The 220,367-nt window shown below is 67.7% G+C and carries 219 protein-coding genes, 1 tRNA gene and 3 pseudogenes (1 of these 223 running past the window's edge); 94 read left to right on the top strand and 129 right to left on the bottom strand.

Annotation, left to right across the window (positions count from 1 at the left end; translation table 11 throughout):
• Positions 1-40: the 3' portion of an alpha-ketoacid dehydrogenase subunit beta gene (locus tag ACSFA5_RS18525; protein WP_435445517.1), read on the top strand. Its footprint begins 938 nt before the window's first position; 40 of the gene's 978 nt are visible here — the last part of the coding sequence; its start codon lies beyond the left edge, outside the window; its stop codon occupies positions 38-40.
• Positions 41-51: 11 nt separating this feature from the next.
• Positions 52-474, top strand: a complete 423-nt coding sequence (locus ACSFA5_RS18530) for a MarR family winged helix-turn-helix transcriptional regulator (RefSeq protein WP_435445518.1) — start codon at positions 52-54, stop codon at positions 472-474.
• A gap of 152 nt (positions 475-626) precedes the next feature.
• Here the strand turns inward: ACSFA5_RS18530 and ACSFA5_RS18535 are convergent, their stop codons facing one another.
• Entirely contained in the window at positions 627-1,400 is a 774-nt protein-coding gene (locus tag ACSFA5_RS18535) for an SDR family oxidoreductase (protein ID WP_435445519.1), read from the bottom strand.
• Positions 1,401-1,524: 124 nt separating this feature from the next.
• Between ACSFA5_RS18535 and ACSFA5_RS18540 the strand changes: the two genes are divergently transcribed.
• Together ACSFA5_RS18540 and ACSFA5_RS18545 are read left to right on the top strand one after the other, a co-directional pair.
• Positions 1,525-2,451 carry a LysR family transcriptional regulator gene (locus ACSFA5_RS18540; protein WP_435445520.1) on the top strand — a complete coding sequence of 309 codons (927 nt, stop codon included), beginning with the start codon at positions 1,525-1,527 and terminating at the stop codon, positions 2,449-2,451.
• A gap of 78 nt (positions 2,452-2,529) precedes the next feature.
• Entirely contained in the window at positions 2,530-3,549 is a 1,020-nt protein-coding gene (locus tag ACSFA5_RS18545) for a Bug family tripartite tricarboxylate transporter substrate binding protein (RefSeq protein ID WP_435445521.1), read from the top strand.
• Between the two features lie 9 nt (positions 3,550-3,558).
• On the opposite strand, the gene ACSFA5_RS18550 is transcribed toward ACSFA5_RS18545, so the two are convergent.
• Both ACSFA5_RS18550 and ACSFA5_RS18555 read right to left on the bottom strand, forming a co-directional pair.
• Entirely contained in the window at positions 3,559-3,882 is a 324-nt protein-coding gene (locus tag ACSFA5_RS18550) for a DUF1840 domain-containing protein (RefSeq protein ID WP_435445522.1), read from the bottom strand.
• Between the two features lie 12 nt (positions 3,883-3,894).
• Positions 3,895-5,166 carry a class I SAM-dependent methyltransferase gene (locus tag ACSFA5_RS18555; protein ID WP_435445523.1) on the bottom strand — a complete coding sequence of 424 codons (1,272 nt, stop codon included), beginning with the start codon at positions 5,164-5,166 and terminating at the stop codon, positions 3,895-3,897.
• A gap of 117 nt (positions 5,167-5,283) precedes the next feature.
• Between ACSFA5_RS18555 and ACSFA5_RS18560 the strand changes: the two genes are divergently transcribed.
• From ACSFA5_RS18560 to ACSFA5_RS18585, 6 genes are read left to right on the top strand one after another with little or no spacing between them, the layout of a single operon-like run.
• Positions 5,284-7,671, top strand: coding sequence for a bifunctional salicylyl-CoA 5-hydroxylase/oxidoreductase (locus ACSFA5_RS18560; RefSeq protein ID WP_435445524.1), 2,388 nt, complete (start codon positions 5,284-5,286; stop codon positions 7,669-7,671).
• A 1-nt stretch (position 7,672) separates the two neighbouring features.
• On the top strand, positions 7,673-8,152 hold the full coding sequence (locus ACSFA5_RS18565) for a MarR family winged helix-turn-helix transcriptional regulator (RefSeq protein WP_435445525.1): 480 nt from the start codon (positions 7,673-7,675) through the stop codon (positions 8,150-8,152).
• Positions 8,149-9,003 carry an enoyl-CoA hydratase family protein gene (locus tag ACSFA5_RS18570; RefSeq protein WP_435445526.1) on the top strand — a complete coding sequence of 285 codons (855 nt, stop codon included), beginning with the start codon at positions 8,149-8,151 and terminating at the stop codon, positions 9,001-9,003. The genes ACSFA5_RS18565 and ACSFA5_RS18570 overlap by 4 nt, the downstream gene beginning before the upstream one ends.
• Before the next feature lie 4 nt (positions 9,004-9,007).
• Positions 9,008-10,201 carry an acyl-CoA dehydrogenase family protein gene (locus ACSFA5_RS18575; protein ID WP_435445527.1) on the top strand — a complete coding sequence of 398 codons (1,194 nt, stop codon included), beginning with the start codon at positions 9,008-9,010 and terminating at the stop codon, positions 10,199-10,201.
• A 5-nt stretch (positions 10,202-10,206) separates the two neighbouring features.
• Positions 10,207-11,829: an AMP-binding protein gene (locus tag ACSFA5_RS18580; protein ID WP_435445528.1), complete on the top strand. Its 1,623-nt coding sequence runs from the start codon at positions 10,207-10,209 to the stop codon at positions 11,827-11,829.
• Positions 11,826-12,224, top strand: a complete 399-nt coding sequence (locus tag ACSFA5_RS18585; protein ID WP_435437511.1) for a RidA family protein — start codon at positions 11,826-11,828, stop codon at positions 12,222-12,224. Before ACSFA5_RS18580 ends, ACSFA5_RS18585 begins: the two co-directional genes overlap by 4 nt.
• 28 nt (positions 12,225-12,252) lie before the next feature.
• On the opposite strand, the gene ACSFA5_RS18590 is transcribed toward ACSFA5_RS18585, so the two are convergent.
• Positions 12,253-13,230 carry a GlxA family transcriptional regulator gene (locus ACSFA5_RS18590; RefSeq protein ID WP_435445961.1) on the bottom strand — a complete coding sequence of 326 codons (978 nt, stop codon included), beginning with the start codon at positions 13,228-13,230 and terminating at the stop codon, positions 12,253-12,255.
• 107 nt (positions 13,231-13,337) lie between these two features.
• Between ACSFA5_RS18590 and ACSFA5_RS18595 the strand changes: the two genes are divergently transcribed.
• On the top strand, positions 13,338-13,988 hold the full coding sequence (locus tag ACSFA5_RS18595; RefSeq protein ID WP_435445529.1) for an HD domain-containing protein: 651 nt from the start codon (positions 13,338-13,340) through the stop codon (positions 13,986-13,988).
• A 112-nt stretch (positions 13,989-14,100) separates the two neighbouring features.
• Here the strand turns inward: ACSFA5_RS18595 and ACSFA5_RS18600 are convergent.
• From ACSFA5_RS18600 to rplN, 18 genes are all read right to left on the bottom strand, one after another.
• Positions 14,101-14,177, bottom strand: a tRNA-Met gene (locus tag ACSFA5_RS18600).
• A gap of 18 nt (positions 14,178-14,195) precedes the next feature.
• Positions 14,196-14,594: a 50S ribosomal protein L17 gene (gene rplQ, locus ACSFA5_RS18605; RefSeq protein ID WP_108138730.1), complete on the bottom strand. Its 399-nt coding sequence runs from the start codon at positions 14,592-14,594 to the stop codon at positions 14,196-14,198.
• A gap of 93 nt (positions 14,595-14,687) precedes the next feature.
• Positions 14,688-15,677 (bottom strand): DNA-directed RNA polymerase subunit alpha, encoded by a 990-nt coding sequence (locus tag ACSFA5_RS18610; RefSeq protein WP_093059385.1) that lies wholly within the window; start codon positions 15,675-15,677, stop codon positions 14,688-14,690.
• A 142-nt stretch (positions 15,678-15,819) separates the two neighbouring features.
• Positions 15,820-16,443: a 30S ribosomal protein S4 gene (gene rpsD / locus ACSFA5_RS18615; RefSeq protein ID WP_009124826.1), complete on the bottom strand. Its 624-nt coding sequence runs from the start codon at positions 16,441-16,443 to the stop codon at positions 15,820-15,822.
• Positions 16,444-16,573: 130 nt separating this feature from the next.
• The gene (rpsK, locus tag ACSFA5_RS18620; RefSeq protein WP_009124825.1) at positions 16,574-16,978 is read right to left on the bottom strand and encodes a 30S ribosomal protein S11; all 405 of its coding nucleotides are present in this window, start codon (positions 16,976-16,978) and stop codon (positions 16,574-16,576) included.
• A 12-nt stretch (positions 16,979-16,990) separates the two neighbouring features.
• Positions 16,991-17,356, bottom strand: a complete 366-nt coding sequence (gene rpsM / locus ACSFA5_RS18625; protein WP_093243005.1) for a 30S ribosomal protein S13 — start codon at positions 17,354-17,356, stop codon at positions 16,991-16,993.
• A gap of 23 nt (positions 17,357-17,379) precedes the next feature.
• Positions 17,380-17,493: a 50S ribosomal protein L36 gene (gene rpmJ / locus ACSFA5_RS18630; RefSeq protein WP_013544106.1), complete on the bottom strand. Its 114-nt coding sequence runs from the start codon at positions 17,491-17,493 to the stop codon at positions 17,380-17,382.
• A gap of 66 nt (positions 17,494-17,559) precedes the next feature.
• Positions 17,560-18,873, bottom strand: a complete 1,314-nt coding sequence (gene secY / locus ACSFA5_RS18635) for a preprotein translocase subunit SecY (protein WP_435437510.1) — start codon at positions 18,871-18,873, stop codon at positions 17,560-17,562.
• A gap of 27 nt (positions 18,874-18,900) precedes the next feature.
• On the bottom strand, positions 18,901-19,332 hold the full coding sequence (gene rplO, locus ACSFA5_RS18640; RefSeq protein WP_101491466.1) for a 50S ribosomal protein L15: 432 nt from the start codon (positions 19,330-19,332) through the stop codon (positions 18,901-18,903).
• An 11-nt stretch (positions 19,333-19,343) separates the two neighbouring features.
• On the bottom strand, positions 19,344-19,529 hold the full coding sequence (gene rpmD / locus ACSFA5_RS18645; protein ID WP_009124818.1) for a 50S ribosomal protein L30: 186 nt from the start codon (positions 19,527-19,529) through the stop codon (positions 19,344-19,346).
• Positions 19,530-19,554: 25 nt separating this feature from the next.
• Positions 19,555-20,073, bottom strand: coding sequence for a 30S ribosomal protein S5 (gene rpsE / locus ACSFA5_RS18650; RefSeq protein WP_013544109.1), 519 nt, complete (start codon positions 20,071-20,073; stop codon positions 19,555-19,557).
• Between the two features lie 18 nt (positions 20,074-20,091).
• On the bottom strand, positions 20,092-20,457 hold the full coding sequence (rplR, locus tag ACSFA5_RS18655; RefSeq protein ID WP_042672913.1) for a 50S ribosomal protein L18: 366 nt from the start codon (positions 20,455-20,457) through the stop codon (positions 20,092-20,094).
• Positions 20,458-20,471: 14 nt separating this feature from the next.
• The gene (rplF, locus tag ACSFA5_RS18660; protein ID WP_435437508.1) at positions 20,472-21,005 is read right to left on the bottom strand and encodes a 50S ribosomal protein L6; all 534 of its coding nucleotides are present in this window, start codon (positions 21,003-21,005) and stop codon (positions 20,472-20,474) included.
• A gap of 24 nt (positions 21,006-21,029) precedes the next feature.
• Positions 21,030-21,425 carry a 30S ribosomal protein S8 gene (gene rpsH, locus ACSFA5_RS18665; protein ID WP_056516708.1) on the bottom strand — a complete coding sequence of 132 codons (396 nt, stop codon included), beginning with the start codon at positions 21,423-21,425 and terminating at the stop codon, positions 21,030-21,032.
• 20 nt (positions 21,426-21,445) lie between these two features.
• Positions 21,446-21,751: a 30S ribosomal protein S14 gene (rpsN, locus tag ACSFA5_RS18670; RefSeq protein WP_093436359.1), complete on the bottom strand. Its 306-nt coding sequence runs from the start codon at positions 21,749-21,751 to the stop codon at positions 21,446-21,448.
• Between the two features lie 8 nt (positions 21,752-21,759).
• Positions 21,760-22,299, bottom strand: coding sequence for a 50S ribosomal protein L5 (gene rplE, locus ACSFA5_RS18675; RefSeq protein ID WP_187112767.1), 540 nt, complete (start codon positions 22,297-22,299; stop codon positions 21,760-21,762).
• Positions 22,300-22,310: 11 nt separating this feature from the next.
• Complete coding sequence (gene rplX / locus ACSFA5_RS18680) at positions 22,311-22,643, bottom strand: 50S ribosomal protein L24 (protein WP_435445530.1); 333 nt, start codon at positions 22,641-22,643, stop codon at positions 22,311-22,313.
• Between the two features lie 12 nt (positions 22,644-22,655).
• Positions 22,656-23,024, bottom strand: coding sequence for a 50S ribosomal protein L14 (gene rplN, locus ACSFA5_RS18685; RefSeq protein ID WP_009124801.1), 369 nt, complete (start codon positions 23,022-23,024; stop codon positions 22,656-22,658).
• Positions 23,025-23,239: 215 nt separating this feature from the next.
• On the opposite strand from rplN, the gene ACSFA5_RS18690 reads away from it, so the two are divergent.
• The gene (locus ACSFA5_RS18690; RefSeq protein WP_435445531.1) at positions 23,240-24,427 is read left to right on the top strand and encodes an esterase-like activity of phytase family protein; all 1,188 of its coding nucleotides are present in this window, start codon (positions 23,240-23,242) and stop codon (positions 24,425-24,427) included.
• Entirely contained in the window at positions 24,424-25,290 is an 867-nt protein-coding gene (gene proC, locus ACSFA5_RS18695; protein ID WP_435445532.1) for a pyrroline-5-carboxylate reductase, read from the top strand. The genes ACSFA5_RS18690 and proC overlap by 4 nt, the downstream gene beginning before the upstream one ends.
• A 6-nt stretch (positions 25,291-25,296) precedes the next feature.
• Here the strand turns inward: proC and ACSFA5_RS18700 are convergent, their stop codons facing one another.
• The 12 genes from ACSFA5_RS18700 to ACSFA5_RS18755 all read right to left on the bottom strand — a co-directional run bounded on the left by ACSFA5_RS18700 (position 25,297) and on the right by ACSFA5_RS18755 (position 37,873).
• Positions 25,297-25,767 carry a MaoC/PaaZ C-terminal domain-containing protein gene (locus ACSFA5_RS18700; RefSeq protein WP_435445533.1) on the bottom strand — a complete coding sequence of 157 codons (471 nt, stop codon included), beginning with the start codon at positions 25,765-25,767 and terminating at the stop codon, positions 25,297-25,299.
• Between the two features lie 10 nt (positions 25,768-25,777).
• On the bottom strand, positions 25,778-26,638 hold the full coding sequence (gene ubiA / locus ACSFA5_RS18705; RefSeq protein WP_435445962.1) for a 4-hydroxybenzoate octaprenyltransferase: 861 nt from the start codon (positions 26,636-26,638) through the stop codon (positions 25,778-25,780).
• 75 nt (positions 26,639-26,713) lie between these two features.
• Positions 26,714-27,289 (bottom strand): Dps family protein, encoded by a 576-nt coding sequence (locus tag ACSFA5_RS18710; protein ID WP_435445534.1) that lies wholly within the window; start codon positions 27,287-27,289, stop codon positions 26,714-26,716.
• Between the two features lie 134 nt (positions 27,290-27,423).
• Positions 27,424-28,389, bottom strand: coding sequence for a LysR substrate-binding domain-containing protein (locus ACSFA5_RS18715; protein WP_435445535.1), 966 nt, complete (start codon positions 28,387-28,389; stop codon positions 27,424-27,426).
• 104 nt (positions 28,390-28,493) lie between these two features.
• Positions 28,494-30,881: a sensor domain-containing protein gene (locus ACSFA5_RS18720; RefSeq protein WP_435445536.1), complete on the bottom strand. Its 2,388-nt coding sequence runs from the start codon at positions 30,879-30,881 to the stop codon at positions 28,494-28,496.
• A gap of 244 nt (positions 30,882-31,125) precedes the next feature.
• Positions 31,126-31,269 carry a hypothetical protein gene (locus ACSFA5_RS18725; protein WP_435445537.1) on the bottom strand — a complete coding sequence of 48 codons (144 nt, stop codon included), beginning with the start codon at positions 31,267-31,269 and terminating at the stop codon, positions 31,126-31,128.
• A gap of 16 nt (positions 31,270-31,285) precedes the next feature.
• Positions 31,286-33,013, bottom strand: a complete 1,728-nt coding sequence (locus ACSFA5_RS18730) for an acetyl/propionyl/methylcrotonyl-CoA carboxylase subunit alpha (protein ID WP_435445538.1) — start codon at positions 33,011-33,013, stop codon at positions 31,286-31,288.
• Between the two features lie 10 nt (positions 33,014-33,023).
• Positions 33,024-34,613 (bottom strand): 5-oxoprolinase subunit PxpB, encoded by a 1,590-nt coding sequence (gene pxpB / locus ACSFA5_RS18735; protein ID WP_435445963.1) that lies wholly within the window; start codon positions 34,611-34,613, stop codon positions 33,024-33,026.
• Positions 34,614-34,615: 2 nt separating this feature from the next.
• On the bottom strand, positions 34,616-35,395 hold the full coding sequence (locus tag ACSFA5_RS18740) for a LamB/YcsF family protein (RefSeq protein WP_435445539.1): 780 nt from the start codon (positions 35,393-35,395) through the stop codon (positions 34,616-34,618).
• Between the two features lie 52 nt (positions 35,396-35,447).
• On the bottom strand, positions 35,448-36,152 hold the full coding sequence (gene pcp, locus ACSFA5_RS18745; RefSeq protein WP_435445540.1) for a pyroglutamyl-peptidase I: 705 nt from the start codon (positions 36,150-36,152) through the stop codon (positions 35,448-35,450).
• A 21-nt stretch (positions 36,153-36,173) separates the two neighbouring features.
• Positions 36,174-37,130: a DUF979 domain-containing protein gene (locus tag ACSFA5_RS18750; protein ID WP_435445541.1), complete on the bottom strand. Its 957-nt coding sequence runs from the start codon at positions 37,128-37,130 to the stop codon at positions 36,174-36,176.
• Positions 37,131-37,132: 2 nt separating this feature from the next.
• Positions 37,133-37,873 carry a DUF969 domain-containing protein gene (locus ACSFA5_RS18755; protein ID WP_435445542.1) on the bottom strand — a complete coding sequence of 247 codons (741 nt, stop codon included), beginning with the start codon at positions 37,871-37,873 and terminating at the stop codon, positions 37,133-37,135.
• A gap of 338 nt (positions 37,874-38,211) precedes the next feature.
• On the opposite strand from ACSFA5_RS18755, the gene ACSFA5_RS18760 reads away from it, so the two are divergent.
• Complete coding sequence (locus ACSFA5_RS18760) at positions 38,212-38,916, top strand: GntR family transcriptional regulator (RefSeq protein WP_435445543.1); 705 nt, start codon at positions 38,212-38,214, stop codon at positions 38,914-38,916.
• Positions 38,917-38,934: 18 nt separating this feature from the next.
• Complete coding sequence (locus ACSFA5_RS18765; RefSeq protein ID WP_435445544.1) at positions 38,935-39,567, top strand: LysE family translocator; 633 nt, start codon at positions 38,935-38,937, stop codon at positions 39,565-39,567.
• 6 nt (positions 39,568-39,573) lie between these two features.
• Here ACSFA5_RS18765 and recG read toward each other — a convergent pair whose 3' ends face one another.
• The 3 genes from recG to ACSFA5_RS18780 are packed head-to-tail and all read right to left on the bottom strand — an operon-like array spanning position 39,574 to position 43,969.
• Positions 39,574-41,781, bottom strand: a complete 2,208-nt coding sequence (gene recG, locus ACSFA5_RS18770; protein ID WP_435445545.1) for an ATP-dependent DNA helicase RecG — start codon at positions 41,779-41,781, stop codon at positions 39,574-39,576.
• 11 nt (positions 41,782-41,792) lie between these two features.
• On the bottom strand, positions 41,793-43,283 hold the full coding sequence (locus ACSFA5_RS18775; protein WP_435445546.1) for a TIGR01777 family oxidoreductase: 1,491 nt from the start codon (positions 43,281-43,283) through the stop codon (positions 41,793-41,795).
• The gene (locus tag ACSFA5_RS18780; RefSeq protein WP_435445547.1) at positions 43,280-43,969 is read right to left on the bottom strand and encodes a DUF4166 domain-containing protein; all 690 of its coding nucleotides are present in this window, start codon (positions 43,967-43,969) and stop codon (positions 43,280-43,282) included. The genes ACSFA5_RS18775 and ACSFA5_RS18780 overlap by 4 nt, the downstream gene beginning before the upstream one ends.
• 114 nt (positions 43,970-44,083) lie before the next feature.
• On the opposite strand from ACSFA5_RS18780, the gene queA reads away from it, so the two are divergent.
• From queA to tgt, 4 genes are all read left to right on the top strand, one after another.
• Positions 44,084-45,133, top strand: a complete 1,050-nt coding sequence (queA, locus tag ACSFA5_RS18785; RefSeq protein ID WP_435445548.1) for a tRNA preQ1(34) S-adenosylmethionine ribosyltransferase-isomerase QueA — start codon at positions 44,084-44,086, stop codon at positions 45,131-45,133.
• 87 nt (positions 45,134-45,220) lie between these two features.
• Positions 45,221-46,651, top strand: coding sequence for an AAA family ATPase (locus tag ACSFA5_RS18790; RefSeq protein WP_435445549.1), 1,431 nt, complete (start codon positions 45,221-45,223; stop codon positions 46,649-46,651).
• 65 nt (positions 46,652-46,716) lie between these two features.
• Positions 46,717-47,277 (top strand): DUF4276 family protein, encoded by a 561-nt coding sequence (locus ACSFA5_RS18795; protein ID WP_435445550.1) that lies wholly within the window; start codon positions 46,717-46,719, stop codon positions 47,275-47,277.
• The gene (gene tgt, locus ACSFA5_RS18800; protein WP_435445551.1) at positions 47,270-48,451 is read left to right on the top strand and encodes a tRNA guanosine(34) transglycosylase Tgt; all 1,182 of its coding nucleotides are present in this window, start codon (positions 47,270-47,272) and stop codon (positions 48,449-48,451) included. Before ACSFA5_RS18795 ends, tgt begins: the two co-directional genes overlap by 8 nt.
• Positions 48,452-48,457: 6 nt before the next feature.
• Here tgt and ACSFA5_RS18805 read toward each other — a convergent pair whose 3' ends face one another.
• Entirely contained in the window at positions 48,458-49,039 is a 582-nt protein-coding gene (locus ACSFA5_RS18805; RefSeq protein WP_435445552.1) for a beta-class carbonic anhydrase, read from the bottom strand.
• A gap of 226 nt (positions 49,040-49,265) precedes the next feature.
• Between ACSFA5_RS18805 and ACSFA5_RS18810 the strand changes: the two genes are divergently transcribed.
• Positions 49,266-50,042, top strand: a complete 777-nt coding sequence (locus tag ACSFA5_RS18810; RefSeq protein WP_435445553.1) for an SDR family NAD(P)-dependent oxidoreductase — start codon at positions 49,266-49,268, stop codon at positions 50,040-50,042.
• Between the two features lie 74 nt (positions 50,043-50,116).
• Here ACSFA5_RS18810 and ACSFA5_RS18815 read toward each other — a convergent pair whose 3' ends face one another.
• The 7 genes and pseudogenes from ACSFA5_RS18815 to ACSFA5_RS18845 form a co-directional block, all read right to left on the bottom strand.
• Complete coding sequence (locus ACSFA5_RS18815; protein WP_435445554.1) at positions 50,117-50,503, bottom strand: DUF3597 domain-containing protein; 387 nt, start codon at positions 50,501-50,503, stop codon at positions 50,117-50,119.
• Between the two features lie 123 nt (positions 50,504-50,626).
• Entirely contained in the window at positions 50,627-51,700 is a 1,074-nt protein-coding gene (locus ACSFA5_RS18820) for a serine endopeptidase (RefSeq protein WP_435445555.1), read from the bottom strand.
• Positions 51,701-51,719: 19 nt separating this feature from the next.
• On the bottom strand, positions 51,720-52,532 hold the full coding sequence (locus tag ACSFA5_RS18825) for a DUF2145 domain-containing protein (RefSeq protein WP_435445556.1): 813 nt from the start codon (positions 52,530-52,532) through the stop codon (positions 51,720-51,722).
• Entirely contained in the window at positions 52,529-52,987 is a 459-nt protein-coding gene (locus ACSFA5_RS18830) for a hypothetical protein (protein ID WP_435445557.1), read from the bottom strand. Before ACSFA5_RS18830 ends, ACSFA5_RS18825 begins: the two co-directional genes overlap by 4 nt.
• A 45-nt stretch (positions 52,988-53,032) precedes the next feature.
• A pseudogene (locus ACSFA5_RS18835) lies at positions 53,033-53,254 on the bottom strand (YiaA/YiaB family inner membrane protein); the annotation flags it as partial.
• 110 nt (positions 53,255-53,364) lie between these two features.
• On the bottom strand, positions 53,365-55,326 hold the full coding sequence (locus tag ACSFA5_RS18840; RefSeq protein WP_435445558.1) for an MFS transporter: 1,962 nt from the start codon (positions 55,324-55,326) through the stop codon (positions 53,365-53,367).
• 14 nt (positions 55,327-55,340) lie between these two features.
• Complete coding sequence (locus ACSFA5_RS18845; protein WP_435445559.1) at positions 55,341-56,195, bottom strand: hypothetical protein; 855 nt, start codon at positions 56,193-56,195, stop codon at positions 55,341-55,343.
• A 136-nt stretch (positions 56,196-56,331) separates the two neighbouring features.
• Here ACSFA5_RS18845 and ACSFA5_RS18850 point away from each other — a divergent pair, with 136 nt between their 5' ends.
• Entirely contained in the window at positions 56,332-57,066 is a 735-nt protein-coding gene (locus tag ACSFA5_RS18850) for a helix-turn-helix domain-containing protein (protein ID WP_435445560.1), read from the top strand.
• Positions 57,067-57,070: 4 nt separating this feature from the next.
• Here the strand turns inward: ACSFA5_RS18850 and pyrF are convergent, their stop codons facing one another.
• The 5 genes from pyrF to ACSFA5_RS18875 form a co-directional block, all read right to left on the bottom strand.
• Complete coding sequence (gene pyrF, locus ACSFA5_RS18855) at positions 57,071-57,895, bottom strand: orotidine-5'-phosphate decarboxylase (protein ID WP_435445561.1); 825 nt, start codon at positions 57,893-57,895, stop codon at positions 57,071-57,073.
• 77 nt (positions 57,896-57,972) lie between these two features.
• On the bottom strand, positions 57,973-58,776 hold the full coding sequence (locus ACSFA5_RS18860; protein ID WP_435445562.1) for a uracil-DNA glycosylase: 804 nt from the start codon (positions 58,774-58,776) through the stop codon (positions 57,973-57,975).
• Entirely contained in the window at positions 58,773-59,315 is a 543-nt protein-coding gene (gene rimI / locus ACSFA5_RS18865; protein ID WP_435445563.1) for a ribosomal protein S18-alanine N-acetyltransferase, read from the bottom strand. Before rimI ends, ACSFA5_RS18860 begins: the two co-directional genes overlap by 4 nt.
• Before the next feature lie 21 nt (positions 59,316-59,336).
• Positions 59,337-60,068 carry a tRNA (adenosine(37)-N6)-threonylcarbamoyltransferase complex dimerization subunit type 1 TsaB gene (gene tsaB / locus ACSFA5_RS18870; RefSeq protein WP_435445564.1) on the bottom strand — a complete coding sequence of 244 codons (732 nt, stop codon included), beginning with the start codon at positions 60,066-60,068 and terminating at the stop codon, positions 59,337-59,339.
• A gap of 54 nt (positions 60,069-60,122) precedes the next feature.
• A complete protein-coding gene (locus ACSFA5_RS18875; protein ID WP_435445565.1) occupies positions 60,123-60,890 on the bottom strand; it encodes a DeoR/GlpR family DNA-binding transcription regulator in 768 nt (255 codons plus the stop codon).
• A gap of 80 nt (positions 60,891-60,970) precedes the next feature.
• On the opposite strand from ACSFA5_RS18875, the gene ACSFA5_RS18880 reads away from it, so the two are divergent.
• The 3 genes from ACSFA5_RS18880 (at position 60,971) to ACSFA5_RS18890 (ending at position 64,723) form a co-directional block, all read left to right on the top strand.
• Positions 60,971-61,558, top strand: a complete 588-nt coding sequence (locus tag ACSFA5_RS18880) for an NUDIX hydrolase (protein WP_435445566.1) — start codon at positions 60,971-60,973, stop codon at positions 61,556-61,558.
• A gap of 7 nt (positions 61,559-61,565) precedes the next feature.
• Entirely contained in the window at positions 61,566-63,008 is a 1,443-nt protein-coding gene (dacB, locus tag ACSFA5_RS18885) for a D-alanyl-D-alanine carboxypeptidase/D-alanyl-D-alanine endopeptidase (RefSeq protein ID WP_435445567.1), read from the top strand.
• A 122-nt stretch (positions 63,009-63,130) separates the two neighbouring features.
• The gene (locus ACSFA5_RS18890) at positions 63,131-64,723 is read left to right on the top strand and encodes an alpha/beta hydrolase family protein (RefSeq protein ID WP_435445568.1); all 1,593 of its coding nucleotides are present in this window, start codon (positions 63,131-63,133) and stop codon (positions 64,721-64,723) included.
• Between the two features lie 199 nt (positions 64,724-64,922).
• On the opposite strand, the gene ACSFA5_RS18895 is transcribed toward ACSFA5_RS18890, so the two are convergent.
• From ACSFA5_RS18895 to purE, 3 genes are read right to left on the bottom strand one after another with little or no spacing between them, the layout of a single operon-like run.
• The gene (locus tag ACSFA5_RS18895) at positions 64,923-65,939 is read right to left on the bottom strand and encodes an L-threonylcarbamoyladenylate synthase (protein ID WP_435445569.1); all 1,017 of its coding nucleotides are present in this window, start codon (positions 65,937-65,939) and stop codon (positions 64,923-64,925) included.
• Positions 65,936-67,132: a 5-(carboxyamino)imidazole ribonucleotide synthase gene (locus tag ACSFA5_RS18900; protein WP_435445570.1), complete on the bottom strand. Its 1,197-nt coding sequence runs from the start codon at positions 67,130-67,132 to the stop codon at positions 65,936-65,938. Before ACSFA5_RS18900 ends, ACSFA5_RS18895 begins: the two co-directional genes overlap by 4 nt.
• Positions 67,129-67,686, bottom strand: a complete 558-nt coding sequence (purE, locus tag ACSFA5_RS18905; protein ID WP_435445571.1) for a 5-(carboxyamino)imidazole ribonucleotide mutase — start codon at positions 67,684-67,686, stop codon at positions 67,129-67,131. Before purE ends, ACSFA5_RS18900 begins: the two co-directional genes overlap by 4 nt.
• 36 nt (positions 67,687-67,722) lie before the next feature.
• On the opposite strand from purE, the gene ACSFA5_RS18910 reads away from it, so the two are divergent.
• From ACSFA5_RS18910 to ACSFA5_RS18920, 3 genes are all read left to right on the top strand, one after another.
• Positions 67,723-68,643 (top strand): tetratricopeptide repeat protein, encoded by a 921-nt coding sequence (locus ACSFA5_RS18910; protein WP_435445572.1) that lies wholly within the window; start codon positions 67,723-67,725, stop codon positions 68,641-68,643.
• A gap of 108 nt (positions 68,644-68,751) precedes the next feature.
• Positions 68,752-69,024: a hypothetical protein gene (locus ACSFA5_RS18915; protein ID WP_435445573.1), complete on the top strand. Its 273-nt coding sequence runs from the start codon at positions 68,752-68,754 to the stop codon at positions 69,022-69,024.
• 62 nt (positions 69,025-69,086) lie between these two features.
• On the top strand, positions 69,087-69,548 hold the full coding sequence (locus tag ACSFA5_RS18920; protein WP_435445574.1) for an META domain-containing protein: 462 nt from the start codon (positions 69,087-69,089) through the stop codon (positions 69,546-69,548).
• Positions 69,549-69,605: 57 nt separating this feature from the next.
• Here ACSFA5_RS18920 and ACSFA5_RS18925 read toward each other — a convergent pair whose 3' ends face one another.
• The 4 genes from ACSFA5_RS18925 to ACSFA5_RS18940 all read right to left on the bottom strand — a co-directional run bounded on the left by ACSFA5_RS18925 (position 69,606) and on the right by ACSFA5_RS18940 (position 73,205).
• On the bottom strand, positions 69,606-70,511 hold the full coding sequence (locus tag ACSFA5_RS18925; protein WP_435445575.1) for a phosphoribosylaminoimidazolesuccinocarboxamide synthase: 906 nt from the start codon (positions 70,509-70,511) through the stop codon (positions 69,606-69,608).
• 107 nt (positions 70,512-70,618) lie between these two features.
• Positions 70,619-71,683: a class II fructose-bisphosphate aldolase gene (fba, locus tag ACSFA5_RS18930; protein ID WP_435445576.1), complete on the bottom strand. Its 1,065-nt coding sequence runs from the start codon at positions 71,681-71,683 to the stop codon at positions 70,619-70,621.
• 86 nt (positions 71,684-71,769) lie between these two features.
• Complete coding sequence (locus ACSFA5_RS18935; RefSeq protein WP_435445577.1) at positions 71,770-72,684, bottom strand: alpha/beta hydrolase; 915 nt, start codon at positions 72,682-72,684, stop codon at positions 71,770-71,772.
• A gap of 35 nt (positions 72,685-72,719) precedes the next feature.
• A complete protein-coding gene (locus tag ACSFA5_RS18940; protein ID WP_435445578.1) occupies positions 72,720-73,205 on the bottom strand; it encodes an Lrp/AsnC family transcriptional regulator in 486 nt (161 codons plus the stop codon).
• 135 nt (positions 73,206-73,340) lie between these two features.
• Here ACSFA5_RS18940 and ACSFA5_RS18945 point away from each other — a divergent pair, with 135 nt between their 5' ends.
• A complete protein-coding gene (locus tag ACSFA5_RS18945; protein ID WP_435445579.1) occupies positions 73,341-74,357 on the top strand; it encodes a 1-aminocyclopropane-1-carboxylate deaminase in 1,017 nt (338 codons plus the stop codon).
• Between the two features lie 7 nt (positions 74,358-74,364).
• Here the strand turns inward: ACSFA5_RS18945 and pyk are convergent, their stop codons facing one another.
• The 3 genes from pyk to ACSFA5_RS18960 all read right to left on the bottom strand — a co-directional run bounded on the left by pyk (position 74,365) and on the right by ACSFA5_RS18960 (position 78,104).
• Entirely contained in the window at positions 74,365-75,813 is a 1,449-nt protein-coding gene (pyk, locus tag ACSFA5_RS18950) for a pyruvate kinase (RefSeq protein WP_435445580.1), read from the bottom strand.
• A gap of 100 nt (positions 75,814-75,913) precedes the next feature.
• Positions 75,914-77,107, bottom strand: a complete 1,194-nt coding sequence (locus tag ACSFA5_RS18955; protein WP_435445581.1) for a phosphoglycerate kinase — start codon at positions 77,105-77,107, stop codon at positions 75,914-75,916.
• A 91-nt stretch (positions 77,108-77,198) separates the two neighbouring features.
• A complete protein-coding gene (locus tag ACSFA5_RS18960) occupies positions 77,199-78,104 on the bottom strand; it encodes a LysR family transcriptional regulator (RefSeq protein ID WP_435445582.1) in 906 nt (301 codons plus the stop codon).
• 84 nt (positions 78,105-78,188) lie between these two features.
• Here ACSFA5_RS18960 and ACSFA5_RS18965 point away from each other — a divergent pair, with 84 nt between their 5' ends.
• From ACSFA5_RS18965 to ACSFA5_RS18990, 6 genes and pseudogenes are all read left to right on the top strand, one after another.
• A complete protein-coding gene (locus ACSFA5_RS18965) occupies positions 78,189-78,764 on the top strand; it encodes a VOC family protein (protein WP_435445583.1) in 576 nt (191 codons plus the stop codon).
• Entirely contained in the window at positions 78,757-79,878 is a 1,122-nt protein-coding gene (locus ACSFA5_RS18970) for an alpha/beta hydrolase family protein (RefSeq protein ID WP_435445584.1), read from the top strand. The genes ACSFA5_RS18965 and ACSFA5_RS18970 overlap by 8 nt, the downstream gene beginning before the upstream one ends.
• A gap of 17 nt (positions 79,879-79,895) precedes the next feature.
• Entirely contained in the window at positions 79,896-81,545 is a 1,650-nt protein-coding gene (locus tag ACSFA5_RS18975) for an FAD-dependent oxidoreductase (RefSeq protein ID WP_435445585.1), read from the top strand.
• Positions 81,542-81,751: a DUF2783 domain-containing protein gene (locus tag ACSFA5_RS18980; protein WP_435445586.1), complete on the top strand. Its 210-nt coding sequence runs from the start codon at positions 81,542-81,544 to the stop codon at positions 81,749-81,751. The genes ACSFA5_RS18975 and ACSFA5_RS18980 overlap by 4 nt, the downstream gene beginning before the upstream one ends.
• A complete protein-coding gene (locus tag ACSFA5_RS18985) occupies positions 81,748-82,725 on the top strand; it encodes an MBL fold metallo-hydrolase (RefSeq protein ID WP_435445587.1) in 978 nt (325 codons plus the stop codon). The genes ACSFA5_RS18980 and ACSFA5_RS18985 overlap by 4 nt, the downstream gene beginning before the upstream one ends.
• Before the next feature lie 40 nt (positions 82,726-82,765).
• Positions 82,766-83,740 (top strand): annotated as a pseudogene (locus ACSFA5_RS18990) (Bug family tripartite tricarboxylate transporter substrate binding protein).
• An 18-nt stretch (positions 83,741-83,758) separates the two neighbouring features.
• Here ACSFA5_RS18990 and ACSFA5_RS18995 read toward each other — a convergent pair.
• From ACSFA5_RS18995 to def, 5 genes are read right to left on the bottom strand one after another with little or no spacing between them, the layout of a single operon-like run.
• The gene (locus ACSFA5_RS18995; RefSeq protein ID WP_435445964.1) at positions 83,759-84,070 is read right to left on the bottom strand and encodes an AzlD domain-containing protein; all 312 of its coding nucleotides are present in this window, start codon (positions 84,068-84,070) and stop codon (positions 83,759-83,761) included.
• Between the two features lie 23 nt (positions 84,071-84,093).
• Positions 84,094-84,834, bottom strand: a complete 741-nt coding sequence (locus ACSFA5_RS19000; RefSeq protein ID WP_435445588.1) for an AzlC family ABC transporter permease — start codon at positions 84,832-84,834, stop codon at positions 84,094-84,096.
• Positions 84,834-85,790, bottom strand: a complete 957-nt coding sequence (gene fmt / locus ACSFA5_RS19005) for a methionyl-tRNA formyltransferase (RefSeq protein WP_435445589.1) — start codon at positions 85,788-85,790, stop codon at positions 84,834-84,836. The genes ACSFA5_RS19000 and fmt overlap by 1 nt, the downstream gene beginning before the upstream one ends.
• A complete protein-coding gene (locus ACSFA5_RS19010) occupies positions 85,787-86,296 on the bottom strand; it encodes a hypothetical protein (RefSeq protein WP_435445590.1) in 510 nt (169 codons plus the stop codon). Before ACSFA5_RS19010 ends, fmt begins: the two co-directional genes overlap by 4 nt.
• 5 nt (positions 86,297-86,301) lie before the next feature.
• Positions 86,302-86,820: a peptide deformylase gene (gene def / locus ACSFA5_RS19015; protein WP_435445591.1), complete on the bottom strand. Its 519-nt coding sequence runs from the start codon at positions 86,818-86,820 to the stop codon at positions 86,302-86,304.
• Positions 86,821-86,978: 158 nt separating this feature from the next.
• Between def and ACSFA5_RS19020 the strand changes: the two genes are divergently transcribed.
• From ACSFA5_RS19020 to ACSFA5_RS19030, 3 genes are all read left to right on the top strand, one after another.
• Positions 86,979-88,196, top strand: coding sequence for a LysM peptidoglycan-binding domain-containing protein (locus ACSFA5_RS19020; RefSeq protein ID WP_435445592.1), 1,218 nt, complete (start codon positions 86,979-86,981; stop codon positions 88,194-88,196).
• Between the two features lie 30 nt (positions 88,197-88,226).
• Positions 88,227-89,372, top strand: coding sequence for a DNA-processing protein DprA (dprA, locus tag ACSFA5_RS19025; protein WP_435445593.1), 1,146 nt, complete (start codon positions 88,227-88,229; stop codon positions 89,370-89,372).
• Positions 89,373-89,464: 92 nt separating this feature from the next.
• Positions 89,465-89,977: a Smg family protein gene (locus ACSFA5_RS19030; RefSeq protein WP_435445594.1), complete on the top strand. Its 513-nt coding sequence runs from the start codon at positions 89,465-89,467 to the stop codon at positions 89,975-89,977.
• 21 nt (positions 89,978-89,998) lie between these two features.
• Here ACSFA5_RS19030 and ACSFA5_RS19035 read toward each other — a convergent pair whose 3' ends face one another.
• The 4 genes from ACSFA5_RS19035 to yajC all read right to left on the bottom strand — a co-directional run bounded on the left by ACSFA5_RS19035 (position 89,999) and on the right by yajC (position 95,898).
• Positions 89,999-92,464, bottom strand: coding sequence for a DUF1631 family protein (locus ACSFA5_RS19035; RefSeq protein WP_435445595.1), 2,466 nt, complete (start codon positions 92,462-92,464; stop codon positions 89,999-90,001).
• Positions 92,465-92,626: 162 nt separating this feature from the next.
• Positions 92,627-93,586, bottom strand: coding sequence for a protein translocase subunit SecF (gene secF / locus ACSFA5_RS19040; RefSeq protein ID WP_435445596.1), 960 nt, complete (start codon positions 93,584-93,586; stop codon positions 92,627-92,629).
• Between the two features lie 18 nt (positions 93,587-93,604).
• Positions 93,605-95,485: a protein translocase subunit SecD gene (secD, locus tag ACSFA5_RS19045; protein WP_435445597.1), complete on the bottom strand. Its 1,881-nt coding sequence runs from the start codon at positions 95,483-95,485 to the stop codon at positions 93,605-93,607.
• An 80-nt stretch (positions 95,486-95,565) separates the two neighbouring features.
• Positions 95,566-95,898 (bottom strand): preprotein translocase subunit YajC, encoded by a 333-nt coding sequence (yajC, locus tag ACSFA5_RS19050; RefSeq protein WP_435445598.1) that lies wholly within the window; start codon positions 95,896-95,898, stop codon positions 95,566-95,568.
• A 357-nt stretch (positions 95,899-96,255) separates the two neighbouring features.
• Here yajC and ACSFA5_RS19055 point away from each other — a divergent pair, with 357 nt between their 5' ends.
• Complete coding sequence (locus ACSFA5_RS19055) at positions 96,256-97,344, top strand: PDDEXK nuclease domain-containing protein (RefSeq protein WP_435445599.1); 1,089 nt, start codon at positions 96,256-96,258, stop codon at positions 97,342-97,344.
• Between the two features lie 17 nt (positions 97,345-97,361).
• On the opposite strand, the gene ACSFA5_RS19060 is transcribed toward ACSFA5_RS19055, so the two are convergent.
• Positions 97,362-100,970: an indolepyruvate ferredoxin oxidoreductase family protein gene (locus ACSFA5_RS19060; RefSeq protein WP_435445600.1), complete on the bottom strand. Its 3,609-nt coding sequence runs from the start codon at positions 100,968-100,970 to the stop codon at positions 97,362-97,364.
• A 178-nt stretch (positions 100,971-101,148) separates the two neighbouring features.
• On the opposite strand from ACSFA5_RS19060, the gene ACSFA5_RS19065 reads away from it, so the two are divergent.
• A complete protein-coding gene (locus ACSFA5_RS19065; protein WP_093129057.1) occupies positions 101,149-101,625 on the top strand; it encodes an Lrp/AsnC family transcriptional regulator in 477 nt (158 codons plus the stop codon).
• 89 nt (positions 101,626-101,714) lie between these two features.
• Here the strand turns inward: ACSFA5_RS19065 and ACSFA5_RS19070 are convergent, their stop codons facing one another.
• From ACSFA5_RS19070 to ACSFA5_RS19085, 4 genes are all read right to left on the bottom strand, one after another.
• On the bottom strand, positions 101,715-102,074 hold the full coding sequence (locus ACSFA5_RS19070; RefSeq protein WP_435445601.1) for a hypothetical protein: 360 nt from the start codon (positions 102,072-102,074) through the stop codon (positions 101,715-101,717).
• Positions 102,075-102,149: 75 nt separating this feature from the next.
• A complete protein-coding gene (locus ACSFA5_RS19075) occupies positions 102,150-102,566 on the bottom strand; it encodes a roadblock/LC7 domain-containing protein (protein ID WP_435445602.1) in 417 nt (138 codons plus the stop codon).
• On the bottom strand, positions 102,563-103,105 hold the full coding sequence (locus tag ACSFA5_RS19080; protein WP_435445603.1) for a GTP-binding protein: 543 nt from the start codon (positions 103,103-103,105) through the stop codon (positions 102,563-102,565). Before ACSFA5_RS19080 ends, ACSFA5_RS19075 begins: the two co-directional genes overlap by 4 nt.
• A 26-nt stretch (positions 103,106-103,131) precedes the next feature.
• Positions 103,132-103,818 carry a hypothetical protein gene (locus ACSFA5_RS19085; RefSeq protein WP_435445604.1) on the bottom strand — a complete coding sequence of 229 codons (687 nt, stop codon included), beginning with the start codon at positions 103,816-103,818 and terminating at the stop codon, positions 103,132-103,134.
• Between the two features lie 242 nt (positions 103,819-104,060).
• Here ACSFA5_RS19085 and ACSFA5_RS19090 point away from each other — a divergent pair, with 242 nt between their 5' ends.
• From ACSFA5_RS19090 to ACSFA5_RS19140, 11 genes are all read left to right on the top strand, one after another.
• Positions 104,061-104,837 (top strand): basic amino acid ABC transporter substrate-binding protein, encoded by a 777-nt coding sequence (locus ACSFA5_RS19090; RefSeq protein ID WP_435445605.1) that lies wholly within the window; start codon positions 104,061-104,063, stop codon positions 104,835-104,837.
• Between the two features lie 82 nt (positions 104,838-104,919).
• On the top strand, positions 104,920-105,690 hold the full coding sequence (locus ACSFA5_RS19095) for an amino acid ABC transporter permease (protein ID WP_435445606.1): 771 nt from the start codon (positions 104,920-104,922) through the stop codon (positions 105,688-105,690).
• Between the two features lie 32 nt (positions 105,691-105,722).
• Entirely contained in the window at positions 105,723-107,348 is a 1,626-nt protein-coding gene (locus tag ACSFA5_RS19100) for an MFS transporter (RefSeq protein WP_435445607.1), read from the top strand.
• A 183-nt stretch (positions 107,349-107,531) separates the two neighbouring features.
• A complete protein-coding gene (locus tag ACSFA5_RS19105; RefSeq protein WP_435445608.1) occupies positions 107,532-108,353 on the top strand; it encodes a creatininase family protein in 822 nt (273 codons plus the stop codon).
• A gap of 23 nt (positions 108,354-108,376) precedes the next feature.
• The gene (locus tag ACSFA5_RS19110; protein ID WP_435445609.1) at positions 108,377-109,189 is read left to right on the top strand and encodes an ABC transporter ATP-binding protein; all 813 of its coding nucleotides are present in this window, start codon (positions 108,377-108,379) and stop codon (positions 109,187-109,189) included.
• Positions 109,167-110,069: an ABC transporter permease gene (locus tag ACSFA5_RS19115; RefSeq protein WP_435445610.1), complete on the top strand. Its 903-nt coding sequence runs from the start codon at positions 109,167-109,169 to the stop codon at positions 110,067-110,069. The genes ACSFA5_RS19110 and ACSFA5_RS19115 overlap by 23 nt, the downstream gene beginning before the upstream one ends.
• Positions 110,041-111,438 carry an FAD-binding oxidoreductase gene (locus ACSFA5_RS19120; protein WP_435445611.1) on the top strand — a complete coding sequence of 466 codons (1,398 nt, stop codon included), beginning with the start codon at positions 110,041-110,043 and terminating at the stop codon, positions 111,436-111,438. The genes ACSFA5_RS19115 and ACSFA5_RS19120 overlap by 29 nt, the downstream gene beginning before the upstream one ends.
• Positions 111,439-111,495: 57 nt before the next feature.
• On the top strand, positions 111,496-112,533 hold the full coding sequence (locus ACSFA5_RS19125) for an ABC transporter substrate-binding protein (protein WP_435445612.1): 1,038 nt from the start codon (positions 111,496-111,498) through the stop codon (positions 112,531-112,533).
• 144 nt (positions 112,534-112,677) lie between these two features.
• Positions 112,678-113,268, top strand: coding sequence for an NAD(P)H-dependent oxidoreductase (locus ACSFA5_RS19130; protein ID WP_435445613.1), 591 nt, complete (start codon positions 112,678-112,680; stop codon positions 113,266-113,268).
• A 40-nt stretch (positions 113,269-113,308) separates the two neighbouring features.
• Entirely contained in the window at positions 113,309-114,289 is a 981-nt protein-coding gene (locus ACSFA5_RS19135; protein ID WP_435445614.1) for a PDR/VanB family oxidoreductase, read from the top strand.
• Between the two features lie 8 nt (positions 114,290-114,297).
• On the top strand, positions 114,298-114,954 hold the full coding sequence (locus tag ACSFA5_RS19140; RefSeq protein ID WP_435445615.1) for a TetR family transcriptional regulator C-terminal domain-containing protein: 657 nt from the start codon (positions 114,298-114,300) through the stop codon (positions 114,952-114,954).
• A 10-nt stretch (positions 114,955-114,964) separates the two neighbouring features.
• Here ACSFA5_RS19140 and ACSFA5_RS19145 read toward each other — a convergent pair whose 3' ends face one another.
• The 8 genes from ACSFA5_RS19145 to ACSFA5_RS19180 form a co-directional block, all read right to left on the bottom strand.
• Positions 114,965-115,423, bottom strand: a complete 459-nt coding sequence (locus tag ACSFA5_RS19145; protein WP_435445616.1) for a RidA family protein — start codon at positions 115,421-115,423, stop codon at positions 114,965-114,967.
• Positions 115,424-115,444: 21 nt separating this feature from the next.
• A complete protein-coding gene (locus ACSFA5_RS19150; protein WP_435445617.1) occupies positions 115,445-116,644 on the bottom strand; it encodes an amidohydrolase family protein in 1,200 nt (399 codons plus the stop codon).
• On the bottom strand, positions 116,641-117,471 hold the full coding sequence (otnI, locus tag ACSFA5_RS19155) for a 2-oxo-tetronate isomerase (RefSeq protein WP_435445618.1): 831 nt from the start codon (positions 117,469-117,471) through the stop codon (positions 116,641-116,643). Before otnI ends, ACSFA5_RS19150 begins: the two co-directional genes overlap by 4 nt.
• A gap of 12 nt (positions 117,472-117,483) precedes the next feature.
• A complete protein-coding gene (locus ACSFA5_RS19160) occupies positions 117,484-118,149 on the bottom strand; it encodes a class II aldolase/adducin family protein (RefSeq protein ID WP_435445619.1) in 666 nt (221 codons plus the stop codon).
• Positions 118,150-118,261: 112 nt separating this feature from the next.
• Positions 118,262-119,533, bottom strand: coding sequence for a 3-oxo-tetronate kinase (gene otnK / locus ACSFA5_RS19165; RefSeq protein WP_435445620.1), 1,272 nt, complete (start codon positions 119,531-119,533; stop codon positions 118,262-118,264).
• Between the two features lie 3 nt (positions 119,534-119,536).
• Entirely contained in the window at positions 119,537-120,556 is a 1,020-nt protein-coding gene (gene denD / locus ACSFA5_RS19170; RefSeq protein WP_435445621.1) for a D-erythronate dehydrogenase, read from the bottom strand.
• A 22-nt stretch (positions 120,557-120,578) separates the two neighbouring features.
• Positions 120,579-121,502: an L-threonate dehydrogenase gene (ltnD, locus tag ACSFA5_RS19175; protein WP_435445622.1), complete on the bottom strand. Its 924-nt coding sequence runs from the start codon at positions 121,500-121,502 to the stop codon at positions 120,579-120,581.
• A gap of 132 nt (positions 121,503-121,634) precedes the next feature.
• Positions 121,635-122,411 (bottom strand): FadR/GntR family transcriptional regulator, encoded by a 777-nt coding sequence (locus ACSFA5_RS19180; RefSeq protein WP_435445623.1) that lies wholly within the window; start codon positions 122,409-122,411, stop codon positions 121,635-121,637.
• A 158-nt stretch (positions 122,412-122,569) separates the two neighbouring features.
• Between ACSFA5_RS19180 and ACSFA5_RS19185 the strand changes: the two genes are divergently transcribed.
• Positions 122,570-123,130, top strand: a complete 561-nt coding sequence (locus tag ACSFA5_RS19185) for a DUF6932 family protein (RefSeq protein WP_435445624.1) — start codon at positions 122,570-122,572, stop codon at positions 123,128-123,130.
• 18 nt (positions 123,131-123,148) lie between these two features.
• Positions 123,149-124,117 carry a hypothetical protein gene (locus ACSFA5_RS19190; RefSeq protein WP_435445625.1) on the top strand — a complete coding sequence of 323 codons (969 nt, stop codon included), beginning with the start codon at positions 123,149-123,151 and terminating at the stop codon, positions 124,115-124,117.
• Here ACSFA5_RS19190 and mdeB read toward each other — a convergent pair.
• A complete protein-coding gene (gene mdeB / locus ACSFA5_RS19195) occupies positions 124,114-126,789 on the bottom strand; it encodes an alpha-ketoglutarate dehydrogenase (RefSeq protein WP_435445626.1) in 2,676 nt (891 codons plus the stop codon). The two genes, ACSFA5_RS19190 and mdeB, sit on opposite strands and share 4 nt — an antisense overlap.
• 105 nt (positions 126,790-126,894) lie before the next feature.
• On the opposite strand from mdeB, the gene ACSFA5_RS19200 reads away from it, so the two are divergent.
• Positions 126,895-127,368: an Lrp/AsnC family transcriptional regulator gene (locus ACSFA5_RS19200; RefSeq protein WP_435445627.1), complete on the top strand. Its 474-nt coding sequence runs from the start codon at positions 126,895-126,897 to the stop codon at positions 127,366-127,368.
• Between the two features lie 27 nt (positions 127,369-127,395).
• Here the strand turns inward: ACSFA5_RS19200 and ACSFA5_RS19205 are convergent, their stop codons facing one another.
• Both ACSFA5_RS19205 and mltA read right to left on the bottom strand, forming a co-directional pair.
• Positions 127,396-129,639, bottom strand: a complete 2,244-nt coding sequence (locus ACSFA5_RS19205) for a PhoX family protein (protein WP_435445628.1) — start codon at positions 129,637-129,639, stop codon at positions 127,396-127,398.
• Positions 129,640-129,766: 127 nt separating this feature from the next.
• Positions 129,767-130,918: a murein transglycosylase A gene (mltA, locus tag ACSFA5_RS19210; protein ID WP_435445629.1), complete on the bottom strand. Its 1,152-nt coding sequence runs from the start codon at positions 130,916-130,918 to the stop codon at positions 129,767-129,769.
• Here mltA and ACSFA5_RS19215 point away from each other — a divergent pair.
• Together ACSFA5_RS19215 and ACSFA5_RS19220 are read left to right on the top strand one after the other, a co-directional pair.
• Complete coding sequence (locus tag ACSFA5_RS19215) at positions 130,917-131,081, top strand: hypothetical protein (RefSeq protein ID WP_435445630.1); 165 nt, start codon at positions 130,917-130,919, stop codon at positions 131,079-131,081. The genes mltA and ACSFA5_RS19215 overlap by 2 nt on opposite strands.
• 198 nt (positions 131,082-131,279) lie before the next feature.
• Positions 131,280-131,939: a YiaD family glycine zipper/OmpA-like lipoprotein gene (locus ACSFA5_RS19220; protein WP_435445631.1), complete on the top strand. Its 660-nt coding sequence runs from the start codon at positions 131,280-131,282 to the stop codon at positions 131,937-131,939.
• Positions 131,940-131,990: 51 nt separating this feature from the next.
• On the opposite strand, the gene ACSFA5_RS19225 is transcribed toward ACSFA5_RS19220, so the two are convergent.
• Genes ACSFA5_RS19225 through ACSFA5_RS19240 form a run of 4 tightly spaced genes read right to left on the bottom strand, consistent with a single transcriptional unit; the run spans position 131,991 to position 139,764 of the window.
• Positions 131,991-132,617: a response regulator transcription factor gene (locus ACSFA5_RS19225; protein ID WP_435445632.1), complete on the bottom strand. Its 627-nt coding sequence runs from the start codon at positions 132,615-132,617 to the stop codon at positions 131,991-131,993.
• A 42-nt stretch (positions 132,618-132,659) separates the two neighbouring features.
• The gene (locus ACSFA5_RS19230; RefSeq protein WP_435445633.1) at positions 132,660-134,714 is read right to left on the bottom strand and encodes a two-component system sensor histidine kinase NtrB; all 2,055 of its coding nucleotides are present in this window, start codon (positions 134,712-134,714) and stop codon (positions 132,660-132,662) included.
• 2 nt (positions 134,715-134,716) lie between these two features.
• On the bottom strand, positions 134,717-135,532 hold the full coding sequence (locus tag ACSFA5_RS19235) for a carbon-nitrogen hydrolase family protein (protein ID WP_435445634.1): 816 nt from the start codon (positions 135,530-135,532) through the stop codon (positions 134,717-134,719).
• Positions 135,529-139,764: a YhdP family protein gene (locus tag ACSFA5_RS19240; protein WP_435445635.1), complete on the bottom strand. Its 4,236-nt coding sequence runs from the start codon at positions 139,762-139,764 to the stop codon at positions 135,529-135,531. Before ACSFA5_RS19240 ends, ACSFA5_RS19235 begins: the two co-directional genes overlap by 4 nt.
• 25 nt (positions 139,765-139,789) lie before the next feature.
• Between ACSFA5_RS19240 and glnE the strand changes: the two genes are divergently transcribed.
• Positions 139,790-142,585 carry a bifunctional [glutamate--ammonia ligase]-adenylyl-L-tyrosine phosphorylase/[glutamate--ammonia-ligase] adenylyltransferase gene (gene glnE / locus ACSFA5_RS19245; RefSeq protein ID WP_435445636.1) on the top strand — a complete coding sequence of 932 codons (2,796 nt, stop codon included), beginning with the start codon at positions 139,790-139,792 and terminating at the stop codon, positions 142,583-142,585.
• On the top strand, positions 142,578-143,783 hold the full coding sequence (locus tag ACSFA5_RS19250; protein ID WP_435445637.1) for a septal ring lytic transglycosylase RlpA family protein: 1,206 nt from the start codon (positions 142,578-142,580) through the stop codon (positions 143,781-143,783). The genes glnE and ACSFA5_RS19250 overlap by 8 nt, the downstream gene beginning before the upstream one ends.
• A gap of 24 nt (positions 143,784-143,807) precedes the next feature.
• Here the strand turns inward: ACSFA5_RS19250 and ACSFA5_RS19255 are convergent, their stop codons facing one another.
• The 3 genes from ACSFA5_RS19255 to ACSFA5_RS19265 form a co-directional block, all read right to left on the bottom strand.
• A complete protein-coding gene (locus ACSFA5_RS19255) occupies positions 143,808-144,269 on the bottom strand; it encodes a carboxymuconolactone decarboxylase family protein (RefSeq protein ID WP_435445638.1) in 462 nt (153 codons plus the stop codon).
• Positions 144,270-144,356: 87 nt separating this feature from the next.
• Positions 144,357-145,241 (bottom strand): RNA polymerase sigma-70 factor, encoded by an 885-nt coding sequence (locus ACSFA5_RS19260; RefSeq protein WP_435445965.1) that lies wholly within the window; start codon positions 145,239-145,241, stop codon positions 144,357-144,359.
• An 88-nt stretch (positions 145,242-145,329) separates the two neighbouring features.
• On the bottom strand, positions 145,330-146,187 hold the full coding sequence (locus tag ACSFA5_RS19265) for a ferritin family protein (protein WP_435445639.1): 858 nt from the start codon (positions 146,185-146,187) through the stop codon (positions 145,330-145,332).
• A gap of 130 nt (positions 146,188-146,317) precedes the next feature.
• Here ACSFA5_RS19265 and ACSFA5_RS19270 point away from each other — a divergent pair, with 130 nt between their 5' ends.
• The 6 genes from ACSFA5_RS19270 (at position 146,318) to ACSFA5_RS19295 (ending at position 152,773) form a co-directional block, all read left to right on the top strand.
• Positions 146,318-146,932 (top strand): glutathione peroxidase, encoded by a 615-nt coding sequence (locus ACSFA5_RS19270; protein WP_435445640.1) that lies wholly within the window; start codon positions 146,318-146,320, stop codon positions 146,930-146,932.
• A 293-nt stretch (positions 146,933-147,225) separates the two neighbouring features.
• Positions 147,226-148,572, top strand: coding sequence for an NAD(P)/FAD-dependent oxidoreductase (locus ACSFA5_RS19275; RefSeq protein ID WP_435445641.1), 1,347 nt, complete (start codon positions 147,226-147,228; stop codon positions 148,570-148,572).
• Entirely contained in the window at positions 148,569-149,414 is an 846-nt protein-coding gene (locus ACSFA5_RS19280) for a DUF1365 domain-containing protein (RefSeq protein WP_435445642.1), read from the top strand. The genes ACSFA5_RS19275 and ACSFA5_RS19280 overlap by 4 nt, the downstream gene beginning before the upstream one ends.
• Positions 149,415-149,436: 22 nt before the next feature.
• Positions 149,437-150,651, top strand: a complete 1,215-nt coding sequence (locus tag ACSFA5_RS19285; RefSeq protein ID WP_435445643.1) for a class I SAM-dependent methyltransferase — start codon at positions 149,437-149,439, stop codon at positions 150,649-150,651.
• Positions 150,652-150,668: 17 nt separating this feature from the next.
• Positions 150,669-151,982: an MFS transporter gene (locus ACSFA5_RS19290; protein WP_435445644.1), complete on the top strand. Its 1,314-nt coding sequence runs from the start codon at positions 150,669-150,671 to the stop codon at positions 151,980-151,982.
• Entirely contained in the window at positions 151,979-152,773 is a 795-nt protein-coding gene (locus ACSFA5_RS19295; protein ID WP_435445645.1) for an SDR family NAD(P)-dependent oxidoreductase, read from the top strand. The genes ACSFA5_RS19290 and ACSFA5_RS19295 overlap by 4 nt, the downstream gene beginning before the upstream one ends.
• Before the next feature lie 42 nt (positions 152,774-152,815).
• Here the strand turns inward: ACSFA5_RS19295 and ACSFA5_RS19300 are convergent, their stop codons facing one another.
• On the bottom strand, positions 152,816-153,427 hold the full coding sequence (locus ACSFA5_RS19300) for a glutathione S-transferase N-terminal domain-containing protein (RefSeq protein ID WP_435445646.1): 612 nt from the start codon (positions 153,425-153,427) through the stop codon (positions 152,816-152,818).
• A gap of 130 nt (positions 153,428-153,557) precedes the next feature.
• Between ACSFA5_RS19300 and purB the strand changes: the two genes are divergently transcribed.
• Together purB and ACSFA5_RS19310 are read left to right on the top strand one after the other, a co-directional pair.
• A complete protein-coding gene (gene purB / locus ACSFA5_RS19305; protein ID WP_435445647.1) occupies positions 153,558-154,937 on the top strand; it encodes an adenylosuccinate lyase in 1,380 nt (459 codons plus the stop codon).
• Positions 154,937-155,497 carry a YaeQ family protein gene (locus ACSFA5_RS19310; RefSeq protein ID WP_435445648.1) on the top strand — a complete coding sequence of 187 codons (561 nt, stop codon included), beginning with the start codon at positions 154,937-154,939 and terminating at the stop codon, positions 155,495-155,497. The genes purB and ACSFA5_RS19310 overlap by 1 nt, the downstream gene beginning before the upstream one ends.
• A gap of 112 nt (positions 155,498-155,609) precedes the next feature.
• On the opposite strand, the gene ACSFA5_RS19315 is transcribed toward ACSFA5_RS19310, so the two are convergent.
• Complete coding sequence (locus tag ACSFA5_RS19315) at positions 155,610-155,915, bottom strand: putative signal transducing protein (protein ID WP_435445649.1); 306 nt, start codon at positions 155,913-155,915, stop codon at positions 155,610-155,612.
• Between the two features lie 2 nt (positions 155,916-155,917).
• Entirely contained in the window at positions 155,918-156,403 is a 486-nt protein-coding gene (locus ACSFA5_RS19320) for a DUF3717 domain-containing protein (protein WP_435445650.1), read from the bottom strand.
• Positions 156,404-156,889: 486 nt separating this feature from the next.
• Between ACSFA5_RS19320 and ACSFA5_RS19325 the strand changes: the two genes are divergently transcribed.
• The 3 genes from ACSFA5_RS19325 to ACSFA5_RS19335 all read left to right on the top strand — a co-directional run bounded on the left by ACSFA5_RS19325 (position 156,890) and on the right by ACSFA5_RS19335 (position 158,615).
• Entirely contained in the window at positions 156,890-157,636 is a 747-nt protein-coding gene (locus ACSFA5_RS19325; protein WP_435445651.1) for a TerC family protein, read from the top strand.
• Between the two features lie 73 nt (positions 157,637-157,709).
• Positions 157,710-158,174 (top strand): hypothetical protein, encoded by a 465-nt coding sequence (locus tag ACSFA5_RS19330; protein WP_435445652.1) that lies wholly within the window; start codon positions 157,710-157,712, stop codon positions 158,172-158,174.
• Between the two features lie 87 nt (positions 158,175-158,261).
• Complete coding sequence (locus tag ACSFA5_RS19335) at positions 158,262-158,615, top strand: phage holin family protein (protein WP_435445653.1); 354 nt, start codon at positions 158,262-158,264, stop codon at positions 158,613-158,615.
• 27 nt (positions 158,616-158,642) lie between these two features.
• On the opposite strand, the gene ACSFA5_RS19340 is transcribed toward ACSFA5_RS19335, so the two are convergent.
• Positions 158,643-160,220, bottom strand: coding sequence for a M48 family metalloprotease (locus ACSFA5_RS19340; protein ID WP_435445654.1), 1,578 nt, complete (start codon positions 160,218-160,220; stop codon positions 158,643-158,645).
• Positions 160,221-160,274: 54 nt separating this feature from the next.
• Here ACSFA5_RS19340 and moaC point away from each other — a divergent pair, with 54 nt between their 5' ends.
• Both moaC and ACSFA5_RS19350 read left to right on the top strand, forming a co-directional pair.
• Positions 160,275-160,760 carry a cyclic pyranopterin monophosphate synthase MoaC gene (gene moaC / locus ACSFA5_RS19345; RefSeq protein WP_435445655.1) on the top strand — a complete coding sequence of 162 codons (486 nt, stop codon included), beginning with the start codon at positions 160,275-160,277 and terminating at the stop codon, positions 160,758-160,760.
• Between the two features lie 57 nt (positions 160,761-160,817).
• The gene (locus ACSFA5_RS19350; RefSeq protein ID WP_435445657.1) at positions 160,818-161,153 is read left to right on the top strand and encodes a hypothetical protein; all 336 of its coding nucleotides are present in this window, start codon (positions 160,818-160,820) and stop codon (positions 161,151-161,153) included.
• Between the two features lie 14 nt (positions 161,154-161,167).
• On the opposite strand, the gene ACSFA5_RS19355 is transcribed toward ACSFA5_RS19350, so the two are convergent.
• From ACSFA5_RS19355 to sucC, 17 genes and pseudogenes are all read right to left on the bottom strand, one after another.
• Complete coding sequence (locus ACSFA5_RS19355; RefSeq protein ID WP_435445658.1) at positions 161,168-161,965, bottom strand: TonB family protein; 798 nt, start codon at positions 161,963-161,965, stop codon at positions 161,168-161,170.
• Positions 161,962-168,708: a PilC/PilY family type IV pilus protein gene (locus tag ACSFA5_RS19360; protein ID WP_435445659.1), complete on the bottom strand. Its 6,747-nt coding sequence runs from the start codon at positions 168,706-168,708 to the stop codon at positions 161,962-161,964. The genes ACSFA5_RS19355 and ACSFA5_RS19360 overlap by 4 nt, the downstream gene beginning before the upstream one ends.
• An 11-nt stretch (positions 168,709-168,719) precedes the next feature.
• Positions 168,720-169,295 carry a pilus assembly PilX family protein gene (locus ACSFA5_RS19365; RefSeq protein ID WP_435445660.1) on the bottom strand — a complete coding sequence of 192 codons (576 nt, stop codon included), beginning with the start codon at positions 169,293-169,295 and terminating at the stop codon, positions 168,720-168,722.
• Positions 169,292-170,491: a PilW family protein gene (locus ACSFA5_RS19370; protein ID WP_435445661.1), complete on the bottom strand. Its 1,200-nt coding sequence runs from the start codon at positions 170,489-170,491 to the stop codon at positions 169,292-169,294. The genes ACSFA5_RS19365 and ACSFA5_RS19370 overlap by 4 nt, the downstream gene beginning before the upstream one ends.
• 10 nt (positions 170,492-170,501) lie before the next feature.
• The gene (locus ACSFA5_RS19375; RefSeq protein WP_435445662.1) at positions 170,502-171,050 is read right to left on the bottom strand and encodes a type IV pilus modification PilV family protein; all 549 of its coding nucleotides are present in this window, start codon (positions 171,048-171,050) and stop codon (positions 170,502-170,504) included.
• Complete coding sequence (locus tag ACSFA5_RS19380) at positions 171,044-171,634, bottom strand: GspH/FimT family pseudopilin (protein WP_435445663.1); 591 nt, start codon at positions 171,632-171,634, stop codon at positions 171,044-171,046. Before ACSFA5_RS19380 ends, ACSFA5_RS19375 begins: the two co-directional genes overlap by 7 nt.
• Positions 171,628-172,080 (bottom strand): pilin, encoded by a 453-nt coding sequence (locus ACSFA5_RS19385; protein ID WP_435445664.1) that lies wholly within the window; start codon positions 172,078-172,080, stop codon positions 171,628-171,630. Before ACSFA5_RS19385 ends, ACSFA5_RS19380 begins: the two co-directional genes overlap by 7 nt.
• A 145-nt stretch (positions 172,081-172,225) precedes the next feature.
• Complete coding sequence (locus ACSFA5_RS19390; RefSeq protein WP_435445665.1) at positions 172,226-173,962, bottom strand: PglL family O-oligosaccharyltransferase; 1,737 nt, start codon at positions 173,960-173,962, stop codon at positions 172,226-172,228.
• Positions 173,959-174,291, bottom strand: a pseudogene (locus tag ACSFA5_RS19395) (transposase); the annotation flags it as partial. The gene ACSFA5_RS19390 and the pseudogene ACSFA5_RS19395, both read right to left, overlap by 4 nt.
• 341 nt (positions 174,292-174,632) lie before the next feature.
• The gene (locus ACSFA5_RS19400) at positions 174,633-175,118 is read right to left on the bottom strand and encodes a pilin (RefSeq protein ID WP_435445666.1); all 486 of its coding nucleotides are present in this window, start codon (positions 175,116-175,118) and stop codon (positions 174,633-174,635) included.
• A 203-nt stretch (positions 175,119-175,321) separates the two neighbouring features.
• Positions 175,322-176,125: a 3',5'-cyclic-nucleotide phosphodiesterase gene (locus ACSFA5_RS19405; protein ID WP_435445966.1), complete on the bottom strand. Its 804-nt coding sequence runs from the start codon at positions 176,123-176,125 to the stop codon at positions 175,322-175,324.
• Between the two features lie 29 nt (positions 176,126-176,154).
• A complete protein-coding gene (locus tag ACSFA5_RS19410; protein WP_435445967.1) occupies positions 176,155-178,413 on the bottom strand; it encodes a CHASE2 domain-containing protein in 2,259 nt (752 codons plus the stop codon).
• A 60-nt stretch (positions 178,414-178,473) separates the two neighbouring features.
• A complete protein-coding gene (locus ACSFA5_RS19415; protein ID WP_435445667.1) occupies positions 178,474-179,151 on the bottom strand; it encodes an FHA domain-containing protein in 678 nt (225 codons plus the stop codon).
• A 66-nt stretch (positions 179,152-179,217) separates the two neighbouring features.
• A complete protein-coding gene (locus ACSFA5_RS19420) occupies positions 179,218-180,027 on the bottom strand; it encodes a Stp1/IreP family PP2C-type Ser/Thr phosphatase (RefSeq protein ID WP_435445668.1) in 810 nt (269 codons plus the stop codon).
• A 32-nt stretch (positions 180,028-180,059) separates the two neighbouring features.
• On the bottom strand, positions 180,060-180,743 hold the full coding sequence (locus ACSFA5_RS19425; protein WP_116910421.1) for a TerC family protein: 684 nt from the start codon (positions 180,741-180,743) through the stop codon (positions 180,060-180,062).
• 116 nt (positions 180,744-180,859) lie between these two features.
• Positions 180,860-181,753, bottom strand: coding sequence for a succinate--CoA ligase subunit alpha (sucD, locus tag ACSFA5_RS19430; RefSeq protein WP_124457755.1), 894 nt, complete (start codon positions 181,751-181,753; stop codon positions 180,860-180,862).
• Between the two features lie 67 nt (positions 181,754-181,820).
• Positions 181,821-182,987, bottom strand: coding sequence for an ADP-forming succinate--CoA ligase subunit beta (gene sucC / locus ACSFA5_RS19435; protein WP_435445669.1), 1,167 nt, complete (start codon positions 182,985-182,987; stop codon positions 181,821-181,823).
• A 226-nt stretch (positions 182,988-183,213) separates the two neighbouring features.
• Between sucC and argC the strand changes: the two genes are divergently transcribed.
• Positions 183,214-184,137, top strand: a complete 924-nt coding sequence (gene argC / locus ACSFA5_RS19440) for an N-acetyl-gamma-glutamyl-phosphate reductase (protein WP_435445670.1) — start codon at positions 183,214-183,216, stop codon at positions 184,135-184,137.
• Between the two features lie 24 nt (positions 184,138-184,161).
• Here the strand turns inward: argC and ACSFA5_RS19445 are convergent, their stop codons facing one another.
• Positions 184,162-184,905 carry a hypothetical protein gene (locus ACSFA5_RS19445; protein WP_435445671.1) on the bottom strand — a complete coding sequence of 248 codons (744 nt, stop codon included), beginning with the start codon at positions 184,903-184,905 and terminating at the stop codon, positions 184,162-184,164.
• 114 nt (positions 184,906-185,019) lie between these two features.
• On the opposite strand from ACSFA5_RS19445, the gene yiaA reads away from it, so the two are divergent.
• Positions 185,020-185,460 (top strand): inner membrane protein YiaA, encoded by a 441-nt coding sequence (yiaA, locus tag ACSFA5_RS19450; RefSeq protein ID WP_435445672.1) that lies wholly within the window; start codon positions 185,020-185,022, stop codon positions 185,458-185,460.
• A gap of 15 nt (positions 185,461-185,475) precedes the next feature.
• On the opposite strand, the gene ACSFA5_RS19455 is transcribed toward yiaA, so the two are convergent.
• A complete protein-coding gene (locus ACSFA5_RS19455) occupies positions 185,476-186,318 on the bottom strand; it encodes an IclR family transcriptional regulator (RefSeq protein WP_435445673.1) in 843 nt (280 codons plus the stop codon).
• 10 nt (positions 186,319-186,328) lie between these two features.
• Entirely contained in the window at positions 186,329-187,099 is a 771-nt protein-coding gene (locus ACSFA5_RS19460; protein ID WP_435445674.1) for an SDR family oxidoreductase, read from the bottom strand.
• A gap of 237 nt (positions 187,100-187,336) precedes the next feature.
• Here ACSFA5_RS19460 and ACSFA5_RS19465 point away from each other — a divergent pair, with 237 nt between their 5' ends.
• The 8 genes from ACSFA5_RS19465 to ACSFA5_RS19500 are packed head-to-tail and all read left to right on the top strand — an operon-like array spanning position 187,337 to position 193,729.
• Complete coding sequence (locus ACSFA5_RS19465) at positions 187,337-187,993, top strand: RraA family protein (protein WP_435445675.1); 657 nt, start codon at positions 187,337-187,339, stop codon at positions 187,991-187,993.
• A gap of 7 nt (positions 187,994-188,000) precedes the next feature.
• Positions 188,001-188,345, top strand: coding sequence for a UxaA family hydrolase (locus tag ACSFA5_RS19470; RefSeq protein ID WP_435445676.1), 345 nt, complete (start codon positions 188,001-188,003; stop codon positions 188,343-188,345).
• An 11-nt stretch (positions 188,346-188,356) separates the two neighbouring features.
• On the top strand, positions 188,357-189,610 hold the full coding sequence (locus ACSFA5_RS19475) for a UxaA family hydrolase (protein WP_435445677.1): 1,254 nt from the start codon (positions 188,357-188,359) through the stop codon (positions 189,608-189,610).
• A gap of 45 nt (positions 189,611-189,655) precedes the next feature.
• Positions 189,656-190,339: an amino acid ABC transporter permease gene (locus ACSFA5_RS19480; protein ID WP_435445678.1), complete on the top strand. Its 684-nt coding sequence runs from the start codon at positions 189,656-189,658 to the stop codon at positions 190,337-190,339.
• A 22-nt stretch (positions 190,340-190,361) separates the two neighbouring features.
• Complete coding sequence (locus ACSFA5_RS19485) at positions 190,362-191,018, top strand: amino acid ABC transporter permease (protein WP_435445679.1); 657 nt, start codon at positions 190,362-190,364, stop codon at positions 191,016-191,018.
• Positions 191,002-191,730 carry an amino acid ABC transporter ATP-binding protein gene (locus ACSFA5_RS19490; protein WP_435445680.1) on the top strand — a complete coding sequence of 243 codons (729 nt, stop codon included), beginning with the start codon at positions 191,002-191,004 and terminating at the stop codon, positions 191,728-191,730. The genes ACSFA5_RS19485 and ACSFA5_RS19490 overlap by 17 nt, the downstream gene beginning before the upstream one ends.
• 53 nt (positions 191,731-191,783) lie before the next feature.
• Positions 191,784-192,614, top strand: coding sequence for a transporter substrate-binding domain-containing protein (locus ACSFA5_RS19495; RefSeq protein WP_435445681.1), 831 nt, complete (start codon positions 191,784-191,786; stop codon positions 192,612-192,614).
• A gap of 5 nt (positions 192,615-192,619) precedes the next feature.
• Positions 192,620-193,729, top strand: coding sequence for a mandelate racemase/muconate lactonizing enzyme family protein (locus ACSFA5_RS19500; RefSeq protein ID WP_435445682.1), 1,110 nt, complete (start codon positions 192,620-192,622; stop codon positions 193,727-193,729).
• Positions 193,730-193,748: 19 nt separating this feature from the next.
• On the opposite strand, the gene ACSFA5_RS19505 is transcribed toward ACSFA5_RS19500, so the two are convergent.
• The 3 genes from ACSFA5_RS19505 to recA are packed head-to-tail and all read right to left on the bottom strand — an operon-like array spanning position 193,749 to position 195,801.
• A complete protein-coding gene (locus ACSFA5_RS19505; protein ID WP_435445683.1) occupies positions 193,749-194,174 on the bottom strand; it encodes an SRPBCC family protein in 426 nt (141 codons plus the stop codon).
• Complete coding sequence (gene recX / locus ACSFA5_RS19510) at positions 194,158-194,616, bottom strand: recombination regulator RecX (protein ID WP_435445684.1); 459 nt, start codon at positions 194,614-194,616, stop codon at positions 194,158-194,160. The genes ACSFA5_RS19505 and recX overlap by 17 nt, the downstream gene beginning before the upstream one ends.
• A gap of 60 nt (positions 194,617-194,676) precedes the next feature.
• A complete protein-coding gene (gene recA / locus ACSFA5_RS19515; RefSeq protein WP_435445685.1) occupies positions 194,677-195,801 on the bottom strand; it encodes a recombinase RecA in 1,125 nt (374 codons plus the stop codon).
• Positions 195,802-195,948: 147 nt separating this feature from the next.
• On the opposite strand from recA, the gene ACSFA5_RS19520 reads away from it, so the two are divergent.
• Positions 195,949-196,434: a MarR family winged helix-turn-helix transcriptional regulator gene (locus ACSFA5_RS19520; protein ID WP_435445686.1), complete on the top strand. Its 486-nt coding sequence runs from the start codon at positions 195,949-195,951 to the stop codon at positions 196,432-196,434.
• A 72-nt stretch (positions 196,435-196,506) separates the two neighbouring features.
• Complete coding sequence (locus ACSFA5_RS19525; RefSeq protein WP_435437344.1) at positions 196,507-197,181, top strand: response regulator; 675 nt, start codon at positions 196,507-196,509, stop codon at positions 197,179-197,181.
• Between the two features lie 22 nt (positions 197,182-197,203).
• Here ACSFA5_RS19525 and ACSFA5_RS19530 read toward each other — a convergent pair whose 3' ends face one another.
• Entirely contained in the window at positions 197,204-198,142 is a 939-nt protein-coding gene (locus tag ACSFA5_RS19530) for a hypothetical protein (RefSeq protein WP_435445687.1), read from the bottom strand.
• Between the two features lie 146 nt (positions 198,143-198,288).
• Here ACSFA5_RS19530 and ACSFA5_RS19535 point away from each other — a divergent pair, with 146 nt between their 5' ends.
• Positions 198,289-199,731: a sensor histidine kinase gene (locus ACSFA5_RS19535; RefSeq protein WP_435445688.1), complete on the top strand. Its 1,443-nt coding sequence runs from the start codon at positions 198,289-198,291 to the stop codon at positions 199,729-199,731.
• 9 nt (positions 199,732-199,740) lie between these two features.
• Here the strand turns inward: ACSFA5_RS19535 and ACSFA5_RS19540 are convergent, their stop codons facing one another.
• The 3 genes from ACSFA5_RS19540 to ACSFA5_RS19550 are packed head-to-tail and all read right to left on the bottom strand — an operon-like array spanning position 199,741 to position 201,421.
• Entirely contained in the window at positions 199,741-199,962 is a 222-nt protein-coding gene (locus ACSFA5_RS19540) for a sporulation protein (protein WP_435445689.1), read from the bottom strand.
• A gap of 5 nt (positions 199,963-199,967) precedes the next feature.
• Positions 199,968-200,780, bottom strand: coding sequence for a biotin--[acetyl-CoA-carboxylase] ligase (locus ACSFA5_RS19545; protein WP_435445690.1), 813 nt, complete (start codon positions 200,778-200,780; stop codon positions 199,968-199,970).
• A gap of 2 nt (positions 200,781-200,782) precedes the next feature.
• On the bottom strand, positions 200,783-201,421 hold the full coding sequence (locus tag ACSFA5_RS19550; RefSeq protein WP_435445691.1) for an SET domain-containing protein: 639 nt from the start codon (positions 201,419-201,421) through the stop codon (positions 200,783-200,785).
• An 85-nt stretch (positions 201,422-201,506) separates the two neighbouring features.
• Between ACSFA5_RS19550 and ACSFA5_RS19555 the strand changes: the two genes are divergently transcribed.
• A complete protein-coding gene (locus ACSFA5_RS19555) occupies positions 201,507-204,464 on the top strand; it encodes a DNA topoisomerase III (protein WP_435445692.1) in 2,958 nt (985 codons plus the stop codon).
• A 2-nt stretch (positions 204,465-204,466) separates the two neighbouring features.
• Positions 204,467-205,465, top strand: a complete 999-nt coding sequence (locus ACSFA5_RS19560) for a tripartite tricarboxylate transporter substrate binding protein (RefSeq protein ID WP_435445693.1) — start codon at positions 204,467-204,469, stop codon at positions 205,463-205,465.
• 58 nt (positions 205,466-205,523) lie between these two features.
• Here ACSFA5_RS19560 and ACSFA5_RS19565 read toward each other — a convergent pair whose 3' ends face one another.
• Positions 205,524-206,450 (bottom strand): LysR substrate-binding domain-containing protein, encoded by a 927-nt coding sequence (locus tag ACSFA5_RS19565; protein WP_435445694.1) that lies wholly within the window; start codon positions 206,448-206,450, stop codon positions 205,524-205,526.
• A 123-nt stretch (positions 206,451-206,573) separates the two neighbouring features.
• Here ACSFA5_RS19565 and ACSFA5_RS19570 point away from each other — a divergent pair, with 123 nt between their 5' ends.
• Both ACSFA5_RS19570 and ACSFA5_RS19575 read left to right on the top strand, forming a co-directional pair.
• Positions 206,574-207,536, top strand: a complete 963-nt coding sequence (locus ACSFA5_RS19570) for a tripartite tricarboxylate transporter substrate binding protein BugE (RefSeq protein WP_435445695.1) — start codon at positions 206,574-206,576, stop codon at positions 207,534-207,536.
• A 13-nt stretch (positions 207,537-207,549) separates the two neighbouring features.
• Positions 207,550-208,422 (top strand): N-formylglutamate amidohydrolase, encoded by an 873-nt coding sequence (locus tag ACSFA5_RS19575; RefSeq protein ID WP_435445696.1) that lies wholly within the window; start codon positions 207,550-207,552, stop codon positions 208,420-208,422.
• 18 nt (positions 208,423-208,440) lie between these two features.
• Here the strand turns inward: ACSFA5_RS19575 and ACSFA5_RS19580 are convergent, their stop codons facing one another.
• The gene (locus tag ACSFA5_RS19580; protein WP_435445697.1) at positions 208,441-209,322 is read right to left on the bottom strand and encodes an oxidoreductase; all 882 of its coding nucleotides are present in this window, start codon (positions 209,320-209,322) and stop codon (positions 208,441-208,443) included.
• 92 nt (positions 209,323-209,414) lie between these two features.
• Here ACSFA5_RS19580 and ACSFA5_RS19585 point away from each other — a divergent pair, with 92 nt between their 5' ends.
• Complete coding sequence (locus ACSFA5_RS19585) at positions 209,415-210,374, top strand: LysR family transcriptional regulator (RefSeq protein ID WP_435445698.1); 960 nt, start codon at positions 209,415-209,417, stop codon at positions 210,372-210,374.
• Between the two features lie 72 nt (positions 210,375-210,446).
• The gene (locus ACSFA5_RS19590) at positions 210,447-210,629 is read left to right on the top strand and encodes a hypothetical protein (RefSeq protein ID WP_435445699.1); all 183 of its coding nucleotides are present in this window, start codon (positions 210,447-210,449) and stop codon (positions 210,627-210,629) included.
• A gap of 25 nt (positions 210,630-210,654) precedes the next feature.
• On the opposite strand, the gene ACSFA5_RS19595 is transcribed toward ACSFA5_RS19590, so the two are convergent.
• A complete protein-coding gene (locus ACSFA5_RS19595) occupies positions 210,655-211,287 on the bottom strand; it encodes a TetR/AcrR family transcriptional regulator (RefSeq protein WP_435445700.1) in 633 nt (210 codons plus the stop codon).
• Positions 211,288-211,454: 167 nt separating this feature from the next.
• Between ACSFA5_RS19595 and ACSFA5_RS19600 the strand changes: the two genes are divergently transcribed.
• A complete protein-coding gene (locus ACSFA5_RS19600; RefSeq protein ID WP_435445701.1) occupies positions 211,455-213,104 on the top strand; it encodes an acyl-CoA dehydrogenase family protein in 1,650 nt (549 codons plus the stop codon).
• Between the two features lie 18 nt (positions 213,105-213,122).
• On the opposite strand, the gene ACSFA5_RS19605 is transcribed toward ACSFA5_RS19600, so the two are convergent.
• Positions 213,123-214,004, bottom strand: coding sequence for a gamma-glutamyl-gamma-aminobutyrate hydrolase family protein (locus tag ACSFA5_RS19605; RefSeq protein ID WP_435445702.1), 882 nt, complete (start codon positions 214,002-214,004; stop codon positions 213,123-213,125).
• 140 nt (positions 214,005-214,144) lie between these two features.
• Between ACSFA5_RS19605 and ACSFA5_RS19610 the strand changes: the two genes are divergently transcribed.
• Positions 214,145-215,200: a sugar phosphate isomerase/epimerase family protein gene (locus tag ACSFA5_RS19610; protein ID WP_435445703.1), complete on the top strand. Its 1,056-nt coding sequence runs from the start codon at positions 214,145-214,147 to the stop codon at positions 215,198-215,200.
• A gap of 11 nt (positions 215,201-215,211) precedes the next feature.
• On the opposite strand, the gene ACSFA5_RS19615 is transcribed toward ACSFA5_RS19610, so the two are convergent.
• Complete coding sequence (locus tag ACSFA5_RS19615) at positions 215,212-216,297, bottom strand: catalase family protein (RefSeq protein WP_435445704.1); 1,086 nt, start codon at positions 216,295-216,297, stop codon at positions 215,212-215,214.
• Between the two features lie 468 nt (positions 216,298-216,765).
• Between ACSFA5_RS19615 and ACSFA5_RS19620 the strand changes: the two genes are divergently transcribed.
• The 3 genes from ACSFA5_RS19620 to dbpA all read left to right on the top strand — a co-directional run bounded on the left by ACSFA5_RS19620 (position 216,766) and on the right by dbpA (position 218,897).
• Positions 216,766-217,026 carry a hypothetical protein gene (locus tag ACSFA5_RS19620; protein ID WP_435445968.1) on the top strand — a complete coding sequence of 87 codons (261 nt, stop codon included), beginning with the start codon at positions 216,766-216,768 and terminating at the stop codon, positions 217,024-217,026.
• Between the two features lie 58 nt (positions 217,027-217,084).
• Positions 217,085-217,354 (top strand): translation initiation factor IF-1, encoded by a 270-nt coding sequence (gene infA / locus ACSFA5_RS19625; protein WP_354352836.1) that lies wholly within the window; start codon positions 217,085-217,087, stop codon positions 217,352-217,354.
• 85 nt (positions 217,355-217,439) lie between these two features.
• Complete coding sequence (gene dbpA / locus ACSFA5_RS19630; RefSeq protein ID WP_435445705.1) at positions 217,440-218,897, top strand: ATP-dependent RNA helicase DbpA; 1,458 nt, start codon at positions 217,440-217,442, stop codon at positions 218,895-218,897.
• On the opposite strand, the gene ACSFA5_RS19635 is transcribed toward dbpA, so the two are convergent.
• Entirely contained in the window at positions 218,857-220,359 is a 1,503-nt protein-coding gene (locus tag ACSFA5_RS19635; RefSeq protein WP_435445706.1) for an MATE family efflux transporter, read from the bottom strand. The genes dbpA and ACSFA5_RS19635 overlap by 41 nt on opposite strands.
• Positions 220,360-220,367: the final 8 nt, after the last annotated feature.

The raw sequence follows: 220,367 nt of genomic DNA on the forward strand, positions 1-220,367 counted from the left end.
GGACGCCATCGTGGCGGCGGCGAAGAAGCTGGCCGGCTGAAACACGCCCGCATGGATCCGCTCTTCTTCAAGCTGGTGCGCGTGGTCAACCTCACGGCAAGGCCGTTCCACGAGCGCGTGGGCCGCGAGCACCAGCTCACGCTGAACGAGTGGCGCGCCATGGCCGCGCTGGCCGCGCAGCCCGGCCTCAACGCCACCCAGATCGCCGACCAGACCGGCCTCGACAAGATGGCCGTCAGCCGCGCGCTGGCCGGCCTGAAGCGCCACAAGCGCGTGCAGCGCCACGACGACCCGACCGACCAGCGCAGCCGTCGGCTCTACCTGACAGCGGCCGGCAAGGCGCTGCACGAAACGGTGAGTGCCCTGGGCCGCGCACGCGAAGCCGCGCTGTTCGCGGGCGTCGACGCCGACGAATTGGCCCGGCTGGACACAACGCTCGACAAGCTCATCGACGCCGTCCAGCGCACCAACTGACCAACGACACGGCCGCCCCTCCCCGCTCCTTCCAGAAACACCGAGGAACCGGCTTCGCCGGGCCTCAGGTGTTGCCCCCGGTAGGGGGATGGAGAAGCGACACGAAGTGCGCGGAGCCTGGGGGCGAGCTTTATGCCGCCTGGGGGCGAGCCTTATGCAGCGAAGCCGCCATCGATGTTCAGCCCGGCACCCGTCACGAACGCCGCTTCCGGGCTGGCCAGATAGGCCACCATGCCCGCGATCTCGTCGGCATGGCCGTGGCGCTCGATGGCCATGAAGCTGTGCATGGTCGCGGCCATCGGGCCGTCGGCCGGGTTCATGTCGGTGTCGACCGGGCCGGGCTGCACGTTGTTGACCGTGATGCCGCGCGGGCCCAGGTCGCGCGCCAGGCCCTGCACCAGGCCGGTGAGCGCCGACTTGCTCATGGCGTACACGCTGCCGCCGGCAAAGGGCATGCGCTCGGCGTTGGTGCTGCCGATGTTCACGATGCGCCCGCCCGCGCCCATGTGCGCCAGCGCGGCCTGGATGGCGACGAACACGGCGCGCACGTTGACGGCGATGGTGCGGTCGAAGTCGGCCAGGCTGAACTGGTCGACAGGGCCGAGGTGCAGCACGCCCGCGCTGTTGACCAGGATGTCGATGCGCCCGCCGAAATGCTTCGCGGCCTGGTCGATGCCGGCCTTGAGCGCGTCGGCGTCGGCGCTGTCGATCTTCAGCGCCAGCGCGCGGCCGCCTTCGGCCTCGATGGCGCGCGCCAGTTCGTCGGCGGGGGCCTGCGAGCTGGCGTAGCTGAAGGCCACGGCCGCGCCGTCGCGCGCCAGGCGGCGCACGATGGCCGCGCCGATGCCGCGCGAGCCGCCGGTGACGAAGGCGACCTTGCCGGCCAGGACGGGAGACGAAGAAGTAGAAGCGATGTTCGAGGTCATGATTTTTCCGATCGGTTGGAGGAAGAAGGCCTTCAGTGTCGGCATTCCATTCCCTTCGCGGTAGCCGTCAATCGGCGCAATCAACTTCAACTCGCAGTTGAAGATGCGCGGGAGAATGCACGCCATGGAACCGCTCAACCACCTCGAATCCTTCGTGCAGAGCGCCGAGGGCGGCAGCTTCTCGGCCGCGGCCCGGCGCCTGGGGCTGACGCCCGCCGCGGTCAGCAAGAACGTCGCGCGGCTCGAAACCCGGCTGGGCGTGCGGCTGTTCCAGCGCAGCACGCGCCGCCTGACGCTGACCGAGGGCGGCGAGCGGTTCCTGGCGCAGGTCGGCGGCGCGCTGGCCACGCTGCAGGAAGCCGTGGCCGGCATTGCCACCGACGACGGCCAGCCGGCCGGCACGCTGAAGGTGAGCATGGGCCAGGCCTTCGGGCGCGAGCATGTGTTGCCGATGCTGGGCGACTTTCTTGCGCGCTATCCGGGCATCGTGCCGGACTGGCACTTCGACAACCAGCAGGTCGACCTGGTGGGCGCGGGCTTCGACGCAGCGATCGGCGGGGGCATCGAGCTGCCGGCCGGACTGGTGGCGCGGGAGCTCTCGCGCATCCACGTGGTGGCGGTGGCGTCGCCCGCCTACATGCAGGGGCGCAAGCGGCCGCGGCACCCGTCGGAGCTGGCGTCGCTCGACACGCTGCTGCGCCGGTCCTCGCCCACGGGACGGGTGCGCAGCTGGACGCTGCGGCATGCCAAGGGCCAGGAGGCGACCGTCGAGCTGCCCCGCCCGCGCGCCATCTTCAACGACCCCGAAGCCATCGCGCATGCCGCGCTCATGGGGCTGGGCGTGGCGATGCTGCCGATGCCCTTCGTGGAGCGCGGGCTGCGCAGCGGCGAACTGGTGCGGCTGCTGCCCGAGTGGCACCAGGACGCGGGCGCGGTGTGGCTCTACTACCCGAGCAAGAAGCTGCTGCCGCCCAAGACGCGGGTGTTCATCGACTTCGTGCTGCAGCGCTTTCGCGACGAGCGCTTCGCGCAGCGGATGCAGGTGGGCTGACAGGCCGAACGGCCGACCCGCCGCGTCAAGGGGTTTTCACCCGCGACGCCCGCGGCGCGCCCCTGTACAAACGCGCGCATGACTTCTTTCTCATTCCAACCGAATCGCCGCACCGCGCTGGCCGCTTCCCTCGCAACCGCCCTCACCGTGATGGCCGCTCCTTCGTGGGCCCAGGCCACCTGGCCGACCAAGCCGGTGCGCATCGTCGTGCCGTTCGCGGCCGGCGGCACCACCGACATCCTCGCGCGCGCCATGGCGCCTGAGCTCTCCAAGGCCTTCGGCCAGCAGTTCATCGTGGACAACCGCGCGGGCGCCGGCGGCAACGTGGGCGCCGAGCTGGTGGCGCGCGCTCCCGCCGACGGCTACACGCTGCTGATGGGCACGGTGGGCACGCACGGCATCAACCGCGCGCTGTACCCCAAGCTGCCCTTCGACCCGATCAAGGACTTCGCGCCGATCACGCTGGTCGCCGCCGTGCCCAACGTGATGGAAATGAACGCCGAGAAGGCCAAGGCGCTGAACGTCCACAACGTGCAGGACTTCATCAAGTACGCCAAGGCCAACCCCGGCAAGCTGAACATGGCGTCCAGCGGCAGCGGCACCTCCATCCACCTGGCGGGCGAGCTGTTCAAGAGCATGACAGGCACCTTCATGGCGCACATTCCGTACAAGGGCTCGGGCCCGGCGCTGCTGGACATGGTGGGCGGCAACGCCGACGTGATGTATGACAACCTGCCCTCGTCGATGGCGCAGATCAAGGCCGGCAAGCTCACGGCGCTGGCCGTGACGAGCGCGCAGCGTTCGCCCGCGCTGCCGGACATTCCGACGGTGGCCGAGGTGGGCGGCCCGTCGCTCAAGGGCTACGAGGCGAGTTCGTGGTTCGGGCTGCTGGCACCGGCCGGCACCTCGCCCGACATCGTCAACCGCATCCAGCAGGAAGTGGCCAAGTCGCTGAGCACGCCGGCCATCAAGGAAAAGATGCTCGCGCAGGGCGCGCTGCCCAGCGGCAATTCACCCGCCGACTTCACCAAGCTCATTGCGAGCGAACACGTGAAGTGGGCGAAGGTCGTCAAAGACTCCGGCGCAAAGGTGGACTGACGCAGAAGCTCAGGTCTTCCAGGTCACGTCTTTCTTGTCGGCCAGGGAGTCCTTGAGCATGTGAAGCAGGGGGGCTGCACGCTGGTGCAGTCCGACATGCTGCCGCTCGGCATCGGCCGCATGGCCTTCGACGGCGTAGTCGTCGTGGTTGTGGGCATTGCCGCCCTCGCGGGCCAGCGCGGCCTCGAGCGCGGAGACGGCGCCGGGAATCTGCTCGACGGTGATGATGCCTTGCGGCGCGGCCGACTTGCCGACGATGTCGAGCAGTTGGCGCGCATGCACTTCGAGCATGACGAAATCAGCGGAAGCCCGGGACTGGAATCGATAGAGCATGGTGTTCCTCACTCACTTGTAGATGTAATCACGGGCGAAAGGGTACACCGACTGCGCGCCGCGCAAGACCTCTGCGCGCCCTACGTTGCCGTCAGGCTTTGTCGACAACATCTGATGCAACGAGATCCAGCCCTGCTCGAAACTCATGGCCGAACCCGCCAGGTACAGGCGGTAGGCGCGCAGCACGCGCTCGGCGTTCTCGGCCTGGCGCCCGCCGTTGCGCTGCAGCACCTCGAGCGCGGTGCCAAGCTGCGCCTCCAGCGCATCCGACCAGGCCCACAGCGTGCGCGCATAGTGCGGGCGCAGGCTTTCGGTGTCGACCATCTCCAGGCCCGCAGCCGCGGTGTCGCGCAGAACGTGCGTCACGTGCAGCAACTCACCGCCCGGGAAGATGTACTTCTCGATGAAGTCGCCCATGCCGGCGCCCAGCTGGCGGTAGTTGAGCTCGCCCGAGGTGATGCCGTGGTTGAGCACCAGCCCGCCCGGCTTGAGCAGCGCGTGGATCTTGCGGAAGTAGGTCGGCATGTTGGCCGCGCCCACGTGCTCGAACATGCCCACCGATGAAATCTTGTCGAAGGGCTGCGCGTCGGGCAGCTCGCGGTAGTCGCGCAGCTCCACGCGCACCCGGCCCTGCAGGCCCTTCTCCTCGATGAGCCGCTGCACGTAGGCATGCTGGTTCTTCGACAGCGTGATGCCGGTGGCGTCCACGCCGTAGTGCTCGGCCGCCCACAGCAGCAAGGCGCCCCAGCCCGAGCCGATGTCCAGGTAGCGCTCGCCCGGCTGCAGCATCAGCTTGCGGCAGATGTGGTCGAGCTTGGCTTCCTGGGCCTGCGCCAGCGTGAGCTCGGGCGTGCGGAAGTAGGCGCACGAATACACGCGGCGCGGGTCGAGCCACAGCGCATAGAAGTCGTCGGAAACGTCGTAGTGGAACTCGATCTGGGCCGCGTCCTTGCGCAGCGAGTGCGAGCCGCGCGACTTGGCGCGGTGCTGCAGGCGGCTCCACCAGCTGGTGTCGGTCTCGGCCGGGTTGCCCGGCAGCATGCCCACGGTGGCGTCGATCAGGTCGCGCATGGCGCCCTCGATCTGCACCTTGCCCTCGACGTAGGCCTCCCCGATGGCACCCACCTGGTGGGCGGCCAGCTTGGCAAGCACCTTCCACTCCTTGAAAGCCAGCGTGACGCGGGCCCCCGCCTGGGCAACGCGCCGGCCGTCCGGCAGTTCCAGGGCAATGGGAACAGGCAGCGAGGCCAGCTGCGACTCGATCTTCAGTATCAAGTTTTGCATGGGGGCCATGGTATTGATTTTTCACACTTCGTGCATGAGGCGCCCTGCCAGAGCGGCGCCGGTGCCCGCTGAGAAACTCCATTGACAGCCGATTGTTTATGTCTAAACTATTCAACCATGAACAGCCTCGACACGGTCAAACCCGCTCCCGCCTCGGACCTCCAACGCATCCTGTGCATCGGCGGCGGGCCTGCAGGCCTTTACTTCGCCCTGCTGATGAAGGCGCGCAACCCCGCGCTGCAGATCACCGTGCTGGAGCGCAACCGCCCCTTCGACACCTTCGGCTGGGGCGTGGTGCTGAGCGACCAGACGCTGGGCAACCTGCGCGCGGCCGACGGCCCCACCGCGGCGCTCATCGGCAACGAGTTCCACCACTGGGACGACATCCAGGTGTTCTTCAAGGGCGGCCAGGTGCGCTCGGGCGGCCACGGCTTCTGCGGCATCGGCCGCAAGCGGCTGCTCAACATCCTGCAGGAACGCTGCATCGAACTCGGCGTGGAACTGGTCTTCGAGACCGATGCCGCCGACGACCAGGCGGTTGCCAAAAAATACAACGCCGACCTCGTCATTGCCAGCGACGGCCTGAACAGCCGCATCCGCCAGCGCTACGCCGAGGTGTTCAAGCCCGACGTCGACCTGCGCGAGTGCCGCTTCGTGTGGCTGGGCACGCACCAGACCTTCGACGCCTTCACCTTCGCCTTCGAAGAGACCGAGCACGGCTGGTTCCAGGCGCACGCCTACCAGTTCGACGACAAGACCTCGACCTTCATCGTCGAGACGCCCGAGGCCGTGTGGAAGGCCCATGGCCTGGACCAGATGGAGCAGCCCGAGGCCGTGGCCTTCTGCGAGAAGCTGTTCGCCAGGTACCTGGGCGGCCACGCGCTCATCAGCAACGCCACGCACCTGCGCGGCTCGGCCAACTGGATCCGCTTTCCGCGCGTGGTGTGCGAGCGCTGGACGCACCGCATCGACGTCGAGGGCCGCTCGGTGCCCGTGGTGCTGATGGGCGACGCCGCGCACACGGCGCACTTCTCCATCGGCTCGGGCACCAAGCTCGCGCTGGAAGACGCGATCGACCTGGCCAACGAATTTGCGCAGGGCGGCACCGTCGACCATGTGCTCGAAGGCTATGAAGCGCGCCGCAGCGTCGAGGTGCTGAAGATCCAGAACGCCGCGCGCAACTCCACCGAGTGGTTCGAGAACGTGCCGCGCTACACCGGCATGCAGATCGAGCAGTTCGCCTATTCGCTGCTCACGCGCTCGCAGCGCATCAGCCACGAGAACCTGCGCGTGCGCGACACGCAATGGCTCGGCGGCTACGAGCAGTGGCTGGCCGGCGGCAAGGCAATGGCGCCGATGCTCATGCCCTACACCGTGCGCGGGCTCACGCTGAAGAACCGCATCCTGGTCTCGCCGATGGCCACCTACAGCGCGGTCGACGGCGTGCCGCAAGACTTCCTGCTGGTGCACCTGGGCGCGCGCGCGCTCGGCGGCGCGGCGATGGTGTTCGTCGAAATGACCAGCCCGACGCCCGAAGGCCGCATCACCCCGGCCTGCACGGGCCTGTACAACGACACGCAGCAGGCGGCGTTCAAGCGCATCGTCGATTTCGTGCACACGCAGTCGAGCGCGAAGATCGCGATGCAGCTCGGCCACAGCGGCCCCAAGGGCTCCACCCGCGTGGGCTGGGAAGGCACCGACGAGCCGCTCGAAAGCGGCAACTGGCCGGTGCTGGGTGCGAGTGCCGTGCCCTACGGTGAACAGAACCAGCTGCCCGCCGCGATCACGCGCGAGCAGATGGACACGCTGCGCGACCAGTTCGTCGATTCGACGCGCCGCACGCTGGAGGCCGGCTTCGACTGGCTCGAGCTGCACTGCGCGCACGGCTACCTGCTGTCGGCCTTCGTCAGCCCGCTGACCAACCTGCGCACGGACGAATACGGCGGCGACATCGAAGCGCGCTGCCGCTATCCGCTCGAGGTGTTCCGCGCCATGCGCGCTGTGTGGCCCGAAGACAAGCCCATGAGCGTGCGCATCTCCGCCCACGACTGGGCGCCCGGCGGCAACACCGACGCCGACGCGGTGGCGATCGCGCGCCTGTTCAAGCAAGCCGGCGCCGACTTCATCGACGTGTCGTCCGGCCAGACCACGCGCGAAGCCAAGCCGGTGTACGGCCGCATGTACCAGACGCCGTTCTCGGACCGCATCCGCAACGAGGTCGGCATCGCGACCATCGCGGTCGGCGCCATCACCGACGCCGACCAGGCCAACAGCATCATCGCGGCCGGCCGCGCCGACCTGTGCGCCGTGGCGCGCCCGCACCTGGCCGACCCGGCGTGGACGCTGCACGAAGCGGCCAAGCTGCAGAGCCGCCATGTCGACTGGCCGAAGCAGTACCTGAGCGGGCGCGACCAGATGTACCGCGAGATCGCCAAGCAACAGCAGATGGCCGCGGCCGCTGCATCGGCATCGGCTGCCGCCGCGAACAACGACGAGACGCACTGACATGGACCTCGAAGCGCGCGCGCACAGCGAACACCCAGAAGCGTTGCGCCTCTGGCTGCGGTTGCTCACCTGCACCCAGCTGATCGAGAAGCAGGTTCGCAACGAGCTGCGCTCGCAGTTCACCACCACGCTGCCGCGCTTCGACCTGATGTCGCAACTCGAGCGCTCGCCCGAGGGCCTGAAGATGAACGAGCTCTCGCGCCGCATGATGGTCACGGGCGGCAACGTCACGGGCATCACCGACCAGCTGGTGACCGAAGGCCTGGTGGAGCGCATCAACGTCGAGGGCGACCGACGCGCCTGGCGCGTGCGTCTCACGGCGCGCGGACGCAAGCTCTTCCACGAGATGGCGCAACAGCACGAAGACTGGATCGTCGGGGCCTTCTCCGGCCTCAGCACCAAGGAGATCGCGCAGCTGCACAAGCTGCTCGGCAAGGTCAAGCAACACTCACACAACCAATCGATGGCGGAGACCGAATGAAGCACTACATCGGCGCAGGCAATCCCATGCGCGCGCAATTCGAAGCCAAGGCCGGCTACAAGGCCGAGCACTTCGCATGGAGCTGCGAAGCGGGCGTCGGCACTGTCACGCTGAACCGCCCGGAGCGCAAGAACCCGCTGACCTTCGACTCGTACGCCGAACTGCGCGACCTGTTCCGCGCGCTGAACTACGCGACCGACGTGAAGGCCATCGTGGTCACCGGCGCGGGCGGCAACTTCTGCTCGGGCGGCGACGTGCACGAGATCATCGGCCCGCTCACCGGCATGCGCATGCCCGAGCTGCTCGAGTTCACGCGCATGACGGGCGACCTGGTGAAGGCGATTCGCGCCTGCCCGCAGCCCATCGTCGGCGCGATCGACGGTGTCTGCGCCGGTGCCGGCGCGATGATCGCGCTGGCCTGCGACCTGCGCTACGGCTCGCCTTTGACGCGCACGGCGTTTCTCTTCACCCGCGTGGGCCTGGCCGGCGCGGACATGGGTGCATGTGCGTTGCTGCCGCGCATGATCGGCCAAGGCCGCGCATCGGAACTGCTCTTCACCGGCCGCGCCATGACAGCGCAGGAAGGCCATGACTGGGGCTTCTTCAACGCACTGCACGAAAGCGATGCATTGCTGGCCGCCGCCACCAAGGTGGCGCGCGAGTTGGCCGAGGGCCCGAGCTTCGCGCACGGCATGACCAAGACCATGCTCGCGCAGGAATGGTCGATGACCATCGACCAGGCGATCGAATCCGAAGCGCAGGCGCAGGCCATCTGCATGCAGACCGAAGACTTCAAGCGCGCCTACGAAGCCTTCGCGGCCAAGCGCAAGCCGGTGTTCGGCGGAGACTGAAGTCATGATGACGAAGATTCCTGCACCGCCTTCGACGGCGCACCTTGCGCTGCCGTTCTTCGACGAAGCCCATCGCGCGCTCGCACGCGAACTGCTGCCCTGGTGCGCAGCGCAAGAGATCGACGAGCGCGACGATCGCGCGGCCTGCCGCGAGTGGGTGCGCCGACTCGGCGACGGCGGCTGGCTGCGCTACGCCGTGCCCGGCAGCGCGGGCGGCGCGCTGGAGCGCCTCGATTCACGCGCGCTCGTGCTGCTGCGCGAAACGCTGGGCTATCACTCGCCATTGGCCGACTTCGCATTTGCGATGCAGGGCCTGGGCAGCGGTGCGATCACGCTGGCGGGCACGCCTGAACAGCAGTTGCAGTACCTCACGGCTGTGGGCAAGGGCGACAGGATCGCGGCCTTTGCGCTCAGCGAACCCGATGCGGGTTCCGACGTGGCGGCAATGGCGATGCGCGCCGAGGCTACGGCCGACGGCTGGCTGCTGAACGGCCAGAAGACCTGGATCAGCAATGGCGGCATCGCCGACTTCTATTGCGTGTTCGCCAAGACCGATCCCACGGGCGGCACGCGCGGCATCACGGTGTTCATCGTCGACGCGACGACTCCGGGCCTGGACACCTCCGAGCACATCGACGTGATGGCGCCGCATCCGCTCGCAACGCTGCGCTTCGACAACTGCCTCGTGCCGCGCACGGCGCAACTCGGTGAGCTCAACGGCGGCTTCAAGCTGGCGATGCGCACGCTCGACATCTTCCGCGCGTCAGTGGCTGCGGCCGCGCTCGGCATGGGCCGCCGCGCACTGGCGGAAGCCATCTCGCATGCGAAGAACCGGCGCATGTTCGGCCAGACGCTCGCGGACTTCCAGCTCACGCAAGCCAAGCTCGGCGAGATGGCCGCGCTGATCGACAGTGCCGCACTGCTCACCTACCGCGCCGCATGGATGCGCGACGACGCGGAACAGCGCGGTGCGCCCGCGGTCGGCGACGTGTCCGCTGCGGCCGCCATGGCCAAGATGTGCGCCACCGAGAACGCGAGCCGCGTGATCGACATGGCCCTGCAGATGCACGGCGGCCTGGGCGTGAAAGTTGGCACGAAGATTGAAAGCCTCTACCGCGACATCCGTTCGCTGCGCATCTACGAAGGTGCGACGGAAGTCCAACAACTGATCATTGGCAAATCCGTTCTGCGGGGATAAATACCGTGTCTGCCCAAGTCGACCGTTTCGTTCACGACCGCCTGCCGCCCGCCGGGCAGCTGCCCGTCTTTCGCTATGAGCTGCCCGAGCTCCAGCTGCCCGACCAGCTGAACCTGGTCGAGGAACTGCTCGACAAGGCCGCGGCGAAAGGCTTCGGCGACAAGCCGATGCTGCGCTCACCTGCGGGGACGCTGACGTACGCGCAAGCGGCCGTCGAGGTCAACCGCATCGCGCAGGTGCTGACCGAAGACCTCGGCCTGGTGCCGGGCAACCGCGTGCTGCTGCGCGGCGGCAATTCGGTGGCGATGGCGCTGTCGTGGCTGGCGGTGGTGAAGGCCGGCCTCATCGCCGTGGCCACGATGCCCTTGCTGCGTGCGAAGGAGCTGGGCGAGATCATCGACAAGGCACAGCCCGTGGCCGCGCTGTGCGACGGGAGGCTGCTCGACGAACTCGTGATCGCACAGCGCGAGTACCCGGTGCTCGCCACGGTGATCGCGTTCAACAAGCCCGACGCACCGGACTCTCTCTCTGCACGCGCAGCCACGAAGAGCGGCGTGTTCAAGGCCTGCCCCACGGCATCGGACGACATCGCGCTGCTCGCATTCACATCGGGCACCACGGGCAAGCCGAAGGCGCCCGTCACCACGCACCGCGACGTGCTCGTGATGTGCGAGACATGGCCGCGCCACGTGCTGCACGCGCGCAGCGACGACATCGTCATCGGCTCGCCACCGCTGGCCTTCACCTTCGGGCTCGGCGGGCTGCTGGTGTTTCCGATGTGGGCCGGTGCTTCCATCTACTTCGCCGATGCGCCGTTCACGCCCGAAGGGCTGGTAAAGCTCATCAACGAGGTCGGTGCGACCATCTGCTACACCGCGCCCACGTTCTATCGCCAGATGGCGCCGTTCGTGAAGCAGAACGGCATGCCGGGCCTGCGCATCAGCGTCAGTGCGGGCGAAGCGTTGCCCGACGCCACGCGCCAGCTGTGGAAGGAAGCCTCGGGCATCGAGATGCTCGACGGCATCGGCGGCACGGAGGTGTTCCACATCTACATCTCGGCCGCCGGCACCGACGTGCGCCGCGGCGCGGTCGGCAAGGCGGTGCCCGGCTTCACCGCGAAGGTGGTGGACAACGCGGGCAACGAGGTGCCGCGCGGCACCGTCGGCAAGCTCGCGCTGCAAGGCCCCGTGGGCTGCCGCTATCTAGACGATCCGCGCCAGGCCGACTACGTGAAGAACGGCTGGAACTACCCTGGCGACTCGTTCGTGCAGGACGACGACGGCTATTTCTTCTACCAGGCGCGCGCCGACGACATGATCATCACGGCCGGCTACAACGTAGGAGGCCCGGAGGTCGAAGACGCCCTGCTCAAGCACCCGGCCGTGGCCGAGTGCGGCGTGATCGGCAAGCCCGATGCCGACCGCGGCATGATCGTGAAGGCGTTCTGCGTGCTCAAGCCCGGCCAGCAAGGCGATGCGGCCCTGGTGAAGGCGCTGCAGGACCATGTCAAGGCGACGATCGCGCCGTTCAAATACCCGCGGGAGATCGAGTTCGTGACGGTGCTTCCGCGCACCGAGACCGGCAAGCTCCAGCGATTCAAACTGAGACAACTCAACACCACACCATGATCAACAAACTCCTGCAGCCCGAAGGCTGGTTGCCTCCCAAGGGCTATGCGAACGGCATCGCCGCGCGCGGCACGATGCTGTTCGTCGGCGGCCAGATCGGCTGGAACGCGCAGCAGCAGTTCGAGTCGGACGACTTCATCGAACAGTGCGGGCTGGCACTGCGCAATATCGTCGAGGTGCTGCGCGCGGGTGGCGCCGGCCCCGAGCACATGGTGCGCATGACCTGGTACGTGACGGACCGCGACGAATACAGCCGCCGGCTCTCCGAACTCGGCCCGGTCTATCGCGACGCGATGGGCCGCAACTTCCCGGCCATGACCTGCGTGCAGGTGGCCGCGCTGGTCGAGCACCGCGCGAAGGTCGAGATCGAGGTGACGGCGGTCGTTCCGGACTGATGCCGTTCCCGCGCAGCGCCATCGTGGCTTACACGATGGCGTGCGCAAAGCGCTTGCGGTACTCCGCGGGCGTGATGCCGAGCTGGCGCTGGAACGCTCGGCGCAGCGTGTCGGCATCGGCAAAGCCGCACAGCGACGCCACCTGCTTGGGTGCGGCGTCCCCGGCTTCCAGCAGGCGGCGAGCGGCGGCCACGCGAATGTCTTCCACCCAAGCCGCAGGCGTGAGCCCTACTTCCTGCTTGAACAGCCGCGCGAAATGGCGCTCGCTGAGGCCCATGCGCGCGGCGAGATTCGCGACGCCGTGGTCCATGGCCGGGTTCGCCACGATCCAGCGCTGAACTTCCTGCAAGGCCGAACGCCCCGTGGGTGCGGCTTCGCCCTTGCGGCTGAACTGCATCTGGCCGCCGGGGCGCTTGAAGAACATCACGAGCTGCGCGGCGACTTTCATCGCGATCTCGCGACCCAGGTCTTCTTCCACCAGAGCGAGCGCGAGGTCGAGGCCCGCGGTCACGCCGGCGGCGGTGCGCACGCGGCCGTCGCGCACATGGATGGCGTCCGCATCGACGGTGACCGAGGGGAAATCCAGCGCGAGTCGATCGGCCACCGCCCAGTGCGTGGTCACGCGGCGGCCGTTCAGCAAGCCGGCCTGCGCCAGCACGAAGGCACCGCTGCAGACGGAGCCGAAGCGGCGCACTTCGGGTGTGCGCTGGCGCAGCCATGCGGTCACGTCGAGGTCGAACACGGTGCTGGCCGCATGCGGTGTGCCAGCCACGAGCAGCGTGTGGATGGGCTCGTTCATCTCGTCGCCTATCACCGCGTCGGGCATCAGCCGCACGCCGGACGAACTGCGAATGGCGCCGCGCCGGCTCGCGACGACCCGCATGCGATAGGCCTCCGCACGGGCTTGTACGTTGGCTTCGGCGAATACATCGAGCGGGCCCGACACGTCCAGCAGCTGGACGCCAGGCATGGCGAGGATCGCGATGGTCTTGGCGCTGCGTGCGATGTCGGTGTCTCCTTCGGTCGTGGAATGTCTGGATTCGCCGCTTCATGGCGGTTCAGGACACTCTATCCGAACCCTAGAGTCATGCTCACACTCACAGGAGAATCCACATGGCTTTGACGACGACAGACATCGAAGGGGCGCGCATCCCCGACAGCAAGCTTGCACAGGAGATCACCGAACTGGTCCGGGACACGGCACCGCCGCTGCTGTTCCACCACTCGAGCCGGGTCTACTACTTCGGCGCGTTGGCAGGCAAACGCCGCGGGCTCACGTTCGATCCGGAGCTGCTGTACGCGGGCGCGATGTTCCATGACATGGGCCTGCTGAAAAAGCACAGCAGCGCGCACGAGCGCTTCGAGGTCGACGGCGCGAACGTGGCGCGGGACTTTCTGCGGGCACATGGGATCTCGCAACAGGACATCGACCTGGTGTGGACGGCGATCGCGCTGCATACGACGCCAGGGATTCCGCAGCACATGCATCCGGTGGTGGCGCTGGTCACGGCCGGTGTCGAGATGGACGTGCTGGGGCTGACCTACAAGGAGTTCAGCGAGGCCGAGCGCACGCGGATCGTGCATGCGCATCCGCGCACCGAAAACTTCAAGGAAGACATCATCCAGGCCTTCTATGAAGGCATCCGACACAAGCCGCAGAGCACGTTCGGCAACGTCAAGGCCGACGTGATCGCGGACAAGGAGCCGCACTTTCACCGGGGCAACTTCTGCAGCGTGATCCGCTGCTCGGCCTGGCACGGTTGAACTGCATCTTCAGAAATTCTGGAAACAAAAAAGCCCTCATTGCGAGGGCTTTTTCAATTCGTTTACCAGGCCAAGAAAAAAGGCCCTTTGAAATTCAAAGGGCCTTTTAAATTGGTTGCGCGAGCAAGATTTGAACTTGCGACCTTTGGGTTATGAGCCCAACGAGCTACCAGGCTGCTCCATCGCGCGGCAAGTATAAATTATAGCTTATTCAGCAGCGTTTTGCTCAGCTGCGTCTTCTTTAATTTCAGCACGGTCGACCAGTTCGACGAGCGCCATCGGAGCGTTGTCGCCCACGCGGAAACCCATCTTCAGAATGCGGGTGTAGCCGCCCGGACGCGCGGCGAAACGCGGGCCGAGTTCGCCGAAGAGCTTGACGACGCTGTCGCGGCTGCGCAGGCGGTCGAAAGCCAGGCGCTTGTTGGCCAGCGTCGGCTTCTTGGCGAGCGTGATCATCGGTTCGATGACGCGGCGCAGTTCCTTGGCCTTGGGGACCGTGGTCTTGATGACTTCGTGCTCGATGAGCGAATTCATCATGTTCTGCAGCATCGCAAGACGGTGCGAGCTGGTGCGGTTGAGTTTGCGGAGTCCGTGACCGTGACGCATGGTGCTTTTCCTTTACTTTATAAAAACAGGCAGCCGTGTCAGGTACTGCCCGGTGCACTGGCCCTTTTCTGGGCCAACCTTCAAAAATTCAAATCAACGCTTGTCGAGGCCGGCCGGCGGCCAGCTTTCGAGCTTCATACCCAGGGTCAGGCCGCGCGAAGCGAGGACTTCCTTGATTTCGTTGAGCGACTTGCGACCCAGGTTAGGCGTCTTGAGCAGCTCGTTCTCGGTGCGCTGGATCAGGTCACCGATGTAGTAGATGTTTTCGGCCTTCAGGCAGTTGGCCGAACGCACCGTCAGTTCGAGTTCGTCGACAGGGCGCAGCAGGATCGGATCGAATTGCTGTGCGCTGCGCGGTGCGGGTGCGTCGAATGCAGCGAGTTCGCCGCCTTCGAGCTGCGCAAACACGGCGAGCTGCTCGACCAGGATTTTAGCCGATGCGCGCACGGCGTCTTCGGCGGTGATCGCACCGTTGGTTTCGATCTCGACAAGCAGCTTGTCCAGGTCGGTACGCTGTTCGACGCGGGCGCTTTCGACCGTGTAGCTCACGCGCTTCACGGGCGAGAACGACGCGTCGAGAACGATGCGGCCGATCGACTTGGTCGGCTCGTCCGCATAGCGGCGCATCGTGCCGGGCACGTAGCCGCGACCCTTTTCAACCTTGATCTGCATGTCGAGCTTGCCGCCTTGCGACAGGTGCGCGATCACGTGGTCGGGGTTGATGATCTCGACGTCGTGCGGGGTCTGGATGTCCGAGGCCAGGACCGGGCCTTCGCCGTCCTTGCGCAGGCTCAGCGTGACTTCGTCACGGTTGTGGAGCTTGAACACCACGCCCTTGAGGTTCAGAAGGATGTTGACGACATCTTCCTGCACGCCGTCGATCGACGAGTACTCATGCAGAACGCCAGCGATCGTGACTTCGGTGGCCGAGTAGCCCACCATGGACGACAGCAGAACGCGACGCAGCGCGTTGCCGAGCGTGTGGCCATAGCCGCGCTCGAAAGGTTCGAGCGTGACCTTGGCCTTGTTCGGCGCAAGTTGCTCGACCTGAATGGTCTTGGGTTTCAGCAGGGTGGTTTGCATGCAGACTTCCTCTCAATACCCCCGGCTCGTTACACCGGTAAGGCTGGTGAAGCACCTGACCCGCAGCGGAGTGCGGGGCAGGAACGTGAACAACAATAACAATCTCCCGCACGCGCCGAAGGGCGGATGCGGGAAGAAAAAATCAACGCGAATAGAGTTCGACGATCAGCGATTCGTTGATGTCGGCTGCGAATTCGTCGCGATCGGGCACCTTCTTGAACGTGCCTTCGGCCTTGTCGGCGTTCACATCGACCCATGCCGGAATGCCGACTTGCTGGGCGAGCTGGAGCGCTTCGACGATGCGGTTCTGCTTCTTCGACTTGTCGCGCACGGCGATCACGTCGCCGGTCTTGACCAGGTACGACGGGATGTTGACCGACTGACCGTTCACCGTGATCGCCTTGTGCGACACGAGTTGACGCGCCTCAGCGCGGGTCGAGCCGAAGCCCATGCGGTAGACGACGTTGTCCAGGCGCGACTCGAGGATGAAAAGCAGGTTGGCGCCGGTGTTGCCGCGGCGACGGTCGGCTTCTTCGAAGTAGCGGCGGAACTGCTTTTCCAGCACGCCGTACATGCGCTTGACCTTCTGCTTTTCACGCAGTTGCAGACCGTAGTCGGAAGTGCGCTGACCCGAGGTGCGACCGTGCTGGCCGGGCTTGGAGTCGAACTTGGCCTTGTCCTGGATCGAACGGCGGGCGCTCTTCAGGAACAGGTCGGTGCCTTCACGGCGGGAAAGTTTGGCCTTGGGGCCGAGGTAACGTGCCACGATTCTTCCTTTGTGTATCTGCCGCAGTTGCCTGCGGGAGCCACCTGCGAGACGCGGGTGGCGGTGGGCTTAGATAAAAAACAAATGCGCAGCCGCTATTCAAAGCCGGCTGCGCCTTGCAGACTGACGCTCAGATGCGGCGACGCTTCTGGGGACGGCAGCCGTTGTGCGGAACGGGCGTCACATCGGCAATGGAATTGATCCGGATGCCGAGCGCAGCCAGTGCGCGCACCGACGATTCGCGACCGGGGCCGGGGCCCTTGATCTCGACGTCGAGGTTCTTGATACCTTGTTCGACAGCAGCACGGCCGGCAACTTCGGAAGCCACCTGCGCAGCGAACGGAGTCGACTTGCGCGAGCCCTTGAAGCCCTGGCCACCCGACGAAGCCCACGACAGGGCGTTGCCCTGGCGATCGGTGATCGTGATGATGGTGTTGTTGAACGAGGCATGCACGTGGGCGATACCGTCCGCAACGTTCTTGCGAACCTTCTTGCGAACGCGCTGTGCGGCGTTGTTTGCAGGTGCTTTAGCCATGCTGGTCTATCCTTATTTCTTCAGGGACTGCGCAGCCTTGCGCGGACCCTTGCGAGTGCGGGCATTGGTGCGCGTGCGCTGGCCGCGCATCGGCAGGCCGCGACGGTGACGGAAGCCGCGATAGCAACCGATGTCCATCAAACGCTTGATGTTCATCGTCGTTTCGCGACGCAGATCGCCTTCGATGGTGAAGAGAGCGATCTGATCGCGGATCTTCTCGAGATCACCGTCGGTCAGATCCTTGATCTTCTTCGAATATTCGATGCCGCTCGCTTCGCAGATTTGACGGGCGCGGGTGCGACCGATACCGAAAATGGCGGTCAGGCCGATTTCAGCGTGCTTGTGCGGCGGGATGTTGATGCCAGCAATACGTGCCATGTGCGTCCTCTAATACTCTTCAATCAACCCTGGCGCTGCTTGTGGCGCGGGTCGGTGCAAATCACACGCACCACACCTTTACGGCGGATGACCTTGCAATTACGGCAGATGGTTTTGACCGAAGCCGAAACTCTCATTTCATTCTCCTAAAACTGTTTAACGTGGCGGTCTACCGCCCGGACTCAATACTGAAAAACACAGCCCTACGATGTCTTGAAGTTAGCCTTCTTCAGCAGCGATTCGTACTGCTGGGACATCATGTAGTTTTGCACCTGGGCCATGAAGTCCATCGTGACGACCACGATGATCAGCAGGGAGGTACCACCGAAGTAGAACGGCACGTTGTACTTCAGGATCAGGAACTCTGGCAGCAGGCAGACGAAGGTGATGTACACCGCGCCGGCCAACGTCAGGCGAACCAGAATCTTGTCGATATAGCGAGCGGTCTGGTCACCCGGGCGAATGCCTGGAATGAACGCACCACTCTTCTTCAGGTTGTCGGCCGTTTCCTTGCTGTTGAACACGAGTGCCGTGTAGAAGAAGCAGAAGAAAACGATCGCAGCGGCGTACAGCAGCACATAGATCGGTTCACCCGGACGCAGCGCGCCAGCGATGTCCTTGATCCAGCGGAAACCACCTTCACCGGTGCTGAACCAGCCAACCACCGTTGCCGGCAGCAGGATGATCGACGAAGCGAAGATCGGCGGGATCACGCCAGCCATGTTCAGCTTCAGCGGCAGGTGCGAAGACTGGCCGCCGTAGACCTTGTTGCCCACCTGTCGCCGCGCATAGTTCACGAGGATCTTGCGCTGACCGCGTTCCACGAACACCACGAAGTAGGTGACCAGCACCACGACCGCGATGATGAAGAGCGCGATGATGGGATTCATCGCGCCGGTCGTCACCAGCGAGGCCAGGCCGCCAATGGCGTTGGGCAAACCAGCTGCGATACCTGCAAAGATCAGGATCGAAATGCCGTTGCCCAGGCCACGTTCGGTGATCTGTTCGCCGAGCCACATCAGGAACATCGAACCGGCCGTCAGGCTCACCATGGCAGTCAGGCGGAAGCCGAAGCCAGGTGCGATGACCAGGCCGGCCGACGACTCGAGCGCCACCGAGATGCTGAACGACTGGAACAGTGCCAGACCCAACGCGCCGTAACGCGTGTACTGCGTGATCTTGCGGCGACCAGCCTCGCCTTCCTTCTTCAATTGCTCGAAGGTAGGAATCACGTAGGTCATCAACTGCATGATGATCGACGCCGAGATGTACGGCATGATCCCCAACGCGAACACGGTGAAACGCGACAGCGCCCCGCCCGAGAACATGTTGAACAGGCTCAGAATGCCGCCCTGCTGGCCCTGGAACAACGCTGCCAGCTGGTCCGGGTTGATACCCGGCACAGGAATGTGAGCGCCGACCCGGTAGACCACGAGCGCGAGCAGCAAAAACACGAGCCGACGACGAAGGTCGCCGAACTTGCCTGTTTTTGCGATCGTTGCCGCGTTAGTTGCCACGAAGAGCTTCTTTCAGTCCGAGGGTGATCAGGCGAAGCTACCGCCGGCTGCTTCGATAGCAGCCTTGGCGCCAGCCGTTGCACCCACGCCCGTCAGCTTGACGGCCTTGGTGAGTTCACCGGTCTTGATGATCTTGACGACCTTGGCGAGCTGGCCCACGAGGCCGGCTTGCTTCAGCGCCAGGACGTCCACTTCGGCCAGGCCGAGCTGCTCGAGAGCAGTCAGCGTGACTTCGGCGTTGAACTTCAGCAGGTGCGACTTGAAGCCACGCTTGGGCAGGCGACGCTGCAGAGGCATTTGACCGCCTTCGAAGCCCACCTTGTGGAAACCGCCTGCACGCGACTTCTGGCCCTTGTGACCGCGACCTGCGGTCTTGCCGATGCCAGAGCCGATACCACGGCCAACGCGACGCTTGGCGTGCTTGGCGCCGGCTGCCGGCTTGATGCCATTGAGTTCCATATCAGTCTCTCTTACAGAACTTTGACCAGATAACTGATCTTGTTGATCATGCCGCGCACCGCCGGGGTGTCTTGCAGCTCGCTCACGCTGTTGAGCTTGCGCAGGCCGAGGCCACGCACGGTCGCGCGATGCGATTCCTTGGTGCCAATCGGGCTTTTGACCAATTGCACCTTGAGGGTTTGTTGTTGCGTCGTCATTTGAATGCTTCTTTCAGGCTTGCGCTCAAGCGAAGATTTCTTCGACGGTCAGGCCACGCTTGGCAGCCACAGCGGACGCGGTCGTCGAGTTCTTCAAACCGTCGAGCGTGGCGCGAACCATGTTGTAGGGGTTCGACGAACCATGGCTCTTGGCCACGATGTCGGTGATGCCCATGACTTCGAACACGGCGCGCATCGGGCCGCCGGCGATGATGCCGGTACCCTTCGGGGCGGGGATCATGACGACCGAAGCGGCGCCGTGATGACCCGTCACGCGGTGATGCAGCGTGCCGTTCTTGATCGAGATCTTGGCCAGGTTGCGACGGGCTTCTTCCATTGCCTTCTGCACGGCAGCAGGCACTTCCTTCGACTTGCCCTTGCCCATGCCGACGCGGCCTTCGCCGTCACCGACCACGGTGAGTGCTGCGAAACCGAGGATACGACCACCCTTCACCACCTTGGTGACGCGGTTGATCGCGATCATCTTCTCGCGCAAACCGTCTTCAGGGCCTTCGTTCTGCGTTCTTGCTTGAATCTTTGCCATTTTGAATCTCGTGTCCGGTTAGAACTGCAGACCGGCTTCGCGGGCGGCCTCGGCCAGCGCCTTGACGCGGCCGTGGTATGCGAAACCAGCGCGGTCGAAAGCGACCTTCTCGACGCCTGCAGCCTTCGCCTTTTCAGCGATGCGCTTGCCGACTGCGGTGGCTGCGGCGGCATTGCCGCCCTTGCCCGAGCCGCCGAGCGAGGTACGCACTTCGGCTTCTGCCGTCGATGCGGTTGCAATCACCTTGGTGCCGTCGTCGGAGATGACGGTTGCATAGATGTGCAGGTTGGTGCGGTTCACCGTGAGACGGGCCACGCCCTGAGTCGCGATGCGAATGCGGGTCTGGCGCGAGCGGCGAAGACGCTGTGCTTTTTTGGTCAACATCATTTTGCTGCCCCTTACTTCTTCTTGGTCTCTTTGATCACGATCTTCTCGTCCGAATAACGGATGCCCTTGCCCTTGTAAGGCTCAGGCGGACGAACAGCGCGGATCTCAGCGGCGATTTGACCAACGCGCTGACGGTCAGCACCCTTGATCACGATTTCGGTCGGGGTCGCAGTGGCCACCGTGATGCCTTGCGGCATTTCGATGTTGACCGGGTGCGAGTACCCGACTTGCAGGTTCAACTTGTTGTTGGAGGCTGCAGCCTTGTAGCCGACGCCGACCAAGTTGAGCTTCTTCTCGAAGCCCTTGGTCACGCCAACCACCATGTTGTTCACCAGCTGACGGATCGTGCCGCTCATCGCATTCGCTTCACGCGATTCGTTGGCGGGCTCGAAGCTCAGCTTGCCGTCATTGCTGACGACCTTGACCAGTGCATTGCGATGCAGGACGAGCGAACCGCCCGTGCCCTTCACGCTGATCTGGTCTTCCTTGATCGACACATCCACGCCTGCGGGGATGGTGATCGGCATTTTTCCTACTCGGGACATTTCAGTAACTCCTCGATGTCTCGGTTAGGCGACGTAGCACAGAACTTCGCCGCCGACACCGGTGGCGCGAGCCTTGCGGTCGGTCATCACACCCTGGGGGGTCGTGACGATCGCAACGCCGAGGCCGTTCTGGACTTGCGGAATGGCTGCACTGGCCTTGTAGACGCGCAGGCCGGGGCGGCTCACGCGCTCGATACGTTCGATGACCGGACGGCCAGCGTAGTACTTCAGCGTGATGACGAGTTCGGACTTGCCTGCATCGGTCTTCACTTCGAAGCCGTCGATGTAGCCTTCGTCCTTCAGGACTTGTGCAATCGCGGCCTTCACCTTGGAAGACGGGATCGACACAGTGGGCTTCGCCACCATCTGCGCGTTACGGATACGCGTCAGCAGGTCGGCAATGGGATCACTCATGCTCATGTTTTATGCTCCTGCCTGGCTTACCAGCTGGCCTTGGTGACACCGGGGATGTCGCCAGCGAAAGCCAGTTCACGGATCTTGGCGCGAGCCAGACCGAATTGACGGAAGGTGCCGCGCGGACGACCGGTGATCGCGCAACGGTTGCGTTGGCGGGTCGGGTTCGCGTTGCGCGGAAGCTTTTGCAGGCCCAGGCGGGCAGCTGCGCGTTCTTCGTCGCTCTTCTTCAGGTCGTTGGAAGCCGCCTTCAGTTCAGCGTGCTTCGCAGCGAACTTGGCAACCAGCTTGTCGCGCTTGAGTTCGCGCTGGATCAAAGATTGTTTAGCCACAGTTCGCCTCAGTTCTTGAACGGGAAACGGAAACCAGCCAGAAGCGCCTTGGCTTCTTCGTCGGTCTTGGCCGTCGTCGTGATGCTGATATTGAGACCGCGCAAGGCATCGACCTTGTCGTACTCGATCTCAGGGAAAATGATCTGTTCCTTGACGCCGATGTTGTAGTTGCCACGGCCGTCGAACGCACGGCCGGAGATGCCGCGGAAGTCGCGAACACGCGGCAGCGCGATGGTCACGAAACGGTCCAGGAACTCATACATCTGCACGCCACGCAGCGTGACCATGCAGCCGATGGGTTGGTTTTCGCGGATCTTGAAACCGGCGATGGCCTTCTTCGACTTGGTGACCACGGGCTTCTGGCCAGCGATCTTGGTCAGGTCGGCGACAGCGTTGTCGAGAACCTTCTTGTCGGCGACTGCTTCACCCACACCCATGTTGAGCGTGATCTTGGTGAGGCGGGGAACCTGCATCGGCGACTTGTAGCCGAACTTTTCAGTCAGGTCTTTCGCGATCTTTTCGCGATACTGTTGTTGGAGACGTGCCATGTGAGTACCTCTTAGGCGATCTTGATTTCGTCGCCGCTCGACTTGAAGACACGAACAGCCAAGCGCTTGCCGTCAGCACCCTCGGTGACCTTGATGCCCACGCGATCGGCCTTGCCGGTCGCAGCATTGAAGATCGCCACGTTGGATTGATGAATGGGCATGGACTTTTCGACGATGCCACCGGTCGTTCCCTTGAGCGGGTTCGGCTTGGTGTGCTTCTTGACGACGTTCAGGCCATCGATGAGGATGTACGAGTCGTCCTTGCGGAGCGACACGGTGCCGCGCTTACCCTTGTCACGACCGGCCAACACGATGACCTGGTCGCCTTTGCGAATCTTGTTCATGGCGTTGTGTCCTTAGAGAACTTCGGGTGCCAGCGACACGATCTTCATGAACTTCTCGGTGCGCAGCTCGCGCGTGACCGGTCCGAAGATGCGGGTGCCGATGGGCTCCAGCTTGGCGTTGAGCAACACTGCAGCGTTGCCGTCGAACTTGACGAGCGAGCCGTCGGCACGACGGATGCCCTTGGCGGTGCGAACCACCACTGCGCTGTAGATCTCGCCTTTTTTGACGCGACCACGCGGAGCGGCTTCCTTGATGCTTACCTTGATGACGTCGCCCACGCTGGCATAACGCCGCTTGGAGCCACCGAGCACCTTGATACACAGGACGGATTTCGCGCCCGTGTTGTCGGCCACTTCGAGCCGGGATTCAGTTTGGATCATGTCTTGATATTCCCAACTTGTACCGATGAGCCTCCAGGAGGGAGACACCGCGGTCAGTCTTGGTCCCGTCGTCCACACCCCGAACCACTCGGGGCGCTTCCGCTTTGGGCTGAAAGCTTCGCCTTTTAGAAGCGAAGCCCTCGATTGTTGCACGCACTCAGGGCGATGTCAACAACCCCATTACAGCATTTCGCACTGGCACTAGACTTCGAGGCGTGCGCACCCTCGACAACCCCCCTTCGAATTCGCCCTCGTCGCCCTTGCGGCGGCGCTTGGTAGCGGGCGCAGCCGGCCTGCTGTCGCTGAGCCTGGCCGCCTGCCGAAGCGCCACGCCGGCGTCCGGCGCAGGCCTGGGCCGGCTGCGCCTCATCGCCGAAGCCCGATGGCCGCACCGCCTGCATATAGAGGGCACCACGGCAGGCGGCCTTTCGGGCATCGACTACGACCCGATCCGTGACGAGTACCTGCTGATCAGCGACGACCGGGCGGACCTCGCCCCCGTGCGCTGCTACACAGCCCGCTGGCCCCAGCCGCTGCAGACGCAGCCTGAGCCCACCGGCGTGGTTCTGCTGCAACGCCCCGGCGGCGGCCCCTGGCCGAACCGGCGCCACGCGGTCGACGGGCTCCCCGTGCCCGACCCGGAAGCCCTGCGCCTGCGGCCTGCGACCAACACCCTGCTCTGGACCAGCGAGGGCGACGTCGCCCGCGGCTTCGGCCCCGCGCTGTACGAGTCGGCCCGCGACGGCCGCTTCCTGCGCGAGTTCCCGATGCCGGCGATGTTCCAGCCCGACCCGGTGCAGCGCCGCGGCCCGCGCGACAACCTTACTTTCGAGGGCGTCACCCTCACGCCCGACGGCCGTTTCGCCTGGCTGGGCATGGAAAACGCGCTGATCCAGGACGGCCCCGAGCCCACCGTCGGCGCGCCCGGCGGCCCCTGCCGCTTGACCCGCATCGACCTGCAGACCGGCCAAGCCGACCGCCAGATCGCCTATGTGCCGGACGCCATCCCGCTGCGCCCGCTGGTGCCCGGCAGCTACGCCGACAACGGCGTGAGCGAGATCCTGATGCTCGACGCCGACCGCATGCTGGTGCTGGAGCGCGCCTACGCCACCGGCACGGGCAACTCGCTGCGCCTGTACGAGATCGACACCCGTGCGGCCAGCGACGTGCTCGCCGTCGACACGCTCGCGCCCGGCAATCACCGCCCCGCGTCCAAGACCCTGGTGGCCGACTTCGCCACGCTCGGCCTGTCCCGGCTCGACAACACCGAAGGCATGTGCTGGGGACCGCCGCTGCCCGACGGCCAGCGCGTGCTGGTGGTCGTGAGCGACGACAATTTCAACCCGCTCCAAGTGACCCAGTTCGCCGCCTTCGCCTACACAGACCGCACCGACCGACCATGACCATCGCCGTCACCTTCCTTCCCCGCACCGGCCCCGTGCCGCTTCCGCCGCTGCCGCCCGTGGCCTTCATCGGCGGCGGCAATATGGCGAGCGCCATCATCGGCGGCCTGGTCCAGCAAGGCACCCCGGCGGACGCGTTCGAGGTGGTCGAGCCGTTCGAGGAGGCCCGAGCGAAGCTCGCCCAGTCCTTCGGCATCACGGCGCAGGCCGAGGCCGGCGAGGCCCTGTCACGCTGCGGCGTGGTGGTCTGGGCGGTCAAGCCCCAGACCTTCGCGGACGCGGCCCGCCCGGTGCGCGCGCTCGCGACCGACGCCCTGCACCTGAGCGTGGCGGCGGGCATTCCGTCGGACAGCATCGCCCGCTGGCTGGGCACCGAGCGCGTGGTGCGCGCCATGCCCAACACGCCCGCGCTCGTGGGCAAGGGCATGACGGGCCTGTATGCCCGCCCCGGCGCCGAAAGCGCCGACCGAGCGACGGTCGGGCAGCTGCTGGCGCCCACCGGCGAGCTGATCTGGGTCGATGCCGAATCGGCGCTGGACGCCGTCACCGCCCTGTCCGGCTCGGGCCCGGCCTACGTGTTCTATTTCATCGAGGCGATGACCGAAGCGGGTGTCGAGATGGGCCTCACGCCCGAACAGGCGCAGCAGCTGGCCATCGGCACCTTCACCGGCGCCTCGGCGCTGGCGCACAGCGCGACCGAGCCGCCGTCGGTGCTGCGCGAGCGCGTCACCTCCAAGGGCGGCACGACCTATGCCGCCATTACTTCGCTGCAGCAGGCCGACGTGAAGGCGCAGTTCAAGACCGCGATCCGCGCGGCGCAGAAGCGCGCCGCCGAACTGGGCGAGGAATTCGGCCGCAGCTGACGGCGCTCAGGCCGGCGGCAGCGCGCGCGGGCCGAGGAAGAACAGCCACTCGGCGGCCAGCGTGACGGTGCCGTCCTCCAGCTCGAGCAGCACCTCCTCCTTCAGCAGGAAGCTGTCGTCAGGCTTGGGCGTGACCTCCATGATGCGCACCCGTGCCCGGAAGCGCGCGCCCACTGGCATCGGCCGCACGAAGCGCAGGCGGTCGAAGCCGTAGTTCAGCGCGTGGTTCGAATCGAAGGGCAGCAACGTGCGCATGGCCTCGCCGGTCAGCCGGATCAGGTGCGAGACCTGGAAGAAGCCCTGCACGATGGTGCCGCCGTAAGGCGCCTCAAGCGCCGCGCGATCGGGGTCGAGGTGGATCCACTCGCCTTCGCCGTCGCCCGACAGGTCCGAATAGCGCTGGACCATCTGCTGCGTGATGCGGTGCCATTCGGAGAAGCCCTCTTGGCCGATCTTCTGCGTCAGTCGTTCCCGCATTGCAGACGCCTCAACGCACCGCGTAGCCGGCCACGATGCCGGCGAACACGGTGAAGCCCAGCCAATGGTTCAGGCGAAAGGCCTTGAAGCAGCCGTCGCGCGTGCGCTCGCGAATCAGCCGCCAGTGCCACGCGGCCTGCGCGGTCGCCAGGGCGATGCCCGCGTAGAACAGCAAGCCCAGCGAGTGACTCGCGCCGGCCCAGCCCCAGATCGCCAGGAAGATCGCGTAGCTCGCCATCACCGCGGCCACGTCGAAGCGCCCGAAGGTGATGGCCGAGGTCTTCATGCCGATCTTCAGGTCGTCGTCGCGGTCGACCATCGCGTACTCGGTGTCGTAGGCCAGCACCCAGAACAGGTTGCCGACCAGCAGCCACGCGACCAGCACCGGCACCGTCGACTGCACCGCCGCGAAGGCCATCGGAATGCCGAAGCTGAAGGCGATGCCCAGCACCGCCTGGGGCACCGAGACGAAGCGCTTGGCGAAGGGATAGGCCAGCGTGATGGCCAGCGCCGCGAACGACCACAGCACCGTGAGCCGGTTGGTGGTGAGCACCAGGGCGAATGCCGCCAGCGCCAGCACGGCACCGAGCCCCAGCGCCTCCTTGACCGACACCGCGCCGCTGGTCACGGGCCGTTGCGCGGTGCGCTTCACATGGCGGTCGAAGTCGCGGTCGGCGACGTCGTTGATGCAGCAGCCCGCGCTGCGCATGAGGAAGGTGCCGAGCGTGAACACCACCAGCAGGTGCCAGCCGGGCCAGCCCTGCGCCGCGAACCACAGCGCACCGAGCGTGGGCCACAGCAGCAGCAGCCAGCCGGCGGGACGGCTCCAGCGGATCAGGTCGAGGTACAGCGCGAAACGGCGGGCGGGCATTGCGATGGCGGCGGGCAAAAAAAGAGCGGCCATTGTGCCGCTCGTTTCAGGGTCCCGGAGTCCGGGGGACGGGGATCAGTCCTCGAGCAGCGAGCGCAGCATCCAGGCCGTCTGGTCGTGCACCGTGCAGCGCGCGGTGAGCATGTCGGCCGTCGGGTCGTCGCCGGCCTCTTCGGCCACCGGAATGAATTCGCGCGCGATGCGCGACACGGTCTCGTGGCCCTTCACCAGGATGCGCACCATCTCCATCGCCTTGGGGGGCGTCTGCGGCACGTCGGGCACGGTGGCGATCTTGCTGAACTCGGCGTACGAGCCCGGCGCATAGTGGCCCAGCGCGCGGATGCGCTCGGCCAGCACGTCGGTCGAATTCCAGAGTTCGGTGTACTGGCCCATGAACATCGCGTGCAGCGAGTTGAAGTGCGGGCCCGTCACGTTCCAGTGGAAGTTGTGCGTGGTGAGGTACAGCGTGTAGGTGTCGGCCAGCACGCGGCTCAGGCCTTCGGCGATGGCGGCGCGGTCCTGGCGCTCGATGCCGATGTTGATGATCGGCGCGTTGCGGCTGCCCGACTCCTGCGCGACCACCGCGCCGCCCTTCTTGGGCACCTTGCCGGCGGAGGAGGCTGGCGACGATTTCTTCGGGGCTTTGGCCATGGCGAGAGCTCTTTCTTCAAGTTGGGGGGAACACCGGAATTCTGGAAGCCGGCGCGCGGCTTTGCAACAGCGTCACTCTATCTCAGCGATGAACGATTCCGAACCGCCGCCGCGTAGGCCGATTCCGCGAACTGCTAGGACAACCGCTTCACACCCGGCAGCTCGCACGCGTAGATGGCATTGCGCAGCGCCGCAATGGCCTCGTAGCGCGTGAAGGTGCGCCGCCACGCCAGCACCACGCGGCGCGTGGGCGGCTCGCGGTCGTGCGCGTCGCGCACGGGCAGGTAGCGCACCATCTGCTCGAATTCCTTGCGGCCCTTGACCTTGGGCTTGAGCGCCTCGACGGGCACCGACAGGCGCGGCACCAGCGTCACGCCCATGCCCGAGGCCACCATGTGCTTGATGGTTTCCAGCGACGAGCCCTCGAAGCTCTTGCGGATGCCTTCGGCGTTGCTGGAAAAGCGCGCGAACTCGGGACACACCTCGAGCACGTGGTCGCGAAAGCAGTGCCCCGTGCCCAGCAGCAGCATGGTCTCGCTCTGCAGTTCTTCGGAGGTGATCGATTCGCGGTCGGCGAACTTGTGCTTGATGGGCAGCGCCGCCATGAAGGGCTCGTCATACAGCGGCGCCATGGCCAGGCCCGTGTCGGGAAAGGGCTCGGCCATGATGGCGCAGTCGATCTCGCCGGCGCGCAGCATCTCGAGCAGCTTGGCGGTGAAGTTCTCCTGCAGCACCAGCGGCATCTGCGGGGTGCGGGCGATCACCTGGCGCACCAGGTCGGGCAGCAGGTACGGGCCGATGGTGTAGATCACGCCCAGGTTCAGCGGACCGGCCAGCGGGTCCTTGCCGCGCTTGGCGATCTCCCTGATGCTGGCGGCCTGGTCGAGCACGCTTTGGGCCTGCTGCACGATCTGCTCGCCCAGCGGCGTGACGGTCACTTCGCCGGCGCTGCGCTCGAAGAGCTTGACCTCGAGCTCGTCCTCGAGCTTCTTGATGGCCACCGAAAGGGTCGGTTGGGAGACGTAGCAGGCCTCGGCCGCCTTGCCGAAGTGCCGTTCGCGGGCTACTGCGACGATGTATTTGAGTTCGGTGAGAGTCATAGCTTGCGTCAATTATGCGCAAGGGGCCGCATCCGAGCTGGCCCGGGGTCGCAAGGCCCTGCCAAAGTGCCGAAACCTGCCGCTCCGATCCCCTGCAGCGTCGCTCAGCGCCCGGCTTCCACGTCCTCGACCATCTCCACCATCTCGACCAGCATCGGTGCCGTCATCGGCCGGCCCAGCAGGAAGCCCTGCACTTCGGCGCAGTGGTCCTCGATCAGCGTCTGCAACTGGCCGTCGGTCTCCACCCCCTCGGCCGTGACCGACAGGCCCAGCGCCTTGCCCAGCGCCAGGATCGCCTTGACCACGTCGCGGCTGCCGTCGCGCTCTTCGATGTCGGCGATGAACTGCCGGTCGATCTTGATGACGTCGAACGGAAAACTGCGCAGCGAGCTCAGCGACGCGTAGCCGGTGCCGAAGTCGTCGATGGCCAGCTTCACGCCCAACGCCTTGAGCTCGCGCAGCACGATGCCCGCGCCCTCGGCGTCGTCCATCAGCACGCCTTCGGTGATCTCGATCTCCAGCCGCTCGGGCGCCAGGCCGGCGCCCGCCAGCACGTCCCTCACGCGCTGCACCAGCCGGCCGTCGCGGAACTGCACCGGCGACACGTTGACCGACACGCCGATCTCCGGCCACTGCACCGCGGCCTCGCAGGCCGTTTGCAGCACCCAGTCGCCCAGCGGCAGGATCAGTCCGCTCTTTTCCGCCAGCGGAATGAAGTCGTCCGGCCCGATGCGCCCGTGCTGCGGATGCGCCCAGCGCACCAGCGCCTCGGCGCTGCGTATCGATTGCGTGCGCGCGTCGAAGCGCGGTTGAAAGTCGAGGTAGAACTCGCCGGCCGCGATGCCGCGGCGCATCTCCTCGATCATGCGGCGGCTGGCCGTCACGCGGTCGTTCATCTCGTTGGCGAAGAAGCAGTACGTGCCCCGGCCGTTGTGCTTGGAACGGTAGAGCGCGGTGTCCGCCGCGCGCAGCAGCTCGTCGGGCGTGGTGCCGTCGGCCGGCGACACCGCCACGCCGATCGACGCGCCGACCTCCAGCAGGCCCACGTCGTTGCGGATGGGCGCGGCAATGGCCTCCAGCAGCTGCTGGCAGTAGGCGTCGATTTCCTCGTCGGCCAGGTTCGGCGCGGCAATCACGAACTCGTCGCCGCCGATGCGCGCGGCCAGCTGGTCGCTCTTGAGCGAGCGGCGCAGCCGGTCGGCCACCTCGCCCAGCACCTTGTCTCCGACCGGATGGCCGTAGGTGTCGTTGATGGGCTTGAAGCGGTCCAGGTCCAGGTACAGCACCACCAGCCGCGCCTGCGGATGCGTCAGCGCGGCCGCCATGAAGGCCGACAGGCGCGTGCGGTTGGGCAGCGAGGTGGCCGCGTCGTGCTGCGCCTGGCGCTGCGCGTCCTCGAACGCCTGGGCCAGCGCCACGTCGGCGGTGACGTCGCTCGCGAACTTGATGATGCGCGTGAACTGGCCGTTCAGGTCGTACACCGGGTTGTACGAGGCCTGCAGCCAGACCTCGCGCCCGTCCTTGCCGATGCGCTTGTGGCGCCCCGAGACGAACTTGCCCGAGCGCAGCGTCTGCCAGAACTGCGCGTACGCCTCGGTGTCGGCCACGCCGGGCTCCATCAGCATCCGGTGGTGGCGGCCCACCATCTCGTCCAGCGCATAGCCGAAGGTCGCGAGGAAGTTCGGGTTGGCATCCAGGATGGTGCCGTCGACCCGGAAGGTGATCACGCCCTGCGACTTGTGGATGGCCTCGATCTGGCTTTGAAATTCGGCCTGGCGCAGCTTCTCCTGCGTGATGTCGGTGGCGTACTTGACCACTTTGCGCACGCGCCCCGCCGGGTCGAAGATCGGGTTGTAGGTGGCCTGCAGCCAGACTTCGCGGCCGTCCTTGCCCAGGCGCCGGTACTCCGCGGCATGGTGGTTGCCGCCGGCGAGCGCGGCCCAGAAGGCGGCGTACTCCGCGCTCTCGGCATAGGCCGCGTCCACGAACATGCGGTGGTGCCGCCCCGCCACTTCTTCCAGCCGGTAGCCCATGGCGTCGAGAAAGCGCGCGTTGGCCTCGAGCACCGTGCCGTCGAGCGCGAACTGGACCACCGCCTGCGACACATGGATGGCCTGGATCTGGCCGCGGTCGTCGGCGGCCTTGAACACGCGCGAGGAGATGTCGTTCGAGATTTCCACGACCCGCACCGCGCCGTGCGCATCCGCCAGCGCCGTGTACGAGGCCTGGACCCAGCGCTGGCTGCCGTCCTTGTGCAGGCGCAGGCGCTCGACGACGCGCTGCTCGCCGCGCAGCACGTCGCCCCAGAGGGCGCAGGGGTTGTCGGGCAGGCCGGCGGCGGGGCTGATGTCGAGAAAGTCGCGCCCCTGCAACTCGTCGAGCGCGTAGCCCCAGGCGCTCAGAAAATGGTTGTTGGCCCGCAACACGCGGCCCTGGGCGTCGAGCGTCAGCGTGGCGAAAGCACCGTCGAGCGCCCGCAACTCGGCGGACATCGGCTGCAGCGGCGGTATCGCCGCCCCCCCTTCAGGCCCTGTGAAGGCCTCGCCCCTCTTCCCATTCATCCACGCGTCTTGCATCTTGCACACCGGCATTCATCGAACCGAAGAACTGCACAAAGAGCCATTTGCTCGACCTGTGGTCTCGCGTTGCGTTGTCGATGCTTGAAGCGACTTGCGGGTGTTTTGCTCAGAAATGCAGGGTAAACCCACAAGATCATACGGGAGTCTGAAACAAAAGTTAACTGATTCGGCGCCTGTCGACATGCGGCAAAAAGGCCTCGCCGGCCCCCAAGCCCACCTGCTCGGCCCAGCCCAGCGCGAAGTGCCCGGCCAGTCGCTGCAGGTCGGGGCTGAACAGCCAGGACACCGGTTCGGTCTTCACGCCGTTGCCCATGGCATCAGCCGACGGTCGCCAGCGTGGCGCCCGCCGCCACGTAGCCGCCCGCAGCCACCGCGAAGGCAATGCGCCCCGCGCGGTGCGCGACGACCTGCATCTCCATCTTCATCGCCTCCATTACGGCGACGACCGCGCCCTGCGCCACCTCGTCGCCGTCGGCGACCTTCCAGCCCTGCAGCGTGCCGGACACCGGCGCGGCCACGGCGGCGGCATCCGCCACGGCCGCTTCGGCGGGCGCCACGCCCGCGGCACCGGCGGCCGACGACAGGCCGCTCAACAGCACCGCCGGCAGGCCCAGCGCCATGCGCCGGCCGTCCACTTCGATGGCCGTGCGCAACAGCGCCGTGTCGGGCAGCGGGTCGGACCGCATCGCGGCGGCCTCGGCGTTGGCGAAGTCGGTCTCGATCCAGCGCGTGTGCACCTTGAATGCGTCGCCCGACACGAAGTCGGGGTGCGCCATCACCGCACGGTGGAACGGCAGCACCGTGGGCAGGCCCTCGATGCGGAACTCCTTCAGCGCGCGGCGGGCCCGCGCAATCGCCTGCTCGCGCGTGGCGCCGGTGACGATGAGCTTGGCCATCAACGAATCGAAGGTGCCCGGCACCTGCGAGCCCGCGTCGACGCCCGTGTCCACGCGCACGCCCGGGCCCGAAGGCGCGTCGAACACCTTCACCGGCCCCGGCGACGGCAGGAAGCCACGCCCCACGTCCTCGGCGTTGATGCGGAACTCGAAGGCGTGGCCGCGCGGCACTGGCGTCTGCGTGATCGACAGCGGCAGCCCCTCGGCGATGCGCAGCTGCTCGATCACCAGATCGATGCCCGTGGTTTCCTCGGTCACCGGATGCTCCACCTGCAGCCGCGTGTTCACCTCGAGGAAGGAGATGGCGCCGCTCGTGCTCAGCATGAACTCGACCGTGCCGGCGCCCGTGTAGCCGGCCGCCGCGCAGATGTCGCGCGCCGACTGGTGGATGCGCTCGCGCTGTTCGTCGCTCAGGAAGGGCGCGGGCGCCTCTTCCACCAGCTTCTGGTTGCGCCGCTGCAAAGAGCAGTCGCGCGTGCCGACCACCACCACGTGGCCGTGCGTGTCGGCCAGCACCTGCGCCTCGACGTGGCGCGGCCGGTCGAGAAACTGCTCGACATAGCACTCGCCGCGCCCGAAGGCCGTCACGGCCTCGCGCACCGCCGATTCGTACAGCCCTTCGACCTCGTCCAGCCGCCACGCCACCTTGATGCCGCGCCCGCCGCCGCCGAAGGCCGCCTTGATGGCGACCGGCAGGCCGTGCGCCTCGGCGAAGGCGAGCACCTCGCCGGCGCTGGTCACAGGGTCGGGCGTGCCCGCCACCAGCGGCGCGCCGACCTTCAGCGCGAGCTTGCGGGCCTGCACCTTGTCGCCCAGCATCGCGATGGCGGACGGCGAGGGGCCGACCCACGTCAGGCCAGCGTCGATCACGGCCTGCGCGAACGCTGCGCTCTCCGAGAGAAAGCCGTAGCCCGGGTGCACCGCGTCGGCGCCGCTGCGCCGGGCCACGGCCAGCAGCTTGGCGATGTTCAGGTAGGTGTCGGCGGGCTTGTCGCCCTCGAGTCCGTAGGCCTCGTCGGCCATGCGGACGTGCATCGCGTTCAGGTCGGCGTCGGCATACACCGCGACCGACTGCACGCCGTAGTCGGCACAGGCGCGCGCGATGCGCACGGCAATTTCGCCGCGGTTGGCGATCAGGAGTTTTTTCATCGGAGGGCTTTCACGGTGCGCGGGGAGCGACGGGGCCGGGAGCGGCAATCGGGTGGAAGCGGACGCGCGCGTTCACGGGGATCTGCCCCGCGCGGTCCAGGTGGTGGGTGGCGACGCAGGCGATCACGGGGTAGCCGCCGGTCAGAGGGTGGTCGGCCAGGAACAGCACGGGCTGGCCGCTGGGCGGCACCTGGAGCGCGCCGCAGGCGGTGCCCTCGCTGGGCAGCTCGGCAGGGTTGGCGCGCGCCAAAGGCACCTCGCCGGACAGGCGGATGCCGACGCGGTTCGACTGCGGCGTGACCACCCACGACTGGCTGCACAGCAAGGCGACCGCCTCGGGCGTGAACCAGTCGGTGCGCGGGCCGAGCACGATGTCGAGCACGACGTCCTGCTGCACCGTGGGCAGGTCGGTCGGCGGCGTTTCGGCGGCGCCCACCAAGGCGCCCGCTGCCACCGCGCGCACGGGCAGCACGTCGCCCGTGGCCACTGCAGGAGGTCCGATGCGCGCGAGCGTGTCGCTCGACAGGCTGCCGAGCACCGGCGCCACGTCGAAGCCGCCGCGCACGGCCAGGTAGCTGCGGATGCCGGCCTGCGGCTCGCCGAGCGCCAACGTGTCGCCGTCGGCCAGCGCGATCGGCTGGTAGCGCGGCAACGGCCACGCCGTGCCATCGGCGCGGGTCAGCGTGACAGGGCCCTCGGCACCGGTGATGGCCACCACCGCATCGCCGCGGCAGGCGAGCTGAAAGCCGCCATGGGCGATCTCGATGCAGGCCGTGTCCGAAGGGTTGCCGACCAGCCGGTTGGCCGCCTGCAGCGAGCGCCGGTCCATCGCGCCGGAGGCGGACACGCCCTGCTTCGCCTGGCCGTGGCGGCCGCCGTCCTGCAGCAGCGCCTGCAGCCCGGCCGCACGGATCTCGAAGGCGCAGCCGTTCGCCGCGACAGGGCGGGAAGGCACGGCTTCCACCGCCACGGGCTGCGCCTTCGGCAGCGCAGTGACGTCCACGAAGCGCACCGTGTCGCCCGGCTGCAGCAGCGCCGGGGTTGCGCGCGACAGGTCCCACATCGGCGCATCGGTGACGCCGATGATCTGCCAGCCGCCCGGGCTGGCCCGCGGATAGACACCGCTGAAGCTGCCCGCCAGGCCCACCGCGCCCGCCGGAATGCGGGTGCGCGGCACCGCGCGGCGCGGCACGTTCAGGCTGGCATCGCCGCCGGCGAGGTAGGCGAAGCCGGGCGCGAAACCGGTGAAGGCCACGGTGTAGTCGCTGCCGGTGTGGCGCCGCACCACTTCCTCGGGCGCGATGCCCAGCAGCGCGGCCACCTCGGCCAGGTCTTCGCCGTCGTAGCGCACCGGAATTTCGATGCGCTTGTCGATGCGCGTCTCGCGGGCGTCGAGGCTGCGCTGACCGATCTGCCGCACGAGCTCGTCCGCGCCGATGGCGGCCGGACGGAACGTGACCAGCAGCGTGCGCGCGGCGGGCACCAGCTCCTCGATGCCGGCGACGGGTTCGGCGCGCAGCGAGGCCAGCAGCGCCAGCGTCTGCGGCAGGTCGTCGAGCTCGACCAGCAGCGCATTCAGGTTGACCGGAAGAAAGCGCATCGTCATGCCGCCACGCCCTCAAGGTCTTCCACGAAGGGGCGAATCGTCACGCCCGCCTGCTCCAGCCGCGCGCGCACCTGGCGCGCCATCTCGACCGCGCCCGGGCTGTCGCCGTGCACGCAGACCGACTCGGCCTCGATGCGCACCGTGCTGCCGTCGATGGCCGTGAGCACGCCGTCGGCGGCCAGCCGCAGCATGCGCTCGGCCACCTCGTCGGCGTCGTGCAGCACCGCGCCGGGCGCACGCCGCGACACCAGCGCGCCCTGCGGCGTGTAGGCGCGGTCGGCAAAGGCCTCGGCCACGGCGCGCAGGCCTTCGCCGCGCGCCCAGCCCAGCAGGGGCGAGCCCGCCAGCGCCACCAGGCACAGCGTGGGGTCGGCCTCCTGCAGGGCGGCGATCACGTCGCGCGCCTGGCGCTCGTCGTGGGCAATGGTGTTGTAGAGCGCGCCGTGCGGCTTCACGTAGCGCACCGTGGTGCCCGCCGCGGCGGCCAGGCCCTTGAGCGCGCCGATCTGGTAGATCACGTCGGCGCGCAGGTCGGCGCTTTCCACGTCCATGTTGCGGCGCCCGAAGCCCACCAGGTCGCGGTAGGACACGTGGGCGCCGATGGCCACGCCGCATTCCCTGGCCTGGCGCAGCGTGCGCAGGATGCCGGCGGGGTCGCCCGCATGGAAGCCGCAGGCCACGTTGGCGCTGCTCACAAGGGCCAGCATGGCGGCGTCGTCGCCCATGCGCCACACGCCCAGGCTCTCGCCGAGGTCACTGTTCAGGTCGATGTTCATCGTGTTCGTCTCCGGCGCGCGGTGAACGCACGCCCTGGGTGTAGCTGCAAGGTCAATGCAGGCGGCCGGCGGTCTCGCGCACGTCCTGGCGCACGGTGAGCGCGGTGCGTACGCCCACGCGAAAGGCTTCCACCTGCGCGGCCAGCGCCATGCTCGCCACGCCCGGCCTGGGCGCGGCCTGCTCGGGCAGGTAGGGCACGTGGACGAAGCCGCCGCGCGTGTGCGCGAGCGCCGGCTGCGTGGCCAGCCGGTGCATCAGCGCATAGAAGATGTGGTTGCACACGAAGGTGCCGGCGCTGTTGGACACCGCCGCCGGCAGCCCCGCGGCGCGCATGTCGCGCACCATGGCCTTGATCGGCAGCGTCGAGAAGTAGGCCGCCGGGCCGCCGGCCACCACCTCTACATCGATGGGCTGGGAGCCGGCGTTGTCGGGGATGCGCGCGTCGTCGACGTTCAGCGCGGCGCGCTCCATCGAGATCTCGGTGCGCCCGCCCGCGGCGCCGATGCACAGCACCAGCGGCAGCGCGGCCCCCGTGGCGACGATGTCCGCCAGCGCCGCGTCCAGCGTGTCGATGGCGCGGCCGAACACGCAGGGCAGCTGCAGCGCCTGCACCACGGCGCCCTCGCAGGCCCAGCCGTCGAGCGCGCGGGCAATTTCCCAGGCGGGGTTGACCGGGTCGTTCTCGAAGGGCTCGAAGCCCGCGAGCAGCACCCGGGGCGCGCGCGGTGCAAGGGCCTGCCTGGCTTCGGGGGTCATGCGCGGTACCTCGGTGGCATGTCAGCGGAACATCAGGAAGTACAGCAGGAAGATGTTGACCACCAGCAAGGCAGCCGCGGTCGGTATCTGCACCTTGATCACCGCGTTCTTGTCGGGCAGCTCCAGCAGCGCCGCCGGCACGATGTTGAAGTTGGCCGCCATCGGCGTCATCAGCGTGCCGCAGTAGCCCGAGAACATGCCGATGGCCGCCATCACGGCCGGGTCGCCGTGGTACACGCCCACCAGCACCGGCACGCCCACGCCGCCCGTCATCACCGGGAAGGCCGCGAAGCCGTTGCCCATGATGATGGTGAACAGCGCCATGCCCAGCACGTACACCACCACCGCCACGAAGCGGATGTCCATGTTGATGTAGCTGGTGGTGATGTACGCCACGGCCTTGCCCACGCCCGCGTCGGAGAACACCAGCCCCAGCATGCCCAGCATCTGCGGCAGCACCACGGCCCAGCCCAGCGCGTCGGTCAGGCGCCGGGACTCGCGCATGCCCTGCATCGGCGTCTCGCGCGTCAGCCAGCAGGCCATCGCCAGCGCCACCACGCAGCCCACGCCCAGGCTCACCAGCGTGGTGTTCTTGGGGTCGAGCAGGAAGGCGTCGCCGATCTTCACCTTGCTCATCAGCACGGTGCCGATCACGGTGACCAGCGGAATCGCCAGCGCGGGCATGAAGAGCTTGTTGCCCAGGCGCTTGGCGCTGGCTTCGTACGCGGCGGGCGTGGGCTCGCGGTGCTTGCCCGCGCCGACGCCGCGCAGGCCGGCAATGACGGCCATGACGATGGCGCCCCCGCCGACCACGGCCGGCGGCAGCTTGTCGCCGACCAGGAAGACCAGCGCATAGAGCGCCCAGAACAGGCCGCTGGTGTAGCGCTTGGGGTGCTGGCGGTCGGTCAGCGTCATGACGGCCGTGACCGCGAGGATCAGGCCGACCAGGATGTAGAGGTGCTGGATCGAGAGAATCATGATCAGCGGCCTTCCGGGGTGGCTGCGGCGGGCACGGCCGGCGCTTGCTTCTCACCCGCCATTTCGCGCGCGATCGACTGGTCGAGCCGGCGCAGGCGCCACGAATGGATGATGAAGGCCGCAATGGCGGTCGGAATGCCCCACAGCGCGATGTGCAGCGGCTCCACGTCGATGCCGGCCTCGTGCAGGAAGGTGCTCATCAGCACGATGGCGCCGAAGGCCACGAAGATGTCTTCGCCGAAGAACAGGCCCACGTTGTCGGTGGCCGCGGCATAGGCGCGCAGCTTGTGGCGCAGGCGGTCGGGCAGCTTGCCGTAGCGCGTTTCGGTGGCGCCTTCGGCCATGGGCGCGAGCAGCGGGCGAACCATCTGCGGGTGGCCGCCCAGGCTGGTGAGGCCCACGGCGGCGGTGAGTTCGCGCGCGGCGAGGTAGACGATCAGCAGGCGCCCGGCGGTGGCCGACTTGATGCGGCTGATCCAGTTCTGCGCGTGCTGGCGCAGGCCATGGCGCTCGAGCAGCCCGATGACGGCCAGCGGCAGAAGAATGATCAGCGGCAGGTTGCGCGTCTTGATGAACCCGTTGCCGATGGCCGTGAGGATGGCCATCGGCCCGAAGCCCGCCGCGGCCGCCGTCACGATGGCCGTGACGATCACCACCAGCATCGGGTTGAAGCGCAGGATGAAGCCCGCAATGATCACGGCCACGCCGATCAGCGGCCACAGGTGAGGGATGTCAGGAGTCATGTTGGTCTTTCGTTATGGATTCGGAGACACCTTGCGCGGGAGCGCCGGCCCTTCGCTCGATGCAAACCTCGTGCCAATGAATGAGCAATCGATTTCACCTGAATCACTCATTAATTAGAAATTGTTGAACAATCGTGGCTAGTGTGCCCAACAACAGTGCCAGGTTGGCCCCATGAAAACCCTGATCGCGCCCGCTCCGGGTGCGTCGGCAGTGGCCTGAAACCTGCGATCCGGGGGCGAAATCTGCTGCAAACTCCCCTGGGTTCGGTTCGCCCGGGTTCACCCGGGTTCACCCCGCCTCACCGGCTTTCCCGCTCTTCCATCCTCCCCCTTCCGGAATGACTTCACTGGCTTCCCCGACTTCCCCCGCATCGCCGGCCGCCGGCACGCAGACGCTCAACGACCGGGTGGCCGAGCTCATCCGCCAGAAGATCGTGAAAGGTGAGTTCTCGCCCGGGCAGCGGCTGTCGGAGGCCGCGCTGGCCGACAGCTTCGAGATTTCGCGCAACACCCTGCGCGAGGTGTTCCGCACGCTGACCAAGGAAGGGCTGCTCAAGCACGCGCCCAACCGCGGCGTGTTCGTGGCGGTGCCCAGCATCGCGTCGATCATCGACATCTACCGGGTGCGCCGGCTCATCGAATGCCAGGCGCTGGCGCAGGCCTACCCGCGGCACCCGGCCAAGAAGCACATGCGCGAGGCGGTGGAAACGGCGCTGAAATGCCGCGACGCCGGCGACTGGCTGGGCGTGGGCACGGCCAACATGGAGTTCCACAAGGGCATCGTGGAGCTGGCGGACAGCGAACGGCTCAACGTGCTGTTCGCGCACATCCTGGTCGAGCTGCGGCTGGCCTTCGGCCTGCTGAAGGACCCGGAGTTTTTGCATGCGCCCTATGTGGACATGAACACGACGCTGCTCGAACTCATCGAGGCCGGCAAGTTCGCCGAGGGCGCGGTGTCGCTCAACGAGTACCTCATTCACTCCGAGCGCATCGTGCTGGCCGTCTACGCGCGGCAGATGCCCGAAAACGGCATCGACAACTGACCACTGCAAGGACTCGCCATGACCCTGTCTGCCTACCTGCTCTTCCTGCCGGCCTGCTTCGCCATCAACATGGCCTTCGGCCCCAACAACCTGCTGTCGGTCACCAACGGCGCGAAGCACGGCGTGTCGCCGGCCGTCGTGGCGGCCAGCGGGCGGCTCGCGGCCTTCGCGATCATGATCGCCATCGCCGGGCTGGGCATGGGCGCGGTGCTGGTGGCGTCGGAGCTGGCCTTCGACGTCATCAAGTACATCGGCGCGGCCTACCTGGTGTGGATCGGCGTGCGGCTGCTGCGCGCACCGGCGCCCACCGCCGACGTGCAGTCGCGCGACGCTTCGGCGACGCCTTCCATGCGCGCGCTGGTGCGCCAGGAATTCACCGTGGCGGCGGGCAACCCCAAGGCCATTTTGGTGTTCACCGCCTTCTTCCCGCAGTTCGTGGTGCCCGGGGCGTACGCCTCCAGCTACCTGCTGCTGGGCGTGACCTTCCTGGTGTTCGAGGTGGTCGCGATCGCGCTCTACGCGATGCTCGGCGCACGCATGCGCCGGCTGGCCGACGGCAGCCGGGCGATGCGCTGGTTCAACCGGGTGAGCGGCAGCATGATGGTCGGCTTCGGGCTGGTCCTGGCGTTCACGCGCCGGCCGGCAGGCTGATTTTCGTCAGGCCTTGAGGTATTCGGCCTTGGTGCCGAGCCAGCGGTCGATGTGCCGCTGGGCCAGCTCGGGGTGCTTGTGCAGCATCACCGGCGCCAGTTCGCGCGCCCAGTCGAGCAGCAGCGTGTCGGTGGCCAGGTCGGCGAAGCGCAGCAGCGGCGCGCCCGACTGGCGCGCGCCCAGGAACTCGCCCGGGCCGCGAATCTCCAGGTCGCGCCGCGCGATCTCGAAGCCGTCTCCCGTTTCCGCCATGGCCTTGAGCCGCGCGCGCGCCGCCTCGCCCACGCGCCCGCTGTCGCCCGGCGCATAGAGCAGCACGCAGGCCGAGGCCGCCGCACCGCGCCCCACGCGCCCGCGCAACTGGTGCAACTGGGAGAGCCCGAAGCGCTCGGCATGCTCGATGACCATCAGCGAGGCGTTGGGCACGTCGACGCCCACCTCGATGACGGTGGTGCTCACCAGCACCTGGATTTCGTTGGCGGTGAACGCCGCCATCACGGCCTGCTTCTCGGCTGTGGGCATGCGCGAATGCAGCAGGCCGACATGGATGGCATCGCCCAGCGTGCCGGCCAGTTCTTCGCGGGTTTCGGTCGCGTTGCGCAGGTCGACCGCCTCGCTTTCCTCGATGAGCGGACACACCCAGTACACCTGCCGGCCCTGCGAAATCTGCGACTGGATGCGCTCGATCACCTCGTCGCGCCGGTGGTCGGCCACCAGCTTGGTGACGATGGGCGTGCGGCCCGGCGGCAGCTCGTCGAGCGTCGACACGTCGAGGTCGGCGTAGTAGCTCATGGCCAGCGTGCGGGGGATGGGGGTGGCGCTCATCATCAGCAGATGCGGTTCGAGTCCGGCGCCGGGCCGCCCCAAGGCGGACGCCTCCTCCTCGGGGGGGCGAGGCGAAGCCTCAGGGGGGCCAGTGCCGCCGCTGGCCTTGCCGCGCAAAGCCAGGCGCTGCGCCACGCCGAAGCGGTGCTGCTCGTCGATGATCGCCAGCGCGAGCTTCTTGAAGCGCACCTTCTCCGAAATGACCGCGTGCGTGCCGATGACCAGCGCGGCCTGGCCGCTTTCCACTGCGGCCGACATCTCGTCGCGCTCCTTCTTCTTCTGGCTGCCCGTGAGCCAGGCCACGCGCAGGCCGCGCGCGGCGAGCAGCGGATCGAGCCAGCCGACCAGCTTGCCGAAGTGCTGCGCCGCGAGGATTTCGGTGGGCGCCATCAGCGCGCACTGGAAGCCCGCGTCGATGCAGCGCGCCGCCGCCAGCGCGGCCACCACGGTCTTGCCCGAGCCCACGTCGCCCTGCAGCAGGCGGTGCATGGGAATGGGGCGCCCTAGGTCGGCGGTGATCTCTTCGCCCACACGTTGCTGCGCACCGGTCAGGCCGAAGGGCAGCACGGCCATGAACTGCGCATGCAGCGAGGCCGGCACCGGCTCGGCGGACGAGGGCAGCACCGGCGCGCGCTGCGCCGCGCGCTCCAGCCGGGCCTGCAGTTGCGACAGCTGCTGCGCCAGCAGTTCCTCGGCCTTGATGCGCTGCCACGCCGGATGGCTGTGGTCTTCGAGCGCGGCCATCGACACGTCGGGCGTCGGGTAATGCAGAAAGCTCAGCGAGGCACGCAGGTCCCATGCGCCGCGCAGGCCGATCTGCACCGGAATCGTCTCGTCGAGCACCGCGCGCGCCAGGCCCGAGCGCACCTCGCGCCGCAGCACCGGCTGCGCAAGACCGGCCACGGTCGAGTACACCGGCGTGAGCGCGTTGGGCAGCGACGTGCCGGCCGCCTTGACGGTGGGATGCATCATCTGCCGCCCCACGAAGCCGCCGCGCACCTCGCCGCGCACGCGCACCTTCGCGCCGACCGCGAGCTGCTTTTGCTGCGACGGATAGAAGTTGAAGAAGCGCAGCTCGCAGGTGTCGGAGCCGTCGTCCAGGGTGGCGATGAGCTGGCGGCGCGGGCGGAACACCACCTCGCACTCGGTGACCACGCCCTCGACCTGCGCCATGTCGCCGTCGCGCGTGTCGGCCAGGCGCACGATGCGCGTCTCGTCCTCGTAGCGCATCGGCAGGTAGAGCGCGAAGTCGATGTCGCGCACCAGGCCGAGCTTGCGCAGCGCGCGCTGCACCAGGCTCAGGCCGGTGCCGGGTGGCCCTGCAGGCGCAGGCGCAGGCGCAGGTGCGCTGGCGGTGGCGGGGGACGAGGCTTTCTTCTTGGCAGGCACAGGCAGGGCTTCTAGCGCGGGCGGCAAAGGTCCGTCAAGGCGCTGCGGGCATCGGGGAACGCGAAGCGGAAGCCGATTTGCAGCAGCCGTGCCGGCACCACGCGCTGGCCTTCGAGCAGCAGGTCGGCCTGGTCGCCGAGCAGCAGCTTGACGGGCGCGGCGGGCGTGGGCATCCAGCAGGGGCGGTGCAGCACGCCGGCGGCCACACGGGTGAATTCTTCCTGGCTCAGCGCGCCGGGCGCGGTGAAGTTCCAGGCCTGCGCCGCAGCGGGCTCGGCGGCGCCTTCCGCCACGGTCCACACATGGGCCATGGCACGGACCAGGTCGTGCACATGCACCCACGACAGCCACTGCCGCCCGCTGCCCAGCCGCCCGCCCATGCCCAGCGAGATCGGCAGCAGCAGTTGCGGCAGCGAGCCCTGGTGGCCCAGCACGAAGCCGAAGCGCATGCAGGCCACCTGCACGCCGTGCGCCACCGCCGCATGCGCGGCCTGCTCCCAGCGCCGGCACAGCTGCGACATGAAGATGTCCTGCGGCGGCGCGTCTTCGGCCAGCTCGGCGGTGTCGCCCTGCGGCTGCACGCCGTAGTAGCCGATGGCCGAGCCCGACAGCAGCAGCCACGGCTTGCGCGGCCGCGCGGCGATCCACGCCACCAGCTGCTGCGTGAGCCCTTCGCGGCTTTGCAGCAGCTGCTTCTGGCGCCTCTCGCTCCAGCGCATGCCCAGGATGCGTGCGCCCGCGAGGTTGACGACCACGTCGATGTCGTCGGCCGCGGGAACGTCGTCGAGCGACTGCACGCAGCGCACCGCGCCGCCGAAGCCCCAGGCGGCCGAGCGCGCGTCGCGCGTCCACACCGTCACCGCATGGCCGTCGGCCAGCAGTTGGCGCACGAGCAACTGGCCGATGAAGCCCGTACCGCCCGTGACCAGCACGCGCTGCGGCTTCGAACCGAAGCGCACCGGCGCCTGCGCATCGCGTGCCTGCGCCTGCTTCTGGCGCCTGAAGATGGCGCGCGCCGCCAGCCCGTCGCGCAGCCCCGACACCCCCACGCCCACGCCGCACAGCGCCAGGAAGGCGCTGAGCCAGCCGTACGGCTGCCACACCATGGCCGTCGGCTGCGCGGCCCAGTCGACCGCATTCATCGCCAGCAGCGCGATGAACGCGCCCGCGTTGATGGCCAGCACCGTGTGCGTGACCCGCTCGGTGGGCGGCAGCAGGCGGCTGCCGTCCTCGACCACGAAGTCCCACAGCGTGAGCACGATCTCCACGCTGAACACCGCCATCAGCACCCACGCCCACGCGCCGTGCCAGGCCCACGCCGACAGGCCGATGAACAGCGCGCAGTAGAGGGACGAGCGCGTCGCGTGGATCGCCAGCTCTCGCCCCGCCGTGGCGCGCCGCGGCAGCGCCTCGGTGCCCTCGTGGTGGTAGAGCGTGTCGAAGGCGCCGAGCGCGCCCTGAGCCGCCATGAGTTGCAGGGCCAGCAGGTGGGTGTCGATCATTCGGGGGCTTTCGGTTGCGGCACTTCCTCGAACACACCGACCTGGGTGAAGGTCGTGCCCATCAGGCAGTGGCGGATCTCGATGCGGATGTTGAAGCGCTCGGGCGTTTCGTTGTGGTGCCAGAGAAAGGTCTTGCCCGGCGTGAACAGGCCCGGCAACGGAATGCGCCAGCCGAACAGGTCCCAGAAGTAGCCGTCGCTCTGGAAGTGCAGGCTGCCGTTCTTTTCCACGCTCAGCACCAGCTTCATGCCCAGGCCCATGCCCACGTACTCCAGCACCTCGCCGCGCGCGCTCTCGCGCATGAAGCTGGTGAACTGGATGGGCTTTCGCCCGTGCAGGCGGTAGATGCGCTGCTTGTAGATGGCCGGGTCGTCCGGCTTGGCGTAGACCTGGATCTCGACGGGAAAGTTGCTGTCGCTGTAGGGGATGAGCGCGCCCTGGACCATCGGTTGCGTCAGGTGGCCCAGCAGCCGGCCGAAGCGCGAGCAGCGCAACTCGCTGAGCGCGCCCAGGTAGTGCAGCGCCTTGCCCGGCGAGGGGTTCTTGTCGAAGCGGCGGCGAATGTCGGGGTGCAGGCCCTGCCAGGCCGGGCCGAGAATTTTCTTGAAGAGCTCGCCTTCGGAGGGGCCGGGGGCGACGCCCGGTTCGGACCCCGAAGAAACGCGCGCTGCTTGTGAATCGACCATCCGCCGATTCTGCCTCGGCAACCCCGTGCGGCCTCACGCCGCGGCCCGGTTTTATCGGCGTGGGAGAATGCCGGCCGTCTTCCTTGGAACGGGCCCGTCCGGCCCTCAAGCACCATGCGCGCATTCACGCTGTCAGATTTCGATTTCGTCCTGCCACCCGATCTGGTGGCGCAACACCCGGCCACCGAACGCACATCCTCCCGTCTGCTCGACGGCACAGGCGCTGCCCCGGTCGACCGCATCTTCAAGAGCCTGCCTTCGCTGCTGCGCGCGGGCGACCTGCTGGTCTTCAACGACACGCGCGTGGTCAAGGCGCGCCTGTTCGGCGAGAAGCCGACCGGCGGCAAGCTCGAACTGCTGGTCGAGCGTGTGCTGCAGGGGCAGGAGGTGGTGGCGCACATGAAGGTCAGCAAGAAGCCGCCGGTGGGCACCACGCTGCAGATGGTCGGCGGGTTCCGCGCGACGCTGCTGGGCCGCTGGCCCGAGGAAGACGGCGCGCTGTTCCGCTTCGGCTTCGAGAGCGACGCGGGCGAAGACCCGTATGCGCTGATGCAGCGCTGCGGCCACGTGCCGCTGCCGCCCTACATCACCCACACCGATTCCGCCGACGACGAAAGCCGCTACCAGACCGTGTTCGCGCGCGTGCCCGGCGCGGTGGCCGCGCCCACGGCCGCATTGCACTTCGACCAAGGCCTGCTGGATGAGCTGGAAGCGCGCGGCGTGCAGCGCGCCAACGTCACGCTGCATGTGGGCGCGGGCACCTTCCAGCCCGTGAAGACCGAGAACATTGCAGAGCACACCATGCACGCCGAGCGCTACGAAGTGCCCCAGGCCACGCAGCGCGCCATCGCCGAATGCAAGGCCCGCGGCGGGCGCGTGGTCGCGGTGGGCACGACCACGGTGCGCACGCTGGAGTCGTGGGCCAAGAGCGGCGAAGCCTCGGGCGACACGCGCATCTTCATCACGCCAGGCTTCGCGTTCCAGCACGTCGACCTGCTGGTGACGAACTTTCACCTGCCCAAGAGCACGCTGATGATGCTGGTCTCGGCCCTGGCGGGGTACGAGCGCGTGATGGCGCTGTACGCCCACGCGATCTCCAGCGGCTACCGCTTCTTCAGCTACGGCGACGCCATGCTGCTGGAGCGCAAGCCAAACGCTGCTTAGGCATCAGAATAGATCGTTTCCTGCGCAAATACTTTCGGTGCTTCAAGGCACCTGTGGCAAATCCGGCCGATGGCCCTGGAGAACAACATGCTCACCCGTCTCAGAGTGACAGGATTCAAGAACTTGCGTGAAGTCGATGTCCAGTTCGGTCTCTTCACGTGTATTGCAGGTGCCAACGGCGTGGGCAAGTCCAACTTGTTCGATGCAATCACCTTCCTGAGCGACCTTGCTTCGATGCCGATCATCAAGGCATGCAGCAATGTACGCGGGACGCATGGGCGCGCTGCAGACTTTGAATCGCTGTTCTTCAGAGAAAAGGGTTCCAACGAACTGCGAATGGAATTTCTGGCTGAACTCATCATTCCAAACGAAGTAGTGGATGACTTCGACCGCAAGGCAAAACCAACCGCGACGCTGGTCGAATACTCGCTTGTGCTTCGCCTGAATCCTGATCCGACTTCGGGTCCTTTCAAGGATCCGGTCTACATAGAGAAGGAAGAACTGCGAGCAAAGCCATCCAGCACAGCCCAAAGATTTCTTCTGTTCGAGGGTGGGAGCGCACTTGCCAAGAACAAGAAGATCATTTTTGGGCCAGGCCCCCGAACCTCGCCCTTCATTGAAACTGACGACACGGCGGCAGACATAGCGATTCTGTTGCGCGGAGATGGTGGTGGCAGGGGAAATCCCCAAACGATTTCGGCCCGCAGGAGTCCACAGACTGTGCTCTCAGGCGTCAATCTTTCGTCTCATCCCACAGCACTCGCAACGCGTCGCGAGATGCAGTCTTGGCGCATGCTGCAACTGGAGCCGACTGCGCTTCGTTCACCGGACGACATTTTTGGCGAATCGACTCTTTCTCCGACGGGTGAGCATTTGCCCAACACCCTTTTTCGGCTCGGAAACTATGGTGATATTGCAAACCGACTCGCTGACCTGATCCCGGGCGTCGAGGCACTTGACGTCGATACCGATCAGACAAGACAGCAACGGACCTTGTCAGTCACGATGAGTGACAAGCATCCCTACTCAGCCAGTTCGCTGTCGGATGGAACATTGCGGTTCCTGGCACTCGCTGTTCTTTCGAGCGATCCTGAAGCAAGCGGATTGGTTTGTCTGGAGGAGCCAGAGAACGGCATCCATCCACAACGAATTCCAGAGATGCTTCGGCTGGTCAGGGAGTTGTCCGATGCCGATTTATCTCCGCAGGAGATGGCCGGGCTTCTTAGCCTTCGACAGGTAATCATCAACACGCACTCGCCTTTGGTAGTTGCAGAGTTGCTCGACGACGAGCTTTTGTTCGCCGAAACGGTTCGATTCAAGGCGCAGTCCTTCGCCAACTTCAAGCCGATCAATGGCACGTGGAGAACAAAGTCGGTGGTGGGCGTGCCTCCAAGTTTCATCACGCGCGGCGAGTTGCATGCCTATTTGTCTGGCAATCGGCTTCCGTCAAAGTCGAAGGGCTCAAAGTTGGTCACGGACCATCTACCCGAAACTGCCGACTTGTTTCAGACTTCTTGAGGAACTGCGCATTCCTGATGAAAACTCTTACCGCTACGTTGGTTGCTGACGGAACCTCTGATCGCATGCTGCTGCCCATCGTCCAATTCTTGCTGGACGAATGGAGCCCTGTGCCGCATCGAACCTTGTTTGCAGAAGGCTTGCACATCGGTCCTCTGTCAGTACGCCTGCCGAGAGCCTTGCAACTCTATCCGTGTGATCTTCTCTTCATTCACCGAGATGCCGAAGCTGCTCCCTCAAAAGAAAGGCAACAAGAAATTGAAAGGGCGGCAGCACAGCTGGCGAACCCGCCTACACATATCTGTTTGATCCCGATTCGCATGACGGAAAGTTGGCTATTGCTAGACCCGCAGGCCATACGAACGGCGGCAGGCAACCCTCGCGGAACGGCTCCACTCGAGCTCCCGTCGAGCAAGGCCATCGAACGGCTCGCAGACCCTAAAACACGACTCTTTGACGCGCTGAATGCAGCAACAGATAACACTGGACGGCGAAAGCGGCAATTCAAGCCAGAAGCGGCAAGGCATCGGGTCGCTGAATTGATGAATCTCGCAAGCCTTCGACAATTGCCTTCGTTCGAGCACTCAGAAACGCAAGTCAAACAGTTTTTTAAGACCTATGAATAGCAGTCTGAACTTCGAACTCCTCAAGACCGACCCCGACAGCCACGCGCGCCGCGCCACGCTCACGCTCAACCACGGCAAGGTGCAGACGCCGATCTTCATGCCCGTGGGCACCTACGGCACCGTCAAGGGCGTGATGCCGCGCAGCCTCGAAGAAATGGGCGCGCAGATCATTTTGGGCAACACCTTCCACCTGTGGATGCGCCCGGGCCAGGACGTGATGCAAAGCTTCGGCGGCCTGCACCAGTTCGAAAAGTGGAACAAGCCCATCCTCACCGACTCCGGCGGCTTCCAGGTGTGGTCGCTGGGCGCGATGCGCAAGATCAGCGAAGAGGGCGTGAAGTTCGCCTCGCCCGTCAACGGCGACAAGCTGTTCCTCACGCCCGAGGTGTCGATGCAGATCCAGACCGTGCTCAACAGCGACATCGTGATGCAGTTCGACGAGTGCACGCCCTACGACACCCAGGGCCACATCACGACCGAGGCCGAGGCGCGCATCTCGATGGAGCTGAGCCTGCGCTGGGCCAGGCGCTGCCAGAGCGAGTTCGCGCGGCTGGAAAACCCCAACGCCCTCTTCGGCATCGTGCAGGGCGGCATGTTCGAGAACCTGCGCGAGGAGTCGCTCGCGGCGCTGGTCGACATGGACTTTCCGGGCTATGCCGTCGGCGGCGTGAGCGTCGGCGAGCCCAAGGAAGAGATGCTGCACATCATGGGGCACACGCCGCACCGGCTGCCCGCGAACAAGCCGCGCTACCTGATGGGCGTGGGCACGCCCGAGGACCTGGTGCAGGGCGTGGCCGACGGCGTGGACATGTTCGACTGCGTGATGCCCACGCGCAATGCGCGCAACGGCACCATGTTCACGCGCTTCGGCGACCTGAAGATGCGCAACGCGCGCCACAAGACCGACCCGCAGCCGGTCGACCCGAGCTGCACCTGCCATGCGTGCGCGGGAACGTCGGGCGTGTCGTGGAACGACGGCGGGCGCGAAGGCTTCAGCCGCGCCTACCTGCACCACCTGGACCGCTGCGGCGAAATGCTCGGGCCGATGCTGTGCACCATCCACAACCTGCACTACTACCTGAACCTGATGACCGAGATTCGCGCGGCGCTGGACGCGGGCACGTTCACGGAATTTCGCGCCCGCTTCAAGGCCGAGCGCGCGCGCGGCGTCTAGGACCCGCTAAACGGCGGCCTTGCCCGCTGCCGTGGCCTCGGGCACTTCCACGAGGCGGCCGCTGCGCACGTCGTAGATGTAGCCGTAGATCGGAATCGTCGGGGGCACCAGCGGGTGGTTGCGGATGCGCTGCACGTCTTCGAGCACGCTGCGCGCGTTGTCGGTGAAGGTGTGCCACTTGAGGTAGCGACCCGCCGACGAGCCCGGCCCCTGGCCCACGTCGTGCCAGCCCGACGCATCGACGGTGGCGGTCTCCAGGCTCTTCTCGAGCAGGCCCGAGATGATGTCGTCGGTGAACAGCTCCATGCCGCAGTCGCTGTGGTGCACGACGAAGAATTCCCTGGTGCCCAGCAGCTTGTACGAGATCACCAGCGAGCGGATCGCGTCGTCGCTGGCGCGCCCGCCGGCATTGCGGATCACGTGCGCATCGCCCTCGGCCAGGCCCGCGAAGCGCGCCGGATCAAGGCGCGCGTCCATGCAGGTGAGCACGGCGAAATGGCGCGCTGGCGGCAGCGCCAGCCGGGCCTTGTCCCCGAAATCGGCGGCGTATTTCTCGTTGGCTTGGAGCACTTCTTGAAGAACGGACATCGGGCAACTCCGAGACGGACGCGCACGGATCGGCGCCGCACGATTCTGGAGAGCGCCGCCGCCCGGGCCAAGGACCGAGTTCGCATGTGCTTATCGCGAAATCGGCGTTGAGGGGCGGGCCGGCTGTTTCAGCGGCTGGACCCGCCCTGCACCGACTTCGGCCTGGCCGGGCGCGAGCGCATCCGCTACCCTCACCTTCCGTTCCCACTGCTGTTGCCGCACGCCCATGACCAACGCATCCTCTTCCTACACCGCCCGCTACCCCTCGCTGGCCGGGCGCACCGTGTTCATCTCCGGCGGTGCCAGTGGCATCGGCGAGTCGCTGGTGCGGGCCTTTCATGCGCAGGGCGCGAAGGTCGGCTTCTGCGACCTGGCCACCGCCGCAGGCGACGCGCTCGCGGCGCAGCTGCAGGGCGAACACCCGGCCCTGTTCGTGGCCTGCGACGTGACCGACACGGCCGCGCTCGGCGCCGCCATCGACGCGGTGCGCCAACGCTTCGGCCCGGTCTCGGTGCTGCTGAACAACGCGGCCAACGACCGCCGCCACGAGATGGCCGACGTGACCAGCGACGACTTCGACCGGCTCGTGGCCGTCAACTTCAAGCACCAGTTCTTCGCCGCGCAGGCGGTGGCCGAGGACATGCGCGCGCTGGGCGGCGGCTCGATCGTCAACTTCGGCTCCATCAGCTGGATGATCAAGGGCAAGGGCTACCCCGTGTACCAGGCCTGCAAGGCCGCGGCGCGCGGCCTCACGCGCTCGCTGGCGCGCGACCTGGGCAAGCAGAACATCCGCGTGAATTCGATCGTGCCGGGCTGGGTGATGACCGAGCGGCAGATCCAGCTGTGGGTCAAGCCCGAGTCGGGCGCGGAGATCGACGCCGCGCAGTGCCTGCCGGGCCGCGTGATGGCCGAGGACATCGCGGCGATGGCGCTGTTCCTCGCGGCGGACGATTCGCGCATGTGCACCGCGCAGGACTATGTGGTGGATGCAGGCTGGACCTGAAGCCTTTCGCCCACTTCACAAAGCAGAAAGCCCGGCATGCCGGGCTTTTCTGTTTGCGGTGCGTGAAGGATCGATCAGTCGCGCAGCTCGGCGGGCACCTTGCCGCCGTTGGCGGCCAGCTTGGTCATCACCTGGCGATGCAGCCAGATGTTCATCTTGGCGCTGTCGCTGGTGTCGGCGCCGTAGCTCAGTTCGGCCGCCAGCTGCTTGCGGGCGTCCAGGCTGCTGTCCAGGCCCAGCAGCTTCATCAGGTCGACGATGGAGGTGCGCCAGTTCAGGCTGCTCGCGCCGGGCATGCCGTCGAGCAGGGCCTCGACGTCCACCACCGTGATGGCGGGCGGCGGCGCGGCGGCCGCGGGTGCGCCGGCGGGAGCGGGCGCGTCCGGCGCGGCAGGTGCGGGTGCAGGCGCGGCGTTCGCGGACGGGAAGATCTTGGAGAGGATGCTGCCGAAAATGCTCATGCGAGTGCTCCGTGGAATGAGTGATTGATAACCTGCGGCAACATTCGTGTCGCAGCCGCAGGTTGTAGCACGGGCCTGCGGCGCGCCCGCTACACGGTGTGACGAACCTGCGCGGTGCGTGACCTAGTTCGCAGGCTGCGCCGCCAAAGGCGGGAATTCGGGCGCGGCCGCCGAGGTGCCGCAGGCATGGCAGAACTTGGAGAACGCGCTCTTGCGCGTCTCGCACACGCCGCAGTGGTCGTACAGGCCGATGCCGCAATGCGGGCAGAAGTCGATCTCGCCGTTCTTCAGGTCCACCGGCCGCTCGCAGCCGGGGCACACGCCCTTGCCCAGGCGCGCGAGCGCGGTGTCGTAGCTGAGCTCTTCGCGCCGCACCTGGTCGGGCTGCTGCTCGGCGAGCTTCTGGCGCGCCAGGTAGCGGTTGAGCGCGACGATGGCGTAGCGCCCCACGATCACCGTCAGCACGATGCCCACCGCGTAGCGCACGTAGCCGCCGTAGCTCGGCAGGTAAGGCACCAGCTCGACGAAGAAGGCGAACAGCGCGAAGAAGATGAAGCCCCACACGAACGGCCAGTACGTGCTCTTGCGCTTCTTCGCGAACAGCCAGCCGGCCACCACCAGCAGCGGCAGCGTGAGCGCCAGGCGGTAGCCGAACACGCGCAGTTCGATGCGGCGGTACTCGGCGTCGAGCTTCACCTGCGCGTCGCGCTCCAGGTCGGCGAGCGCGGTGCGCGCGCGCTGCTCGGCCTGGCGCGCGTCGAGCGCGATCTGCTGCTGCGCGTTGACCTGGCGCTGCACCTGTTCTTCTTTTTGCTTGAAGGCGTCGAGCGCCTTGGTGCGCGCGACGAGCTCGGTGTCCTGGTCGGGCTGGGCGGTGGCGCGGCGCGTGGCGAGCCAGTTGCCGAAGGTTTCGCGCGCATTGGCATTGGCCTGCTGCGCAGCCTGCAGCTGCAGGCGGATCTGGTCGAGGTCGCGCGCGGCCTGCAGCTCGGCGGCTTCCGAGGCCTTGATCGTGGTTCGCAGCGGCTCGGCCGCGCGCAGGTCGATGAAGTCGTCGATGCCACGCATGCGCTCGACCTGCGGCAGGTCGCCCACGATGGTGCTGCCGAGCCCGATGAGGAAGCTCGCGAACACGAACGCCACCAGCCACAGGCCGCGGCGAAACCACTTTTCTGACAGACGCAGGGACTTGCTCATGCCGTTCTTTCTTTTCTGTTCATTGAATCTTGAGCGTGACGGGCGCCGCGCCCAGGCCGGCGCGCGGCAACCATGCGAACACCGAGTCGACCGTCACCGTCTCGATGCGGTCGCTGAAGCGCTTGTCGTTCGGGTGGTCGTCGAAGGCCACGTTGGCCGAGCCCACGCGACCGCCCAGCCGCGTGAGCGGCCCGAGCTTCAGCGTGGTCGGCTCGTAGCCCTTGAACTGCATCCACGCCTGCGCCTGCGCGCGGCTGTCGACGGTGGCGGGCTCCATGGCGGCGGCCAGCGTTTCGACCGCCCACTGGTTCGACTGCTGGTACTTCTGGCCCCAGGCGTAGCCCACGATGCTGTACGGCGCCGTGTGCAGCCGCACGATGCGCGCGGGCGACTCGTTCAGCGCGGCCATCAGCTGCGTCTGCACGGCAGGTGTAGGCACCACCCAGGCGGCCTCGTAGCGCCACAGGTCGTCGAGAAAGAACTCGCCCAGCCCCTGGCGGTAGACGTCCGCCACGGCGGTGCCGCACTGGTTGAGCTTGTGCACCACGCGCCATGGGCCGGCGTCGGTCTTGTAGGCGATGCCCAGGTGCGAATAGCGCAGGCCGTACTTGCTCAGGTCCTGCCCGGCGCGCGCCAGGATCACCACGCGCGCGCCGCTGGCGTCGAGCGCCTGCGAGGTGCGCTCGGCCAGCTGCATGCCCTTGACGATGACCGCGGGCGTCGGCTTGACCTGCTCGCACGAGCGCCCGGCCTGCGCCTGCATCGGCAGGGCCGCCGCGGCAACGACGACCGCGAACACGGCGATGACGGACAGGGAAAGCGCGGGCTTCACGACAGCCTCTCGTTGTGGAGCAGCGCCCGGCCGACGGCGTTGGGCACGAAGGCCAGCACCTCGCCGGCGGCCGACAGCACCACGCCCGTGCCGATCACGCTGACCAGCACGCTGGTGCCCACCGCATTCGACACGCCTTTGCCGGCGCGTCCGGCCACCTTGATGCTGGCGCGTGCGCCGTCCGAGGCGCGTTCGAGCACGTACACCGTGCCGTCGACCGACGCTTCGACCGTGACCACCACGAGCGTGGAGCCGCCCACCGACAGCGCGGCAGGCACCGCGACCACGGCGGTGGCCGACGCGCCGACCGCCGAGCCGGCGACCAGCACCGAGGCGACCGGCATCATCGACAGGGCCACGGAGGCGTCGCTCTGCGCCTGGGCCTGGAAAGGGGCCGAGATGCCGGCGAAGGCCGCGCAGGCGGCGAGCAGGACGGTGGCAATGGACTTTTTCATGACGGTCTTTCGTTGTTCGGGCACGGGTTATTCAGCGGTGGTGTCGGCGTCATGGCGGTCGCGCAGCGTCTTGGCCAACGTGAAGGCCGTGCTCAGGCAGAACACGCAGCCCATCACCATGAGCGCCCGGTCCAGCGCCTCGCCCGGCAGCCAGCTCAAGCCGGTGGCGCACAGGAAGACGGCGAGCGCGAAAGAGGCCCAGGTCTGGAACTGCCGGGCCCGTGAATCGCGCTGGATGGAAACGACGGTGGAGTAAGGGGGTTGCATGTGTGCCTCGCGGCGCAGTGAAGGTGGGCGAATGATGGTTCGCTCCCGCACCGCGAGGCTTGAATGCTTGCACCGGTGGCGGCGCGAGGCGCCACCGGTATCTCAGGGAGCTACTTCCCGGCGCCGAGCAGCCCGCTCACGCGCTGGTGCAGCGACTCGGGCTGCACCTCGACCGGCGGCACGGCACTGCCCACGTTCAGGCCCACACGGCTGTAGAAGCCGCGGCGAAAGGGCTTGGCCATGGCCACGTTCTGCCCGCCGCGCAGCTCGATGCGGCTGAAGTACGAGCCCCACAGGTTGGTCAGCGCCATCGGGATCACGGGCGGCTCCAGGCCCTCGGCGCGCGCGCTCTCGATGATCTTCATCACGCCGCCCTTGAAGGGCTGCAGCGTGCCGTCGCGGGTGATGGCGCCCTCGGGGAAGATGGCGAGCAGGTCGCCCTCGCGCAGCACGCCCAGCGCCTTGGCGAAGGCCGCTTCGTAGGCAGCCGGGTCTTCCTTCTGCGGCGCGATGGGAATGGCCTTGGCCAGCTTGAACAGCCAGCCCAGCACCGGCACCTTGAAGATGCGGTGGTCCATGATGAAGCGAATGGGCCGCGGGCTCGCCGCCATCAGCAGCACCGCGTCGATGAAGCTCACGTGGTTGCACACCAGCACGGCCGCGCCCTCGGTGGGAATGTGCGCGTCGCCCTTGATGTCGAAGCGATAGACGAAGCGCGACAGCACCCACGCCACGAAGCGCAGCAGGTACTCGGGCACCAGCATGAAGATGTAGAACGCCACCACCGCGTTGGCGATGCCGGTGAACAAAAAGATCTGCGGAATGGTGAAGCCCGCGCCCAGCAGCACGCCGGCGATGACCGAGCTGCCGATCATGAAGAGCGCATTGAGGATGTTGTTCGCCGCGATGATGCGCGCGCGGTGCGTGGGCTGGCTGCGCAGTTGAATGAGCGCGTACATCGGCACGCTGTACAGCCCCGCGAACAGCGACAGCAGCCCCAGGTCGGCCATCACGCGCCAGTGGGCGCCCTGGTGCACGAAGCTGCCGATGCCCATCTCGGGCACCTGCGGCAGGCCGCGCGAGGCGAAGTACAGGTCGATCGCGAACACGCTCATGCCGATGGCGCCCAGCGGCACCAGGCCGATCTCGACCTGCCGGCGGCTCAGCGTCTCGCACAGCAGCGAACCGACGCCGATGCCGATCGAGAACACCACCAGCAGCAGCGAGGCCACCTGCTCGTCGCCGTGCAGCACTTCCTTGGCGAAGCTCGGAAACTGGCTCAGGAACACCGCGCCGAAGAACCACATCCACGAGATGCCCAGCAGCGAGCGGAACACCACCACGTTGCCGTGCGCCAGCTTCAGGTTGCGCCAGGTCTCGCTGAACGGGTTCCAGTTGATGACCAGCGCGGGGTCGGTGGCGGGCGCCTGCGGAATGGCCTGCGCCACGCCGCGCCCCACCAGCGCCAGCAGCACGCAGGCCACGGCCACGCTCATGTGGCCGACCTGCGGCACCGCCACCAGCAGCCCGCCCGCCACCTGGCCCAGCAGGATGGCGACGAAGGTGCCCATCTCGACCATGCCGTTGCCGCCCGTGAGCTCGCGCGCGTCGAGCACCTGCGGCAGGTAGGCGAACTTGACCGGCCCGAACAGCGTGGAGTGCAGCCCCATGAGGAACACGCAGCCCAGCAGCACCACCGCATTGGCCGTGACGAAGCCCCAGGCCGCGATGAACATGATCGCGATCTCCAGGTTCTTGACGAAGCGGATCATCTTCGTCTTGTCGAACTTGTCGGTCAGCTGGCCGGCCGTGGCCGAGAACAGCAGGAACGGCAGGATGAACAGCGCCCCGATCGCCAGGCCCGCCAGGGCCGGCGGCATCCAGCTGAGCTGCAGCTGGTAGGTCACCATGACGGTGAAGGCGAACTTGAAGAGGTTGTCGTTCGCCGCGCCGGCGAACTGGGTCCAGAAGAAAGGCGCGAAGCGCCGCTGCTTGAGGAGGGCGAACTGGTTGGCATGGGCGTTCGCTTCGTGGACCACGGGGGTGGTTGCAGCAGCAGCGGGGTTTGTCATTCGAAGAATTCTCCTCAGGCTGCCACGGCGGCGGCGCCCGGATTGTGCCGCAGCGCGGCTTGCCAGCGCATTTCGAGCTTGCGCAGGGCGAACACCACCGGCAGGCCGGCCAGCGCCGCCGTCAGGTGCTTGAGCGAGTGGCCCGACACCGTGTGCTGCGTGAACTCGTAGATCTGGTGGTCGGCCAGCTCGAAGCCCTTGGCCAGCGCATAAAAGAAGATGACCCAGCCCAGCTTCAGCCCGACCGACTTGCGCATCGGCGTGGACAGCGCCAGCGTGAGCACCAGCGCCATGCCGCCGAACTGCACCAGCGCCCAGGGCAGCACGTTGCCGCTTTCCTGGAACACCTCGGCCGACAGCAGCCCCGCCGTGAGCACGAACCAGGCGGCGGGCCAGCCGGCGCGCTGGCTCACCCGCTCGCACACCGCCACGCCGATCAGCCCCGCGAAGGCCACCGCCATGCCGGCGCGGTCCGCGGCGAGCCGGGGGGCGTCGGGCACGAGGTGGTAGAAGGCCGAGCCCGCGGCGGCGGCGATCAGGCCGGCGAAGAACAGCCAGGCGCAGTCGAGCGTGTTGTCGGGCGGGTCGCTGGCCGGCGGCGCCAGCGGAAACGCCGACAGCGCCTGCTGGTGCGAGCGGTCGATGCGGTTGAGCCGGTACAGGCCCCACAGGCCGACCAGCACGAACGGAATGTTGCTCAGCACGTCCATGGCGTTGGGCAGGCCGTGCCAGCCGCGGTCGTCGGCGAACACCGAGGCGATGGCAACGTCGGCGGCCGGCAGCTCGGGGCCGAAGATGGCGATCAGCGTGAGCAGCGCAAGAGAGAAAAGCAGTCCGCGTTCGCGGCGGCTGAGAGAGGGCAAGAGCATGGCGGTCCTCGGTGGTGGGTAACGAGCCGCGGATTCTGGTTGCCAGCCTTCGTGCAGGCATCGAGAATCGATACGAGGTATTAATTCACACCCTTCAGTATCTTCTTTCAATACCCTCCGCCTGACCTGAACCTTCATGAGCACCACCGTCGACCTCGTCCAAGCCCTCAAGAACGAACTCAAAAGCGCCCGCATGACCTACGCCGACCTGGCCCGGTCGCTGGACATGGCGGAGTCCAGCGTCAAGCGGATGCTGGCCAAGAGCGACATGCCGCTGTCGCGGGTGGACGCCATCTGCCGCGCGCTGAAGATCGACTTTGCCGAACTGGCCCGCCGTGTGGCCGACGCCCAGCCGCTGCTCAAGGAGCTGACGCAGGAGCAGGAAAAGGCCGTGGTGAAAGACAAGAAGCTGCTGCTGGTGGCCATCAGTGTGCTGAGCCAGTGGACGCTGGAGCAGATCGTGACGGCCTACCGCATCAGCGAGGCCGAGTGCATCGGCTGCCTGGCGCAGCTGGACCGCATCGGCATCATCGAGCTGCGCCCGCTGAACCGGTACCGCCTGAAGCTGGCCAAGACCTTCCGCTGGCGTCCGCACGGCCCGGTGATGGAGTTCTTCCGCGAGAACGTGGTGCTCGACTACTACCGCGGCGGCTTCGACGGCCCGGCCGAGGGGCTGCTGCTGGTGCACGGCTCGATCAGCCGCTCGCTGGCGCCCGCGTTCCTGGAGCGCCTGCAGCGCGTGGCGCAAGACTTTGCGCAGCAGCACCAGACCGACCAGAAGCTGTCGGCCAAGGACCGCGAGGGCTACACGCTGCTGCTGGGCATGCGCAACTGGGAGTTCGAGGCCTTCACGCGGCTGCGCAGGGTTTGAAGGGTCAGGGCTTCGCGGCTTCCAGCGTATCGCGCATCGTGCGGGCGGCGTTCTTCGCCGCATCTGCAAAATCGTCGCCCGACGACGCATAGATGATCGCGCGCGACGAGTTCACGATGATCGGCGCGTCCGGGCGCCAGCCGGCGCGCACCGTGGCCACCGCGTCGCCACCCTGGGCGCCGACGCCCGGAATCAGCAGCGGCACGGTCGGCGCGAGTGCGCGCACGCGCTCGATTTCCGCCGGATAGGTCGCGCCCACCACCAGCCCGAGCTGGCCGTTGAGGTTCCACGGCCCCTGCGCCAGCCTGGCGACGTGCTCGTACAGGAAGGGCTGGCCCTCCACGTCCGCCAGCCGCTGCCCCTGCAGGTCGGAGCCGCCGGGGTTGCTGGTGCGGCACAGCAGGAAGGCGCCCTTGCCTTCGTGCTTGAGGTAGGGCGCCACCGAGTCGAACCCCATGAAGGGCGACAGCGTGACCGCGTCGGCGCCGTAGCGCTCGAAGGCTTCGAGCGCGTACTGCTCGGCGGTGGAGCCGATGTCGCCGCGCTTGGCGTCCAGGATGGTGGGCACGTGCGGCGCGTTGCGGCGCATGTGCTCCATGAGCTGCTCGAGCTGCGCCTCGGCGCGGTGGGCCGCGAAGTAGGCGATCTGCGGCTTGAAGGCGATGACCAGGTCGGCCGTGGCGTCGACGATGCGCGCGCAGAAGTCATAGATGCGGCTGGCGTCGCCCTTGAATGGCCCCGGGAACCTGGCGGGCTCGGGGTCGAGCCCCACGCAGAGCAACGAACCGTTTTTTTGCTGTGCGGCGGCCAGCTTGTCGAGGAAAGTCATGGGCCAGGATTTTAGGCGGGCCCGCTCCGGCGGCTGTTTCAGCGCCTGTTTGCGCCCCGTTTCACGGGGCCAGCCTCTCAGGCCGATGGGGTGGGCGTGTGCTGCTCCGCGGCCAGGCACAGGTCGGCCCAGGCGCGCGCCTTGTCGGCCGGGTTGCGCAGCAGGTAGGCGGGGTGGTACGTCGCCACCACCGAAGCGCCGTCGACGCCAGCGAGCGGCACGACGCGCCCGCGCAGCTTGCCCAGCGGGTCGGCGCTTTGCATCAGGCCTTGCGCGGCCAGCGGGCCCATGGCCAGCACGACGCGCGGGGCGAGCGCCGCAGCATGTTCGCCGAAGGCCTCGTCCATCGCGCGCGGGCTGCCGGGCTGGCCGGCGGCCACGCCGCGGTGGGTGCGCACGAGGTGCACGGGCGCGCGGCCGTCATGCAGCTTCAGCGCGCGCAGCATGTTGTCGAGCAGCCGCCCGGCGTCGCCCGCGAAGGGCTCGCCGTGGCGGCCGTCGGCCTCGGGCGGCATGTCGGCGACGACGAGCCAACCGCCTTGTGCAGGTTCGGCACCGGCTTCTGCGTAAAGGCGGCAGGGCGCTTCGACGAGCACGGCGGCACCTTGGGTCTGGGGCGTGGCGACCGGCCTTGCGACCGGCGCGGGCGCCATGGCGGGCCGGGCGACAGGCGCAGGTGGCGGTGCGGCAACCGGCATTCCGGCCTCGTTTTGCTCGCTTACGCGCGCCACATCTGCGTGTGCCGCTACCGTTTCAATAGCAACCGGCGCCGCCTCGGCCGCTTCGGCAACCTCCGGCACGGGCCACCAGACCTTCACACCCATCTCGTCGAGCATCGCGCGCTGGCGCGCGTCGAGCTTCAATGTCTGCACGGCACTCATCGCAAGGCTCCCCAGGCGGTGCCTGTTTCATTCAATCGCAGGCTCATGACGACCGCGTCTTCACGCTTGTTGTCATGGGCCGGGTAATAGCCCTTGCGCACGCCCACGCTGCGAAAACCGTGGCGCAGGTAGATGTCGAGCGCGCGCTGGTTGCTCTGGCGCACTTCGAGCCACAGCCACTGCGCGCTCTCGGCGCGCGACCAGCCGCCCAAGGCCTCGAGCATGAGCGGCGCCCAGCCCTGGCGCTGGAAGGCCGGCGCCACGGTGATGTTCAGCAGGTGCACCTCGTCGACGCCCTTCATGGCAACGAAGTAGCCGATCAGCGTTTCGCCCAGCTCGGTGACCGGCGAGCTCACGCCCTGCGCCGCACCGGGCGCCAGCAGGCACTGGCAGTGGTAGCCCACGGCCATGGAATCGGTGAAGTTGGCGCGCGTCCAGGGGTGGCTGTAGGCCGTTTCCTCGACCGCGCAGACCGCGTCGATCCGCTCGATGGTGAGCGGCTCGAGGCGGGCTTCGACGGGCTGGAGGACGGCGCTCATGCGGGGTCGGGTGTCGGTGTGTCAGGGGGCGGCAGCAGCAGCGGCCGCCTTGATGGCCGCGCGCTCTTCGGTGGTTTGCGCCACTTTATCGCGAACGTAGAGCGGCCAGGCCTGGGCCGCCGGCACGGTCCGCCCTGCCGCGAGCAGCGCGGGGGCCAGCCGCAGCAAGGCGGTGGCGGTCGGCAGCGCGTCGTGGTGGGCCGTGGCCGTGGCCGGGGCCAGGCGCGGGCCGTAGGCGGCGAAGGCGGTGCCGGCGAGCGCCCAGCCGGGCGGCACTTCGAGTTCTTCGGGCGACAGCAGCAGCGGTTCGCCGTCGCCGTCGCCGTCGCCGCCGAGGGGGCCGTGCGCGGCGAAGTCGTAGCGCGCGGCGTAGATCTGGTCCATGCGGGCGTCGAGCGCGGCCACCACCTGCTGCACGCCGAAGGCATGGCGCGCCTCCTCGGCCACGGCCAGCAGGGTGTCGACCGGCACCAGCGGCACCTTGGCGCCGAAGGCCAGCCCCTGCGCCACCGAGCAGGCGGTGCGCAGGCCGGTGAAAGAACCCGGCCCACGGCCGAAGACGATGGCATCGAGCTCGGCCAGCGCCAGGCCGGCGTCGGCCAGCAGTTGCTGGATCAGCGGGAGCAGCGTGGCCGAGGCCTGGGCGCCGCCCACGCCGTTGTGCGCGAGCAGCGTGTCCCCGTGCAGCACGGCCACGGACAGGTGCTCGGTGCTGGTGTCGAAGGCGAGCAGCTTGGGCAAGGCGAGAGGCATGCGCCGATTATCGAGGGGCGGCCCAATCCTGTGGTCACCCCGCGTCATCCCTCGTTATCCCTCGTTATCGCTCAGCAGAATCGCCAGCCCCGCCTTGCGCAGCGGCGCCAGCGCCTTGGCCGGCGCATCGGGCGACACCAGCAGGCGGGTGGCCGCGCCCACCGGGTTGACCACCCAGGCCGAGGCCGCGCCGAGCTTCTCCGACGAGGCCAGCACCACCGTCTCGGCCGCCGCCGCCATCAGCGCGCGCTTGATCTCCGCCTCTTCCAGGTCGCCCGTGGTGAGCCCGGCCTCGGCGTGCACGCCGGTGACGCCCATGAAGTAGGTGTCCGCATGAATGCGCGCAATGGCCGCCATCGCCGCCGAGCCGACCGCCACCATGGAGTGCTTGAACAGGCGCCCGCCGATCAGCACCACCTCGATGCCCGCGTGCGACACCAGCTCGACCGCCACCGACGGGCTGTGCGTGACCACGGTGGCCTGCAGGGTCCTCGGCAGGTGGCGCGCGAGCTGCACGGCGGTGGTGCCGCCGTCGACGAACACCACCTGCCCCGGCTTCACCAGGCGTGCGGCGGCGCGGCCGATGGCCACTTTTTCGTCGGGCGCGAGCTGCTGCCGCCCGGCGAAGTCGGCCTCGGCCGCCGCGACGGGCAGCGCGCCGCCGTGCACGCGCAGCAGCAGGCCCTCGGCCGCCAGCTCGCGCAGGTCGCGGCGCAGGGTGTCTTCCGACAGGCCCAGTTCGTCGCTGAGCGCCTTCGCCACGACGTGGCCGTCGCGCCGCAGGACCGAGAGGATGTGTTGCTTGCGCTGGCGGGTGAGCATCAAGCGATGGTATCGGCCCGAACGGTAGATTGCACGTTTTTTCTTGTTTTTGCACGAACATGCACATATGCTCGCCGGCCATGACCCTTCAAGACCGCGTCCGGGTGCACGAAGTCACCCTGCTTTCCGACCACTGGTACACCCTGCGCACCACCGCTTTCGACTGGCGCCGCAACGACGGCCGGTGGCAGCGCATGCACCGCGAAACCTACGACCGCGGCAACGGCGCCACGCTGCTGCCCTACCACCTGACGCAGCGCACGGTGCTGCTCACGCGCCAGTTCCGCTACCCGGCCTTCGTCAACGGCCATGACGACCTGCTGATCGAGGCCGCGGCCGGCCTGCTGGACAACGCGGCACCCGAGGAACGCATTCGCGCCGAGGTCGAGGAAGAGCTGGGTTACCGGCTCGGCAGCGTGCAGAAGATCTTCGAGAGCTTCATGAGCCCCGGCTCGGTGACCGAGAGGCTGCACTTCTTCGTCGCGCCCTACGAGCCCTCGATGCGCATCGGCGCGGGCGGCGGCCTGGCGGAGGAAGGCGAGGACATCGAGGTGCTGGAGCTCGGCATCGACGAGGCGCTGGCCATGGTGGCCGACGGCCGCATCGCCGACGCCAAGACGGTGATGCTGCTGTACCACGCGAAGCTGCACCTGTTCGCACCGGGATAATGGGCGGATGCCTTTTGCCCTCCGCCGCGCGGCCTGCGCACTGACCTTTCCCCTGGTTTCCTTGCTGGCCCCGGCCGCAGCCTTCGCCCAGCAAACCCAGGTCCAAGCCCTTCCCACACAGGTCGACGCAGCCCTCGCCCGCGCCAAGGTGCCGCGCGAGTCCGTCACCATGCTGGTGGCAGAAGCCGACGGCACCCGCCAGCCCCGCCTGGCCTGGCGCACGCAGGTGCCGGTGAACCCGGCGTCGATCATGAAGCTGGTCACCACCTACGCCGCGCTCGACATGCTCGGCGCGGCCTACGCCTGGACCACGCCGGTCTACGTCGAAGGCACGGTGGCCAACGGCGTGCTCAACGGCAACCTGTACATCAGGGGCCAGGGCGATCCCAAGCTGGTGCTGGAGCGCGTGTGGCTGCTGCTGCGCCACGTGCAGGGGCTGGGCATCACCACGGTGAGCGGCGACATCGTGATCGACCGCAGCGCCTTCGAGACCACGGTGGAGGGCGACCCGGGCGCCTTCGACGGCGAGCCGCTGCGCCCCTACAACGCCTCGCCCGACGCGCTGCTGGTGAACTTCAAGTCGGTCAACATGAGCTTCGCGCCCGACCGCGCGGGCCAGATCGCGCGCGTGAGCTACGAGCCCCCGCTGGCCAGCGTGGCCATGCCGCCGACCGTGCCGCTGGTGGCCGGCGAGTGCGGCGACTGGCGCACGGCTCTGCGCGCCGATTTCAGCGACGTGAACCGCATCCGCTTCGCCGGCGGCCTGCCGGCGAGCTGCGGCGAGAAAAGCTGGGCCGTGGCCTACGGCGACCCGCGCACCTACGCCCTGCGCGCCATCGGCGGCATGTGGGCCGAGATGGGCGGGCGCGTGGGCGGGCAGATGCGCGAGGGGCGCGTGCCGGCGGGACTGAAGCCGGCGTTCGAGTTCGAGTCGCCGCCGCTGGCCGAGGTGGTGCGCGACATCAACAAGTACAGCAACAACGTGATGGCGCAGCAGCTGTTCCTGACCATCGGGCTCACGCAGAAGAACCGCGGCACCTTCGAGGCCTCGCGCACCGCGCTGGGCCAGTGGTGGCGCGACCGTATCGGCACGGGCGAGGCGCAGCCGGTGTTCGAGAACGGCTCGGGCCTGTCGCGCGACGAGCGCATCAGCGCCGCGGCGCTGGGCAAGATGCTGCAGGTGGCGTGGCGCTCGCCGGTGATGCCCGAGCTGATGTCCTCGCTGCCCGCCATGGGCGTGGACGGCACGCTCAAGAAGCGCACGCTGCGCTCGGGCGGTTCGGCCCACCTGAAGACCGGAACGCTGCGCGACGCCTCGGGCGTGGCCGGTTTCGTCGACGGCGCAAGCGGGCGGCGCTACGTGCTGGTGGCCATCGCCAACGGCGAGAACGCGGGCGCGGCGCGCGCGGCGTTCGACGCGCTGGTCGACTGGGCTTCTCAGGACAACTGAGCCGCTCCGGCGTTGGCTCGGGCGGGCATGGTGCTGTAGGCGAACACCGATTGCGTGGGACCTCGCTGCTGAACAGAATCGGACGCTCGTTCGATTCCATTCCAACGCAGGAGACAAACCCCGTGCAAAAAACACAACACACCTCCACACCGCCCGTCCGGCTGCACAAGACGGCGGCACTCGCGGGCATCACGCTGCTGCTCGCGGCCTGCGGGGGAGGCGGCGGCGGAGGGGGTGGCGGCATCGGGGTGGGCTTTCCGCTGCCCGCGGCCGACACCGGCCGGGGCTCGGTGGTCACCAACCCGCCCGAGCAGACGGCCAATCTCACGGCCGACCAGTTCAAGGCCAGCCTGCAGGCCAGCGCCCAGGGCAGCGCGCTGCTGCAGGTCGCGGGCACGCCCAAGTGCGGCATCGACATGCGCTACCTCGAATACCGCACCATCGGCGCGAAGAACGAGGCCACCAACGCCACCGCCGCCGTGATGGTGCCCACCGGCTCCGACGTGGCCTGCAGCGGCCAGCGGCCGGTGGTGCTCTATGCGCACGGCACCACGGCGGCGCGCAACTACAACCTCGCCAAGTGGACCGACAGCACGCAGGCCGCCGCCGGCGAGGGCCTGCTGATCGCGGCCACCTTCGCTGCGCAGGGCTACATCGTGGTGGCGCCCAACTACGCGGGCTACGACAAGTCGACGCTGCCCTACCACCCCTACCTGAATGGCGACCAGCAGGGCAAGGACATGGTCGATGCGCTCACCGCGGCGCGCAAGACCTTCTCGAACATCGGTGCGAACGACGCCGGCTCGCTGTTCATTTCCGGCTATTCGCAGGGCGGCTACGTGGCCATGGCGGCGCACCGCGAGATGCAGGCCACGGGCAAGACGGTGACGGCCTCGGCCCCGCTGTCGGCGCCCTCGGCCATCAGCCTGCTGACCGACTACACCTTCCAGGGCTGGCCGGCGCTGGGCGCCACGCTGTTCGTGCCGCTGCTGTCGACCAGCTGGCAGCAGCAGTTCGGCAATGTGTACGGCACCCCTGGCGACGTCTACGAAGCGCAGTACGCGAGCGGCATCGAGACCCTGCTGCCGAGCCTGACGCCCGACACGCTGTTCAGCGCGGGCAAGCTGCCGCAGCTGGCGCTGTTCCCGGCCAACGCCACGCCGGGGCCGGTCAACAGCCAACTCGCGATCTTCTACGGCGCCAACAACCTGATGCGCCAGAGCTACCTGACGCAGGCGGCCACCGACATCCAGTCCAACCCTTGCCCCGGCAATGCGCTGCCGGCCACGGCGGCTTCGCTGAGCACGGCCACGCCGCTGGGCTGCACGCCGTCCACGGGTTTCCGCAAGGCGGCCGTGGCCAACGACCTGCGCAACTGGGTGCCCGCCCGGCCGGTGCTGATGTGCGGCGGCGCCAACGACCCGACGGTGAACTTCGTCAGCACGCGCGCCACGGCAGGCTACTTCCGCGCCAAGGGCATGCCGGCCGCCGCGCTGACGGTGGTCGACCTGGAAGACTCGGCCGCGGTCGACGTCTATTCGACAGCGCGCGCCGGCTTCGCGCAGGCCAAGGCGTCGCTGGTGCAGAGCACGACGGGCAGCGCGGCGGACAAGGCGCAGGCGGTCACGCTGGCGTACCACGGCACGCTGGCGCCGCCGTTCTGCCTGGCGGCGGCACGGGGCTTCTTCCAGGGCGTGCTCGCCGCCGGAGGATGACCGGGGTCAAGGCTCGCCCCCAGGCTGCGCGCACTTCGTGTCGCTTCGCCAACCCCCTACCGGGGGCAACACCTGAGGCCCGGCAAAGCCGGTGAACGTGGCTCGCCCCCAGGCTGCGCGCACTTCGTGTCGCTTCGCCAACCCCCTACCGGGGGCAACACCTGAGGCCCGGCAAAGCCGGTTCCTCGGTGTTCCTGGATCAGGCCACTGACGCTCGTTGCAACCGGTCCTTCACGCCTTCCCACTCGGGCGTGTCGGGCGGGGTCTCGATCCAGATCAGCTTGACGCCCTGCGCGTCGAACTCGCGCAGCACGGCGAACAGCTGCTGCGCGCTGGCGGCGGCGTCGTCGGGCATGCGCCGCAGCAGCAGGCGCTGGGAGCGGGTGCGCATCGGGGCGCGGGCCCACACCGCAATGTGCGCCGCGTTGGCGCCCAGCACGTCGAGCCCGGCCTGGAGCGCCTTGGCGTCCATCAGCCGCACCTTGGCGTTCGGGGCGTAGTGCGCCTCCAGCGTGCCCGAGGCGCGCGGGTCGGGCGTGTCGAGCACGTCGCGGTCGCTGAGCTTCTCGCCGCAGGCGGCCTCGATCTGCGCGCGTGTGATGACGCCAGGGCGCAGCAGCACCGGCGCACCGCGGCTGCAGTCGACGATGGTCGACTCGATGCCCACCTCGCACGCGCCGCCGTCGATCACCAGCAGGTCGTCGCCGAACTCGTCGTGCACATGCTGCGCGGTGGTCGGGCTGACGCGCCCGAACCGGTTGGCGCTGGGCCCCGCGACGCCGGGCACGCCCAGCTCGGCGCAGGCCTCCAGCAGCGCCTGCGCCACGGGATGCGAGGGGCAGCGCAGGCCGATGGTGTCCTGCCCGCCTGCCGCGGCAGCGCCCACGCCGGGCTGGCGCGTGACGATCAGCGTGAGCGGGCCGGGCCAGAAGACCTGCACCAGCTTCTGCGCGAACAGCGGCAGCGGCTGCGCGAAGCGCGACAGCGCCTCGGTGCCCTTGATGCCGGCCGCCACGTGGACGATCAGCGGGTGGTCCGACGGCCGACCCTTGGCCTTGAAGATGCCGGCCACGGCCATGTCGCTGGTGGCGTCGGCGCCCAGTCCGTAGACGGTTTCGGTCGGGAAAGCCACCAGGCCGCCCGCGCGCAGCACGCGCGCGGCTTCGGCGATGGCGTCGACGGCCTGGGGCTGGGGAGAGCGCCCGTCCAGGATCATGCGAGCTCGGCGGTGGTCACCGCGGGCAGGCCCAGCAGCAACGCGGCCTGCGACGCGGCGGCGCGCACGCTGTCGAGCGTGGCGCCGGTGAAGGTCAGGTGGCCCATCTTGCGGCCGCGGCGCGGGTCGACCTTGCCGTACAGGTGCAGGTGGGCGCCGGGCAGCGCGAGCACGTCGCTCCAGCGTGGCGTGACCGGTGTATCGCCACCGTCGACAAACCACAGGTCGCCCAGCAGGTTGAGCATGATGGCCGGGCTGTGCTGGCGCGGCGCGGCCAGCGGCAGGCCGGCGAGCGTGCGCACCTGCAGCTCGAACTGCGACACGTCGCAGGCTTCCATCGTGTAGTGGCCGCTGTTGTGCGGGCGCGGGGCCATTTCGTTCACCACCAGCGAGCCGTCGGCCAGCGCGAAGAACTCCACGCACAGCACGCCCACGTAGTCCAGCCCGCTGGCGATGCTCTTCGCGGAATTGACCGCGCCCTGCGCCACCGTCTTGGGCATGTTCTGCGCGTGCACCTCGGTCACGGCCAGGATGCCGTCGCGGTGCAGGTTGCGCTGCGGGGGAAAGTTCACGATGTGACCGTCGCGCCCGCGCGCCAGGATCACCGAGCACTCGAATTCGAGCGGCAGCATCTTCTCGAGCACGCAGGGCACGCAGCCCGTGGCCTGCCAGGCCTCGACCAGCTCGGCGCGCGTCTTCACGCGCTGCTGGCCCTTGCCGTCGTAGCCCAGGCGCGCGGTCTTCAGGATGCCGGGCAGCAAGCTGTCGTCGACGGCGGCGAGCTGCGCGGCGGTCTCGATGGCCGCATAGGGCGCGCAGGGCACGCCGCAGCGCGTGAAGTGGGCCTTCTCGGCGATGCGGTCCTGCGCGATGGCGATGGCCGCGGCGCCGGGCGACACCGGGCGGGCCACCGCGAGATGCTCCAGCGAGGGCGCGGGCACGTTCTCGAACTCGGTGGTCACCGCGTCGGCCAGGCCGGCCAGGCGGGCCAGGCCGTCGACGTCGTCGTAGTCGGTGTGGATGTGGTGGTGGCTCACACGGCCGGCGGGACTGTCGGCGTCGGGGTCGAGCACCGCCGTGAAATAGCCCATGCGCTGAGCGGCATGCGCGAACATGCGCCCCAGCTGGCCGCCGCCCAGCACCCCGAGCGTGGCGCCCGGAAGAACGGGCAGATCGCCTTCATGGCCGCTCACAGGGCACCTCCGCCTTGCGGCGAGAAGGGGGACACCGGGGCGGACTCGCCGGCGCTGACCGGGGCCGGCGGCAGCGTCATGGCTTCGGCGGCCGCGGTCTGCGCCGTGCGGAAGGCGTCGAGCCTGGCGCGCAGCGCCGGGTCGTTCACCGCCAGCATGGCCACCGCGAACAGCGCCGCGTTGGCCGCGCCGGCGTTGCCGATGGCGAATGTGGCCACCGGCACGCCTTTGGGCATCTGCACGATGCTGTAGAGCGAATCGACGCCCTGCAGGTGCCGGCTGGCCACCGGCACGCCGAGCACGGGCACCGTGGTCTTGGACGCCAGCATGCCCGGCAGGTGGGCCGCGCCCCCCGCGCCCGCGATGATCGCGGCGAGCCCGCGCCCGGCGGCGCTTTCGGCGTACGCAAAGAGCGCATCGGGCATCCGGTGGGCCGAGACCACCTTTGCTTCGTGGCTGATTCCGAATTGCTGGAGAATCTCGACCGCGTTGCGCATCGTCTCCCAATCGGAGCTCGAGCCCATCACTACACCGACCTGAATGGTTTCGTTCATGGTTTCAATTTTACGTTTCACCCCCAGCTGGTTCCGATGATCGACATCACTCTCGAAAATTTTCAGGCCGAACTGGTCGAAGGCTCCGTCGCCACGCCGGTGCTGCTGGACATCTGGGCCGAATGGTGCGGGCCGTGCAAACAGCTCGGGCCGGTGCTCGAAAAGCTCGAGGTCGAGTACGCCGGGCGCTTCACGCTGGCCAAGCTCGACGCCGACAAGGTGCCGCAGATCTCGTCGCAGCTGTCTGAAATGTTCGGCGTGCGAAGCATCCCGTTCTGCGTGATGTTCAAGGACGGCCATCCGATCGACGGCTTCGTGGGCGCCATTCCGGCCGAGAAGATCCGCGAGTTCCTCGACAAGCACTTGCCCGGCGCCGACGAGGCCGAAGCCGCTTCCGAAGAAGCCGCCGCGCAGGACGCGCTGGCCGAGGGCGACACCCTGGGCGCGCTCGAAAAATTGCAGCACGCCGTGGCCACCGACCCGGCCAACGACGACGCCCGCTTCGACTACATCAAGCTGCTGCTGCTGGAAGGCCGCCTCGACGACGCCAAGGTCGCCTTCGCGCCGGTGATCGCCAAGACCGGCCTGGTGCGCCGCTTCGACGCGCTGCAGCGATGGATGGATGCTATCGATTTCGCAGCGCCACCCGCAGGCGCGGCGCCTGCGATGGCCGATTTCGAGGCCAAAATTGCCGCCAACAAGCGCGACTTCGAGGCCCGCTTCGCCCGCGCCCGCCTGCTGATGGCCGCCCAGCGCTGGACCGACGCCATGGACGAGCTGCTCGACATCCTGATGCGCGACAAGTCCTGGAGCGAAGAGCTGGCCCGCAAGACCTACATCGCCATCCTCGACGTGATCGAGCCGCCGAAGATCAAGGTGGCCGACGGCCAGATTCCGCCGGACGATCCGGTGGTGGCCACCTACCGGCGCCGGCTCAGCAGCGTGGTGTTGAGCTGATATATGTCAATGCGCCTTTGGGCGCTCAGATTTGATGAAAAGCGACCTTCGGGTCGCTTTTTTGCATCTGCGAGTTGCCCAACGGTTCTCGCATACGACCCGGTGTGCGTGGCGGCCTTCTTCGAGGGCGTGCCGCCTTCGGACTACGGGGTCAACCGCGCCATCGACGCGAAGCTGCGCGCCTTCGACTGGGACGCGCTCGACGCGCTGTTGCGCTCGGCGGGCCTGCTGCGCCCCGCGCGGCTGATGGCCATCGCCAAAGAAACGGCGCGCCAGGCCAAGGCGGACTGGCCCGCGTTGCTGGCGCGTCAGGACACGCCGGACAGCGTGCGGCGCTGCGTGCAGTCCCGCCTGGCCGGCGGCGTGGCATTGGCGAGATAGTCGCGCTCGCATACGATCACGCCCGATTCAACCTGTTGCAGATCGAAAAGGAAAGACCGGCCATGCGCTCCTTCGCCCGCCTCGCACGCTTCTCCCGCGGTACAGCGCTTCCCACCCTCGCGACGGCCGCCTTGCTGGCAGCCCTGAGCGCTTGCGGCAGCGGCATCAGCCTCGACGAGCCCATCGAGGGCCCGGCATGGCGCCTGGTGCAACTGGGCGACGAACCCGTCGCGCCCAACAGCGACGCGCTGTTGCAGTTCGACCGCAGCAGCGGGCGCCTCAGCGGCTCGGGCGGCTGCAACCGCATTTCGGGCACCTACACGCGCAGCGGCGTCACGCTGAAGATCGGCCAGGTGGCCTCCACCCGCATGGCCTGCGCCGACCCGGCGCGCGGGGCGACAGAGGCGCAGTTCATCTCGGTGCTGCAGGGCACCGCGAGCTACCGGCTGGCAGGGCCGGGGCGCCTGGTGCTGCTGGACGCGAGCGGGCGCACGGTGGCGGCGCTCAGCACCAGCGGGCGCTGAAAGCAGAAGACCGGCGCGAGGCCGGTCTTTCTTCAGGGGTTCGCCGACGGGTCAGGCTCAGCCCGTGAGCCGCTCCAGCGCCTCGCGGTACTTGGCGGCCGTCTTCTCGATGACCTCGGCCGGCAGGCGCGGCGCCGGGGGCGTCTTGTCCCAGGGCTTGCCGTTGATCTTGGTGGCTTCGAGCCAGTCGCGCACGAACTGCTTGTCGTAGCTCGGCGGGTTGGTGCCGGCGGCCAGGGCGGCCTGGTAGCCCTCCACCGGCCAGTAGCGCGAGCTGTCGGGCGTGAGCACCTCGTCCATCAGCACCAGCGTGCCGGCCTCGTCCAGGCCGAACTCGAACTTGGTGTCGGCAATGATCATGCCCTTGGCCAAGGCGATCTGCGCGGCCGTTTCATAGATGGCGATGCTGGTCTCGCGGATCTGCTGGGCCAGCTTGGGGCCGACGATTTCCACCACGCGGTCGTAGGTGATGTTCTCGTCGTGCTCGCCGGCCGCGGCCTTGGCGGCGGGCGTGAAGATCGGGCGCGGCAGCTTGCTCGCGTTGGTCAGGCCCTCGGGCAGCGGCACGCCGCAGACCGACTGGGTTTCCTGGTATTCCTTCCAGCCGCTGCCGGCCAGGTAGCCGCGCACCACGGCCTCGACCGGAATCGGCTTCAGGCGCTTGACCAGCATGGAACGCTGCGTGACCTGGGGCACTTCGTCGGCCGTGACCACGCTCTCGGGCGCGTCGCCGGTCAGGTGGTTGGGGCAGAGCTGGCCGAGGCGGTCGAACCACCACAGCGCCATCTGCGTGAGGATCTCGCCCTTGCCGGGAATGGGCTCGCCCATGATCACGTCGAAGGCGCTGAGCCGGTCGCTCGCGACCATCAGGATGCGGTCTTCGCCGACGGCGTAGTTGTCGCGCACCTTGCCGCGCGCAAGCAGGGGCAGGCTCTGGATGGAGGAGGTGTGGACGGTGGTCATGGGGCAGATGCGGTGAAGAACGACGGAAACTGAAAGACGGTGAAAGCGGATTGTGCGCGCAGAAAAAAGCCACCGCGAACGGTGGCCTTCGAATGACGCGGAAGTTGTCAGACCACGGCCTGCGCCAGCTCGCCCTTGGCGTAGCGGGCGGCCACCACCTGCAGCGTGTCGCCCTTGATCTTGGCGCCCTGGCCTTCGCAGCCGAACTCGATGTAGCGCTGCTTGCAGATCAGCCTGGCGGCTTCGCGCGCCGGCTTGAGCCATTCGCGGGCGTCGAACTTGTCGGGGTGCTCGGCCAGGAACTTGCGCACCGCGCCGGTCATGGCCAGGCGGATGTCGGTGTCGATGTTGATCTTGCGCACGCCGTGCTTGATGGCCTCCTGGATTTCCTTCACGGGCACGCCGTAGGTTTCCTTCATGTCGCCGCCGTACTGGCGAATGATGGCCAGCAGCTCCTGCGGCACGCTCGACGAGCCGTGCATCACCAGGTGGGTGTTGGGAATGCGGCGATGAATTTCCTTGATGCGGTCGATCGCCAGGATGTCGCCGGTGGGCTCGCGCGTGAACTTGTAGGCGCCGTGGCTGGTGCCGATGGCAATGGCCAGCGCGTCGATCTGGGTGCGCTTGACGAAGTCGGCGGCCTGCTCGGGGTCGGTCAGCAGCTGCTCGCGCGTCATGGTGTCGTCGGTGCCGTGGCCGTCTTCCTTGTCGCCCTTCATGGTTTCGAGCGAGCCGAGGCAGCCGAGTTCGCCTTCGACGGTCACGCCCAGGCGGTGGGCCATGTCGGAAACCTTCCTGGTGACGTCCACGTTGTATTCGTAGCTGGCGATGGTCTTGCCGTCGGCCTCGAGCGAGCCGTCCATCATGACGGAGCTGAAGCCCAGGTCGATGGCGCCCTTGCACACGTCGGGGTTCTGGCCGTGGTCCTGGTGCATCACCAGCGGAATGTTCGGGTACTGCTCGATGGCGGCCTGGATCAGGTGCTTGATGAAGGCTTCGCCGGCGTACTTGCGGGCTCCCGCGCTGGCTTGCAGGATCACGGGCGCGCCGGTTTCCTTGGCGGCCTCCATCACGGCCTGGACCTGTTCCAGGTTGTTGACGTTGAAGGCCGGAATGCCGTAGCCATTGGCCGCGGCATGGTCGAGCAGTTCGCGCATCGAGACGAGAGCCATAGGGAAATACCTCGTGGGAATTAGGGAAAGAAGAAGGCGGAAAGACGAGAGAAAACTGCCGCAATTCTACCGAGACCCCCCTCACCCTAATTGTGGGACGGCACCGACGCCAGCCCGAGGAAACCCAGGACGGGCGGCAGCACCGGCCCGCCCAGCCACTGGATCGGCTTGGCGAAAGCCCCGATCAGCGTGACGTGGCTCAGGTTGTCGAACAGCTTCACCTCCACCGGCACGCCCGCGGCGCGCAGCGCGGTCGCCATCTGGCCGGTGTTGCGGTCCGGGTAGACCAGGTTGTCTTTCGAGGCTGCCATGAGCAGCGCGCGCGGCGACGCGGAGGTGACATGCGCCAGCGGCTGCGAGTCGCGCGGCGTGTTCGGCCAGTTGAAGGCGGCTTGCGCCTGCGGGTCGCCGATGGGCAGGAAGTCGTAGGGGCCGGCCAGGCCGATCCAGCCGGCCAGCTGCTTCGGGCTGGCGCCCACCTCGCCGAGCCAGCGATCGTCCAGCGCCACCATCGCGGCGTTGTAGCCGCCCGAGCTGTGGCCCATCACGTAGACCTGCTTAGGGTCGGCGCCGAGCTGCGCGGCGTTGTCGAGCGCCCACTTGACGGCCAGGGCGCTGTCGCGCACGAACACCGGGTAGGTGAAGGCCGGCGACAGCCCGTAGTCGGGCACCACCACCACCGCGCCGCGCGCGGCCAGCGCCTCGCCGACGAACTTGTAGCTGGCGCGGTCGCCGTTGGTCCAGGTGCCGCCGAAGAAGAACACCACCAGCGGGCGGGAACCGCGGGCCGGTTGCGTCGCCGGCAGCGGCTGGTACACGTCGAGCATCTGGCGCGGCGCCTTGCCGTAGGCGATGTCGCCCTGGAACTGGTAGGTGTCGGCGGGCACGAGTCCGTTGAGCACCTTGATCGGCGAACAGGCCGACAGCACGGCGGCGGCGGTGACGGCGGTGAAGAAGGCGCTGCGGCGCTGGCGAAGGGACGCGAAGGTGGGAAAGCTCATCGCATCAGTACGCACGCAGTCGCCCGCCGGTTTCGTCAGATGGGAAGCTGCGTGGTCGACAGCACCTGCTTCAAAACGACGAAGGTGCGGATCTGCCGCACGCCCGGCAGGTACAGCAGCTGCTCGGCGTGCAGGCGGTTGAAGCTGTCGTTGTCGCGCGTGCGCACGAGCATGAAGTAATCGAATTCGCCGGTCACCACATGGCATTCGAGGCAGCCCGAGACCTTCTGCGCGGCCTTCTCGAAGTCGGCGAAGGAGTCGGGCGTGGAGCGGTCCAGCACCACGCCGATCATCACCAGCATGCCGACGTCGAGCGCGTCGGGGTCCAGCAGCGCGACGATGGCCTTGATGAGCCCCGACGCCTTGAGCCGCTCCACGCGGCGCAGGCAGGCGGCGGCGCTGAGGTTGACCTTGGCGGCGAGCGCCACGTTCGACAGCGAGGCATCGCGCTGCAGGGCGCGAAGGATGGCGCGGTCGGTGCGATCGAGCTCCGGGGGCGAACGCAATTTCGTTGTGCTCATGGCAGATTCAGCGAACTGAAAAGTTGTGGCTTGGTCATCGTGCCCTCTTTTCGGCCGGCAATCCAGCGAACTTCACACGCACGTTGCGGAGCCTTCTTCCTACGATCGAAGGCTTCAACCTCCTGGAGCCGCACCATGAACCTGAAGAAGTTTCCCCGTCACGCCCTGACCTTCGGCCCCACGCCGATCCACCCCCTGAAGCGCCTGAGCGCGCACCTGGGCGGCGAGGTCGAGCTGTACGCCAAGCGCGAGGACTGCAACAGCGGCCTGGCCTTCGGGGGCAACAAGACCCGCAAGCTCGAATACCTGATTCCCGAGGCGATCGAGGGCGGCTACGACACGCTGGTGTCCATCGGCGGCATCCAGTCCAACCAGACGCGCCAGGTGGCCGCGGTGGCGGCGCACCTGGGCATGAAGTGCGTGCTGGTGCAGGAGAACTGGGTCAACTACTCCGACGCGCTGTACGACCGGGTCGGCAACATCGAGATGTCGCGCATCCTGGGCGCCGACGTGCGGCTGGACGCGGCGGGCTTCGACATCGGCATTCGCAAGAGCTGGGAAGAAGCGATGAACGACGTGCGCAAGGCCGGCGGCAAGCCGTTTCCGATTCCGGCGGGCTGCTCGGAACACCCGCGCGGCGGCCTGGGCTTCGTGGGCTTCGCGGAAGAAGTGCGCCAGCAGGAGGCCGAGCTGGGCTTCAGGTTCGACTACATCGTGACCTGCTCGGTCACGGGCAGCACGCAGGCGGGCATGGTGGTGGGCTTTGCGGCCGACGGGCGGGCCGACCGCGTGATCGGCATCGACGCCTCGGCCAAGCCGCAGCAGACCTTCGAGCAGATCGTGCGCATTGCCAAGGGCACGGCCGAGCTGGTGGAGCTGGGCCGCGACATCACCGACCAGGACGTGGTGCTGGACCGCCGCTTCGGCGGGCCCGAGTACGGGCTGCCGAACGAGGGCACGCTGGAGGCGATTCGCCTGTGCGCGCGCATGGAAGGCATGCTGACCGACCCCGTGTACGAGGGCAAGTCGATGCACGGGATGATCGAGAAGGTGCGGCTCGGGGAATTCCCGGCCGGCTCGAAGGTGCTGTATGCGCACCTGGGCGGTGTGCCCGCGCTGAACGCCTACAGCTTCCTGTTCCGCAACGGCTGATCGCGCCTTAACTGGCCCTGCAGATCTTGAGCATGTTGGTGCCGCCCGGGGCACCCATCGGCTCGCCGCAGGTGATCGCGTAGACGTCCCCGCTCTGCACGATGCCGCGCTTTTTCAGATGGGCTTCGGCCTGTTCGAGCGCGGTGTCGCGGTCGGTCTGCGAGTCCATCAGCAGCGGGCGCACGTTGCGGTACAGCGCCATCTTGCGCTGCGTGGCCAGCCGTGAGGTCAGCGCGTACATGGGAATGTGCGCGCGGTGGCGGCTCATCCAGAGCATGGTGGAGCCCGACTCGGTCAGCGCCACGATGGCCTTGGCGCCCAGGTGGTGGGCCGTGAACAGCGCACCCATGGCGATCGACTGGTCGATGCGGCTGTAGGTCTTGCCGCTGAAGTCGGCGTCCAGCGTCTTGTCCTCGGCGATTTCGGCGGCCTCGCAGATGCGGCTCATCTCCTGCACGGTTTCCAGCGGGTAGCGGCCCGAGGCGGTTTCGGCCGAGAGCATCACGGCGTCGGTGCCGTCGAGCACGGCGTTGGCCACGTCGCTCACCTCGGCGCGGGTGGGCACGGGGTTGGTGATCATCGACTCCATCATCTGGGTCGCGGTGATCACCACCTTGTCCATGTCGCGCGCCATGCGGATCATCTTCTTCTGCAGCGCGGGCACTGCCGCATTGCCGACCTCGACGGCCAGGTCGCCGCGCGCGACCATGATGCCGTCGCTGGCGCGCAGGATTTCTTCCAGCTTGGGAATGGCCTCGGCACGCTCGATCTTGGCGATCATGCCGGGCTTGTGGCCGAACTCGGCCGCGGCCACGTTGCACAGCTGGCGCGCCATTTCCATGTCGGTCGCGTTCTTGGGGAAGCTCACGGCCACGTAGTCGGCCTGGAAGCTCATCGCGGTCTTGATGTCTTCCATGTCCTTGGCGGTCAACGCGGGCGCCGTGAGGCCGCCGCCCTGCTTGTTGATGCCCTTGTTGTTCGACAGCTCGCCGCCGAGCTTGACAGTGGTGTGCACCGCCTCGCCCTTGACGCCGTCGACCGTGAGCACGATGAGGCCGTCGTTCAGCAGCAGCTTGTCGCCGGGCTTCACGTCGCGCGGCAGGTCCTTGTAGTCCAGGCCCACGGCGTCGATGTCGCCGGGTTCGGTGCGCGAGGCGTCCAGCACGAACTTGGCGCCCGGCTCCAGCCAGATCTTGCCCTGCGCGAACTTGCCCACGCGGATCTTCGGGCCCTGCAGGTCGGCCATGATGGCCACTTCGCGGCCCATCTTGCGGGCGGCTTCGCGCACCATGAGCGCGCGGTCGATGTGGTCCTGCGCCGTGCCGTGACTGAAGTTCAGCCGCACCACGCTGACCTTGGCCTGGATCATCTTTTCCAGCAGTTCGGGGGTGCTGGACGCCGGACCGAGCGTGGCAACGATCTTGGTGGCGTGGCGGGGGATGCGGTCCGTGCTCATGAGGGTAGTCTCCGTTTTGTATTCGCTACTGTATACACTTTGTGTGTCTGACGGAAGTCACCCTGACGGGCTTTCATCGCGCCAGCCGCCGCGCCGCCGGTCAACCGGCCGCGCGTTTGGCCAGGATCTCGAAGGCCGGCAGGGTTTTGCCTTCCAGCACCTCGAGGAAGGCGCCGCCGCCGGTCGAGATGTAGCCGACCTGCTTCTCGATGCCGTACTTGGCGATGGCCGCGAGCGTGTCGCCGCCACCGGCGATCGAGAAAGCGCTGCTCTCGGCAATCGCTTGCGCGATGGCCTTGGTGCCGCCCGCGAAGGCGTCGAACTCGAACACGCCCACCGGGCCGTTCCAGACGATGGTGCCGGCTTCGCGCAACTGAGCGGCCAGGATCGCGGCGGTCTTGGGACCGATGTCCAGGATCAGGTCGTCGTCCGCCACGTCGCTCGCGTCCTTCACGGTGGCGACCGCGTCGGCGGCGAAGGTCTTGGCCGTGACCACGTCCACGGGAATCGGCACGTCGGCGCCGCGCGCGCGCATGGCCTCGATCACCGCCCGGGCGTTGTCGACCAGGTCGGGCTCGGCCAGCGACTTGCCGATGTTCAGGCCGGCGGCCAGCATGAAGGTGTTGGCAATGCCGCCGCCGACGATCAGCTGGTCCACATTGGCCGACAGGCTCTTCAAAATGGTGAGCTTGGTACTGACCTTGGAGCCCGCCACGATGGCCACCAGCGGGCGCTTGGGTTGCGCCAGCGCCTTGGTGATGGCGTCCATCTCGGCCGCCAGCAGCGGGCCGGCGGCGGCAATCTTCGCGAACTGCGCGATGCCGTAGGTGGTGGCTTCGGCGCGGTGGGCGGTGCCGAAGGCGTCGTTCACGTAGATGTCCGTGAGCGCGGCGAGCTTGCGGGCCAGCGCCTCGTCGTTCTTCTTCTCGCCCTTGTTGACGCGGCAGTTCTCGAGCAACACGACCTGGCCGGGCTTCACGTCGACGCCGTCGACCCAGTCGGCGACCAGCAGCACCTCGCGGCCGAGCAGCTCGCCCAGGCGCTTGGCCACGGGGGCCAGCGAGTCTTCGGGCTTGAACTCGCCTTCGGTCGGACGGCCCAGGTGCGAGGTGACCATCACGGCCGCACCGGCGTCCAGCGCGAGCTGGATGCAGGGCACCGAGGCGCGGATGCGCGTGTCCTCGGTGATGTGGCCGGCGTCGTCCTGCGGCACGTTGAGGTCGGCACGGATGAAAACGCGCTGGCCGGCGGCTTTGCCCTGTGCGCAGAGGTCGGTGAATCGAATGACGTTCATGGATCTGGAGTAGGTGGAAGACGGGTCGGCCTGCATTGTAGGTTTGGGCCCCTCGCGGCCCTGTGCGCCTCTTGCGGCGGCCCGATGCTTTTCAACGCTTCGGCTGGGCTTTCGCGAAACCTTCGAGGATCTCGACGAAGCTCGCGGCCGCCGGCGACAGGCTGCGCCGCGCCGCGCTGTAGACGCACACCTCGCGGTGGAAGTCGGGCGACTCCAGCCGCACCATCTGCAGGCCGTGGGCGCGCACCAGCGAGGCGGAGTAGGTCGGGCACACCGTGAGCCCGAGCCCCGAGGCCACCATGCCGAGCGCGGTCGTCATGTACGACACCTCCTGCGTGCCGGGGCGCAGCATGTAGTCGCGCTCGGCCGGCCCCAGTTCGGGCAGCACGCGCTGGCGAAAGTCGCGCGTGGGGGCGATGAAGGTGTAGGGCGCCAGCTCATGCCAGCGCACCTTGCGGCGTCGGGCGAAGGCATGGTCCGGCGGGCAGATCAGCCAGTGCCGGTCGCGAAACAGCGTGCGCCGCTCGATGGCGCTGTCCACCGTCACGTCCTGCCCCACGGCCAGTTCGACGTCGCCGGCCACCACGCCCGCGAGCAGGTGCTCGGGCAGCGTGTCGGCCAGGCGCACATCGACGTCGGGGTAGGTCTCGCGATAGGCCGCGATCACGCGCGGCATCAGCGTGCAGGCCATGAGCTGCGGCGCGGCAAGCCGCAACACCCCTTTCTTCTTGTCACGCAAATCCGTGACGCCGGCCACCGCGCTCGTCAGGTCGCCCAGCAAGCGATGCACCGAGGGCAAGAACTCGCGACCCGCCTCCGACAGCTGCACGCTGCGGGTGTTCCGGTCGAGCAGTTGCGCGCCCATCTCGCGTTCGAGCTCGCGCACCAGCACGCTGAGCGCCGACTGCGTGAGGTGCAGCTCCCGTGCCGCGGCGGTGAAGCTGCCGGTTTCGGCCACGGCGGCAAAAGCGCGCAGCTGGCGCAGGGTCAGATTCATATGGTTCTTTCATCAATCGATGAATTAATTTCGATTGCATCATAAGACGCGTCGTCGCCCAATCGCGGCCGAACGGAGACACGCATGCCGACGACAACGACGACTGCCCACACAGCCCCCCCACCCCCACCTCCGCCCGTTCTCGGGTTGCACCACTTCGCCTGGCGCTGCCGCGACAGCGAGGAAACCCGCCGCTTCTACGAAGACCTGCTGGGCCTGCCGCTGGCCCACGTCATCCAGAGCGACCACGTGCCGAGCACGGGCGAGTACTGCCCCTACGTGCACATCTTTTTCCAGATGCGCGACGGTTCGTACATCGCCTTCTTCGACCTGGGCGACGACACGGCGGCGCTGCCCTCGCCCAACACGCCTTCGTGGGTGAACCACATCGCGCTGCGCGTCGATTCGGTGGCCGACCTGCAGGCGGCCAAGGCGCGGCTCGAAGCCGCGGGCGTCGAGGTGCTGGGCGTGACCGACCACCACATCATCGAATCGATCTACTTCTTCGACCCCAACGGCATTCGCGTGGAACTGACCACGCCCACCGTGCCGCAGGCCGAGATGGACGCGCATGCGCTGCGCGCGCGTGCCGACCTCGACGCGTGGACGGTGCGCAAGGCCGCGCTGCGCGCAGCGACGAAGGGCGCAGCGCATGTCTGAACTGCAACTCGCCGTCATCGACGTGAAGCCCGGCGCGGCGATGGAAAGCCAGTCGGGCCTGCAGCTGCTGCGCCCGCGCATCTACGGCGCTTTTTGCGCGCCACAGGGGCCGAAGAAGGTCGCGGCCATCGTGATGCACCCGACCAGCAACTTCATGGGCCACTACCTGATCGCCCCGCTGGCCGAGCGCGGCATCTGCTGCATGGGGCTGAACTCGCGCTTCGTGGGCAACGACACGGTGCTGCTGATGGAGCGCGCCATCCAGGACCTGGGCGCCGGCGTGCGGCACCTGCGCGAAGCCGGCTACGAGAAGGTGTTTCTCGTCGGCAACTCGGGCGGCGCCGCGCTCGCGGCCTTCTACCAGGCGCAGGCCGAAAACCTCACCGCCACCCACCTGCCCGACGGTGACCCCACGCACCTGCACCCCACCGACCTGCCGCCGGTGGACGGCATCGCGCTGTGCGCCGCGCACCTGGGCCGCACCCGGCTGATGCGCGACTGGATCGACCCCTCGGTCACCGACGAGCACGATCCGCTGTCGGTGGACCCCGAGCTCGACATGTACGACCCGCGCCACCGCATGCCCTACGACAGCGACTTTCTGGCGCGCTTCAGCGCGGCGCAGAAGGCGCGGCTGGAGCGCATCGAGCAGTGGTGCGTCGAGCGCCTCGCGCTGCTGCGCGGCACGGCGGGCGCGCCGCGAGACCAGACCTTCATCGTCTACCGCACGCACGCCGATCCGCGCTGCGTGGACCTGTCGCTGGACGCGAACGACCGGCGGCCCGGCAGCGTGTGGGGCGACGCGCGGCAGGTGAACTACTCGGCCAACGCCATGGGGCGCACCACCTCGCTGACGGCGTTTCTGTCGCAATGGTCGTCGCGCTCGCAGGCCGACGGGCCGGCCAACCTCGCGCGGACCACAGTGCCCACGCTGCTGCTGACCTACACGGGCGACCAGTCGACCTTTCCGAGCACGCGCGACGCGTGGCTGGCCGCGGGCGGCGCTCGCATCCGCAACGTCGACATCGTGGGCGGCAACCACTATCTGGCGGGGCAGCCCGAGCTGGTGCCGCAGGCGGCCGACGCCATCGCCGAATTCGCGCACGCGCTGTAGCACCCCACGACAAAGACATGAAAAACTTCGCTTTCGCGCCGGCCTACGAGTTGCCGGCATGGCCTTTCACGCCACCCCCTGAACTGCAGAGCAAGAAGGTCGTGCGCCACCCCATCGTCATCGTCGGCGCCGGGCCTTCCGGCCTCACGCTGGCCTGCGACCTCGCACAGCGCGGCGTGTCCGCCGTGCTGCTCGACGAGGACGACACCGTCGGCGTGCGCGGCGCTTCGTCGCGCGGCATCTGCTACGCGCAGAAGAGCCTGGAAGTCTTCGAGCGCCTGGGCATCTACGAGCGCATCGCGGCCAAGGGCATCACCTGGTCGTTCGGGCGCACCTTCTCCGGCGACGACGAGGTCTACCACTTCAACCTGCAGGCGAACAGCGTTTCGAAGCAGCCGCCGTTCATCAACCTGCAGCAGTTCTACGTCGAGTGGTTTTTGGTCGAGCGCATCCTCGAGCTGGGCGTGACCGACGTGCGGTGGAAGAGCCGCGTGACGCGCGTCGAGCCACTGGCCGACGGCGTGCGCCTGGACATCGAGACGCCTGCCGGCAGCTACACGATCGAGGCCGACCGGCTGATCGACGCGACCGGCGCCAGCAGCCCGATTCGCACACAGCTCGGCATCGAGGCCCATGCCTCGCGCAGCACCGACCGCTGGTGCATCAGCGACGTGCGCTTCGAGAAGCCGCTGCCCACCGAGCGCTGGACCTGGGTCGATGCCCCCTTCAACGAAGGCCGCGGCGTGTGGCAGCACCTGATGGCCGACGGCGTGTGGCGCATCGACTACCAGATGCCCGAGGACTGCGACACGGCCGCCATCAGCCGGCCCGAGGTGGCGGGCGCGCGGCTGCGCGCGCAGCTCGGGCCCGACGTGGCGTTCGAGTTCGTGTGGATCGGGCCCTACGGCTACCGCGACCACCTGCTCGACAGCTTCCGGCACGGGCCGGTGTTCTTCATCGGCGATGCGGCGCACGTGGTGAGCCCGTTCGGCGCGCGCGGCGGCAACAGCGGCATCCAGGACGCGGCCAACCTGGGCTGGAAGCTCGCGCTGGTCGCGCAAGGCCAGGCCGGCGATGCGCTGCTCGACAGCTACGACGCCGAGCGCCAACCCGCCGCGCAAGAGAACCTGCAGGTCACGAGCCGCTCGGCGCGCTTTCTGGCGCCGCGCTCGCCGGCCGAACACACGCTGCGCCGCGCGGTGGTGGCGCTGGCGGCGCGCTACCCGTTCGCACGCGCGCTGGTGAACACGGGGCGCATGTCGGTCGCCAACGCCTACCCGGCCGCCCCGCATTTGCCCGAGGGCGCGCGCACTGTGCAGAACCTGCCGCTGCGCTGGGCAGACGGGCGCGAGACGACGTTGATGCAGTTGCTCGCCGAAGGCACGCAATGCATCGGCCTGTGGTTCGCGCCCCCACGCGCGCAGGCCGACGCAGCGCTCGAGGGCACGGCTTCGTTGCCGCTGCGTCTGCTGGCCGTGGGCGGGGACAGCGGCCTGCCCACGCTGCAAGCCGACGACACGCTGGCCGCCCACCTCGGCATCGAAGAAGCAGGCGGCTTCGCGCTGGTGCGTCCCGATGCCTACCGCGCGGCCGTGCTGCAGAACGCCACGCCTGAAGCCATTGCCTCGGCTTTGCGCACCGCGCTCGCACACAACGACAACCCATGAACATCGAACCCCGCATCCCCGACCCCGACGGCTTCTACGCGGCGCTGCTCGCCGCGCACGAAGGCCGCACCGACGCGCAGAGCGCCGACCTCAACGCGCGCCTGGTGCTGCTGCTGGCCAACCAGTGCGCCGACCAGGGCGTGCTGCTCGCCTGCATCCACGCGGCAGCGGCCGCGCAAGACCCCACGACCCCCCACGCACCATGACCACTTCCGTCTCCTTCGCTTCGGCTTCCGACACCCGCGAGCAGAAGCCGCAGCTGCGCGAGCTCGCGCCCGGCGCCTACGGCTACATCAGCGACTTCGACCCCAACTGCGGCTTCGTCGTCGGCGACGACCAGGTGGTGCTGATCGACACACGCCCCACGCCGCGCATGGCGCGCGACTTTCTCGCGGCCATCCGCACGGTGACCGACAAGCCCGTGAAGACCATCGTGCTCACCCACTACCACGCGGTGCGCGTGATGGGCGCGAGCGCCTTCGACGAGGTGGCGCAGATCGTGGCGAGCCACGGCACGCTCGACTGGATCCGCACGCGCGGGCAGGCCGACTTCGACTCCGAGGTCGGCCGCTTTCCGCGCCTGTTCGCGGGCGTGGAGGAGATTCCGGGCCTGACCTTTCCGACGCTGAGCTTCGCCGGCGAGATGAGCCTGTGGCTGGGCCCGCGCCCCGGCACGGGCCGCGAGCTGCGCCTGATGGCGCTGGGCCGCGGCCATTCGAGCGGCGACACGGTGGCCTGGCTGCCCGACTGCGGCGTGCTGTTTTCGGGCGACGTGGTCGAGAACCACTGCGGCGTGTACGCGGGCGATGCCTACATCGGCGACTGGGCCGGCACGCTCGACGCGGTGCGGGCGCTGAACCCGCGCGTGCTGGTGCCGGGCCGCGGCGCGGTGCTGCAGAACGAAGCCGCTTGCGCAGAGGCCATCGACCTCACCAAGGACTTTCTCTCCACGCTGCTCGACAGCGTGCGGGCCGGCATCGCCGCGGGCGAAACATTGCGCGGCTGCTTCGCACGCGCCGAGGCGGCCATGGCGCCGCGCTTCGGCAGCTGGCCCGTGTTCCAGCACGTGCTGCCCTTCGACGTGTCGCGCGCCTATGACGAGCTGCGCGGCATCGAACACCCCGTGGTGTGGACCGCCGAACGCGACCGCGAGCTCTGGCAGGTGCTGCGCGGCGAATGACCTGAACCGATTTCACAACAAGCACCGGAGACAACAAACGATGAAACGATTCCTTCCCCTGATGGCCGCGGCGCTTGCGCTGGCGAGCGCCCCCTTCGCGTAGGCGCAGCCGGCCGCCTACCCCAGCCAGCCGATCAAATGGATCGTGCCCTACTCGGCCGGCGGCGGCACCGACAACCTGGCGCGCACGCTGGCCGAGGCCATGCAGCCATCGCTGGGGCAGCCGCTCATCATCGACAACCGGCCCGGTGCGTCGACCAACATCGGCGTGTCGGTGATGATGCAGGCCAAGCCCGACGGCTACACGGTGATGCAGGCCGAGAACGCGGCGCTGCTCTTCAACGAGCACATGTTCGTCAAGCTGCCGTACAAGCCCGCGAGCGACTTCACCTACATCGGCACCATCGGCCGGTTTCCGGTGGCACTGGTGGTGAACCCCGACTTTCCCGCGAAGACCGTGGCCGAGTTCGTGCGCTACGTGAAGGCCAACCCCGACAAGGTGAGCTACGCCTCGCCCGGCAACGGCTCGCCGCACCACATGGCGATGGAGCTCTTCAAGCAGAAGGCCGGCCTGACGATCACGCACGTGCCGTACAAGGGCGCCGCGCCCGCCATGACCGACGTGATGGGCGGCCAGGTGCCGGTGATGATGCTGGACCTGGCCTCGGGCCTGCCCATCATCAAGTCGGGCAAGGTGCGGGTGCTGGCCATTGCGCTGCCGCAGCGCGCGAGCGCCCTGCCCGAAGTGCCGACCTTCGTGGAAGCCGGCTTCAGCGACGTCAACGCCTACGCCTTCCACGGCCTGATCGGCCCGGCCGGCATGCCGCCCGAGGCGGTGGCGCGGCTCAACAGCGAGCTGCACAAGGCGATGAAGGCACCGAAGGTGGTGAAGCTGTTCGCGGACTTCGGCTTCGAGGCGCTGCCCGGAACGCCGCAGGACTTCTACAAGCTGTCGCGTGCGGAAAGCGACCGTTGGGGAAAGATCATCGCGGCCGCGGGTGTGAAGCTCGACTGACCGGACCCCGTTGGCCCTCTACCAGCCCAGGCCGAGGTGCAGCGGCAGGTAAACCGCCATGCCGGCGACCATGGTGCCCAGCACCCCGCGCCGCCAATAGAAATACGCCGCACCGACGACCGCCGCATACAGGCGGGCGTCGTGCAGCGTGGTGATCAGGTGGCCCTGCGTCATGACGATCTCGGGCGCGATCACGCCCGCGAGCGCGGCGGCCGGCGCGTAGTGCAGCGCGCGGTGCGCCCAGTCGGGCAGGCCCCAGGGCCGGTCGAGAATGAAGAAGAAGCAGCGGGTGAGCACGGTGACCAGCGCCAGGCCGACGATCACGCCCATGGTCCACCAGTCCGTCGTGGCGCTCACTTGTCGTCCTCCGCCGTCGGGTCGAGGCCGAACTGCTTCTCCAGCCAGAAACACAGCAGCACGGCCACGCCGATGGCCACCACGATGTTGAGCTTCAGCGGCAGCGCATAGGCCGCCACGGCGGTCACGCCGGCAATAAGCGCGGCGAGCAGGCGCAGGCGGGTGGTGGCCATCGAGCACACGATGGCCACCAGGCTGAGCACGCCCGCGAAACCCAGGCCCCAGTTCTGCGGAATGAAGTTGGCCAGCGCCACGCCCAGCAGGCTCATGCCCATCCACGCGCACCAGGTCACGAAGTAGTTGCCGGTGAGGTAGGCCTCCTGCGACTCCTGCTCGGAAATGGTCAGCGGCGGCTTCGGGTACTTCTTGGTGAAGAGCGCATAGCTCATGTCGGCCGTGAGGTAGCCGTGCAGCATGCGGCGCCAGCGCGGCATGTGCATGAGGTAGGGGCGCAGGTGCAGGCTGAACACCACGAAGCGCAGGTTGACGCAGAAGCCCGTGGCCAGGATGACCCAGGCCGGCGCGCCCGCGAACAGCAGCGGAATGGCCGCCAGCTGCGAGCTGCCCGCGTAGACCAGCAGGGTCATGGCCAGCGCCTCGATCACGCTCATGTTCGACTTGACCATGGCCACGCCGGTCATCAGGCCCCAGGCACCGATGCCCAGCGCGACCGGCGTCATGTCGCGCAGGCCGACGCGGAACTCAGGGCGGCTGCGAATGCGCTGCGAGAGGAACATCAGCCGAAGGCCTGCCCGGGCTTCAGGTCGAAGCCGCGCAGGAAATCGGCCACGGCCAGGCGCTTGCCACCCGGTCGCTGGAGTTCGGTGACGGTGACGGCCGAACCGGCGGCGGCCACGGTCACGCCGGTGTCGCCGACGGACAGGATGGTGCCCGGTGCGGCCTGCTCGGTAGACGCGGCCTCGGCGTGGGCGGCCCAGAGCTTGACGGTCTCGCCGTCGAGCGGGCTGTTGGCGCCGGGGAACGGATCGAAAGCCCGGATGCGGCGCACGATGGCGTCGGCCGGCTGGGCCCAGTCGATCAGCGCCTCGTGCTTCTCGACCTTGTGGGCATAGGTCACGCCTTCGGCGGGCTGCGGCGTGCGCACGAGCGTGCCGATGTCGGCAAGCGCCTCGACGATCATCCTGCCGCCCAGTTCGGCCAGCCGGTCATGCAGGCGCGCGGTGTTGTCGCTGCCGATGTCGACGGCCTCGCGCAACAGCATGTCGCCGGTGTCCAGGCCCGCGTCCATCTGCATGATGGTGATGCCGGTCTGCGCGTCGCCGGCCTCGATGGCGCGGTGGATGGGCGCGGCGCCGCGCCAGCGCGGCAGCAGGCTCGCATGGATGTTGAGGCAGCCGTGCACCGGCAGGTCGAGCACCCACTGGGGCAGGATGAGGCCGTAGGCCGCCACCACCATCACGTCGGGCCGGGCGGCCAGCAGGGTGTCGCGCGCGGCCGAGGCCTCGTCGGGGTACTTGCCGTCCAGCCGCAGGCTGCGCGGCTGCGCCACCGGCCACTGGTTGGCGACGGCGCATTGCTTGACGGGGGAGGCCTGCAGCTTCATGCCGCGGCCGGCGGGGCGGTCGGGCTGGCTCATCACCAGCACGATGTCATGGCCGGCGGCGGCGATGGCCTCCAGGGCGACGCGCGCGAACTCGGGCGTGCCCGCGAAGACGACTCGGAGGCGGCTCAATCCCGGACCCGATCGAGCTCGAGATCGTCTCCCGTGTGATAGCGCCGCACCACGCCGGTGGGGTCGATGTAGATGTACAGCATGCGGCGTTCGTTCACGGCCTTGTAGCGCCAGGTCCAGACGACACCGTCGAAGGAACTGACGCGGCTGGTTTCATAGGGGCGGCCATAAAAGGCCATCACGTCGTTCTGGCGCCACTGGCCGACCAGGATGTCCTGCCCGAAGCGCGCCTCGCTCAGCACCTGCGTCACCGAGACGACCTTGCCGGCGGCATCGACGTCGATGTCGGTCACCTCGAAGCCGGCCGGCATGCGCGAGTACTGCAGCCGCTCGCCGCCACCGGTGAGCGGGTAGCGGCCGGTGGGGGCGCCCAGGCGCTGCAGGGTGTCGGCGGCGGTGGCGCCCGGCTGGACGCGCGTGGGTTCGTTCGCGCAGCCGGCCAGGCCCAGGGCAGCCACCGAAAAGACCGCCAGCGCCGCGAAGGAGCCGAAACGACGTGAGGTCATGAGGGTCAGGCCTGTTCGCGCAGGTCTTCGCGCTGCTGCTTGAGCAGCTTGCTCTTGATGCGGTTGCGCTTCAGGGGAGAGAGGTATTCGACGAACACCTTGCCGAGCAGGTGGTCGAGTTCGTGCTGGACGCACACGGCCAGCAGGCCTTCGGCCTCGAGGGTGTGCTGCTCGCCGTTCTCGTCGAGCGCCTGCACCTTGACCGAGGTGGAACGCATCACGCCGTCGTAGATGCCGGGCACCGAGAGGCAGCCTTCCTCGTTCAGCACCTTCTCGTCGCTGGCCCAAGTGATTTCGGGGTTGATCAGCACGATCGGCTGGTTGCGCTCCTCGGACACGTCGATGACGACAAGGCGCTCGTGCACGTCGACCTGGGTCGCGGCCAAGCCGATGCCGCTGGCGTCGTACATGGTCTCCAGCATGTCGGCAACCAGGGCCTTGATGCGCGCGTCGACGCCCTGCACCGGCTTGGCCACCGTGTGCAGGCGTTTGTCCGGGTAACTCAGAATGATTCGTTTAGCCATGAAATCGGGGGGAAGTTGTGGCTATTTTCGCCAATTCCGCGACCAGACGCGACGCGCGGCGCCGAAAACGTTGCCCTCCCAGGGGCTTCAGCGCAGAATTCGTAGCAAATTGTGAGATTCGTATGCGCGGCGATACTTCGCGCGCTCACCATCCAGACATGAAAAAGCTCAGACTCACCGACCAACAGCGCCCTCATCTTCTTGCAACGCTGACTGCCATGGCGGTGCTCGGCGGCTGCGGCGCCACGACGGCCTGGGCACAGAACTACCCCGTCACGCCCCAGCAGCGCGCCACGGCCCAGCAAACCGCCCAGCAGGGCGTGCCGCTGAGCGAACTGGCGCCCAGCGCGCCCGACGAATACACGGTCAAGCCCGGCGACACGCTCTGGGCCATTTCGCGCCTCTACCTGCTGCGCCCCTGGCGCTGGCCGGAGCTCTGGGGCATGAACATCAATGAAATCGCCAACCCGCACCGCATCTACCCGGGCCAGGTGCTCTACCTGGACAAGACCGGCGGCCGCGCACGCCTGACCACCCGCCGCGGCGGTTTCGGCGGCGACGGCGGCACCATCAAGCTGTCGCCCCGCACCCGTTTCGATTCGCTGGCCGGCATGGCATTGCCCACGCTCAACCCGAGCGTCATCGAGCCCTTCCTGAGCGAGCCCATCGTGGTGGACGCCAACACGCTGGACAACGCGCCGCGCATCGTCGCCGGCAACGACAGCCGCGTGCTGCTGTCGCGCGGCGACCGGGCCTATGCCCGCGGCAACGCCGAATCGCCGCTGGTCGAGGCCGCGGGGCCGGTGCAGAACTTTCGCGTCTTCCGCAACGCCACGCCGCTGAAAGACCCGGGCACGGGTGAAATCCTCGGCTACGAGGCGCAGTACCTGGGCAAGGCGCGGCTGCAGCGCGGCGAGTCGACCACCATCGAGACGGTGGAAGACAAGGACGTCATCACCGTGGTGCCGGCAAGCATCGACATCGTCGCGTCGCGCGAGGAAATTCGCGCAGGCGACCGGCTGCTGCCCGAGCCCCCCCGCCAGTTGCTGAGCTACGTGCCGCGCGCACCGTCGACGCAGGTCGAAGGCCGCATCATCTCGGTCTACGGCAATGCGGTGCAGTTCGCGGCGCAGAACCAGGTGGTGGCCATCAACAAGGGCACGCGCGACGGCGTCGACAACGGCCATGTGCTGGCCATCCTGAAGAACGGCGAGACCATCCTGGACCGCACCGGCGCACGCAAGGAAACCCTCAAGCTGCCGAACGAACGCATCGGCCTGCTGATGGTGTTCCGCACTTTCGAGAAAGTGTCCTATGCGCTGGTGCTCGAAATCAACGACACTCCGCGCGCCGGCGACTTTCTCGTCAATCCCTGACCTGCGGCCCCGGCTTTCTCGAACACACGTTTGGAACGCGCAGAACTCGCAGGCTGGCTGCGGCTTTCACTGACGCCGGGCGTCGGCGACGGCGCCGCTCGGCGGTTGCTCGCGGCCTTCGGGCTGCCTGAGCACGTCTTCGCGCAGCGCGATGCAGCGTTGCGCGAGGTCGTCTCGCAAGCCCAGGCCGCTGCATTGCAGCAGACCCCCCCCAACCTGCAGGCGCAGATCGACCTGACCTGGCAGTGGCTGCAAGCCGCGGGCAACGGCACGTCGCGCCGCGTCGTGACGCTCGGCGACGCCGGCTATCCCGCGTCGTTGCTCGAAATGACCGACCCGCCGCTGCTGCTCTACGTGCTGGGCGCGGCCGACTACGACCTCACGCAGCTCGGCCACAGCATCGCCGTGGTCGGCAGCCGCAACCCCACGCCGCAAGGCGCCACCAACGCACGCAGCTTTGCCCGCGCGCTGGGCGAGGTGGGCCTGCCGGTGGTGTCGGGCCTGGCGCTCGGTGTCGACGGCGCGGCGCACCAGGGCGCGCTCGACGCGGCCGGCGACACGCCGCGGCTGGCCACGGTGGCCGTGGTCGGCACCGGGCTCGACCGCGTGTACCCGGCACGGCACCGAGACCTGGCGCATCGCATCACGCAGCAGGGGCTGATCGTGAGCGAGCTGCCGCTCGGCACGCCGCCGCTCACGCAGAATTTTCCGAAGCGCAACCGGCTCATCGCCGGACTGGCGCGCGGCACGCTGGTGGTGGAGGCGGCGCTGCAATCGGGCTCGCTCATCACCGCGCGGCTCGCGTCGGAGCAGGGCAAGGAAGTGTTCGCGATTCCGGGCTCGATCCATTCACCGCAATCGCGCGGCTGCCATGCGCTGATCCGCCAGGGCGCGAAGCTCGTGGAGTCGGTGAGCGACATCCTCGAGGAGCTGCCACCGCTGCGGGCCCCGGTCGCGGCGGCGGCTTCGTCCAGCGCCGGCAATGGACATGCGGCCGCCCCGAGCGAAGATCCGCTGCTGGACGCCCTCGGCTTCGACCCCGTGAGCCTCGACGCGCTGAGCGCGCGCACCGGCTGGAGCGCGGCTGCGCTGCAGGCGAAGATGCTCGAGCTCGAACTGGACGGCCAGATCACACGCCTGCCCGGCGGCCTGTTCCAGCGCATGGCCACCACCTGACTCGCCGGTGCTCCTTCCCAAGCGAAGGAGAAGTGACACGAAGTGCACCAAGCCCGAGGGCGAGCGACCACTTCCTGGGCTATATTGGGCTCATGTTCGAAGTGCTTGTTTTTGTGTACGAAAACTATTGGCGCGGCGATGCGTGCCCCGAACCCGAGCAGTTGGGCCGCAAGCTCAGTGCGCACGGCTTCGAGGCAGACGAAATCCGCGATGCCCTTCACTGGCTCGACGGCCTGAGCCTTGCCACGCAAGGCATGCAGATAGAGCATCACACCAAGGACAGCGCCACGGTCACGCTTCGCGGCGCGCCCGAAGCGGCCATGCCGCAGTCGAGCAACGCGATGCGCGTCTACTCCCAGGCCGAGCAGGAGCACCTCGGTGCCGAATGCCTCGGCTTCATCAGCTTCCTCGAGTCGTCCAATGTGCTGCCCTGCGGCCTGCGCGAGATCGTGGTCGAGCGCGCGATGGCGGCGCCGGGCGATCCGGTCGCGCTCGACGAACTCAAGATCATCGTGCTGATGGTGCACTGGAGCACCGGCATCGAGCCCGATGCGCTGGTGCTCGATGAGCTCTGCGAGTCCAGCGAAGGCCGCACGGCCCACTGACCCGGCCAACCCGGCGGCTGGCTAGTTCAGCAACCGCTCCGGATTGGCATCCAGCTTCGCCAGCGCCTCGCGCGTGGCGCGCACGGTCAGCGTTTCTTCCTCGGCCGGTACCAGCAATCCCGCCTGCAGGTAGCTCGCGAGCCGTCCCGCCTGGATCAGGAAGCTGCGGCCGTCCGCCGAGGCGAACAGGTGGAGCTTCTTGCGCTCGCTGCGCCAGACGAACTGAACCTGGCTCACGCGGTCGTTGTGGTCCAGCATGAACCAGTTGCCCACCTGCAGTTCGTGCGCCCAGGCCAGCATGTCCTCGGCCACCCTGGTGCCGCCGGCATCGGGGATCACCTCGATCGATGCGGCGTCCACCCCCAGCAGCAGTTCGATGCTGTGGGCGTCCAGCGGCAGGTCGTCGCCGGCCCCGCCCTCGTCGCTCACGAAGTCTTCCAGGTGCGTCAGCCGCTCCGCCATGGCTTCGATCTTGGCCTGCGGAATGGCCTCGGTCTTCGACAGGAAGGCGTCGGACAGCGTGGCACCGATGATCTTGATGTGCGCTTCCTGCGGCTCGTCGACGATGCCCAGCAGCGCCATGCCCTGGCGCAGGCGCTGCAGCAGTTGCGGCAGGTCCTGAATCACGCGGGCGCGGTCGGTGCGGTTGGGCTTGGCGCTCGCGGCCCACACCAGTTCGGAGGCCACGCGCTTGAGCATGACGGTCTGTTCGCCCTGCGCGCCGTAGCGCAGGGCCGCAATGGCCAGCACCTCGGCCCAGATCTTGAACAGGAACTCGCGGATCTCCTCGCGCACCGGCATGTCGTTGAGCATCTTGCGCAACTCGATGGTGTACTGGATCGCCATCGTTTCCTTCTGCTCGACCTGCTGCGCCACGCTCATCACGCGCTGCGTGGTGTCGCTCTGGGTCAGGTAGCGGCTGAGGAAGGCGACGAACTCGTCGAACACCAGCTTGAACACGCGCTGGCCTGTTTCAGGGTATTGCTCGATGACCTGTACCACGCGGCGGATTTCGCCTTCGAGCGCGCTGCCGGTGATGGCAGCCGCATCGAAGCCCATGACGCACGAGCCCATGCGGTCGATCAGCATGCGCGCGGGATGCTGCAGCGTGCCGAAGAACTCGGGCTCGGCGATGGCCACGCGCAGTACCGGCATCTGCAGGCGGGCGAACCACACGCGGGCGGAGAAAGGAATGCGCTCTTCGGCCAGGATGGCCTGGAACATCAGCGCCACGATCTCGACCGTGGCCTTGTCGGCCGTGGTGGGCGCGCGCTTCTTGAGCTCGGCGGTGCGCCGGCGCATGTCGACCGCGGTCTGCTGCATCAGCGTGGCCTGCTCGCCAGTGCCGTCCATGAACTGCGTGGCGGCCATCCGGTAGGCGACCTCGGCGTCGGCGATGGCGCCGGCGAACGTTCTGGAAAAAACACGAGGCGCCGCGGTGCCGGCGCCCGAGCCCGGTTGGCCGCCAACGGCAGCGCCGACACCACTGCCGCCAGCACCGCCGCCGGTCGCGCGTCCTTCGGCGCCGGGCGCCGCGTAAGGCCCGGCCGAGCCGCCGGTGTCGCCACCGATGCGTGCGGCAACGAAGCGCTTGAGGCTCAGCAGCGCCGTCTGCGCACGCTGCCGCGCGATCGCCAGCGGCGAGCCGCCAGTGGTGGTCGAGGACGTCGTTGTGGTGGGCATGGGCGCCGCGTTCGACGACGCGGAAGGCTGCTGCCCGTCGAATCCGGCGCTGGCGCGCTGCCCGCCGCGGGAGCCGCCCGGCATGCCGCTGTCCATCGGCACACCCGACGACGTGGCCGGTCCGCCACTGCCGCTGCTGCCGGCACCGCCCGCATTGCCCGTGCGGCGCACGAAGCTCTTGAGATCGATCTCCTCCATCACGCCATTGGCGATCAGGAAAGCGTTGGCGCTCTGGTAGGCCTTGACCACCACCTCGACCAGCCCCTGCTGCACCGTGTCCTGCACCCGGGTCCACAGCCCGCGGCTCAGGCCGGCGGCCAGCCATTGCTCGACCAGCAGCTTGGCCAGCGTTTCGGGCTTGAGCACGTCGCGGGCGTCGAGTTCGCTCGTGCCTTCGAGGTGCTGGATGCGCAGGCGCAGGTCGCTGAGCTCGAAGCTGCCCTTGTCGTGGATCATCTGCGCCAGGCGCGACGAGAGGATGTTGGTTTCCACCACCTCGTTGCCGATCAGCTCGAGCCGCAGCGCCGACGGCACCGCCGACACACTGCCGGCCGAAGCCTCCAGCGCCTTGCGCCAGCCGGTCTGCGCCAGCGTCACCCATTGCGTGGCCTGGCCCTGGAACGCCACGAAGTCGTCGCGGTGTTCCTGCATGGCGCGGGCATTGCTGGCCTCGGAGGAAATGGCGGTCAGCCGGTCCCGGATGGCGCGCGCCAACGGCGCAATGGCACCTTCCGTGGCCAGAACGAAACGCTCACGCGTCTCGCGTGCGAGCTGCTGGGAAGAGGCGGACCGCGCAATGCTCATTGAAAAGTCGGGAAGACCTGGATATTCGAATTCGATTCGTCAGCAACAACCGAGAGCTTGCATCGGGATGCGCAACCGCACAAGTGTGGAGAGTGCCCGGCGTTGCATGCGAACCGCGGCGCGGCCTGCCCGCTGCCGCCTGATTGAAGCCTGAAGTATCCGTCAGACCACCGCGCCGGCGTTGGGATCGTCTTCGGACTCCCCGTCTCGCTTCGTCGGGCCGCCCTTGACCAGGTCTTCGCGCTTGATGCCCAGCCACATGGCGATGGCCGCCGCCACGAAGCACGACGAGTAGATGCCGAAGAGGATGCCGATGGTCAGCGCCAGCGCAAAGTAGTGCAGCGTCGGGCCGCCGAAGAAGAACATCGACAGCACCACCAGCTGGGTGGAGCCGTGGGTGATGATGGTCCGGCTGATGGTCGAGGTGATCGCGTTGTCGATGATCTCGGTGGTGTTCATCTTGCGGTAGCGCCGGAAGTTCTCGCGAATCCGGTCGAAGATCACGACCGACTCGTTCACCGAGTACCCCAGCACCGCCAGCACCGCTGCCAGCACTGCCAGCGAGAACTCCCACTGGAAGAAGGCGAAGAAGCCCAGGATGATCACCACGTCGTGCAGGTTGGCCAGCACGGTGGCCAGCGCGAACTTCCATTCGAAGCGGAACGCCAGGTAGATCATGATGCCCAGGACCACCATGCCCAGGGCCTTCAGGCCGTTGGTGGTGAGCTCTTCGCCCACCTGCGGCCCGACCACCTCGATGCCGCGCTGCGTGGCCGACGCGTCGACCGACTTCAGCGCGCCCATGACCTGCGCGCTCTGCTGGTCGGAGCTCATGCCCTTCTGGGCCGGCAGGCGGATCTGCACGTCGCGCGAGCTGCCATAGCTCTGCACCTGCACGTCGGGGTAGCCCAGCTTGCCGATGGCGTCGCGCACCTTGCCGATGTCGGCCGACTGCTCGTACGCGACCTCCATCACGGTGCCGCCCGTGAACTCGACCGACAGGTGCAGCCCGCGGTGGAACAGGAAGAACACCGCCAGCGCGAAGGTGACGAAGGAGACGATGTTCAGCACCAGTGCATGGCGCATGAACGGGATCGTCTTGTGGATGCGGAAGAATTCCATGGCGCTTGTCCTCGGCCTTTACTTGGTGGCCACGGCCGAACCGTCGGTCGTTGGGCGCCAGACCGTGCCGATCGACACCGTCTTGAGCTTCTTCTTCTGGCCGTACCAGAAGTTCACGAGGCCGCGCGAGAAGAACACGGCGGAGAACATCGAGGTGACGATGCCGATGCAGTGCACCACCGCGAAGCCGCGCACCGGGCCCGAACCGAAAGCCAGCAGCGCGATGCCCGCGATGAGCGTGGTCACGTTGGAGTCCAGGATGGTGCCCCAGGCGCGTTCGTAGCCTGCGTGGATGGCCGCCTGCGGCGATGCCCCGTTGCGCAGCTCTTCGCGCACGCGCTCGTTGATCAGCACGTTGGAGTCGATGGCCACGCCGATGGCCAGCGCCATGGCCGCGATGCCGGGCAGCGTGAGCGTGGCCTGCAGCATCGAGAGAATGGCCACCAGCAGCATCAGGTTGACGGCCAGCGCGATCGAGGAGAACAGGCCGAACAGTGCGTAGTACGCGCACATGAACACCATGATCGCCAGGAAGCCGTACATCACGCTCTTGAAGCCCTTCTCGATGTTGTCGGCGCCCAGGCTCGGGCCGATGGTGCGTTCCTGGATGATTTCCATGGGCGCGGCCAGCGAGCCGGCGCGCAGCAGCAGCGCGAGGTCGCTGGCTTCCACCACCGTCATCGAGCCCGACACCTGGAAGCGGTTGCCCAGCTCGCCGTTGATCGACGGGGCCGTGAGCACTTCGCCCTTGCCCTTTTCGAAGATCAGCATCGCCATGCGCTTCTTGTAGTTGTCGCGGCTGACGTCGCGCATGATGCGACCGCCCTTGGCGTCCATGGTCAGGTCGACCTTGGGCTGGTTGCTCTGCTGGTCGAAGCCGGGCTGCGCGTCAGTGAGGTTCTCGCCGGTGACCAGCACCTGCTTCTTCACGATGACGGGGCGGCCCTGGCGGTCGAGGAATTTCTCGGAGCCGAAAGGCACCGGCCCGCCGCTCAGTTCGGCCGAGCGGCCTTCGGCGCTTTCGTCCACCAGGCGCATCTCCAGCGTGGCGGTGCGGCCCAGGATTTCCTTGGCCTTGGCCGTGTCCTGCACGCCGGGCAGCTGCACGACGATGCGGTCCAGGCCCTGCTGCTGGATCACGGGTTCGGCCACGCCGAGTTCGTTGATCCGGTTGTGCAGCGTGGTGATGTTCTGCTTGAGCGCGGCGTCCTGCAGGCGGCGTGCGGCCTCCGGCTTGATGCTTGCCACGAGGCGCCAGTTGCTGCCGTCCTGGCTGTCGGTGGTGCTCAGGTCGGTGAACTGGTCCTGAATGATGCGCCTGGCCGCCTCGAGCGCGGCCGCATCGCGAAAGCTCACCTCGACGGTCTGGCCGTTGCGGCTCACCGAGGTGCCGCGGATGTTCTTGTCGCGGAAGGTGGTGCGCAGGTCGCTGGCGAAGGACTCGGCCTTCTTGTCGATGGCGCCCTTCATGTCCACCTGCAGCAGGAAGTCGACGCCGCCGCGCAGGTCGAGGCCCAGGTACATCGGGAACGCATGCAGCGCGGTCAGCCACTTGGGCGAGCGCGACAGCAGGTTCAGCGCCACCGTGTAGGGCGGGTCGCCGGCGTCCGGCACCAGGGCGCGCTGGATCACGTCGCGCGCCTTGAGCTGGTCGTCGGGGGTGGTGAAGCGGGCGCGTAGCGAGCCGGCGTCCAGCGTGACGAGGTCGGGCGTCAGGCTGGCAGCCTTCAGCGCCTCTTCGACCCGGGTCTGGGTGGCGGCGTCGACCTTGACGGTCGTCTTGGCCGCAGACACCTGCACCGCAGGTGCCTCACCGAAGAAATTGGGCAGGGCGTAGATGAGCCCCACGAGCAACACGATCACGATGATCGCGTACTTCCAGACCGGGTAACGGTTCATGAGAAAGCGCTTTTCTGAAACGGAACACGGCGTGAATTGGGGCCCTGCGCCGCAAAGCGCAAGGTTCTCAGCTCACGCTTTTATTTGACGGCGCCCTTGGGCAGGACCTGAACCACGGCGCTGCGCTGGATCTTGATCTCGACACCGTTGGCGATTTCGAGGCCCAGGTACTGGTCGCTCATCGAGGTGATCTTGCCGAGCACGCCGCCGGCGGTGGCGACTTCGTCGCCCTTGGCCAGCGCCTCGATCATGGCGCGCGACTCCTTCTGGCGCTTCATCTGGGGCCGGATCATCACGAAATACAGCACCACGAACATCAGCACCAGCGGCAGCATGCTGCCGAGCGAGGACAACATGTCACCGCCGCCGGCTGCAGCAGGCGCGGTTTGGGCGAAAGCAGAGGAAATGAACAAGAGAGTCTCCAGCAGAGGGAAGAGAAAACGATGGGAGCGCGGGCAGCGTCCGCGGTTCCTTGGGGCTTCGCGGCCACATGGAATGCGCACCGCAAGTCAAAGCGCGGCGGGGCTTGGCCGCGCACAGCACCGGGCATTGTATTCGGCGCGGATGGCCGCTTCACGCGCTTATCCGGCGGGGTGGGGAGGGCTTTCCGGGTATTCGAAAAACGCTTTGGATGCTCCGTTTTTGGTAGCAGCCGCATAAATATTGCCGCCATCGGTGCTGTTTTTCACTGCGGCTGGCTTTGCGCACGCCGCTCCGCACGATGCCCCGCCAGACAATTCCTTCGCATCACAGCCAACGCAAGGAGACCGATGAGCAAGCCCCGCCCCAAAAGTCCGGCCGGCGCCGAGCCAGCCGCCATCCATCAAGGCACGGCACCTCTTCTGGCCGACCTGCGGCAATTGATCGAGCAAGCCCGACGAACGGCTGCCGCCGCCGTGAACGCCGGCCTGACGCTGGCGTACTGGCGCATCGGTCACCGCATTCGCACCGAGGTGCTCGGCGGCCAGCGCGCGGGTTATGGCGAAGAAATCGTCGCGACCCTGTCGCGACAGCTGGCGGCCGACTACGGCCGAGGCTTCGAAGAAAAGAACTTGCGGCGCATGATGCAGTTCGCCGAGTTGTTCCCCTCCGAGGAAATTGTCGTATCGCTGATACGACATTTGAGCTGGACCCACCTGCTCGTCCTGCTGCCGGTCAAAGACGCGCTGGCTCGAGACTTCTATTCTCAGATGTGCCAGCTCGAAGGCTGGAGCGTTCGCACGCTCAGGGAGCGCGTGAACTCGCTGCTCTACGAGCGCACCGCACTGTCGCACCAGCCCGAGGCACTGATTCGCCAGGAACTCGGCGAACTGAACCGCCCGAGACCGACCGAGCCCGCCATGCTGCTGAAGGATCCCTATGTCCTCGATTTCCTGGGACTGCAGGATCGCCACCTTGAAAAGGATCTCGAGGACGCCATCCTGCGCGAACTGGAGGCTTTTCTGCTCGAACTCGGCGCCGGCTTCAGCTTCGTGGCACGGCAGCGCCGCATCCAGCTCGACAACGACGATTTCTACATCGACCTGCTTTTCTACAACCGCAAGCTGCGCCGCCTCGTGGCCATCGAACTGAAGCTCGGAGAGTTCCGCGCCGAGTACAAGGGCCAGATGGAGCTGTACCTGCGCTGGCTGGCGCGACATGACCAGGAGCCGGGCGACGCGCCGCCCATCGGAATCATCCTTTGCACGGGCAAGAAGCAGGAACAGATCGAGCTGCTGGAACTGGACAAATCAGGCATCCATGTCGCGGAGTACCTGACCGTGTTGCCCCCGCGCGAGGTGTTCGAACGCAAGATCCACGAAGCGATGCGGTCGGCCCGAGTCCGGCTCGAAAGCCGGCTCGACGGTCAGACCGACTGACCGGCGCCGGTTGAAACTCAAGCTGCCACGCGCTGCGCCTGCGGGTTGCGCCACTTGGCCAGCAGCTCGCTCCAGCGGGTGCGGGCCGCCGCCAGGTTGCGCTCCTTCACGTGGCCGTAGCCGCGGATCTGCTCGGGCAGGCCGGCAATCTCGAGGGCCAGCGCGTGGTTGTCCGCGCGCAGGGCGCCGATCACTTCCTCGATGCTGGCGCGGTACTCGCCGATCAGCGCGCGCTCGGTCTTGCGCTCCTCGGTGCGCCCGAAGATGTCGAGCGCCGTGCCGCGCACGCCCTTGAGCCTGGCCAGGAACCTGAAGCCCGTGAGCATCCAGGGGCCGAACTTCTGCTTCTGCAGCTGGCCCTTGGTGTTCTTCTTCGCAATGATCGGCGGCGCGAGGTGGTAGTTGAGCTTGTAGTCACCTTCGAACATGCCTTCGACACGGTCGAGGAACGAACGGTCCGTGTGCAGGCGCGCGACTTCGTACTCGTCCTTGTAGGCCATCAGCTTGAACAGGTAGCGCGCCACCGTCTCGCTCAGCCCCGTGCGGCCCAGCGCCGATTCGGCCTGCTGCACCTTGCCGACGAACTGCTTGTAGTCGGCGGCGTAGGCGGCGTTCTGGTAGCCGGTCAGAAACTCCACGCGTCGGGCCACGAGGCTTTCCAGCGTTTCGCGCTTCTTGAACTCGATGACCTGGCCGGGACGCACGCGCTTCTGGAATTCGTCCGGACGCACCGCCGCCTGGCGGCCCCACGCGAAGGCGGTCTTGTTGTTCTCGATGGCCACGGCATTCAGCTCGATGGCGCGCATCAGCGACGCGTGCGCCAGCGGCAGCCAGCCCTTTTGCCAGGCGTAGCCCAGGATCATCGGGTTCACGTAGATGGTGTCGCCCATCAGCGCCGCAGCGGCGGCATCGGCGTCGAAGGTGCCCATGCCGTCGATGCCCACGGCGCGCGCAATTTCAGCGGCGCAGGCGTCTTCGGGGTTCTGCCAGTTGGCGTTGCGCACGAAGGCGGCGGTGGGCGAGCTGTGGGTGTTGAGCGCCACGTGCGTGCGCCCTTCGCGCATGCGCGCCATGGTTTCGCCGTTGATCGTGACCAGCGGGTCGCACGCCAGGATCAGGTCGGCGGCCGCGGTGCCCACGCGCGTGGTGCGAATGTCGTCCTGCGTGTCGCCGATGAGCACGTGGCTCCAGGTGGCGCCGCCCTTTTGCGCAAGGCCGGCCGCGTCCTGCGTGACGATGCCCTTGGCCTCGATGTGCGCGGCCATGCCCAGCAGCTGGCCGATGGTGATGACGCCGGTGCCGCCCACGCCCGCCACCACCACGCCCCAGACCTTGCCGCCTGCCAGAGACGGCAGCGCGGGCTCGGGCAGCAGTCCGAATTCGGCCGGCGTGGCGCCCTTGCTCTTGCTCTTCTTCTTGAGCTGGCCGCCTTCGACGGTGACGAAGCTCGGGCAGAAGCCCTTCAGGCAGCTCATGTCCTTGTTGCAGCTGCTCTGGTTGATGCTGCGCTTGCGGCCGAACTCGGTTTCCAGCGGCTCCACGCTCAGGCAGTTGCTCTGCACGCTGCAGTCGCCGCAGCCTTCGCAGACCAGCTCGTTGATGACCACGCGCTTGGCCGGATCGACGGCCGTGCCCCGCTTGCGGCGGCGGCGCTTCTCGGTGGCGCAGGTCTGGTCGTAGATGATGGCCGTGGTGCCCGGCATGGCGCGGAACTCGCGCTGGATGTCGTCCAGCAGGTCGCGGTGCTTCACCTGCACGTGGTCGCCCGGAATGCTCACGCCCTCGTACTTCTCGGGCTCGTCCGTGACGATGACCACTTTCTTCGTGCCTTCGGCGTGCAGGCTCTCGGCAATCTGCAGAACCGAGTGCCCTTCGGGCCGCTCGCCGACCTGCTGGCCGCCGGTCATGGCGACCGCGTCGTTGTAGAGGATCTTGTAGGTGATGTTCACGCCCGCCGCGATGCTCTGGCGAATGGCGAGCAGGCCGCTGTGGAAGTACGTGCCGTCGCCCAGGTTCGCGAAGATGTGCTGGTCGGTCGTGAAGGGCTGCTGGCCCACCCACGGCACGCCCTCGCCGCCCATCTGCGTGAAGCCGATGGTGGAGCGGTCCATCCAGGTCGCCATGAAGTGGCAGCCGATGCCGCCCAGTGCGCGCGAGCCTTCGGGCACCACGGTGCTGGTGTTGTGCGGGCAGCCCGAGCAGAACCACGGCTGGCGCGAGGCGTCGGCCACGCTGGTGGACGCCTGCTGCACCACCATCGAACGCTCCTTGGCTTCGAGGATGGCGAGCTGCGCTTCGATGCGCGCAGCCATGTCGGCACCGGCTGCGGCCAGCAGGCCGGTCTTCTTCAGGCGCGCGGCAATGGCCTTGGCGATCAGCGCGGGGCTCAGGTCGGCGTTGGCCCGCAGCAGCGTGTGGGCGGTGGGGTTGGGCATCGACCATTCGCCGCCCGAATAGCCGTCGTCGCTCGCGCCCTGGCCTTCGTCGAACTTGCCAACCACGTTGGGCCGCACGTCCGAGCGCCAGTTGTAGAGCTCTTCCTTCAGCTGGTACTCGATGACCTGGCGCTTTTCTTCGACCACCAGGATCTCTTGCAGGCCGGTGGCGAATTCGCGCGTGAGCTGCGCTTCCAGCGGCCACACCACGCCCACCTTGTGCAGGCGAATGCCCAACTGGCGGCAGGCCGCGTCGTCAAGCCCCAGGTCGATCAGCGCCTGGCGCGTGTCGTTGAAGGCCTTGCCGCTGGCCATGATGCCGAAGCGGTCGTTCGGGCCTTCGATCACGTTGTAGTTCAGGCGGTTGGCGCGGATATAGGCCAGCGCGGCGTACCACTTGTAGTGCATGAGCCGGGCTTCCTGCTCCAGCGCATGGTCGGGCCAGCGAATGTGCAGGCCGCCGGGCGGCATTTCGAAGTCGGTGGGAATGACGATCTGCACGCGCTCGGGGTCGATCATGGCCGTGGCGCTGGACTCCACGATTTCCTGGATCGTCTTCATGCCCGACCACACGCCCGAGAACCGGCTCATGGCGAAGGCGTGGATGCCCAGGTCCAGAATTTCCTGCACGTTCGCTGGAAAAAACACCGGCGTGCCGCAGGCCTTGAAGATGTGGTCGCTCTGGTGCGCGGCCGTGCTGCTCTTGGAGATGTGGTCGTCGCCCGCCACCGCGATCACGCCGCCGAATTCGGTGGTGCCGGCCATGTTGGCGTGCTTGAAGACGTCGGAGCAGCGGTCCACGCCCGGGCCCTTGCCGTACCAGATGCCGAAGACGCCGTCGAACTTGTTGGTGCCTTGCGGGCTGAAGCCCAGTTGCTGGGTGCCCCACAGCGCGGTGGCCGCGAGCTCTTCGTTCACGCCCGGCTGGAAGACGATGTTCTGTTCCTTCAGGAACTTGCTGGCCTTCCACAGCGCCTGGTCGTAGCCCCCGAGCGGAGAGCCGCGGTAGCCGCTGATGAAGCCGGCGGTGTTCTTGCCGGCCTGCTTGTCTCTCAGCTGCTGGAGCATCGGCAGCTTCACCAGAGCCTGCACGCCGCTCATGAAAGCGCGGCCGTAATCGAGGGAGTATTTGTCGTCGAGCGTGACGGTTTCTAGCGCGCGGCGGATGTGCTCGGGCAGCGGGGCGTTCATGTTGTCTGTCTCCGTATGGCAGGGCCTTTTGAGCCTGGCTGATTGACTGTGGGTCTGTGCCCGGTAGGGCGCGAGCCCATGATCACGCAAAGTGTATGCCGGGGTCCGCGACAGGTGTTTGCGTTCTTTGCCCTGAAAAACCCTCTTTCAGAAAGAATCTTGCTTAACATCGCCATCCATGGAAAGCATCGATAAGTTCGACCTTGCAATCCTGCAAGAACTGCAGGCCGACGGCCGACTCACCAACGCCGAGCTCGCGCAGCGCGTGGGCCTGTCCGCCGCGCCCTGCTGGCGCCGGGTGCGCGCGCTGGAAGAAGCCGGCTTCATCAAGGGCTACCACGCCGAGATCGACCGCCACAAGATCGGCCTGGGCGTGCTCGCGTTCGTGCGGGTGGACACCGAGCGCGTCACCCACGAGGCCACGCGCAAGCTGGAGGACGCCATCCGCAAGCTGCCCGACGTGGTCGCCTGCCACTACATCAGCGGCACCGGCACCTTCGAGCTGCAGGTGGTGGCGCAGGACCTGGACAGCTTCTCGGCCTTCGCGCGCCAGCACCTGATGAACCTGCCCAACGTGAAAGACCTGCACACCAGCTTCTCGCTGGGCGAAGTAAAGGCCAGCAGCGCGCTGCCGCTGGGGCACCTGGCGAAGTAGCCGGCGCCAACGAAAAAAGCCGGCTCCTCGCGAAGCCGGCTTTCCGGAAAGGGGACGCGGGGCGCTCGCCCCGCGTCTTCCGCGCCTTCTCAGAAGGTGATGTCCTTCTCGACTTCCAGCAGCTTGCGGCGCGCCAGCGCCAGGTTGGACTTGGCCTTGTCCAGCACGTAGTAGATGAACACGCCTTCCTTCTGCGCCAGCGGGCGGATCAGGTGGTATTGCTTGCCCAGCGTGATCAGGATGTCTTCGATCACGTCGTTCAGGCCGAGCGAGCGCATGGTCTTGAGCTTGGCGCGCACCACCTCGGTGTTGCCCGCCGCGGCGACTTCCAGGTCCACGCCGGTGCCGCCCGAGCCGAGCATCATGCCGCTGGCGGAATCGACCACGGCGGCGCACATGGCACCGTCGGCGGTCAGGAGGTTGTCAATGCTTTGCTGAATGGTCGACATATCGAGGGTTCCTATCGGTCATGCGTATGAAAAGAGCGAAGACGCCGCATGCGAACGCGTCCTCGCCTGTTGTCCCTAGCCGCTGATACGGGGCGGCAGCCAGCCCGACTTGTGCGCCTCGAGCACCTTCACGCAGGTGGCGGTGCGGTACATCGCCTGCGCGAGCACGGCGCCCGCGTTGGCAATGACGTTCACCACCAGCTCGGTTTCCTCGTTGCGCACCGGGCTGAACAGGGCAAAGCCGTCGTCGGTGCCCACGGTGATGCATTTGCAGCGGCCCAGCTTCGCTTCCTGCGAAACCACCACGCCCATGGCGGAGATGGTGCTGGCCATGGCGGCGATGCGCGACGGGTCGAAGCTGCGCAGACTGGCGCTGGCCACCTCGAACCCGTCGGGCGTGGCGATGACCACGGCGGTCACGCCGGCGATCTCGTCCAGGATGTGCTGCGCCTCGGAGGCCGCCTTGAGCTTCAGTGCAAGGCTGATGTTCACAGCGGCGCTCCCGCATCGACGGCTTCGATCTGCATCAGCAAGGTGTCGATGAGCGCGATCACGTCGTCCTTCCTGCGCAGGTCGACGGCCACGATCGGCAGCACCAGCCCGCGCGCCTGCAGCGCATGCGCGTAGTCGTCCAGCGAGGGCGAGGGGTGAGTGTCGAAGCGGCTGATGCCCAGGGCGCAGGGCATTTCCTTCAGCGCGCCGGCAAAACCGTCGAGGTAGGTGGCCAGGTCGTCCAGCGGCTGCGGGCGGGCGTTGTCCAGCAGGATGGCCAGGCCGAGCGCGTCGCGAATCAATATCTGCCACATGAAGTCGAAGCGGCTCTGCCCCGGCGTGCCATAGATGCGCAGCCGGTCGCCGTTGTCGAGCGTCAGCTCGCCGAAGTCCAGCCCCACCGTGGTGGTGGCCTTGGCCACCGAGGCGTCGGCGTTGGCGACGTCGGTGGAGATGGGCGGTGTCTCGCTGATGGCGGCGATGGCGGTGGTCTTGCCCACGCCCATCGGGCCCGTGAAGACGAGTTTGTATTCCCTCAATCGATGTCCCCTGGATGGTGGTTCGGTCAGGCCGCCAGCCCGAGGCGGCGGCGGATGCGCGAGAGCAGGCCGGTCCGGTGGCGGGCGGCCTCGTCGGGCAAGGCACGGGCGCGCGCGATATCTCCGCTGTTGCCGCTGTTGCCGCCGTCCCGGGCCTCGGCCGACCAGGCCAGCACGCCCTCCTGCTGCAGCAGGCCGAGGAAGGTCGAGCACTCGTCGACATCGATGCGGCCCAGCGCGCTCAGGCTTTCGGCGGACTGCGCGCTCCGGGAGAGCGCCGCGGCCAGCCGCAGGTAGACGGGGTTCTTCTGCAGCGTCGCCTGCGAGGGCCAGCGGACCAGGCTGGCGCGGTCGAGATTGCGGGCCGACCGGACACTGGCCGCGGCCGCCGCCTGGGTGCCATGGATGCGCGGGGTCATCTCGTTGAGGAGGTCGACCAACTCTTCCGCGAAGATCGGGCGCGCCAGGGTCCGGCGGGCCGCCGGCGCCGCCGCATCCGCTTCGCCGCGCTGCACCACGGGCACGACGACGGAGGGCGCGGTGGGGGCGTGACGGGCGTCGGTGGAACCGGCGCTGTCCACCAGCAGCAGGTCGCAGGCGCCCGACTCGCCCACGGTCCACGGGGTACGCAGGTTGGAACTCAGCCGGACAATGATCCGCAAGAGCTCGACCTCCACTTTCGGGATCCCCATGACCCCCAGAACGAGTGACATAACTGCTTCGCTGGCCGATGTTTCAAATAGTTAGATATTGTTATCTTTGTGAACTAAATACTTCCGTCGTTGCCTCAAAAAAGCGGATGACCCGTGGTCTTTTGAGAACAAATGCACAATGCTCAGGGTGTTTCTGACGCGCTGCAGCAACGCCGGAAGGCCCGCCACATCGGGTCGGGCATCGCTCTTGCAGGCATAGAATTCCCGGCCTTCAAAGCCACAACCACCCCCCGGGAGACTCCATGAACCGCATCCGGCGCGCCTTCTCACTCGGAATATCGCTCGGCCTCGCCGCCACCGCGGCCACCTTCGCGCTCGGTGCCCACGCCCAGAACCGTGAACTGACCGTCGGCTCCAGCGCCACCTACGCGCCCTTCGCCTTCGAGAACAAGGACAAGCAGATCGTCGGCTTCGACATCGACATCATCAACGCCGTCGCCAGGCAGCAAGGCCTGAAGATCAAGGTCGTGAACACCCCCTTCACCGGCATCTTCGGCGCGCTGAACAACGGCGACGTCGACCTCGTGATCTCGGGCGTCACCATCAACGACAAGCGCAAGCAAAGCTACGACTTCACGCCGCCGTACTTCGCGGCCCGCCAGCTCATCGCGCTGCCGAAGAACAGCAAGGTCGCCTCGCTGAAGGACCTGGCCGGCAAGAAGATCGCCGTGGTCAGCGCCTCCACCGCCGACGACATCGCCTCGCGCGAGTTCGGCAAGACCAGCCCCGACATCCGCCGCTTCGAGAGCACGCCGCTCATCATTTCCGAGCTGGCCGGCGGCGGCGTCGATGCGGCCATGGGCGACAACGGCGTCATTGCCTACCGCGTGTCGCAGAACCCCGAGCTGAAGACGCTGGACGACAAGTCGTTCCCCGAGGAGGGCTTCGGCATCGTCGTGAAGAAGGGCGACAAGGCCCTGCTCGACAAGCTCACCGCCGGCCTGGCCGCCATTCGCGCGGACGGCAGCTACGTGACCATCTACAAGAAGTGGTTCAACAAGGACCCGAACGTGCGCTGAGCCGCACGGCACTTTCCTGAACACGGCCGCCCTCACGCGGCCGTTTCGTTTTTCGTTGTTGACTGAGATTGAGGTCGTGAGCATGGAACAACCAGTGTTGCTGTTCGGATGGTTCCGCTGGGACATCCTCGTCGAATACAAAGACCTGTTCTGGCAGGGCGCCTGGATGACGCTGCGCATGACCGTGGTCTGCGTGCTGCTCGGGTCGAGCTGGGGCCTGTGCCTGGCGTTGGCGCGCCTCGCGCAACCGCGCCATGCGCCCTGGACCTGGGTGGCGCGCTTCTTCCTGCGCTGGCCGGCCACGGTGTACGTGAGCTTCTTCCGCGGCACGCCGCTGTTCGTGCAGATCCTCTTGATCCACTTCGCGGTGATGCCGGTGTTCATCCACCCGACCTCGGGCCTGCTGATCGACGGCGAACTCGCGCGCACGCTCAAGCAGGAGCACGGCGCGCTCATCTCGGGCGTGGTGGCGCTCACGTTCAACTCGGCGGCCTACATCTCGGAGGTGTTCCGCGCGGGCATCCAGTCGATTTCGCGCGGGCAGTTCGATGCGGGCCGCTCCATCGGCTTCACGCCCTCGCAGGTGATGCGCTACGTGGTGCTGCCGCAGGCCTTTCGCCGCATGCTGCCGCCGCTGGGCAACAACGCCATCGCGCTGCTGAAAGACACCTCGCTGGTCTCCGCCATCGGCCTGGCCGAGCTGGCCTACGCGGCGCGCACCGTGGCCGGGGCGTATGCGCGCTACTGGGAGCCGTACCTGGCGATCTCGGTGGTCTACTGGGTCATGACGCTGGTGCTCACCACCTTGCTGCGGCGCCTGGAAATCCACCTGGCGCGCAGCGACCGGGGCTGACGCCAAAAAGGCCGGCGCCACAATAGCGCCACATGCCACCCATATCGCCCGAAGAGACACCGATCCCGCCCGCGCGGCCGCAGCCATCGAAGCTCGCGGCCCTCGAGCCCCTGAAGCTCCCCGTGTTCCGCATGCTGTGGAGCACCTGGCTCATCGCCAACATCTGCATGTGGATGAACGATGTGGCCGCCGCGTGGATGATGACCTCGCTCACCACCTCGCCCATCTGGGTGGCGCTGGTGCAGTCGGCTTCCACCTTGCCGGTGTTCCTGCTGGGCCTGCCCAGCGGCGCGCTGGCCGACATCCTGGACCGCAGGCGCTGGCTGGTGGCCACGCAGTTCTGGCTGGCCGGCACCGCCGTCGTGCTGTGCGCCGCGCTGGCGCTCGACCTCATGACCGCGCCGCTGCTGCTGGCGCTCACCTTCGCCAACGGCATCGGCCTGGCGCTGCGCTGGCCGGTGTTCGCGGCCATCGTGCCCGAGCTGGTGCCCAGGCCGCAGCTGCCCGCCGCGCTGGGCCTGAACGGCATCGCGATGAACGCCTCGCGCATCGTCGGCCCGCTCACGGCCGGCGTGCTGATCGCCAGCGCGGGCACCATCTGGGTGTTCGCGCTGAACGCGGTGCTGTCGGTGGCCTCGGGCTTCGTGGTGATGCGCTGGCGGCGCGAGCACACGCCCAACCCGCTGGGCCGCGAAAAGCTCATCGGCGCAATGCGCGTGGGCGTGCAGTTCGTGCGGCAGTCGCAGCGCATGCGCGCGGTGCTCGCGCGCGTATCGATCTTCTTCTTCCACTCGACCGCCCTGCTGGCGCTGCTGCCGCTGCTGGCGCGCAACCTCCAGGGCGGCGGCGCGGGCACCTTCACGCTGCTGCTGGCGGCCATGGGCGCGGGCGCGATCATCGCGGTGCTGTTTTTGCCGCGGCTGCGCCAGGCGCTGGGGCGCGACCAGCTGGTGCTGCGCGGCACGCTGCTGCAGTCGGCCGCCACGGCGGTGATGGCCTTCGCGCCCAACGCGTGGGTCGCGGTGCCGGCCATGTTCTTCGGCGGCATGGCGTGGATCACGGTGGCCAATTCGCTGTCGGTGTCGGCCCAGCTCGCGCTGCCCGACTGGGTGCGCGCGCGCGGCATGTCGATGTACCAGATGGCCATCATGGGCGCGAGCGCCATCGGCGCGGCCATCTGGGGCCAGGTGGCCACGGTCGGCGACCTGCAGATCAGCCTGGCCATTGCCGCCGCGAGCGGCACGCTGCTGATGCTGGCGGCGCTGCGCTGGGTGACCGACCTGAGCGGCGAGGACGACACCAGCCCCGCCCAGGCCGGCTGGGCCGCCGGCCCGCCGGCCGAGGCGCCGCAGGAACACGGCCGCGTGGTCATCACCGTCGAGTTCCTCATCGACCCGGCCCGCGCCGCCGCTTTCCATATCGTCATGCAGCAGACGCGCCGCGCGCGGCTGAGCCAGGGCGCCGTCGGCTGGGAGCTGCTGCACGACATCGCACAACCCGCCCGCTATGTGGAGCAGATCGTCGACGACTCCTGGACCGACCACCTGCGCCGCTTCAACCGCGCCACCGCGAGCGACATGGCGCTGCGCGAACGGCGGCTGGCGTTTCACCTGGGAGAGACGGCGCCGGTGGTGACGCGGTACGTGGTGCGGCGCTGAGCACCCCGCAGCATGCCTGCGCCGGCGGGTCGGCAACAGCGGCGGACCCACAGAGTTGACCATATGGTCTGGTCTACACCCACCCTGCCGTAATTTTTTGCACGTACGGGTATTTGCCGAGCCACTTTTCTTGACCACATGGATAATTAAACTGTCCAACAGACGTCAAAGAGGTGTGCCACGATGAATCCGCCCCGCCTGCGCAGCCGCTTCTGGTCCGACCTGACCAGCGAAGAGTTCTCCCGCCTCGACCGTGAACGGCTCATCGCCGTGCTGCCGGTGGGCGCCACCGAGCAGCACGGCCCCCACCTGCCGATGTCGACCGACACGGCCACCATCGACGGCATGGTGCGCGCCACGCTCCCTCATTTGCCCGACGACCTGCCCGTGCTCTTCCTGCCCACCGTGCCCTACGGCAAGAGCAACGAACACTCGCGCTATCCGGGCACGCTCACCGTGTCGGCCACCACCCTCATCTCGCTCTGGAAGGACATCGGCGCCTGCGTCGCCAAGGCCGGCGTGCGCAAGCTGGTGCTCTACAACAGCCACGGCGGGCAGATGAGCGTGATGGACATCGTGGCGCGCGACCTGCGCGAGGAGCACGACATGATGGTCGTGGCCGCCAACTGGTACACGCTGGGCCTGCCCGAGGGGCTGTTCACCGCGCACGAAGGCAAGCACGGCATCCACGCCGGTGACCTCGAAAGCTCGGTCATGCTGCACCTCGCGCCCGACTACGTTCGCCGCGACCAGTTCCAGAACTTCGGCTCCATGACCGAGCAGCTGGCCGCCGAGAACAAGTTCCTCTCGATCACGCCCAGCGGCAAGCTCGGCTGGCAGATGCACGACATCAACCCCGCGGGCGCCGCCGGCGACGCCACGCGCGCCACCGCCGAGAAGGGCGCCGCGGTGCTCGACCACGTCAGCCGGCGCTTCGTCGAGTTGCTGCAAGAGGTCGACCGCTTTGCGTTGTCTCGCCTCGCCAACACGCCGGCCTGGCGCTAGGCTGCGCGACAAAGGAACGCGCCATGGAAAGCACCACGCCATCCACCACCCCGCCGCTGGTCGCCCTGCGCAACGTCGGCAAGCGCTTCGCCAACGGCACGCTGGCGCTGCAGGGCATGTCGCTCGACATCGGCGAGCACGACTTCGTCAGCTTCCTCGGCCCCTCGGGCTGCGGCAAGAGCACCGCGCTGCGGCTGATCGCGGGGCTCACCCGCGTGAGCTCGGGCGAGATGCACTGGTCGGGCGCCAACACCGGCGCGGCCAAGGACAGCAAGAGCGACCGCGACCTGGGCTTCGTCTTCCAGGAGCCCACGCTCATGCCCTGGACCAAGGTGTTCGACAACGTGTGGCTGCCGCTCAAGCTCGCGGGCATGCGCCGCGACGAAGCCGCGCCCGTGGTCGAACAGGTGCTGGAGCTGGTAGGCCTGTCGCGCTTTGCCGACGTGTACCCGCGCGAGCTCTCGGGCGGAATGAAGATGCGCGTGTCCATTGCGCGCGCGCTGGTCACGCGCCCGCGCCTGCTGCTGATGGACGAGCCCTTCGCCGCGCTCGACGAGATGACGCGCATCAAGCTCAACAACGACCTGCTGGCCATCTGGCGCGAGCACCGCTTCTCGATCGTGTTCGTCACGCACAGCGTGTACGAGTCGGTGTACCTCTCGAACCGCATCGTGGTGATGGCAGCGCGCCCGGGCCGGGTGATCGACGAGATCCACATCGACGAGCCGTACCCGCGCGGCGAAGAGTTCCGCACCTCGAGCCGCTACAACGCGCATTGCACGGCCGTCTCGCAATCCCTGCACGGAGCCCTGCATGGCATCGACATCGACCATTGAACCCGTGATGCCAGCCACACCCGTGGACACCGCCCAGGCCACGGCCACCACGCCCACCGCGGACATGCTGCGCGCGCACGAAGACAGCCTGCGCCGGCGCGAGTCGATGCTGCGCATCGTGGTGCCCGCGGGCATCGTGCTCGCGCTGCTGCTGCTGTGGGAATGGATGGTGCGGGCCAACAACATTCCGCACTACATCCTGCCCGCGCCCTCGCTCATTCTTCGCACGCTGTTCGACAACTGGGATTCGCTGTCGAGCGCGCTGTGGTTCACTGTCAAGCTCACGCTGCTCGCGCTCACGGCGGCCGTTGTCGGCGGCGTGGCGCTGGCCATTGCGTTCGCGCTGTTCAAGTGGGTGGAGATCGGCCTGTTCCCGATCGCCGTGATCCTGCAGGTGACGCCCATCATCGCGATCGCGCCGCTGATATTGATCTACGTGTCGAGCACCACCGCGGCGCTGCTGCTGTGCGCGTGGATCGTGGCGTTCTTTCCGATTTTGTCGAACACCGTCATCGGCCTGAAGAGCGCCGACAGCAACCTGCGCGACCTGTTCCAGCTCTACAAGGCCTCGCCCTGGCAGACCTTTCGCTACCTGCTCGCGCCCAGCGCGCTGCCGTACTTCATGGCGGGCTTGAAGATCGCGGGCGGGCTGAGCCTGATCGGCGCGGTGGTGGCCGAGTTCACGGCCGGCACGGCAGGCAAGGAAACGGGGCTGGCCTCGCGCATCCTCGAATCGAGCTTTCGCACCGAGATCCCGATGATGTTCGCGGCGCTGCTGCTGGTGTCCCTGCTGGGCATCGTGATCTTCATCGTGTTCGCGGCGCTGTCGCGCATGGTGCTCGGCCACTGGCATGAAAGCGAAATGCGCCGTGAACGCTAGAACGCCTGTGCCCGCCGTCGACTGGGACGCCGTGCGCGAAGACCTGCGCGGCCTCAACCTGGTCACCGCGCCGGCGCAACGCAAGCAGCTGTCCAAGGACTTCTACTGGTACAGCCCCATCCTCACCGCGCAGCTCTCGGGCTGCGTGGCCGACCTCGTGGTGAAGGTCAGCACCGAAGACGACGTGCGCCAGGCCGCGGCCGTGGCCGCGAAGTGGAAGCTGCCGCTCACCGTGCGCGCCGGCGGCACCGGCAACTACGGCCAGTCCGTGCCGCTGGAAGGCGGCATCGTGCTCGACGTGACGCAGATGTGCCGCGTGCTCGACATCCAGCCCGGCCGCCTGCGCGTGGAGGCCGGCGCGCGCATGCACGACATCGACCTCGCCGCGCGCGAGACGGGCCAGGCGCTGCGCATGTGGCCCTCCACCTGGCATGTGGCGACCATCGGAGGCTTCATCGCGGGCGGCTTCGGCGGCATCGGCTCGTTCAGGCACGGCATCCTGCGCGACCCCGGCAACCTGCTGCGCGCGCGGGTGATGACGGTGGAGCGCGAACCGCGAATCATCGAACTGCTGGGCGACGAAATTCAGCAGGTGCACCACGCCTACGGGACCAACGGCGTGATCCTCGACGTGGAGGTGGCCCTGAGCCCGGCCGTCGAATGGGTGCACTGCACGGTGCTGTTCGAAAGCTACCGCGGTGCGCTGGACTTCGGCATCGCGGCGCAGGCGCCCACGCTCGACATCTTCTTGCTGTCGACGGTGGAGGCACGTTTCTCGCCCTACTACACGGCCATGCGCGACCGCTTCCCGGCCGACCGGCATGCGGTGTTCACGATGGTCTCGCCCGAATCGATGGCCGAGTTCCGCGCGTTGGCCGATGCGCACGGCGGCACGATGTCCGTCGCGGGCACCGAGGCCGAGCTGCTCGCCGAAGGTCTGCCGCCTGCCTACGAATGCGCCTTCAACCACACGACGCTGCAGGCGCTGAAAGCCGACCGCGGCTGGACGTATCTGCAGGTGGCCTACGCGCAGCCTTTCGATCCGTCGGTGGTGGAGCGCCATCTGAAAATCTTCGGAGACGACGTGCTGCAGCACCAGGACTTCGCGCGCGCCGGTGGCGAGTGCGGCACCTTCGGCATCCTGCTGGTGCGCTGGAAGGGCGAGGCCCACCAGTACGAGCTGATCCGCGAGATCGAGTCGCAGGGCGGCTGCCAGATCTTCAACCCGCATGTGGTAACCATCGAGGACGGCGGCATGAAGACCATCGACACGCAGCAGATCGACTTCAAGAAGCGCAGCGACCCGATGGGGCTGATGAACCCCGGCAAGACGCGCGGCTGGACTTCCGACATGGCCGTCGAGCGCTGAAAAGATTAGTCTCTCGCCTCCCGCACTTTCCAAAAACCTTCACAGGAGTACGTCCCCATGCGCATCCCCGCTTTCCCTCTCCGTCCGCTTGGCAGCCTCGCCATGGGCCTGGCGCTGACAGCCGCCGCCTTCGCCGTGCAGGCCCAGGAGAAAGTGGTGTTCGCCACCAACTGGAAAGCACAGGCCGGCCACGGCGGCTTCTACCAGGCGCTGGTGGACGGCACCTACAAGAAGTACGGCCTCGACGTAGAGATCCAGCAGGGCGGCCCGATGGTCAACAACCGGCCGATGCTGCCTGCCGGCAAGGTCGACTTTTTGATGACCGGCAACCTGCTGCAGTCCTTCGACAACGTGAAGAACGGCGTGCCCACCGTCGTGGTCGCGGCCTTCTTCCAGAAAGATCCGCAGGCCATGTTCGCCCACCCCGGCCAGGGCTTCGACACCTTCAAGGACATGGCCAAGGCGCCCGTGGCCTTCATCGGCAAGGACGGCCAGTTCAGCTTCTGGCAGTGGATGAAGTCGGAGCACGGCTTCAAGGACGCGCAGCTCAAGCCCTACACCTTCAACGTCGGCCCGTTCCTGGCGGACAAGAAGTCCATCCAGCAGGGCTACGCCATTTCGGAGCCGCTGTCGATCAAGGCGCAGGCCGGCTTCGACCCCGTGGTGCAGCTGCTGGCCGACAACGGCTTCTCGACCTATTCGACCACTGTCGAGACCCGTGCCGACCTGATCAAGACCAAGCCCGAGACCGTGCGCAAGTTCGTCGAGGCCTCGATCATCGGGTGGAACAACTACCTCTACGGCGACAACAAGGCCGCCAACGAACTCATCGCCAAGACCAACCCCGACTCGCCCGTCGCGTCGCTGCAGGGCTCCATCGAACTGATGAAGAAGATGGGCATCGTCGACAGCGGCGAGTCGCTCACCAAGGGCATCGGCGCCATGGACGAAGCGCGCGTGAAGGACTTCTACGACAAGATGGTCAAGGCCGGCCTGTACAAGGCGGGCGAGGTCGACCTGTCGAAGGTGGTCACCACGCAGTTCGTGAACAAGGGCGTGGGTGTGGACGTTCGCAAGAAGCTCACCGGCAAGTAATTCGCATCGAAAGTTTTTCCCGTGGGTCGCGCGGGGCTTGCGCCGGGGTCAGATGCCGGCGCCTGGGTTGCCATAAGGCACGCGCGGCCTTTGTTCCCTGGGCTCTGACCCTGTCTCGCCGAAGCGGCGATGCGGCCCTCTCTCATGAAAACGCTTGTAGTCCACTGCCATCCGAACCCCGACAGCTTCAACCACGCGCTGTACCGCACCGCCCTCGCGGCGCTGGAGCCGCGCCATGCGGTGAAGACCATCGACCTCTACGCCGAAGGCTTCGACCCGACGCTGACACGCGAGGAGCGCATGGCCTACCTGGACAACCCCGAGCTGATCCGCGAGCGCGTGAAACCCCACGTCGATGCGCTGCTGTGGGCCGAGCACCTGGTGTTCGTGTTTCCCACGTGGTTCCACGGGCCGCCGTCGATGCTCAAGGGCTGGCTGGAGCGCGTGTGGCTGCCGGGCGTGGCCTTCTTGCCGGCCGAGCGCAAGGGGCAGCTCGCCAAGTCGGGCATGCGCCATGTGCGCAGGCTCACCGTGGTGACGACCGGCGGCTCGCCGCACTGGTTCGTGCTGGCCATCGGCCATCCGTGCAAGCGCCTGTTCACCCGTGCGCTGCGCGCGCTGTTCGACTGGCGTTGCCGCGTCACCTGGCTGCAGCTGCACGACATGAACGCCGCCACCGCGCAAGACCGCACGCGCTTCATCGAACGCGTGTCGCGCAAGCTGGGCAGCATCTGACCGACACCCACCCCACCGACAAGACCCAGGGAGCCCTTCCATGAGCCTCGAACGCACGCTGACCGTGCGCGTCGCACGCATCTCGCGGCAGACGCCCGAAATCCTGGCCTTCGAGCTGGCCCACCCATGGGGCCGGCCGCTGCCGTCGTACGAGGCGGGCGCGCACATCGACGTGCACATGCCGGGCGGCTTCTCGCGGCAGTACTCGCTGGCGCGTGCGCCTTCTGCGTCCGATGCCGGCTCTTACGTGATCGGCGTGAAGCGCGAGGCGCTCAGCCGCGGCGGCTCGGCCTCGATGCACGAGCGCGTGCGCGAGGGCGACCTGCTGCCGATCAGCGCGCCGCGCAACACCTTTCCGCTGCGCGAAGAAGCCACGCACCACCTGCTGCTGGCCGGCGGCATCGGCATGACGCCGCTGCTGGCGATGGCGCAAGCGCTGGCCGCGCGCGGCGCCGCGTTCACGCTGTGCGTGTTCGCGCGCAGCGAGGAACACCTGGCCTTCGCCGACGCGCTGCGCGACCCCGCGCTCGCGCCGCACCTGCGTCTGCACCTCGACCAAGGCCCCGAGAAAGATGCAGGCGCCACACAACGCATCGACCTGCACGCCCTGCTCGCCGACCGCACGCCGGGCACGCACCTGTACGTGTGCGGCCCCGGCGGCTTCATGCAGGCGGTGCGCGACGCCTCCGCGCACTGGCCGGAAGACGCACTGCACGCCGAATACTTCGCAGCACCCACCGACGCCGCCACCGCCGCCGGCCTGCCCTTCACGCTGAAGCTCGCCAAGCGCGGCATCACCGTGCCGGTGGCGGCGGACCAGACCGCCGTCGATGCGCTGCATGAAGTGGGCATCGACATTCCCGTGTCGTGCCAGCAGGGCCTGTGCGGCACCTGCGTGGTCGAGGGCGACGGCGAAGGCGCGGAGCACCGCGACTTCTGCCTCACGGGCAGCGAACGCCGCCACAAAGTGGCGCTGTGCTGCTCGCGCGCCAAAGGCACGGAACTGGTGCTGCAGCTGTGAGCGCACGCATGCCCACCGCCATCGAAGAGAGCGAAGCCGACGCGCCCGCCACGCGCGGGCGTTCGCGCAAGTACACGCAGGTGCTCGGCCTGATCAACCAGGCGGCCATCGAGGTGTTCGCCAGCGAAGGGCTGGCCGGCGCGTCGACGCAGGCCATCGCCGACAAGGCCGGGCTGTCGAAGGCGCAGCTGCACTACTACATCGACAGCAAGGAGGCGTTGTACCGGCAGGTGCTGCAGGACATCCTGACCGACTGGATCGTGGTGTTCGGCTTCAGCGACGAGGCCTTCGGCCCGCGCAAGGTGCTGGGCGACCTGATTCACCGCAAGATGGTGTTTTCGTTCGAGCACCCGTTGCGCTCGCGCATCTTCACGGCCGAGATGATGCGCGGCGCGCCGGTCGTCAACGACATGATGGACACGAGCAAGCAGCGCACCGACCAGGCCGCCGCCGTGATCCGCAACTGGATGAACCAGGGCCTGATGGACACCGCCGACCCGATGCTGGTGCTGTTCCACATCTGGGCCGTGACGCAGTTCTACGCCGACCACGCCACGCAGGCCGCGTACTACCGCGACGCGGCCCGCCAGGGCGACGACAAGGACCGGCGCTACCTGATCGAGCAGGTGACCGAGTTCCTGCTGAAGGGTGCCGGGGTCAAGTAACCGCGCCTTCTCAGCGCTGCGGCAAATACATCGTGGCTTCGACCTCGACCAGCACCTCGTCCCCCGGCAGGAAGCGCGACACCTCGACCACCGTGCTCACCGGCGGCTCGCCCGGATAGAACAGGCCGCGCACGCGGTTGTAGAACGCGTAGTGCGGCAGGTGGCGAAAGTACTGCACCAGCTTCACCACGTCTTCCATCGTGCCGCCGTGCTCCGCGGCGATGTGGCGGATGCGCTCCAGCACGAACCAGCTCTGCGCCACGATGGGCGCCTCGAACACGTCGACCGACATCTGGCCCGTGGCGTAGCCCACGCCCTGCAGCGCGGTGCGCGCGGCTTCGGGAATGGCGTCGTAGCCGGCGACGGCGCGGCGCGTGGCCGGGTCGAAGGCGACCACGCCGCTCATGAAGACGAAATCGCCGACGCGCTTGGCGGCGGCGTAGTTGGCCATTGGCTTGCCCATGCTCATGGGGTGTTCTCCGGATTCAGTTCAAGGTGTCTGGGGCACGAGCACACGGCCTGCGCGGATGACGGTGCGTTGCCGTCCGCGCGGGCCGATGAGTTCGTGTTCGTCGGTGGCCGCCAGCACCAGCAGGTCCGCCGGGCAGCCCGGCGCAAGGCGCCCGTCCCATGCGAGCCCCAGCGCCTTGGCGGGGCTCACGGTGATGGCGTCGAGCCAGTCGGAGGCCGGGGCCAGGTGCGCCATCTGCACACCGAGGCCGAAGGTCTCCAGCAGGTCGTAGCTGCCGTAGGGATAGAAGGCGTCCTGCACGTTGTCGGTTGCCAGGCTCGCACGCAAGCCCCGTGCCGCCGCTTCGCGGATGCGCGTGATGCCGCGCGGCACCGGCGTGCCGTTCCATGCGCCCTGCAGGTAGAGGTTGGTGGTGGGCAGCGCGACCAGGTGCAGGCCCGCGCCGGCGCACAGCGCAAGTGTTTCGTGGGCGACCGCATCGTCCTGCACCGACAGCGAGCAGCAATGGCCGCAGACCACGCCGTGGCGAAAGTCGCGCGCACGCACCAGCTGCGCGATGCTGCGCAGGCCGCCGGCCTCCACGTCGAGGCCTTCGTCCACGTGAAAGTCCAGGCCCAGGCCGTGCTGCTGCGCCAGTTCGAACACGCGCCCCAGCTTGTGCACGATGCCGTCGTTGCGGTAGACGAACGCGCCGAGCGTGCCGCCCGCGCGCTTCACCTCGCGCGCGATGCGCTCGCCCGCCGCCAGGTCCGCGAACAGGTCGAGCGGCGTGAGCGACACGAACTGCAACTCGACGCGGCCGCGCCATTCCTCGCGCAGCGCCTCGAACTCGGCCAGCGCGGCCGGTGGTTCGGCCTGCACCCAGTCGAGGTGCGTGCGCAGCGCGCGCGTGCCCGAGTGCCACGCGTCGTGCAGCGCGCGTTCCATGCGCAGGCGCAGCGACGCGCCGGTCCAGCTGTCGCGGTGCTTGTTCATGCGCTCGATGGCCGCGAACAGATTGCCCTGCGCCGCGCCCACGTCCTGCACGGTGTAGTTCTTGTCGATGTGCGCGTGGGCTTCGACCAGCGCGCTCAGCAACGTGCCGCGGGCTTGCTGCCGTTGCGCGCTCGGCGCGATGGATTCGACGGTGCCGCCAGCCAGCGTGACATCGAACAGCTGCGCGTCGCCAGCGTCGAAGCCGCGCAGCGGCGTGGGGATGCGCAGCGCCTCCAGCCTCATGCGCGCTGCGATCCGCGCAGTTCCTGCGCGCGCAGCCAGCCCAGCCCGGCCGACGTGCCGCCGGGCTCGGCGCCGCGCCGGGGCCGGTACTCGCAACCGACCCAGCCCTGCCAGCCGCACTGCGCCGACACCTCGTCAAGCACGTCGAACAGGTAGGGGTAGTTCTGCTCGCCGAGGTCGGGCTCGTGCCGGTCGGGCACGCCCGCGATCTGGATGTGGCCGACGCGGCCGGTGGGCAGGTACTGGCGGATCTTCATCGCCACGTCGCCCTCGACGATCTGGCAGTGGTACAGGTCCATCTGCACCTTGAGGTTGGGCGCGCCGACCGCTTCGACGATCTCGTGCGCATGGTCTTGCCGGTTGAGAAAGAAGCCCGGAATGTCGCGCGTGTTGATCGGCTCGATGAGCACGTCGCGCCCGGCCTTGGCGGCTTCCTGCGCGGCCCAGCGCAGGTTGTCGAGGTACACCGGCTGCAGCGCGTCGCGCGCCAGGCCTTCGGGCACGAGGCCGGCCATGACGTGGATGCGCGGGCAGTCGAGTGCCACGGCGTAGTCGATGGCTTTGGCGATGCCTTCGCGGAACTCGGCGTCGCGCCCCGGCAGGCAGGCCAGGCCGCGCTCGCCGGCGTTCCAGTCGCCGGGCGGGCCGTTGAACAGCACCTGCTGCAGGCCGTTGTGCCGCAACCGCGCCAGGATCTCGTCCTTCGCGAAGTCGTACGGAAAGAGGTACTCCACGGCCTTGAAGCCGTCTTTCGCGGCGGCATCGAAGCGGTCGAGGAAGGCGAGCTCCGGGTAGAGCATCGAGAGGTTGGCGGCGAATTGGGGCATGGGGTGTTTGTACTACCAGCGTGCGCCGAAGGTGCGGCGCAGTTCATCGATCTGGTCGGCGTTCAGGGGCACGGGTTTCGAGGCCTGCGTGAGCACCTGGAGCCGGGCGGTTTCCTCGAGTTCCTCGAGCACGGACATGGCGGCGGCGGGCGTGTCGTGCCACACGTTGGGGCCCAGGCGCGTGAGCATCACGGCGCGGATGGGCGTGCCGGCGTTTCCAAGGCGTTCGATGGCCTGCGCCACCTGTTCGGCCGCTTCGGGTGCGCCGGGGCGGTGGTACGCAATGACGGGCACGTGGCCGACCTTCATGACGAAGTAAGGCGTGAGTGCGGGCAGCAGTTCGTCGCCGGGCTCGTTCAGCGTGAGCGCCACGCAGTGGGTGCTGTGCGTGTGGATGACGCAGGCGGTGTTCGCGTCGAACCTGCGCGCGGCGGTGTAGATGCGCATGTGCAGCGCGATGGTCTTGCTGGCGCGGTCGCCTGATGTCTGCTGGCCTTGCGCGTCGAGCTTTGCGAGGCGCGCGGGGTCGAGGAAACCCAGGCAGGCATCGGTCGGGGTGATGAGGAAGCCGTCGTCCAGCCGCACGCTGATGTTGCCTGCCGTCGCGTGCACGTAGCCGCGCTCGTAAAGGCTGCGGCCGACTCGGCAGATTTCTTCTCGGGCTTGGGTTTCGTTCATGTCGTCTTTTTGCTTGGGCTGTGTTGCTGTTCGGGACGGGTGCACAGGCCGCCGGGTACGCCCCTCCGCGAATGTCCCCCGTCGGCGTGATCGCGCCCTGAAACCGCGAACGTCATTCAAGCACCGCGAACGCCTTGGTAAAAAAATCGTCGCTGCCGAAGTTGCCGGACTTCAGCGCAATGTGCAAGCCCGCCTCCGGTGCGGCAGGAGAACGTGCATGGCACCACGGCACACCGGGGTCTATCTGCGGGCCGATCTGCATCTGCGCGATGCCCAGTGCCTGCACACACGCACCCGAGGTTTCGCCGCCGGCCACCACCAACTGGTGCACGCCGCGCTCGACCAGCCCGCGTGCGATGGCGGCGATGGTGCGCTCGACCATCGCGCCGGCTTCCTCCACGCCCAGTCGGCCCTGCACCGATTTCACGGCACCGGCTTCGGCGGTGGAGTAGACGAGAACCGACCCCTTTTCGATCAGCGGTGCGGCCCATGACAACACTTCTGCTGCAACGTCCGCACCCTGCGCAATGCGCAACGGGTCGATGGCCATGGCCGCACCGCCGCGCTGGATGAAGTCGAGCACCTGGCGGTTGGTGGCGAGCGAGCAGCTGCCCGAGACCACCGCCGCTCTGCCGCCGGCCTTCGGCAACGCGCTGGCCTGCGACGACGGCGCAAGGCCGAAGTTGGCCGGCAGGCCGATGGCCACGCCCGAGCCCGCGGTGAGCAACGGCAACTTCGCGAGCGCGGGGCCCATGCGCAGCAGGTCGTCGTTCGACACCGCATCGACGATGGCGATCGACACGCCCTCGGCCTTCAACTGGGCGATGCGCGCGTCGATGGCCTCGGCGCCGCGCGCGACCACCGTGTGGTCGACCAGCCCCACCTTGCGCGTGCACTGCGCCTGCAGCACCCGCACCAGGTTCGGGTCGGTCATCGGCGTGAGCGGGTGGTTCTGCATGCCGCTCTCGCTGAGCAACACATCGCCCACGAACAGGTAACCCTTGAACACCGTGCGCTTGTTGTCGGGGAAGGCGGGCGTGGCGATGGTGAAGTCGCACTGCAGCGCGTCCATCAGCGCCTCGGTGACGGGGCCGATGTTGCCTTGCGGCGTGCTGTCGAAGGTGGAGCAGTACTTGAAGTAGACCTGCCGCGCGCCCTGCGCCTGCAGCCAGCGCAGCGCGTCGAGCGACTGCGCGACGGCCTCGGCCGGCGCGATGGTGCGCGACTTGAGCGCGACCACCACCGCATCGACGTCGGCGTCCAGCGGGCCTTCGGGCACGCCGATGGTCTGCACCACGCGCATGCCCGCGCGCACGAGGTTGTTGGCCAGGTCGGTGGCGCCGGTGAAATCGTCGGCGATGCAGCCGAGCATCAACTTGGTCATGGCTCAGTTCTCGGTGGCGACAGACAGCGTGACTGCCTGCGGGTTCTCGCGCACGTAGTCGCGCAGGATGGCGTCGAAGCTCGCATCGGCCTTCAGGCCCAGCGCCTCGGCGCGCGCGGCGTGGATGCGGCTGGGCCAGCTGGTCACGATCTTCGCGATGCCGGCATCGGGCTCCCAGTCGATCAGGCCGGTGGCGTCCTTGCCGGCGATGCGTTCGAGCGCCTGCGCCATCTCGCGCACGGTGGTCGTCAGCGCGGGCAGGTTGATGGCGGTGCGCGCGCCCCATTCGGCAGCGCCGGCCGTGGCCGCGCGGACCAGGCCGGCGACCGTGTTGCCCGGTGAGGCCAGCGCCACGGGCGTGTCTGGCGACACCGGGCAGCGCGCGCGAACGCCTGCCAGCGGCTCGCGCAGCATGCCGCTCAAAAAGCTCGATGCCGCACCGTTGGGCTTGCCCGGGCGCACCGACACCGTCATGAGCCGCACGTTGCGGCCCTGCACGAAGCCCTTGCGCGTGAAGTCGGCCACCAGCTGCTCGCCGATGAACTTCTGGATGCCGTAGCTGTTCTGCGGCGTCGGCAGCGTGGTGTCTTCGATGACCGTGGGCAGGCGCTGCTCGGAGGAGTCGCCGAAGACCGCGACCGAGCTGGAGAACACGAACACCGGGGCATGGCCGGCGTGGCGCGCGGCTTCGAGCAGGCCGCGCGTGGCGTCCAGGTTGCTGCGCATGCCGAGGTCGAAGTCGGCTTCGCACTCGCCGCTGACGGCGGCGGCCAGGTGGAACACGAGCTGCGTCTCGGCCAGGGGCAGCGCGCCGGCGGCCAGTTGCGCCAGCAGGTCGCCCTGCACGAACTGCACGCGCGCATCGCCCGCCAGGTCGGCGGGCGGCGGCACGCGGTCGGCCAGGGTGATGCGCGTGACGGGCTGGGCAGCCGCGCCGGCCAGTGCGAGCGGGCCGCCCGCGAGCAGCGTGCGGGCGAGGCGGGCGCCTAGGAAGCCGCAGCCGCCGGTGATCAGAACGTTCATGGGGTGTCTTCCTTTTTCAGACTTACTTTTCAACCTTCTTCGCGGCGGGCAACTCGATGCCCGGGAAGATCTTGATGACCGCGCTGTCGTCCTCGCGCGCATGGCCCGCGCTGGAGGCCTGCATGAACATCTGGTGCGCGGTGGACGACAGCGGCAGCGGGAACTTGGTGGCGCGCGCCACGTCGAGCACCAGCCCCAGGTCCTTCACGAAGATGTCGACCGCCGACAGCGGCGTGTAGTCGCCCGCCAGCACATGCGCCATGCGGTTCTCGAACATCCAGCTGTTGCCCGCGCTGTGCGTGATCACCTCGTACAGCGCCGCAGGGTCCACGCCCTCGCGCAGGCCCAGCGCCATCGCCTCGGCGGCCGCGGCGATGTGCACGCCGGCCAGCAGCTGGTTGATGACCTTCACCTTGCTGCCCGCGCCCGCGCTGTCGCCCAGGCGGTAGACCTTGGCGGCCATCGCGTCGAGCATCGCGCCCGCCTTCGCGTAGGCGGCGGGCGTGCCGGCGGTCATCATGGTCATCTGGCCGCTCGCGGCCTTGGCGGCGCCGCCGGAGATGGGCGCGTCGAGGTACAGGAGGCCGAGCTTCGCCAGGCGCGCCTCCAGCGCCACCGACCAGTTCGGGTCGACCGTGGAGCACATCACGAACAGGCTGCCGGGCTTCATCGACGCGGCGCAGCCGGGCACCGTGCCGTCGCCGAACAGCACCGACTCGGTCTGCGCCGCGTTGACGACCACCGAGACCACGATGTCGCACTGCGCGCCGAGCGCGGCCAGCGTGTCGCAGGCCGTGCCGCCGTCGCGCGCGAAGGCTTGCGCCACCTCGCGGCGCACGTCGAACACATGCGGCGCGTGCCCCGCGCGGCGCAGCGATTGCGCCATGCCGGCGCCCATGGCGCCGAGGCCGACAAGGCCGACGACGGGGGAAGTTGTAGAGGTCATGGCGTGGCTTTCCTTGAGAGGGTGTCCAGCGTAGGCCGCAATGCCCTGCGCTTCAATTTGTCAGGTCATCATACAAATTCATGCCGCCGGGGCCGATCCGTTCCAACCCGCACCCGGGGCGAGCGCAAGGGCTCAGTGGCGTGCCGGCCAGCCTTCGACCAAGGGCCGCGCGAGCTGAGCGCCCTCCTGCTGCCAGAACGCCGGGTCGGCCTGCTCGATGCGGCGGATCGCGTTGTCCATGTGGGTCTTGGCCGCCTCGCGCGCGCGCGCCGCGTCGCCCGCGTCGATGGCCTCGACGATCAGCGCGTGCTCTTGCGCCACCTGGGCGGCGAAGTCGGCGCGGCGCGCCTCGTTGGCGCGCGTCACGCGCGTGGCGCCGTGCAGGAACTGCCGCAGGTACTGCAGCGTGCCGAGCAGGAAAGGGTTGCGCGCGGCCTCGGCGATGGCGGTGTGAAAGCGCACGTCTTCATCGGCCCCGTTGCCACCGGCCTCCACCGCTGCCTTGAGCGCCTTGATGGCTTCACGGATGCGGCGCAGGTCGGCCTTGGTGCGCCGCTCGGCGGCCAGCGCGGCCACTTCGGTCTCGAGCGCGCGGCGCAGCTCGACCATCTGGACGACCGCTTCGCGCGAGGCCACGTGCGGCATCTCGAAGCGCAGCGGCTCGACGCCGGCCGCGCGCACGTACACGCCGCTGCCCTGGCGCGAGTCGACCAGCTCGAGCGACTTGAGCCTGGAAACCGCTTCGCGCACCACGGTGCGGCTGACGCCGAACTGCGCGGCCAGTGCGGTCTCGGTGGGCAGCCGGTCGCCTTCGGACAGCCGCCCGCTGCGCACCTCGGCGGCCAGCGCATCGGCCACCTGGTCGGCCAGGCGGACGGTGGGGGCAACGGACTGGAAGCGGGCGGTCATGGGCGTGGTGCGGCGGTGGGCTGCGACTCTAACCGAGGGACGTGCGACCCCCACCAAGCTTGCAAAGAGACCCGAGGAATGACTTTCGGCGCACTTTCAACGGCGCGTTCATCAGGCCGCACGCAACAAGCTGTTTGCCGCCTCTATCCTCACGCGCCGTGATTCCCAACTTCAACCACTCGCACGTGTTGCCGCCTTTCGAAGGCGAGCGAATGACCAGCGCGCACAGCTCGCCCTATGCGGTGGCAGCCAGCGAACTCGTACAGCGCTTTGCAATCAATTCACAACGCAGCCTCGTGCTCGACGGGCTGCTACGCTACCGGGCCGCGCTGCACGAAGCGGGTTTCATGGGCGGCTTTCAATGGCTCGATGGCAGTTTTGTCGAGAATGTGGAGGCGCGAGAGAATCGCCCTCCCAGGGATATCGACGTGGTGACCTTCGCCCACCCTCCTGCCGGAATGAGCAAGGCGCAGATCAATCGGATGATGGACACCCGGCCCGAGTTGTTCGATCTGGATCGATGCAAAAAGGAATTCCATTGCGACACCAGCCTTGTCAATCTCACCACTGCGCCGGAATGGCTCGTGCTGCAGACACGTTATTGGTACGGTTTGTATTCCCATCGTCGAGGAGACGCGCTGTGGAAAGGCATGCTGCAACTGCCGCTGGAGTCGGACGATCGCGTCGCCCGAGCGATGCTTGACGCATTGACGCATTGACGCACCAAGGAGAACCGGATGTTGGCTCAACTTGAGAAGCAGTTCCTGCAGGCAGACCTGGCACAAGCACGCCAGTTGCTTGCCGACGGTCGAGCGCAAGACGACCCGATCGCAGAACGCCAATATGGCCAGCGCGTGGTGCGTCTCGAAAGAGAACTCGCTGAACTGTCGCAAGCCAGCGCACACGCACCCGTTGGAGTCGCCTTGTTTTTTGGCGGGCGGCCGGTCATGGGCTCGCACGGCATCAAGGCAGCGTTCGGTACCCAAGCCGTCGGCAAATTCCAGAAGCTGGTCAGCCAGCGCTACGCTGCGGCCGAAACCGGTCCCCTGTCTTCCCGCGGCCGTGTCCCACTGAGCGACGACACGCAACTGCTGGTCACGGACGTCGTGCGCGGATCATTCGGCTTCGTTCTGCAAGGCAGTGAACCCGTATCCGGCGATGGGGTGCTGAAGGAAGTCGTCGATCAAGTCGCCGACACGTTGTCACGCATGGCCGCCGCGGACGACGCGCTGTTCGACGAGGCTTCGGCCGATGTCGACAACCGGCAACTCGGCGCTTTGAGGGAGTTCTTCAAACTGCTCGACGACGAAGGCGCCAGTCTTCGCGTGGTCGAAGGTGATCGTGATTTCGAACTGACGACGCAGGCCGTGCAACGCGCGCGCCAACGCACAGAGGCGATGACGATCGAAGAGCGAGCCGAAACATTGCAGGGAGAGATCATCGGCTGGGCCGAGCATTCGTCACGCTTCGAGTTGCGCCAGCACGCGGATCGAAGCGTTGTCACCGGCACGGTGTCGCATGCAGCCATGGAGCGTTCGCTCGATAGCGGGCTTGCCCCCCTTCATCTGCACGTGCGTGCCCAGCTCAAGGTGCGCGAAGCCCGGTTGCGCAACCGGGCGCCGCGCCGCACCTTTGCGCTGCAGTCGCTCGAGGTCATCGATGCGCCGCTGGATTGGCCGATTCGCCCCGCCCAGCAGTCGATCTAGGCCGCAGCCCCCAGCGCGTACCGAGCCGCCCGCGCAATGCTCGCCGCATCCACCCCGAAGAACCCGCGCAGCGCCGCCCGCGTGTCGCTGCGCCCGAAGCCGTCGGTGCCCAGCGTGAGGTAGCGCCGGCCCTCGGGCAGGAAGGCGCGCACGCTCTCGGGCACGGCGCGCACGTAGTCCGTGGCTGCGACGATCGGGCCCTGGCCCTTGCCGAGCTGCTGCGCGACGAACGCAACACCGGCGCCGTCACCCTCCCCCGCCACCGCCCGCTGCTCGCACGCCACGCCGTCGCGCGCCAGTTCGCTCCAGCTCGTGACGCTGAACACCTCGGCCTCGATGCCTTCGTCGGCCAGCAGCTGCGCGGCCTTGACGACCTCGGTGAGGATGGCGCCCGAGCCCATCAGCGTGACCTTCTGCTTTGCCTTGCCTGAAGCTGGCGAATGCACGCCGAAGCGATAGCAGCCGCGCAGGATGTCGCCTTCCGCACCCGCGGGCACGTCGGGCTGCGCGTAGTTCTCGTTCATGAGCGTGACGTAATAGAAAACGTCTTTCTGCTCGACCATCATCTCGCGGATGCCCGCGTCGACGATCACCGCCATCTCGCCCGCATAGGCCGGGTCGTAGGCCTTGCAGTTGGGGATGGTCGCGGCCACCAGGTGGCTGCTGCCGTCCTGGTGCTGCAGGCCTTCGCCGCCGAGCGTGGTGCGGCCCGAGGTGGCGCCCAGCAGGAAGCCGCGCGCGCGCTGGTCGGCGGCAGCCCAGATCGCATCGCCCACGCGCTGGAAGCCGAACATCGAGTAGTAGATGTAGAACGGCAGCATCGCCAGGCCGTGCACGCTGTAGCTGGTGGCTGCGGCCGTCCAGCTCGCGATGGCGCCGGCCTCGCTGATGCCCTCTTCCAGGATCTGCCCGTCGGTGGCTTCGCGGTAGCTCAGCACCGAGCCGATGTCTTCGGGTGCATAGCGCTGGCCCACGCTCGAATAGATGCCCACCTGCTTGAACAGGTTGGCCATGCCGAAGGTGCGCGCCTCGTCGGCCACGATGGGCACGATGCGCGGGCCCAGGGCCTTGTCTTTCAGCAGGTTGCCCAGCATGCGCACGAAGGCCATGGTGGTGCTCATTTCCTTGCCGGCCGCAGCGGTGGCGAACTGCGCGTAGCTCGCGATGTCGGGCTTGGGCACCACGTCGCACGCGGTCTCGCGGCGCGGCATGGCGCCGCCGAGCGACTCGCGGTGCTGGCGCAGGTAGCGCATCTCGGCACTGTCTTCGGCGGGGCGGTAGAAGTCCATGCCGGTGGCCTGCGCGTCGGTCAGCGGCAGGTTGAAGCGGTCGCGAAATTCGATGAGGTCCACGTCGCCCATCTTCTTGTGCGAGTGCGTGGTCATCTTGCCCTGCGCGGCGCTGCCCATGCCGTAGCCCTTCTTGGTATGGGCGAGGATCACCGTGGGCTGGCCCTTGTGCCTGGCCGCTGCGGCGTAGGCGGCGTGGATCTTCACAAGGTCGTGGCCGCCGCGCTTCAGGCGGTCGATCTGCTCGTCGGTCATGCCTTCGGCCAGGCGCGCGAGTTCGGGGTTCTGGCCGAAGAAGTTGTCGCGGTTGAAGCGGCCGTCCTTCGCGGCGAAGGTCTGCATCTGGCCGTCGACGGTTTCGGCGAACACGCGCGCCAGCGCACCGCTCACGTCCTGCGCGAACAAGCCGTCCCAGTCGCTGCCCCACACGAGCTTGACGACGTTCCAGCCCGCGCCGGCAAAGAGCTTTTCGAGCTCGTCGATGATGCGGCCGTTGCCGCGCACCGGGCCGTCCAGGCGCTGCAGGTTGCAGTTGACGACCCACACGAGGTTGTCGAGCTTCTCGCGCGCGGCGAGCGTCAACGCGCTCATCGATTCGGGCTCGTCCATCTCGCCGTCGCCGAACACGCCCCACACTTTCCGGCCCTCGCAGTTCAGCAAGTTGCGGTGCGTGAGGTAGCGCATGAAGCGCGCGTGGTAGATCGAGCTGATGGGGCCGATGCCCATCGAGCCGGTGGGGAACTGCCAGAAGTCCGGCATCAGGTACGGATGCGGGTAGCTGCTCAGGCCGCGCGCGCCGCTGCCTTGCGTGAAGGCGGGGGCGGTGAGCTCCTGGCGGTAGTGCTTCAGGTCTTCTTCGCTCAGGCGCCCTTCGAGGTACGCGCGGGCATACACGCCCGGCGCACTGTGCGGCTGGAAGAACACCAGGTCGCCGCGGTGCTGCGCGCTGCGCGCATGAAAGAAATGGTTGAAGCCGGTTTCGAACAGGTCGGCCGCGCTGGCGTAGCTGGCGATGTGGCCGCCGAGTTCACCGTAGGCCTGGTTGGCCTTGGCGACCATGGCGAGCGCGTTCCAGCGCATCAGGGAGGCGAGCTTTTCTTCGAGCGCAAGGTCGCCCGGGAACGGCGGCTGGTCTTCCACCGCGATGGTGTTGACGTACGGCGTGGCCAGCTCGGGCTGCCAGCCGATGCGCTGCTGGCGCGCCAGGCGGGCCAGCTCGACCAGCATCTGCCGGGCCCGCTGCGGGCCCTGGGTTTGCGCCAGCGCCAGGAAGGCGTCGCGCCATTCGGCGGTTTCCGTGGGGTCGGGGTCGTGCGACAGCGGGGTCTGTGCTGTGTCGAGCAGCAGGGCGCGCATCTGGTCGGGCGAGATCGGGGCGTTCATACCGGCACTTTAGGCCGCACCCCGAAGAATTAGCTACTGGCGCAGGCAATTTCATGCGAGCGTCGCAGCATAAAATTTTTCAAACACTATTGGAGACAGCATTTCATGCAACTGGACGCCATCGACTTGCGCATCCTCGACGAGCTGCAGCGCGACGGCGCGCTGTCCAACGTGGAGCTCGCGCGCCGCGTGCACCTGTCCCCCTCGCCCTGCCTGTCGCGTGTGAAGGCACTCGAAACCGGCGGCGTCATCGACCGCTACGTGGCGCTGGCGAACCCGAAGGCGCTGGGCCTGGGTTTGAACGTGTTCATCTCGATCAGCCTGCGCACGCAAAGCAAGCAGTCGCTGGCCGACTTCGAGCAGCGCATCGCCGAGCACGACGAGGTGATGGAGTGCTACCTGATGACGGGCGACCGCGACTACCTGATTCGCATCGCGGTGGCCGACATGGCGGCGCTGGAGAAATTCATCATGGAACAGCTCACGCCGATTCCAGGCATCGAAAAGATCCGCTCCAGCTTTGCACTGAAGCAGGTCAGATACAAAACGGCGCTGCCGTTGCCGGCAGCGCCGTCCTGAATCAACCGACGCTCGGTCGTTCGACGCTTACAGGCCGATCAGGCCGCCGTCGTTCTTCGTGATCACCACGGTCGCCGAGCGCGGGCGGGCGTTGCCGCCTTCCGGCCAGTGGCTGAGGAACTTGGCCGGCGTGCCGATGTCGGCCTTCGGCGTGTTCTCGCCCGGGTGCTGGATGTTCACGAACAGCGCGCGGCCGTCACCCGATTCGGCGATGCCGGTGATCTCGCAGTCCACCGGCCCCACCAGGAAGCGGCGCAGGCCGTCGGTGCCCGGTGCCTTGCCGACGAAGGTGGGCTGCTGGGCCGCAGTGGCGCCGTTGAAGTTGGTGATGGTCCTGGCCCCACCGTCGCCGACCTTGCCCGGCAGGGCCGCCAGCAGCATGCAGTTGGTCACGTCGGTGTACTTGCCGTCGTCGGTCTCCAGCCAGAGCAGGCCGGGCGCGGCCTGGCTGAACCACATGCCGTCGGGGCTGGAGAAGTCGTTGTCGGCGCCCAGCGCAGACACATTCACGTCGGCCGATGCGGTCGAGCGCGCGCCGAACAGGTACACATCCCAGGTGAAGGTGACAGCCGCCGGGTTGCTGCCGGCATCGGCGAAGCGCACGATGTGGCCGTTCGGGTTGCCCGTCTGCGAGGTCGTGCCCTTGGGGTCGTTGTAGTAACGCGGGTTGGCAGCGTCGGTGCCGCTGATCGTGCGGGCCGCGTTGTTGGTCAGCGTGAGGTACACCTCGCCGTTCTTGGGGTTCACGGCCGTCCACTCGGGGCGGTCCATCTTGGTGGCGCCTGCGGCGTCGGCCGCCAGGCGGGTGTGGATCAGCACTTCGGTCGCGTCGGCGAACGCATAGGCCGGGTTGGCCGCGGTGATGCCGTTGACGCCCAGCTTCAGCTCCAGCCAGTCGCCGGTGCCGTCGGCCTTGAACTTGGCGACGTAGAGCTTGCCGTCGTCCATGTACTTGTCGCCGGCCGCGATGCCGCCGCCGACGTCGGCCGCGTCCCAGGCCTTGGTGGAGACGAACTTGTACAGGTACTCGTTCTGCGAGTCGTCGCCCATGTACCAGACCAGCGGCTTGCCGGCCACGACCGGGCCGAGGCAGGCGCCTTCATGGCCGAAGCGGCCCAGCGCGGTGCGCTTCCTGGGCGTGCTGGCGGGCGTGAAGGGGTCGATCTCGACCACCCAGCCGTAGGTGTTGGCGCCGTTGCGGAAGTCGTCGGTGGCGGTGCCGCCCACGACGGTGACTTCGGTGTTCCAGCGGCCGTACAGGTTGTCGGCCGTATCGGGCGTGACGGTGGCCCACAGTTCGCGGCCGGCGCTGTTCACGCCGTAGCGGGAGAAGGACGCGCGTTCCTTGGCGGTGCGGTTGACGTCGTCGTTCGCGGCGATGCGGCGGAAGTAGCCGGCCCAGTTCTCCTCGCAAGTCAGGTAGGTGCCCCAGGGCGTGGTGCCGTTGGCGCAGTTGTTCAGCGTGCCGCGGGTCTTGCTGCCGTCGGTGGAGTACTTGGTTTTCAGCGCGTCGGTCTTGGCGGCCGGGCCCGAGAAGCTCATCTCGGTCAGGGTGTGGACGCGGCGGTTGAAGCTCGAGTCCTGCTTGTAGCTCCAGGCGGCGGCGGCCTTGTTGACCTCGATCACGCTCACGCCGTGCAGGTAGAACTCGCGCAGCACTTCGTCGGCGACCGTGCGCACGGCCGCATTGCCGGTGCCGGTGCTGGTCTGGCCCGTGGGGTGCAGGAACACCGGGGTGATGGCTTCGTGGTTCATGACCAGCAGGCCGCGCGAGGCGTTCACGGCGTCCCACTTGTTCGACGCGTTCATGCCGAAGAAGGTCATGCCGTCGTGGTGGTCGCCGGCGCGGCGGTCGTAGGTGGTCGCGTCGTCGGTGCCGTCGTTCTTGTAGGCGGCAACGCCCGAGGCGATCGGGTCGCCCAGGCGGTAGAGCACGCTGGCGGTGTAGCCGGCGGGCACCGCGACCACGTCGGCGAGGCTCTTGGCGACGGCATTGAAGCCGAGCTTCATCGGGGTGGGCGCGGGGGCAGGCTCCGGCGCGGGCGCCGGAGCGGGGGCCGGCGGCACGATCGGAAAGGCCGCAGCGCCGCCGCCGCCACCGCCGCAGGCCTGCAGCAGGGCCGTGCCGGCGGTACCCACACCCAGGCCGAACAGGCTGCGGCGGCTCAGGCGCGAGGCGATCAGGTCGGTGAACGAGGGGTTCGACGTCGGGTTGGTGCCGATGTCGTCGAGGTCGACCGAGAGATCGTCGGTGCGGGTGTTTGCGGTCATGCGCAATGTCTTTCTTCGTGGGTTGGAAAGGAAACCAGCCCGCGAAGTTAGGCACTTCGTATGACGACTCGATGAAACGTTCAGCTTCTCGTCAGGTTGTATTGATCTACCTGACGCGTCGGCGTGTCTATGGCGCAGGCAGTTGCCGCGGCCACAGCGCCCACAGGCGCAGCGGCTGGTTCACGCTGGCCGCCAGGCGCCCGGCGTCGGCGCCGGTGCCCGCGAAGTAGTCGGCGCGCACGGCGCCGAGGATGGCACTGCCGGTGTCCTGCGCCACCACCAGCTTCTGCAGCTGCGCCGCCGGCCCGTTGGACGCAAGCCACACCGGCGTGCCGTACGGGATGCTCTCGCGGTCGACCGCGATGGAGCGCCCGGCCGTCAGCGGCACGCCCTGCGCGCCGCGCGGGCCGAAGGCGGCATCGACCTCGCTCATGGTTTCCTCCCGGAAGAACACGTAGCGCGGGTTGCTCCACAGCAGCTGCGACACGCGCTGCGGGTTCTGCACGGCCCAGGCCTTGGTGTCGTCGGGCCACTTGCCGACCTTGCTCACGCCCTGGCCCATGAGCCACTGCTGCACGCTGCGGTAAGGCTGCTCGTTGGTGGCCGAGAAGGCCACGCGCACGGTGTGCTGGTAGCCGTTGGCCTCGGTGATGCGCAGGCGCCCCGAGCCCTGGATGTGCAGCATCAGCGCGTCGATGGGGTCGGCCATCCACGCGATCTCGCGCCCGCGCAGGGCGGCCTGCGCCTCGGGCAGGGTCTCGATTTCCTGGCGGCTGTACCAGGGGCGGCGCGGCACGAGGCCGTCGGGCGCCTGGTAGATCGGCACATTGAACGTGGCGCTCGGCAGACGCGAGGCCTCGTACACGGGCTCGTAGTAGCTGGTGAGCTTGCCTTCGGACTGGCCGTTGAGCGCCTCCACGCGGTAGGGCTGCAGCCGGTCGGTCATCCACTGGCGCTGCTCTTCGGGGGTGGCGATGGTGAGCTGGCGCACGTCGCGGCACAGCGGCGCGAAGGCGGCGTTGGGGCGCGTGCAATTGGCGATCAGCGCGATCCAGGCCTCGTGCAGCGGGTCTTCGCCGAAACCCGGCAGCTCCGCCCAGCCGACCGGCACCCAGCGGCTCTTGGGGTGCGTGAGCGACCCGGTGAGCGGACCGAGGTCGCGCGGCGGGGTGACGGCGGGAGGGCGGGTGGGCGCGTCGGGCGCGCGCGGGCCGGTGGAACAGGCCGCGAGCGTTGCTACGATCACAAGCCCGACCAGCCACTGGAGTCCATTTCTCATGGGTTTGATTCTGCTTGAAGCCCTCGCCGCGGGACTTGTGTTCATCTTGATCATCTGGTGGACCATGTTTTCCGGCCGCAAGAAGGGTGAATTGCACGACGAGGACAGCACCGACGCCGACCGCGACGCCACCGGGCCGAAGAATCCACCGCCGAAACCGTGAATTGCTTGTGTAGCCCGATGCCGCGGGACGGCGTCGGAGAAGCACCTCAATGCTATTACTTTAGTAGCAATCATCGCAGCATTCATGCGCGTTTGCGACTCTTTTCTTATTTTCCTTAGGGCTTTGAGGTCGTACGATCGCGTGCTCGCACGGCGCTAAGCTGCGCTCCGATCGACTCAACCTTGAAAGGGCAATGCCATGAAAAAATTCGTACTCGCCACCTGTGCCACCGCCGTCATCCTGTCCGGCTGCGCCGGCGGCATGAGCGACACCCAACGCAACACCGGCATCGGCGCCGGCATCGGTGCGCTGGGCGGCGCGGCGATCGGCTCGGCCACCGGCGGCAACCGCGGTGCCATCGGCACGGGCGCGGTGGTCGGCGCGGCAGCCGGCGCACTGGGCGGCTACCTGTGGTCGCAGCGCATGGAAAACCAGAAGCGCCAGATGGAAGCCGCCACGCAGGGCACCGGCATCGCCGTGACGCAAACGCAGAACAACGAGCTGAAGCTGCAGATTCCGAGCGACGTGTCCTTCGACGTGGGCCGCGCCAACATCAAGTCGAACTTCGCGCCCGTGCTCGACCAGTTCGCCAACGGCCTGCGCAACAACCCGAACGCCGAGGTGCGCATCATCGGCCACACCGACAGCACCGGCTCGGACGCCATCAACAACCCGCTGTCGGTCGACCGCGCGGCCAGCACGCGCGACTACCTGGTGACGCGCGGTGTGAACTCGGCGGCCTTCCGCATCGAAGGACGCGGCTCGCGCGAGCCGATTGCCGACAACAACAGCGACGCCGGCCGCGCACAGAACCGCCGCGTCGAGATCTACGTGGGCGAACGCGCGCCGCAGCGTTGAGCGGCGCGTGCCGCGCTGAGGATCTTCGGGGCGACAAAGCCCTGAAGAACGCTAGAGCTCCCTGAGGCGATTGGCCAGCTCGACGGCCGACTTCACCTCCATCTTGTCGAACACCCGCGCGCGGTGGACCTCCACCGTGCGCACGCTGATCGCGAGCTGGTCGGCAATCAGCTTGTTGGGCAGGCCCTCGACCACGAGCCGCATCACGTCGCGCTCGCGGTCGGTCAGTTCGGCGATGCGCTCGGCCAGGCCGCGGCGCTGGCGCTGCACCTCGAGCGCCTGCAGCGACGCACCGAGCGCATGCTCGATGCGGTCGACCAGGGCGTTGTCCGAGAACGGCTTCTCGCAGAAATCGAAGGCGCCGCGCTTCACCGCGTCCACGGCCGTCGGCACGTCGGCATGCCCCGTCAAGAAGATCACCGGCATGGCGGGCAGCAGGCCGCGCTCGGCCAGCCGGTCGAACAGCACCAGCCCGCTGATGCCGGGCATGCGCACGTCCAGCAGCAGGCACAGCGGCTGCTCCGGCAGCGGGCCCTGGTCGAGGAACTGCTCGAACGCCTCGGCACTGCCGAAATGCTCGCTGGCCAGTCGCCGCGAACGCAGCAGCCAGGCCAGCGCCTCGCGCACGCTGGCGTCGTCGTCCACGATGAATATCAAGCCGTCGATCAGCGGTTGCATGCCATGAAGCCCAGCAGAAAAATTGGTTGATTGAAAGCGCCGTCAGCCTGCGGCCGGCAGCGTGAACCTGAAGACGGTGCCCCGGGGCTTGTTGGGTTCGAACACCAGCGCCCCGCCATGTTGCTCCACCACCGTGCGGCACAGGCTCAGGCCGAGCCCCATGCCGTCGGCGCGCGTGGTGAAGAAGGGCGTGAAGAGCCGCTCGGCGACCTCGGTGCCGATGCCGCAGCCCAGGTCGGCCACCGAGAATTCGATCCAGCGCCGGCCGTCTTCCTGGCCGGTGCCGCCCACCGCCACGGCGCGCGCCACGCGCAGGCGCAGCACGCGGCTGCCCACGGCGTCGGGGCCGTCCATGGCCTGCATCGCGTTGCGCGCCAGGTTCAGCAGCACCTGCTCGACCAGCGTGCGGTCGCACATGGCCGCGGGCAGGCGGTCTTCGAGCACCACCTCGATGATCACGCCCAGCTTGCGCGCCTGCAGCCGCACCAGCGGCAGCACCGCGTCGATCAGCGCCTGCGGCGCCACGGCCTCGCGGGTGCGGTCGCGCCGGCGCACGAAGTCGTGCACGCTGCGAATCACCTGGCCCGCGCGGTCGGCCTGTTCGGCGATGCGCTTCACGGCCATGGCCACCTCGCCCTGGTCGCCCGTCGCGTTCGGCCCGAGCAGGTTGAGCGAGCCACTCGCGTAGCTCGCAATGGCGGCCAGCGGCTGCGTGAGTTCGTGGCTCAGCAGCGAAGCCATCTCGCCCACGGTGGCCAGCCGCGCGCTGGCCTGCAGTCGCTCCTGGCTGGCGCGCGAGAGTTCTTCGATGCGGCGCTGCTCGCTCACGTCGATGAACGCGCTCATCCAGCCGGTCTGCACCTTGTGCGCGTTGATGAGCGGCGCCTCGAAGATCAGCACCGGAAAGCGCATGCCGTCCTTGCGCATGAAGACCGACTCGAAGCCCTCGCGCGGCGGCATGCCGCCGGCCAGGCGGCGGGCCTGGCGCTGCTGGTATTCGTGCGCCAGTTCGGTGGGCCAGTACGGCGCCTCGGGCGCATCCGCGCTGTCGGCCATGAGCTCTTCGGGGCTGAAGCCCACCATCTCGCAGAAGGCCGGGTTCACGTAGGTGATGCGGCCCTGCAGGTCGCGCGCGCGCAGGCCGGTGATGACGGAGTCTTCCATCGCCTTGCGAAAGGCCAGCGCGTCGGCCAGGTCGCGCTCGGCGCGCAGCCGGCGGCGCGTGTCGCGCGCCAGCAGCACCAGCACCGACACCAGCGCGATGGAAATGGCCGTGACCAGCGCGGTGAGCATGTTCGGAAACAGGTCGGGCGCGGCGCGCCAGCCGTCCACGCGCAGCATCAGCGCGGCGCCGGGCAGGTCGATGAGCTGCTGCGCGGTGAACACCCGCGTGCCGGTGCGCCGCGAGGTGCCCAGCGCCACCAGCCGCGTGCCGTCGGCCTCGGTGAAAGCCACCTCCTGGCCGCGCGTGAGCGTGGGGCCGACCAGCTCGATGAGCGCGTCGCGCAGCGAATAGCTGGCCACCAGGTAGCCGCCCGCGTCGATCGGCACGCACAGCTCCATGACCTCGACGCCGCCGCCGCCGGCAATCGGCACGTAGTGGCTCGGCGAATAAGCCGGTGCACCCAGCTTGCGGGCCGCGGCGCAGGCCAGCGCGACGTCGGACTGCTCGGCGCCGCGGCTGGCCTCGTCGAGGATGCGCATGCGGTAGGGCGTGTTGACGGCATGCAGCGGATGCAGCCCGGCGTCGCGCCATTCCAGGCGCAGCCATTCGCGGTGCTCGCGCAGCAGCGCGGCGGCAATGTCGGGCCACAGCGCGCGGTCGGCGCCCGGGGCCTGCGTGGCGCGCAGGCTTTGCGCGTTGCGCTGGAAGCCGCTGCGCAGGTCGGACACCGCGTCGGCCGTGTCTCGGTCGAGCGCGGCCTGCACCTGCTCGACCTCGTGGCGCCCCGCGAGCCACACCACCGTGACCAGCAGCGCCGACACCAGCACCGCCAGCAGCAGCCACAGAAACCAGCGCTGCCACAGCGAGCGCAGCCGCGCGAACGCCAGCAGCGCCCCGCGCTGCGGCGCGACGGTCGGCAGCGCGTCGGACATCGCTAGAGCACGCAGTGCGACAACACGGGCAGTTGGCTGCGCGTGCGCTCGACCTGCGCCGCGTCGATGTCGAACAGCACCACGCCTTCGTCGGTGGCTTGCTGTGCCACCACCGTGCCCCAGGGGTCGACGACGAGCGACTGGCCCCAGGTGTGGCGGCCGTTCTCGTGCGTGCCGCCCTGCGCGGGCGCGACCACCCAGGCCAGGTTCTCGATGGCGCGGGCGCGCAGCAGCACCTCCCAGTGGGCGGCGCCGGTGGTGCGCGTGAAGGCGCTGGGCACCAGCAGCAGGTCGGCGCCCTGCCTGGCGAGCGCGCGGTACAGCTCGGGAAAGCGCAGGTCGTAGCACACGCTCATGCCCACGCGCCAGCTGTGGCCGTCACGCGAGGGCAGGTCGAACACCACGGGCTCGGTGCCCGGGGCGATGACGCGGCGCTCGTCGTAGCGCTCGGTGCCGTTGTCGAAGAAGAACAGGTGGATCTTGTCGTAGCGCGCCACACACTTGCCTTCGGGCGAGAAGGCCAGCGAGCTGTTGAACACGTGCTCGGCGTCGGTGCTCTCGATGGGCAGCGTGCCGCCCACGATCCACAGGCCGAACTCGCGCGCCGCATCGGCCAGAAAGCCCTGCACCGTGCCCGCGCCGGCGGTCTCGCGCAGGCCCAGCTTGTCGGTGTCGCGCGCGCCCATCATGCAGAAGTACTCGGGCAGCACGGCGAGCTCGGCGCCCGCAGCAGCAGCCTGGGCGAGCAGGTCGTGGGCGCGCGCGAGGTTGGCTTCGCGGGCGATGGCCGACACCATCTGGATGGCTGCGACTTTCATTGCGTGGTCTCCGGTTGCTTGTCTTCGTTGGCCGAGGACGAACCCGAACCGCGCAGGGCCGGCAGGCCCGGCATCGACGGAATGCCCTGCGGCAGCAGCTGCAGCGAGCGCGCCACCTTCGTGATCTTGGGGTCGGCCCAGGTGCCTTCGATGTGGAACTCCTGCGTGGCCGCCGCCGACAGCGGCTTGCTCAGCACCCATTGCGCCAGGAAGGTGCCCAGCCCGATGGCCGGGTTGATGGCCGTGGCCACCAGCGCGGCCGTGCCGGCGTTGATTTCGGGCACCACCACCACGCGCAGGTCGGTGGTCTCTCGCACGATGTCGGCCGAGCCGTCCATCAGCGCGGCGGCGTTCACGCCCTTCATCTGCAGGTTGTTGGTGCTGGCGATGCCCTTGGCGATCTTCGCGTCGCCGCGGATGAAGTCGAAGGCGAAGCCCTGGCTGAACACGTCACGGAAGTCGAGCGTGAGCCGGCGCGGCAGCGCCTGCAGGCTCAGCACGCCGAGCAGCTTGGCCAGGCCGGGGTCGGCCTTGAGGAACTGGCCCTGCTCCACGTCGACCTGCAGCTGCCCGCCCAGGCTCGGGTAGTCGAGCGACAACGGCGAGCCGCGCCAGGCGACGTCGCCCTCCAGCCGGCCCTTGCCGCGGCGCAGCACGCCGGGCATGCCGAAGCGCGCGAGCAGCTCGCCGGCGTCGGAAATGTCGAGCCTGAAGGTCATGCCGGTGCGGCGCTGGCCGGCCGCGCCGCCGGGCACGCCGGCCCAGGTGCCCTTGGCGGCGAAGCTCGCCTCGGGCATGGTGAAGGTCAGCTTGTTGAGCGCCCATTCGCGGCCCGCGCCGCCGCGGTTGACGGCATCGATCTCGACGCGGCCCAGGCGCTTGCCGAGCAGTTCGAAGTCGTCCACCACGATGTCGAGTGCAGGCAAGGTGCCCGGCTGCTCGTCGAGCAGGGTCTCGACCTGGGTGGCTTCGGCGGGCGCGATCTTCAGCCGCGCGAGCCGCGCATACAGGCGCCCGGCCTGTGTGTGGCGGTACTCGGCGTAGCCGCTGAGTTCGGTGGCGTCGATGTTGGCGCGCCACAGGTCGCCGTCGCGCGAGCCGCCGAGCACCACGTCGTGCAGCGTGCGGCCCGCCACGGCGAGCTGCTGCGCGCGCACGGCGATGCGCGTGGGCAGGTAGGCCAGGGACGGGTCTTCGGCGCGCCCGGTGCCGTCGGCTGCAGCGACGCCGGCGCCCGCCGGCTGGCTGGCGCCAGTCGCCTCGCCCACCAGCGACTGCCACGCGCCCATGTCGAGCTTGCCCACGTTGACGTTGGCGAACACGCCCTTGTCGGGCAGGCTGGCGGTTTCGCCCGCCGCCAGGCCGATGCCGATGCTGCCGCGCACCACGCGCGCCTCGTTGCCCACGAGGTCGCGCACATACTGCACGGCGCCGATGCGGCCCAGGTCGAGCGACAGCTGGTCCTGCGTGGCCGTGCCCACGGCAACGGCGGCGCCCGGGCGGGTTTCGCGCGCCAGCACCTTCTTCTCGATGCGCAGCGGCATCTGCTCCTCGGCGCTCTTCACGAGCGGGGGCGGCAGTTGCAGGGCCAGGCCCTGCAGGCTGCTGGTGAGCGAGAACTCGGGCGTGCCGTCGCGCATCGAGAAGGTGGCCGCGTAGGGCGTGCTGCCGGTGGCCTTCTTCGCGAGGCGGGCGAGCCAGTCGACCTCGCGCGCGCCGCGCAGGCCGTCGGCGGTGGCGGTGCCCTGCGCCTTCAGCGCGACTTCGCGGTTGGGGCCGGTGAAGCGGCCGCGGCCTTCGACGCGGATGTCGCCGCCGAGCAGCTTCGCCTGCACGTTGGCCAGCGCGAAGCCGGTCTCGGTGAAGCTCAGCGTGCCCTTGGCCTGCGAGAAGGTGGGGGCCTCGGGCACGATCTGCAGCTCGTTGCCGGACAGCACCACGCTGGCCTGCACCTTGGCGTTGTCCATGGCGGCGAGCGGCAGTTCGAGGTGCAGCTTGTAGTCGGCCGAGCCGGTGGCGCGCGCGCGCAGCATGATCTCGCCGGTGTCGCCCGCCAGCGGCGCGCCCGCGCGCAGCACCTCGCCCAGCGGCCCCTTGGCCTGGGCATCGACACGCAGCATCGAGGCGTGGTGCGACATGTCGGCGATCTGCGCCTCGGCCTTGGTCACCTCGACGCCCGGCGCGCCGACCAGCCGGCCGCGCGCATTGCGCACCAGCATGCCGGCGCGCTCGAACACCAGTTCGCCCGACAGGGCGGTGAGCGGCGGCCACACGGGCGGGGGCATGCCGTTGCGTGCAGGGGTGGCAGGGGTGGCGGAGGTGTGGGGCGGCGCGTAGGCATAGTCGACATCGGCCACCTTGGCCGCGATGCGGAAGTCGCCCAGCTTCGGGTCCATGAAGGGCATGTCGTGCAGGTCGCCGCGCACGCGGAAGTCGACGCTGCTGGCCGTGCCCTTGGTGACGGCGTCGCGCACGTAGTCGCGCGTGTGCTGGGGAATGTCCAGCGGCAGGTAGCGGAACACGCGCGTGCCGTCGGCGCGCGTGAGCTTGCCCTGCAGGTCGAGCACGCCGGGGTAGCGGCCCTTGCCGCTGGACACGGCCGGGTCGCTGGTGCGCCAGCTGGCCTCGGCGTCGCCCTCGGCGTCGGCGTTGGCGAAGCGCAGCTTGGACACCTGCACCTGCGCATTGCCGTTGTCGAGCTTCCATTGCAGCTGGGTCGAGAGCCGGTCGATGGGGACCACGGGCTCTTCGAACACGCCGGGGAATTCGAGCGTGCCCTGCGCGATGGCCAGCGTGGCGGTGCCGCCGGCGTGGGTGGCGTCGAAGTCGACGGTGGCGCCGCTGAGGCCGGGGGTGCCGGGGTGGACCCTGGGCGGGGTCGCTGTGGCGGTGGCGGACGTGGTTGTCGTTGTGGGCGTTGTGGTTGCGGTGGCGGCGCTTGCTGCGGGTTGCGAAGCCACGCGCAGGCCGCTGATGCGCCCCTTGGCCTGGTAGCGGTCGGGCGCGCCCGGCGAGCCCTGCCAGTTCAGGTCGATGTGCTCGACCAGGCCGCGCGGCGCATAGGCCTCCAGCACGCGGTGCGTGGCGTCGCCCAGCGGCAGCCGGTCGGCGATGAGCGCCAGCGCGGCCAGGTCGAGCCGGTCTGCGCGCATGGCGCCGTGCTCGGGCGTGCGGCCCTTGGGCGGCGTGTGCTGCAGCCACAGGTTGCCGCCGGGCCAGCGCAGGCCGTCGCTGGTGTCGAACTGCAGCGCGGTGGTGGAGAACTCGAGCGTGTCCTCGGTGCGCATGCCGGCCAGACGGCCCGTGACGGCGCGCAGCACCAGCGGCTGCAGGCCCTTGTCGAGCGAGACGTCGACCTTGTCCAGCCCCAGGTCGGCCGCACCGCCGACGACCTGGCCGTCGTCCACGTCGGCCCAGACGCGCAACGCGCCGTTGCCTTCGCGGATGCGCGCGTCGAGCGACACGTACTGCCCCAGGCGCGTCACGTCGATGTAGGGCAGGTCGGCATAGAGCTGGCCGTCCCAGGTCTGCCAGTGGCCGCTGCGTAGGGACAGCAACGGCTGGCGGAACTGGCCGCGCAAGGTGAAGCGCTCGCCCCACCCCGCCGGCGGGGTGGCGTCGAGCCGCAGCCCGTGGCGGCGCGACGTGTTGCGCGCGACGAAGCGCACGTCGGTCAGCAGCAGGGGTTCGGCCTTGCGCTGCTCGTCGGTCCAGCGCACGGTGCCGCCTTCGATGACCAGCTCGCGCTGCGCGAAAAACCAGTCGGCGCCGCGGGTCTCTCCGGTGGTGTCGGTCGACATGTGCAAACCCGCCACATGGAGTTTTCCCTGAGTGTCGCGGCGCACGTCGAGCTGCGGGCCCTCGATGTAGAGCTGCTCGAAATTCAGCCGCCACAGCGAGCGCGGCGACACGCTGGCCACCACGCGCACGAGGCGCAGCGCCTCGCGCTGGTCGGCGTCCTGCAGCACCACGTCGCGCAGTTCGAAGGCCGGAAAAAGCCCTTCGGAGCGGGCGGTGATCGAGCCGATGCGAACCGGCACGCCGATGGCCTTGCTAGCCTGTGCTTCCAGGGCGCCGCGAAAATCGCCGATTCGCGGCACAATCCACGCGTGTAGGACAACGACTGACAGCGCCAGCAGAAGCCATGCAGCGATCAACAGACCCAACAGCCAGCGCGCTGTCACAGCGGTGATTTTGAGCAGACGTGAAGGGGGAGACGCCGTGTCGTTCATTGAGGATCGCGCTGTGTCGGGAATTATGACCGCCAGCATTCAGAGGGGTTCCACGGAAACCGACAGCAGTGTGAACCAGTTGCAAGCCACATCGACGCAAACCGCGTTCTCCTCCTACTCACGCTTCGTGCAGCGCCTGCGTCGCAGGTATGCGGCCGAGCTTTCATGGCTTCCCCCTGGCGCGCCGCGGCGCGAATCGATGGCTGTGGCTTACGAGGCATTGCGCCGACGTGGGGACAGCGTGGGCGATGCACTGCGAATTGTGCGGCAGCTGGTGATGGAGCGGCTGGTCACCCTCGATTGCGAAGCCGATGCGCCGCTGGCCGTGGTGACCACCGCGGTCACCGAACTGGCCGAGCTGGCCCTGGACATCGCCTGCAGCGACGCCTGCCATGAACTCGATGCGGTGCACGGCGCCCCGCTCGGCCCCGAAGGCCAGCGCGCGCAGCTGTGGGTCGTGGGCATGGGCAAGCTGGGCGCGCGCGAGCTCAACGTGTCGAGCGACATCGACCTCATCTACCTGTACGACGTCGACGGCGAGACGAAGGGCGACGCCGACGGGCGCGGCCGCCTGTCGAACCAGGAGTACTTCTCGCGCGCCGTGAAGCGCATCTACGCGCTGGTGGGCGACACCACCGAGCACGGCTTCGTGTTCCGCGTCGACCTGGCGCTGCGGCCCAACGGCAACTCGGGGCCGAGCGTGGTGTCGCTCGATGCGCTGGAAGAATATTTCCAGGTGCAGGGCCGCGAGTGGGAGCGCTTCGCCTGGATGAAGAGCCGCGTGGTGGCGCCGCGCGACATCGTGCTGGCGGGCCAGGCCCAGGGCCTGCGCGGCGCGGTGCTGCCCTTCGTGTTCCGCCGCTATCTCGACTACAGCGTGTTCGATGCATTGCGCGTGCTGCACCGGCAGATCCGCGAGCAGTCGGCGCGCCGCAGCGCGGGCCGCCCCGAGCGCGCCAACGACGTGAAGCTGTCGCGTGGCGGCATCCGCGAGATCGAATTCACCGTGCAGCTGCTGCAGGTGGTGCGCGGCGGCCAGTTCCCCGAACTGCGCACGCGGCCCACGCTAGACGCGCTGCAGCGCCTCGCGCGCGCCGGCCTCATGCCGCAGGAAAGCGCCGACGCGCTGGCGCAGGCCTACGAGTTCCTGCGCCGCGTGGAGCACCGCATCCAGTACCTGGACGACCAGCAGACCCACGTGCTGCCGGTGGCCGACGACGACCTGCGCTGGATCGCCCAGACCATGGGCTATGCCGACTGCTGCCCGTTTCTTGCGCAGCTCGACACGCACCGCGAGTTCGTCGCGCAGGAATTCGACAAGCTGCTCGGCAGCGACAAGCCCTGCAACGGCAAGTGCAGCGGCAAGAAGGCCGCCGCGCCCGCCGAGCTGGCCGACCTGCTCGGCGACCTGCCCCCCGCCTTCGCCGAGCGCATCCGCGACTGGTGCGAGCAGCCGCGCGTGCTGGCCCTGCGCGAGGACACCCGTGCGCGGCTGCGCCAGCTGGTGCAGCGCACCGGTGTGTGGCTGAAGGAACCCGACGGCGACGGCGAAGGCCAGACGCCGCGCCACGTCGATGCCGCGCTGCGCTGGGCCGACTGGATCGAGCCGCTGATGCGCCGCGAAAGCTACCTGGCGCTGCTGGTCGAGCGCCCGGCCGTGCAGGAACGCCTGCTGCGCCTGCTGGGCTCGGCCAAGTGGCCCGCGCGCTACCTGATGCAGCACCCGGGCGTGATCGACGAGCTGGCCAGCGACGAGATGCTCTCTGGCCGCTTCGTGGCCGCAGAGTTCGAGCGCGAGCTCGAGGCGCGCCACGCCTCGCTCACCCGCACCGGCGAGGCCGACGAGGAGCGCCTGCTGAACCTGCTGCGCCACGCGCACCACGCCGAGGTGTTCCGCACCCTGGCGCGCGACGTGGACGGCCGCATCACGGTGGAGCAGGTGGCCGACGACCTGAGCGCGCTGGCCGACACCGTGCTGCGCGTGACGGCCCGCTGGTGCTGGCCGCATGTGCGCAACCGGCACCGCGAGGTGGCGCAGTTCGCCATCATCGGCTACGGCAAATTGGGCGGCAAGGAGCTGGGCTACGGCAGCGACCTGGACATCGTGTTCGTCTACGACGACGACGACGAGCGCGCCGGCGAGGTGTACGCGGCCTACGTGCGCAAGCTGATCAACTGGCTCACGGTGAAGACGCGCGAGGGCGACCTGTTCGAGATCGACACGGCGCTGCGGCCCAACGGCAACTCGGGCCTGCTGACCACCAGCTTCCAGGCCTACGAGAAATACCAGCTCGGCCGCGGCAGCAACACGGCGTGGACCTGGGAGCACCAGGCCATGACGCGCGCGCGCTTCGTGCTGGGCAGCGAGGACCACGGCGCCGAACTGGGCGCGCGCTTCGACCAGGTGCGCGAGGCCGTGCTGGTGGCGCCGCGCGACCGCGAGGCGCTGAAGGCCGAGATCATCGCCATGCGAAACAAGCTGCGCGGCGCGCGGCCGGTGAAGGCCGGCCGCTTCGACGTGAAGCACAGCCCGGGCGGCATGGTCGATGCCGAGTTCGCGGTGCAGTTCCTGGTGCTGTCGTCGTCCGGCGAGCACCCCGAGCTGATTCCGAACGTGGGCAACATCGCGCTGCTGCTGCGCGCCGAACTGGCCGGCATGCTGCCCGAGGGCGTGGGCCGCAGCGCGGCGCGCGCCTACCGCGAACTGCGCCGCGTGCAGCACCGTGCGCGCCTGAACGAAGAACCGACGCAAGTCACGCCGCCCGCACTGGCTGCCGAGCGCGAGGCCATGCTGGCGCTGTGGAAGGCCGTGTTTGGCTGACCGCGCACGCTTCCCCACGACCACCGCGCTGGCGGCCTGCGCGGTGGCCATCGCCATCTTTCTCGCGGGCTGCGCAAGCGGCCCGCGTGGCAGTGGCAGTGGCGGCGGCGGCGTGGCCAGCGGCCGCGACGGCCCCGGCAGCCACGTTCCGTCGGACCTCGACCGCGTGCCCGACGCCGAGCCCCGCATCGAGCCCATCCGCACCAGCGGCGGCACCAGCAAGCCCTACGCGGTGCTGGGCCGGGGCTATGCGCCGCTGCTCGACGACCGGCCGTTCCGGGAGTCGGGCCTGGCCTCGTGGTACGGCAGCAAGTTCCACGCGGCGTCGACCTCCAGCGGCGAGCCCTACGACATGTACGCCATGACGGCCGCGCACAAGACGCTGCCGCTGCCCAGCTATGTGCGCGTGCGCAACCCGGCCAACGGGCGCGAGGTGATCGTGCGGGTGAACGACCGCGGGCCCTTCGTCGACGGCCGTGTCATCGACCTGAGCTACACGGCCGCGCTGAAGCTAGACCTGTTGCGCGGCGTGGCACCGGTGGAGATCGAGCGCATCACCAACGAGGACATCCGCACCGGCGCCTGGCGGCGTGATTCGGACACGGCGTATGCCGCCGCGGTGCCTGCTGCCGCGCAGACAGCCGCACCCATGGCCGTTCCCGTGCGCATGCCGGCGACGCGCGTGGCAAGCGCACAGCAGGTGCGGGTGCCGACCGAATGGGTGGCGCCGGTTGCCGCGGCGTACAGCGACATGCCGCCGCCGGCCTCGACGATGCCGGTCGCGCCGCAGACGCCGATGTCGGCCGCGACGCCAGGCGTGGTCGAGCCGGAATCGGCGCAGTGGCCGCCGTCCACGCCACCGCTGCGTCCGGCCATCGTGGTCAACGACCTGGCACCGCTGCAGGCGGCGCCGTCGTCACCGCCGCCGTTGCCGCCCGGTGCGCCCGCGCCGTCCGCCGCGCTGCAGGGCTTCTGGGTGCAACTGGGCGCGTTCCGCGAACGCGACGGCGCGCAGAGCCTGCTGGACCAGGCCGCGCGCGGCCTGCCTTCGCTGGCGCCGCAACTGCGCGTGTTCAGCGAAGCGGGCACGCACCGGCTGCAGGCCGGGCCTTTTCCCTCGCGCAACGCGGCCGGCGAGGTGGTTGCGCAGTTGCGCGACAGCCTGCGCATCTCGCCGATGGTGGTCGAGCGGCGCTGAGCCCTCGCAGGTTCAGCGCGTCGCTCAGGCGATCGGCTTGGCCGCCACCGGCAGCTGCATGCCAACGCCCAACCGGTTCCATGCATTGATCTGCGCAATGGCCACCGACAGCTCGACGATTTCGAGTTCGTCGAACTGGGCCTTCACCGCTTCGTACTCCACGTCGCGCGCGCCGTGGTCGCTGGACAGGCGGGTGAGGCTCTCGGCCCAGCCGAGCGCGGCGCGTTCGCGCGCGTCGTAGAAGCCCACTTCGCGCCAGGTGGCCAGGCTGTTGATGCGCTGCCAGTCTTCGCCCTGCACGCGCAGGTCGCGCACATGCATGTCCAGGCAGTAGGCGCAGCCGTTGATCTGCGAGACGCGGGCGAAGACCAGGTCGACCAGCTTCTTGCCGAGCGTGGTCGATTCGATGGCGCCGTTGACGCCGAGCATGGCCTGGAAGGCCTTGGGCGCGATCTTGAACCAGGCGAGGCGGGGGGCGGTGTTCATGGTGACTTTCTCCAGGGTGGTTGACGATGAAATCTGCTTACCCACTGAAGACGGGCGAACCCTGCGCCCTGTGACACGCCGCGCGAACTATGTCGATGCAACGAGCCGGGCGATGCGCGCGAGCTTGTCGGGGTTGCGCTGCGAGCGGATGCGCACGATGCGGTCGTTCTCGATTTCGAAGGTCTGCGCCGATTCGAGCTGGCCGTCGATGAAGCGCAGCAGGCCGGGCTCGCCGTTGATGTCGACGAGTTCCATGCGCACGGCAGCGGCCTCCATGCGCCGCCAGACGGCGAAGTAGAGCTGGGCCAGCCGCTGGCTGCCGCGCAGGGTCTTGCCGAAGCTCGGCACCTTGCCGCCGCCGTCGGAGACGAGCTCGGCGTCCTCCGACATCAGCGCCTTGAGGTCTTGCAGGCTGCCCCGGGCCGCCGCGTCCGCGAAGGCGCGCAGCAGGCGCTGGTGCGTCTCGCGCGGCACGCGAAAGCGCGGGCGCGCGTCCAGCACCTGGGACTTGGCGCGGTGCACCAGCTGGCGGCAGGCGGCCTCGGTCTTGCCGAGGGTGCGGGCGACGTCCTCGTAGTCGGCGTCGAACACCTCGCGCAGCAGGAAGGCGGCACGCGCTTCGGGCGCAAGGCGCTCCAGCACGGCCAGGAAGGCGACCGAGACGTTGTCGGCGCGCTCCAGCAGTTGCTCGGGGGTGTCGGGCGCGCCCGTCAGCATGGGCTCGGGCATCCAGGTGCCGATGTAGTGCTCGCGCTCGACCTTGGCGCTGCGCAGCCGGTCGATCGAGAGACGGGTGACGACGGTCACCAGCCAGGCCTCGGCGCTGTCGAAGGTGTCTCGGGCGGCTTCGTGCCAGCGCAGCCAGGCGTCCTGCACGACCTCCTCGGCTTCGGCCATGGAGCCGAGCATGCGGTAGGCAATGCCCTGCAGCCGGGGGCGCAGGCGGTTGAAGGTGAGGGTGGCGTCGTCCATGAGGGCCAGACGGCTCACGTTCCCGGTTCGTGACAGCCGCCTCAAAAAAAACGCCCCGGAGTGCGGGGCGTTTCTCGAGTTTGTTGAATCAGGCGCCCTGGTATTCGGACTTGGGGCCGAGGGAGGCCGAGATTTCCTTGCGGTAGCGGTTGAGCTCCTGCACGGTCTTGAAGCTGCGGTTCATCAGCAGGCTCAGGTTGTGCAGGATGCGCTCGCCCACCTTGGTTTCCCAGACGGCGTCGAACTTGATCTGCTTGTCGAGCCAGTGCTCCAGCCAGTCGGGGTCGGGCATGCGGCTCTGGATGGTGTCGTTGGGGAACAGCGCCTTGTTGACGTGCAGGTTGGTCGGGTGCAGGGCCTGCGCGGTGCGCCGGGCGCTGGCCATCAGGACGCCGACCTTGGTGAAGGCGGCACGGGCCTCGTCGCCGAACTTTTCCATCGCGCGCTTCATGTAGCGCAGGTAGGCGCCGCCGTGGCGGGCTTCGTCCTGGCTCAGCGTGGTGTAGATGTGCTTGATGACCGGCTCGGTGTGCCACTGGGCGGCGCGGCGGTACCAGTGATTGAGCCGGATCTCGCCGCAGAAGTGCAGCATGAGCGTTTCGAGCGGGGGTGCCGGGTCGAAGTCGAAGCGCACCTCGTGCAGTTCGGCCTCGGTGGGCGCGTGCTTGGGGCTGAAGCGCTTCAGGTACTCCATGAGCACCAGCGAGTGCTTCTGTTCCTCGAAGAACCAGATCGACATGAAGGCGGAGAAGTCGCTGTCGTGGCGGTTGTCGCGCAGGAACATCTCGGTGGCCGGCAGCGCCGCCCACTCGGTGATGGCGTTCATCTTGATGGTTTGCGCCTGCTCGTCCGTCAGCAAGGAAGCGTCGAACGACTGCCAGGGAATGTCTTTTTCCATGTCCCAGCGGACGGATTCAAGTTGTCTGAAGAGTTCCGGATAGAGCATCAATGTCTTTCTATGGCCGTCGATTTTAGTCGGCACGTTTGGCGCGACCATGACAGACGCGCGATGATGCGAATACGTGCGCCGTGGCAACGCGGATGCACACCCCCCTTTTTCGAACCTGGAGCCCGCCATGCGACCCCTCTCCCGATTGTCGACGCCGTGGCACTGCGTACCGGCAATTTCCCTCGTGGCAAGCCTGTTTTCAGCCCTGCCGGCCCATGCCCAGGGCACACCCGCCGCCCCCGCCGCGGTGCAAGCGCCGGGCTGCCCCATGGTGCTGCAGCACACCTTCCCGCGGCTGCAGGATGAAAAACCCCAAAGTCTCTGCCAGTACTCCGGCAAGGTGGTTCTGGTAGTCAATACGGCCAGCTTCTGCGGTTTCACGCCGCAGTACAAGGGCCTGGAGGCGCTGGACCTGAAATACCGCTCGCGCGGCCTCGTGGTGCTGGGCTTCCCGTCGAACGATTTCTCGCAGGAATCGGGCTCCAACAAGGAAATCGCCGACTTCTGCGAAAGCACTTTCGGCGTGAAATTCCCGATGTTTGCCAAGTCGTCGGTGCGCGGCACCGACGCCAACCCGCTGTTCAAGCAGCTGGCGCAGGCCTCCGGCACCACGCCGAAGTGGAACTTCTACAAGTACCTGATCGGGCGCGACGGCAAGGTCGTGCAGGCGTGGTCGAGCATGACGGCGCCGGACGAAAACGGGTTTGTGAACGTCATCGAAAAGCAACTCGGGCCAAATTAAGACTGAGTAGTTCACAAAACGACGCAACGGTAATATTATCTACCGATGCGTCCAAGTCACCGTGAGCTCTTAGAAACAAACGTTTACCAAACGCGCGGGAACCGTGCTTCGGATGCCGCGCTCCTAAATTGCGTGGGCAGCGAATGTCCACAGGTTTTCATGTTGCGAGGTCTTCCGGGCGCCTGCCGTCCGGTCGAAATCCCGAGGCGATTCTTCTCCTCCTCCCTCCCTCCCTCCTTCGCGTCGGGGCGCCTCGCAGCATTTTTGTCTTCCAGCCGGTCGGGTGGTGCGCCTTGACGCACATCACCCGCATCGCGGTTGTCGGCGCCGGCATCTCGGGGCTGGCCGCAGCCCACGCGCTGCGTGACGTGGCGGCCGTCACCCTCTTCGAAGCCAGTGACTACTTCGGTGGGCACGCCCATACGGCAACGATCGAACTTGCGCGCTCGGCCACCGACGCCACCCGCATCGCCCACGGCGTCGACACCGGCTTCCTGGTCTACAACGACCGCACCTACCCCCAGCTGATCCGCCTGTTCGCTGAACTCGGCGTCGAGACGGCGCTGTCCGAGATGTCGTTCTCGGTGCAGGCCACGCGCGACGACGGCGGCGGCCCGCTCGAATGGAGCGGCAACAACCTGAGCACCGTGTTCGCGCAACGGCGCAACCTGTTCGACGGCCGCTTTCTCGGCATGCTGCGCGACCTGCTGCGCTTCAACCGCCTGACCACGCGCATCGCCGAGGCCGGCACCGAAGGCGAACTGGCCCAGCCGCTGGGCGAGTTCCTCGACGCGCACCGCTTCGGCGCGGCCTTTCGCGACTGGTACTTCCTGCCCATGATGGGCTGCATCTGGAGCTGCTCGACCACGCAGATGCTGGCGTTTCCGGTGGCCACCATGATCCGTTTCTGCCACAACCACGGCCTGATCCAGATCGCCAACCGGCCGCAGTGGCGCACCGTGCGCGGCGGCTCGCGCCACTACGTCGAGAAGATCGTCGCCGGCCTGGCCGACAAGCGCCTGAACACACCGGTGCGCCACATCAGCCGCACGGGTGTCGACGTGCTGGTGACCACCGACGCCGGCACCGAGCATTTCGACCACGTGGTGCTGGCCACCCATTCCGACCGGTCGCTCGCCATGCTGGGCGATGCCAGCCCGGCCGAGGCCGCGGTGCTCGGCGCGATCCGCTACCAGGCGAACCACGCCGTGCTGCATACCGATGCCGCCGTGCTGCCGCAGCGCCGCTCCGCCTGGGCCGCCTGGAACTACGAGCGTGCAGCCGCCGGCGAGCACGAGGCGGGCCGGGTCTGCCTGCATTACCTGCTGAACAAGCTGCAGCCGCTGCCGTGGGAGCAACCGGTGGTCGTGTCGTTGAATCCGGTGCGCGAGATCCAGCGTAGTCAGGTGATGGCCGAATACGACTACGACCACCCGGTGCTCGACCTTGCCGCGATCCGCGCGCAAGGCGAGGTGCCCGCCTTGCAAGGCCAGCGCAACACCTGGTTCGCGGGCGCGTGGATGGGTTACGGCTTCCACGAAGACGGCCTGAAGGCCGGGCTGGCCGCGGCCAAGGGCCTGCGCGAGCGCCTGGCGGGCCAGGATGCACCGATCGACGCCATGGGGAGTGCGCTGGTATGAGCCAGGTGCCGCCGATGCCGACCCCGCTGATGGGCTTCGGCGAGGTGCGCCACACGCGCTTGCGCCCGGCGCGCAACGCCTTCGCCTACCCGACCTACTTCCTGATGCTGCCGATGCGGGCCCTGCGCGCACGGCCCGCCGGCACGCTGGCGCTCAACCGCCGGGCCCTGTTGTCCTTCCACGACGTCGACCACGGCGACGGCCGCACGCCCGGGCAGGGCGGCGCGCTGGGCTGGCTCGACGAGCTGCTGGCCGCGCATCAGATCCATGACGCCACCGGCGAAGCCTGGCTGCACTGCTACCCGCGCGTGTTCGGCTACACCTTCAAGCCGGTGAGCTTCTGGTACTGCCATACACCCGAAGGCGTGCTGCGCACCATCGTGGTCGAGGTGAACAATACCTTCGGCGAGCGCCATTGCTACCTGCTCGACCGGCCCGTGTACGGCGCGGAACTGAAGGCGGCCAAGGCCTTTCATGTCTCGCCGTTCTGCCACGTCGCCGGCGACTACCGCTTTCGCTTCTTCGTCGACGCCGACCTCACGCGCACCGTGGTGCGCATCGACCACGACGACGCCGACGGAGCGCTGCTGCAGACCAGCGTGAGCGGCGACCTCGTGCCGATGACCGCGGCCAGCGTGCGGCGCGCGCTGTGGCGCTACCCCGCCATGACCTTCGGGCTGATCGCGCGCATCCACTGGCAGGCCGCGAAGCTCTGGCTCAAGCGCGTGCCTTTCGTTCCCAAGCCGGCGCCGCCCACCCATTTCGTTTCACGCGACAACCCGCAGCAGCAGGCGAATCCGCGCGCGGCGCGCCGGGCCGCCCCAAGCAAGCTCGCACCGTAGTGCGACGCACGAAGGTATTGCAATGACCTCCACCACCACGGCCTCCCGTTTTTCGCTTCCTCAAGACGCTCCCGGTTCCGCGCGCACCGTGCTCGGCCTGCTGCAGCGGCTGTCCTACGGCTCGCTCACCGTGCGCCTGCCGGACGACTCGGTGCGCCATTTCGGCGTCACGCCGGGCAGCGGCCCCACGGCCTCGCTCACGCTGCGCAACTGGAACGTGTGCCAGGCGGCGCTCAAGTCGGGCGACATCGGCTTTGCCGAGAGCTACATCGCCGGCGACTGGACCACGCCCAACCTCACCGAGCTGATCAAGGTGTTCATCGCCAACCGCCGCGCCATCGAGGACGTGGTGTACGGCAGCTGGTTCGGCCGGCTGGTGTACCGCGTGCGGCACATCATGAACCGCAACAGCAAGACCGGAAGTTCGCGCAACATCCATGCGCACTACGACCTGGGCAACGCGTTCTACAAGCTCTGGCTCGACGAGACGATGAACTACTCGTCCGCCTGGTTCGAAGGCGACCTCGCCAGGCCGATGCCCGCCGCGCAACGCGCCAAGGTGCGCCGCGCGCTCGAGCTGGCGCAGGTGAAGCCAGGCGACCGCGTGCTCGAGATCGGCTGCGGCTGGGGCGCGCTGGCCGAGATGGCCGCCGCCGACTTCGGCGCCTCGGTGACGGGCGTGACGCTGTCCACCGAGCAACTGGCCTTCGCCCAGCACCGCACCGCCGGCATGGGCACCGACCTGCGGCTGCAGGACTACCGCGACATCCAGGACGCGCCCTTCGACGCCGTGTGCTCCATCGAGATGGTGGAGGCCGTGGGCCGCGAATACTGGCCGACCTACTTCCGCAGCGTGAGCCGGCTGCTCAAGCCGGGCGGTCGCGCCTGCGTGCAGAGCATCGTGATCGACGACGAGCTGTTCGACCGCTATATCGACTCGACCGACTTCATCCAGCAGTACATCTTTCCGGGCGGCTGCCTGCCGTGCCCGCGCGAGTTCCGCCGCGAGGCCGAAGCCGCGGGGCTGGACGTGGTGGACGAGTTCGCCTTCGGTGCCGACTACGCCGAGACGCTGCGCCGCTGGCGCGAGAGCTTTTTGGCGCAGCGCGCCCACATCCTGCAACTGGGCTTCGACGAGCGCTTCATGCGTATCTGGGAGTTCTACCTGGCCTACTGCGAGGCCGCGTTCTCGCAGGCCAACATCGACGTGGTCCAGTACACGCTGCGCAAGCGATAGAAACGCGCGGCCTTTTCGTGCCTCCTGCCCCTTCTTCCTCCCGCTTCGGAACCCTCGACGGCCTGCGCTACGGGCTGCTCGGGCTGCCGCTCGCGTTCGTCGCGCTGCCGCTGTATGTGCTGCTGCCCAACCACTACGCGCGCGCCTTCGGCGTGCCGCTGGCGACGCTGGGCGCGGTGCTGCTGGGCGCGCGGCTGCTCGACGCGCTGATCGATCCGCTGCTCGGGCGGCTCAGCGACCGGCTGCATGCGCGCTCGCCGCGGGCGGTGCTGGGCTTCGGCGCCTTCGCAGCGGGCGTGCTGCTGCTGGGCTTCGGGCTGCTGTTCTTTCCCCAATTGCTGGTCGACCCGGCGCGCCACGGCGCGCTGCTGGCGGCGGCGGCCGTGCTGCTGGCCGTGACCTATGCGGGCTACAGCATGCTGAGCATCGCGCACCAGTCGTGGGGCGCGATGCTGGGCGGTGACGCGGTGCAGCGCGGGCGCATCGTGGGCTGGCGCGAAGGCATGGGGCTGGTGGGCGTGGTGCTGGCGTCGGTCGTGCCGACGGTGGCGGGGCTGCCCGCGATGGTCGCGCTCTTCGGCGTGCTGCTGGTCGTCGGCTGGCTGATGTGGACGCAGGCGCCGCGCCCGGTGCGCGCCCACGGCCCGCACGTGACGGTCGACCTGCGCCTGCCGCTGCGCCGCTCGGCGTTTCGCCGGTTGCTGGCGGTGTTCGTGCTCAACGGCATCGCCAGCGCGGTGCCGGCCACGCTGGTGCTGTTCTTCGTGCAGGACAGGCTGCAGGCGCCAACGTCGATGGAGCCCGCGTTCCTGGGGCTTTATTTCGTGATGGCCGCGGCATCGATTCCCGTGTGGCTGCGCATCGTGCGGCGCTTCGGGCTGGCGCGCTCGTGGCTGGGCGGCATGTGCATGTCGGTGGTGGTGTTCGCGGGGGCCGGCGCCATGGGCGCGGGCGACGCGGTGCCCTTCCTGGTGGTGTGCGCGCTGTCGGGTTTTGCCATCGGCTCGGACCTCGTGCTGCCGGGCGCGCTGCTGGCCGGGATCATTGCCGAGGCCGGCGACCAGCCCAACGCCGGCGCCTACTTCGGCTGGTGGAATTTCGCGACCAAGCTCAACCTGGCGCTGGCCGCCGGCCTGGCGCTGCCCCTGCTCGGGCTGGCCGGCTACGTGCCCGGCGCGCGCGAAACCACGGCCCTGCAGGCGCTGTCGCTGGCGTACTGCCTGTTGCCCTGCGTGCTCAAGGTGGCGGCGGGGCTGGCGCTGTGGGCGCTGGTGATCCGGCCGGGCCTTTCCGCTTCTTCTTCCTTGCCCCTCCCGAAAGTCTCTCCTTGAAGCCATTCAATCCGCCGCTGACCGACTGGCAGGGCAAGACGGCGTGGATCGTCGGCGCGTCCTCGGGCATCGGCCGCGCCACGGCGCTGGCGCTGCTCGCGCGCGGCGCGCGGGTGGGCGTGTCGGCACGCAACGGCGAAGCGCTCGACGAACTGGCGGCGCTGCACAACGAGGCCGGCCAGCCGCCCCGCGTGATCGCGCTGCCGCTGGACGTGTGCGACGCCGCCTCGGTGGCTGCCGCCCACGCGCATCTGCTCTCGGTGACCGGCGCGATCGACTTCGTGCTGCACAACGCCGCCACCTACGACGCCCTGCGCGCGGACGCGTTCTCGCTCGACACGATGCTGGTGCACCAGCAGGTCAACTATGTCGGCGCGCTGCATGTGCTGGCGGCGGTGCTGCCCGGCTTCGTGGCGCGCAACGCGGGCCACATCGCCATCACGGGCAGCGTGGCCGGGTTCCGCGGGCTGCCCAAAAGCCTGGCCTACGGGCCGACCAAGGCTGCGCTGGCCAACCTGGCCGAGGTGCTGTACGTCGACCTGCATGCGCGCGGCATCGGCGTGAGCCTGGTGCAGCCGGGCTTCGTCGACACGCCGCTCACGGCGCAGAACGACTTCAAGATGCCCGCGCTGATCACGCCCGCCGCCGCGGCCGAAGCCATGCTCGACGGCTGGCGCCGGGGCCGTTTCGAGATTCACTTTCCGCGCCGCTTCACCTTCTGGATGAAGCTGATGCGGCTGCTGCCGTACCGGTTGTACTTTCCGGCGGTGGCGCGGCTCACCGGGCTCTAGAAATGCAAAAGGCGCCGTCGGCGCCTTTCTTCAGGGTTTTTGTCAGGGCTTCGTGTCGATGAAGCTGGGCCGCAGCATCAGCTTGTCGTAGAGCTTGGCCAGGTTGCTGTGGTCGGCGCGCCAGTCGATCTCAGGAAAGCGCAAGGCCAGCCAGCCCAGCGTGCAGCCCACCGCGATGTCCGACAGGCTCAGGTGAATGCCGCTGCAAAAGGGCTTGTCGGCCAGGCCCTTGGCCATGGCGGCCACGCCGTCCTCGACCTTGGCGCGCTGGCGCTCGATCCAGGCGGCGCTGCGCTCGCCGTCGTTGCGCCCGGCCCAGGTGGCTTCCAGGCGCCAGAGCACGCCGGCGTCCATGACGCCGTCGGCCAGCGCCTCCCAGGTCTTGACCTCGGCGCGCTCGCGGCCCTGCTGCGGAATCAGCTTGCCGACCGGCGACAGGGTGTCGAGGTATTCGACGATCACGCGCGAGTCGAACATCGCCTCGCCGCCTTCCATGATCAGGCAGGGCACCTTCCCCAGCGGGTTGGAGCTGGATATGGTGGTCTCGGCAGCCCAGACGTCTTCGATGACAAACTGGTAATCGAGCCGCTTTTCGGCCAGCACCACGCGCACCTTGCGCACATACGGGCTGGCGGCGGATCCGATCAGTTTCATGAAGGCTCTCTCCCTAAGATTTACAACATTCGTTAATAGTCATTTTAGGTGAACGGGAAAACCTGGGCCCCAAATCGACGCCGATGTGTAGGTACCGCCCCACGGAGCGGCAGCCGCCTAAAATTCGGGCATGAGCTTTTCCACCGTTTCCGCCCTCTCCCCCCTTGACGGTCGCTACGCGGCCAAACTCGCGGCGTTGCGTCCGCTGATGAGCGAGCAGGGCTACATGCACCGGCGCGTGCAAGTCGAGGTGGCGTGGTTCATTGCGCTGTCCGACTGCGGCTTCGCCGAATTCAAGCCCCTCACGGGCGGCGCCCGCAAGTACCTGCTGGGCCTGGTTGCCCACTTTTCCGAGGCCGACGCGCTGGCCATCAAGGAAATCGAAAAAACCACCAACCACGACGTGAAGGCGGTCGAGTACTGGATCAAGTCCAAGTTCGAAGCCCGCCCGGAGCTGCTGGCCGCCGCCGAGTTCGTGCACTTCGCCTGCACCAGCGAAGACATCAACAACACCAGCCACGCCCTGCAGATCCAGGCCGCGCGCGAAAAGGTGATGCTGCCGGCCATCGACGGCCTGATTGCCAAGCTGCGCGAAATGGCGCACCAGTTCGCCGACGTCTCGATGCTCGCGCGCACCCACGGCCAGACCGCCAGCCCGACCACCGTGGGCAAGGAAATTGCCAACGTGGCGGTGCGCCTGGCCAAGGCCCGCGCGCAGATCGCCTCGGTGCAGCTGCTGGGCAAGATGAACGGCGCGGTCGGCAACTACAACGCCCACCTGGCCGCCTGGCCCGAGTTCGACTGGGAAGCCTTCAGCCGCAAGGTCGTCGAGACGCCCGCGCCGCTGGGGCTGGGTTTGAGCTTCCAGCCGTACAGCATCCAGATCGAGCCGCACGACTACATGGCCGAGCTGTTCGACGCGGTGGCCCGCGCCAACACGATCCTGATCGACTTCTCGCGCGACATCTGGGGCTACGTGAGCCTGGGCTACTTCAAGCAGCGCCTGAAGAAGGGCGAAATCGGTTCGTCGACCATGCCGCACAAGGTCAACCCGATCGACTTCGAGAACGCCGAAGGCAACCTGGGCCTGGCCAACGCGGTGCTGCGCCACCTGAGCGAAAAGCTGCCCATCAGCCGCTGGCAACGCGACCTGACCGACAGCACGGTGCTGCGCAACATCGGCGTGGCCTTCGGCTATGCCACGCTGTCGTATGCGAGCCTGGCCACCGGCCTGGGCAAGCTGGAGCTCAACGAGGAAGCGCTGGCCGAAGACCTCGACGCCTCGTGGGAAGTGCTGGCCGAACCGATCCAGACCGTCATGCGCCGCTTCGGCGTGCAGGGCGCCTACGAGCAGCTCAAGGAAGTGACGCGCGGCAAGACCGTGACGGCCGAGGCGCTGCACGGGCTGATTCGTTCGCTGGAAATTCCGGAAGAGGAAAAGACCCGTCTGCTGGCCATGACGCCGGCCAGCTACGTCGGCAAGGCAGCCGAGCTGGCCAAGCGCATCTGATGGCGCTCAAGTCCACCATCTTCAAGGCCACGCTCGCGGTGGCCGACATCGACCACGGCTACTACGCCGACCACGCGCTGACCCTGGCCCGCCACCCGAGCGAAACCGACGAGCGGATGATGATCCGGCTCGTGGCGCTCGCGCTCAACGCGCACCAGCTGCAGGACATCTGCAACGGCGACGGCACGCTGGCCTTCGGTGCCGGCCTGTCGAACGTGGAAGAGCCCGACGTGTGGCTGCGCGACTTCACCGGCCAGATCAAGATCTGGATCGAGGTCGGCCAGCCCGAGGACAAGCCCGTGCTGAAGGCCTGCGGCAAGGCGGACGAGGTGATCGTGTACTGCTTCAACCACGCGGCCGAGATCTGGTGGCGCGGCATGGAGAACAAGCTCGCGCGGCCGAAGAACCTGAAGGTCTACCGCGTGCCGACCGAGGCCTCGCAGGCGCTGGCCGCGCTGGCGCAGCGCAGCATGCAGCTGCAGGCGACCATCCAGGAAAACACGTTGACGCTGGGCGACGGCACGAACAGCATCGACGTCGAGCTGCTGCGCTGGAAATAAAGCTCGCCCCCAGGCTTCGCGCACTTCGTGTCGCTTCTCCAACCCCCTACCGGGGGCAACACCTGCGGCCCGGCAAAGCCGCATCCGTGGTGTTCGCCTAAGGAGGCGCCTTCTAGGCAGCCGGCATCATCTCGCCGCACTGCCAGCACTGCTCGAAGCCGCCTTCGACCTGCTCGCCGCACACGCACAGCCAGCTGCGCTGCGGCCGGTTCTGCAACTCGTGCAGCAGGCGCTGCGCGAGCTCGAACTGGGTCTCGTCGTCGATCCATATCTCGGGCAGGCACTGGTCGGGCGGCAGCTGGCCCATGACCGCGCCCAGGAACTCGCGCTGCACCGTGGCGGCCACGCCCTCTTCGCGCAACGCGTGCGCCCACACGGTCGCGATGGCCAGGTTGGGGGCTTGCGCGAGACGGCGCATGGTCAGGGAGCCCGGTTCTTTTCGTCGTCGGGATCGCGCTCGGGCGCTGCCTCGGCGTCGGACGACGGCGAAGCCGAGTCACGCACCTCGCGCGCCCGTTCGGCATAGCGGTTGAAGCGCCAGGCCGAGTCTTCCATGGTGATGCGGCGCCACGTGGCGCGCTTTTCGACGGCGGTCATGGCGGGCCAGAACTGCACCTCGTCGAAGCTGCGCCCGCAGCCCTTGCATTCGTCGTCGCCCTGGCTGGTGGAGCAGATCGCGATGCAGGGCGTGTCGGGCGTGCTCTCGTACCAGGCCATCCAGGCGGCCCAGGCCTTGGGCGGGAAGCCGACCTCGTCGACCTCGTCCTCGTGATGAAAGACCATGAGCGCGTAGACCTCGGCCAGCGCGCGCAATTCAGGGCCGAGCGTGATGCCGTCGGGCGAGGGCGTCTTCTCGCGCCAGTGGTTGATGGCGGCCTCGATGTCGGTGATGTGTATGGCGGCCATGGAACGTGAAAAAACAGCGGACGGCGATCATAGTCCGGCAATGTCCCGAGGCGCCGAAGGGACAAGATCGCTACAAAAGAAATAGCAGCACACGCACTGTTCATGCGCGTTTCCAAGCGGTTCTCTTCAAGCCCATGGAAACTTTCGATTGCACCTCCGCGGGCTTCGATGCTTTAATCCGCCCCACGAAGGGGAGTAGCTCCCGACCGCTGTCCACGGCAGCGCGAATCGCCAGGTCGTCAATACGAAGCAAAACACTTCCGGCCTGTCGGGCAACGAACGCGCACTTGCGCGCGCGCTGTCGAGCAAGACCTTCGATTTGAACCTGTGCAGGTTTGGTCGAAGCGTTCGCAAGCTCCCGGTCCCCCGGTCTTCACCCCCCGCTTTCGATCCTCTCCGCGCAGGATGAATCGAAACGCATCGGCATGCGCCTTCCGTCGTCACCCCTGAAGGGAGAGACAGGGGCGCGAAGACAAAGAGGAACTTATGGAAATGTTCATGGCCCCGGAATTCTGGGTCGCAGTCGGTCAGATCATCATGATCGACATCCTGCTCGGCGGCGACAACGCCGTCGTCATCGCGCTGGCCTGCCGCAAGCTGCCGCCCGCGCAACGCACCAAGGGCATCCTTTGGGGCACCGCAGGCGCCATCATCCTGCGCGTCATCCTGATCTTCTTCGCGCTCACGCTGCTGGCGATTCCGTTCCTGAAACTGGTCGGCGCCATCCTGCTGGTGTGGATCGGCATGAAGCTGCTGGCGCCCGAGCATGACGACGCGCACGGCAACATCTCCGGCAGCGACAAGCTGTGGGGTGCCGTGAAGACCGTGATCATTGCCGACCTGGTGATGAGCGTGGACAACGTCATCGCCATCGCCGGCGCCGCACAGGGCGCAGGCGAAGGCCACCAGATGCCGCTCGTGATCTTCGGCCTGCTCGTGAGCATCCCGATCATCGTGTGGGGCAGCCAGCTGGTCATCAAACTGATGGACAAGTTCCCGATGATCATCACGCTCGGCGGCATGCTGCTGGGCTGGATCGCCGGCACGATGGCCGTGTCCGACCCGGCCCTGGCCAACGCCGCGGCCTGGACCTGGGTGCCGAAGGTGCCGCAGACCGACGTCGTGAAGTACGGCGCCGGCATTGCCGGTGCGCTGCTGGTGCTGGCCCTGGGCAAGTGGACGGCCGCACGCAATGCGCGCAACAAGCCGGCCACGGCCGTGGCCGCCGACTGAGCCTCGCGGCCCGTTCAACAAACTTCCTGCCCCGCAGAACCTCTGTCACTCTAACTACCTGAAGGAGCACGCCATGGAAAAGATCATTCTTTACGTCGACGACGTCACCTACGCCAGCGAGCAGTTCGCAGAACTCGCGCCGGACGCGGGCAGCGTCGTGGCGCGCCATTGGGTGCTGGTGGCCTGCGCGCCGCGCATGACGCATCGCATCAGCAAGTGGGTGAGCCACAGCGCGCGCGAGAACTGGCGCGCCAAGTGGTTCAGCAAGGTGCAGGCGCAGATGCTGCCGCTGCTGGAGCGCAACGGCGGCCAGGTGACCCCGGTGCTGGCCAAGGGCCCGCTCGCCGACCTCACGGCGCTGCTCAAGCGCGAGCATGGCGCGGTCCATGTGGTCGATGCGCGCCGCCCGAAGATCGGTGTCGACATGGAGCCGGTGACGCCCGACCAGAAGCCAGCGCACCAGTCGGGCTGGGCCTTTCCCGGCGCCGTGATGGGCATGGGCGCGCTGCTGGTCATGGCGAACGAGCTGGCCGAGTAGGACAGGCCACCCCTTGGCTTCGACGAGCCCCGGTGCGCAACGCACCGGGGCTCGTTGTTTTGCGGGGCCTGCGTTATCCTGCGCCGCATGCGCATCATCATCAAATGGCTGCTCAGCGCTGTCGCGCTGCTGGCGGTGGCTTATCTCTACAGCGGTGTCCAGGTCAACAGCTTCGGCTCCGCGCTGATCGCGGCCGCGGTCATCGGACTGCTCAACATGATCGTGCGGCCGGTGCTGGTGGTGCTGACGCTGCCCGTCACCATCGTCACGCTCGGGCTGTTTTTGTTCGTGATCAACGCGCTGCTGTTCTGGGCCGCTTCGGGCTTGCTCGGCGGCTTTCACGTCAACGGTTTCGTGGCGGCGCTGATCGGCTCGCTGATCTACTCGCTGCTGGGGCTGGTGATCGAGTCCGCGCTGGGCGGACTGCTTTCCAGGCGCTGAGCCGGGGCGCCACGCGCCCGTGGCCTGTTACTTCAACGGCGGCTCCGCCGCCTGTTCCTTCACCAGCACGTCCACGGCCCGCGCACGGGTGTCGACGATCGACGCCTCGTAGTGATCGATGGGCTTGCCCGACTGGCGAATCAGCTCCTGCGCGGCCTTGAAGCGGTCGCGCGCTGCCGGGTAGTCGAGGATGGCGACGTTCGATTCGGCATCGGCACGCACCGCGCGCAGCGTGTCGTTCTCCGCACCGTAGAGGTTGCCAAGCGCACGCCAGGCCGTCGCATCGCGCGGGTTCGCGGCCACCCAGTCGCGCAACACCGGAACCATGGGCGCAGGCTGGCGCATGGCGGTGGCGGCTTCGGCGGACAGCAGCATCTCGGGGCGCTCCTTCGACTTGGCGTCGAGCAGCGCGGCCGCCTTGGGCGCGGCGCCGGCGGCCAATTCGATCTCCGCAGCGAGCCAGCGTGCCTGCTTCGCCGCGGCCTTGTCGTCCGCCGTGCGCGCGATCAGCCGCTCGGCCTGGGCACGCGCCGTCTTGTAGTCGCGCATTTCCTTGGCCGACAGCGCCGCAGCGTAGAGCATGCCGGCCTGCTGGGCGGGCGCGTTTTTGGCGAATTCGCCGCTGGAGACGGCGTCGATCCAAAGCCGCAGCACGTCGACGCCGGGGCGCGTCAGCACGCGGGCGCGCGAAGCGACCATCGCGTGGTCCATGAGCAGGGGGACCGGCGGCGCCGCGTCCATGCGGAACTGGAAGCGGCCCTGCATGTCCGAAATGCGCTCGGTGGTCAGCGGGTGGCTGCGCAGGTAGGGGAACGAACCGTTGTCGTTCAGGCGCGAGGCGTACTGCAGCCGCTCGAACATGGCGGCGGCGCCTTGCGGCGCGAAGCCCGCCTGCGTCATCACGCCGAAGCCGATGCGGTCGGCCTCGCGCTCCATGTCGCGTGAAAAGCTCAGCTGGTTCTGCATGAACAGGGCCTGGCTGCCCATGACCACGGCCTGGCCGGCGTCCCCGCTGCGGCTGCGGCCGGCGGCGATCATCCCGAGAATCAGCCCGGCGATCATGAGCGGCAGCTGCTTGCCCTGCTTGTCCATGATGCGCGAGATGTGGCGCTGCGTGACGTGCGAGAGCTCGTGCCCGAGCACCGTGGCCAGCTCGTCGCGGCTGCCGACCGCCGCCACCAGGCCCAGGTTCAGCCCGAGGTAGCCGCCGGGCAGCGCGAAGGCGTTGATGTTGCGGTCGCGGCCCAGCAGGATCGTCCAGGCGAAGCGCTCGTCGAGTTCGGGCGTGAGCTCCCCGCGGGCGCGGGCGGCGGCGAGCAGGCGCTGCCAGATGTCCTGCACGTAGGCGGCGATCACCGGGTCGTCGATGTAGTCGGTGTCGCGGTACAGCTCGCGGGCGATCTGGTCACCCAGGTGGCGCTCGGCGCTGGCGGTCATTTCGCCGCCGTCGCCCATGCCGGGCAAGACGGTTTGAAACGGTTGCAGCTGCGCCAGGGCCGGCGCGGGAAGCAGCGCCTGCGACGCTACCAAAACAGTAGCACACAACGGCCGCAGGACGTGCGTCAGCTGGCTTTTTCGGGGGTGTTCGGGAGTCAAGCGCGGCAATCCTCGTCAGTGGCTCGGGCTCGTATGATGCACCTTCAACTCGATCGTTCAACCATGAGCTCTCTCACCCATTTCGACGCGCAGGGCCAGGCCCACATGGTCGACGTCGCCGGCAAGCCCGCCACCCACCGCGTGGCCGTGGCCACGGGTCGCATCGAGATGCAGCCGGCGACGCTGGCGCTGATCGCGTCGGGCACCGCGAAGAAAGGCGACGTGCTGGGCATCGCGCGCATCGCGGGCATCCAGGCGGCGAAGAAGACGAGCGACCTGATCCCGCTGTGCCACCCGCTGGCGCTGACACGGGTGGCGGTGGCCTTCGCACTGGGCGACGCCGGCAGCGCGCCCCAGGTGGCCTGCACGGCGACAGTAGAGACCGTCGGGCCCACGGGGGTGGAGATGGAGGCGCTGACGGCGGTGCAGGTGGCGCTTCTCACGATCTACGACATGTGCAAGGCGGTGGACCGGGGGATGCGGATCACGGATGTGCATGTGGTGGAGAAGCATGGGGGGAAGTCGGGGAGCTGGGTGGTGGGGGACTGACGCCACTCGCTCCATGTTGATTTGTATGGTCCAGAAAATTTTTGCCCAGGGTCCGAAATGCCGAAGTCTTTCATCTTGCTGAGCCTCGCCGCTCTCCTGTCCTCTACCGCTTTTGCCAACACGCTCAGCGACAAGGTGGATGCCATGTCCGAAAACGGGCGCCGCAACTTTACGGCCGTGCTGGTGCAGCAGAGCGGCGCGCAGTGTCCCGCGGTGCAGCGGGTGTTCTTCCAGGGCGTGCTGGACAAGGCGGCGGTGTGGAACGTGCGGTGCAGCGGCAAGAACGCGGACTTCGGCGTCATCTTCTACGACGACCAGGCCAACACCACCCGCGTGATGCCGTGTGCGCAGCTCAAGGAGCTGGGCGCACCCGGCTGCTTCAAGAAATTCTGACCGGTGCTGCGCGTTCAGCGCGGCGGGGCCGCCGGCTGCAGCGGCGCGGCCGACCCTGAAACCGACATCCCGGTGGCGCTGTACTGCACCGCAACCCGCATGCGCGCCGCCGTCGGCACGCCCGCGCGCATGCCGGGCGCGAAGCGGGTCCCGACGAAGGCGGAAATGGCGGACGCCTCGAACAGCCCCACGGGCGTGGCCTCGATGATCTTGACGTCTTCGACCGCGCCCCCTGCGCCAATCAGCAGGTCCAGCACCACCTCGCCCTGGCGCATGCCCGCACCGGGCGGGTACACCAGCCGTATTTCGGTGAGCGGACGCGGGGGCGGGTCGAGTTCGGAGATGGGCAGGTAGGCCGAGGCTGGCGCCGCGGATGCAACGGCGTTGGTCTCCGGTTGCGCGGACGAGGTCGATGGCGCCGATGCAGGCGGCGGAGCCGGCACGGCCACTTGCGGCGGCGGCGCCTCGGCGGGCGGTCGCTTCTCCGGCTGCGGCGCAGACAAAGTGGGCGATACCGGCTCAGACAAGGCCGGTGCCTCGCGCGCCGGCACCGGGCTTTGCACGGGCACCTGCGGACTCGGCACCACGGGTTGCTCTACAACCACGGGCAGGGCGTCCGCCATCGGTGGCGCACTGGCCGCCACCACCTGGGCCGCAGGCGGCGCCAGCAGCCGCGCCTCGATCACCCGCACTTTCGACTGCGACGCGACCGGCGGCCGCGGCCACGCCGTATACAGCAGCACCGCATGCAACGCGACCGACCCCAGCACCGCGGCAGACAGGGACCGGCGCGGCGCCGGGGCAAGCCTCAACGCACGAGCTCGCGCCAGCTGATGCGCTTGCCCTGCGGCGGCGGGCTGCCGACCGGGATAGGCTGAACCTCAGGAGGATCTCTGTCAGACGTCCCCAAGCCCACCACCGTGCCATCCGACCGTACGACGACGGCCAGGCCCACCACGAGCGAGCTGGAGAAGAACGGCCTTGACGTCACCCCGCCTGTACTGGAGCCTACCGGCAGGCCAGTGATGAGGTCGACGTAGTTCAGCCAGCTGTAACCGCCACCGGAGCACATTGTGTTGCTGGGGACGTTGGACGCGAACACCAGAGTGCCGTACACGGTTTGCATGTCCACGTTCGCGCGCTCGCCGTTGTCAGGCAAATCGATATACCACCCCTTGGTTTGCAGACAGACGCCCTCTCCGGTGGTCGCGCACTGTACCGTGCGCGTCGCCGAACTGCCCGAACCGCTCTGCACGAGCGCCAAGCCTTTCAGCTCAGTACGCAGATTGGTATAGACCGACGGATTCGCGGCCGTCAGCGCATCCTGGAAGGCGTAGACGGTTTGCGCGCTGGTGTCGGTCAGGTCGTCCGTCGACAGCATCCTCCCTGTGCCTACGACCACCATGGTGATGCCGTTGACCTCGGCCAGCTGCGGTCGCGTGGTGATCGGTTGCGGGTTGTTGCTCTTGTCCTTCGCTGTGGCGAGCAACGCCGCTTCATACCCCGTCGGCGCAATGACGTTGTTGATGTCGAAGCGCCACACGTTGCCCAGCAGGTCGGCGCCGTAAGCACGTTCGGCCGTATTGTTCAATGGGTAGTTGTTCACGAAGATGTTGATCTCGCGCAGGCCGCTCGGCGTCGAGGAGTCACCCGCCGAGGTGGCGATGCGCTGGATGATCGCGCCGGTGCCGGCGTTCAGCACGTAGAGGTATCCCTTGCCGTCGCCGCTCACCGAGTTGTTGTAGCCGGACGTGACCAGCACCACCCAGGTGCCGTCGCGCAGTTTGGTGATGATGGGGCGCCCGTAAGTCAACCCCACGTTGCAATCCGCAGTCGCACCGATCGGGTTGCTCGCGCAGGCGGTGCTCATGTTGAACTCCCACATGGCGCGGGGCGAGGCCGGGTTGGTGACGTCCAGCGCGTAGTAGCCGTTGCCGCCATGGCCGAGGCCCGCGACGACCATGGTCTTCCACTGGCCGCCGGTGTAAACGTCGCTGGAGATCGGCGAGCCGTCCACGAAGAACTGGTGCTTGTCGGGATAGTTGGTGTCGGCCAGGGTCCACATGTTGGGCATCACCACCTGCGGAACGAAGGCCCACGCTTCCTGGCCGGCATTGGCATAGTTGGTGTCGGCCGAGCTTGCCGGTGCATAGAAGGCATGCAGCATGCCGTCATTCGCACCTACGTACACCATGGGCGTGCGGGCCTTGTAAGTGGTCTTGAAGTCATCGTAGCCGGCGTCCTGGAAGAATTGGCTGGGCGCCTTCACGTAGGCCGGCTGCGAATTGACGATGTCGCCCAGCACGTGCGCCCGCGCCCGGTAGAGCTTGGCGGTGTTGTAGACGTAGCCTTCCCGCTTGCGCTGGCCGCGCAGGTAGTTCAGCAGGTTTGCACCGGTGGTAATGCCGCGCTGATCGAGGGTGCCCGAGCTGCCGTCGCTCATGAACGGGTATTGGCTCAGGCCGGTGGTGATGGCCGTGCTGGTGAACGCCGCTTGCATGGCGGCGGTCAGTCCGGTCGCCGCGGTGCCGGTGGGCAGACCGGTGGTTGCGTCGCAGGCCTTGGTGTTCCAGGTGAAATCGACCAGGCTCCCGTTCGCCGGATCGCGTGCATAGATCTTCCGGTTGTCGCACTCGTCACTCACCTTGGCGTCCAGCAGCCCGCGCGCGGACCACCTCACCGTGGTCGACAGGTTGCCGGTGGTCACATCCACATCTCGCGCCAGCAATTCACCAGTCCAGTCCAGCGTGGTGAAACTGCCGGTGTAGGCAAAGTTGTCGCCCGCTGTCGGCGTGAGGCTGGAGAGCGATGCGCCGGCACCGGCGCCGGCTTGCGCCTTGATGCCCGAAAGTGCTTCCTTCAGACCGTCCACCACCGATTGCGGGTCGCGCGCGCTGAAGTACTTGCCGCGGCCGTTGACGGCGGCATGCCAGAAGTCGTCGATGGAGCGCGGGTCGTTGTACTGCAGCTGCGACAGGTTGGTGCCGTTGGGCCAGATCGGCCAGTTCACGACCGGTGTGTTTTCGTAGCTGCGGATCTTGGAGAAATCACCGGTGGTCGCGCTCTTGTAGTTCTCCTGGTAGTTCAGGTTTCCAGAGACACCCAGGCCCACGACGAAGGTCGTCATGTGCTGCCACGGGGCACGGTCGTCCTCGATGCCTTCGCCCAGGCGTGGGGTGTCATTCGACATGCTGGGGCGCAGGTCGTTGATGTAGTAATACTGCGCCACGTCCGCCAGTGAATCGACGCTGCCCAACTTGGCGGGGCCTGAGACCGGCCCCTTGGCCGTCGTCGTTCCACCCCAGGCACCGGACACATCGACCACGGGCGGAGACGCCGGGCTGGCGTAGCAGATGCCGGTCGCGTCGGTCCAGTCGGTCTCAGTGGTGCTCTTGTCGCGCACGCTGGAATCGATGGCCGTGTCGCCGCTCACGTCATAGGTCGCGATGGTGGTCTGCGTGCGGCGCTGCACCTTCGTGCCCGGAATGGCCACGCAGGTCGTGGAGCGGTAGCCGTTGTCTGCCGTCGGCGTGACGGGCGAGCAACTGGTCACGCGGTCAGGGCCCTGCGTGTCCGAGGTGCAGTTTGTCGTCAGGAAGCTGGCGTCCGTGCCGGGCGTGCAGGCCGCCACCGGCGTCGGGTTGGTGGTTGCCATGGCGCAGGACACGACCGGCAGCACGCCGCGCGGCGAAGGCACGCAGGTGTCCGCAGCCACACCTACGGTGGTGTCGACGGCGGTGCAGGTGGTGCGCGTGAAGTTGTTGCCGCTGGTCGGTACTTCGCTGGTGCAGGCGGTGCCCGGCGTCAGTTGCTGCGGCTGCGAGGTGTTGACCGTGCAGCTGGTGACCTTGAAATTGGCATCCACGCCGTTCGAGCAGGCCGCCACCAGCGTGGGGCCCGTGTTCACCGTGTTGCAGCTGGTGGTGGTGAAGTTGGCGCTGGTGCCGGCGGAGCAAGAACCCTGCGCGACGAAGGTCGGGCCGGTCGTGACCGTGTTGCAGCTCACTTGCGTGAAGCCGTTGCCCGAGGCAGCCGTTTGCGGCACGCAGCTGCCGGCGGCAACGCCGACGACCGGGTTCGAGGACACGCAGTTCACCGTGGTGAAGCCGTTGCCGGACGTCGGGGTCTGCGCCACGCAGGACCCGGGCATCACGTTAGTCACTGGCGAGTTGTTGTTCGTGCAAGTCGTCACGGTGAAGTCGGTGGCATTGGTGCCGCCGGTGCAGCTCGCCACCGGCGTGGCCGCGGTCGGACCGTTCATTGCGCAGGTCGTTGCCGTCCAGTCATTGCCCGAGCTTGCCGCCACCGGCGAGCAACTGTTCAAAGGTACGCCGGTCGGGCCGGTCGTTACCGGTGCGGGGCACTTGATGGTCACCCAGTTGTTGCCTGAGTTGCCAGTCTGGGCCACGCAGGAGCCAGGCGCCGTGGACGTCGTCTCCGAGTGGAAGTTGCAGGTGGTGGCCGTGTTGCCGTTGCCGGAACCGGCAGCTACGGGCGTGCAGGTGCCGACGTTCACCTCGGGGGTGTCTTCGTTCCTGCAAGCCGTGATGACCCAGTTGGTGCTCGCGTTACCGCCTGCGGTACAGGATGCGACCAGCGTCTCGGGTGTGGTCACGGTACGGCAGCTCACGAAGCTCGGGCCGGTTGTGTTTGGCACGCACGACGAAACCGGCACATCGGTGAAGGTCGTGGGCGTGCAGGTCGTCTTGACGCCGCTGCCGGTGGTGCCCGCCGTGCACTGGGCCGGCAGCACCTGGGTGGTGCTCGTGGTGAGCTCCTGACATTGCCGCTCCAGGTAGGCGTTGCCCGACGTCGGCGCCTGCGCCGTGCAACTGGCCGCATTGCTCCACGCCGAGTAGGTCGCGCCACCGCAGGTCGTGCGCACGAAGCTGTTTGCGCTGGTCGCACCCGATGCCGTGCAGCTGTCGACGGGCTTGTTCGTGGCGATCTGCTCCGCCGGCTGGTCGCAGAAGGTCTCGATGAAGTTGGGCGACGTGCCTCCAGCGGCCGTGCAGCTGGCAACCGCCGTGCGCGGGCTCGTGATGACCGTGTTGCACGCGGTGGTCGTGTAGGCGTTGCCCGAGCCGGCGCTCGCCGGTACGCAAGCTGCCTTGGTGGCCGTGAAGCTGTTGTTGACCGGCGTCGCGCACGAGGTCGTGAGATAGCTGTTGCCGCTGGTAGGAACTGTCGGCGTGCACGATGCCACGCCGGTCGGTCCGGTCAACTGCGTGTTGCAGGTGGTGACCACCTGCGTGGAAGCGTTGGTTCCGGGCGTGCACGAGTTCGGGGCCACTGCCGTGGTCGTGGGCGTGACGCTGCACGACGTCGTGACGAAGTTGGCGTCCGTGCCCGGCGTGCACGAGGCCACCGAGGTCGGGCCGGTCGTGTTCGACGAGCAGGTGACGTTCGCCCAGCCGTTGCCGGCGCTCGGGCCGGCCGGCGAGCAGCTTGCGGCGGCGGTCGGTCCGTTGACCTGCGGCGCACAGGTGGTCGAGGTGTAGTTGTTGCCCGAGCCGGCCGCTTGGGCCGTGCAGGTCTGCACCGCCGTCGGTCCCGTCAGGGTCGGTGCGTCGCAGGTGCGCGTGACGTAGTTGTTGCCCGAATTGGGGCTTTGCGGGGTGCACGAAGCCACCGCCGTCGGACCGTTGGTGAGGTTCAGGCAGGTGATGTTGCCGCTGTTGGTGCACGACGCCACGGGCGTCGTCGTTTCAGTGGCGCCGTTGTAGGCAAGAACCTGCGCCGTGCGCTGGAATTCCTGGCGGGTCGATTGCAGCTGGTACGTCCGGGTCACCAGGGGCTGGGTGGTGGAGCGGCGCGTCAGCGTGTCGGTCTTGAACGACTGGCTCGTGGATTGCTGCAGCTGCGTGGTCGTCTTGGTCGTCTTCTGCTGCGTTTGCCATTGCCGCGTCTGCGTCATGGTCTGCGTGCGCGTGCGGGTCTGGATCTGTGCGACCGTCTTCAGCATGTACGACGTCGTTTGCAGCACTTGGGTGGTGCTTGCGTAGACCTTGCGCGTACCGCGGCCCCACCATTCGAGGGTTTTCATTTCCTGACGCGTCGAACGGGTCTGCTGCTGCGTGCTGGCCAGGGCCTGCAGGCTCTGGCGGGTTTGCGTGCTCGTCGTCTTGCGGTCCTGCGTGGTCGAGCGGCTGGTCTGCACGGTCGAGGCAAGGACCTGCTCGGTCGTCTTCGTCAGCGACTGGACGCGCTGCGTCGGCTGCGAGGTCGAGCGTGACACCACCGAGCTCGTGCGGAAGAACTCGCCGGTGGTGCAGGGCTGGTAGCGGTTCATCGACGACGTGGTCGTGTCGGTGCGGCTGCCGGACGTGGTGCCGTCCCAGATGGGACGGTGGCTGTACAGCAGCGGGTCGAAGCGGTCCAGGATGGTCTTGGGCGTGAGGTTGCCGTCCTGGTTGCCCACGCGCGTCGTGCCGTCGATGCCGACCGGGCCGCGCGTTTCCTGCGCGGTGTTCCAGTAGCCGTCCGTGGTCATGATGGTGAAGTTCTGCTGGCAGCTGTAACGCACCGGGTCGGGTGTCATCTCGGCATTGATGCCGTCCGTGCGACCGGCGTAATGTCGACCCACCCGGGCCAGGCCTTCGCGGGCCGGAGACGAGCCTTCGGGCGTCTGCCCGTACAGCTTGGCGTACCACGCGGACTTGTGCGTGTCGTTGAAGTCGTCGATGGCCAGGTACTTGGTCGGGTTCACGCCGCTGTCGGCGTTGGCCGTGTCGCGCAGCGGATTCATGCTCACCAGGCCGACGCGAAAGCCGTCGTTGATGGGGTTGAACGCAAGGCTGATGCTGCTCTTCACCATCGCCATGCGGGTGCGATAGAACGTGTACCAGATGGCGAAGTTGCGCCGTTCGTCGGTGCCTGCCGCCCCCGTGCCGGAGCTCGAACTGACCAGCTTGCGGCGCCACAAGCCGCCCGTGGTGTTGGCCGTGACATTCGCCTGCGTGAGGTTGGCGCCGGCGAAGCGCACGCTTTCCATGTCGGTACAGGGCGCCGCGTCGTAACGCAGCGCCTGGGTGCCTTCGTACGTGTAGTAGTAAGCGGGCTGCGCCGGGTCTTCGGCGTCGTTGGCAACCTGCAGCTGGCGCGTGTTGCGGTCGTAGGCCCTGAAGCTGGTCGCCAGGTTGGTGTTGGTGGTGGCGGCCGAATAGAAGTCGTAGCGCGCGGCCCCGAAATCGACGTTGCTCGGCGGGTTCACCAGATAGTAGCCGTCGGCGCCGCGCGGCACCTCGTAGATCTTGGCCGGGTCGTAGTACAGCGCATTGCACTGTGCGCTGCGATAGCCGATGGGCATTTCGTAGCTCGGATTGCCGCCGGGAAACTCCAGCTCGTCAGGCATGTGCGTGAACGCCATGGACCGTGAGGTGTCCATCAGCAGCATGACGTTGGGCTTGGGCACGGCCTGCCCCGTTCCGGCGACGGGCACGGTGGCCAGTTGCGTCTGCGCTGCCTGCACGTCGGTCGTCGACGCCCCGTTCCCCCACAGGAGCACGCCGGCAATGGCCGACGCGACAAGCGCAAAACCTTTGGAGCGATTCATTTCCCCGGCCCTCATAGCATGATTATTTGTGTGTAGCTGACTGCGCCTCGCACCCCGTCCACGCGAGCGGTGATGCGGTAGTAAGGCGACTTGGGTGGCGGGAGACCACCTCCGACCCCACCGCCGGGGCCCAAGCCGCTCGTGGACTGCGGAATCACGCATTTCTGGGTCACATCGGTCGGCGGCCCCGGGGTGCCGCAAAGTCGGTGGATCACATAGCGCACGCGATTGCCCGTACCGTCGTCTGCTGTCACTTCCTTGGCGGTCGACCAGTCGAAAGTCATCGGATCGAAGGTTTCGTGCCAGGTCGCGAAATACGCCGCGGCGGGAATGTCGGTGTTGAGCACAGTGGGGTTCGTGCGCTGGTCGTAAACCCACTTGAACCCCGCCTCGGTGCCCAGGTCGGCCATTGATGTGGCGTTCTGCTTGAAGCCCACATTGCCGGCAACCTCCACGCCGGTGCCAGTGGTGCGAAACATCAGCAGGCCAGTGACCGTCATGACGACCAGCACGACCAGCGCAATGATCAGGACGATGCCGCGCTGCGCCTTTGCGCGCGGCCGCCTCTGTGCACAGGTTCTTTTCATGGCACGGTACCCCAGATCATGTTGCGCAAGGGCACGACCGTGTCGTAGACCCGGTACCGGTAGTTGCGCCAGTTGTTGGCGGCGGTATCGCCGTCGACGCCAGACGCACCCGAATCGGCGGAGTCGTCGAGGTTCCTCATGGCGAAAGAGATCGAGCCATTGGCCCACTTCGGCGCCGACGCGGTCACCGGCACGGCCACACCCGTCGTCATGTTCGGCCGCTCGAACAGCCGGCTGCGAATCAGCAGGCCGAAGCGCACCGCGAGCAGGTGGCTGTAGTCAGCGCCGGTCGGCAACGTGTCATACCACTCGCCGGAGGCGATGATGCCGTCGCCGGAGGCGTCATAGCCGTACTGCGCCTTGAGCGTAACGACGTCCGTGACCACGTCGGACGCAGACAAAGGGTTCTCGGTCAGGCTGTTGTAGCGCGTGAGCGACTGGCGCTGCAGGCTGACCTTCCATACCGTGCGCGCGGGCGCCAGCCCCAGGTTGAACGCGAAGCCCGTGCCAATGTCGGTGCCTGTGCCGATGGACGCGTTCATGACGGCCGTCTTGTTGCCCTGGTTCGTGGCGTAGGTGTAGGCAGCCTTGTGCTCGACGGCGCTCAGATCGGTCAACGACATGCCGGTGAGTTCGGCCAGATAGCACCTCAACCCGCCCGAGGACGTGCTGGTGAGAATCACCTTGTCGCCGGCAAGAAAGCCTTCGCGCGACCTCAGCGTGTTGCTTTCGGCAGTCGACGACATGATCGGTTGGCGCGAAACGAAGAACGACGAGTTGCCGTACAGCACGCGAATCTCGTCAGGCTTGTCGTCCACCCTGTAGATCTGGACGGGAACGAGATCGAAGCCGATGTTTTGGTTCGCGAGAGAGGTGTTGGTCGCGACCACCGGGCACCCCATCACGTTGCTGTTGGGCTCGGAGGCATCTCCGCCGGCCACGCCGATGCCGAAGCCTGCCTGCCGAAGGTCGCGGTCGAGCGCAAAGGCGCCGAGGGTGCCGCTGATTTGCGCGTCGTTGCCTGCGCCGACGGAGCGCTTGCGCGCATCCCACAAGGTTTGCAACTGCACGATGACGAGCACGCAGACCAGCCCGACGACGAGGCCGACCATCAGTTCGATCAGGGACACGCCGCTCTGCCGGCGCCCGAGGCTCGCCAAGTAATGCGAACGAGGATGCATGTCGTCTTTGCGCACGGTGCTTGTCTCAGTTGATCAGGGTGGCAAAAACATGACGGCGCATCTTCGGATTCGACGGCACTTTCCAGCACACCGTGATGGTCAGCTTGTTGTGACCGTCGGGGGTCGAATCCACGCGGATCTGCTGCATGGTCGCCTCGGCGCCCGGCAAGCCGCCGTGCGCCGCGTCCTGCACAGCCGCAGCCCACGAAGTCACCACGGCACTGGTCGCCACAGCTCCGGAAAAGTTGCAGTCATCACCGGTGGCCCGGTGCTGGAAGCCGACCAGCGCGTTCTGCACCGACGTGGCACGCGCCACACTGTCCAAGCCGGACCTGCTCACGCTGATCCAGGCCTCCTGGCCGATCTGGCTGGCCCACTGCGCGGCCAGGGTGCGATATTCGGCATCGGACTGGGTGGCGACGGCCTGCGCACTGAGACCCACCATGCCGACGATGCCGAGCATGAACAAAAGGATGGCGACCACGGCCTCGATGAGGAACATGCCGCGTTGGCGCACCGCGCCGCGCGTGCTGCGCGCGCGCATCGGCATCCGGTTCGAACGCTGCGTCAGCATTTGCGTGTTTCTCCGGCGCCTGAGACAGACGGATCGCACATGCGTACCTGGCCGCCGGTGCTGACCACGACGTCCAGGCAGCGGGCCGGTCCGTTGTCCGCTACGCAAGTGCCGCCTTGCTGAGTGAAGTGCACCGCGAGCAATGACCCGACCAACCCTCCTGACGCATTGAAGCGGATGCTGGAAGCGTCCGCCGCGATCACGACCGACGTCCCCTGGTTGGCGCGCCCTCCACCCTCGGCGCCAGCCTTGCCGTCGATGAAGACATGCGGATCGTCAGCGGTCTCGGGCGTCTGGCGTATCAGCCAGTTGGGGCCGCTGGTGGTCAGCGCCGAGGTCTCGACATTGGCGGGCACCGGAGAAGCAGTGGTAAGAACCAGTTCCACCGGAACGTTCCGGCGAATCGCCTCGGAGCGCGCTTGCTGCAACGAGGCAGAGAAGGCCTCCGCCGTGGCAAGGGTCTTCATGTTCTCGGCGTACTGGCGCATCGAAGGCGCCGCCATGGCCGCCATCACCGCGAAGATGACCAGCGTGACCATCAGCTCGATGAGCGAAAAGCCGCTCTCGCGAGCGGAGTTCAGCATGTGCCGCCCTTGCTCGTGATCCAGCACGATGCGGGAGCACCTGTCCAACCGGCGCCAAGGGTGGTGGTGGCCTTGGCTCCAGTGGCTGTCAGGGTGTACACAAAGCCTGCGGTGCTCTTGCCCGTTTGACCCGTTGCAGTGATCGTGTATGTGGTGGCAGTGGGAGTTCCACAGTCAAAGTCGAACCCCTTGGTACTGGCTGGCGCTTCCGCGAGGGCGCCGGGGGCACAAGCCCCCGCAAAAGTGCGGTTGTCTTGAAAAAACTGCTCCATCCGCGGCCGCATGCCAGCCAACAGCCCAAGCGCCTCCGTAACCCGCGCACGCCGCACATAGTCCGAATATTGGGGAAGCGCGATCGCAGCCAGGATGCCGATGATCACGACAACGATCATGACTTCGACAAGCGTGAAGCCGGCGTGGCGATGGCGGTTTTTGTAAATGGTCATGAACAAGGCCCAAAACGCCCACAAGGGCGAAAGACACAAATGTGTATCTTTGTGGCCTAGCTTACGCTTCTTTACCTTTTGTAAAGAAGCCGCTCATCAGGGGATAAACGCCGCTCGTCGTCCTCGCGAAGCCGGTGGGCGGCGCTCAAAAGGCCGACGAATCAACCGGTTTGCCTTCGAGCCAACGTTCGTACTGACGTGGAAACGCAACGCTGAAACGTTGCGCTTCCGCCCGCGCCTCGTCATGCAGGCCCATCACTTCGGCGCTTTCGATCAGCTTCACGATCACACGGGGTTCTGGGGAGAAATGCACGAGGCGTTGAGCCAGCGCATGGATTTCCGCCGCATTGGAGGCGGTCACCGTGGTCAGGGTGAGCCTGGCGAAGTCGACCTGATTCGCAAACAGCCACGAGCCTTGCGCTTTTTCAAGGGGGTGCTCCTCGTACTGCGGCAGCCGCTCATCCCGAGGCAGATAGATCTGGCTGATGCGGATGTAGTCCCAGCTTGCATAGCCAACGATGGCGATCAACACCGCCGCCGTGACCGACGACATGGCGTGAAACTTGGGCCGAGGTCGATCTGCTTCCGCTCGCCTGGCGGGCCAGAGTACGCCGAGGCAAAGACCGAAGACCATCTGGAACGGTCCGTACCACAGTGGATATTCGAGCAGGCTGTGCAGCACGATCACGCCCAGCAGCCCCCAGGCCATGAGGCGGAACGGATCGCGCTCGCGCCACGGCTGCGCGGTGACCATGAACCAGATGAAGCCACCGCACACGAGCACAGCCGCAGGAATGCCGAGCTCGACCGCAAGGTGCAGTGGCAGGTTGTGGGCGTTGTCGAGGATCTCGACGAAGCGTGCCCCCGGGTACAGCGTGCTGTGCATGTAGTGCGCGAAGCTCAGTTCGCCCCAGCCCCATCCCCGCCACGGGTGTTCCGCGATGAGCGTCAGCACGTTGTGCCAGAGAATCAGCCGGCTGTGGCCCACCGGGGCGCCTTCGCTCAGGCGCTGCGCCATGCTCTCGGTTCCACCGCCGACGAGTTGCGGCAAGACCCAGGCGGCTGCGAAATACAGCGGAATCAGGGAGAGCAGCGCCATTGGGGCGGGCAACCGGTGCGACACCTCCGGCCCGGCCTTCACGCCGAGGCGCGAGCCACGGCGTTCACGACGCGCCATCCAGGCCGCGGAGGCAATGATCAGCAAAAACTCCAGCAGACCCGTTCGCGACGTGGACGCTGCGGCGGCCACCACCAGCAAGATGACGGCGCCCGCCGACGCAATGCGATTGGAGGGGACCGCGCTTTTGCGCGTCGCATGAAGCCAGAGGGCGGCAATAAAGGCCATGCTGATCAAGCTGGCGAACTGGTTGCGCTGGCGCAGATTGCCGAAAGCCTGTCCCACCGCAGGGGAGGTCGTCCAGGGCTCCAGATGCTCTGCTAAGCCGTAGTACTGGAGCAGGCCTAGCACCGCGCTGATGAGTCCAGCGCTTAGCAGACCCTGGCCGAGCACCACATGCCAGCGGGTGCCGCGGTGAACGAGGCTCGAACCCATGCAGGCCGCCATGGTGGTGAGCAAGATGACAACGACTGCGGGGATTCGAGCGCTGGGGCCGAGCCCCGAGTCGGTAGAGACCGTGACAAGGAATGCAATTAAGGCAAGCCAGGCCAGCACCCAAGGATTCGCTAAGGCGGCCCTTGACTTCATCAAAACCAACAACAACGCTATGCACAGCCACGACGCCAACTGCTGCCAGGCGTTGACTGAAGGGCCCGCCGCTAGGGGAAAAATGAACGGCAACGTAATCAGCGCGCGACAAAACACAGGGATGAGGTGCTGCGCTGGCGCATTTTCAATCGGGGTATGCGTTTTCGCAGCGGTCATTCAGCCAATTTTTCCTGTGCTCGACGTTCGCTTACGTTTGATACTCGAAACGTGTGTATTAGGCGACCCCTCAAAATCACCTCCCGGGCGTTGCGCTGTGCCTGCTCGGCCAAGCTTCGAGGGCCGACGATGGCAACGGTAATGGAGGCAATGAGGCGCTGGCTACGGGTGAACTGCACGAAGGCAGCGCTGGTGGCGACCAGTGCCTGCAGATTGCCCCGACGGAATTTGGCGATGGTCTTGTAGGCCGGGGCGAGGCGGCCCAGCAGCCACGTGCACTCGACGTTGCGGTGACATTCGGGCTCCAGCGCCCGGGACGAACGTACAGTGTTGAGGTAGCCCCAGAGTTACAGCCGCAACAGGTTGGCGGGGTCGTAGGGTGGGGCGCCCATGCAATTGCGGAATTGACTTGGCAAAGCCGAGATCACTCAACGTCAATGCAGCGATCCATGCGTCTATGACCCGGACCACCGCATCGGGCCAGACCAATTTATCAAGCATGACGGGAAATAAAGCGGCTTGTTACCGGCTCTCTCCACTGCGTGGGCCATCGGGATGCTCCACAAACAACAACGATGCCCTCCAGGCTAGCGCCTGGAGGGCATCGTTGCTAGAGCAACCGCAGACTATTTACACAGACTGCGAAGGCGGTTTTTTTATGCGGAGACGATTACACGCCGGGGCAAGTAACAGGCGACAGCTTGGCTGCGCCCGAGAAAGCGCAATTCCAACCACCAGGGCTAACGGCGGGGGTGGTGCCGGTTGCGGCAGCGGCCGTTGCGGTGTCTTTCGTGCGGGTGAGAGTAATGGTTTTGCCTGCGACTTGCGAACCGCCGATCAGCGTGCACGCGATCGTCGCTGCGCCCTCGCCGGCCACCAGGAAGCTGGCAGTGATCGCCGAGCAACGCGGTGTAGAGGCTGCAAGACCGATGTCGGTCGGGTCGCTAACAGCCTTGCCGTCGGTAATCTTGCCTTCAATACCAACCTTGCCCGGGCTGACTTCGGCAATAGCCGCAGCAACTTGCGACTTAGCTGTGTAATCCTGATAAGCCGGCAGAGCCACAGCAGCCAAGATACCAATGATCGCCACAACGATCATCAATTCGATAAGGGTAAAGCCGGCCTGAGCGCGGCGGGCGAGAGTGCGGTGATTCATTGAACTAACTCCAGGTTGGTTGGTTGAGCCCGGGAACCAGCCCGGAGCACAGTACCTTCCGCAGCATCTGTGCCAACCGGATTTCAATCGTTTACACCCTCCAACTAGTGCATTTGTTTACATTTCAGTTACAGCGAGTGACACTTTTCGCTCTCGGCCGCAACAATCAGTGACAAGTTTGTCACTCCCGCGCGCCACTGAACTCAAAACGTCAGCACCCCATCCGCCTTCAGCCAGCGAATGTCCCGTTGCGCCAGCCCCGCCACCTGTCGGGCCGCCAGCACCTCGATCTGGCTCATGATTTCCTCGGTTTCCGCCGGCTTGGTGTGGGTGATGTAGATCGGGTAATGCCTGCCCGGCTCGATAAGGGCCAGCTCATCGGCCAGCACCGACGGCGACAGATGCAGGCTGCGCTCGGCCAGCGCCTGTTCCCGGCTGCTGAAGGCCGTCTCTATCACCAGCATCGCCACATCCAGCGCGTTCACCCGCTCCCAGAAGGGCGCATTGCGCTCGGTATCGCCGCTGAAGACCCAGTGAGCGCCCCCTTGCGCGCGCCGCACGGCGAAGCCGCACGCCGGCACGGTGTGCACGGCTGGCAGCACCTCGATGCACTTGGGCTGGCGGCTGCCCAACTGCAGCGACTGCCCTACCGCGATGTCATGAAAGCTCACGAAGGGCGCGTCCTGGCTCGGAATGCTTTCGAAGTCCGGCCAGATGACGTTGTTGAACACATGCGTGCGCAGCGCCTCGATGGTGGCCCTCAGCGCATGCACCCGCAGCGGCTGGGTGCGGCGGCTGCCGACGGCGTCGAGCATCAGGGGCAGCGCGGCGATGTGGTCGAGGTGGCTGTGGGTGAGCACCACGTCGTCGATGGCCGCCATTTCGTCGAGCGTGAGGTCTCCGACCCCCGTACCCGCGTCGACAAGCAAGTCTGTGTCCACCAGAAACGAGGTGGTGCGGCAGCCTTTGGCGATGGCGCCCGAGCAACCCAGCACACGAACCTGCATTGTGAGAGCCCCCCTGGGTGTGTCGGCCGTCATTTGGTTTCGAACCGGGTTGCACCGTCCCAGTTCGGGTCTTGCGGGCGCAACGCCATCGAGGCTAAACGCTGGGCATACAGCTGGTAAAGGACTTTTTTGGCATCCGCTGCAAGCAAGGGGGCGAGCAGGTTTCGGCCCAGGGCCCAGTCCTGGCGCCGGTAGGCGGCGAGCACTTCGCTCCAGCGCTCGAGCACCGGGCGGGCCTGTTCGACGGCCTCGGGCGTGCGCGCGGCCAACGGCGTGAACACCGCAACCGCCTGGGCCTTGCCCTTGACGCGCACGCTGTCGAGCTCTTGCCAGAGGAGGGAGGGCGCCAGCGCCTGGGTCGCGCCGCTGGCCACGATTTCCACGCCGTAGTGCCCGCTCAGGCCCTCGAGCCGGGACGCGAGGTTGACCGCGTCGCCCACCACGGTGTAGCTGCGACGCGCGGCAGAGCCCATGTCACCCACGCTCATCACGCCGCTGTTGATGCCGATGCCCACGCTGATCTCCGGGCGGCCGCTGTCGCGATGGATGCGGTTGATGTCGCGCACGGCGTCGCCCATGTCCAGGGCCGCCTGCACGGCGAGCGTGGCGTGGTCGGGCGTGTCGATGGGCGCGCCCCAGAAGGCCATGACGCAATCGCCCATGTACTTGTCGACGGTGCCGCGGTGCGCGCTGATGACGTCGGTGAGCCGGCTGAACACGGTGTTGAGAAAGGCCTGCAGCTCGGCCGGCGGCATCTGCTCCGACAGGCGGGTGAAGTCGCGCATGTCGCAGAACAGCACGGTCATGGGCTTGCTCTCGGCGCGCATGCTGTAGCGGTCGGGGTGCACCATCATTTCGTTGACCAACTGCGGCGGCACGTAGGTGCCGAAGAGCCGCACCAGCCCCCGCCGCGCGCGCGATTCGACGAAGTAGCCCCAGCTCATGTTGAGCACGAACGCCAGCGCCGCCATGGCCAGCGCCGACGCCAGCGGCAGGACGAGGCCGTGGCTTACATAGAGCCAGAGGTTGAGGCCGACCAGCACGGCGACGGTGCCGGCGGCCAGCAGCACGGCGCGCGACGCCGACAGCAGCGACAGCCCGAACGCCAGCGCGAGCCCCGTCGCGAGGACCACCAGCACCTCGTAGCCCGGCGCATAGTCCGGCACGCTGAGCAGTCGGTGATCGAGCAGGCCGGAGACGACGTTGGCGTGCACCTCGACGCCCGGAAACGCCGCTTCCACAGGGGTGGCGCGCAGGTCCTGCAGGCCCGGTGCGGTGGTGCCGAGCAGCACGATCTTGTCTTTCAGCTCGCCCGGTGCGAGCTTGCCTTCCAGCACGTCGGCGGCCGGCACGTAGCGAAACGACCCACCGTCCGCACCGCCCGGTCCGCGAAACGGCACCTGCATGCTGGCGCTCTGGTCGACCGGAATGCGCAGCCGGCCGAGCCGCAGCGACTCGAGCCGGGGCGCCCCCGCGCCCGCACCCGACGCGAACGCCGGCAGCACCGCCGGCGAGCCGTTCGCGAGCCTGTAGACCGCGAGCCCCAGCGATTCGTAGTACCCGGGCTGCGCCTGGTCGCCCTGGTAGCGGGCGAGCAGCGGCACGCTGCGGATCGCGCCGTCGCCGTTGGCGCCGACCAGCGTGTTGAGAAAGCCGGCGGCCGGCGCGGCCTGCGCCAGCACCGGCAGGCTGGCGCCGAACCCGTTCCAGGTGGTGCCGTAAGCGCCGCCCGCGGGGAAGGCGTCGGCCGGCATCAGCGGCGCGGCGGGCAGTTGGCCCTTGGCGCGGGGCGGCTGCATGCGGGTGAAGTAGTAGCCGAGGGCGACCCGCTGGCCTTTCAAAGCGTTGGCAAAGGTGGCGTCGTGGTCCAGCGTGGGCGCCAGCCGCTCGACCTCCGACGCCAGGCCGGGCATGCCCTGCAGCGGCCCGCTCGCCATCTCGCGCAGTCGTTCGAGGCCGGAGCTGCGGTCGGGCTCGAGGAACATCACGTCGAAGCCGAGCACGCCCACCTGCTGGCGGGCCAGCAACTCGGTCGTGAGGCGGGCCATCTTGTCGCGCGGCCAGGGCCATTGCCCCTGGCGCGCCAGGCTGGCGTCGTCGACGTCGACGATCACCACCCGCGTATCGGCCGTGCGCGGCATGGTGGCGCGCAGGCGAACGTCGTAGATCAGCAGGTCAAGGCGTTCGAGCGCGCTCAGCGGCCAGGCGCCGGTGGCATGCGCCAACGCCAGCAGCAGCGGCAACAGCGTGATGGCGATGCGCGGCCAGTGCCGCCGCAGCTCGCTCACCCTGCTCGTCACGACAGCGCGTCCTCGCGAGCGTTGCCGCGGCAGGCCACGGGAGGAAATTCAGATGCGAACGAACTGCATGCGCGTGGCGCCGCCGAGTTCGAGCACGTCGCGCTCCTGCAAGGCGACCGCCTCGGTGCCCAGTTGCAGGCCGTTGAGCGTGACGTTGCCTTCGACGCCGGCGGCCACGTAGCCCTGGCGCCGGCGCGTGACGACGGCCACGGCGACGCCGGGCTTGCCGATGGTGGTGACGACCTTCTGCAGCGCGACGTCCTGGCCTTCGTTGGCGCCCTCGAGCACTCGCAGCACCGGAATGCCCAGCTCGACCAGGGCGCCGGACTCCGTGGGCGCAGACGACAGCGGCATCGCGCCTGAGTGGCTTGCGTGGCTTGCGTGGCTTGACTGTTCCGGCAGCGTGGTGCGTGCGGAACCCGGACCGACGGCCAGGTTGCTTCGCGCCCGGAAATGGATGCGGCAGCCGCCAACCTCGACGACGTCGTTGTCCTTGAGCGCCTGCTTCTGGATGGCGAGCGCATTGACGTACGTGCCGTTGGTGCTGTTGAGATCTTCAATTTCGACTTCGCCATCGGTCATGTGCAGCACGGCGTGTTCGCCGCTGACCGCCAGATTGTCGATCACGATGTCGTTGTAGGCACGTCGTCCCAGCGTCGTGCGCTCCTTGGCGAGTGCCACTTGTCCGATGACAACGCCATCGACAGAGATGATCATCTTCGGCATTGCCGACTCCCCGATTGCAAAGCTTGATTGATGGCAAGCGGAACGGTGGGGTGCCGTCCAGGCCTGCTACTTGGCCGCGCGAGACGTTTCCACGACGCTCGCCCGTGCCAGAACAACCGAAATATTGTCCCGCCCGCCATTGTCGTTTGCAATTGCAACTAAAAGTGAAGCTTTTTTCTGAAGCGCAATATCGTGCTCCAGAAGCGTGAAAAGCTGCTCATCGGAAATCATCTCGCTCAGTCCGTCGGAACAAAGCATATAGACATCGCCCGGCCTTGCGCTGTGCTCGTGCATTTCCAGCATGACCTGCGGCTCGACGCCGACCGCGCGGGTCACGAGGTTGCGGGTCGGCGAATTGAGGGCTTCCTCGGCGGTGATGGCGCCGGCGTCGAGCTGCTGCTGGCGCAGCGAATGGTCGCGTGTGAGCAGTTCCAGCTTGTCGTTGCGCAGGCGATAGCAGCGCGAATCGCCGATGTGGCCGACCACCACGCGCTGCGGGCGGAAGGCCGCCAGCACCAGCGTGGTCCCCATGCCTTGCAGCTCGGGGTTGGTCGTGCCGGCATGCAGGATGGAGCCGTTGGCCTCGTCCGTGGCGGCCTGCAGCGCCCGCCGCACCACGCGGGCCGGTGCCTGCATGCCGGCCTGCGCGAACCAGCGGCCGAAGCTGCCGTGCATCAGCGACACGGCCATGGCGCTCGCCACCTCGCCGCCCTTGTAGCCGCCCATGCCATCGGCCAGCAGGGCCAGGCCGAGCGCGGAATCGACGTGGACGGCGTCTTCGTTGTGCGCGCGCAACTTCCCGACATCGGTCAGGGAAGCGAACTCCCAGGTCAGCGCGGGGCGGGTGGAGAACAGGGAAACGCCGACACTCGCCATGGTTGGTTTGCCAGCGCCGACTTCTCTGAGACTCAGTGTGCCGCGGCGTGCGCGCGCCGTTGCAACAGGCGGCCGACGGCCACGACGAACAGGGCACCGGCGGCCGCGGCCGCGTAGTGCAGCCAGGGGTTGGCCGCGAGCGTGTCGCGCAGCGCCACGTCGCTCACGATGGTTTCGCCGCCGACCCAGCCGATCAGCGCGGCGCCCAGCATGACGATGATCGGGAAGCGTTCCATGAGCTTGATCATGAGGGTGCTGCCGAAAATGACCAAGGGAATACTGATCGCCAGGCCCAGCACCAGCAGCACCATGCTGCCCTGCGCGGCGGCGGCCACGGCAATGACGTTGTCCAGGCTCATCACCAGGTCGGCCAGCAGGATGGTGCGCACGGCGACCATCATGCTGCCGTATTCCTTGGATTCGCCCTCGCCCTCGTCGTCGCCGCTGAGCAGTTGCGTGCCGATCCACAGCAGCAGCAGGCCGCCCACGATCTGCAGGAAAGGCAGCGCCAGCAGCTTGGCCGCCACCACCGTGAGCACGATGCGCAGCACCACGGCCGCGCCCGAGCCGAACATCACGGCCTTTTTCTGCTGTGCGGGCGGCAGCGAGCGCGCCGCCATGGCGATCACCACGGCGTTGTCGCCCGACAGGATGATGTTGATCCAGACGATCTTGAGCAGACCTATCCAGAAATCTGTGCTTTGAAGGAGTTCCATGTCTCTGATCCCACTGTGTTTTATTTGAAAAAAGCGCCCGCAATCGAGTGCGGGCGCTTTTTGTTTCTGCGTGGTCCTCTGGGTCCGGCCGCAAGCCGCGGCCGGGGGTCCGTTTCTTACAGGCGTGCCTTGAGCAGCTTGGCCAGTTCGGAGAAGTTGCGCGTCACGGTGAAGCCGCACTCTTCCATGATGGCGAGCTTGGCATCGGCCGTGTCGGCGCCGCCCGAGATCAGCGCGCCGGCGTGGCCCATGCGCTTGCCGGGAGGGGCGGTGACACCGGCGATGAAGCCGACGACCGGCTTCTTCATGTGTTCCTTGCACCAGCGGGCCGCGTCGGCCTCGTCGGGGCCGCCGATTTCGCCGATCATGATGACCGCATCGGTGTCCGGATCGTCGTTGAAGGCCTTCATCACGTCGATGTGCTTCAGGCCGTTGATCGGGTCGCCGCCAATGCCGACTGCCGACGATTGGCCCAGGCCGATTTCCGTCAGTTGAGCCACGGCTTCGTACGTCAGCGTGCCCGAGCGCGAAACCACGCCGATGCGGCCCTTGCGGTGGATGTGGCCGGGCATGATGCCGATCTTGATTTCGTCGGGCGTGATGAGGCCGGGGCAGTTGGGGCCCAGCAGCAAGGTCTTCTTGCCGCCGGCCGCTTCCTTGGCCTTCATCTTGTTGCGCACTTCGAGCATGTCGCGAACCGGAATGCCTTCGGTGATGCAGATCGCCAGGTCCAGGTCGGCCTCGACGGCTTCCCAGATGGCGGCCGCGGCGCCTGCCGGCGGCACGTAGATCACCGACACGGTGGCGCCGGTCTGCGAAGCGGCTTCCTTCACCGAACCGAAGATCGGGATGTTGAAGATCGACTCGCCGGCCTTCTTCGGGTTCACGCCGGCCACGAAGGCGTTCTTGCCGTTCGCGTATTCCTGGCACTTCTCGGTGTGGAATTGACCGGTCTTGCCGGTAATGCCTTGCGTGATGACTTTGGTGTCTTTGTTGATGTAGATCGACATGCTTTTTCCTAATCAGTTGAGGACAGAGCTGGTCCGCTGCGCGGCCTGCGGTCTGTCCCGCAAGGCCTCAAGATTTCTTGACCGCTGCCACGACCTTCTGGGCCGCGTCCGCCATGGTGTCGGCGCTGATGATCGGCAGGCCCGAATCGGCCAGCAGCTTCTTGCCTTCGACTTCGTTGGTGCCCTTCATGCGCACGACCAGCGGCACTTGCAGGTTCACGGCCTTGCAGGCCGCGATCACGCCGGTGGCGATGGTGTCGCACTTCATGATGCCGCCGAAGATGTTCACGAGGATGGCTTCCACGTTCTTGTTCTTCAGCATGATCTTGAAGGCTTCGGTGACCTTCTCGGGGGTGGCGCCGCCGCCCACGTCCAGGAAGTTGGCCGGCTCGCCGCCGAACAGCTTGATGGTGTCCATGGTGGCCATGGCCAGGCCGGCACCGTTCACCAGGCAGCCGATGTTGCCGTCCAGCGAGATGTAGGCCAGGTCGAACTTGGAGGCTTCGACTTCGGCCGCGTCTTCTTCGTCGAGGTCGCGCAGGGCCACGATTTCGGGGTGGCGGAACAGCGCGTTGCTGTCGAAGTTGAACTTGGCGTCCAGCGCCAGGACGTTGCCCTTGCTGTCACGGTTGAGCGGGTTGATCTCGACCAGCGAGGCGTCCGTCTCCATGTAGCAGGTGTAGAGCTTCTTCAGGATGTCGACCGTTTGCGCGGTCGAGTCGGCCGGCATGCCGATGCCGTCGGAGATCTGCTTGGCCTGTTCGTCGGTCAGGCCCTTTTCGGGGTCTGCGAACACCGTGATGATCTTTTCCGGCGAGGAGTGGGCCACTTCCTCGATGTCCATGCCGCCTTCGCTCGAAGCGATGAACGCCACCTTCTGGGTGGCGCGGTCGGTCACGGCGGAAATGTAGTATTCCTTGTTGATGTCGGCGCCGTCTTCGATGTACAGGCGGCGAACCTTCTGGCCTTCGGGGCCGGTCTGGTGCGTCTTGAGTTGCATGCCGAGGATTTCACCGGCGAGCTTCTTGACGTCTTCGATGGTCTTGGCGACCTTGACGCCACCGCCCTTGCCGCGGCCACCCGCGTGAATCTGGGCCTTGATGACCCAGACCGGGCCCCCAAGTTTCTGGGCGGCTTCGACCGCCTCCTGGACCGTGTAGGCCGGAATGCCGCGCGGCACTGGCACGCCGAACTTGGCAAGGATTTCCTTGCCTTGGTACTCGTGAATCTTCATGAGGGATGTCTCTCGGAAGGAGGAGGTTGAGAACGGGAATCTGCGGGTGAGAGTGTTTTTGCTCTGTTGCTCGCGGGCGACGGCAGCCTGACGGCTGGGGGCGGCGAACAACCGCGGACTGTATCATGGTGCGCCGCACCAATACTGTACGTGGGGTTGCGGTCAATACGTACTTTCTTCTAGATCCCTCTAGACCCCCTCCCCCCGGAACACAGAGCACTCCACCATGGCCAAGGTTTTCATCGACGGCGAAGCCGGTACCACCGGCCTGCAGATTCGCGAGCGGCTCCAGACGATGCCGCAGATCGAACTCGTGAGCATCGCGCCCGAGTTGCGAAAGGACATCAACGCCAAGCGCGACCTGATGGCCGGCGTCGACCTGGTGGTGCTGTGCCTGCACGACGACGCGGCGCGCGAATCGGTGGCGCTGATCGACCAGCTGCCGGGCAGGAAGCCGAAGATCATCGACGCCTCCACGGCGCACCGCATCGCACCGGGGTGGGTGTTCGGCTTTCCCGAATTGGCCGAAGGCCACTGGCAGGCCGTGGCCAAGGCCGACCGCGTGGGCAACCCCGGCTGCTACGCCACCGGCGCCATCGCCATGGTGCGCCCGCTGGTCGACGCGGGCATCCTGCCGGTCGACTTTGCGATTTCGCTGCCCTCCGTGAGCGGCTACTCGGGCGGCGGCCGGCCCATGATCGAGGCCTACGAAAAGGGCGAGGCGCCCCTGTTCGAGACCTACGCGCTGGGACTGAAGCACAAGCACATTCCTGAAATCATGGCCTACACGGGCCTCACCCGCCGCCCGGTCTTCATTCCGTCGGTGGGCAATTTCAAGCAGGGCATGCTGGTGCAGTTGCCTCTGCACCTCGACCTGCTGCCCGGCAAGCCCAAGGCCGCCGACCTGCAAGAGGCGCTGGCCGCGCACTACGCGAAAAGCAACACGCCCGAGCGGTTCGTGAAGGTGCTGCCGCCCACCGACGACGGCAAGCTCGAGCCGCAGGCGCTCAACGACACCAACGAGCTCGAGATCCGCGTGTTCCCGAACGAGGACCACCACCATGCCGTGGTCATCGCCCGCCTGGACAACCTGGGCAAGGGCGCCAGCGGCGCCGCGGTGCAGAACCTGAAGCTGATGCTGGCGCTCTGAGCGCCACGCTTCGCTTCCCCGGGCTCAGTTGACGAGCCACATCCCCACGCCCAGCAACGCCGCATGCGCGCCCAGCGCGATGTACAGCGGCGTGCGCGAGGGCTCTGCCATTTCCTGCAGGGTTTCGTTGATGCGGCGCGAGAGCAGCGCGCGCAGCGCCGGGTCTTGCACCGGGCCCTGCCCCTGGCCTTCGGGCCAAACGAGCGGCTCCCCGTGCGCAGCCCGGCTTTCCTGCCACTCGGCCATCATGTCGCCCAGCGGCAGCCGGTCGAGCACAAAGCCCACCACCGAACGCACCGCCCTGCCCTCGCCCAGCACGGGCGCGAGCTGCTTGCTCAGGGCGTCGGCCGACAGCCAATCCGCCGCGCGGTGCAGCGTGCCATGGGCGCGCGGCATCGCCTCGATGCGCCCGGCGATCGCGCCGGCCAGCCGCTGCGACACCGCCTCGCCGCGTGCCGCCACCAGGTGCTGCATCGCGCGGGCGCGGCCCTGTGCCACGCCAAGCATCGCGTAGACGGCGACGAACAACAGCAGCAACACCGCCACCAGCACCGAAGGCGTGGTGATCAGCGCCACGATGGCGCCCGCCCCGCCCGCCCGCGCCGCGACATTGCCCGGCCCGTTCAGCTGGCTCAAGTAGAAGAAGAAAACGCCGCCGCCCAGCACCAGGCCGAGCAGGCTGCCCTTGATGACCGAGCCGGCGAAGGCCAGGCCGGCCTTGGCGCCGGTGCGCACGAGCGACGGCTGGCCTGCGGGTTCTGTAGACATTGGAAAGCTCCTCCGGTTTTTTTTCACGCCGCCTCGCACGAGGCCGGTCGCGGCCGATCATGCCATCGGCATCCAACACCATAATCCGCCCACATCACAACGAGGAGGATCGCCATGGCAGCAGTCAAATTTCAGAAACCGACCGGCGCATTTGTCGCCGCATCCTGGGCCGCGCTGATCATCGGCGCCATCGTCTACCTGCTCGGGCTGTGGAACGCCTCGATGCAGCTCAACGAAAAGGGCTACTACTTCACCATCCTCATGTACGGCCTGTTCTCGGCCGTGTCGCTGCAGAAGACAGTGCGCGACCGCCTCGAAGGCACCTCGGTCACCGGCATCTACTACGGCCTGTGCTGGGTTTCGCTGCTGCTGTCGGTCGCCCTGCTCGCCGTCGGCCTGTTCAACGCCACGCTGGCCGCCAGCGAAAAGGGCTTCTACGCCATGGCCTTCCTGCTGAGCCTGTTCGGCGGGGTGGCGGTGCAGAAGAACGTGCGCGACATCGCCGCGCACAAGAACGACAACCCGTCGATCGACGACGTCCCCGACGCGGGCTGAAGCCGGGGCCCGCCGCTACTCGTTGTCGTTGTAGCCGCTGGCGCCCATCAGCGCCGACAGCCGCGCCGCGATGTTGCCGACGATGCCGCGCACCTGCACCGCGTCGGGCGCCGACTTCTGGTCGATGCGCTCGATGTACGGCACGTTGATCGACGCGATCACATGGTCGGCCGCGCCCATCACCGGGTACGCGATGTTGGTGATGCCGCGCGTCTGCTGGCTCGGCATGGCCGAGTAGCCGCGCGCGCGCACCTCCTGAAGAATGGCGAACAGCTCGCCCGGGTCCATGTCGAGTTCGCCTTCCACGCCGATGTGGGCACGCAGCATGCGGGCGCGGTCGATCTCGTCGCGAAACGCCAGCAGCACGTGGCCCGACGAGGTGTCCGTCAGCCCCATCACCACGCCCACCTTGAGGCCGAACGACCAGCGCTCCGGGCTCTCGACCTGCGCGATGACGACCACGCGCCCGCCCTGGTACATGGTCAGGTGGCACGACTGGCGCGCCCGGTTGGCCAGCTCGCGCAAGAGCGGCAGCGCCGCGCTCACCAGGCTTTTCAGCGGCTGCTGGCGGTGCGCCAGCTCGAACATGCGCAGCGTGAGCGTGTAGCGGTCGTTCTCGTCGACCTGCACGTAGCCACGCCGCTGCAGCGTCACGGCCATGCGGAAGATCTCGCTGACCTTGCGGCCCACCTTCTGCGCCAGCTCGTTGAGCGTGTAGCCCCCGGGGCTGTCGGCCAGCGCCTCCAGGATGTCCAGCCCCTTCTCGAGCGCCGGCGCCGCGTAGCGCAGCGCGCCCTCGCCTTCCGGCACGACCTCGTCCTGACCCTGTTGTTCTTCCGGCGCTGGTGCTTGCTTCATTGTTCCCTGCTCAGTTCGACCATCCACCGTCGATCATATGGACCGCGCCGGTGGTGAAGGCCGACTCGTCGGACGCCAGGTAGACCACCAGCGCGGCAATTTCCTCCGGCTTGCCGACGCGCCCCAGCGGCTGGCGCGCCACGAAGGCGGCGCGCACCGTGGCCTCGTCGGCGCCGGCCTGCTCGGCCTGCGCCGCGATGCGGTCGCGCAGCGACGGCGACTCGACCGTGCCCGGGCAGATGGCGTTGCAGCGCACGCCCTGCTGGATGAAGTCGGCCGCCACCGCCTTGGTCAGGCCGATCACCGCCGCCTTCGAGGCGCCGTAGACGAAGCGGTTGGGCACGCCCTTCACGCTCGACGCCGCCGAGGCCATGTTGATGATCGAGCCGCCGCGCTCCAGCATCGCCGGCAGGAAGGCGCGGATGGTGCGGTACATCGACTTCGCGTTCAGGTCCATGCTGAAGTCCCAGTCGGCCTCCTCGCAGGCCAGGATGTTGCCGCTGTGCACGAAGCCGGCGCAGTTGAACAGCACGTCGAGCCGGCCCGAGGTTTGCGCGAAGGCCTGCAGCGCGGCGCTGTCGCGCACGTTGAGCGTGGCGGTCTTCAGGCCCGACAGGCCTTCCTCGCGGGCCAGCGCGGCCAGTTCGGCCAGCGCCGCCTCGTCCACGTCGGTGGCCCACACGGTGCCGCCTTCGCGCGCCAGCGCCAGCGCACTGGCGCGGCCGATGCCCTTGCCGGCGGCGGTGACGAGGATGTTCTTTCCCTGCACGCGTGAAGTCATTGCGCAATGTCCTTGAGTGAGATGTCGGTCGTTGAATGCACAAGTGAAATAACAGTTTCACTGATGAAATTAAATATACGCGACATCTCCATGGCCATCACTCCTCACAAACCCGCATCGCGCTGCCAATTCATTGGTGATTACCCTCGAACTGGCGCAAACCCCAGCGGCAATTGCAGACGCCACTGCTAACCTTATTCATGAAAAGTAGTTTCATCTAAGAAAACGAAAGTCGCCATGCCCCACGATCCCGCGCTGCTCCCTCGCCTGCAAGCCTGCTACACCGGCATCCTTCACGACGTGATGCGCGCGGCCGGCCTGCGCGACTTCACCCTGCCGCCCACGCTGCGCCCGCTGATCGCCGGCCAGAAGCTGTGCGGCCCGGCCTTCACCGTGAACGGCCGCGTCGACCCCACGGCTGATCCGCACGAGACGCTGATGGCCTGGACCGGCTTTCTCTCGCGCGCCAGGCCCGGCCACATCGCCGTGATCCAGCCCAACGACTCGACCGTGTCGCACATGGGCGAGCTCTCGGCCGAGACGCTGGGCCGCAAGGGCGTGCTGGGCGTGATTGCCGACGGCGGCGTGCGCGACGCCGAATTCATCCTGCGGCAGGGCTTCCAAGTGTGGCACCGCTACTTCACGCCGCGCGACATCGTGGGCTACTGGCTGCCCGACGCGATGGACGTGCCGGTGCGCATCGGCGAGGTCACGGTGAACCCCGGCGACCTGCTGCTGGCCGACACCGACGGCGTGATCTGCGTGCCGCTGGCGCAGGCCGAGGCCATCGTCACCGAGGCCGAGCACATGATGGGCCGCGAGAACCTCGTGCGCACGGCCATCCTCGCGGGCACCGATCCGCAAGAGGCCTACCTGAAGTACCGCAAGTTCTGAGCGCCGGATGCCCGACACGTCCCCCCCGCCATCCACGCCCGCCATCGACGCCCGGCTGGTGCTGCTCTCGCCGGCCGACAACTGCCTGGTCGCCTGCACCCACCTGGCCGCCGGCACCGCCGTGCAGCTCGAAGGCGGCACCGTGACATTGGCCAAGGACATCGGCCTGGGCCACAAGCTCGCGCGCCATGCCATCGCTGCCGGACAGAAGGTGCGCAAGTACGACGCCGTCATCGGCAGCCTGCGGACGCCGGTCGAGGCCGGCGCGCACATCCACACGCACAACCTCGACAGCGACTACACGCCCACCTACACGCTGGACGAAGGCAAGACCTTCGTCGGCCACGCCTGAGACGCCCCCGCATGAACGCACCCCACCCGCTCCAGCTCCAGGGCTTCCCGCGTGCCGACGGCCGCAAGGGCATCCGCAACGTGGTGGTCGTGGCCTACCTCGTCGAGTGCGCGCACCACGTGGCGCGCGAGATCACGCTCGACTTTCGCCAGCAGGACGGCGAATCCGAAGTGCACCTCGTGGGCTTTCCCGGCTGCTATCCGAACGAATACGCCGAACGCATGATGCAGGCGATTGCCACGCACCCCAACGTGGGCGCGACGCTGCTCATCTCGCTGGGCTGCGAGAGCATGAACAAGCGCAAGCTCGAAGAAGCCGTGGCGGCCTCGGGCCGGCCGGTGCACACGCTCACCATCCAGCAGAAGGGCGGCACGCGCAGCACCATCCGCGAAGGCACGCAATGGGTGCAGTGGGCGCTGGCCGAACTCGCGCAGCAGCAGCGCGTGCCCATGGACCTGAGCGAGCTGGTGGTGGGCACCATCTGCGGCGGCTCCGACGGCACCAGCGGCATCACCGCCAACCCGGCCGTGGGCCGCGCCTTCGACCTGCTGATCGAGCAAAACGCGCGCTGCATCTTCGAGGAAACCGGCGAGCTGATCGGCTGCGAGTTCCACATGCAGCGCCGCGCCGCCACACCCGAGCTGGGCGAGGCCATCGTCGCGTGCGTGAACAAGGCGGCGCGCTACTACAGCACCATGGGCCACGGCAGCTTTGCACCGGGGAACGCGGATGGCGGCCTCTCGACCATCGAGGAGAAGTCGCTCGGCGCGTACGCCAAGAGCGGCGCCTCGCCCATCAACGGCATCGTGAAGCCCGGCGACGTGCCCACGCAGCCCGGCCTCTACCTGCTGGACGTGGTGCCCGACGGCGAGCCGCGCTTCGGCTTTCCGAACATCAGCGACAACGCGGAAATCGTCGAGCTCATCGCCTGCGGCGCGCACCTGATCCTGTTCACCACCGGGCGCGGCTCGGTGGTGGGCTCGGCGGTGTCGCCCGTCATCAAGGTCTGTGCCAACCCCGACACCTACCGCCAGCTCGGCGAGGACATGGACGTCGACGCCGGCCGCATTCTCGAAGGGCGCGGCACGCTGCAGGAGGTGGGGCAGGAAATTTTCGATGCAGTGCGCAGCGTGGCGAACGGCGCGGCCAGCAAGTCCGAGGCGCTGGGGCATCGCGAATTCATCCTGACCTACAAGGCCTTCGAACCGATCGGGCCCGCGTGCCTGCCGATCGCGCAATTGGCTCGCGTCGCGCACGCGGCGTAGGCACCGCACGCCCGCCTTTTTCCTGGCCTTCCGGAGCCCCCATCCTTGAACTACCAGTTCGACTTCGCGCCCGTGCTCGCACAGTGGCCCCTGCTGCTCGAGGGCGCATGGGCCACCGTGCAGCTGTCCTTTCTTGCCACCGTGCTGGGCTTCGCGCTGGGCACGGTCTGCGCGCTGGGCCGCAACGCCCGCCGCGGCTGGCTGCGCAACCTCACGGGCGGCTACGTGGAGGCGGTGCGCAACACGCCACTGCTGATCCAGAGCTACTTTCTCATCTTCGGCCTGTCCAGCGCGGGCGTGACGATGCCGATCATGGTGGGCGCGGTGCTGGCGCTGGTGGTGAACATCGGCGCCTACAGCTGCGAGATCATCCGCGCGGGCATCGAGTCGGTCCACAAGGGCCAGCTCGAAGCGGCGCAGTGCCTGGGCCTGTCGAAGCTGCAGGTGTTCTGGCACGTGATATTGCGGCCCGCGGTGGAGCGCGTCTACCCGGCACTGGCCAGCCAGTTCGTGCTGCTGATGCTGGCCTCCAGCATCATGTCGTCGATCGGCGCGGAAGAGCTGTTCGGCGTGGCCAACCGCATCCAGTCGGACACCTTCCGCAACTTCGAGATCTTCATCGTGCTGTGGGTGGTGTACCTGGCGCTGTCGTACGCCATGCGCCTGGGCTTCTGGCTGCTGGGCCTGCTGATCTTCCCGCGCCGGCGCAAGCTGGGCACACCGCTGTGAGCCGGGCGAAAGAGGCTTCGACATGACCTTCATGCCAATCGATCACTTCGGCTTCCTGTTGATGGGCGCATGGGGCACGGTGCAGCTCTCGGCGCTCGCGTTCGTGGGCGGCGGACTCATCGGGCTGGCCGTGGCGCTGGCGCGCGTCTCGCCGATCAAGGCGGTGCGCGTGGCCGCCGCGGGCTACATCCAGGTCGTGCAGGGCACGCCGCTGCTGGTGCTCATCGGCGTGTGCTTCTTCGGGCCCAACATCGCGGGCATCGGCTCGGTGCCCGCGCTCGCCGCGGCGGCGCTGGCCATCACCATCTATGCGAGCGCCTTTCTCGGCGAGATCTGGCGCGGCTGCATCCAGTCGGTGCCGCGCAGCCAGTGGGAGGCCGCCGAATGCCTGGCGCTCACGCGCTGGGAGCGCATGCGACGCGTGATCCTGCCGCAGGCGCTGCGCATCGCGACGCCGCCCACCGTGGGCTTCATGGTGCAGATCATCAAGAACACCTCGATCGCATCGCTGGTGGTCGGCTATGCCGAGCTTTCGTACAACGCCAAGGTGCTGAACAACTCGACGTTCCAGCCCTTCCTGTATTTCGGGTGCGCGGTGGTGCTGTATTTCATTCTTTGTTATCCGCTCTCGCGATGGAGTCGCGCCCTTGAAAGGAAGCTCAATGCAGCCCGTGGTTGAACTCAACGAAGTCCACAAGCACTTCGGCAAGCTGCATGTGCTGAAGGGCGTGTCGTTCTCGGTCGCGCGCGGCCAGGTGGTGGCCATCATCGGCCAGAGCGGCTCGGGCAAGAGCACGGCGCTGCGCTGCATCGACCGGCTGGAGACCATCGACAGCGGCACCATCCAGTGCTGCGGCCACGCGGTCCACGACACGGCACTGAACCTGCGCGACCTGCGCCAGGACGTGGGCATCGTGTTCCAGAGCTACAACCTGTTCCCGCATCTCACGGTGAAGCAGAACATCACGCTCGCGCCCAGGTCGGTGAAGAAGATGAGCGGCGCGCAGGCCGACGCCATCGCCATGGAAGTGCTCGAGCGCGTGGGCCTGGCCGAGAAGGCCGACGCCTACCCCGAGCAGCTCTCCGGCGGCCAGCAGCAGCGCGTGGCCATTGCGCGCTCGCTCGCGATGAAGCCCAAGCTGATGCTGTTCGACGAAGTCACCTCCGCGCTCGACCCGCAGCTCACCGGCGAGGTGCTCAAGGTGATGGAGAAGCTCGCGGCCGAGGGCATGACCATGATCCTCGTCACGCACGAGATGGCATTCGCGCGCGGCGTGGCCGACAAGGTCATCTACATGCACCAGGGGCTGGTGTGGGAGCAGGGCGACGCCAGCATCCTCGGCAACCCGCAGACGGCCGAGCTGCGCCAGTTCATCGGCACCGGGCTTTGAGCCGCCGCCCTTCTCATTCCTCTTTCTCGACCCCCAACTCCAGGAGACATTCGATGACCCGTTCCCCCTCGTTCAAGCGCCGCGGCGCACTGCTCTCGGCCCTCATGCTGGCCCTTCCGCTGGCCTTTGCGACTTTCACCAGCGCCTCGGCGCACGCCGACCAGCTCGACACCATCACCGCCGCCAAGAAGATCCGCATCGCCATCGACCTCGCGGTGCCGCCGTACGGCCTGAAGGACGAGAAGCTCAACGCCACCGGCTCCGACGTCGAGACCGCGCGCCTGCTGGCGAAGAGCCTGGGCCTGGAGCTCGAGATCGTGCCCACCACCGGTGCCAACCGCATTCCGTTTTTGCAGACCGACAAGGCCGACATCGTCATCTCCAGCATGTCGGTGACGCCGGAGCGCGAGAAGGTGGTCGACTTCTCGGTGCCCTACGCCGCCATCCTGGCCGTGGTCGGCGCGCCCAAGAGCATGACCATCACCGGCCCCGCCGACCTGGCCGGCAAGAAAGTGATTGCCACGCGCGGCACCACCAACGACCAGGAGCTCACCAAGGTGCTGCCGGCCGGCGCGCAGGTGATTCGCTTCGACGACGACGCCACCTCCATCACCGCCGTGGTGAGCGGGCAGGCCGACATCTTCGCGACCGCGCCGCCGCTGCTGAAGACCATCAACGAGAAAAACCCGGCCAAGCAGATGGAGCCGAAGTTCACCATGAAGGTCAACTTCCTGGCCATCGGCATGCGCAAGAACGAGCCGCGCCTGAAGGCCAAGCTCGACGAGTTCGTGAAGGCGCAGCTCAAGAGCGGCGAGCTCAACACCATCTACAAGAAGTTCCACGGCGCCGACCTGCCCGCGGACGTGACGCGCAACGGAGCTTGAGCACGATGGCGAAGATCGAGCAGGTAGAGATCGCGCAGATCGACATTGCGCCCAAGGTCAAGCGCACCGACGCCATCCAGTCCTTCGTGACGCAGGAGACGGTGATGGTCACCGTGCGCTGCGACGACGGCTCGGCGGGCACGGGCTACACGTACACCATCGGCACGGGCGGCTCGTCCATCGTGGCGCTCTTGCAAGACCACCTGGTGCCGCGCCTGATCGGGCGCGACCCGCAGCAGTACGAGGCCATCTGGCGCGACCTGTTCTTTCACACGCACGCCACCGCCGTGGGCGCCATCACGAGCCTGGCGCTGGCGGCCATCGACACCGCGCTGTGGGACCGCAATGCGCGCGCGGCGGGCCTGCCGCTGTGGCGCCTGGCCGGCGGTGCGCAGCCGCGCGTGCCGGTCTACACGACCGAAGGCGGCTGGCTGCACATCGAGCCGGCGCAGCTCGTCGAGCAGACGCTGGCCGCCAAGGCAGACGGCTTTCTGGGCGCGAAGATCAAGGTCGGCAAGCCGCATGTGGCGCAGGACATCGCGCGCCTGTCGGCCGTGCGCGAAGCGGTAGGCCCTGGCTTCGAGCTGATGGTGGACGCCAACCAAAGCTTCACCGTGGCCGAGGCCATTCGCCGCGCGCGCCAGTACGCACCGCTCGACCTCGCATGGTTCGAGGAGCCGATGCCGGCCGAGCACGTGCGCGGGCATGCGCAGCTGCTGGCCAGCACCAGCGTGCCGATCGCGGTGGGCGAGTCGATGTACCACCCCTCGCAGTTCGCGGAATACATCCAGCAGGGCGCCTGCTCCATCGTGCAGGCCGACGTGGCGCGCGTGGGCGGCATCACGCCGTGGCTGAAGATCGCGCACCTGGCCGAGGCGCACAACATCGCGATGTGCCCGCACTTCCTGATGGAGCTGCACGTGAGCCTGTGCGCGGCGGTGCCGAATGCGCGCTGGGTGGAGTACATCCCGCAACTCGACGACCTGACGACGAGCCGCCTGCGCATCGAGGGCGGCCATGCAGTGGCGCCGGAGACGCCGGGCCTGGGCATCGAGTGGGATGCGGACCAGCTGAAGGCGCGGCGCAAGTTCGCGCCGATCGTGGTGCGCGGCTGAAGAAGCCCCGCCGCCTGGCTCAGGCTTCCAGCAGATTGCGCAGCGCCAGCAGGTCGCGCGCGATCCACTGCGCATCGCGCTCGAAGGCCGCGTCGTCCATGTGCGGCTGGCGCAACAGCGTGAACTGCAACTCGCAGATGTCGGGTGCGACGCCGATCACGCGAAACGGCAGGTAGACCTCGGGCACGCCTTCGGGCGCGACCCAGTGGTCGAGCACGCCGAAGTCGTTGCGCGGCGCGAAGCGCATGCGGGCGTCGCCGCTTTCGGGCGTGCGCACGGTCCAGTGGTCGCCGTGCGGCACCAGCGCGCTCTTCGCGAGGCCGCTGGCCCAGTCGGGCAGGCGCTTCGGGTCGGCCGCGAGCACATAGGCGCGGCGCCATTCGCACTGCACGCGCTGCGTGACGACGCGCGAGGGCGCGGCGTGGTCTTCATTCGTCGTTTTCATCGAAATCGCTCCTGAGTACCTTGGACACGACGGCGCCGGAAAAACCGCGCGCCATCAGGAACCGCATCTGCTTCGCCCGCTCCTTCGCATCGGCGGGCGGCGCGTCGAAGCGGCGGCGCCACAGGGCCGTAGCGCGTTCGACTTCCGTGGCCTGCAAGCCGGCCACCGCCTCGGCGATGGCCTCGGGCGCGATGCCCTTGGCCTGCAGCTCCTGCCGCACCCGCAGCGCGCCGGAGCGGGCCGCGCGCTGGTTCAGCACCGAGGCCACCACGCGCAGTTCGCTGATGAAGTCTTTCGCGGTCAGTTCGTCGAGCGCCTTGGCCAGCGTGCCGGGCTCTTCTTCGTGCTTCGCGAGCTTGCGCTCCAGTTCCAGGCGCGAATGCTCGCGCTGGCTCAGCAGGCGCAGGGCGCGGCCTTTGAGGGAGGGGGCGTTGAATGCCATGCGGCGGGTCCTGGCCTTGCTCGCGCGGCCCCGCATGAGGCCGCGGAGCCGCGCGGGATCTTATTCGCCCTTCTCGGCCTTGTCTGCCTTCTCGGCCTTGTCCGCCTTGGCGGCCTTCTGCGGCTTCTCGGGCGTGGCGCCGGCGTCGGCGGCCAGCAGCGGAATGCCCAGCGACTCGCGCACCTTGTTCTCGATTTCGCGCGACAGCTCGGGGTTCTCGCGCAGGAACTCGCGGGCGTTGTCACGGCCCTGGCCGATTTTTTCGCCGTTGTAGGCGTACCAGGCGCCCGACTTGTCGACGATCTTGGCGGTCACGCCCATGTCGATGACTTCGCCTTCGCGGCTGATGCCCTCGCCGAACAGAATGTCGAACTCCGCCGTCTTGAACGGAGGCGACACCTTGTTCTTCACCACCTTCACCTTGGTTTCGTTGCCGATGGCCTCGTCGCCCTTCTTGATGGTGCCGATGCGGCGGATGTCCAGGCGCACCGAGGCGTAGAACTTCAGCGCGTTGCCGCCGGTGGTGGTTTCGGGCGAGCCGAACATCACGCCGATCTTCATGCGGATCTGGTTGATGAAGATGACCATGCAGTTGGTCTTCTTGATGGTGGCGGTGAGCTTGCGCAGCGCCTGGCTCATCAGGCGGGCCTGCAGGCCGGGCAGCGAGTCGCCCATTTCGCCTTCGATTTCGGCCTTGGGCGTGAGCGCGGCGACCGAGTCGATGACGATCAGGTCGACGGCGCCCGAGCGCACCAGCGAGTCGACGATTTCGAGCGCCTGCTCGCCGGTGTCGGGCTGGCTGATCAGCAGGTCGGACAGGTTCACGCCGAGCTTCTGGGCGTATTGCACGTCGAGCGCATGCTCGGCGTCGACGAAGGCGCAGGTGCCGGCCTGCTTCTGCATGGAGGCGATGACCTGCAACGTGAGCGTGGTCTTGCCCGACGATTCAGGGCCGTAGATTTCGATCACGCGGCCGCGCGGCAGGCCGCCGACGCCCAGGGCGATGTCCAGGCCGAGCGAGCCGGTGGAGACCACCTGGATGTCTTCGAGCGCCTCGCCTTCGCCGAGCCGCATGATCGTGCCCTTGCCGAACTGCTTTTCGATTTGTGCCAGCGCGGCCTGCAGGGCCTTGGCCTTTTCACTGTTGGCGACCGAGATGCTTGCGCCCTTGACAACTGCGTCCATGTGGAAATCTCCTTGAATATCAACGGTTTGTGTGAGGTGTCATCCGATCTGCTTTTAACCACAGGCTGGATGCTTGAACAGTAGTGTAGGGGTTCGTTGGTTCGAGTAAACCCATTTTTTGATCAGTTTGCTTTACCATTTGGCGCCATGTCCGAAGCCGCATTTCCACCCGACACCGACGCCTGGCGCCAGACCCACCTGGGCCGCCTGCTGGGCCATGCCATGCGGCGTTTCGATGCGCGCGTGCTCGAACTGATGGCGCACGACATCGACGTGCCGCTGGCGCTGTCGAACCTGGCGGCGCGCGCGCAGGTGAGCGCGGCGCACATTCACATCACGCGGCATCTGGCGCGCGAGGGCTCGCGCCTGACCGAGCTGGCCGAGCGCGCCGGCATGACCAAGCAGGCGATGGGCGCGCTGGTGGACCAGTGCGAGGCCTGGGGGCTGGTCACGCGCGGGCCCGACCCGCTGGACGCGCGGGCGCGGCGCGTGCTGTTCACGGCCGACGGCCTGGCCTGGCTCGACGCCTTCCGCAGCGCAGTGACGCAGGCCGAGCGCGAGTTCAAAAGCAGCGTGGGCGACGACATCGCCACCGTGGTAACCATCGGTCTGGAAGCCTATACAGCGGGCTAGACTCCGGCGCAGAGACAAATGTGAACGGTGCCGGTCCGGCGCCGGACACACGACACAGGCCGGGGGTGCCGCATGCGGATTCTGATTGCCGAAGACGACCAGGTGCTGGCCGATGCCCTGCTGCGCAGCCTGCGCACCTCGGGTGCGGCGGTCGACCACGTGGCCAACGGTTCGCAGGCCGACACCGCGCTCATGACCCATGACGAGTTCGACCTGCTGATCCTCGACCTGGGGCTGCCCGGCCTGCACGGCATCGAGATCCTCAAACGCCTGCGCGCGCGCGGCTCGCAGCTGCCGGTGCTGGTGCTCACGGCGGCCGACAGCGTGGAAGAACGCGTCAAGGGCCTGGACCACGGCGCCGACGACTACATGGCCAAGCCCTTCAGCCTGCAGGAGCTCGAGGCGCGCGTGCGCGCCCTCACGCGGCGCGGCATGGGCACCACCAGCAACACCATCCGCCACGGCCCGCTGGTGTACGACCAGGGCGGCCGCGTGGCCACCATCGACGGCAAGATGGTCGAGCTGTCGGCGCGCGAACTCGGCCTGCTCGAAGTGCTGCTGCAGCGCGCCGGCCGGCTGGTGAGCAAGGACCAGCTGGTCGACCGCCTGTGCGAATGGGGCGAGGAGGTGAGCCTGAACGCCATCGAGGTGTACATCCACCGCCTGCGCAAGAAGATCGAGAAGGGGCCGGTGCGCATTGCGACGGTGCGCGGGCTGGGCTACTGCCTGGAGAAGATCCCGGGCTGAGCCCCGTCCGCGCGGCGGACCTTCACAGCTTGCGAAGATTCGCTGAGAGCGTGGCGCCCGCACCGCCCTTGACCAGGAACGAGATGCCCCTGAAGTAGCCGTTGCTTTCGAAATTGCCCGCCGGCGCCAGCGAGATGACGGCAGGTCCCGCGTAGGGCAGAGTGGTGTTGAGCTGGCAGGCGGTCTTCGTGTCGGTGCCGGTGTTGACCGCCTTCATCGTGAGGCCGTACATGTTCTTGGAAGTGCCGGGCTGTGCCTGCGACACGGTCCCCGAGATGCTGCAGTTGCCCACCTGCGCACCGGTCGTCGTGCCGGTGAATGCGCCCTTGGCGTTGACTTCGATCGAGACGCCGATGCCGAAACTGGTGTCCGCGTTGGCCCATTTGCCCACCACGCTGTCTTGCGAGACCGACAGCGCGTTCTCGACCGCATAGCGCAGCGGCCCGAACGCCGACGACCCTCTTGACTCGTAGGCGTAGGTCCCGTCCATCGAGACCTTGGGCGAGAAGGTGCCCGAGCCCGTGACCGCAGATGCCTTGACGAAGTAGAAGGTCGTGTCCGGATTGAACGTCCAGTTGAGTCCGGACACCCTGATCGACCCCCACAAGGAGCCGACGTTGAACTGGCGCGCGATCGCGCCGTCGGCGCCGACGTAGGTAAGACCGAGCAGCGTGACGTAGACGCCTTCGCTGTCGTTGCCCACGGCAGCGGTCGATCCGGCCTGCGGCGCGCTCAACGACGGCAGCGGCTCGCTGCCCGGCACCGGATCGCGGTTCGGCGCAGGCGCCGGCGCGGGGGGCGGCGAGGACGCCGGGGCCGGGGCGGCCGCGGGCAGCACCGGCAACATGGGCATGCCGCCGCTGCCGCCACCGCCGCCTCCACAACCCGCGAGCCCTGCGGCGCACACGGACGCGACGATCCACAACGGCTGCACGCAGCCGTTCAATGACTTGTTCTTCATGACTCTCCCTGAGGTTTTTTTGAATTGCAGAAACTGCACGCGCAGACTACAACCGAGCACCCTCTCAAGCGGCCCTGCACAGGGCCCGCACCGCCGCACTAAATCACGCCCGGCTCAGTTTTTTCTTCCAAATCAGGAACCTGTACTTGAAGCTCTTCCAGCGCGCCCAGCGCTCCCTGTTCGGCGAGATCCTCGACTGGATGCTCACGCCGCTGCTGCTGCTGGTGCCGGTGAGCATCGGCGTCACCTGGCTGGTGGCGCAGGGCATCGCCAACGCGCCCTTCGACCGCGCGCTGGAGCACAACGTGAAGGCGCTGGCCGAGCTGGTGACGGTGCGGGAAGGGCACACGCGGTTCGTGCTGTCGCAGTCGGCGCGCGAGATCCTGCGGGCCGACGACGCCGGCCACGTGTACTACCAGTTGCTCGACGGAAACGGCGAGTTGCTGAGCGGCGAGCGCGACGTTCCGCAGCCCAACCTGGACGAGCCGCTGCCGCCCGGCCAGGTGTTCCTGCACAACAGCGACGTGCACGGCCAGCCGGTGCGCGTGGCCTCGCTGTGGATCGCCAGCGGCAGCGACGACGTGCCGCCCACGCTGCTGCAGCTGGCCGAGACGCGCGAGAAGCAGTCGGTGCTGGCGGCCGAGATCATCAAGGGCGTGCTGCTGCCGCAGTTCGCCATATTGCCGCTGGCGGTGCTGCTGATCTGGCTGGCGCTGGTGCGCGGCATCAAGCCGCTGTCGGTGGTGGAGGCGCGCATCCGCGAGCGGCGCCCGGGGGACCTGAGCCCGCTGGACGAATCGTCGGTGCCGCTCGAAGTGGTGCCGCTGGTGTCGTCGGTGAACGAACTGCTCGACAAGCTCAACGACTCCATCGGCACGCAGAAGCGCTTTCTGGCCGACGCGGCGCACCAGCTGAAGACGCCGCTGGCGGGCCTGCGCATGCAGGCCGACCTGGCCCAGCGCGAAGGCGCCAATGCCGACGAGCTGAAACAGTCGCTCAAGCAGATCGGCCGCGCCAGCAAGCGCGCCACGCACACGGTGAACCAGTTGCTGTCGCTGGCGCGCGCCGAGGGCAACAGCGCCCACGCGCACCACCAGCCCTGCGACCTGGCGCGGCTCACCATCGAGGTGGTGCGCGAGGCGGTGCCGCGCGCGATCGAGAAGCGCATCGACCTGGGCTACGACGGCGCGGAGGCCGGCGCGCCCGGCGTGGTGTTCGACGGGAACGCCACGCTGCTGAAGGAGCTGGTGCGCAACCTGGTGGACAACGCGATCAACTACACGCCCTCGACGCCCGAGCGCCCCGGCCTGATCACCGTGCGCGTGCTGGCCGACCCCTTCGGCCATGTGCAGCTGCTGCAGGTGGAGGACAACGGCCCGGGCATCGCCGAGACCGACCGCGAGCTGGTGTTCGAGCCGTTCTACCGCGTGCTCGGCAACGAGGCCGACGGCTCGGGGCTGGGGTTGCCGATCGTGCGGGAAATTGCCAACCAGCACCGCGCGCAGGTGAAGCTGGAAGATGCGCATCCGGGCAAGCATCCGCCGGGGGCGCTGTTCACGGTGCGCTTCGAGGGTGAAGCGACGGCTTGAGCCGCCGTGTCAGGGGGCGGGCGCGGATGCGGGTGAGGGCGTGGCCGCAGCCGGTTTGACGTCCTTGCGGATCTGCAGCCATTCGGGGTGGATCTGGCGTGCGACACGCTGCGGCTCGCGCTCGTAGAGGCTCGCGGGCGCGAGGCCGAAGCCGGCGAGATCGCCGCGCGTCCACAGGAAGTAGCCGGCGTTGGCCAGCAGCAGGACGACGAGCAGCGCGCGCAGCTTCATGCCGGTCAGAAGGCCATGCCGCGAGGCCGCACGCTCACTTCGTCGCTCGATATCAACTGCAGGCCGGCTTCGGTGCGCACCTGCAACTCACCACCCCAGGCCACGCCTTCGCACAGGCCGGCGGTGCCGTCGCTGAGCACCACCTCCCGCCCGCGCAGCACGTCGCGCGCGGCAAAGCGTTCGGCGAACGGGGCGAAGCCGCGGGCCTCGAACTCGCGCACGCCGCGCACCAGCGGCTCGGCCAGTTCGCCCAGCACCTCGGGCGCGCTGGCCTCGGGGCGCCACTGGCGCAGCCAGGCCGGCGGCGTGCGCATGCCGTCGGCTTCGCGCGCGCCGATGTTCAGGCCGATACCGATCACCAGGTAGCGCGCCGCGTCGGCGCGGCCGGCGGACGGCATCGCCGTCTCGATGAGGATGCCGGCCAGCTTGCTGTCGTTCACCCACACGTCGTTGGGCCACTTGAGGCCGACCTTGTGCGCGCCGGACGGATCGAGGCTTTCGGCCACGGCGACCCCCACGGCCAGCGACAGGCCTGACCAGTCGGCCGGTGCCAGCGGCAGGCCCAGCGAGAACACGAGCGAGGCGGCCTCGTCCTGCTGCGGCGAGCTCTGCCAGGGCCGGCCCAGGCGGCCACGGCCGGCGGTCTGGCGCTCGGCCACGAGCAACACGGGCTCGACGCGCCCAGCGCGCGCGCGGCGCATCAGCTCGGTGTTGGTGGAATCTATTTCGGCCACGGCCTCGACCGTGAAGCCGGGCAGCAGCGGTACGACGGATGCGGCGATCCGGTCTTCGAACCAGGCGGCCGAGGCGCTGCGCATGGTCAGGCCTTCTCGGCCTTGTCCTTCTTGGCGGACTTCTTCTGCGCCTTCTTGTCGGCTTTTTCCTCGGCCTTCTTCGCTTCCTTCTTCTCGACCTTTTTCTCGGCTTTTTTCTCGGCCTTTTTCTTTTCTGCCTTCTTGGCCTTCTTCTTCTTTTTCTTCTCATCGTCCTCATCGTCCTTGGGCGTCAGCAGCGTGCCGCGGCACGCCTCGGTGCCGCACCAGCAAGGAAATTCGGACAGCAGCTTCGGCGTGTACGGCTCGTCGATGACCAGGCCGTAGTCGTAATTGAGCTCTTCGCCTGCGGCGATGTTGCGCAGCGCCTTGATATGAACGCGCCCCTCGACTTCGTCGGCCTCGCAGTTCGGTTCGCACGAGTGGTTGATCCAGCGTGCGTCGTTGCCCTTGACGTTGCCGTCGATCACACGCCCGTCATCGATGTGGAAGTAGAACGTGTGGTTCGGCTGGGCCGGGTCATGCGGATGGCGGCGCAGCGCCTCCTTCCAGTTGATGACTTCGCCCTTGTATTCGATCAGCGTTTCGCCTTCGGCCAGGTCCTGCACGGCGAAGACGCCGTTGCCGTGGACATCGGAGCGTCGCATTTGAATGCGGCGGCCGGAAATGGGGGTTTTGGAAGGCATTGCCGAAGTCTGTTAGTTTGAATGTGCACACATGCGCGTGTACGCGTGCGCACGCGGGAAGCCGCACAGTATAGAGAGCCCTTAGATGACAAAGACGTTGGTAATCGCAGAAAAGCCGTCGGTGGCACAGGACATCGTCCGTGCCCTCACGCCGGTGGCCGGCAAATTCGACAAACATGACGAGCATTTCGAGAACGACAGCTATGTCGTGACCAGCGCCGTCGGTCACCTGGTTGAAATCCAGGCGCCCGAGGAGTTCGACGTCAAGCGGGGCAAGTGGAGCTTTGCCAACCTCCCCGTGATTCCGCCGCACTTCGACCTCAAGCCGGTCGACAAGACGAAGACGCGCCTGAACGCCGTGGTCAAGCAGGCCAAGCGCAAGGACGTGACGCAGCTCATCAACGCCTGCGACGCGGGCCGCGAGGGCGAGCTGATCTTCCGCCTGATCGAGCAGTACGCCGGCGGCAAGACCGGGCTGAACAAGCCGGTCAAGCGCCTGTGGCTGCAGTCGATGACGCCGCAGGCCATTCGCGACGGCTTCGACCAGCTGCGCACCGAAAAGCAGATGCAGGGCCTGGCCGACGCCGCACGTTCGCGCTCCGAGGCCGACTGGCTGGTGGGCATCAACGGCACGCGCGCCATGACCGCGTTCAATTCGCGCGACGGCGGCTTCTTCCTCACGACCGTGGGCCGCGTGCAGACGCCGACCTTGTCCGTCGTCGTGGAGCGTGAGGAGCAGATCCGCAAGTTCGTCTCGCGCAACTATTGGGAAGTGCACGGCAGCTTCGCGGCCGAGGCCGGCACATACCCCGGCAAGTGGTTCAACCCCGACTGGAAGAAGGCCAACGCGCCGCTGCAGGCCAACGGCGAACCCGACGCCGAGCAGCGCGCGGACCGCGTGTGGAACGAGCAGGACGCAGTGGCCATCGCCAACGCCGCGCGCGGCAAGCCCGCCACGGTCACGGAAGAAAGCAAGCCCACCACGCAGGCCTCGCCGGGCCTGTTCGACCTGACCTCGCTGCAGCGCGAGGCCAACGGCCGCTTCGGCTTCAGCGCCAAGACCACGCTGGCGCTGGCGCAGAGCCTGTACGAACGCCACAAGGCGCTGACCTACCCGCGTACCGATTCGCGCGCGCTGCCCGAAGACTATCTGCCGGTGGTGAAAGACACCATGGCCATGATTGCCGACAGCGGCATGAAGCACCTGGCGCCGTTCGCCAGGCAGGCGGTCGACGGCAACTACGTCAAGCCCAACAAGCGCATCTTCGACAACGCGAAGGTGTCGGATCACTTTGCCATCATCCCGACGCTGCAGGCACCGAGCGGCCTGAGCGACGCCGAGCAGAAGCTCTACGACTTCGTGGTGCGCCGCTTCATGTCGGTGTTCTTCCCGAGCGCCGAGCACCAGGTGACCACGCGCATCAGCACGGTGGAGCAGGGCGGCAAGAAGTACCCGTTCCGCACCGACGGCAAGGTGCTGGTGAAGCCGGGCTGGCTTGCCATCTACGGCAAGGAAGCCCAGGACGACGAGAAGGAAGACGACAAGGACGGCAAGCGCCTCGTGCCGGTGAAGCCGGGCGAGATCGTGCAGGCCGAGACGGTCGACACCAAGGGCCTGAAGACGCGCCCGCCGGCACGCTACTCCGAAGCCACGCTGCTCGGCGCCATGGAAGGCGCGGGCAAGACCATCGACGACGACGAGCTGCGCGAGGCCATGCAGGAGAAGGGCCTGGGCACGCCCGCCACGCGCGCGGCCACCATCGAAGGGCTGATCGCCGAGAAGTACATGCTGCGCGAAGGCCGCGAACTCATTCCCACGGCCAAGGCGTTCCAGCTCATGACGCTGCTGCGCGGCCTGGGCGTGGAAGAGCTCTCCAAGGCCGAGCTCACGGGCGAGTGGGAATACAAGCTGGCGCAGATGGAGAAGGGCGCGCTCAGCCGCGAAGCCTTCATGCGCGAGATTGCCGCGATGACCGAGCACATCGTGAAGAAGGCCAAGGAGTACGACCGCGACACCGTGCCGGGCGACTACTCGACCCTGCAGACGCCGTGCCCCAACTGCGGCGGCGTGGTGCGCGAAAACTACCGCCGCTATGCCTGCACCGGCAAGACCGGCACGGGCGAGGACGCCTGCGGCTTCTCGTTCGGCAAGTCGCCGGCCGGGCGCACCTTCGAGGTGACCGAGGCCGAGGCCTTGCTGCGTGACAAGCACATCGGCCCGATCGACGGCTTCCGCTCCAAGGCCGGCTGGCCCTTCACCTCCGAGATCGTCATCAAGTACGACGAGGAAGCCAAGAACTTCAAGCTGGAGTTCGACTTCGGCGACGACAAGAACGCCGAGAGCGGCGAAATTGTCGATTTCAGCGAGCAGGACACCGTGGGCCCGTGCCCGATCTGCGGCGCGCCGGTGTTCGACCACGGCAGCAACTATGTGTGCGAAAAGTCGGTGCCCACCAACGCGCAGCCCACGCCGAGCTGCACCTTCAAGACCGGCAAGATCATCCTGCAGCAACCGGTGGAGCGCCCGCAGATGGAGAAGCTGCTCGCCACCGGCAAGACCGACCTGCTCGACAAGTTCGTGAGCATGCGCACGCGCCGTGCCTTCAAGGCCTTCCTGACGTGGAACGCCGAAGAGGGCAAGGTGACGTTCGAGTTCGCGCCGCGCGAAGGCGGCAGCAAGTTCCCGCCGCGCAAGACCTTCGGCAAGCCGGCGGCGAAGACCGCTGCCGCCAAGAAGGTGGCCGCGAAGAAGACGCCCGCGGCCAAGAAAGCACCGGCCGCGAAGAAGGCGGCCACGCCGCGCAAGCCGGGCGCGGGCCTGAAGCCCAGCGACTCGCTGGCCGCGGTGATCGGCGCCGACCCGGTGGCGCGCACCGAGGTCATCAAGAAGCTGTGGGACTACATCAAGGCCAACGGCCTGCAGGACGCGACCAACAAGCGCGCGATCAATGCCGACGCCAAGTTGAAGCCGGTGTTCGGCAAGGACCAGGTGACGATGTTCGAACTGGCGGGCATCGTGGGCAAGCACCTGTCGGCGCTTTGAGCATGCGGCGCAGGCACTTCAACGCAGGGAGCGCCGCGGGCCTCGTGCTCGCGGCAATCGCCGCACTGGCGGGCAGCGGCGCGGCGCAGGCCGCCACCTGGCCCGACAGGCCCATCAAGCTCGTGGTGCCCTTCCCACCCGGGCAGGCCACCGACATCTTCGCCCGCGCGCTCGCCGAGCAACTCGGCAAGCGGCTGGGCCAGCCGGTGATCATCGACAACAAGGCCGGTGCCGGCAGCAACATCGGCACCGAGTTCGTGGTGCGTTCGGCGCCCGACGGCTACACGCTGGTGGTGGCGGGCAGCGCGATGGCGGTGAACCAGACGCTCTACGCCAAGCCGGGCTTCGACCCGCGCAAGGATCTGACGGGCGTCTCGCTGATCGCGAAGGTGCCGCTGGTGTTCCTGGCCACGCCCGAAAGCGGCATCCGCACGCTGGCTGAGCTCACTGCGCGCGCCAAGGCAGAGCCCGGGCGCCTGAGCTACGCGAGCGCCGGCATCGGCGGCACGCAGCACCTGTCGGGCGAGATGTACAAGGCGGCGGCGCATGTGTTCATCACGCACATTCCCTACCGCGGCAGCGGGCCGGCGCAGTCGGACTTCCTGGGCAACCAGGTGCCGCTGATGATCGATTCGGTGACGGCCGCGCTGCCGCACATCAAGTCGGGCAAGGCGGTGGCGCTGGCCGTGACCTCGGCCACGCGCTCGTCGCAACTGCCCGAGGTGCCCGCGGTGCGTGAAACCGGCGTGCCGGGCACCGCGAATTTCGAGGCCGTGGGCTGGCTCGGCCTGATGGCACCGCGCGGCACGCCGGCGGACATCGTCGAGCGACTGAACCACGAGGTGACCGACATCCTGAAGGGCGAGCAGATGGCGCGCTTCATCCGCGAACGCGGCTCGGAGCCCGCCCCCACCACGCCGGTGGAGTTCGACCGCTTCGTGGCGAGCGAGATCGGGGTGTGGGGTGCGGCGGTGAAGGCTTCGGGCGCCAAGCCCGAGTAACCCGGACCAGGGCAGGGCGCCGGCACGCGGCCGGCGTCGAGCCCGTGTCAGGCCCGTGTCAGGCCGGCGCCACGGTCAACGCGTCCTTGTCGCGGTCGACCTCCGCGAGCAGCCAGCTGCGGAAATGGTCGAGCGTGGCCAGCTTGCCGCGCCCTTCCGGGTAGCAGAACCAGTAGCCCTGGTTGCCGCGGTAGCCGCCGCCGGGCAGCGGCTCGTCCACCAGCCCAGAGGCGATCTCGTCCTGCACCAGGCAGCGCGGCACCAGCGCCACGCCCATGCCCACCATCACGGCGCGGATCATGGTCTGGAACTGGTCGAACTGCGGGCCCGCGAGCGGGTCGAGCCCGCGCACGCCGTGCGCCTCGCTCCATTGCAGCCACGATTGCGGCACCGTGGCGTGGCGCAGCAGCGTGCAGCGCGCCACGTCCTGCGGCGTCTTGATAGCCACCTCGGCCTGCGCCGCGCGCGGCGCGATCAGCGCCACGTCCTGCCCCGCGAGGTAGTGCGAGCGGGCACCGGGCCAGTGGCCGTCGCCGAAAAGAATGGCGCAGTCGAGCTCGGGCCGCTCGAAGTCGTAGCCGTGCACGAAGGGCACGAAATGCAGCGTGATCTGCGGGTGCAGCCGCTGGAAGTCGGGCAGCCGCGGAATCAGCCACTTGGCGCCGAAGGTGGGCAGGGTCGACAGGTGCAGCGCGCCGCCGCCGTCGCCGCTGGTGATGAGCTCCAGCGTGGCCGCCTCCAGCTGCGCGAGCGTGGCGCGCACCGCCTTCTCGTAGCGCTCGCCGGCAGGCGTGAGCGCGAGGCGCTTGCGGCTGCGCTCGAACAGCGGTGCGCCGATCCAGCGCTCCAGTTCCTGCACCTGCTTGCTGACGGCGCCCTGCGTGAGGTGCAGCGCCTCGGCCGCGCGCGAGACGCCGCCGAAGCGCACCACGGTGGAAAAGGCGCGCAGCAGGTTCAGGGGAGGGTTGAGACGGCGCAGCGACATGGGCAGGACCTGGAAGGATGGCGATTAAAACATTCCGAATCGGAATATTAGCGGGTATATCCTTTGCTTCAAGTGAGGCGGCAAATTGCTTCTTCACTCTCAATGCACATTGGAATACACCCCATGCAACGTCGTCATTTCATTTCCACGCTGGCTGCCGCTTCTATCCTTCCAGGAATATCCTTTGCCCAAGGCAAGCCGATCCGTCTGGTCGTGCCCTTCCCGCCGGGCGGCGCCACCGACATCACGGCCCGCGTGCTCGGCGAGCCGATTTCAAAGATCCTGCAGCAGCCCGTGGTCATCGACAACCGCGCCGGCGCCGGCGGCTCCATCGGCATGGCCGAACTGGCCCGCGCCACGCCGGACGGCCTGACCTTCGGCATTGCCACGCTGTCCACGCACGGCGTGAACCCGGCCGTGTACCAGAAACTGCCGTACGACCCGATCAAGGGCTTCACCGCCGTGACCGAGATCGTCAAGGCGCCGGGCGTGATCGTCATCAACCCGGCCAAGCTGCCGGTCGCCAACTTCGCCGAGCTGGTGAAGTACCTGAAGGCCAACCCGGGCAAGGTGTCTTACGCCTCGCCGGGCAACGGCACCATCGGCCACATGTGGGGCGAGCTGTTCAAGAGCAGCACCGGAACCTCGATGGTGCACATCCCCTACCGCGGTGCGGGCCCGGCCATCAACGACGTGCTCGCGGGCGAAGTGCCGGTGTACTTCGACCAGGTCGCCTCGTCGCTGCCGCACGTGAAGTCGGGCAAGCTGAAGGCGCTGGCCGTGTCCTGGACCGGCCGCCTCGACGTGCTGCCCGACGTGCCGACCTACGGCGAACTCGGCTACCCGGCCAACAACGACCCGTCGTGGTTCGGCATGATCGCGCCCGCCGGCACGCCGGCCGACCTGGTGCTGCGCATGCAGCAGGCCGTGGCCGCCGCGCTGAAGGACGCCTCGGTGCGCGACCGCCTGGCGCTGCAGGGGCTGTACGCCTCGGGCACCACGCCGGCCCAGTTCACCAAGCAGATCGCCAGCGAGATCGACAAGATGAAGAAGGTGGCCGAGTTCGCACGCGTGCGACTGGACTGACCGCCCCCTGCCTATGCATCCAGTCCTGAAACTGATTCAAAACCGCGCCCAGGTGACCCGCATTGCCGGGCGCACGCCGCTGGTGCTGGACTCCCCGCACAGCGGCACCGTGTACCCGGAAGACTTCGGGACGGTGCGCGAGCTCGCGACGCTGCGCCGGGCCGAGGACACGCACGTGGAGAAGCTCTACGCCTTCGCGCCCGCACTGGGCGCGGCCTGGGTGGAGGCGCACTTTCCGCGCAGCTACCTCGACGCCAACCGCGACACGACCGAGATCGACACCACGATGCTGCAAGGCGCGTGGACCGACCCGGTTTCCACCGACCCGCGCGTGCTGTCGAAGGTGCGCCTGGGCAAGGGCCTGATCTGGAAGCTCACCGACGAGGGCCTGCCGATCTACGACCGGCAGTTGCCGGTGGACGAAGTGCGCCAGCGCATCGACAGCTGCTGGCGCCCGTACCACGCGGCCGTGACGCAGGCGATGGACGAGGCGCACGCGCGCCACGGCTACGCCATCCACATCAACTGCCACTCGATGCCGGCCATCGCGGCCAGCCACGCGACCGACTTCCCGGGGCTGGCGCATGCCGACTTCGTCATCGGCGATCGCGACGGCAGCACGGCGGACCCGGCACTGTCGCGCAGGATCTGCGAGCACCTGCGCGGCTTCGGCTACAGCGTGGACTACAACCACCCCTACAAGGGCGTGGAGCTGGTGCGCCGCAACGGCGACCCGGCGGCGAACCGGCACAGCATCCAGGTGGAGATCAACCGCAAGCTCTACATGGACGAGGCCACACTGGCGCTGGACGATGCCGGCGCGGCGCGGCTGCAGGCGCACCTGCGCTCGATGGTCGAGATGCTGCTGGCCACGGACCCGCGCTGATCCGTCGGTTCCTTGCGATCAAGGGGTGAAGTCGGTCGACACCGACACCGCCTCCCACGCCGCGATCTCCGCCTGCAGCGCGCCCAGCTTCTCGCGCACCACCTTCACCGCGTCGGGGCCGAGCAGCAGGTGCGCGGGCGGGTTCGCCGCTTCGGTGATCTGGACCATGGCGCGCGCGGCCTTCGCCGGGTCGCCCGCCTGCTTGCCGCTGCGCGCCAGGCGCGCCTCGCGCACCGGGCCCATCACCGGCAGGTAGTCGTCGATGCTCTGCGGCGCGCGCACCATCGAGCGGCCCGCCCAGTCGGTGCGAAAGCCGCCGGGCTCCACCGCCGTCACGTGGATGCCGAAGCTCGCCACCTCCTTGCCCAGCGTTTCCGAGATGCCCTCGAGCGCGAACTTGCTGCCGTGGTAGTAGCCCAGCCCCGGAAAGGTCACGATGCCGCCCATCGAGGTGATGTTCAGGATGTGGCCGCGCCGGCGCGCGCGCATGAAGGGCAGCACCGCCTTGGCCATGGCGACCGCGCCGAACACGTTCACCTCGAACTGTTGGCGCAGGTCGTCGAGCGACGACTCCTCCACCGTGCCCTCGTGCCCGTAGCCGGCGTTGTTGACCAGCACGTCGATGGGGCCGACCGTGGCCTCGACCTCGGCCACCACGCGCAGCACCTCGGCGCCGTGCGTCACGTCGAGCAGGCGGCCGAAGGAGCGGCCGGGTTGCAGCGCGTCGAACTCGGCGCGGGCGGCCTCGTTGCGCAGCGTGCCGACCACGCGGTGGCCGGCGGCCAGCGCTTCCTGCGCGAGCGCGCGGCCGAAGCCGCTGCTGACGCCGGTGATGAACCAGGTCCTAGGGGAAGAAGAGGGGGAAGAAGAGGGGGAAGAAGGGGGGGAAGAAACCGTCATGGCAATGTCCTTGGAGAGGGAATGGAACAACCGATGGCCAGACTGTGCGCGCGCCGCATCGACTTGATAATCCGCCCAATCGACGAAGCACCTTGAAGGTTTTCTTCAAGATCAACCGGATCTTTTCCGCCCCCTTCATGCGCCAGGACCAGCTCGACGGACTCGTCACCTTCGTGGCCGTGGCCGAGACACGTGGCTTTTCGGCCGCCGCGGTGCGCCTGGGCGTGTCGCCCTCGGCCGTGAGCCAGGCCGTGCGGCTGCTCGAAAAGCGCGTGGGCGTGCCGCTGTTCAACCGCACCACGCGCAGCGTGAACCTCACCGAAGCCGGCGCTCGCTTTCTGGAACGCATACGCCCCGCGGTGCAGGAACTGGCCTCGGCCTCCGACGAACTGAGCGACAGCGCCGATCGCCCCTCGGGCCTGCTGCGGCTCACGGTATCGCGCGGGGCCTACCTGTGGGTGCTGCAACCGGTGCTCGGCGCCTTCCTCCGTGCCTACCCGCAGATCGACTTGGAAGTGTCCATCGACAACACGCTGGTCGACATCGTGGGCCAGGGCTTCGACGCGGGGATCCGGTTCGGCGGCATGGTGGAGCGCGACATGGTGGGCATGAAGGTCGGTCCGCCGATGGCCAATTGCATCGTCGCCGCGCCGCGCTACCTGGCCGAGCGCGGCACGCCGGTGCATCCGCGCGAGCTGCTGGCGCACGACTGCATCGGCTTTCGCTTCGCGAGTTCGGGCCAGCTGGAGCGCTGGGAGTTCGAGAAGAACGGCGAGGCGATGACGCTCGCGGTGAGCGGCCGGCTGGTGATGAACGACGTGGCCCTGATGCTCGAGGCCGCCGTCGACGGCTTGGGCATCGCCAACCTGATCGGCAGCTTCACCGAGCGCCCGGTCGCCGACGGCCGGCTGGTGCAGCTGCTGGCCGACTGGACCACGCCGCTGCCCGACCTGACGCTGTACTACCCAGACCGCAAACGCGTGCCGCCCAAGCTGCGCGCGCTGATCGACCACCTGCGCGCAACAACCCTGCCGGCGCCGGGCGTGTTGTGACAGGGCGGTCAGGCCGGCGGCCTATAGTGGGCCGGTAACCACCGTCAACCAATCACTCTTCGGGAGTTTCCAGTGAAGCCATTCATAGCAGCCGTGTTCGTGATCGCCATGGGTGCGCTGGCGTCGGGATGCGCGGGTACGGGGTCGGCAGGCAGCGGCGCCAATGCATCGGGCGCGACCGGCGGCAGCGGCGTCACCGTGTTCGGCACCATCGACGCTGGCGTCAGCAGCACGACGAACAAGTCGTCGCGCTGAGTACCGGACTGCGCGTCCCATCCGCTCAGACCGCCTCGGCCAGGTAGCCATGCAGCGCCCCGCGCAGCTGCCGTGACAGCGCCTGCAGGTCGGGCCGCCCGCCGGTGCCGATGTGCATGTGCGCCACCAAGCCGTAGATGAGGGTCTGGCACACGCGGGCCACTTCCTTCTTCTGGCAGTCGGGCCCCAGGTCGCAGGCGGCGTCGAGCACGCCCACCCACTCGCCGACGAAACGGTCGTACATCTTGCGGTAGGCCTCGGGGCTGGAGAGGTGCCGCTCCAGCAGGTAATGCGCGCCCCAGGCCAGCGGCTGCTCTCGGTGGGCGTCGAGCTGCGCGTCGATCACCGCGTCGACGATCTCGCGCAGCGGCCGGCCCGCATGCGCGGCCACGGCCGCGCGCATGCCCAGCAGCAGCGCCTTGGAGCGCAGGTGCAGGCACACGCGCGCCAGGTCGTCCTTGTTCTCGAAGTACTCGTAGAAGCTGCCGAGCCCCGTGCCGGCCACGGCCGCGATCTCGCGGATGGTGATGGCGGCGTAGCCTTTCTCGACCAGAAGCCGAACAAAGGCTTCCTGCAGCGCCTGCGAGGTGAGGCGCGCGCGGGACTGCCGCGGCTTTCTTCTCGGGGCGGCGGCCGCGGCGCGAGGGCTTGTCGTCATGCGCACCGAACCCGAACACCCTGCGGGCGTGTTGTTCCTAGAATTTCGGGACCCATCGAACGGATTCTGCAGTGGCCTTGCGCGAGAGGGCGCCGCCTGAATCTGTCCGACGCATTTCACGGGCACGGCAGAGACCGCCGATACACGGAGACACACGGAGACACACCATGACCACCACCGGCATCCACCCCGACAACCAGGTCCCCGAACTCAAGGACTACAACGTCTACACCAGCGACCCCGCGCTGCGTGGCGCGGTGGCGCGCGGCGGCGCCGAATGGCGCAACGCCGAACTGGTGCGCCAGGGCGCGGAGTACGGTGCCGAAGCCACGCTGCGCGCCGCCGAGAACGCCAACCGCCACGAGCCCGAGCTGCACACGCATTCGCGCACCGGCGAGCGCATCGACCAGGTCGAGTTCCACCCCGCCTGGCACACCCTGATGACCATCGCGCGGCGCAACGGCATCGCCAACCTGCCGTTCTTCGACGAGCGGCCCTCGGCCTGGGTGGGCTACGGCGCGTCGCTGTACATGCACAGCCAGATCGAGTCGGGCTCGACCTGCCCCACCACCATGACCAAGGCCTGCATCCCGGTGATGCGGCGCAACGCGGCGCTGTACGCGGCCGTGCGCGACAAGCTCGCCTCGAACGAACACGACCCGCGCGACATTCCACTCGAAGGCAAGACCTCGATGACCGTCGGCATGGGCATGACCGAGAAGCAGGGCGGCAGCGACGTGCGCAGCAACACCACGCGCGCCGTGCCCGCGGGAAGCATGGCAAGTGGCCCTTGGGGCGAAGAGTTCCTCATCACCGGCCACAAGTGGTTCTTCTCGGCGCCGATGTGCGACGGCCACCTGGTGCTGGCCAGGACCGGCGAACACGGCGCGTCGTGCTTCTTCGTGCCGCGCTGGCGGCCCGACGGCAGCAAGAACCCCGTTCACATCCAGCGCCTGAAGGACAAGGTGGGCAACCGCTCCAACGCCAGCAGCGAGGTGGAGTTCAAGGAAGCCTGGGGCGTGCTGGTGGGCGACGAGGGCCGCGGCATCCCGACCATCATCGAGATGGCGACCATGACCCGCCTCGACTGCGCGCTGTCCAGCGCCGGCTTCATGCGCCAGGCCTTCGCGCAGGCGCTGCACTACACGCGCAACCGCTACGCCTTCGGCAAGGCGCTGGTCGACCAGCCGGTGATGACCGAGCTGCTGGGCGACATGGCGCTGGAGTCCGAAGGCGCCACGCTGCTGGCGATGGGGCTGGCCTCGCGCTTCGGCTCCGCCGCGCCGCTGGACACGGCCTGGCGCCGCCTGCTCACGCCGGCGGCCAAGTTCTGGAACTGCAAGCGCGCGGTGGCGCTCGCCGGCGAGGCGATGGAAGTGTTCGGCGGCAATGGCTACGTGGAAGACGCGCCGATGGGCCGCCTGTTCCGCGAGGCGCCCGTCAATTCGATCTGGGAAGGCTCGGGCAACGTGATGTGCCTCGATGTGCTGCGCGCCGTGTCGCGCAACCCCGACGACGTGCACATGGTGCTCGACCAGCTGCAGGGCATCGCGGCCGGCGAACCGCGCCTGCTGGCCGAACTGCAGGCCGTGCGCCGGATGGTGCAGTTGCCGCCGCAGGACCTGGAGCGCCAGGCACGCCGCTTCACGCAGCGGCTGGTGCTCTCGACGCAGGCCTGCCTGATGCTGGAACACGCGAGCGCGCAGGCCTCGGCCGCGTTCGTGTCCAGTCGCTTCGACCCCGACTGGGGTGCGGTGACGGGCATCAGTGCCGGCACCAGCGACCCGGCTGCGCTGGTGCGCGCCGCCTGGCACTGAGCAAGCGGCGCCGCGCGCTCAGCGCCTGAGCAGCGCGCGCTGCAACATGCGCGCGGCGCGGTCACGGATCTTGCCGGTGTTGGAACGCAGCGACGAGCGCGGCGCGACCTTGGCGGTGGCGCAGGCCCACAGGAAGTCGTGCAGAACGGGCGTGTCGTCGACCGTCTCGTTGCTGCCCTGCTTATGGAACTCGGGGTGCCACTGGGTGGCGGCGATGTAGCTGCGGCCCCGGTCCGGCCGGCGGCGAATGGCCTCGGGCACGCGGTCGGGCAGGCTCCAGGCCTCGATGTCGAAGCCGGGCGCGATGTCCTTCACGCCCTGGTGGTGGATGCTGTTGACGCGCGCCGTCATGGTGTCGGGAAACAGCTTGGACAGGCGCGTGCCCTGCACCACCTCGATGTCGTGAAAGTTCTGGTCGTAGGTAACCGGGTCGCGGTGGCGCAGCCCGCCGTCGTGCTGCGCCTCGATGTCCTGGTAGAGCGTGCCGCCGAAGGCCACGTTGATGAGCTGCAGCCCGCGGCACACGCCGAAGATGGGCTTGCCCGCCTGCTCGAAGGCCTCGACCAGCGCCAGGTCGTAGAGGTCGCGAATCTGGTCGCCGATCCACGCATCCTTGAGCGGCACTTCGCCGTAGCTGCCCGGCCACACATCGGCGCCGCCGTGCATCACCACGCCGTCGAGCCATTCAGCGTAGTGCGACAGCTTGGTGTCGCCGCGCGCGGTCTCGCCGGTGGGGCAGGGCACCATCACCACCATCGCGCCGGCGGACATGAGCCAGTGCGCGATCGATTGCTCGACGTACTGCAGCGTCTTGTTGGTGAAGAGAGAGCGGGCCGGGTCGGCGTGCGAGAAGCAGGCGGACAGGCCGATCTTGAGCCGTGCGGAAACAGGTTGTGTCATCGCGGGACTGTCCACGGTGCGAACCGGACGAGGGGTGCGAAAAGGAAAATCCATTGTGGCTCTTTGGCCTCTCGCACGGGGTCGGACGACACGCCAAGTATGCTTTCAACGCCGCCCCAACCCATAAGGAAGACAAGCCGATGAAAACCATCCAGGGCCCCGCCATTTTTCTGGCCCAGTTCGCCGGAGACACCGCCCCGTTCGACACGCTCGACGGCATCGCCGGATGGGCGGCCAGCCTCGGCTACAAGGGCGTGCAGATTCCCAGCTGGGACGCACGCCTGTTCGACCTGAAGAAGGCCGCGCAGAGCCGGACCTACTGCGACGAGGTGACGGGCACGCTCGCCGCGCACGGGCTGCGGATCACCGAACTCTCGACCCATCTGCAAGGCCAGCTGGTGGCGGTGCACCCGGCCTACGACGCTGGCTTCGACGGCTTCGCGGCGCCCGAGGTGCGCGGCGACCCGGTGCGGCGCCAGCAGTGGGCGGTGGAGCAGTTGCACTTGGCGGCGAAGGCTTCGGCCAACCTGGGCCTCACGGCGCATGCGACCTTCTCGGGCGCGCTGGCCTGGCCGTACCTGTACTCGTGGCCGCCGCGTCCGCCGGGACTCATCGAAGAGGCCTTCGACGAACTGGCGCGCCGCTGGCGGCCGATCCTCGACGCCTTCGACGCCGCGGGCGTGGACGTGGGCTACGAAATTCACCCCGGCGAAGACCTGCACGACGGCGTGAGCTACGAGATGTTCCTGGAGCGCGTGAACAACCACCCGCGCGCCTGTCTGCTGTACGACCCGAGCCACTTTCTGCTGCAGCAGCTCGACTACCTGGCCTACATCGATCACTACCACGAGCGCATCAAGATCTTTCACGTGAAGGACGCCGAGTTCAACCCCAGCGGCAAGCAGGGCGTGTACGGCGGCTTCCAGAGCTGGATCAACCGGGCCGGGCGCTTCCGCTCGCTGGGCGACGGCCAGGTGAACTTCAAGGCCATCTTCTCGAAGATGGCGCAGTACGACTTCCCGGGCTGGGCGGTGCTGGAGTGGGAGTGCTGCATCAAGCACCCGGAAGACGGGGCGCGCGAAGGCGCGACCTTCATCGCCGATCACATCATCCGCGTGGCGGACCGGGCCTTCGACGACTTCGCGGCGGGCGGCGTCGATGCGGCTGCGAACAAGCGAATGCTCGGTATCGCGTGAAAGGCTGAACTTCAGCGGTGCATCGGGCAACCGTTGCGCTCGCTGCGAAAGTTGGAAGACGCCGCATACGCCACCTTGCGCGCGCGCATCACGTTGCCCAGCGGGCGGTGGTCCGCCAAGGCGTGCCAGGGGTTGAAGGCCATGCCGTCGTCGAACTCTCGCGCCAGCGCCTCGCTCCAGACCTCCTGCGGATCGGCGGTGATGCGCGCAACCGCAATGAACGGGCTCAGCTCTTGCGACCACTCGACCGAGGCATCTTCCACGGGCATGCGTTCGAGGTCGACGCACAGCTGCGCGCGCAACTCCCATACCGCCGGCTGCTGGCGCATGAAGTCGGCAACCGCCTCCCGCGTGCCGTCGGGCTTGTCGGTCAGGTCGATGGGTGCGTTCTCCAGTGCCAGCAGCGCGGGCGACACCGGCACCAGCTGCAGCTTGGCGATGTAGTTGCCGTAGCGCATCGGCACCTGCGTGAAGAAGGTGGCACCCAGCGGATGCGTCTCGGGGTGGCCGCCCATGGCGATGAGCGTGCCGCTCTTGCCGCCGACCGCCTCGACCGCTTTCTCCACGCCCTGCAGCACGCTCGAGAGCACACGCTTGGCGTTCGGCGCCTTGTCGGTGGTACTGGCGAGCAGCTTGAGACTGCGCAGGAAGCCCTTGGCGTCGGGCGCGGCGAAGACCGGGCCGTCTACGAAGAGAAAGTCCTGCGTGCTGTCGCCTTCGGAGCCGTCGACACGCGCGCCCTCGACGCCCATGACCTTGATGGCCATGCCGCGCGGCAGCGAGACGCGGTCGTCGAGCACTTCGGCAGGCGGCGTCGAAAGGCGCATCACCACCGGAAAGCGGCGCGCCGCCGCGAAGAGGCCTTGGGCCAGCGGCTCGGGCAGGCCGTCGAGCACGCGCAACTCGCCGCGCAGCAGGCCGTGGCTCTTCGCGTGCACGGCGCGCATGGCATGGCCCGTGTGGTCGGCCATGGTCTTCTCCATGTCGACGAGGGTGGCGACAAGGTCCGTCTGCGTCTGGGCCTCGTCGTCGTGGAAGGTTTCCACGGCGGGGTCGTAGCGAACGGGGGCGGTAGAGGGCGTCGTGGTCGTGTTCATGGAGAGATTGAGCGCACCGGCGCCGCGGGCGGCTGTAGGAGCGCTTCGGCAAAGCGTGCGCTCGAACGCCTGCCAGGCCTGCTCGCTGCTGCAACCATGTTTTGATAGCAAACAACGCTTGCCGGACGGCCCATTGCGCCCTATTTCATGGAACCGTTGTAATTAAGACAAGCAGCCGTCACGCCCCGCAAGCTATAATGTCGGGTTCGTTTCGATACCACGACGAAGAATTTCGTCAATACCGCCGGCTGACCTGCATCGTCCCTTGGATTCTTCAGGCCTCTCATTCCCAAGCCGGTTTCACAGTGTGTTGGAGCGCCAGACCGGGCGCCCATGATTGCCACCACTGCCTTCGTTCTTGTTGAAGCGAATAGCGCGTCCGCCGCGCCGTTCCGGCCGGCCCACGCCCGTTTTCAATCATTTTTCAGGCATTTCGCGCTCTGCATTCGCGCGCTGTGCCAAGGCTTCATGGACATCATTCAACACAGTATCGCGGTGGGCAAGTACCTTGTTTCCCCGCTCATTCGACACCAGGACGACGGCAACTACGCCGCCTCCGTCTCGATCCGCTCCGGCCACGGCAGCGGCATGCACGACCGCGTGATGCGTTTCACGCCGCGCTTTGCCAGCCGCGCCGCCGCCGCGGGCTACGCCATCGACCAGGGCCTGGGCTGGGTGCGCGAACGCGCGCCCCGCAATGCCCCGCTCGCGCTGCCCTGCGCAGGCTGAAACAATCACGCCGAATTCCATTTCCAACACACATCGAACGATTCAGAGGTAATCACCCATGCCCAAGGAAGAACTGATCGAAATGAACGGCGCAGTGACCGAAGTGCTGCCCGATTCGCGCTACCGCGTCACGCTGGACAACGGCCATCAACTGATCGCCTACAGCGGCGGCAAGATGCGCAAGCACCACATCCGCATCCTGGCGGGCGACAAGGTGTCGCTCGAACTCTCGCCCTACGACCTGACCAAGGGCCGTATCACCTTCCGTCACCTGGAACGTCGCGGCCCGCCGCCGACCGGCGGCGGCAACAACTCACCCCGCCGCTGATCCGCGACGCTCGAAAAGCCTTGCGGCGCCCCTCGAAGGGCGCCGGCAAGGCTTTTTGTCTTTCACGGACCACGGCTGCAGAACGATGACCACACCCACTCCCACAGCCGGCGGCCCGCAAGCCCAGGCCCCTGCCGACAACGGCTTTGCCGCGCTGGCGCTTTCGCCCCAGATGCTGGCCAACCTCACGCAGCTCGGCTATACGCAGATGACGCCGATCCAGGCCGCCAGCCTGCCACCGGCGCTGCTCGGCAAAGACCTGATCGCCCAGGCCAAGACCGGCAGCGGCAAGACCGCCGCCTTCGCCCTGGCGCTGCTGTCCAACCTGAACCCGCGCCGCTTCGCCGTGCAGGCGATGGTGCTGTGCCCCACGCGCGAACTGGCCGACCAGGTCACCACCGAAATCCGCCGCCTGGCGCGCGCGGAAGAAAACATCAAGGTCGTCACGCTGTGCGGCGGCGTCGCGTTGCGCGGGCAAATTGCCAGCCTGGAGCACGGCGCCCACATCGTGGTCGGCACACCCGGACGGCTGATGGACCACCTGGAGCGCGGCAACCTCGACCTGTCGGCGCTCAACACGCTGGTGCTCGACGAAGCCGACCGCATGCTGGACATGGGCTTCTTCGAAGACATCGTGAAGGTGGCGCGCCAGTGCCCCAAGGAACGCCAGACGCTGCTGTTCTCGGCCACCTACCCCGAAGGCATCGCCAAGCTCGCGCAGCAGTTCATGAAGAACCCCGAGCAGATCACGGTGCAGGCGCAGCATGAAGGCAGCAAGATCCGCCAGCGCTGGTACCAGGTGAAAGACAGCGAACGGCTGCACACCGTGAGCCTCTTGCTCGACCATTTCCGCCCCGTCAGCACGCTGGCCTTCTGCAACACCAAGCAGCAGTGCCGCGACCTGGTCGAGGTGCTGCAGGGGCAGGGCTTCAGCGCGCTGGCGCTGTTCGGCGAGCTGGAGCAGCGCGAGCGCGACCAGGTGCTGGTGCAGTTCTCCAACCGCAGCTGCTCCGTGCTGGTGGCCACCGACGTGGCCGCGCGCGGGCTCGACATCTCGCAGCTCGAAGCGGTGATCAACGTCGACGTGACGCCCGACTCCGAAATTCACATCCACCGTGTCGGGCGCACCGGCCGCGTGGGCCAGCAGGGCGGCTCGGAAGGCCTGGCGCTCAACCTGGCCAGCATGAACGAGATGGGCCACGTCGGGAAGATCGAGCAGCTGCAGGGCCGCGAATCGGAATGGCACGACCTGGCCGAGCTCACGCCGGGCAAGGGCGAGCCGATGAAGCCGCCCATGGCCACGCTGCAGATCGTGGGCGGGCGCAAGGAAAAGATCCGCGCCGGCGACGTGCTGGGCGCGCTCACGGGCGACTGCGGCTACGCCAAGGACCAGGTCGGCAAGATCAACGTCAACGAGTTCTCGACCTATGTGGCGGTCGACCGCGCCATCGCCGAAGAAGCCGTGCGCAAGCTGTCCAGCGGACGCGTGAAGGGCAAGTCGGTCAGGGTGCGGCTGCTGACGCTGCAGGACCTGGGCGAGTAGGCGCCCCAGGCTGCGGCGTGGCGAGCGCCGCGGCCTCCCCGTGCGCCGAGGTCGGCGCCACCGGCGCGTCGAGCACCGGTGCCGGCCCTGTCGCAGGGGTCTTTTCAGGTGCCTCCTGCCTGGCCAGCTTCGCGGCCAGCCGGAACGCCACCACCACCGCCAGCAACCCGAAGATCGACGAGCCCACCGCCTGCCCCACCAGCACGCCGGCCGCGCCGTGCTGCGAGCCCCACCAGGCGAACGGAATCGTCCCCATCGTGGCGCGCCCCCAGTTGAACGCGGTCGACAGCAGCGGATGCCCCAGGTTGTTGAACGACGCATTCGCCACGAACAGCCCGCCCGCGAAAAAGAAGCTCGGCGCCAGCCAGCTGCAGAACAGCGAGATCAGCTCCGCCGCCAGCCCCTCGGCCGAGAACGCGCGAATCAGCACGCCCTGGCCCAGCGCCAGCACCAGCCACGCCGCGGCCACAGACGCCACCATGAACAGCAGGCTGTCGCGCAGGCCCTCCTGCACCCGCCGGTACTGCCCCGCGCCCAGGTTCTGCGCCAGGATCGGCCCGACCGCGCCGCTCAACGCATAGACCAGCCCGAAGGCCACCGGCGTGAGCCGGTCGATGGTGGCCGCGCCCGCCACCGCCGACGCGCCGAACTGCGCCACCGCGTGCGTGACGAAGGCCGCGCCCACGGGCGTGGCCAGGTTGGTCAGCACCGCGGGCCCGGCCACCGCGGCGAGCACGCGCGCATCGCCCGCCAGGCGCGACATGTCGAAGCGCCCGAGCATGCGGTGCGTGACCATCACGCCGTGCAGCCCGATGGCCGCCAGCACCAGGCGCGAGACCACCGCGCTGATGGCCGCGCCGTCGAGCCCCAGGCCGAAGCCGAAGATCAATATCGGGTCGAGCACCGCCGTGACGAAGGCCGCCGCGAGCGTCACCGTCATCGAGCGGCGCGCATCGCCGACCGAACGCAGCAGCGCCGAGCAGGCCATGCCGATGCCCAGCAGCGGCAGCGTGTGCACCGTCACCGACAGGTAGCGCTGCGCCAGCCGCGCCGTCTCGCCCTGGGCCCCCAGTGCCTGCAGGGCCGGGTGCAGGAAGAAGGCCGTGCCCGTGCCCACCACCACCGACAGCACCGCCATCAGCACCAGGCTCGACGTGCCGATGCGCCGCGCATCGGCAAGGCGGCCCGCGCCCACCGTGCGCGACACCACCGCCGCGATGCCGATGGTCAGCCCGATGCACAGCGACGCGTGAAAAAACCCCACCACGCCCGCGAAGCCGACGGCCGCCGCCGTCTCCTTCTCGCCGAGCAGGGAGATGTAGAACAGGTTGATCAGGTCGACCGCGAACACCGCGATCAGGCCGATGGCGCCGGTGCCCGCCATGATGCAGACGTGGCGCAGCAGCGACCCCGAAACGAAGCGCGGACCCTCGACACCGCTGGCTGTTTCGGTTACTGGCATGTGAAATC

This window comes from Variovorax monticola, from assembly GCF_051216855.1.
Lineage (GTDB): Bacteria > Pseudomonadota > Gammaproteobacteria > Burkholderiales > Burkholderiaceae_C > Variovorax.

Excerpts from the sequence above, each read along its gene's own strand:
- rpsE (WP_013544109.1), bottom strand. The coding sequence starts at position 20,073 with ATGGCAAAGATTCAAGCAAGAACGCAGAACGAAGGCCCTGAAGACGGT.
- ACSFA5_RS19205 (WP_435445628.1), bottom strand. The coding sequence starts at position 129,639 with ATGACCGCAAACACCCGCACCGACGATCTCTCGGTCGACCTCGACGAC.
- queA (WP_435445548.1), top strand. The coding sequence starts at position 44,084 with ATGCGCGCATTCACGCTGTCAGATTTCGATTTCGTCCTGCCACCCGAT.
- ACSFA5_RS19455 (WP_435445673.1), bottom strand. The coding sequence starts at position 186,318 with ATGAAGCAAGCACCAGCGCCGGAAGAACAACAGGGTCAGGACGAGGTC.
- ACSFA5_RS19280 (WP_435445642.1), top strand. The coding sequence starts at position 148,569 with ATGAGCCAGGTGCCGCCGATGCCGACCCCGCTGATGGGCTTCGGCGAG.
- ACSFA5_RS19360 (WP_435445659.1), bottom strand. The coding sequence starts at position 168,708 with ATGAATCGCTCCAAAGGTTTTGCGCTTGTCGCGTCGGCCATTGCCGGC.
- ACSFA5_RS18910 (WP_435445572.1), top strand. The coding sequence starts at position 67,723 with ATGATCGACATCACTCTCGAAAATTTTCAGGCCGAACTGGTCGAAGGC.
- mltA (WP_435445629.1), bottom strand. The coding sequence starts at position 130,918 with ATGAGAAATGGACTCCAGTGGCTGGTCGGGCTTGTGATCGTAGCAACG.
- rplF (WP_435437508.1), bottom strand. The coding sequence starts at position 21,005 with ATGTCCCGAGTAGGAAAAATGCCGATCACCATCCCCGCAGGCGTGGAT.
- ACSFA5_RS18585 (WP_435437511.1), top strand. The coding sequence starts at position 11,826 with ATGATCAACAAACTCCTGCAGCCCGAAGGCTGGTTGCCTCCCAAGGGC.
- ACSFA5_RS19110 (WP_435445609.1), top strand. The coding sequence starts at position 108,377 with ATGGAAAGCACCACGCCATCCACCACCCCGCCGCTGGTCGCCCTGCGC.
- ACSFA5_RS18830 (WP_435445557.1), bottom strand. The coding sequence starts at position 52,987 with ATGAAAAAGTCCATTGCCACCGTCCTGCTCGCCGCCTGCGCGGCCTTC.
- ACSFA5_RS18920 (WP_435445574.1), top strand. The coding sequence starts at position 69,087 with ATGCGCTCCTTCGCCCGCCTCGCACGCTTCTCCCGCGGTACAGCGCTT.
- ACSFA5_RS19320 (WP_435445650.1), bottom strand. The coding sequence starts at position 156,403 with ATGGCCGCCATACACATCACCGACATCGAGGCCGCCATCAACCACTGG.
- ACSFA5_RS19130 (WP_435445613.1), top strand. The coding sequence starts at position 112,678 with ATGAAAACGCTTGTAGTCCACTGCCATCCGAACCCCGACAGCTTCAAC.
- recX (WP_435445684.1), bottom strand. The coding sequence starts at position 194,616 with ATGGCATTCAACGCCCCCTCCCTCAAAGGCCGCGCCCTGCGCCTGCTG.
- ACSFA5_RS19490 (WP_435445680.1), top strand. The coding sequence starts at position 191,002 with ATGCAGCCCGTGGTTGAACTCAACGAAGTCCACAAGCACTTCGGCAAG.
- pyk (WP_435445580.1), bottom strand. The coding sequence starts at position 75,813 with ATGAGCACGGACCGCATCCCCCGCCACGCCACCAAGATCGTTGCCACG.
- ACSFA5_RS19530 (WP_435445687.1), bottom strand. The coding sequence starts at position 198,142 with ATGAAGAACAAGTCATTGAACGGCTGCGTGCAGCCGTTGTGGATCGTC.
- ACSFA5_RS19020 (WP_435445592.1), top strand. The coding sequence starts at position 86,979 with ATGAAAAAGCTCAGACTCACCGACCAACAGCGCCCTCATCTTCTTGCA.
- ACSFA5_RS18935 (WP_435445577.1), bottom strand. The coding sequence starts at position 72,684 with ATGAGCTTTCCCACCTTCGCGTCCCTTCGCCAGCGCCGCAGCGCCTTC.
- ACSFA5_RS18555 (WP_435445523.1), bottom strand. The coding sequence starts at position 5,166 with ATGCAAAACTTGATACTGAAGATCGAGTCGCAGCTGGCCTCGCTGCCT.
- ACSFA5_RS19425 (WP_116910421.1), bottom strand. The coding sequence starts at position 180,743 with ATGGAACTCCTTCAAAGCACAGATTTCTGGATAGGTCTGCTCAAGATC.
- ACSFA5_RS18810 (WP_435445553.1), top strand. The coding sequence starts at position 49,266 with ATGACCAACGCATCCTCTTCCTACACCGCCCGCTACCCCTCGCTGGCC.
- mdeB (WP_435445626.1), bottom strand. The coding sequence starts at position 126,789 with ATGAACGCCCCGATCTCGCCCGACCAGATGCGCGCCCTGCTGCTCGAC.
- ACSFA5_RS19520 (WP_435445686.1), top strand. The coding sequence starts at position 195,949 with ATGTCCGAAGCCGCATTTCCACCCGACACCGACGCCTGGCGCCAGACC.
- sucD (WP_124457755.1), bottom strand. The coding sequence starts at position 181,753 with ATGTCGATCTACATCAACAAAGACACCAAAGTCATCACGCAAGGCATT.
- ACSFA5_RS19150 (WP_435445617.1), bottom strand. The coding sequence starts at position 116,644 with ATGAGGCTGGAGGCGCTGCGCATCCCCACGCCGCTGCGCGGCTTCGAC.
- ACSFA5_RS18540 (WP_435445520.1), top strand. The coding sequence starts at position 1,525 with ATGGAACCGCTCAACCACCTCGAATCCTTCGTGCAGAGCGCCGAGGGC.
- ACSFA5_RS18530 (WP_435445518.1), top strand. The coding sequence starts at position 52 with ATGGATCCGCTCTTCTTCAAGCTGGTGCGCGTGGTCAACCTCACGGCA.
- rpmJ (WP_013544106.1), bottom strand. The coding sequence starts at position 17,493 with ATGAGAGTTTCGGCTTCGGTCAAAACCATCTGCCGTAATTGCAAGGTC.
- ACSFA5_RS19065 (WP_093129057.1), top strand. The coding sequence starts at position 101,149 with ATGGAAAGCATCGATAAGTTCGACCTTGCAATCCTGCAAGAACTGCAG.
- ACSFA5_RS18570 (WP_435445526.1), top strand. The coding sequence starts at position 8,149 with ATGAAGCACTACATCGGCGCAGGCAATCCCATGCGCGCGCAATTCGAA.
- pcp (WP_435445540.1), bottom strand. The coding sequence starts at position 36,152 with ATGACCCCCGAAGCCAGGCAGGCCCTTGCACCGCGCGCGCCCCGGGTG.
- ACSFA5_RS18875 (WP_435445565.1), bottom strand. The coding sequence starts at position 60,890 with ATGCTCACCCGCCAGCGCAAGCAACACATCCTCTCGGTCCTGCGGCGC.
- ACSFA5_RS18720 (WP_435445536.1), bottom strand. The coding sequence starts at position 30,881 with ATGTCCGCCGAGTTGCGGGCGCTCGACGGTGCTTTCGCCACGCTGACG.
- ACSFA5_RS18860 (WP_435445562.1), bottom strand. The coding sequence starts at position 58,776 with ATGAGTGCCGTGCAGACATTGAAGCTCGACGCGCGCCAGCGCGCGATG.
- ACSFA5_RS19105 (WP_435445608.1), top strand. The coding sequence starts at position 107,532 with ATGAATCCGCCCCGCCTGCGCAGCCGCTTCTGGTCCGACCTGACCAGC.
- ACSFA5_RS18980 (WP_435445586.1), top strand. The coding sequence starts at position 81,542 with ATGAACATCGAACCCCGCATCCCCGACCCCGACGGCTTCTACGCGGCG.
- ACSFA5_RS19220 (WP_435445631.1), top strand. The coding sequence starts at position 131,280 with ATGAAAAAATTCGTACTCGCCACCTGTGCCACCGCCGTCATCCTGTCC.
- ACSFA5_RS19495 (WP_435445681.1), top strand. The coding sequence starts at position 191,784 with ATGACCCGTTCCCCCTCGTTCAAGCGCCGCGGCGCACTGCTCTCGGCC.
- ACSFA5_RS19365 (WP_435445660.1), bottom strand. The coding sequence starts at position 169,295 with ATGAAAAGAACCTGTGCACAGAGGCGGCCGCGCGCAAAGGCGCAGCGC.
- ACSFA5_RS19095 (WP_435445606.1), top strand. The coding sequence starts at position 104,920 with ATGGAACAACCAGTGTTGCTGTTCGGATGGTTCCGCTGGGACATCCTC.
- otnI (WP_435445618.1), bottom strand. The coding sequence starts at position 117,471 with ATGCCCCAATTCGCCGCCAACCTCTCGATGCTCTACCCGGAGCTCGCC.
- ACSFA5_RS18790 (WP_435445549.1), top strand. The coding sequence starts at position 45,221 with ATGCTCACCCGTCTCAGAGTGACAGGATTCAAGAACTTGCGTGAAGTC.
- ACSFA5_RS19560 (WP_435445693.1), top strand. The coding sequence starts at position 204,467 with ATGCGGCGCAGGCACTTCAACGCAGGGAGCGCCGCGGGCCTCGTGCTC.
- ACSFA5_RS19350 (WP_435445657.1), top strand. The coding sequence starts at position 160,818 with ATGCCGAAGTCTTTCATCTTGCTGAGCCTCGCCGCTCTCCTGTCCTCT.
- ACSFA5_RS19230 (WP_435445633.1), bottom strand. The coding sequence starts at position 134,714 with ATGTCCGACGCGCTGCCGACCGTCGCGCCGCAGCGCGGGGCGCTGCTG.
- ACSFA5_RS18850 (WP_435445560.1), top strand. The coding sequence starts at position 56,332 with ATGAGCACCACCGTCGACCTCGTCCAAGCCCTCAAGAACGAACTCAAA.
- ACSFA5_RS19570 (WP_435445695.1), top strand. The coding sequence starts at position 206,574 with ATGCAACGTCGTCATTTCATTTCCACGCTGGCTGCCGCTTCTATCCTT.
- ACSFA5_RS18970 (WP_435445584.1), top strand. The coding sequence starts at position 78,757 with ATGTCTGAACTGCAACTCGCCGTCATCGACGTGAAGCCCGGCGCGGCG.
- fba (WP_435445576.1), bottom strand. The coding sequence starts at position 71,683 with ATGGCTCTCGTCTCGATGCGCGAACTGCTCGACCATGCCGCGGCCAAT.
- ACSFA5_RS19310 (WP_435445648.1), top strand. The coding sequence starts at position 154,937 with ATGGCGCTCAAGTCCACCATCTTCAAGGCCACGCTCGCGGTGGCCGAC.
- ACSFA5_RS19225 (WP_435445632.1), bottom strand. The coding sequence starts at position 132,617 with ATGCAACCGCTGATCGACGGCTTGATATTCATCGTGGACGACGACGCC.
- ACSFA5_RS19010 (WP_435445590.1), bottom strand. The coding sequence starts at position 86,296 with ATGACCTCACGTCGTTTCGGCTCCTTCGCGGCGCTGGCGGTCTTTTCG.
- ACSFA5_RS18805 (WP_435445552.1), bottom strand. The coding sequence starts at position 49,039 with ATGTCCGTTCTTCAAGAAGTGCTCCAAGCCAACGAGAAATACGCCGCC.
- ltnD (WP_435445622.1), bottom strand. The coding sequence starts at position 121,502 with ATGACCTCTACAACTTCCCCCGTCGTCGGCCTTGTCGGCCTCGGCGCC.
- ACSFA5_RS19190 (WP_435445625.1), top strand. The coding sequence starts at position 123,149 with ATGTTGGCTCAACTTGAGAAGCAGTTCCTGCAGGCAGACCTGGCACAA.
- ACSFA5_RS19635 (WP_435445706.1), bottom strand. The coding sequence starts at position 220,359 with ATGCCAGTAACCGAAACAGCCAGCGGTGTCGAGGGTCCGCGCTTCGTT.
- ACSFA5_RS18575 (WP_435445527.1), top strand. The coding sequence starts at position 9,008 with ATGATGACGAAGATTCCTGCACCGCCTTCGACGGCGCACCTTGCGCTG.
- ACSFA5_RS18895 (WP_435445569.1), bottom strand. The coding sequence starts at position 65,939 with ATGATCCTGGACGGGCGCTCTCCCCAGCCCCAGGCCGTCGACGCCATC.
- ACSFA5_RS18820 (WP_435445555.1), bottom strand. The coding sequence starts at position 51,700 with ATGAGCAAGTCCCTGCGTCTGTCAGAAAAGTGGTTTCGCCGCGGCCTG.
- ACSFA5_RS18975 (WP_435445585.1), top strand. The coding sequence starts at position 79,896 with ATGAAAAACTTCGCTTTCGCGCCGGCCTACGAGTTGCCGGCATGGCCT.
- ACSFA5_RS19605 (WP_435445702.1), bottom strand. The coding sequence starts at position 214,004 with ATGACACAACCTGTTTCCGCACGGCTCAAGATCGGCCTGTCCGCCTGC.
- ACSFA5_RS19595 (WP_435445700.1), bottom strand. The coding sequence starts at position 211,287 with ATGACGACAAGCCCTCGCGCCGCGGCCGCCGCCCCGAGAAGAAAGCCG.
- ACSFA5_RS18565 (WP_435445525.1), top strand. The coding sequence starts at position 7,673 with ATGGACCTCGAAGCGCGCGCGCACAGCGAACACCCAGAAGCGTTGCGC.
- ACSFA5_RS19620 (WP_435445968.1), top strand. The coding sequence starts at position 216,766 with ATGGACATCATTCAACACAGTATCGCGGTGGGCAAGTACCTTGTTTCC.
- purE (WP_435445571.1), bottom strand. The coding sequence starts at position 67,686 with ATGAACGAAACCATTCAGGTCGGTGTAGTGATGGGCTCGAGCTCCGAT.
- ACSFA5_RS19070 (WP_435445601.1), bottom strand. The coding sequence starts at position 102,074 with ATGTCGACCATTCAGCAAAGCATTGACAACCTCCTGACCGCCGACGGT.
- dacB (WP_435445567.1), top strand. The coding sequence starts at position 61,566 with ATGCCTTTTGCCCTCCGCCGCGCGGCCTGCGCACTGACCTTTCCCCTG.
- ACSFA5_RS18775 (WP_435445546.1), bottom strand. The coding sequence starts at position 43,283 with ATGATCGACACCCACCTGCTGGCCCTGCAACTCATGGCGGCTCAGGGC.
- ACSFA5_RS19575 (WP_435445696.1), top strand. The coding sequence starts at position 207,550 with ATGCATCCAGTCCTGAAACTGATTCAAAACCGCGCCCAGGTGACCCGC.
- rpmD (WP_009124818.1), bottom strand. The coding sequence starts at position 19,529 with ATGACGACGCAACAACAAACCCTCAAGGTGCAATTGGTCAAAAGCCCG.
- ACSFA5_RS18765 (WP_435445544.1), top strand. The coding sequence starts at position 38,935 with ATGACCCTGTCTGCCTACCTGCTCTTCCTGCCGGCCTGCTTCGCCATC.
- glnE (WP_435445636.1), top strand. The coding sequence starts at position 139,790 with ATGACCGCCAGCATTCAGAGGGGTTCCACGGAAACCGACAGCAGTGTG.
- sucC (WP_435445669.1), bottom strand. The coding sequence starts at position 182,987 with ATGAAGATTCACGAGTACCAAGGCAAGGAAATCCTTGCCAAGTTCGGC.
- rpsH (WP_056516708.1), bottom strand. The coding sequence starts at position 21,425 with ATGAGCATGAGTGATCCCATTGCCGACCTGCTGACGCGTATCCGTAAC.
- ACSFA5_RS19115 (WP_435445610.1), top strand. The coding sequence starts at position 109,167 with ATGGCATCGACATCGACCATTGAACCCGTGATGCCAGCCACACCCGTG.
- ACSFA5_RS19325 (WP_435445651.1), top strand. The coding sequence starts at position 156,890 with ATGGAAATGTTCATGGCCCCGGAATTCTGGGTCGCAGTCGGTCAGATC.
- ACSFA5_RS19445 (WP_435445671.1), bottom strand. The coding sequence starts at position 184,905 with ATGTCTACAGAACCCGCAGGCCAGCCGTCGCTCGTGCGCACCGGCGCC.
- recA (WP_435445685.1), bottom strand. The coding sequence starts at position 195,801 with ATGGACGCAGTTGTCAAGGGCGCAAGCATCTCGGTCGCCAACAGTGAA.
- ACSFA5_RS19090 (WP_435445605.1), top strand. The coding sequence starts at position 104,061 with ATGAACCGCATCCGGCGCGCCTTCTCACTCGGAATATCGCTCGGCCTC.
- ACSFA5_RS19525 (WP_435437344.1), top strand. The coding sequence starts at position 196,507 with ATGCGGATTCTGATTGCCGAAGACGACCAGGTGCTGGCCGATGCCCTG.
- ACSFA5_RS19475 (WP_435445677.1), top strand. The coding sequence starts at position 188,357 with ATGAACGCACCCCACCCGCTCCAGCTCCAGGGCTTCCCGCGTGCCGAC.
- ACSFA5_RS19100 (WP_435445607.1), top strand. The coding sequence starts at position 105,723 with ATGCCACCCATATCGCCCGAAGAGACACCGATCCCGCCCGCGCGGCCG.
- ACSFA5_RS19120 (WP_435445611.1), top strand. The coding sequence starts at position 110,041 with ATGAAAGCGAAATGCGCCGTGAACGCTAGAACGCCTGTGCCCGCCGTC.
- ACSFA5_RS19565 (WP_435445694.1), bottom strand. The coding sequence starts at position 206,450 with ATGTCGCTGCGCCGTCTCAACCCTCCCCTGAACCTGCTGCGCGCCTTT.
- ACSFA5_RS18925 (WP_435445575.1), bottom strand. The coding sequence starts at position 70,511 with ATGACCACCGTCCACACCTCCTCCATCCAGAGCCTGCCCCTGCTTGCG.
- infA (WP_354352836.1), top strand. The coding sequence starts at position 217,085 with ATGCCCAAGGAAGAACTGATCGAAATGAACGGCGCAGTGACCGAAGTG.
- ACSFA5_RS18610 (WP_093059385.1), bottom strand. The coding sequence starts at position 15,677 with ATGCAAACCACCCTGCTGAAACCCAAGACCATTCAGGTCGAGCAACTT.
- ACSFA5_RS18960 (WP_435445582.1), bottom strand. The coding sequence starts at position 78,104 with ATGAATCTGACCCTGCGCCAGCTGCGCGCTTTTGCCGCCGTGGCCGAA.
- ACSFA5_RS18550 (WP_435445522.1), bottom strand. The coding sequence starts at position 3,882 with ATGCTCTATCGATTCCAGTCCCGGGCTTCCGCTGATTTCGTCATGCTC.
- rplR (WP_042672913.1), bottom strand. The coding sequence starts at position 20,457 with ATGTTGACCAAAAAAGCACAGCGTCTTCGCCGCTCGCGCCAGACCCGC.
- ACSFA5_RS18815 (WP_435445554.1), bottom strand. The coding sequence starts at position 50,503 with ATGAGCATTTTCGGCAGCATCCTCTCCAAGATCTTCCCGTCCGCGAAC.
- pxpB (WP_435445963.1), bottom strand. The coding sequence starts at position 34,613 with ATGCGCTTTCTTCCGGTCAACCTGAATGCGCTGCTGGTCGAGCTCGAC.
- ACSFA5_RS19540 (WP_435445689.1), bottom strand. The coding sequence starts at position 199,962 with ATGAAGCTGCGCGCGCTGCTCGTCGTCCTGCTGCTGGCCAACGCCGGC.
- ubiA (WP_435445962.1), bottom strand. The coding sequence starts at position 26,638 with ATGCCCGCCCGCCGTTTCGCGCTGTACCTCGACCTGATCCGCTGGAGC.
- ACSFA5_RS19500 (WP_435445682.1), top strand. The coding sequence starts at position 192,620 with ATGGCGAAGATCGAGCAGGTAGAGATCGCGCAGATCGACATTGCGCCC.
- ACSFA5_RS19315 (WP_435445649.1), bottom strand. The coding sequence starts at position 155,915 with ATGCGCCGTCTCGCGCAAGCCCCCAACCTGGCCATCGCGACCGTGTGG.
- ACSFA5_RS19555 (WP_435445692.1), top strand. The coding sequence starts at position 201,507 with ATGACAAAGACGTTGGTAATCGCAGAAAAGCCGTCGGTGGCACAGGAC.
- ACSFA5_RS19255 (WP_435445638.1), bottom strand. The coding sequence starts at position 144,269 with ATGAACACCGCCCCCCGCCTCGCCTGGTTCAAGATCGCGCCCAAGGCC.
- ACSFA5_RS19270 (WP_435445640.1), top strand. The coding sequence starts at position 146,318 with ATGCGACCCCTCTCCCGATTGTCGACGCCGTGGCACTGCGTACCGGCA.
- rimI (WP_435445563.1), bottom strand. The coding sequence starts at position 59,315 with ATGAGCGCCGTCCTCCAGCCCGTCGAAGCCCGCCTCGAGCCGCTCACC.
- rpsM (WP_093243005.1), bottom strand. The coding sequence starts at position 17,356 with ATGGCACGTATTGCTGGCATCAACATCCCGCCGCACAAGCACGCTGAA.
- ACSFA5_RS19400 (WP_435445666.1), bottom strand. The coding sequence starts at position 175,118 with ATGAATCACCGCACTCTCGCCCGCCGCGCTCAGGCCGGCTTTACCCTT.
- ACSFA5_RS19545 (WP_435445690.1), bottom strand. The coding sequence starts at position 200,780 with ATGCGCAGCGCCTCGGCCGCCTGGTTCGAAGACCGGATCGCCGCATCC.
- ACSFA5_RS18795 (WP_435445550.1), top strand. The coding sequence starts at position 46,717 with ATGCTGCTGCCCATCGTCCAATTCTTGCTGGACGAATGGAGCCCTGTG.
- ACSFA5_RS18545 (WP_435445521.1), top strand. The coding sequence starts at position 2,530 with ATGACTTCTTTCTCATTCCAACCGAATCGCCGCACCGCGCTGGCCGCT.
- ACSFA5_RS19030 (WP_435445594.1), top strand. The coding sequence starts at position 89,465 with ATGTTCGAAGTGCTTGTTTTTGTGTACGAAAACTATTGGCGCGGCGAT.
- tgt (WP_435445551.1), top strand. The coding sequence starts at position 47,270 with ATGAATAGCAGTCTGAACTTCGAACTCCTCAAGACCGACCCCGACAGC.
- ACSFA5_RS18710 (WP_435445534.1), bottom strand. The coding sequence starts at position 27,289 with ATGGCCAAAGCCCCGAAGAAATCGTCGCCAGCCTCCTCCGCCGGCAAG.
- ACSFA5_RS19060 (WP_435445600.1), bottom strand. The coding sequence starts at position 100,970 with ATGAACGCCCCGCTGCCCGAGCACATCCGCCGCGCGCTAGAAACCGTC.
- ACSFA5_RS19055 (WP_435445599.1), top strand. The coding sequence starts at position 96,256 with ATGAGCAAGCCCCGCCCCAAAAGTCCGGCCGGCGCCGAGCCAGCCGCC.
- secD (WP_435445597.1), bottom strand. The coding sequence starts at position 95,485 with ATGAACCGTTACCCGGTCTGGAAGTACGCGATCATCGTGATCGTGTTG.
- argC (WP_435445670.1), top strand. The coding sequence starts at position 183,214 with ATGGCCAAGGTTTTCATCGACGGCGAAGCCGGTACCACCGGCCTGCAG.
- ACSFA5_RS18965 (WP_435445583.1), top strand. The coding sequence starts at position 78,189 with ATGCCGACGACAACGACGACTGCCCACACAGCCCCCCCACCCCCACCT.
- ACSFA5_RS18840 (WP_435445558.1), bottom strand. The coding sequence starts at position 55,326 with ATGACAAACCCCGCTGCTGCTGCAACCACCCCCGTGGTCCACGAAGCG.
- ACSFA5_RS19145 (WP_435445616.1), bottom strand. The coding sequence starts at position 115,423 with ATGAGCATGGGCAAGCCAATGGCCAACTACGCCGCCGCCAAGCGCGTC.
- denD (WP_435445621.1), bottom strand. The coding sequence starts at position 120,556 with ATGAACGTTCTGATCACCGGCGGCTGCGGCTTCCTAGGCGCCCGCCTC.
- ACSFA5_RS18750 (WP_435445541.1), bottom strand. The coding sequence starts at position 37,130 with ATGATTCTCTCGATCCAGCACCTCTACATCCTGGTCGGCCTGATCCTC.
- ACSFA5_RS19260 (WP_435445965.1), bottom strand. The coding sequence starts at position 145,241 with ATGGACGACGCCACCCTCACCTTCAACCGCCTGCGCCCCCGGCTGCAG.
- ACSFA5_RS19505 (WP_435445683.1), bottom strand. The coding sequence starts at position 194,174 with ATGAAAACGACGAATGAAGACCACGCCGCGCCCTCGCGCGTCGTCACG.
- ACSFA5_RS18595 (WP_435445529.1), top strand. The coding sequence starts at position 13,338 with ATGGCTTTGACGACGACAGACATCGAAGGGGCGCGCATCCCCGACAGC.
- ACSFA5_RS19405 (WP_435445966.1), bottom strand. The coding sequence starts at position 176,125 with ATGCAGGTTCGTGTGCTGGGTTGCTCGGGCGCCATCGCCAAAGGCTGC.
- ACSFA5_RS19580 (WP_435445697.1), bottom strand. The coding sequence starts at position 209,322 with ATGACGGTTTCTTCCCCCCCTTCTTCCCCCTCTTCTTCCCCCTCTTCT.
- rplX (WP_435445530.1), bottom strand. The coding sequence starts at position 22,643 with ATGAACAAGATTCGCAAAGGCGACCAGGTCATCGTGTTGGCCGGTCGT.
- ACSFA5_RS18730 (WP_435445538.1), bottom strand. The coding sequence starts at position 33,013 with ATGAAAAAACTCCTGATCGCCAACCGCGGCGAAATTGCCGTGCGCATC.
- ACSFA5_RS19135 (WP_435445614.1), top strand. The coding sequence starts at position 113,309 with ATGAGCCTCGAACGCACGCTGACCGTGCGCGTCGCACGCATCTCGCGG.
- ACSFA5_RS18985 (WP_435445587.1), top strand. The coding sequence starts at position 81,748 with ATGACCACTTCCGTCTCCTTCGCTTCGGCTTCCGACACCCGCGAGCAG.
- ACSFA5_RS19415 (WP_435445667.1), bottom strand. The coding sequence starts at position 179,151 with ATGCCGAAGATGATCATCTCTGTCGATGGCGTTGTCATCGGACAAGTG.
- ACSFA5_RS18940 (WP_435445578.1), bottom strand. The coding sequence starts at position 73,205 with ATGAGCACAACGAAATTGCGTTCGCCCCCGGAGCTCGATCGCACCGAC.
- ACSFA5_RS19460 (WP_435445674.1), bottom strand. The coding sequence starts at position 187,099 with ATGACTTCACGCGTGCAGGGAAAGAACATCCTCGTCACCGCCGCCGGC.
- dbpA (WP_435445705.1), top strand. The coding sequence starts at position 217,440 with ATGACCACACCCACTCCCACAGCCGGCGGCCCGCAAGCCCAGGCCCCT.
- ACSFA5_RS19285 (WP_435445643.1), top strand. The coding sequence starts at position 149,437 with ATGACCTCCACCACCACGGCCTCCCGTTTTTCGCTTCCTCAAGACGCT.
- pyrF (WP_435445561.1), bottom strand. The coding sequence starts at position 57,895 with ATGACTTTCCTCGACAAGCTGGCCGCCGCACAGCAAAAAAACGGTTCG.
- ACSFA5_RS19385 (WP_435445664.1), bottom strand. The coding sequence starts at position 172,080 with ATGACCATTTACAAAAACCGCCATCGCCACGCCGGCTTCACGCTTGTC.
- ACSFA5_RS19420 (WP_435445668.1), bottom strand. The coding sequence starts at position 180,027 with ATGGCGAGTGTCGGCGTTTCCCTGTTCTCCACCCGCCCCGCGCTGACC.
- ACSFA5_RS19375 (WP_435445662.1), bottom strand. The coding sequence starts at position 171,050 with ATGCTGACGCAGCGTTCGAACCGGATGCCGATGCGCGCGCGCAGCACG.
- ACSFA5_RS19615 (WP_435445704.1), bottom strand. The coding sequence starts at position 216,297 with ATGAACACGACCACGACGCCCTCTACCGCCCCCGTTCGCTACGACCCC.
- ACSFA5_RS18715 (WP_435445535.1), bottom strand. The coding sequence starts at position 28,389 with ATGACTCTCACCGAACTCAAATACATCGTCGCAGTAGCCCGCGAACGG.
- ACSFA5_RS19610 (WP_435445703.1), top strand. The coding sequence starts at position 214,145 with ATGAAAACCATCCAGGGCCCCGCCATTTTTCTGGCCCAGTTCGCCGGA.
- ACSFA5_RS19335 (WP_435445653.1), top strand. The coding sequence starts at position 158,262 with ATGCGCATCATCATCAAATGGCTGCTCAGCGCTGTCGCGCTGCTGGCG.
- def (WP_435445591.1), bottom strand. The coding sequence starts at position 86,820 with ATGGCTAAACGAATCATTCTGAGTTACCCGGACAAACGCCTGCACACG.
- ACSFA5_RS19160 (WP_435445619.1), bottom strand. The coding sequence starts at position 118,149 with ATGAACGAAACCCAAGCCCGAGAAGAAATCTGCCGAGTCGGCCGCAGC.
- tsaB (WP_435445564.1), bottom strand. The coding sequence starts at position 60,068 with ATGCCTCTCGCCTTGCCCAAGCTGCTCGCCTTCGACACCAGCACCGAG.
- proC (WP_435445532.1), top strand. The coding sequence starts at position 24,424 with ATGACCATCGCCGTCACCTTCCTTCCCCGCACCGGCCCCGTGCCGCTT.
- ACSFA5_RS19035 (WP_435445595.1), bottom strand. The coding sequence starts at position 92,464 with ATGAGCATTGCGCGGTCCGCCTCTTCCCAGCAGCTCGCACGCGAGACG.
- rplE (WP_187112767.1), bottom strand. The coding sequence starts at position 22,299 with ATGGCACGTCTCCAACAACAGTATCGCGAAAAGATCGCGAAAGACCTG.
- ACSFA5_RS18700 (WP_435445533.1), bottom strand. The coding sequence starts at position 25,767 with ATGCGGGAACGACTGACGCAGAAGATCGGCCAAGAGGGCTTCTCCGAA.
- rplN (WP_009124801.1), bottom strand. The coding sequence starts at position 23,024 with ATGATCCAAACTGAATCCCGGCTCGAAGTGGCCGACAACACGGGCGCG.
- ACSFA5_RS18955 (WP_435445581.1), bottom strand. The coding sequence starts at position 77,107 with ATGAACGTCATTCGATTCACCGACCTCTGCGCACAGGGCAAAGCCGCC.
- ACSFA5_RS19235 (WP_435445634.1), bottom strand. The coding sequence starts at position 135,532 with ATGAAAGTCGCAGCCATCCAGATGGTGTCGGCCATCGCCCGCGAAGCC.
- ACSFA5_RS19330 (WP_435445652.1), top strand. The coding sequence starts at position 157,710 with ATGGAAAAGATCATTCTTTACGTCGACGACGTCACCTACGCCAGCGAG.
- ACSFA5_RS19240 (WP_435445635.1), bottom strand. The coding sequence starts at position 139,764 with ATGAACGACACGGCGTCTCCCCCTTCACGTCTGCTCAAAATCACCGCT.
- ACSFA5_RS19380 (WP_435445663.1), bottom strand. The coding sequence starts at position 171,634 with ATGCTGAACTCCGCTCGCGAGAGCGGCTTTTCGCTCATCGAGCTGATG.
- ACSFA5_RS19470 (WP_435445676.1), top strand. The coding sequence starts at position 188,001 with ATGCCCGACACGTCCCCCCCGCCATCCACGCCCGCCATCGACGCCCGG.
- ACSFA5_RS19390 (WP_435445665.1), bottom strand. The coding sequence starts at position 173,962 with ATGACCGCTGCGAAAACGCATACCCCGATTGAAAATGCGCCAGCGCAG.
- ACSFA5_RS19465 (WP_435445675.1), top strand. The coding sequence starts at position 187,337 with ATGCCCCACGATCCCGCGCTGCTCCCTCGCCTGCAAGCCTGCTACACC.
- ACSFA5_RS19140 (WP_435445615.1), top strand. The coding sequence starts at position 114,298 with ATGCCCACCGCCATCGAAGAGAGCGAAGCCGACGCGCCCGCCACGCGC.
- moaC (WP_435445655.1), top strand. The coding sequence starts at position 160,275 with ATGAGCTCTCTCACCCATTTCGACGCGCAGGGCCAGGCCCACATGGTC.
- ACSFA5_RS18755 (WP_435445542.1), bottom strand. The coding sequence starts at position 37,873 with ATGACTCCTGACATCCCTCACCTGTGGCCGCTGATCGGCGTGGCCGTG.
- ACSFA5_RS18760 (WP_435445543.1), top strand. The coding sequence starts at position 38,212 with ATGACTTCACTGGCTTCCCCGACTTCCCCCGCATCGCCGGCCGCCGGC.
- ACSFA5_RS19550 (WP_435445691.1), bottom strand. The coding sequence starts at position 201,421 with ATGCCTTCCAAAACCCCCATTTCCGGCCGCCGCATTCAAATGCGACGC.
- ACSFA5_RS18880 (WP_435445566.1), top strand. The coding sequence starts at position 60,971 with ATGACCCTTCAAGACCGCGTCCGGGTGCACGAAGTCACCCTGCTTTCC.
- yiaA (WP_435445672.1), top strand. The coding sequence starts at position 185,020 with ATGGCAGCAGTCAAATTTCAGAAACCGACCGGCGCATTTGTCGCCGCA.
- ACSFA5_RS19265 (WP_435445639.1), bottom strand. The coding sequence starts at position 146,187 with ATGCTCTATCCGGAACTCTTCAGACAACTTGAATCCGTCCGCTGGGAC.
- ACSFA5_RS19215 (WP_435445630.1), top strand. The coding sequence starts at position 130,917 with ATGGGTTTGATTCTGCTTGAAGCCCTCGCCGCGGGACTTGTGTTCATC.
- ACSFA5_RS19300 (WP_435445646.1), bottom strand. The coding sequence starts at position 153,427 with ATGAAACTGATCGGATCCGCCGCCAGCCCGTATGTGCGCAAGGTGCGC.
- ACSFA5_RS18535 (WP_435445519.1), bottom strand. The coding sequence starts at position 1,400 with ATGACCTCGAACATCGCTTCTACTTCTTCGTCTCCCGTCCTGGCCGGC.
- ACSFA5_RS19180 (WP_435445623.1), bottom strand. The coding sequence starts at position 122,411 with ATGACCGCCCGCTTCCAGTCCGTTGCCCCCACCGTCCGCCTGGCCGAC.
- ACSFA5_RS19085 (WP_435445604.1), bottom strand. The coding sequence starts at position 103,818 with ATGTCACTCGTTCTGGGGGTCATGGGGATCCCGAAAGTGGAGGTCGAG.
- ACSFA5_RS18995 (WP_435445964.1), bottom strand. The coding sequence starts at position 84,070 with ATGGGCGTGATCGTCGGCCTGGCGCTGGTCACCGTGCTCACCCGCTGC.
- ACSFA5_RS19485 (WP_435445679.1), top strand. The coding sequence starts at position 190,362 with ATGACCTTCATGCCAATCGATCACTTCGGCTTCCTGTTGATGGGCGCA.
- ACSFA5_RS18780 (WP_435445547.1), bottom strand. The coding sequence starts at position 43,969 with ATGGTCGATTCACAAGCAGCGCGCGTTTCTTCGGGGTCCGAACCGGGC.
- ACSFA5_RS19600 (WP_435445701.1), top strand. The coding sequence starts at position 211,455 with ATGACCACCACCGGCATCCACCCCGACAACCAGGTCCCCGAACTCAAG.
- ACSFA5_RS18845 (WP_435445559.1), bottom strand. The coding sequence starts at position 56,195 with ATGCTCTTGCCCTCTCTCAGCCGCCGCGAACGCGGACTGCTTTTCTCT.
- rplO (WP_101491466.1), bottom strand. The coding sequence starts at position 19,332 with ATGGAACTCAATGGCATCAAGCCGGCAGCCGGCGCCAAGCACGCCAAG.
- ACSFA5_RS18945 (WP_435445579.1), top strand. The coding sequence starts at position 73,341 with ATGAACCTGAAGAAGTTTCCCCGTCACGCCCTGACCTTCGGCCCCACG.
- ACSFA5_RS19125 (WP_435445612.1), top strand. The coding sequence starts at position 111,496 with ATGCGCATCCCCGCTTTCCCTCTCCGTCCGCTTGGCAGCCTCGCCATG.
- rpsK (WP_009124825.1), bottom strand. The coding sequence starts at position 16,978 with ATGGCTAAAGCACCTGCAAACAACGCCGCACAGCGCGTTCGCAAGAAG.
- rplQ (WP_108138730.1), bottom strand. The coding sequence starts at position 14,594 with ATGCGTCACGGTCACGGACTCCGCAAACTCAACCGCACCAGCTCGCAC.
- ACSFA5_RS19000 (WP_435445588.1), bottom strand. The coding sequence starts at position 84,834 with ATGTTCCTCTCGCAGCGCATTCGCAGCCGCCCTGAGTTCCGCGTCGGC.
- ACSFA5_RS19200 (WP_435445627.1), top strand. The coding sequence starts at position 126,895 with ATGCAACTGGACGCCATCGACTTGCGCATCCTCGACGAGCTGCAGCGC.
- ACSFA5_RS18560 (WP_435445524.1), top strand. The coding sequence starts at position 5,284 with ATGAACAGCCTCGACACGGTCAAACCCGCTCCCGCCTCGGACCTCCAA.
- purB (WP_435445647.1), top strand. The coding sequence starts at position 153,558 with ATGAGCTTTTCCACCGTTTCCGCCCTCTCCCCCCTTGACGGTCGCTAC.
- secF (WP_435445596.1), bottom strand. The coding sequence starts at position 93,586 with ATGGAATTCTTCCGCATCCACAAGACGATCCCGTTCATGCGCCATGCA.
- otnK (WP_435445620.1), bottom strand. The coding sequence starts at position 119,533 with ATGACCAAGTTGATGCTCGGCTGCATCGCCGACGATTTCACCGGCGCC.
- ACSFA5_RS18740 (WP_435445539.1), bottom strand. The coding sequence starts at position 35,395 with ATGAACATCGACCTGAACAGTGACCTCGGCGAGAGCCTGGGCGTGTGG.